Genomic DNA, 230,686 nt, shown 5'->3' with positions numbered 1-230,686 from the left:
TGTTCTGGGAATTTGGCAGTGTAGTAGTTACCCGTAGAGTCCTTCACTCCGTCCCCATAGTGTCCGCTCATTAATGTGTACAAGTCTATTCCAGTGGATTTATTGAAGCTGGTTGTATTGTTCGTTTTTTGATCCAATACATCGGCAGGAATGACGCGTTTGCCGTCTTTGATTTCATAGTGCTTGCCTTCGATCCCCCAGTTCACTAGCACCTGTCCTTCATCGGAAGCTAAATAATCCAGAAATTTAATAGCCCGCACCGGGTCCTTGCAACTTTCCGTAATCCCTACACCATAACCGGACGCAAAACCTGTATCCTGAAAGGAACGATCCTTATATTCCTCCGAAAGTGTAACTGGAAAATGTGCATAGCTGGCATCAGCCTTGCCTGACGCTTTTAATGCATTTTCGGCATCCTGATAACCCCACTCTTGGTCGATCAGACCCAGGACACGGCCGCTGGCAATTTTGGATTTGTATTGGTCACTTTTTTGTACAAACGAATCTTTATCGAGCAGCCCTTCATTGTACATGTGGTTTAACCAACGGAAATATTCTTTTTCTTCCGGACGTTTGTAATGAAGCTTGGCTTCAAAAGTTTTGGGATCAATAAAATATTCACCATCATCCGGCGCCCCAGTTGTCTGGAAAGCAGGGTTCGTTACGGTAATCATAATTCTCCAGTCGTCTGCATCCAGCGTGAGAGGGATCGTTTTTTTGCCATTAATCGTCGGATGTTTGGCTACATAGGTTTTGAGCACGTTTTCAAAATCCTGCAATGTTCTTACCTTGGGATATCCCAGTTCCTTGAGCACCTTATGCTGAATTTCAAATCCCCCCGTCGCGTCAAAACTCTCCTGTCCCACCCCTGCATACGTAGGAATAACATAGATGGCTTGATCCTTATTGCTGTATTTCAGCCGATCCATATAGGGGCCGTATAGCTTTTTGAGATTGGGTGCGTGATCGTTGATCAGATCGGTCAGATCAATCATAGCCCCCGCATCCACAAGCTTGCTAATATTTGCTTTAGGAGAGACCAGGTCTGGGTATTCCCCACTTGCTGCCATCAAAGCAATCCGGTCATCCCCACCTCCGCCGCTGACATCAAATTCCGCATTCAAGGTTACACCTGTTTTCTTGGTGATTTCCTTGCCTATTTCATCTTTCATTCCATTCCATTGCGGGCTTGTATCTGCTCCGAAGAAGCTAAACGTAATTGGGTCTGTGCCGCTGGATGAGCCTTCTTTCGCTGTTTTATCGCTTCCACCGCAACCTGCAAGTGCGGCAAGCGATACGGCGAGCAAGGGAATTAGTGCAAATCTGGACCAGTGTTTTTTCATGTTCAAAACCTCCTGCATTTCTAGGATTTTATCGTTGTGGATTGACTGCTACGATTGGATTGTTATGATTTAACAGCTCCCAGTGTCATACCGCCTACAAAATATTTTTGTAGGAATGGATATACGAGCAAAATCGGAAGCGTGACGGTAATCGTGATTGCCATTTTAATCGACTCTGGCGAAATCTGAGCCATTTGCTTAGCCATATCGTTGCTATTCGCCATATTGGCGCCGCCTTGCTGCGTACTTTGCAGTATCTTCATCAGCTCAAATTGCAGCGTTGTCCACTGCGCGGCGGTTCCATTGTACAAGTACGTATCAAACCATGCGTTCCATTGATTTACCGCTAAAAAAAGGGCAATTGTCGCCAGTACAGGCTTGCACAGCGGTAAAATAATCTTCCAATATATCGTAAAGTCATTGGCTCCATCCAGCTTGGCAGACTCTTGTAGCGCATACGGCAAACCATCCATAAAGGAACGAATGACAAAAACATTAAACGCGCTGATCAGCCCCGGAAAAATATACACCCAGAACGTGCCCAGCAAATGTAAATCACGCATCAAAATAAACACAGGCACCATTCCGCCGGAAAAATACATCGTCAACGCCAGAAACGTGGATATGAACTTGCGCGCGCGGAAATCGACCCGACTCAGCGTAAATGCAAGCATAGAAGCACAGATGAGTCCCAGCACCGTTCCAACTACTGTACGTAAAATCGATACCTGCAGACCCCGAAGCAGGCCATCGTACTGGAAAATCGTTTTGTAATTTTCGAGTGTAAACTGACGAGGCCATATATAAATACCGCCACGAACCGTGTCCGTCGAATTGTTCAGGGAAATCGCTAGTACGTTCAGAAACGGGTACAGCGTCAACACCACGATCAGAGCCATGAGGATATAGTTGAACAGGTCAAACAGCTTTTCTGACCGTGTAGCATTAAATGCCTTATTCGTCATTTCGCTTCTCCCTCCCTACATGATGCTTTCTTTGGTCAGTTTTTTGAATATACCGTTCGCCGTAAACAACAACAGAATGCTAACCAGTGAGTTGAAAATGCCTATTGCCGTCCCGTAAGAGAAGCGGCCCAGATTAATCCCGTAATTCAGTGCATACAAATCCAGCACTTCCGAATAATCCGTTACGAGACTGTTGCCAAGTAAGAACTGCTTTTCAAAACCATTGCTGACCAGATGTCCAATCGCCATAATAAACAGAATGGCGATGGTCGAGCGGATACCTGGCAATGTAATATGCCACATCTGTCTCCAGCGGCTGGCCCCATCCACACGTGAAGCTTCATATTGTTCCTGGTCAATTCCGGTGATGGCAGCTAAATAAATAATCGTATTCCAACCTGTCTCTTTCCATATGTCGGAAGCGGTTACAATGTACCAAAACCAACTCCCCTTAGCCATAAACTGAATCGGTTCATCCACAATATGAAGCGCTACCAAAATATCGTTAACAATTCCACCGTCAATGGACAGCATTTTCGTCACCAATCCGGCCACAACTACCCAGGATACAAAATGCGGGAGGTAGGATACTGTCTGCACAACTCGCTTGAACAGCATACCACGCAACTCATTTAGCAGAATTGCAAAAAAGATCGGTACAACAAAACCAAAAACAATACCCATCAGGCTCATTGTCAGCGTATTTCGTAATACCAGATAAAAACGTTCATCCTGAAAAAGCTCAATAAAGTTGTCTAACCCTACCCACTTTTGATCCCAAAACGATTTGGCTGGCTTATATTTTTGAAACGCCATTGTCCATCCCCATAGTGGAAAATAACTGAAAACAAACACCCATATGACGAAAGGAATGGACATAAAATAAAGGTACTTTTGCTGTTTCACACTGTTCCACAGGCCTTTTTCACCGCGTTCGGGCTTCGATCCGCGAGCCTTACGTGGTCTTCCCCGATTGGATTCAGGAATCACAGCATCAGCGTTGGAAGCGGTTTCAGTTGAAGATCCCATAACAAGCTCCTCCTCATCTCTAGATACTATTATCATACTTTGCTGGCTCAAAAGCGGGTACCCGACGAATTAGGAGAAAAATCAGTTCAAAATTAGATATATGGGGAGTGGATTAAGATTTACATTCGTGCCACTACACATGCGGATGGTGCTTCCCATCGCTGTTGTCCCCGGATTTCTTGAATAAGCAGACAAAGGTAGAAATTCAGGGACAAAGGCGACCGCTATCGCTTGTCCAGCACCATTCCGCCTGCTCCGTTTTCATGTAAATTCTCTGAGAGAAGTCTTGTAAAAAACAAAAGATCAGCAATGTAAGCTGATCAGAGGTAAAGGATAATGCTTATTGCACCACAGGTGGGTGATGGTATATATACTTACTGTCGCAATTCACCTAGTTGGAAGAAAAAAGCTTTCTAGCATCCATGGGGTCAGTCCCCATGTGCCAGAAAGCTTTTTTGATTTATTTTACCGTGATCGTCCCGTAGTACATGTACATACCGCAATTGTACTCATATACCCCCGGTTTTAAATCCTTGACGGTAAAATAATTATTTTCGTGATCCAGGTAAACGTCCATTCCGATCTTCAACGACTGTACTTCATCGATGCAAGTAAAGGATGTAATTTTTTTGAAATTGATCTTGGTTGGAACGCCGGCTTTCACTTCAATATTTTTAGGATAGAAACCGTCCCCTTTTACACCCACTGTAACAATCTCGTATTTGGTTTTATCTGGCTCTTCCTGAGCTTGTTGAGATTGATTGGCCGGAAACGACGACACGCTACCTTGAAAATAAAACAAGACAAACCCGCCCATGATCAGGGCTACAAAACCAATCAGCATCCAATGCCAATGTTTAGAGATGAGTGTTTTCATTTCTTTCAGCCCCCTCCAGTTGAATGTCTAATGAGCATGTGACGTATCAACTCTAACCAGTATATAAAAGTTAATCGAAATTTTAAATACCTTGTTTCAAAGCTTACAGCAGATGAATCATATTATCCGACACGGTGATCATTACTGTTTTTCCAGACCGGGATGATCCAGCTTATACAGATTACGGTATCGGGTATGATCACACCACAGCTCATCATGACTGCCTCGCATGGAGATGGTGCCTTGCTCCATAAAGATCACCTCATCCATATGCTTCATTCCTGTGAGATGATGAGTGATCCAGATCAATGTTTTGCCTTCCAGCACGCGAAACATTGTCTGCATAAGTTCATGCTCCGTCAGCGGATCAAGCCCCACGGTCGGCTCATCCAGCAAAACAATTGGGTGATTTTGCAACAAAATCCGCGCCAGTGCAATGCGCTGTCTTTCTCCACCGGAAAAGCGAAGACCCGTCTCCTGCATTCTTGTATCGTAACCCTCTGGTAAAGAATCAATCAGGGTTCCAAGCCCTACCTGCTCCGTCACTGCACGAACCTCATCCAGCGTTGCGTCAGGTCGTCCCAATCGAATATTGTTCGCTACCGTTGTATCGAACAAATAAGGTTGCTGGTTTAGCACCGCAAATAGACTGGAGTATGCTCCACCTGTAAATACAGGCACTCCTGCGACAGTGACGCTGCCTTCATCAGGCTGCAATGCTCCTTGAATCAGATTCAGCAGCGTAGACTTACCCGCACCACTGCGGCCAAGCAATGCAACCTTGCCCCCCTGTGGTACGTGTAGGGAGATATTACGCACACTCCATTCCTGCGTTGCCGCATAGCGGTAGCTTACGTTGTTCAGCAGAAGGTCTCCCCCGTGGCTTAATCGCTGAGCGGTAGCCTGTTCCTTTTTAGTATCTGCTACATCGTCTGCTGCTGGTTGTCCTGCATCTGATCGTGCTGCAAGTGCAAATGTACCTTTCTCGGAATCCTTTAGCCGTCGGAGTGAATCCTGATACTCCGGCGCATAAACCACCGCTTCCCCAGCGCGAACGAAAGCATCCAGCAACGGAAAAGTTACTAGCGCAAAGGATGCCAGCCATGTCGCTTCAATGCGACCCTGTGCTACCAGTCCTCCGGCCCACACAGTCATAATTACAATTCCTCCACCTACAAAGCATTGTGCGATCCAATGAAAACGCCACTCGTTCCGGCGAAGTGAATTTTCCACCATGGCAGCCCTCTTGTGCCGTTGTGTAAAGGTGCTAAGGAAATGCCCAGTTCGTCCGCTCAGCACCAGATCACTCATGCCGAACAAAGCATCCGTCAGTTCCTGATAAGATTTACTCCGTTCCTGCTTGAACGTACGCCGTTTGGCGAGTGAGGTCCAAAGTGAGATAGCTGGGGCGATAAAAAGCAAAAATCCCCCATATAGCGCCATCAGCAAGGCAAATGTTCCATCCATCCAGCCAAGCGCCAAGATGCCTGTTGCATATATCAGCAAAGCCGATAACGCAGGCAGAACCAGCTTCAGATAGATATTTTGAAGCTGCTCAATATCCTCTGCCAGCAATCCCAATAGATCCCCTGTACGAAATTTGCTGCGAATCATCAGCGCCTGCGGTTCTACTGCCCGATACAAGCGTACCCGCATACGAGACACAAGCCGCAGCGCAGCATCATGACCTACCAAGCGTTCCAGATACTGAATAACGGCTTTACTAAAACCAAACGTTCGCACAAGCACAATGGGCACATACACCATTAATATATTTTCAGGCTTTAAGGCCGAACGAGTAATCAGATGACCGGACGTAAAGAGCAGCGCGCCTGCACATCCAATGGACAGCGCGCCCAAAAGAGCAGCTGCCAGAAAGGCCCAAAAGTATTGTTTTAGATAAAGCAAAAACCAGCCTTGGCTACTATTGTCCGTTGCTCTCATATCGCCCGCCCCCTCCTTCCGACATTCCCGTCAGCAATCTGTAATATTCTCCCTTCTGGGCAACCAGTTGCTGATGGGAACCTACCTCTTCCAGACGACCTTGATTCATCATCCAGACACAGTCCATATCCGGCATCCAATGCAGTCGATGGGTGGCAAGAAACATCCTCTTGTGTTTAAATACGGACAAAATGGTCTGTTTTAATTCCCATTCTGTCTCAATATCCAAATGTGCCGTAGGCTCATCCAATAAAATAACCGGACGGTCACTGAGCAAAGCGCGCGCCAAGGCAATCCGCTGCGCCTGTCCTCCGCTCAATGTCCGACCTGCTTCCCCAATAGGCTCATTCAATCCACCCGGAAGACCATCCACCAGTTCACGTAGGCCGACGGCATCAATCGCCCACTCAACCTGCTGGTTGGATGCTTCCGGCTCATAAAAGCGAATATTATCTGCCAAAGTAGCGCTAAACAGGTAAGGATGCTGTGGAATATAGGCAATATGCCGCTGCCATTCAGCTTTGGTATCCGCAGATAATCGGCATCCATTAAGGATCACCTCACCTGAAGTCGGGTCAGAAAAGCCGCCAAGCAGACTAAGCAATGTCGTTTTGCCTGCACCACTCGCTCCGACGATGCCGATCATGTTCATGTGCGGTTCAACACTTGCAGACACATGTTCAAGCCGGGCAGAGCCGTCTTCATTCAGTAAACACACATCAGACAGCATAAGGATGTCCTGCCCCGTGATGTCTAATCCTTTATCATGAGCTGTCTGTGCATTCGTCTCCGTCACTTCTTTTTCTGCACCGAGAATCGAGCGAATCGCTCCCCAAGCCTCTTTACCATCCAATGAGGCGTGATAGTCTGATCCCAACTGGCGTATAGGCATAAAATATTCCGGTGCCAGAATAAGCACCGCAAGCGCTGCCTCCAGTCCCACTGAACCACTAATCAGACGCAGACCCAAGCCTACCGCTACAAAAGCGACCGACAGCATACTGAAAAAATCGAGGGCAAATGAAGAAAGAAACGCTACCCGCAGCGTACGCATCGTGGCTGTACGATACTGGTCGCTGACCTTCCCTACGGTTTCCCCATGCGCCCGACTGCGTCCCAAAAACCTTAGTGTCTGTAGTCCACGCAACGAATCCGTAAAATGATGTGATAACAGACGATAGGAACGCCACTGCTTGTCTGCCTGCTTTCGCGCCGCCAAGCCGAGTAAAATAAAGAAGCCCACCAGAATCGGCATCGTAGTCGTCAAAATCACACCTGAAATCAGATCTAATGTGAAAACATACACAAGCACAAGTAAGGTTACAGCCATCATGTCTATCATACGAGGAATGGATATTTCCAAATAATTGCGAACCCGATCCACGCCATCCAGCGCTAGCGTCACCAACTTGCCGCTTCCTTCCCGCGCAGCAAAACCCGGGCCTCGCTCAAACAAACGCGCAAGCAGACGCTCCCGTAAGGAAGCGCCTGCTGCTTCGGCAAAACGACCGGCTGTCCGGCGTTGCAGCCAGATCGTCGTATGTCTCACTGCAAAAGCCGCGAAAAACAACGCCAGTGACGGCCAAGCCATTACTAGCGGATTTTGTTTAAATAAAATCGTAACAGCCTTTGCCAAAAAGATGGCTTGTGCAATTACCGCTGCTCCCTGGAGCAGGGAAAGGGCGGCCAGCAGCAGCATTACTGGCCGAATGCCCTTTAATTCAAACCAGGCTTTATCCATTAGTATTCCAGATGATCTTTCTCACTGAGACGCTTATGGAAAACAAAATAGCTCCACGCCTGATAAGCCAACACAAAGGGTAAAAGCGTTGCTGCAACAATCGTCATGGCTTTCAGTGTGTAATGACTGGAGCTTGCATTATATATCGTCAAATCAAAAGCACTGTTGATCGAGCTCACCATAAATCTTGGGAACAAGCCAACGAATAACGAGACGAAGCTTAGCAAAATGATGACACCAGTCATCCCGAAAGCCCATCCTTCACGGCGCTGCTTCAGGAAATACCATGTTAGCACATAGGCAACCATCCCCACTGCAACCGCAACATACATAAAGGGACCGCGACGTGCAAATAAATCCGTTGCAAAATAAGTCCATACCACCATACCAGCAAGCAAAATCCCCAGCACCGGAAGAAATTTGGATGCGATCACACGAGCACGATCCCTTACTTCACCAATCGTCCGCAGCGAAATGAACGTCAGCCCGTGCATAAGGCACATTCCGACCACGGTCAGTCCAATCCATACGGTGTATCCATTGAACACATCCAAAAAACCGGCTTTCAGATCCATGTTTTGCTGAATAGGTACACCCTTCACCAAAGCCGCAAAGGCCATGCCAAACAGCATCGGCGGCAGGAAGCTGCCAATCAGAATGCAAGCATCCCACGTTCCTGTCCACCCTTTCCCTTCGGCCTTGCCCCGGAACTCAAAGGAGACTCCTCGCAAGATCAAACCTAGCAAAATAAACACAAATACCAGATAATATCCGCTAAACATCGTTGCATAAAAATGCGGAAAAGCGGCAAACATCGCACCAGCTGCTGTAATCAGCCACACTTCGTTGGCATCCCAGAATGGACCAATCGTATTGATCATCAAACGTTTTTGTTGATCATTACGCGGCACCAATCCTGTAGCCATTCCTACGCCAAAATCAAAGCCCTCTAGAAAAAAGAAGCCAGTAAACAGCACAGCGATCAATAAGAACCATAAATCATTTAACGACAATGCTGTCACCCCCTTGAGCAAATGGATCATGAATTACTGTATGCTGATGCGGCTCCATATCTGGGCCTTTACGAGCGGTACGAGCAAACAGGAATGCCAATACACCCGTTAAAATGAGATACAACGTCGTAAATGCAATCAGTGAGAACAACACTTCTCCTGCTACAACGGTAGGTGAAACAGAATCTTTCGTTTGCAGCAAGCCAAACACAGTCCAAGGCTGACGTCCCATTTCTGTCATGATCCAGCCCGCAGTATTGCCAATGAATGGGAGCGATATCCCCCACAGCATAAGACGGAAGAACCAACGATGGGAGCCCTCCAATTTTTGTCGAAAACTCAGATAAGCTCCGTACAGGGCAAGTGCAATCATGGCACAGCCTGCCGCAATCATAATGCGGAAGCTCCAGAAGGTCGTACGGACAGGCGGAATATAATCACCCGGACCGTAGGTCTTTTCATATTGTGCTTGAAGCTCCTTCATACCAGGCACAGAGCCGGAAAACTTGCTATACGACAGAAAGCTCAGTGCAAACGGAACCTTAATCTCAAAGGTATTTTCCTGCTTATCAGGATCAATATTGGCAATAACCGTCCAAGGCGCTGGATCGCCACTGTCTCCCCACAGAGCTTCACTGGCTGCCATCTTCATGGGCTGTGTTTTGATCAAATATTGAGCCTGTCCATGACCAAACAAAGGAATAGCAATGGCACAGATTAATGCAACAATAATGCTCAATTTAAAAGAAGGTTTAAAGAAGTCCATATTCTTTTTATGCATCAGCTTCCAAGCACTAATCCCTGCTACGAGGAAAGCTCCAGTTGCAATAGCAGCAAAGATGGTGTGAGGATACTCCCACAAAAGCTGCTCGTTCGTTAACAAAGCAGCAAAATCTTGCATTTCTGCACGGCCATTTACAACCCCATATCCTACGGGACGTTGCATGAATGAATTAGCAGCCAAAATCCACAAAGCCGAGAGCATCGTACCAATCGCTACTAGCCACATGCACACTAAATGGACAGTTTTGGATAGTCTTTCCCAGCCGAATACCCATAGGCCGATAAAGGTTGATTCCAGAAAAAATGCAAGCAATGCTTCAATCGCTAGCGGTGTACCAAATACATCACCGACAAAACGGGAAAAGTCCGACCAATTCATTCCGAACTGGAACTCCTGCAAAATTCCGGTAACTACGCCCAGCGCAAAGTTAATCAGCAGAAACGTTCCCCAGAATTGAGCCATTTTTTTGTACAAGTCTTTTTTCTTGATAACATACATAGTCTCCATAATTGCCACCAACAATGACAATCCAATGGAGATTGGCACATAAACAAAATGAAGAATCGTAGTGGTTGCAAACTGCAACCGTGCCAAATCCAATACGTCCATGATGCTGCTCCTCCCCTGTACTTCCCTTAACAATGATTTAATGTTTGTGAATCTGAAGTCTTTTATATTTGTGATTGTATTCACATTTTTACATATGAAACTGTCACTTTTTTAGGAAATGACTCACTCAGCTAATTTCCCCATGGTTGCCATAACCGGGCTTCAGATTATCCCCATTATATAGAATAAATTTAAATGAAATTGAATCAAAAATGTGAACATCGTGTCAAAGTTGTGTCATAACGATGGCATTTTTATGAAAATGCCCTAAAATCCATAATCAATGTGACATTTTCTATTGATCCGTCTTTTTTCAATATATAAAAAAAGAGCCTCTCTTCATTCGGAGGATATACCTCCGACATCTGCAAGAGAGACTTCATAACGTTAAACCTAGGGAATCGATCAACAGCCATCTGTTCCTCCGTTCTTTTGGACCTGATTACGGTAGGAGGAAGGTGACATTCCAACATACTTTTTAAATTTACTATGAAAATAATCTGCATTCGCATACCCCACGCGGCCCGCGACTTGGTGTACCTTAATCCCCTGTGCAAGCAATTCCCTTGCTCGCTCAATCCTTACCTTATCCAGGTAGGCATTAAAGGCCTCGCCTGTATGACTTTTGAACAGTTTGCCTAAATACCCACTATTATAATTGAACATATCTGCCAGTAACTCCAGCCGCAAATTTTCATCATAATGACCATGTATAAAGTCAATCATTTGCTTCATGATGATCTCCTTGCCACCCGTATCAGTTTGGCCAATCCACTGCAACACATGTTCGAGCGAGTGATCCACCAGCTCGCCCAATGTTGAATACGCATATACATTGGTAATCAAGTTGGAATGCTCCTCCAGCACGGTCCGGCTGTGTTCCTGTCCAGCTGCATATTTGTTCAGTGCAAGTGTGAATGTCTGAGCGAATGCCGCCTTGATTGCAGATTCTGTACGATAAATCTGGGGAAATTGGACTTCCATGTCCTTAATGACACGGGTTGCCGCTTTACCATTACCCATATCCAGCGCATAGTACAGCTTTTCTGCATAACGCATGGGATCATCTGATGCTCTATCAGACGCTTCATCCATTTCAGCATGTGCTGTCTCCCATTCATGTAGGTCGCCGGGAAGCATGACTCTTTCTGCCCGGAACAAAAACACACGCTCCAATAATCGTAACGCCTGCTCAAAAGATCTGGGGATATCCTTGAGAATGTCTACCGGAGCGCCGGCAGCCCCATAGATTTCATTTACCCACGGTTTTAGCTCCTGTCGCCATGCAGCCAGCAACTGAACAGCATCTTTTTCCGTTTTTAACATGGCGGGAAGCAATAGGCCCGTATATATTCCAGCCTCAAACACAATGCCTCTACCCTGCTCACGACACAATTCGGCCAGCCGCTGCTTTGCTGCCAGCTGCCGGGCTTGCCGATCCCAGTCAGGTATACGCAAATCCAGCAAAACCACCTGATAGCTACTCCAGTCCAAGGCTGGTAACGCTGGCTGTTGTCCGTGTTTTCCACCGCCGTTTTGGTGTTCAGCCTGCTTGGATGCACGATGGCTGGGGTCTACAGCATTACGAGCATGTTCTCCATGAACCGGAAACAGCAATGCTTCGATCCAATCGCGCTCATGCGAAGACGGACTCCCCCACTTTCCATCTCCCTTTTCGTTTTCAATGCTTTGCCGTACTCGCTTTAGCTCCAGCGTCATTTCTTCCTCATCAACGGGCTTCAATAAATAACCATCCACCCCGAATCCCATGGCTTGCCTAGCATAATTAAAGTCTGCATATCCGCTTAAAATGAGAAAGTGATACGGCTCCCCATTCATTTGGCGTATGCTTTGTATAACCTCCAACCCACTCATCCCAGGCATACGAATATCTACAATGACCAGTTCTGGTCGATGCTCTCCGAACTTTTCCAAAGCCTCGCGTCCGTTCTCAGCCGTATCGACGATGCGAAAGCCACAATCTCCCCAGTCAATAATGGAAGACAGTCCTTCACGAATCGCAGGCTCATCATCTACAATCATCGCTTTATACATTCGACGCTTCCTCCCTTGGTATGGAAAAGTATACGGTTGTTCCTACCTGTAATGCGCTTTCAATATGCAGACCATAACGTTCACCATACATCAATGTCAGACGTTGATGAACATTGCGTAGACCGATACTGCTCCCTTCCGGCTCCTCCGTACCCGTGATCCGATCCAACAGACGGGTCAGTTGCTCTTCCTCCATGCCAATTCCATCATCAGCCACTTTAATGTGCAGCTCTCTTTGTTCTATTGTGATATCTACCTTTACGGTAACTGGTTCTTCCTTATTTTCTAGGCCATGAATGACTGCATTTTCCACTAACGGTTGTATGATTAAGGGAGGAATCGACATGTCCTTCGCGCTTTCTTCCAAATTCACTTCATAGACCAAACGATTTCCAAACCTGAACTGCTGAATTTGCAAATAGGATCGCACCATATCCAGCTCCTGTAATACGGTTGTTTTACCACTGCCAATCTCCAGATTCCTGCGCATCAGCCTGCCAAGCAAACGAACCGTCGTTGCTATCTCCGCCTCCCCATTCAGGTGTGCTTTCATTCGAATGGATTCTAACGCGTTAAACAGAAAATGCGGATTAATTTGGCTTGCCATCATTTTTAGCTTGATATCCTTTTGTGCCAATTCAAGCTTATTATTATGTTCACTCGTCTCATAGACCTGTGCCATAAGCTGGCGGATACTACTCACCATATAGTTGAAACGGCGGGATAAATCACCGATCTCGTCCCTTCCCTCCACACTTGATACCACATGAAAATCACCCGCAGCTACCTGACCCAGCTCATAGCTCAGCCGCTGGAGCCGTTTGGTAATAAGCCAGGAAATGATGGTAATCAGAATCAGCGCCATGATGAGTACCGCTAGTACACATAATGCACCAATCAGGCTGACCCGGTTTGCCCCCTGCACGATATGTTCCGTTGAAAACACCGAAATAATCGTCAATCCGCTCACACTTGAGGTTGGCAGCAGCTCATCCACAATAATGTTCGAGGGCGTTCCGTTAATTTTTGCTTCATATATCCCCTTACCTGCACGCTGGACATCAAAGCCTAAATGTAAATCCGTCAACGTCCGACCTACTGACTGCGGATGGGTAGCTGCGACCACAATTCCGTTACGATCCGTAATCAAGGTTTCAAAGGGCTCCTTGCTCAGCATATGATTCAACTCGGTCTGACTCAGTGCAATCATCAGAACTCCCTTGGAATTGTATTCGGGAAAAGGAATTTGCCGTACCAGGCTGAGGCGATTAACTGGGTTATCCTCCTTATCCTGAATGTAAAACCAGTTAATCGCCGTCCCCTTCAAAGCCTCCTGGAACCACGGCTGCCGCTCAATGTTAGCGTCCACAGGAATAAACTCCAGATTGTTGACCAACGTCGGATTGTAAGAATAGAACCGGATAGTAGCAACCTCTCTATATTGCTGGGTGTACTCATTAAAATCCTTGTATTGATGGTACGCATTCATGAGCTCCACCATGCCGGGATAACGGCGGTTCGCCATCTCCTTTAGCCTTTTATCGAACATTAGCCCATTTGAAATATCTGTGGGCACACGTAATAAATTTGCTGTTTGGCTCTTAATCTTTTCCACATTATTTACCGTCTGGGCAATCGCACTGTCCAGTGCCTGCTCTCGCAAATAAAAAATAACGCAGCCGCCCACCACCAGCACTGGGATCATGACAATCAGTACGTAGGAGAAGAGCAGCTTATTCCGCATACGCATATTATTCATCAGATGCCTTACTCCACGATACATGCCATCCCTCCTGTGAGATAAGCGCTTACATATTTTCAGTTTAAAGCTTCACAACATTTATATCCATATTTTCTTGCCAAATAAAAAGGTGGTGAACGGAGTCACCACACTTTACGGATCACGAACTATTTACGTACAAAAGGTTCGATATGCACTCCCTGTGGCAGCTTATACGGATCTTCCGGGTTGATACGGTCATAGAACATAATGCCATCCAGATGGTCCATTTCATGCTGTACGACAATCGCTGCATAACCCTTAAACGTTAACAGTTCCTGAGTTCCGTCCGGTAAATTGGCCTTGATGCGAATCTTCTCGTAACGTGGTACATATCCGGGTATGTACCGATCTACAGACAAGCATCCCTCACCCTGTTCCAAGTAAATCATGGATGTAGAATGGCTGACCAGCTTCGGGTTAAACAGGCCATATTCTACCGTTTTGTCTCCATCTTCATAATAAATAGCACACATTCTTTTATTCAACCCAACCTGGTTGGCGGATAGCCCTACACCCGGGCGCAGCTCATAGCGGGTGGCCAGCTCTTCATTTTGGCTATTTTTCAGGTAATCCAGCATCCATTGCATCTGTTGAAGATCCTCTTCAGACAGCGGCAGACATACCGGATCAACCTTTGTGCGCAAAATCGGTTCCCCTTCACGCACGATATCCTTCGTGAGAAGCATGTCCATCGATTGATTGCTCATTCGTCAGCCTCGATTCATTTAAATAAATATTACGATCATGTGATGTACAGCAAAAGCTGGAGAATTCCCCGCTTTTCTGCAAGTTTTATCCCATAAATTATATCTATTCATGAAATGAATTGTCAAAATAGAGCGGTATGGGAGAGAGAAGCCATGATGCGCCCTCTCTATATAAAGCCATTAAATATTCACTGCCTTAATTGTTTATCTAATTAAATTATACTTATGTTCTTATAGCACTGAACCAAAAACCTCCTAAACTGAAGTGTTCAGGAGGTCTTTACATAGCTTTTCTTACGATTAAGACGGTTGCTCTAATGCTTCGGGTGCTTCACTGAACAGCTTCGCCTTCGGATTCGGCTGTGTCCAGGTATTATAATATTGCGAATTCTTGCCGTAAGAATTATCGATGACGACATGCGGCATATCAAGCAGGCAGGCCAGAATATGACCATGCAGCCGTGAAGTGCGAACCTCGCGGTAAGAGCTGAACAGCGTAACCGCCTTGTTCATGAGATGGTCGGTGTACTTGTACCAGAATGTACGCGTAGGCAACGGGCCGCCGATTTTCTTATTCAGACGGTAAAACTTTTGGAAATATACAATCCCCTTCACTTCCAGCGGAGTGAATAAAGTATCCCAGTCCAGACGGTGTGAGGCATCAGCCTCGTCATCGAATTTCTTTTGTCCTCCTACCGTTTCAATATCTGTACGCAGGAAGTACAATACGTCCTTCACGGTTTCCGTAGTCGGCTTCAATGGCCAAAGCTGGTGTGCCATATCTGGACATAATGTGATACTGCACTGGTTCAGTTTATCCTTAGCCCACTGATAAGAGCGTGTATCCCGCACAAACATATGTAGATCCGGGTGAGCATTAAACAGGGCAGCCACCTCATTAGCCTTCTGTTCAGACTGGAAGTGGATCGTCTGCGGCATGATTACAATTCGGTGGTTAGGGAAATCACGAACGATGCGTTCCCGCAAATTTTGGTGATTTGAATATAGATCGCCAAAGTTGCCACCGCCGTGGCATACGATAATCCAGTCGCCCGGAATATGAAGCTGATCGGGAATATCCATGGCGCTATAACGGGCACGGACACGAATGCCATTATCCTTAAAGAACGCTTCGGTGCCTTTCATGATCAGTACGTCCCCACCGTTATTATAGACGGGATAATCGACATAAATAATGTTCGAACCTTGAGGGACTACGTCGAGAATGACGCTCAGCTTATTTTTCAGTTTAGCCATGGGATGCGAATTCGGCATCTTTCAGTTCTCCCTTCCTGCGCTTCTTTTGTATAGTCTGCAAGACAAATGTAATATCACTTTTATCAAAAATGATCCGGGATAGCGGAACATTGAAAAACATTGGGAACGAGAACAGCGAGAACGCCAACCGTACACAAGCACCTACAAGCAAAGCAATAGCAATGCCGTCCAGACCGAAGATCGGTGTACAAATAAAAAACAGACCGACGGTGATCGCATAGGCCACAATTTGCCGGAACAATACCAGTCCCGGACGACCGAGTGCGTTAAAAGCCGAAGCCAGAATCCATGAGCCACCACCGATAATACATTCCAGTGATAGCAGGTAGAACGTTAGCGATGCTTCCAGAAAAGCGGGCCCGTACAGCAAACCCAGCATGTATCGACCAATAAAGAGAGCTGGCACAATGACGATGAGCATCGCAGCCATGGAGATGCGAAAAGCACGACCCACCGTTTCGACAATTTTGCTGTGTTCCATCCCTGTCACTTTCGGGAAGGTTACATTAGTGACGGCATTTTGCACCACATTGAACACACGGGACAAGGCGTAGACAACAGAGTACAGACCGAACGCTTTGGGTGACAGCAGCGCCACAATGACGATTTTGTCCGTTTGTGTGGACAGCGTTCCCATCAACTCCATCCCATACACCCGCGCTCCATAGCTATAATAAGGGCGCAGCACTTGGCGGCTGGTCAACGGACGAAATGCGCGTAGGTTCATATGCTTGCGCAATCGGAGGAACGCCCACATGAGCGCAAGGAAACTCGCGGCAAAATTCACTGCCCCCGCCAGTTGTACATTGAGTAAGCCCATCAGCCACAGGGTCACTAGACCGATGAAATTCAGTAACGGATAGTAAAACAGCAGGCCGTTATATACGCTAAACCGATCCAGTCCTTGCGATAATGCCGTCGTAAGTGCTGTAAGCACCGCTAACGGTACTGCTGCCGCACAATAAATCTGCGACAGTTGGATAATGTCTGCACCATAGCCATTCAGCCACAGCGGCATACATATCCAGGCCACCGCTCCCGCCAACAGACTGGCAGGCAACTGAATCCAGAGCGACAACGCCAGCAGTTCTTCCGTCGTGCCTGTTTTCTTCTTAAGGTTATAAATTAACGAGGTTGGCAAGCCGAAGCTCAATACACTGCCGATCAGCGTAGGCCAGAACAGAACAGCCGCCAGTTCACCTTTCCCCTCTACTCCGAGCATACGTGCGGTCAGGATGGAAGTCAGGGTCGTGACGATTAGCACAAAAAAATTGTTAAAGCTCGTGCGCATGATCGTTTTGGCGAGACTGTCACCCGTGAATACTTTCCTTGCTGCTGTCCATGTGCTCATGTTACGTCCAACTCCTGTTCCTTATTAAGCCTCTCGTCTCTATGCTCACATCGCGTCTTTTGACGTACCCCCATCAGCCTACCGTTTTTTTGGAATTGCGTTCAGACAACTGTCCTCCGCTAACAGGCTCCTTCGTACTTGAGAAAATCTCTTTCAGTGCTCTTCTATAGCCTTGAATGGCTTTATGATTTTTTTTGGGTCTCTCCCTTAAAATCTGATACAACGTCGTCCAATATAGTGCTGCATAACCGATCGGCCCAGATCCCTCGTCACGTAGTAGATGAATATGATTCATCACCCGCATATAAGTAACCTGTTCCATATTGTCGCGCGAGGACGGCGATTCATGGTGAAGCAGCGTAAGGGCCGGATTAATATACAATGGACCGCTTTTCATGGCGATACGGGAAAGTAATAAATCCTCGCCGACGCTATAGCTTTGCAACCAAGGTACCGGCTCCAGACTTAGAATCGCATCACGGCGAAATGACATATTACAACCATGAAAAAACTGGGTCTTAAACGTCTTCTTGGCCTTATGCCAGTTGTACATCGAACCGGACTGACCGCTGAGGGACAATCTCCCTTTGGACAAAGATTGCTGGAACGAAAGCAAGCAGCGAATTGTACCCATGAAGCTGTTACTCATTCCCTGTGCTATGCCGCCAACACCAGCTGCCTGCGGATACGCCTCATAGGTGCGCATCAACTCATTCAAGTAGTTGCTCGGCAGCTCAACATCATCGTCAAGGAACAAAATGATGTCACCTTGCGCAAGCTCCACCGTCTTTACACGTGATAACCATAGTCCGGGCTGCTCCTTACGATGATATCGGTAGGCAATTCCCGCTCTGCTCAACTGATGCTCATAACGTTCCAGCACATGCTTTGGCAGTTTTCCGTCATCAATAATCCACAGCTCGGTTTCACATGCCTCTGGTGCTCCCCCCATGGCAATTGAATTGATGCATCGGGTCAGATCGTCAACCCGATTGCGGGTGCACAGAGCAATGGACAAGCTTAACATCATACTCCCCCTTTATCCTGTCAATGTGTATTAAGCAGATTACTGAACCGCCGGGCCTAAATATTCGTTATATTTTTGCTTACGCGGGTTCAGAATGAACAACACCCCCTGCTTGTATCCATCTGCTGCGTTAAAATTACGGCGCAGCGTTTCTTTGAGCATCAAGTAGGTTAAGGTCCATAAAAGAGCTCCATACTGGATAAATCCTGCCTTTTTCAGGGCAAGAAAATAATAGTGGTTAATCGCTGTGGCCTTGGCTACTTTGCCCGCCTTATCGCGCGAGCTTGGAGATTCATGATGGATGATCATTAAGTCGGGATTAATCACCAGTTTGCCGTAACGACTCGCTAACTGGCACATGTACAAATCGTCAGCCACCGCATAGCTGGTCATCCACGGATACGGCTTCATGTCCCGAAGCGCATCCCTCCGAAATGACATATTGCAGCCATGGAAAAATTCAGTGTCAAAAGTCTCGGTTGCTTCGCTCCAACGCAGTAAGGAACCTGCCAGGCTACTGGGCGAGAGCTTGCCAAGGGAAGAAGACATTTGAAAAGTCAAAACGCCAAGCAGCTTTCCTGCCCGGCTTGAATGTAGTCCCTTTGCAATCCCTCCAACACCTACAATCGTGTCATCCTGTTCGTAGGTATCGAGCAAGCGCCGGATATAGAGTTTATCGTCCAGTTCGGCATCATCGTCAAAATACAGCACAATATCATACCGTACGAGAGACAAGGCCTCATAGCGGGATAACCAAACGCCGGGACGACTTTTTTTATAATATTTGAGAACACCTTGAGGCAATCCGGACACCATGTGACGGTACTGTTCAATCTGTTGGTCGGAAATATCGCCGTCATCAACAATCAGCAGTTCTACAGCTGTATGCTCCAATTGTTGCTGTGCAGCAATAGATTGTATACAGCGTGTCAGGTCTTCGATCCGGTTGCGGGTACAAATGATGATGGAGACATCGGACATGCCATTACCTCCTGTGTGTGTATCCAGATGCTTTGGAAGAGATATTCAAAGTTTTTCCAATTGCTGGATTATATATGTTTATTGTATCTTTGACAGCGTTTGAGTGTATATACCTCTTTTGTATACTTTTTCAGTCTCCAAAAGGGTAGACAATCCTCAAAAAAGAGCAAAAAAATAGGATCGGCTTCTTGCGCCAATCCTGATCTATCCTTGAAAATCCAGAAACAACGTGGCATTCACATACCGACGTGCCATCGACAAAAAATAACTATTTTGCACCGATACCGCTGCCACCAGCAAAGTATTACGCACTGCTTCACACTGGTTAGGGGTCAAATGCTGTAAACGACAAGTATATTGATCTGCGGCTTGTACCAGCAGTTCTTCTGTCGCAGCTTCCTGACGTTTCTGTCCTGTAGCAGAATTTCCGTTGTCTTTTGCATACCCTGCTCCTGCCACATCAAGCAGTTGGTCTCCGTTCGCATCCAGCTCTTCAAATAAAGTTGAATATGCAGCGTACAAATCGACCGGCTGAATCAGATCATCCGTATCATCTTCTGGCTGTTGGAACAGGATATAAAATAGCTGACGGATAGATTCAAAATCAAGACATGATTTTAAATCTTCCACGATGAGCAATATAGCAGCCTGGTTGACTGAGTATTTTTTGCCGATTTTCGGAGCGCCGAGGAACTCCTTGAAATCACGTTTGACCCAATTTTGCATAGAGGCCAGTGAGACATGGCTATATTCCACCAGTTGGCCTAAAGAAACGATCTCCTGCAGCGAAAAGGCTGCGCTGTGCTTGCCCTTGATGATTTTATCCAGCACAGGCGTCACTTCGGTATATAGAAATGTCGGCATGGTACTACCGGAACGGGCGAGATGGCTATGAGTGCGCCTCCAGGCGTCCTGAAGAACAGCCAAAGGCTGCAATTCGCTGCGGCCTTCCATGGCCAGCAACAAATGGGCCATATCACGGCGAGTGAGGGTAAAAGACTCCATCTGCTTTCCTCCCTTTATTGCATTTCAAGTTCATTCGAACTCATCATACGCCCTTAAACTAGGCTTGTAAAGTGAAGCAATGAGCCGTGCGGGTACTATTATGCCTTATTTTTCGTGTAAATTAGAGGTAGGTGACCTGCTACGATTCCATATGAACCTTGTATATTTTCTTTTAAGTTCTTAAAATAAGTTCAAGTGAACTCAAAATAGAGTTCCTTAAAAAATTGAACGAAAAAGGGATGAGTGAAAATTATATGGGTATAGGTGTCAGTCTATTTTTGTTTGCGGTGTTGATTTTATTTAGTGCTTTCTTCGTGGCTACCGAGTTTGCGATTATTAAAATCCGTTCCAGCCGGGTAGATCAGCTGGTGGTGGAGAACCGTAAAAACGCACTGGCGCTACAAAAAGTCGTCAATAATCTGGACGGCTACCTGTCTGCCTGTCAGCTTGGTATTACGATTACAGCGTTAGGACTCGGTTGGCTCGGTGAACCAACTGTAGTCAAACTGCTGGAGCCTCTCTTTCAACAGCTCAACATCAATGGGGAGTTTTCACATATCCTGGCCTTTATTATTTCATTTGTCATTGTAACTTACCTGCACGTGGTGATCGGCGAACTGGCTCCCAAAACATTGGCGATCCGCAAAGCGGAAGCTGTCAGCCTGTTAACCTCTCCAGTCATCGTGTGGTTTAATCGGATTATGTATCCGTTTATTTGGCTCCTTAACGGCTCGGCCAATCGCCTGGTTCGTCTGTTCGGTCTTCAACCGGCTACTGAGCATGAAGAAGCGCACTCTCAGGAAGAAATTCAGATCATTTTGTCCGAAAGCGTGGAAAGTGGTAAGATCAATAACACCGAATATGGCTACGTAAATCGTATCTTCGCTTTTGACGAGACCGTTGCCAAAGAAATTATGGTGCCACGTACAGATATGGTATGCTTGTTTACGAATCGCTCGCTCAAAGAAAACATGCAGACTATTCACGAAGAACAGTATACCCGTTTTCCGGTAGCGACAGACAGCAAGGATCAGATCATTGGTATGATTAATACCAAGCAGCTATTCCTTGAGTATGATCGCAATCCCGAGCTTGTTTTCGATAGCCTGATTCAACCGATCTTGACCGTTCCGGAAGTTATTCCCGTCAACACGCTGTTGAAACGTATGCAGAAGGAGCAGGTTCATATCGCTCTCCTGGTCGATGAATATGGTGGAACCTCTGGTCTGATTACCATTGAGGACATTCTGGAGGAGATTGTTGGCGAAATTCGGGATGAATTTGATAAGGATGAACGGAAGGAAATCGAGAAACTGACGGAGAACAGTTATTTGATGGATGGTAAAGTGATGCTTTCCGATCTGAGTGATCTGACGGGCTTGACATTGGATGATGAAGACGTGGATACTGTCGGAGGGTGGGTGTATAGCCGGGTTCCGGAACCGAGACAGGGCAAGGAATTCATAGAAGATGATGTGAAATTTATCATTCGTGAAATGGGTAAAAATCGTATTCGTCGGGTGGAAATTATTTTACACCACAAATCCCCGATCTCGGAAATGGAGTCGGACACTTCTTCCCAGGAGTGAACTTTGTGATCTGAGCGACCAGCATACTGCACTTGGCACTTGCGTTCACTCCTACTGAAATGACATATTTTTAGGGCAAACGACTCAGGTTGTTTGCCCTACATGCGTGTAAGGAGGAGCTAGTAAATTGGATATTTTATCATCTATTATTATGGGTATTATTGAAGGGCTGACAGAGTTTTTGCCGGTCTCTTCGACGGGTCACATGATCCTTACGGCTGATCTTCTAGGGTTGAACACCGAGAATGATACGGTCAAAACATTTGAGGTTATCGTACAATTAGGTGCTGTGATGGCGGTCGTTGTATTATACTGGCGCAGATTCCTCAGCCTGTTTGATTTCAGACGCAAAATTTCATCCCAGCCACGTCTAAACCTGTTACATATTATTTTAGCCATGATCCCTGCGGGAGTAATTGGTGTACTGTTCCGTGATGTGATCAAGCAATACTTGTTTGGTCCTGAAACGGTTTTGTACAGTTTGGTCATCGGGGGCTTGCTCATGATTGCGGCTGAAAAATTCCATCCGCCTATTAGATCACATACGTTGGATGAGATCACGTACAAACAAGCATTTACCATCGGTGTGTTCCAAGTCCTAGCTCTGTGGCCAGGCTTCTCTCGTTCAGGTTCAACTATGTCTGGGGGCCTATTCGCACGTGTAAGCCATACGGCAGCCGCAGAATTTACATTCCTCGTATCTGTTCCTGTCATGCTGGGTGCATCGGGGATTGATATGATTAAAAGTATGGATCATCTGTCTATGAGTGATTTCCCGGTGTTCGCAGCCGGCTTTATTACTGCCTTTATCGTCGGGATGCTGGCAATCAAAACGTTCCTCGGTCTGCTCAAGCGCTTGAGCTTGACTACGTTTGCCATCTATCGTTTCGTGTTAGCGGCTGTGTTCTTTTTCATTATTTTGTAATCATTGTTTGATATCCTATAACCAAAAAGGGATATCCAAGTGGCCTTAAGGTCAGCCTTGGATATCCCTTTTGCTATTTTGCGGGCTTGGGTAGATCGTCCTGATCTACCTACCATGCGTACTGATTACTGTTTGGATTCCAGCGTAGTCAGGTATTCCGAAACTTGAGCTGGCGTTTTGGCGTATTTGCTGTGCAAATGAGCAATTTTCTCGCCATTACGGAACACGAGCAGGCTCGGAATGCCGCGTACTTGATTTTCTTCAGCAATCGGCTGAAACTTCTCGGCATCCAGCGCAAAGAAACGCTTATCCGCATTCTCCTTCATAATGCCGTCCATAAATTTATCCAGCGTCTTGCAATCTGGACACCAGCTGGTATCAAATTTCACGACGGTTAGACCGTCACCGTTAATTAAATCCTGATATTGCTGCTCAGATTCGATACGTTCCATTCGTTGGTCCCTCCTAGAGTGAATTGATAATATCTTCACATTCACATATGAATGATAAATCAGGCTTATTCCTATATTGTAATGATTCTTTTATATATTGCAACTGGGATGAGTACATGTTCGAGCGTATACTTCACTTATACTATTGTGGCTCGGATCAGCGGTATTGCGCATCATAACGATTGGCTCGGCTGATATGCTGTAGCGTCTCTCGCTCGTGCTCAGTTAGCGGCGCAATGTTGGCAGCGGAAATATTATGCTCCAATTGCCCCAAAGAGCTTGCACCCGGGATCACAGCCGCGACAGCCGGATGAGACAGGCTATAACGGATCGCTGTCTGCTCCATACTACGGTCCGCCCCTGCAAATGCCTTTAATTGCTTACGCACGTCCAGCAGCTCTGCTTCTTCGTAGTCTAGGTATCCCTTCGCTGCCTTTTCTTCCCCCTTGTCAGCCAATACGCCGCTCGCCACGGGTCCACGTGCAATCACACTAATTCCCCGCTCCTGAAGCAAAGACAGTACTTCTTCCTCTGCACGCCGATCCAGCAAGCTATACTGATTCATAACACTAACGATATTCGAGCGTTCCACATATTCACGGATGACATGCGGGCGAATGGAAGAAATACCATAGTAGCGGATGACACCCTCCTGCTGCAGTTGCTCGAAAGCCTCAATGGTTTCATCGATCGGATCATCAATCGTCCCTCCGTGCAACTGATACAGATCGATATAGTCCGTTCTCAGGCGGCGCAGACTTTCTTTCACGGCTGACAGGATATATTTCTTCGACGGGTCCCATCCCCAGCCCTCCTGCCCCGGTATACGCCGATTGCCGACCTTGGTCGCCAGGATGACATCCTGGCGCCGTCCACGGATGGCTGCCCCCACAATTTCTTCATTACGTCCATGCTGGTACAAATCGGCCGTATCCAACAGATTTACGCCCCTGTCTAACGCTTCATGGATCAAGTAAACAGCTTGCTGCTCCTCCGTACCGACCGACATACATCCCAAGCCAATCTCACCTACCAGCAAATCCGAAGCTCCCAGACGGTTTTTCTTCATCGTTGTCTCCCCTCACTTCAATGACGTATAACTTTAAATTTTTAACATTTCTCTATTATACGAAAAATACATACAAAAAAAACAACCCCAAAGACATAGAGACTCCACGCTCTCCAATCCTTTGAAGTTGTTGTATGAAATTCATATTCCCTTAGAAGCTATCCGAACAGCCATTGTACAGCTTTAGGAAACTGACGCTGAAAACAATCCACACGATGCACCGCATCTTGATCCAGCTCAAGCAGCACGTCTTTTGTGTCAAGTCCCTGTATCAGGAGCACCTCGTGTGCCTGAAGGGTCAGCGGAACCATGTCTTTTTGTACATTCGTCTTCCCTTCCCCTTCACGGGTCCCAACAGATATATATACCCGGTGTGTCCCGGCCATTACAGTAGCAAATGATGCAGATTGCATATAATCGATCATACCAGGAAACCAATATGAGCCCGAGATCGAACCAATGCGTCCAAATATATGCGTATACGGGAAGGCCGCATACATGGAAATCAGTCCACCCAACGAAGCACCGATCAGCCCTGTATGCTCCAGCCCAGTTTGCACTGGATATTTTGCCTCGACATAGGGCATTACTTTTGAAACCACAAACGCCAGATAGGCATCTCCGCCACCGCCAAAAGCAGGTCTTCCCTCTACTAAAGCAGCTGTCTTCCAAGGCGTATAATCGTCCAGCCGATTCACGGGCTGAATGCCCACCAGTATCACACGGGGCAGCTCTCCCGTAGAAAAACCTCTTTCCAGCTCATCCAACCCGCTTAGAAATAAAGAGCTGCCATCCTGTACATACATCACAGGATACAGCTCATTATGATTCACAGATACGGGAGGTGTATAGATGTGTAGAAGATACCCATCTAATGAAATTTCATCTACATGACCTTTCATCTTACGCAGTCCCCCATGATGTGAATGTATGCATTACAGTGCAGCATCTATTTCCTTGATCATTTCAGATACGGATTCCAGACCATTACCTGACAGGTACCAGTAGTTAGGATCAAGGTATACAATATGACCGTTTTTATATGCATTGGTTTTCTTCACCAGTTCATTCTCAATGGTTTGTTTACCTGTAACCTGTTCCTTGCCTTCCTCGACCACCACAGCCCCACGGTCAACGACAAAAATATAATCTGGATTTTTTTGCTGTACATATTCAAAAGAAACCTTTTGTCCATGCGTGGATACTTTAATGTCAGGATCTACAGGAGTTACGCCAAAAGCATCATGAATGATACCGAAGCGGGATTGTGAGCCATATGCGCTCAGGCTTCCTTCGTTCGTCAGTACGATCAATCCTTTAGCCTTGCTCGCTACCGCCTTGTCATGTACAGCCTTAATGGAGCTATCAATCGCAGCCAGTTCCTGTTTGGCAGCATCCTCTTTATCGAAGATTTGACCCAAGGTTTCAACGTTTTTCTTAAAGGAATTGATATAATCCTTGGTGTCTACAGCCATCGAAATAGTCGGTGCAATTTTGCTCAACTCTTTATATGCATCAGCTTGTCTGCCGCCGATAATGATCAGTTCAGGAGAGAGATCACTGATTTTCTCATAATCCGGCTCAAACAGCGTACCCGCACTTGCATATTTGGAATCTTTATATTTGCTCAAATACGTAGGAAGATCCTGCTGCGCTACCGCCGCAACGTCTACTCCTAGCTTATCCAACGTATCTAATGAACCAAAATCAAAAACAACAACATTTTTCGGATTGACTTTGACTTGGACTGGATTCTCATCGAGTGCGTGTTTGACCGAGACGGTTTTGGATTCCGTTGTTGCAGTCGATGAGCCATCGCCAGTCGCTTCTTGTGTTGCCGGAGCCGCTTTGCCACAGGCCGATACGATCAGTACCAATGCAAGCATCAGTGTTAAAAACATCAAATTTTTCTTCATTCTACATTCCTCCTAAGTGAAGTACACACAAATTTTATGATCACCGATCTGTTGAATCGGAATATCCATATCGTACAAATCTTTTAATACCTGACTATCTATCATCTCGTCAGCCGTTCCTTGTTTTAGCAATCTACCATTCTTCATCCCGACAATATGGTCCGAATAGCAGGAAGCAAAGTTAATATCGTGAAGCACCACCAGAATCGTTTTGCCCAGATCATCCACTAAATTGCGTAGCGTCTTCATAATCTGAACCGAATGCTTCATATCCAAATTGTTCAGCGGCTCATCCAGCAGGATGTATTCCGTGTCCTGTGCCAGAATCATAGCAATAAAAGCCCGTTGCCGCTGTCCTCCACTGAGCAAATCAATATGCTTGTCCTTCATATCCTCCAATCCCATGTAAGCCATAGACTGCTCCACCATTTTGCGATCCTCGCTGTTCAATCTGCCCTTGGAATACGGAAAACGGCCGAAGCTGACCAGCTCCTTTACGGTTAAGCGGATGTTGACATCATTGGTCTGTTTTAAAATGGATATCTTCCGGGCTAGCTCCTCACTTTTCGTCAGGCTCACGGCCTGCCCGTCAATCAGGATTTCTCCCTCATCACTGTCAGTTAGGCGACTAATCATCGACAACAAGGTGCTTTTTCCAGCGCCATTAGGACCAATAAAGGAGGTAATGGTGCCTTTAGGTACAGTGACGGATACCTGCTCCACCACATTTTTATTCCCGTAGCGTTTGGTTACGTTTTTGACTTCTACCATGATTTATTCTCCCGCAGCAAAAGGTACAGGAAGTACACCCCCCCGATAAAGTTAATAATGACGCTGACTGTTGTCGACAAGTCGAATACTCTCTCTGCCAGCAGTTGGCATCCTGCCAATGCGATGACACTAACACAGATGGAGGCCGGAATTATGTAACGGTGCTGATACGTCTTCATCACCTGATAAGCCACATTGGCCACAATTAATCCGAGAAATGTGATTGGTCCAACAAGTGCCGTAGATATGGAGATGAGAATCGCTACAATAATCAGCAATCTTTTGATGATATAACTGTAAGGGAGACCTAAATTAATCGCATGCTCCCGTCCGAGCGACAGCACGTCCAGGTACTTAATGAATCTCCACGCATAAGCAAATACGAGCACGAGCACGAATACAGAAAGCCATAACAGTTCGGTGTTTACATTGCTAAAGCTGGCAAAGCTCTTGTCCTGAATTTTCGCAAATTCGTTCGGATCTATCAGCACCTCCATAAAGGTAGACAGGCTGTTGAACAGTGTCCCAAACACCAGACCGATCAGTAAAAGCACATAAATTCCCCGTCCATCTTTGCGGAAAATTAACTTGTATAGCAATCCCGCGAACAGCACCATCATCCCCACCGACAGCAAAAAGTTTAATTCTTTGCTGGTCGAAATCAGCGGGACGGAACCAAATGCAAAAATTATTGTCGTCTGAATCAGCATATACAGTGAATCCAGCCCGATAATACCCGGGGTCAAAATCTTGTTATTCGTGACCGTCTGGAAAATAACAGTTGCAAAAGCAATGGAGCCACCGGTCAGAATGAAGGCTGCGACCTTTTTCAATCGTCGTGGCAGCGCGTAATGCCAGGTGTGCGGAAGATCTATAAACACAAAAGCAGCAATCAACACAAGCGCGGCAGCGGCTAATATTCCGATTTTTAATTTAGGATTCATAAGCCCTTCTCCTCAGCAGCAAATACAAGAACAACGCGCTTCCGATCACACCAACCGTTAGCCCTACCGAAATTTCATATGGGTAAATGATCACCCGTCCCAAAATATCGCAAAACAGCACAAACACGGCACCCAAGATCGCTGTATGTGCCAAGCTTTTTTTCAGATTATCCCCCATGTACATACTGACCAGATTGGGTACAACCAGTCCCAAAAAGGGAATCGTCCCGACAGTTAAGATGACAACAGAGGACACCAAAGCCACGATCACCAAACCAACATTGACAGTGCGCTTGTAATGTACGCCCAAATTGGCTGCAAAATCCTCACCCATGCCTGCAATTGTAAAACGGTTCGCATATATGTACGCCAACGCGACCAAAGGAACACTGAGATACAGCATTTCGTAGCGACCACTCATAATGAGAGAAAAATCCCCCTGCATCCACGAAGAAATGCCCTGAATCAGATTGTATTTGTAAGCAAAAAAAGTCGTCACCGAATTTAAAATGCCTCCAAACATCAAACCGACAAGCGGGATAAATACCGGGTCCTTAAAACGGATTTTATCCAGTATCTTCATGAAAACCAGGGTTCCCCCTAGAGCAAATCCAAAAGCCGTCAGCATCTTCGTCCAAAATCCTGCCGCTCCAAACACCATAATAGCCATCAGCACACCTAATCGTGCCGCATCCATCGTGCCTGCGGTGGTCGGCGAAACAAACCGATTCCGGGTAAGCTGCTGCATGATGAGCCCGCAAATACTCATACTCGCCCCTGCGATAATGATGCTGACCAAACGTGGGAATCTGCTAATCAGGAGCACCTGCGCTTGATCGTTGGATAAGTGGAACAAATCAAGTGGAGTTACATCATGCACACCGATAAACACCGAGGCGAAGGCCAGTACGATAAAAGCCAGTATTAAATAGCGCAATTTCATTTCTAACTAAGGGAGCCTGTCCAATAACCTGTACCAAGCTTCGGCCCTGTCCTCCCCTCCAATAATGATAATCATTATCAAAACAACTAGGATAAATTATATCAGTGATATTGTATCTGTCAAATTTTTTGCAATGAATAAGCCATGTCAAAAAAGGTGTTAGCAAAACCTGAATAGTCTGAAGAGTGAATGAGCGAATAAGAGCAATATCCTGTAAAATAGGGATGGAAGATTTAGGATTACCCGTTTCTCATTTTTACTGTAAGCAATTCTTGGAATTCGAGATTCATTAACTTGATGAATTAAAAAAATAGGAGGAGAATGATGAATCACATATTAATTGTCGAGGATGATACCGCCTTGAGTAACGGTATTGTTCTTGCCCTCAAAGAACCTAACAACGTATTTGTGCAAACGTATGACATAGCTGCTGCAAAAGAGCAATTGAACGTCACTACCTTTGACCTAGTGATTCTTGATATAAACTTGCCGGATGGGAATGGACTCGATCTTTTAACCCATTTACGAAAAAAAACAATGATTCCCGTCATCGTTCTGACAGCAAATGATATGGAAACAGATATTGTCACTGGTCTTGAGCTGGGTGCTGACGACTACATCACCAAGCCTTTCAGTCTGATGGTACTGAGAGCAAGGGTTGGTGTTCAGCTAAAGAAATCCAGATACTCGCTTGCGGACTCCATTCAGCTAGACAATTTTTCTTTTTCATTCGAGAGAATGGAATTTATTAAGAATGGTACACCTATTGAACTAAGTAAAACGGAGCAAAAATTGTTGCGCATCCTAATCAACAATCGAGGAAATACCGTTTCGCGTGATCATTTGGTAGACAGCATCTGGACAGATGGCGCTGAGTATGTGGGCGAAAATGCGTTGTCAGTCACCATAAAAAGGCTACGTGACAAGCTGGAGGACCATCCTTCCTCTCCTCTGTACATTAAGACTGTGTACGGTATCGGCTACACTTGGGCGGTGAAATGAATGACGATCCTGAATTATGCGTGTTTTGGAATTGCTATTACTGCTCTTTTCATAGCCGGGGTTACCATTCTTCTCTATCGTAAGAACGTACATAAAACAATGAAAACTATGGATCATATGATTGAAGCTGCAATTAGTGGCGAGTTTTCAGAGCGCGTTTTTGACGAATCCGTCTTATCAGCAGTAGAGGCCAAGCTTGCGCAATTTCTTTCCATTTGCTCCGTTTCCTCGAAAAATTTGTTGGCAGAAAAAAATAAAATAAACGAGCTTATTTCTGATATCTCGCATCAAACGAAAACCCCTATTGCTAATATCCTCCTCTACTCACAACTGCTTAGTGAATATGATTTGCCACCGGAAGGTTCCACTTGTGTAAAAGCTTTATCCACACAAGCCGAAAAGCTTCATTTCCTGATCCATTCCTTAGTAAAAACATCACGGCTTGAAACAGGGATTATCAAATTGTCGTCAAGGCAGGAGTCAGTTCAAAGGCTACTAACCACTGCACTGGAGCAAATTATGCCGAAGGCAAACGCTAAAGGGATTTCGATTACTATGGGGAGTAAAGAAATTCAGGCTTCTTTTGATTTAAAATGGACGGTTGAGGCAATCTATAATATTTTGGATAACGCCGTCAAATATACAGAAATGAGCGGGAATATATTTATTAAAGTGAGTGCTTATGATTTATTCTGCCGGATTGATATTACTGATAATGGCATTGGGATTGCAGAAGAAGAACACAGCAAGATTTTCAAGCGTTTCTATCGATCACAAACTGTAATCTCGCAAGAAGGTGTCGGGATTGGACTATTTTTAACAAGAGAAATTGTTTCAGCTGGGGGCGGATACATCAAACTATGGTCACGCCGCGGCAGTGGTTCCACCTTCTCGATTTTTCTCCCCATAGACAAGTAATTCTTACAACACTGTTAGATTTCAGAAAGATTGTAGAAAGATTCATATGGTAAAGTCTGTATTGCGAAGTATGGTGATACAGACTATTTTTCATGGAGGAGAAATGAATGACTCTGTTAAAAACTCAGGAGTTGAAGAAGTATTATGGTAACGGGGATACTGCTGTTCATGCCCTAGATGGGGTGAACCTGGAGGTGGAAAGCGGAGAATTTGTGGCCATTGTCGGTACGTCCGGGAGCGGCAAATCTACCCTTCTCCATATGCTGGGTGGACTCGATCGTCCGACAAGTGGAAACGTTACGATTGACGGTAAAGATATTTTCACATTGAAAGATGAAGAATTGACTATATTTCGCAGACGGAAAATTGGCTTCGTATTTCAAAATTACAACCTAGTGCCTGTTTTAAATGTCTACGAAAATATTGTGCTTCCTATTGAACTGGATGGTAAAGAACCGGACAAAACCCACATAGATAAAATTGTACATACCTTGGGCCTTGACCATAAGCTGAATAATCTGCCCAACCATCTTTCAGGAGGCCAGCAGCAGCGTGTAGCCATTGCCAGAGCACTGGCAGCCAAACCCGCCATTGTCCTGGCAGATGAACCCACTGGAAACCTGGATAGTAAAACCAGTCTGGATGTGATGGGGCTCATCAAAGTATCCAGTCAACAGTTCCAACAAACGATGGTGATGATTACGCACAACGAGGAAATTGCGCAAATGGCAGACCGGATTATACGGATTGAGGACGGTAAAATGGTCGGTGGTGAAGGCAAATGATTCAGGTTAGAAATAAAAAGACGATCCGTAATCTGGCAGATAAGAGCTTCAAAGTAAACAAAGCCCGTAACCTCTTTGCCATTGTTGCCATAGCTCTCACTTCATTGTTATTTACAACGTTGTACACCTTGGGGCTCGGTGCTGTTGAAAACTTACAACGGGCAACTATGCGACAGTCCGGTGGAGATGGACATGCCGTACTTAAATATATAACGGATGATGAATTTAATCATGTCAAGGATCATCCATTGATCAAGGAAATTGCTTATAACCGTATATTAAGCGACGGAGTTAAAAACGATAGCTTCCTAAAACGCCATACGGAATTCTGGTATTACGATGATGTAGGGTTGAAGCTCGGTTTAATTGAACTTAATGCGGGGCACAAGCCTGTGGCGAAAAACGAAGTGATTGCAGACTCCAAGACGTTGCAGCTATTGGATGTTCCACTGAAAATTGGAGCACCTCTGAGTCTAAAGCTTAACATACGAGGTAAAGAAGTACAGCGTGATTTTGTCCTCTCTGGCTGGTGGAAAAGCGATCCTGTGTTTAGCGCAGGACAAATATTGGCCTCCAAATCCTATGTGGATGCTCATGCCAAGGAATTACAAAGCAACTATAAAAAAGATCACTTCCATACAGGAACCATTAGTGCATATATGATGTTCGACAACAGTTTTGATTTGCGAGGAAAGCTCAATAAAGTGATTACCGAAAGCGGTTATTCACTTGACGAAGATGCACCGAACTATATCGCGAATAATGTAAATTGGGCATACATCTCGACTAATCTTAGTTTAGATACAGAGACCATCATAGCGTTAACTTCTGCCCTGTTACTGATCATGTTTACTGGTTATTTGATTATATATAATATTTTCCAAATATCAGTGATGCGAGATATCCGTTTTTACGGTCTCTTAAAGACGATCGGTACAAGCCGCAAGCAGATACGCCGGATTATTCGCAGACAAGCACTGATTCTATCAGCGCTAGGAATCCCGATCGGATTGATAGCAGGTTTTTTTGTCGGTAAATCGCTCGTGCCTTTTATCATAAATATGAGTATATATAACGGTACCGAGGTATCGGTATCCCCCAACCCATGGATTTTTATAGGATCGGCTTTGTTCGCCCTCATTACCGTAATGATCAGCACTTTCAAGCCAGGCAGAGTTGCCTCGTCCGTATCGCCGGTAGAAGCAGTCAGATACACAGGTGGAGTAAACAAGAGCAATGGTAAGCTGAAAATATCAACCGGAGGTGCAAAAATCCACCTCATGGCTCGTTCCAATTTGGGGCGTAATAAAAAACGCACTGTTTTAGTGGTTATAAGTCTTTCTTTAAGCTTGGTCCTTCTGAACACTGCCTTCACACTATCCCAGAGCTTTGATATGGATAAATTTTTAGCCAAATTTAATGATACCGATTTTCTCATTGCCCATGCTGAATATTTCCAGGTTCCCACCAGTTTTAGTGGGCAAGAAAATGGGACCACCGAAAGTTTTATTAAGGCTGTACAGGCACAACCAGGCTTCGAAGAAGGCGGTCGATTGTACGGTGACCCAACAGCTTTCACGGCCGAGAATACAAAGGGAATCACGGATGATACCCAGAACACTGACGCTCGCGGCAACTTCCTTGTAGACGTGTATGGGCTCGAAGATTTACCCTTGCATCGGCTGCAATTGATTGATGGCGAGCTTGATTTTAAGAAACTAGCTTCCGGTAAGTATATCCTGGAGGGAGTCGAACTGAACGATAACGACAAGCCTTACATGGAAAGCATTCATCATAAAGTGGGCGAAACCGTTACTTTGCATAGTTATGTGAGAACAGTAGATGATGTTCCATTGGGTAGAGAGTATATTACACAAAAGTTTACAGTGCTTGGTCATGTGGGTATCAAATCCACCAATTCGAATCGCCTTTCGAGCTATAATAGCTTTTACCTCCCGGCGGAAATATACAAATCACTTGTAAAAGAGCCTGCTGTGATGAGCTACGCCTTTAATGTATCCTCAAATCAGGAAGCGTCAATGCAGAGCTTTTTGAAGCGCTATACTGAAACAATCGAACCGATGATGAACTACGAATCCAAAATTACGTCAAAGGACGCTTTATCAGGTATGCAAACCACTGTTGAGTTGATCGGTGGCACGCTTAGCTTGATTATTGGCCTGATAGGTATCCTGAACTTTTTAAATGCAATTTTAACCAGCATACTGACCCGGCGCAATGAATTTGCTATGTTGCAGAGCATAGGCATGACTAAACGGCAATTGCGGGGAATGCTGATTTATGAAGGACTATATTATGTTTGTGCCACCAGCCTGACCTCTATTCTATTGGCAGTCTTATTTTCTCTTTTGATTGTAAAACCATTTTGCAGCTTGCTATGGCTTTTAAGCTATCACTTTATACTTTGGCCACTTCTAGTCTTGTTGCCTTTACTCTTCTTGCTTGGGATACTGATACCAGTAGCAGTCTATTCTATGAATAACAAACAAAGTATTGTGGAGCGACTTCGAGAATCAGAGTAGTTGCACCTAAAAATAAGCAAGCAAAATACCTATGAGCGTCAAAAAGATGACTCCTGATCACATTCAGAGGTCATCTTTTTATGACTAGAAAGGTTTTTTTCACAGAACATTACGACTCCACTCTTCCCGTAAAAGCCCCATTCGGATCGAATCATAATACACTCCATTATAATATCTGCATTTGCGTAGTCTGGCTTCCAGGGTCATGCCCAGCTTCTCTCCAACCTTCATCATCCGCTGGTTTCCTGACCAGGTTGTAAAACCTACTCTTACTAAAGGCAATGTATTAAACAAATGCGTGATCCACAATCGAAGTGCTCTCGTACCATAGCCACCGCTCCAATACCCCGAATCATAGATAGCTATTCCCATTTCAAGCCATTGCGAAGGCTAATGCTCCCAATAGTAGCTCACAGATCCAATGACCTTGCCTTCCACTTCAATGGTCCAAAAGTCATCTTGCCCGATTCGCTTTTCCTTCTCTTTTAAATAATCATCAAAAGAAAGTGTCTTATGGTCATAATAAGGTGCATCCCATTGCTTCCATTCTGGTGCTTCTTCCTTGTAAGTTAATGTCCAAAGCGCATGTAGGTCTTGTTCTGTAACAGGCCTAATCGTTAAATCCTTTTCTGTATACATCAAGTACACCCCTTTATCATAAAATGCTCATTTCTATGTCGGGTTATATGATCCTTTATTGTATCTGCTTTTGCATTATTTCGAATTCAATTTTTGTCCATCAAGAAACTGTATTGTAGCAAGATCGCAATTCATGTTGACAAACAATCAAAAATAATATATCTTAATATTAAGATAATAAATATAAAGAAAAATTTACGACGACGGTTTATTTTGCTTTGAAAAACCTAATCATATAAAAACCAAGGAGGGCAAATAATATGAAACTGTTAGGATTGCATCACGTTTCAGCGATTACAGCGGCAGCGGCTAAAAATGTTGATTTTTATACTCAGGTATTGGGACTTCGGTTGATCAAGAAAACGGTGAACCAGGACGATGTTAGTGTGTATCACCTCTTTTATGGAGATGAACGCGGAACCGCGGGTACGGAAGTCACTTTCTTTGAAATTCCACATGCGGGACAAACGCGTACAGGGAATAACAGTATTTCAGCGCTCTCTCTGCGTGTACCGAACGACAAGGCGTTGAATTATTGGAAAAACCGCTTCGAGCAGCTGGATGTGAAGCATGGCGAAATTATAGATCAAGCAGGACGCTTGGCGCTTTCGTTCGAGGATTTTGAAGGACAACGCTTCTTCCTCGTTTCAGATGAGCATGACAACGGAGTGCGCGGCGGTACGCCTTGGGAGAAAAGCCCTGTTCCTGCGGAATACGGCATCGTTGGACTTGGTCCGGTTCATCTGACCATTCCCAAAGCGGAGAATACCATTCTTATTCTTGAACAAGTGATGGGCTTCCGTAAAAAAGGCTCCTACCCTTCCCCTGTTGCCGGACAACCGGATGTGGTTATCTACGAAACAGGTGAAGGCGGTACAGGAACTGAAGTCCATCTGGAAGAGCGCAACGATCTGCCACAAGAGCGACCAGGACGCGGCAGTGTGCATCACGTCGCTTTCCGTGTTGAAACCGAGGAAGAGCTCAAACAGTGGGTAGACCGTATTGGGCAGCTGCAAATTTCCAACTCTGGTTTTGTAGATCGCTTTTATTTCCGTTCCTTGTACTTCCGTGAGCCAAATGGCATTCTGTTTGAATTGGCTACCGATGGACCCGGCTTTGACACCGACGAGGAATTAGAGTTTCTGGGTGAATCGCTGGCATTGCCTCCATTCTTGGAGCCGCGCCGCGCATCGATTGAAGCCAATCTCAAGCCGCTCAACACCAAACATGAATAAAGTTATATTGGCTCTAAAATGACACAAAGCCGGGACTTCTACATCATGTAGAGGTTCCCGGCTTTTTTCGTGTAATTGCTCTGTTTTCATTTAAAAAGGCATCTCATCTACAAGCTTTCCAGCTTTGAGAGGCAAGCGAAATGCCCTTTTTGGCTGTACTTACAGCTTTTTATCATCCACACTGTTCAGCCATGCTTCAATTTCTCCGATCACAGAGGCGATGCAGCCATCTTGGAAAGGCGAAATCAGTCCAGCCAGCTCAACCAATCCGGTAAAAGATCGGCTTCCTCCGGCACGACACAGCTTCAAATAATCTTCCCACGCTGCCGCTCGGTCTTCGCCCATACGCTTCCAGAACTGGAATGCACATAATTGTGCCAGTGTATAGTCAATATAATAGAACGGAGATTGAAAAATATGTCCCTGCTTGTGCCAGAATCCGCCCTTTTCGAGGTACTCGTTGCCTTCATAATCCAGATGCGGTTTATACTTGCGTTCAATGGAACGCCATGCACTTTTACGTTCGGCCGGGGTCCAGTCTGGATGTTCATATACAGCATGCTGGAATTCGTCTACGGCTACGCCGTAAGGCACGAACAGCAGCGCTGAAGATAGGTGTTCAAAGTGATATTTGTCCGTGTCTTCCTCAAAGAACAGCTTCATCCAAGGCCATGCGAAAAACTCCATACTCATCGAATGGATTTCAGCCGCCTCCATGGTTGGCCAGTGGTACTCTGGAATTTCAAAATGCCGGCTTTCATAGACCTGGAAGGCATGACCTGCCTCATGTGTCAATACGTCGATATCACCGGATGTCCCATTGAAATTGGAGAAAATAAATGGCGTGCCATATTCGCTCAAAAATGTACAGTAGCCTCCGCTTTGCTTACCCTTTTTGCTGATTAAATCCATCAGTCCACGCTCAACCATAAAACTGAAAAATTCATGTGTTTCCGGTGAAAGCTCCTCATACATACGTGCTCCATTACGAAGAATCCAGTCCGGATCGCCTTTGGGCGTAGGATTGCCTGACAAGAAGTTGAAGCCCTCGTCGTAATAGCGAAGCTGATTTACTCCGATCCGCTCGCGTTGGCGCTCTTTCAGCTTGGTTGCCACAGGAACGATGTGCTTCAGCACCTGCTCGCGGAAATTGGCTACCATCTCTGCATTGTAATCTGTACGTCCCAAGCGGGCATAGCCCAATTCTACGAAATTGTTATAGCCCAGCTTGTGCGCCATGCGTGTGCGTACCTTCACCAATTCATCATAAATCCGGTCCAGCTCGTCCTCATGCTCACTCATAAATTGATATTTGGCCTCGGAGGCCTGTTTGCGGGTCTCGCGATTGGTTGCCATTTCAAAAGGCAGGAGCTGAGACAATGTGCGTTCTTCCCCCTCGAACGGGATCTTCGCTGAGGCAATCAATTGAGCATATTCCGAGGTCAGCTTATTTTCCTGCTGCAAATCCTCAATGATATCCGGATGGAACGACTTGAGCGCTACCTCGGCAATACTGAAAAGCTGGCTGCCCCATTGGCTCTCCAACTCAGCTCTAAATGGAGAATCCACCAATGCTCGGTAGTAATCGGTTACATACTCCTGAATAACCGGCATGAAATCATCAGCGTACTCTTGCTCTGCTTTGTAAAAGGCATCCTCCGTATCAATGGAGTGCCGAACTTCCACCAATTGCAATTGCGTTTCCACATTACTGCGCAGCTTGTTAATCGCATGAATAACTTCATTTTGACGTTCTACACTGTCCGCTTCACGAAATTGCTGCAACAGCGTTTTAAACCGCTGTTCAATTTCAGGTTGCTCTGGCCGGCTGTAAGCCATTTCGCTGAATAATGTCATTGCTTCATTTCCCCCTTTAATGTAATAAATCTGATGCCTATTATACAGTACGATTAGACCAAACCGGAAGCTGAAATACCAAAATAATACAACCTCAAAAGCCGCAATACCATGTATTGCGGCTTTTGAGCCTAGGCTAACTCCATATATCATAGATGTCGTTATCTAAAGTAACCTCAATATATATACAGTCTGGTGGAGATTTATAAGTCTCCTTCATATGGCAGCCCTTCATGCTTTATTGATTTTGCAAACGATGTGCCACATGCAGGGTCGGACCGACAAATTCATTTAACTTGAAACCACCTTCAATGGCCTGTGTAATGAATTTCTTGGCCTGATCCACAGCTTCACGCACAGTCAGCCCTTGTGCCAAACCAGCCGTTACCGCAGCCGAAGTGGTACAGCCTGCACCGTGTGTAAAGTTGGTTTGTACAACATCCGCTTCAAACCAGTCAAAAGTGATTCCGTCATACAGCAGATCCATCGCTTTACCAGCGCGAATTTTGCCACGGTCCTTGATCAGTACATGCTTAGCACCACGCTCGTGGATAATAGCAGCCGCTTCCTGCATCTGCTCCAGTGTCGTGATCGGTCCATTCTTCGCCAGCTGCGAAGCCTCGAACAAGTTCGGTGTTACCAGGTCAGCGCCAGGAATCAACAATTCCAGCATGGCCTCTGTATTTTCCGGTTGAAGCACTTCATCCGTGCCTTTGCAGACCATAACCGGGTCAATCACAATCCGTTTCAGATCATGCTTTTTCAAGTAGCTGGCCACCAGTTCGATGATATCTACGGAACCCAGCATACCGGTCTTCATTGCATCAAAACCGATACCTTCCAATACAGTACGCAGCTGCGCCTCAACCACGTCCAACGCAACCGGATATACAAGATGGTTCCAGGTTTTAGGTTCCATCGCAACTACGGTAGTCAATACAGTCATGCCATATACGCCAAGCTCCTGGAAGGTTTTCAGGTCCGCCTGAATACCTGCTCCGCCGCTTGTGTCGGAGCCGGCTATCGTTAGTGTTTTGGGAATCGTCATTAGTACATGCTCTCCTTCACTTTCTGTGCTGCATTTATCCTAATCCTGCATGCGAAACTTGTCAACGCGCAAAACGGTCCTTTCCATACGAAAAGTCACAAGAACCAGCAACAGCTAAAAAACGAGAATATCCCCCTTTGAAATGAGAACATCCTCGTAAGTACGTGTTATATGAAGAATTTGAATGAATTTTAGAATTATAAATACCCACCAGCACTGTGATCATAGGCATGGTTTTTTTCGTTTGCCCGTACGCCGAGGCAAAGACTCTGATACAACTGCTGCTGTTCCGGGGTAGCAAAATTTCGATGCTGCTCAAATAAAGCCATACAACCAATGATATGTTCGGTATAGCTGTTATCGACAGACAATTGCAGGCAATGCAGTGTTTGTCCCAAGCCCTTGGGGTAATCGCATTTTCGAAAATAATATTCCGCATACACCTTGCAAAAAGAAGCAAAACGAAATGCATTAAAGTGCTTGCGATAATGTGTGTCCCATTGCTCCGGTGCAAGCTCCCAGAATCTCTTGAGTTGCTGGTTGAACAGCTCCAGCTCGGCATCTACGAAATAGCCAAACCGGTTCGCCGATTCGAGCAACGTATTCAGGCCTTCCAGTGTCTCATCCGGATGCTCGCGCAGGTAAGTAATATATTCATAGATTGCAGAAGTGTTGCCCATTTTGATTTCAATACAAAGTCGGTTGCCCTGTGCATATACACGATGCAGGTTGACCACTTTCCAACCTTCCTCGTCCAAACCCTCAAACCAGCTCAAATCTGCGTAACCTTCAATCCATTGCTTGGATTCCTCATATCTACCCTGAAACTCATAGCAGCTGGCCTTAAGCAGATGCCCTTGAGCATAGTAATAAACGAGCGGCTTAATCAGCTCCAGGTGCTCATCTCCAAAGCGGTTCCGATTGCGATACAATGCCTGCGCCAACTCTCTTAGCTCGTCCGCATACATTTCCATCTCGGACCATTGCATTTTTAAAGCAAACACTTGAGATAGCATATGTAAGCCTTCCAGTGCATAAATTTCCGGTAGACGACTACGGTACAAATGGAATTGTACAGCAGCCTTCAAGTTCCGTTGGTTATCCTTAATCTGAATCTGGAATATGCGAAAATAGCTAATCGCCAACCGTTCGGAGTGGGTATACTTCTCACTCTCAATGACACAATCATACAAAAGCATGGAGGCTTCATGTCGACCATCCTCAAACATCGCTTCTGCAGTCTCAAAAATAGCCGGAACATTCGATAAATCGTCCATCAAATAACCAAGCACACTGCGTATACAGTCCAGCTTGTTCAACTCTGAGCAACGAAGAAGAAACGGACGCAGCCTCCTCCAGTGTGGCAAGGAATGAATAAAACACTCATCAACATACATCTCGAACAAAGATCCTTCTTCCAATCCCATCGCCTCAGTAATCAGATCAAGCTGATTAACTGAAATAGGCCGTGGTGGGTTTCGGTTAAGTATACCGCTAAGTGTACCCGGATTTACCTTAGAAGCATCTGCAAAACATTGCATCGAAATGCCTTCACTTTGAATATACTTTTCTATCTCTGCGCGGATCGTGGTGTTTTTTTCCAAAGGGACACCCCCTCAAACGAATGATGGTGACTTTTTCATTACCTTTTAAACCAAAATTTGTTTAATCAAAGTATATGTCTAATTATACGAGAGGTCAATAACTTTAAACACGACTCAGGACATATAAAATCACGAGTTTCGTACGATTTTAAATCTGTTTTATGAAAAAAGACCGTCCTCTGAGAGACAGTCTTTTTCTATTATTTTGATGCTGTGGACTTAGAGGACAATAACTTGCAAAATATTTTAAAATTGACGAAAATCAAGAGCAAACTTAGCGTATCCTTCTGCCGTCAGTCCTTCATAGAGCAATTCAGAATAAGCATGGGCAACATTCGTTGCTTGCGGCGAGGTTAGGAAGGTCACATGTGGACGACCCGACCATGGGGCGAGAGACCAGTGACCGTCGGCCTTTGGCGTCAACGTCTTCATATGCCGCACATACTCAGTCAGCACATGTCGGTTCTCATCCGGGGAAGCCAGTATAATTCGCTCTCCACCCGGATTAACCAGCGCAGAGGAGAATGCGCGATAGTTATTCGTAACAACCAGATAACTCCGCTGCATATCCATTGGTTCCCCTTCAAAAGACATATGAATGATTCTGTGCGCTTCTAGGTCCTTTAATTCCCCGGCAGTATCATATCTGGCTGGCTGTGTTACATCAATCTGATACGTGATGCCATCGATGATATCGAAATTAAAGCTCGGAAAATCAGAATTAATCAGCTCTTGTTCCTCCTCTGCCGAAGGATCAATTTGCCGGAATTGACCAGCAGACCACTCAAGCCATTCCCGAATTTCCGCTCCGCTCAACCGAACGACATGCAGCGTATTCGGAAAATTGTATAGATCGGCAATATGCTTGATCGCCAGGGTTCCCGCCGGAATATTGGTATAATACGCCGGACCGTATCTTCCGCCTGTTTTAAAAGGAGCTGCTGCCGATAGAACGGGCAACCCTTCATACTCGCTCCCTTGTAGCTGCTGCTTCACATACCAAATTTGTGCATCATTGACGAGCTGAACCGAAGCATCATCCATCACCTGGGCAAAAAAGCTGTTCACTGCTACTGTCGTTTGACCTACAGGTGCACGGATGTAATCTAGGGTTCCCGCATGTTCAGCTGCTACCGCCTGCTGGATAGCAGTATCGGGTTGGACGAGGGCTTCCTTGCGTATCGGGTCATACACCGGGCGTACCTCGGCAGCAGATGCAGTCACTTGCCACTTCCCTCCAATAAGGGCCAGATCCAGATCAATGATACCCAGATGATCTCCCCAGAAGCCCGGCTCTACTGCTGGAATGCCATGGATGGTGCCCTGCTCTGTATCCACACCTGTCATACCTATAAATGAAGGGCCGGGAAATACTTTATGGGCATGACCAAACACAATGGCATCGATCCCTTCCACCCTGCTCAGATGCAGCACCGCATTTTCCATACTGGGAGCTTCGGGAATATCCTCAAAGCCTGCATGGGGCATCGCAATGATGAGATCGGCTCCCTCCGCCTGCATTTCTGGGATAAACCGTCTTGCGGTTTCCAGCATATCTTTGACGATAAGTTTCCCTTCCAACCACGCCTTGTCCCATTGCATAATTTGCGGGGGCACAAAGCCGATGACCCCCACCTTCAGCAGATGCTTACGGCCTGCTTCATCCTCTACCGTCTTATCCAGCAATAGATAAGGCGTAAAGTAGTTTTGTTCTTCCTCTCCCGCTATATAGATGTTGGCATTCACATAAGGAAACTGTGCTCCTCGAAGGCAGGTCTGCAAATATTCCAACCCATAGTTAAATTCATGATTACCAATACTGCCTGCCTCGTACCCAAGCAGATTCATGGCTTTATAGGCGGGATGCACCTCGCTTGGGTTCTGTTGGAGCCGCTGTACAGCATAATCTCCCATCGGATTCCCCTGAATCACATCTCCGTTATCCAGCAGCAGGTGATTGGGCACCTCTGCCCGAGCCGTGTGAATCAGACTAGCGGTTTGCGCCAGACCGTAATGCAGCGTTTCCTGATCTGTATAATAATCATAATTCCACAAGCTGACATGCAGATCGGTTGTAACCATAATACGGAATTTCGCCCTCACAGCACCTGCATTTTCCTGCTCTGTCTTATCATTAATGTCCAAATTATCCAATCTTGTTCTCTCCCTCAGCTTCGGTCATAGAGCTTGAACAAGTCTAACAGAGCACTGTTAAGAGAATGTTAAAAGATGCAATTCGTATAAATACCGCTTATGGTCTCTAGCAAATGATAAATTTTACATCATTTTTACCAAAGTCAGGAGTGATTTTTACCCTAGCTGCAAGACTAGCTGTTAAGATTTGGTTTGTCACTGAATTTACAGGTTTTTTAAATTTTCGTTATTACGATGTTTAGGGGGAAATTATTTTGTTCAAAAAAGCACTGACCTTGTGCATGACCTTCACACTGGCAGCGGGTTTAGCCGCTTGTGGCTCAAATGCAAGCAATAACAACAGCGCCTCCACTCCGGGTACAGATGGCTCTAAAAACGAAAGCACAGCCTATGTCCCTAAGGAGCTAAAGGTACAATTCGTTCCTTCTCAAAATGCAGATACCCTCGAAGCCAAAGCAAAACCGCTCGAAAAACTGCTGGGGGACAAGCTCGGAATCCCGGTAAAAGTAACCGTATCTCCTGATTACAATACGATTGTGGAAGCCATGTCTTCCAAACAGGTCGATGTAGGATTCCTTCCGCCGAACGCTTATGTACTGGCACACGATAATCGTAAAGCGGCCGACTTGCTCCTGCAAGCTCAACGCTACGGTATTGAAGATGCCACAGGCAAAGACACGACTGAAAAAGTAAACTTTTATAAAGCAATGATCGTGGTAAAAAAGGATTCTCCGATTCAAAGTCTGGCTGATCTGAAAGGCAAGAAGGTTGGCTGGCAAAATGTAACCTCCTCCGCAGGCTATGTGTACCCCGCAGCAGAGCTGAAAAAAGCTGGCGTGGACCCGGACACAGATGTGCAGGGTGTGACGATCAAAGGCCACGACGCTGCTATTCTGGCGCTGCTGAACGGTCAGGTTGATGCTGTCGCTGTTTTCCAGGATGCACGTAACACAGTGAAGAAGGAAATCCCGGACGTATTTGAAAAGACACGTGTCATTCATTACACAGCTAAAATTCCAAATGACACCGTCAGCGTACGTTCCGATATGGATCAAACGTGGAGAGACAAAATCGCCCAAGCCTTTATAGACATTGCCAACGATCCTGAAGGCGGCGAAATCATTAAAGAAATTTACACCCATGTAGGTTATGAGAAGGGCGACGATAAAAACTTCGATTCTGTGCGTGAATACGCCGAAGCCGTCGGCCAAGCGGTAAAGTAACAGCTACGAAACAGGCTTTACGAATGACAGGGCAGCACCGTCCATGTATTCATGGCGGTGTTGTTTTCATTCCACCCCATCGGGGAGAAAGTTGGGAGCATATGATTGAATTTCGAAACGTATCGAAAACATACCCGAACGGCACCAAAGGGTTGAATAATATTAATTTGACGATTCAGGAGGGAGAGATGGTTGTCATAGTCGGCTTATCTGGTGCAGGTAAGTCCACCCTGCTGCGTTCCATTAACCGACTGCATGACATTACGTCCGGCGACATCGTTGTAGGTGGCAGGTCTGTCACGTCTGCTGGAAGCAGCGAGCTGCGGCGCATTCGCCGTGATATCGGCATGATCTTTCAAAGCTTCAATCTGGTTAAGCGTTCGACGGTGCTTCGCAACGTACTTTCGGGCCGCGTCGGTTATCATTCGACGCTGCGGACCATTCTTGGTCTCTTCCCGAAGGAAGATATCGAACTGGCACTAACGGCGCTGGAACGCGTAAACATCCGCGAAAAGGCCTATAGCCGAGCCGATGAGCTGTCCGGTGGCCAACAGCAGCGTGTATCCATCGCGCGTGCTCTGGCGCAGGAGGCTAAAATCATTCTGGCAGATGAGCCTGTTGCGTCGCTTGATCCGCTGACCACCCGCCAGGTGATGGACGATCTCCAGCGAATCAACCGTGAAATGCAGATTACGACCATTGTCAATCTTCATTTCATTGATTTGGCGCGCGAATATGCAACACGGATCATCGGCTTACGCGCGGGAGAGGTCGTCTTTGACGGCACACCGGAGGAGGCTACGGATGAAGCCTTTGCGGAGATCTACGGCCGGGCCATCAAGCATGATGAACTGCTGGGAGTGGGATCATGAAGCCCGACTCTACTGCCCAGCCGCTCTCTTCGACGCAACCGTCACCATCTGCTGGACCGCCCCAGCCAGGCAAGCCGCCTGCAGGGCCACCTTTGCCAGGACGTTATAAGCGTTACGCTACCTGGATGATTTTTATCGTGGTGCTGATAGCCTGCTCCATTCATACGGATGCCACGCCTTACCAATTGATCGTTGGCTTACCAGAGATGGGCAAATTGCTGGAAGAAATGTTTCCTCCTGACTGGAGTTACCTGCCTATCATCTGGAAACCGATGCTGGAAACGATCCAGATCGCTATTGTCGGTACGACACTGGGAGCCATATTGGCAATCCCTGTCGCGTTGCTGTGCGCCTATAATGTGATGCCGCGCAAGCTAATCTCGCTGCCGATGCGCACGATCCTGAACCTGGTACGGACGATTCCCGATTTGCTGTTTGCCTCGATCTTTGTGGCCGTATTCGGCATCGGTCCGTTTGCAGGGATGCTTGCCCTGCTGTTCTTCTCCTTCGGAATCATAGCCAAGCTGACCTTTGAGGCGATTGAAGCCATTGATCCCGGGCCACTGGAGGCCATGACCGCTGTTGGTGCGAGCCGCATTCAAGTCATCGCCTTTGGTGTGGTTCCGCAGGCACTGCCTTATTTTGTGTCGTATTTGCTATACACCTTTGAGGTTAATGTGCGCGCAGCTTCTGTTCTAGGGCTCGTCGGCGCTGGCGGCATCGGTCTGCTGCTTGACCGTTCCCTTGGGCTGTTCCGATATGACCGGGCAAGCATTATTATTCTACTGACCCTCGTCATCGTCCTTGCGATTGATTACGGCAGTAACCTGCTACGGAGGAAATTATTATGAATGATCCTACGCTTCGCAGACCTATTGGCTCCCGCCTGCGCTTTTGGGCGTTAGCTATTCTGCTAATTATCATTTACATTTGGGCTTTTCGCGGGATGCAGTTTGAAGGATTACAAGGGACGGCCAAAAGCGTCTCTGTCGCAATATTGGACGGCTTTCTTCATCCCGACTGGTCATTTGTCTACATCCCTGAGGGGGAGGACTTGTTGCGTGGGTTGCTGGATACACTGGTCATTTCAGTGCTCGGAACCTTCGTATCCGCATTTGTCTGTCTTCCGTTTGCCTTTTGGGCATCGAGCAATATGACCCGTCTACGCCCCTTATCAGGCAGCGGGAAGTTTGTACTTAGTGTCATTCGGGTATTTCCCGAAATGATCGTCGCCATTCTATTCATTAAAGCCGTAGGTCCCGGCTCGTTTGCAGGTGTGCTTGCCCTCGGCATTCACTCCATCGGCATGCTGGCCAAGCTGTTCTCAGAAACGATTGAAAGCGTCGATCACGGGCCGCAGGAAGCTTTGATCGCGTGCGGTGCCAACCGTTGGCAGGTCATTTTCTTCGCCGTGCTGCCGCAGGTGATTCCACAGTTTCTTTCCTATTCGCTCTATCGTTTTGAAATTAACATCCGGTCCGCAACCACGCTCGGTCTGGTTGGTGCAGGTGGTATTGGGACCCCGCTGCTGTTTGCACTCCAAATGCGCAACTGGAACCGTGTAGGCGTCATTTTACTCGGCATTGTAGTCTTGATCATTTTGACGGATCTGATATCCGGCTGGCTGCGCAAACGGATTGTATAATTAAACATCTCTATCCTAACAAAAGCCTCTCCTGTGTAAAAGGGAAATGCTATGCTCCCATTTACTTGGAAGAGGCTTTTGCTGTTCAACAACTCCCACCTAGTTCATCTAGGACCCGCCGGACTTCCTCTGCCGTATTGTAAAAATGCGGAGCCACACGAATAACATCCTTTCGTGCTGACACAATCATATTTCGGCTCCGCAAACGCCTCTCTACTGCCGACACGTCGGCTACTTCAACAGCGAGCAGACTTGGTAAAGTGCCTCCTTCATCAGGTATTCGTATGTGTAACCCTTTGCTGCGTCCATATTCAATAGAAAAGTCCAACAGCTCATTCATATAGGTCTGAATGTTCGTGACCCCAATTTCCAGCAGCAGCTTTAAGGCTGCATTGGCGGCAAAAATGCTAATGAAGGAAGGTAATCCTGTCTCAAAGCGCCGGGCGCCTGCTGCCGGAACCGGATGAGCAATATCAAACCGGGAGGCTGACTCCTGTCCAAGCCAGCCCGTAAGACGGGGCTTGAAGCGTTCTATTCGCTCCTTACTTATATAAAGAAAAGCCACTCCCGGTATCCCCAGCATATATTTGCGTGCTCCCGCGACCAGCATATCTATGCCCATCGCCTTTACGTCTATCGGAATCATTCCTGCAGACTGATAGGCATCGACGAATAGTAACGCCTGATTTCGATGAGCTATATGTGCAATGGATTTGAGATCCTGCTGAAATCCGTTGGTATAATTCACATGGGATACCATAATGAGCGCAGTTTTCTCCGTAACATGCTCCTCATACTGCTCTAGGGTCACTTCTCCCTCCGTAGAAGGGATACAGCAAATATGATCACGGAACATCTCCTGTGCCTGCCAGATGTGGCCCACCGTCGGAAAGTCGGTGTCTGCATACACAATCCCTTCTTTTCCCGGTACATAAGGAAGGGCAGTGGCCACGCCAGCAATCGCCTCAGAGGCTGAGGACAGCACCGCAATTTCGTCAGGCTCCGCCCCGATGAGCTTGGCAAAATGTCCTCTTGCCTCCTCCAACCGTGCCATAGATAGGTCGCCGTTATGACCGTGTTGCAGCAAGCTTCGATGATATTCCTCAATGGCAGCGGAAACCGGTCTCGATATCGCCCCCTGGGAACAGTTCCCTACATGAATATGTGAGGACAGCACCGGAAACAACTGACGGTAGGACTGAAACGGATGTTTCATTTTTCCCTTCGCTCCTCTTGGGCACACCAACGTGCCTTGATATGATCATTTTATTATCCATATAAGCCACCTTAGAACAAGGGCCTCTCTTCCCATCTTCTCGCCGTTAACAGACGATAGACACAAAGAGAGGCCCTGTTGGATCATATACACAATTATTAATTAATGCACGCGTTTGCGTCCAAACCAGCTTTTAAGCACCAAGGTTGCCAAAGCAAGTAGCAGCAACAACGAGGCCACCGCAAAAGATGCCGAGAACTGATACTCGTTATACAAAATCTCCACATGCAGCGGAAGTGTATTCGTCTCTCCCCGAATATGTCCCGAGACGACGGACACTGCACCAAACTCACCCATGGCTCTCGCATTACACAGAATAATGCCATACAACAAACCCCATTTGATATTCGGCAGCGTCACTTTCCAGAATATGCGCCAGCCGCGTGCGCCCAGCGTGACCGCCGCTTCCTCCTCCTGCTGCCCCTGATCTTCCATCAGCGGAATAAGCTCGCGCGCTACAAAAGGAAATGTAATGAACAGCGTTGCCAAAATAATGCCTGGCAAAGCAAATATAATTTTAATATCATGCTCGTCCAGCCACGGCCCAAGCCAGCCCTGTGCGCCAAACACTAATACATACATCAGTCCTCCGACAACAGGCGAGATCGCAAAGGGTAAATCAATCAAGGTAACCAGTACACCTTTGCCGCGAAAATGAAATTTTGTGATCAGCCATGCGGCCGCTACACCAAATACCGTATTCAGCGGAACCGTTATCGCGGCCACCAGCAGCGTCAATCGCAATGCGGACATGGCATCTGGGTCCCGTAACGCTTCAACGTATACGCTCCATCCCTGCTTAAGTGCTTCGGTAAGCACAACGATTAGCGGCAATACCAACACCCAGAGCAAAGCTAAAAAAGCAGCACCAATGAGTGTCCACTTGACCCAAGGGGCTTCGGTTGTAACCCTATTGGGCGGTGCAGATGAAGGTACTGGTGCAGAAGCAAGCTCCTGCCCAGTTATCGCTTGTGACATGATGTATCCCTCCTTGAACACGGGGTTTAATGCGCAGGCCTCTGCTGTCTGCATGTTAACGTTAGACGGTTACGTTAGACTGCACGGCGCCGCGACCAGCGCTGAAAACTGTTAATCACGAATAACAGTACGAATGAAATGACCAACAGCATCAATGCCACCGCCGTAGCCCCTGCGTAGTCATTTTGCTCCAGCTTGGACATAATGAGCAGCGGAGCAATCTCGGTCTTCATCGGCATATTGCCAGAAATGAAGACGACAGATCCGTACTCGCCAATGCCGCGGGCAAAGGCAAGCGCAAAACCCGTCAGCAGCGGGGGTACCAGCTCCAGCACAATAACGCTACGGAAGGTACGCCATCTGCCCGCTCCCAGCGTAGCAGCCACCTCTTCCTCATCCTTGTCCAGATCCTCCAGCACCGGCTGAACTGTCCGTACGACGAACGGAATGCCAATAAACATCAACGCGAGCGTAATCCCTGTCTGTGAGTATGCCATTTTCCACCCAAGCGGTTCGAACAGTGAGCCGATCCAGCCGTTCTGTGCATATAGAGCGGTCAACGCAACCCCTGCCACCGCCGTGGGCAATGCAAAGGGCAGATCGATGACCGCATCAAACATTCGTTTCCCTGGAAACTCATAACGCACCAGTACCCAGGCGATCAATAAACCGAGAAATAGATCGATCAGCGCCGCGGCTGCGGCACACAAAAAGCTCACCTTGTAGGAAGCCAGCACTCTGGCATCCGTCGCCACGTCCCAAAATTTCTCCCACGTCAGCCCGGTTGAATTCAGGAGCAGTGCTGATAATGGCACCAGCACAACCAGACTGAGATACAGCACACTATAACCCATCGTTAACCCGAAACCGGGAAGTACGCGTTTTCGGGTGGCTTGCATTTGACTCATGTTCTGTCCATCCCTCTCTGCATCCTTTGACTATGGCACTCGCGCCAACTGATCCTCTCGCCTTTACACTTCACTTATGTTATGAACTACCAGGTACATAAATCTGGTCAAAAATCCCCTTGTCGCTAAAATGCTTTTGCTGTGTCTCTTTCCATGTTCCGAATACATCCTTCAAGGTTACAAGCTCCAGATTAGGAAATTGATCCTTGAACTTTGCCGTCACACTTTCTAATGTTGGGCGATAATAATTTTCAGCAGCAATGGTCTGCCCTTCTTCACTGTACAAATATTTCAGGTATGCGTCCGCCACCTCGCGTGTACCTTTTTTATCTACCACTTTATCGACCACCGCTACCGGAGGTTCAGCCAAAATACTGATCGACGGATATACGATATCGAATTTATCCGCACCTAGCTCCTTCACAGACAGCAGTGCTTCATTTTCCCAAGCGATCAGCACATCGCCAATTCCACGCTCTACGAAAGTCGTCGTCGCTCCACGCGCTCCGCTATCCAATACCGGTACATGCTTATACAGCTGCTGTACAAACTGCTGGGCTTTGGCTTCATCGTTGTTGTTCTTTTTGAGCGCATAGGCCCAGGCTGCAAGATAGTTCCAGCGGGCTCCACCCGAGGTTTTAGGGTTCGGTGTAATGACCTGTACATCGCCGCGGACTAGATCATCCCAGTCCTTGATCCCCTTCGGGTTCCCTTTACGTACCAATAACACGATGGTTGAAGTGTATGGGGAACTGTTATGCTCATATTTACTTTGCCAACCCTCTTTAACAAGCCCTTTCTCCTGTAACGCATCAATATCATAGCCCAGAGCCAGTGTAACCACGTCTGCATCCAGCCCGTCCTGCACAGAGCGGCTTTGCTTGCCAGATCCCCCGTGGGATTGCTTGATCGTAACCTTCTGTCCTTTCTCCTTCTCCCAATGGGCGGCAAACGCTTTATTATATGCCTCATACAACTCACGGGTCGGATCATAAGAAACATTGAGCAACTCCACGTCCTTGGAGCCGGAAGCAGAGCTACCATCCGCTTGCGTCCCTTCCTTGCTTGCCCCGCAAGCACTTAGCACCATCGTTAAAACCAAAGATAGTCCGAGAATAAGTCCAGTTTTATAATTCCTCTTCATCAAGACACCCCTCATTCTATGTAATTTGTAAATACCCATTCATTTACGCCTGTTATTTACAGACATAATCAAAAAAAAGGGCGGAGAATTCCCTGATGCAGCCCTGATAGGTCAAACCTGTCGCGTGGACAGTGTCTGCCTGCTGTTCCTAGAGGTTCTCCGCCAGAATGGCGAGGTTCTACTTTAATACTTTAATTCCTACCTGTTTAATGAGTTATATGGATATAATACGAGAGTTTATGAGGGATGTCAAACCTTTTTTTGGAATGGGATGATCTATAAATTGCTTTCTTCAAGGGGGGACAGTCAGAAACATGGTATACGTTTCCGACCGCCTAGAGGGCATGGGCACACGTGGAATACGACTTAGTTGGCTACCGTTTCAAGATTAATTGAAAAGACTCCAAAATGCTTCGGATTGTCCGTAGCTCTTCTCAGCCACAGCTCACCCGATCCCACCATAACTCCCTGATAATTAACAAACAACTCATCTGTCTTTTGGTTCACTAGCGCTTCACGAATCGCGTCCGTAAAAATCTGATCATATTTAGCCAGAAAATCTTTTTTGTTCGGAATCGTTAGCGACTTTTCACTATCATTGACACGCAGAGGGTACAAAATATAATTGGCTACCTTCTCCTTATCATTGTCGGCAACAGCCTTCTGCAACGCTTTGAATGTGTTCAAAAATGCTTTAGGATCTTGAATACCTGCTACCTCAAAAGGATTTTGAGATGTATTGGAGGCTGCCGGAGCAGAAGATGTATCCTTTGAAGGAGCTGGGACGGAAGGAGCTGACTTTTTCGCATCAGTACCGCTGTTTTCTGCACTCTCGCTCTCTTTAGCTGCTTTGTCATTTTGTGCTGAACTGCTCTGATTGCCTCCAGCACTGTTCTCGATCATGCTTGTACTGCTTCCAGCATTACTCGGTTCAGCATTATTATCCTGGCCGCAGCCAGTAAGAGCTACAAATGTAAGTGTAAGTAAAATGGCTGTAAGTGACAGCCTCCGTGACATTTTGTGATTATCGGATTCATGTTTTTTGGGCACAACGGGTCATCCTTTCTGCTTTCTACTCTGACCTATTCTGTTCATTAAGTCTTCAACCGTTCTATTGTAACATAAGTAGACTAATGACCGCATGTCGTGCCCATTCTGGAAGGAGCTTACAGTGTAATATATGCGAAGGTTTTAATGTCTCCTCGTGATCCGTCGTCCGTACTTACTTTCAAAATCAGCTCTTTCAAGGAGCCATTTGCAGCCTCATTCTGCCCCTCTGGCTTGATAAACAGCAGATCGTGGCGTTCTCCCGGCTGTAACGTTCGGCTAGAAAAGCCGCTTGTTGTGCCTTGCAAGTCTGATCCATTCGAACTGTTGAGCTTGTATCGTACGGGTTGCTTTCCTGTATTCTTGATACTGATATACAGCTTGCGCCCCTCTTCAAATCTAAATTCTGTTTGTCCTTGTCCTCCAAATTGCATTCTTTGGTCATGTACGATACGCTTCGCTGCTTCCCCTTGCTTATTCTGCATGCTAAGCGGAGCTGTCTGGTGCGTGGCACCCGCCGTTGATGTATAGGTGTTCGTCGAAACGCTCATATTGGCAAAAGCGACATAACCTACGATCACCCCCGCCACACCCATCCAAACCCATTTTTCCACCATTTCATATTCCTCCTTCACAAAATATACTGAAGCTATGCTGTATGAAGTCAGTTGTCACCGTCAGGAAAACAGGCTGGACGCCGCATGCTTTAATACTCTTCCAGCCTCAGGCGTGCATTGGTACCGGTAGAAGGTTCCCGGTGTGTAGGCAATGGAATGCTTTCCCCTCATTTCCTCATAGGAGTGCGTGGACAGCAAAAAAGGATTCAATTGCTGTAACAATTTCTCGAACAAAACATCCTTGTTGGCGACTCCATTGTCATCCTCAGTTACCCAGTTATGTACGCCTAGCATAAATGTATCTGCCCGTTCCATAGCATAATCAATCAGTCTTTCATAAGCTGTCCCACGAACATCGCTGTATAATCGGAACATATCTCTCCTCCTCTGTGCTGTCCTGCACCCTAACAATAAAAAAAGCCAAACTCATATCTATTATGAGTCTGGCTGTCATATTTTTCAAACTTGTTCAAAGGAATCCATACGGTGGCTCTCTATCTAGATCATCCATATTAGTAGATTACACGTTCAACGTGTTACGGGACTTTTTCTTATCCAGCACACTATACACCACAAAGATAATTAAATAAGCCGCAATCAGCAAAGTGGAAAATAGATACATTGTTTTATAAGAGGTTAATCCGGCAATCATCCCTAGAATCAAAGAACCGCCACCAATCCCCAAATCGAAAAAATTATAAAAGGAGCCTACAGCATCCTCTCGCTCATCTTCTCCGACTACACTGATAGCCCAAGCCTGTAAAGCTGGAAAAATAGCGCCAAAACTCAAACCATACAGCACAGCAGCAATTAAAAATTGTAGCTCGGTCCGTGATGAAGCCACCATAACGATGGCGACGATAAGCACAATTCCTGCGGGGATTAAGATATAAGCCGGACCTTTAGTATCAAAAATCCTACCGGACACCAACCGAACGAGGAAACTTGCCATTGCCACCGTAAAGAAGAACCAGGCCGCATTGTTAAAACCCTGCTCCTTGGCAAATAAGGCCACGAAAGACATCACTCCCCCTGCCACCACGCCAATTAGCAGCACAAGACCAGATTGCAGCAGCACTCTTTTTTCAAATAATTTAAAGGGAACCTTCTTTTTTCCCTTTGCTGTATCTGCCGTCGTGGGGTTCGCAGAACGGCGACGAACCAATATGCTCATCACAAGCGACAGCAGCAAAATTATAGCCCCCGTGGAAAATAGCCCGCTAAAACCTGCCGCATGAAGCATCCATATGCCGAGCAGGGGGCCGACTGAAATCGCTACAGTTTCACCTACGCCAAAGTAGCCCATTCCTTCCCCCATACGATGAGGAGGCAAATCATCTGAGGCTGAGGTAGCATACAATGTGCTCGCAATACCAAATCCAAAACCATGTACTAGCCGAAAGACTAACAGCAATACCAAACTGGTGGAAAGCATGTAGCTTCCCGTTGCCAGCATACAAATCACAACTCCAATAATCAGTACATATTTCTTGTCCAAAAGCTGGATCAGTGTGCCTGAGAATGGACGAATCAATATAGCTGAGCACATAAACACGCCTGTCACCAAGCCAATCTGTGACGGACTGCCGCCAAGACTTTCCACAAACAGTGGCAACGTGGGCATAAGCATTTCAAATGCCATAAATAATAGAGCGTTGGATATCATCAAAAATATAAAATTTCTGGACCAAAAGGTTTCTTTCACAGACACAACTCTCTTCCCCCAATACAATCATATTTACTTTAAAGGCTTAGATGATCAGACCTGAACCAAGCCGTGCCAGTAAATATCCCAGGAACTTTCCAGACGCGGATCAAAACCAGCGGTGCCGTTGTACACCAGTTCTACCAGCATCCCTTCAATCAAATTCATATAGGCTATAGTGGCAGATTGAACTGGAACACGAAGCTTAACTGACGTTTCGGCTGCCAACCGCTCATATACCAAGCTGGTTTTATGCTGTACATAGCGTGTAACCAAAGCCTGAACCTGGTTTTCCAGCGCAGATGGAATCAGAAATCCGACATACAGAATCAAACGCAGATTCATGGCACTCTCATAGCGTTCTTTGAATTCAATAATCAATCCTCGCAGTACAGCTTCAAGTGATTGTTCAGCTTGAGCTTGAAAATAACGATCCAACTCCAAAATCTCTTGGTCTACCGCGTCCGCAAATATGTCTAAGAACAAATCGTCTTTGCTTTTAAAATGAGCATAAATAGACTGCTTTTTGATTCCTACCTCATCAGCAATCAATTGTAGGGAGGCGGCATCGTATCCCTTTCTCGCAAATTGCTTTAGGCTTGCTGTTTTAATTTTCTGTAGTGTCATGTGTTCCCTCCAATATCCTTACGAACGATCGTCAGTTTATAAATTTAGTATAGTTCCCTCACTAGAAATTGACAACCGCTTTTTTAATTCCACCGCTCAGTTGCCTGAGCTAAGAACAAAAAAAGCCGGAAGCCCTCTAATGTAAGGGCTCCGACTCTATAACTGTTGATCTGCTAACGCCTTATACTATACAGCTACAGCTTACTCTGTCACCGTTCCATAGATCAGCACAGGTGCTTCCGCGTGATCCGCAATACGGATATTTGTGTAGATTTTCTCCAGCACTTGATCTACGTCTTCACGGTTGGCATGGATAGTAACCAGCGAATCGCCTTTTTGAACTGCATCGCCGACTTTTTTGTTCAGCATCAAGCCGACAGCCAAATCAATCTCGGATTCTTTGGTCGCACGACCTGCTCCCAGCAGCATCGCAGCGGTACCGATTTCGTCTGCCACAATTTCAGCTACCACACCGTCCTGCTTTGCAGGTACTTCAATAAGATACTGCGCCTGTGGCAACCGTTCTGGATGATCCACTACAGAAGCGTCGCCGCCCTGATTTGTAATAAACTCTTTAAATTTCTCCAGTGCTTTGCCGTTACGAATGACCTCTTTGAGCTTCTCTTCAGCGTCTTCGAGAGAGTCTGCTTTCCCGGCCAAAAATACCATCTGACTGCCCAAAGCCATACACAGCTCTTCCAGATCTTTGGGTCCTTCGCCGCGCAGCGTATCGATCGCTTCTTTAACTTCCAGTGAGTTCCCGATAGCCAGCCCCAACGGTTGACTCATGTCAGAAATAACCGCCATGGTCTTACGACCCACATTATTCCCGATGCTTACCATGGCATGTGCCAGTTCTTTGGCATCTTCTACTGTTTTCATGAATGCCCCCGCACCTGTCTTGACATCCAGTACGATGGCATCAGAGCCGGCAGCGATTTTCTTACTCATAATCGAGCTGGCAATCAGCGGAATCGAATTTACCGTTGCTGTAACATCACGCAAAGCATACAATTTTTTATCCGCAGGGGTCAGGTTGCCACTTTGTCCGACGACCGCAATTTTGCTGCGATTCACCAAATCTACGAATTCATCCTTAGTGATCTCCACGTGAAAGCCTGCAATGGCCTCCAGCTTGTCGATCGTTCCGCCCGTGTGCCCAAGGCCGCGACCTGACATTTTCGCTACTGGAATGTCTAAGGCTGCTACAAGCGGAGCCAGTACCAGTGTGGTCGTATCACCCACACCACCAGTGGAGTGCTTATCGACCTTTACACCTTCAATTGCGGACAAATCAATCGTATCTCCTGAATGAACCATTGCCATGGTCAAATCAGCACGTTCCCGTTCGTTCATATCTTTGAAGAAAATAGACATCGCCAATGCACTGACCTGATAATCAGGAATTTCACCCTGAGTATAGCCTTGGATAATAAAGTTAATTTCCTCAGTGCTCAGTTCTTTTCCGTCACGTTTTTTTTCAATCAAGTCTACCATTCTCATATGTCATTTCTCCTCACTGTGCGTATGATCGTTTACAGGGATACTGCTGTATCCAGTGCAACTTCCATCATTTCTTTAAACGTGGTTTGCCGTTCCTCTGCCGTCGTTTCTTCACCTGTCAGCAAATGATCACTTACCGTCAGAATGGTCAGTGCGTTTACACCAAACTTGGCTGCCAGCGTGTATAAAGCCGAAGTCTCCATCTCCACACCCAGCACGCCGTATTCCATCAGCTTTTGTACCACTGATTTGTCATCACGGTAGAAGCTGTCTGAGCTGAATACGTTGCCGACATGCATGTTCAAGCCTTTGGCAACACCGCGATCATAAGCGCCCTTTAAGAGAGGGAAGCTGGCAATCGGTGAGAAATCATAGCCGCCAAAGATATGGCGGTTCATGCCGGAATCTGTACAGGATGCCTGTGCCAAAATGACGTCACGAACGTGCACATGCTCCTTCATTCCGCCGCAAGTACCCACACGGAACAAGTTTTTCACACCATACTCGCTAATCAGTTCGTTGACATAAATACTGATGGAAGGCAGCCCCATCCCGGTTCCCTGTACAGACAGACGTTTGCCTTGGTACGTTCCCGTGAATCCGAGCATTCCGCGTACCTCGTTGTAACAGGTTACGTCCTCCAGATACGTTTCAGCGATAAATTTCGCCCGTAGCGGGTCTCCTGGCAGCAAAATCGTTTCTGCAATTTCTCCAGGTTTGGCTCCAATGTGTACACTCATGTTTTTATTCCTCCGTCCCATTTGTCCATGCTCATATTGTTACTCATATCGTTACTAATCATCCTACCTGCACTCTTGCTAGGGTCCTGGATTACTGAAGCTCTGCCAAAAAGCTAGTTCCGTGTTCAGGCAGTTTTACACCAAAGTTATCCGCTACGGTCGCCCCAATATCCGCAAACGTCTTGCGAACCGCCAGTTCTTTGCCTCCAGCTGCAAAACGAGGGGAATATACCAGCAAAGGCACATATTCGCGGGTATGATCCGTTCCGCGATAGGTTGGGTCATTCCCATGGTCTGCGGTGATGATCAGCAGATCGTCATCAGTCATTTTGGCAAATACCTCGGGCAGACGGGCATCGTAATCGTCCAAGGCTTGACCGTATCCCTGCGGATCACGGCGGTGCCCGTATACAGCATCAAAGTCCACCAAATTCAAAAAGCTTAATCCGGTGAATTCTTCATCCAGCGTAGCCACCAGCTTATCCATGCCGTCCATGTTGGACACTGTGCGCACTGCTTTCGTTACACCCTCGCCGTCATAAATGTCAGAGATTTTACCCAAGGCGATTACATCCAGACCTGCATCCTTCAGCTCGTTCATTGTGGTACGACCAAAGGGCTTGAGCGCATAGTCATGTCGATTGGAGGTACGAGAGAAGTTCCCTGCTTCACCTACGAACGGACGGGCAATAATGCGACCCAGCATGTACGGATCTTCCAGCGTGATTTTACGACAGAACTCACAAATCTCATAGAGCTCCTTCAAAGGTACAACTTCCTCGTGTGCCGCAATTTGCAACACTGAATCTGCTGAGGTATAGATGATGAGTGCACCTGTTTTGACGTGTTCTTCGCCCAGTTCGTCAATGATTTCCGTGCCACTGGCTGGCTTGTTGCCAATAACTTTACGACCTGTATGCTCCTCAATGCGCTGGATCAGCTCATCTGGAAACCCATCCGGGAATACACGGAAAGGAACTGCAATATTCAACCCCATGATTTCCCAATGACCTGTCATTGTGTCCTTGCCGTTGGAGGCTTCCTGCATTTTGGTGTAATATGCGAGTGGCTTATCGGCCACCGGTACCCCTTCTATGGAACGAATGTTGGACAGACCGAGCTTACCCATATTCGGCATGTTCAGACCGCCGCGTTCGCGCGCAATATGACCGAGTGTATCTACATCATAATCATCAAACTGGGCAGCATCCGGTGCTTCGCCGATACCAACCGAGTCCATAACGACCAAGTGAATCCGTTTAAATTTAGACATCATAAAAATCCTTTCCTGATTCGCTGTTTTTTTTACAAAAACAACCCTGCAATCGTTGCCGACAGCACGCTAACCAGCGTCGCTCCGTACAACAGCTTCAGACCAAAACGGGCCACTACATTTCCCTGTTTTTCATGCAGACCCTTCACAGCCCCAGAAATGATACCGATGGATGAGAAGTTTGCAAAAGATACGAGGAATACCGATACGATTCCGACCGTACGCTCGGACAAGCCTGTTTGTTTGGTCAGATCCAGCATGGCCACAAATTCGTTGGATACCAGCTTGGTAGCCATAATGCTGCCCGCCTGCACTGCCTCATTCCACGGAATCCCCATAACAAAGGCGAACGGTGCAAACACATAGCCAAGCAGCGCCTGAAAGCTGATCCCAAACAACCAGGAGAAAATGCCGTTAACCATGGCAATCAGCGCCACAAAACCGATCAGCATCGCAGCTACCGTAATAGCAACCTTGAAACCATCCATAATATATTCACCGAGCATTTCGAAGAAGGACTGCTTCTCTTCCTCTTGAACCTCCAGTAAATCGTCTTCCTTCTCAATCTTGTACGGATTAATAATGGAAGCGATAATAAAGCCGCCAAACAGGTTCAGCACCAATGCGGTAACCACATATTTGGGGTTCAACATTTGCATGTAGGCTCCCACAATCGACATGGACACCGTAGACATCGCAGATGCACACAATGTATACAGCCGATGTTTTGGCAGCAGACCAATTTGTTTCTTAACGGAAATAAACACCTCGGATTGACCCAAGATAGCCGAAGCTACAGCGTTGTAGGATTCCAGTTTACCCATTCCGTTTACTTTGCTCAAGACAAGCCCGATATATTTAATAATGAAAGGCAGCACTTTTACATATTGTAAAATCCCAATCAGTGCGGATATGAACACGATTGGCAGCAGTACACCGATAAAGAACGGTGCTGCTCCTTCATTCGCAATTCCGCCAAAAACGAAGTTAATCCCTTCCATAGCATAACCAATCAGACTATTAAAACCTTTTGCAAAACCTTTGACTAGAATTTCACCAATCTCTGTGTTCAGCAATACGAAAGCAAGCGCTGCTTGCAGAACAACCATAACTATCAGCGGACGATACCTGATTTTACGCTTGTCACTGCTGGCAACGTAAGTAAGTGCAAATACAACGAGCAATCCCACCAAAGCGATTACATATTTCATTTCAATTCCCCCTCATTACATTAAGCGCTTACATTGCCCATAAAAAGAATGCGCCCCAAAGAGGCATTCTTTTTTTTATTTTCCCAGATCCGCAGGTCGAAAGGCACCCGGCAGTAATTGATCCACCGTCCACTCTTCCGTATTGCCATGAAGGTTTGTCAGATAAATTTTGGTATCTTGATGAGCAAATTCGGAAATGACCTGACGACAGGCCCCACATGGAGACACAGGTCCTTCCGTATCAGCTGCTACCGCAATCGAATCAATTTTTCGGCAGCCTTCGGATACCATTTTGAAAATCGCTGTCCGCTCTGCACAATTACATAAGCCGTAGGAGGCGTTTTCCACATTGCATCCGTGATAAATCGTGCCATCGCTCCCAAGAACCGCAGCACCCACTTGAAAATTCGAATACGGAACATATGCCTGATTACGCGCCTCAAGCGCTTTCTGAATCAATTGATCCTTCATCGCGAATCCCTCCATGACTTTAAAATAAACTTAGTAGGAAGATGTAGATTGCTCGCCCTCGATGATTTTCACACCGGAACTTGCACCGATCCGACTTGCGCCAGCTTCTACTAATTTTTGTACGTCCTCCAGGCTGCGTACGCCGCCAGAAGCTTTAACACCAATATCAGGTCCTACTGTTTTGCGCATCAACGCTACGTCTTCCACAGTAGCTCCACCTGTAGAGAAACCCGTCGAAGTTTTCACAAAATTTGCTCCCGCTTTGACGGACAGCTCACACGCCAGCACCTTCTCTTCGTCTGTCAGCAGGCAGGTTTCGATAATTACTTTTACCAGTGTACCCGCAGCCGCTTCCACAACCGCACGGATATCCTGCTCAACGAGCTGTACATCGCGCGCCTTCAAAGCGCCTATGTTAATTACCATATCAATTTCAGTTGCACCGTTAGCAATAGCATCTTTCGTTTCGAACGCTTTCGTTGCCGATGTATTGGCTCCCAGTGGAAATCCGATAACCGTACAGATAGCCACGCCTGTGCCTGCGAGCTGTTCGGCTGCATAAGCTACCCACGCCGGATTCACACATACAGAAGCAAACTGGTATTTTTTTGCCTCAGCAGTCAGTTTTGTAATTTCATCCTTCGTCGCATCTGCACGCAACAATGTATGGTCGATTAATGCTGCAATGTTCATATCTAAAGGCTCCTTCATTTAATAAATAGTGTGAAGAAAATGAATCATTTATTTCTCTGTGATGAGATCATCATAGCACGGCTCTGAACATATGTAAAACACATTTTGAAATTATGTTCACGCTTGTACACAGGCCGTTCACCTACAATTCATGTTACCCTGTAGGCACACACCGTAACCATGTTTAATTGAATTGAGCTCCACAGGTTCTATTGCAAAAGTGCTTGTGCTGTAAACTGATCCGTCACCAAGATATTCGCATACTTGCCGCGCAGTGATGCCCGAATGGCCTCTACTTTGCGCTGGCCTCCAGCTACAAGGATGGACTTCTCCTTCTTTCGCAGCTCAGGTAAATCAATTCCAACGGTGCGGCTGTTGATTTCCTGACTGCATATGTTGCCCTCATCGTCAAAAAAGCGCGAGCAAATATCGCCTTTGCCGATTTTTTGCAGCAGCTTCTGCTCTTCATGGTTAAAATAACCTAATCGGAACAGCAGTGCATCCTCCTTGACCGTACCCACCGTAAACACCGCAATGTTCGCCTGCTTGCCAAGTTCAATGATACGCTGGATATGCCGATCCTCCTCGACCATTTTCTTAACAGCTTGACTGTCGAAAATCACAGGCAGCGGCAAATACCGAGCGATGGTGTTAAAGGCTTCTGCGAACAAATTTACGGTTTCCACGGCATAAGTGTTGACATGTGAATGGCTTACGCCTCCTTTGAGCTGAACTACCTCAACTCCCTTGACCTGCTTTTGCTGGAGATGAAGCGCCACCGCATGCATGGTTGTTCCCCATGTCACTCCAATAATATCAGCATCCTGTACCGTTTCATGCAAATAATCGGCTGCTTTTTTGCTAATATGCTTCTTGATCTCCTGATATTCATTTAATGGCGAATAACAGACCAGCACGGTATCCAGCCCGTATTTCTTTTTCACCTGCTCTCCGAGCGCGTCCATATCCTCCATAGGGTCCACAATACTGATCCGCACGTATCCCTGTTCCTTGGCAGCCTGAAGTAACCGCGATACCGTAGGCCGCGAAACTCCGAGTCTGACCGCAATATCCTGCTGGCTATAGTCGTTCAGATAGTATAATCTGGCTGCCTCGATACTTAACCGCTGCTTTTCATGATCCATTCTACCTCAACCCGCTTATCTTAAAATGTAGTGCATCGGACACGACCTCAGCTCCAAACATTATATATGAAGGGAAATTCGAAGCCACGCCTTGTCCGGTTGGTTGTTATTTTGGAAGATTTAACTGCTCGTTTGTGATATTCTGTGATTAACTAAAACCATTTTACCGCATCCTCCACTTTATCGTTCCATCTGTCAAAACGCAATAGTTAACCCAATTTACCGCTAGTTCACAACTTGTGATGGACTTATCTGAATATGTAAGGAGAATTGCTATGTCTGAATATATTGTGTGCAGTCTGGCGGACAAGAAGTTCGCGTTAAACTTTCTGGAAGTCGAAGAAGTCATGAATGCCAAAAAAGGGACACCGCTCCCCTTTTCCGAGGCGTGGCATGAAGGAATGGTGACCATTCGTGGCGATGTATTTACAATCCTTAACCTACGCAAGAAACTGTTTCTCCCCGCATCAAGCGACTCCTCCGAGGACAAAATGATTTTGCTCAGTCGTGCGAAGATTGCCCTGCTTGTCGATCAGGTGGAGGATACGGCATCTGCTGAAGACAGTCAGCTACAAAGCAATGAGGAAGAATGGCAACGCGAATTGTTTCCTACTGTGATGGAGCATCGGGGTACTCTCATTCCGGTGATCGATATGGACGCTTTTCTCGCATCCACCAAGACGAATTAAAAAAATACTCCCGAACCTTGAGCCAGCTTGCACTCATCGTTCGGGAGTATTTTCCGTTATTGGAGTCCCTGCCCCTCTTTCATATGAACCAACGTGTTTAGCTGCTCCAGCAGCGTATTTCCGCCAGTCAGCGATATCGTACCAATCTTCTCGCAGATTTTTTCCATGAATTCCAGCTCTTTGAGACGATAGAGGGTGGAGTTTTCGTCCATCAGCTTGGCCGTATTGAGCAAACTACGAGTGGATGCCGTCTCTTCACGTCGTGTGATGAGGTTGGCTTGTGCCTTCTTCTCTGCCAATAGCACCGTATTCAGAATATCCTTGATATCCCCCGGCAAAATAATATCCTTCACCCCTGCGGATGTAAAAGTAACCCCATATTCACCGCTCTGCTCATTCAGTCGCGTCAAGACATATTCCGCGATCTCCTGCTTCATTTTCAGCAAATCATCCAGCTTCATTGTGCCCACGTATTCACGCAGCAGCAGTTGAAGCATAATGTATATTTGTTCCTCGTATGCTCTGAATTCCAACGCCCGTAGCGGCTCAATGATCCGGTACTGACAGACGAAGTTAAGACGCAGCGTGATTTTGTCCTCAGTCATGATTTCCTGCCCCATCAGGTCCATCTGCTGCTGTCGCATATCTAATGTTTTGATCTCTGTATTCACCGTGGACAACCAGAAATAATATTTGCCCGGTTTTAGTTCACCTTGCAGCACATTATCGTAATACAAAAACCCCAATTCATGACTAGCCACCTGAAGGGCCTTCCAGAAGCCCGGTGTCTTGGACAAGAATGCTTGCCCCAAAGCCTTATCAATAGCAGGCTGCCGGGTATCTGCACGAACAAAACGATGCTCCTTGAGCATGTTCCAAAATGCATATTTCCCGGCTGTCAGCAGCTCTACAAACCGATTATCCTCATAATGCAGCACATATTCATGATCCTCTACATCGATGACAGTCAATTGCTCCAGCAATAGAGGATCTGTCAAAAACAAACGAATATCATGATCTGGTACAAAAAATGATTCGGCTACATTCAAAATTTCAACAGCTTCCTGCTGAAATGTCTTCAATAGGTAGGTACCTGGGAGCAACAACTTGTGGTAGCTTCCTTTTTTGAACAACAGTCCGCGCTCATCGGCTTTAATCGTTATCTTCTTAAACATCGTATCACTCCTAGTATTTAAAATCCTCAACTTAAAAATAGGCTTCTTCGTATGTATGGCGGCTCCACGTTCTTCTTCAAGTTCAAATGGACCGCTCCACTTATTCGCACGTCGAGTCAAAACACATTTTTAAAATGAGGATTTTTTATTTTTATTTGTTGTAGCAGGGGTAGGACCCTTGCAGAGCATCCCTCCGTGTGAAAGGCGGGGCCAAGCTTAAGGAAAAAGAAAGGAGCCGCCTGTTCCCGTGTTTCGGGGATGGAATTCACCAGCCCAACATCGACTGTGAATCTGTATTCCCGTAGCCTCGGGTCCTGTCGGCGCTTGCTCTCTCCGGTATCCGCTGACCGCATAGCCATCGCTCCGGCATCTGTCATCAAGACCAGACATGGGATGCTCTTATCGGGGTCTTTTCATTGTTTTATTCGTCCATTCGAATACTCTACCAAAAGTCGCTTGGAAGGCGATTGGGAATCGAACCCTAATTGTTGGTGGATACATCAGATTTACAGGATACCTGATCCGATTAGGGCAGGCACTGCGGGACCTTTGGAAATCCTCGCCTCGGTAATATCTTCCTGTATCAGCCTTTATCATTATTGCGCACCCTTGCACTCACGAACATGGCGAAAGTATTACGACCCCATAAAAAACAAAAAAAGACACGGAGGAAGCATATGTGCTTCCCTCGTGTCGTTCTCTCACCATTCACCTTACAGCTCTTTGTGACATTTGACCATGATAAATTTGAATGGAGGTTTGCTTTCCATATTCTTATGTGGCTCAACAATTTCCGAAATTTCTGTTAATCCATATTTTCCGAATTCTTGTTTTATCGAGTCAGCATCATAAAAAAACATGTTTACCCCTTCCATGATCTCGAAATAGTCTTTACCTAGCTGCTTTCCCTTTCCAAACATCGGAGCTTCCTTTGAAATAGTAGTAAAAACCATATATCCATTTGGCTTTAACTGATGATAGCAATCCTTAATAAACTTTTCTCTCTCTTGCTTATTCAATAAGTGAATAAGCGCATAACAAAATATGCCGTCATAAAGCTTGTTATCAAAAGGCATATCCATTACGGAGCCATGAAAAATACTAATATTGAGCCCTTTTTGTCTTGCCAAATCAATCGCTGTTTTTGAAATCTCAATACCTGTAACATGTATTCCGTTGTCCATAAAAACCTTGGCATTTCTACCATATCCAATACCAGGTATCAATATATTCTTAACGTTCTTTTCAATGAAAAAGTCCTTGGTCAGAATTGCTGAGTCTGAAGGTTCAAAGCCCCACATCATTTGATTTTCTATAAAGCTTGATTCCCAAAATTCTGTCATACTTTTATCTCCTCTGTATTCATTAAACCACGTACAGAATTGAGCGTATAGCTCAGCAAGGACTGCGATGATTTTTTTCACTGATGCGGGTATCAATTTCACCCCATTAGACATTCACCCTATGAGTTATTCATCCCATTAACCATACTTTTGCTTCATTAAATCGGTATGCTTGCCTAAACCAACTGGTGTCGCTGCAATATAAGAAATGTCTTTCAGTTGAAGTCGGTTCGCTTCGGCAGACGACGTTATCCACTTGATAGTAGAACGTGCTTCTTGTGATTTGCAGGACGTCGCACATGGCTGATACCGAGTATATATTCTGATTATTCTGGATGATAGCTACCTTCGTCCCATGATCAGCGCGGCTTTCTTAAAAATATCGTTCTCCATCCTCAGGCACTGAAGTTCTTTGCGTAAAGCTATGAGATCGTTTTCTTCTGATGAGCGATTGTCCTTCTCTTTGAACGAACCTGTCGCTTGAGCCTGCTTGATCCATCGATCTAAAGCCGAGGCCATGAGGTCACTCCTCCACAATCGTTGCTCTGGACTTTCCGTTTTCATATTAAAGAAAAAAACTAATATTCCGGGATATTCTACGATGGAGGCAGCCGGGAGAATGTGACAGCCCCTGGGGATAAACCCCGTAGTAAAAACAGTTCTTCCACTGACCATGTTTGAGCTGGTTGAGGCGTTGACCTCGTATCACAAGCGAAGCTGTGGAGGAGAGCTGAACCCTCATCTTAGGGAGTATTACGATAGGAAAAAGAGCGAAGGGAAGCCTCATAAAGTAGCCGTGATTGCTTGCGCAACAAGTTACTAGATCACGTCTACGCTATGCTCAAGGGGCAACCCTACACTCTTTAGTTAAATAATTATCCATAAATTTCTATTTCGTTGAAGTTTATTTGGTATACCTTTTTTCAGTATAGCAAAACTCAGGGCAATCCAGAAGTCTGACTTGACATACCATTAACTGTTCTTTAGCTAATACCATCATCGTTACATTGGTGTCGCTAGCTTGTGCAACTTCTTCGGAAATGGAATTATTTGCAGAGCATCCTGCAACAAGAACAGGTCATTCACAACATAACTATAGTCATTTTCTCCCTTTCCAGTATCAAAAAATGCTATATAGAGAACCATGGTAGTATTAAATTTTGCATCCCTCTGCCAGAGATTATCAATCGCTTCATTTCTTCAAAGGTTGTTGCTCTTTTGCAAAAATTTCACCTTTTAAAATTGCTTTAATTGTGTACAGCAAAAGTATTAAAACAAGAAGTGTTAAGAGACTTATAAGAATAAAAAATAATGGTTTATAAAAGATTATCGTTGTTTGCTTAAAAATTAGAGCAGTTGCTATAGTGACCGAAGCGATAGGAAAAGAATAAGCCCACCATGAAAGATAAAATTTTATTTTATAAAACATTTTATACTGTGAGATTAAAAGAATAATAAGGAAAAGAGCAAAATAATATAATATCCTGGAAAAGTTATCAACAGTACCATTTAGGTTAACATATGAAATAAAACCAACTGCAGGAGGCGCTATAAGTATAAAAAATGTTGGCAGTAGCTTTTCTGGTATTGGATGATGAAATATTATTCTGTATAAGAAAATAGTTAATAGTACAATCCAAAAAATAATCCCAATGCTAAAAAAGAACCAAGATAAATCAGGTGCAAAATGTCGAACTCCAGCTATTGGGACAATAATATTACCTACAATAGGTATGAACCATGAAGGGTTAAAATGATGTATTTCAAATTTACTTTGTTTAATCCATATAGATAAGACTGCAATGGTTGCAATAAAATGGAGTAGTGTTCCGATCATCCATAAATATTTTGATATTTCCATGTTTACTTCAAGAAATGCAATACTTAGAAGCAGAAAACTAATGCTTACTGTTGGAAAAAAGCTTAGCTGAACAGGATTGTTAAATTCCTCATTAACAGATGGCAGGAAGTAAACCAACTTAGTAAAATAGAGTAACAAATTACATAAAAAAATAAACGTAACAATAAACAGTATATACGTACTAAACGTATTCGTAACATCAAGAATACTTTCCGCACGCTGGAAGGCTATTGTAAGCCCTGCAAGGCCCATTACTATTGAAAAAAAAGAAATTGGAAATTCTCGAAGGAATGAATGCTTAACCACTGTTTAATACCCCCAAAGAATATTTAAGTCCTACGATTTACCATTGCTAATAAAAATTCTTTATAAAGAATGAGCCAGACTGTAGGTGCAAAGCACTAGCTACGATAGATTGGCATGCTCCAAGTGCACACAGCAAGGTTTCAACTGGATTGATTCCTTTGTCAGTTCCACCCATATCCTCTGGCTCATCAATAAGAATTTTAAAACCTCTAGAATTAGAATTAGTTTCTACTTGAAGACCTTCTGGTAATTTTTTTGCACTCGCTTTGAATGTAGTAAGCATTAATAAATCAATCTCCTTTTAACTTTGTGAAAATGATAACATTCTCTTTAAGAATAATCAATACTTAGCTAAGTAATTTTATTTACACATTTTTTATAACTCAACTTTCGCAACAAGAAATCGGCAAATAAGCCCTGATATAGTTGGGTAGAGCAGAGATCCAGTGTTGGAGTTGACTTTTAATCATGGCAGATAGTTTCTTACCAACTTGGTTGAAAATTTCATCCATCAATTCCATGAGATGTTGTAGATCGACTGCCCCGTCCAAGTTGCCGACTTCATCGCAAAGCAAATAAAACAGCCCGCCGAGCGTCCGTTAATCGGTACTTTGCCGATGCTGCCAAGCCAGTAGAATATAGCGGGAAAAGACGATCATTGTAGACTAATGAGCAGATCAAAAGATCGGCCTTGAAACTCTTTTTGCAGGCGCAGCAAGGACTTAGCTCATTTGAAAAAGACTTCAATGTCCCAACGAAGTGCGTAAATTCGAATGATTTCCGCTGCTTTTCCTGAACGCGCGGGGCAGCTGGTAAAGTTCTTTGAGACTGAGCGGCTTACCATGAACGAGATACCGCTTGTTATCGTTTTTTACCATGCCAATGACATAAAGATCTCAGTCTACAATTCTACCGATTAGTGGGGCATGCGTGAACCAGCTATCCATAAGTACGTAGAGCGCAGAAACTCTGGAAGCAAGGGCCCGCTCTCTCTCAACACTTAGAGATTTTTTGTCTCCCTCTGGAGCTTCGCAGCGGTTTTCGATGAAAGATATCCCTAAAGTGACTCCAGGAGTGAAACTTCATGGCTTTGAGAAGTCGGCCGACTTCACATAGGGACTTCGTGGTTGAAAGCTCCATCTTGATGAGTAGCAACAAGGCATACGCAATCAAGCAGATCCAGATTTGGTTCCAGACCGCCCGCTCCTGTTGACCATAAAAGCGAGTGAGCTTCAAATGCTGCTTGATCCAGCGGAAAAAGGTTTCGATTTTCCACCGATTGCGATACAGATCACTGAGTTCTTCGGCGGACAAATCAAACCGATTCGACAGGATACGGGTGTGTTTACCGCTTCCATCCGTCGTTTCGAGGAGTCTGAACAACACCTTCGTCTGCTTGTTGCCTTGACCGAGCTTGACTATGCGAGCCCTCTGTAACCTCAAACTCGTCCACGGATTCAATGATGGCATTGTCCCTAAGTCGGGTGACGAAAAAGATGCCGTCCATGCTGTATTGGTTATATTTTCCTTAACCGAGATAACGAATAACGACCATTAACATTTATAGTAGGTTTTGCTAATATACATTGTGAATATTTTTTATGCAACGCTATTGAAATTTAATTGATCTTTGTGTTGCACAACGCCTTAAACTGCTGAATGTACAATTGACTCAAGCACTTCTTAATTGTTATAGTCACTATAAAAATATATAGTGGACTGGTGATTATTACATGAAATATGAACCAAAAATCAAAAGAGAAACAATGTGTCCAATTGAATATGGGCTAGAAAAATTTGGTGGAAGGTGGAAATCAAGGATAATTTGCGTTTTATCGTCCACGAGTGTAATGCGCTACAATGAAATTAGAAAAGAACTCGGCAATATTACCGATGCTGTACTGGCCGCTATGCTAAAAGAGTTGCTAGCTGATGAGCTTATTAGTCGTAAGCAGTACAATGAAATCCCGCCAAAAGTAGAATATGCACTAACTGAAAAAGGGAAATCTGTTATTCCAACTTTACAAAGTATCTGTCGTTGGTCTCAGCAACAGACAAAAGGTGAATTGGATAAAAAATTGACACCTTGTAAAAGCTGCGACAGCTTAAACTCTGATTTTTATTAGTGACTCATAAATTTAATAATATATTTACCTAGCTAATTAACCTTTGATATGCTGCACTCGTGGAAGATATCAATCTAATAATATATTGGAGGTATAAAAAATGAGTGTAAAAGCTTATCTTGAAATCACAATGGTGATTGACAACAACAACCGTCCAGCAGCAGCAAAGGTTTATGCTGACTATCGTAGCCCATTCCTTGATGAGATTAAGGGGGCTGTATCAAAAGACTTGCTTATCCGCGATGAAGACGTTCAGGTACTGCATGGCTTCGATAGTGTGGAAAATGCAAGAGCCTATCTTGATAGTGAAATGTTCAAAAACGATGTGTTTGTCGGTCTGAAGCCATTATGGAGTGCTGATCCTGATGTTAAAATTTATTCCGTAGCTTAGATCATTTTTGAAACAATAGAGTATAGCTAAAAGAGGGCTCAGATGAGCAAATGTCATGAACAATCATTTGTCATTCAGCTTCGCGACAACTGTTTCATTAATTAAGTTACTTATTTTAGTTATTCAACAGGTATGATTTAGTATATAAAAAAAGAGTCCTTCAGGCCTTTTAGCCCTTCCGATCCTCTGTTCTTTAAGTATTCGAAACTGAGTGACTTTACAGTGGGCAGCAGCGGAGCGGAGGGGTTGAATCTGGAGAAGCGGTAGCGATCGGAAGATCAACCCCTTCGCGAAGCGTCTTCTCCACCCAAAAACAACTCACTCATTTTTTTCGTTCAAAATACCCTTCTATTTTCCAGTCCACGCCAACCTGTGTTACGCTCAAATCCTGCAAGGCCACTGCATCGCTCATCGCAGACACGCCCTCTCCCCCGAGAAAGCCCGGGGCTGCGCGCCCTCCAACCAGCTTCGGCGCCATATACAGCACCAGCTTGTCTGCCAGGCCTTGCTGCACGAACGAAGCGTTCACCTCGGCCCCACCTTCCACGAATACGGACGAGACCTCCTCCGCCCCCAGAATGTCCAGCATTTGCGGAAAGTTGACCCGCTCACTGTTTTCATCCTGTGTCGGATAAACCTTTATACCGAGCTGTTCCAGCTGGCTTCGCTTGCCTTCATCATAAGCCCGCCCTGTGAATATCCAGGTCGGCGCCTCTCCATCTGTAATGACACGAGCATCCAATGGAATTCGAAGCTTACTATCCAGAATGATACGAATCGGATTCCGTCCTTCTGGTAGACGAGTCGTAAGCTGAGGATTATCATGAATCACGGTCTGTACACCGACCAGGATGCCTACATGCTCGTGACGAAGACGATGCACATCCTCCCGTGCAGCCTCAGATGTGATCCACTTGCTTTCAGAGGTTCGAGTTGCAATTTTACCGTCCAGCGTTACTGCCGATTTGATTGTAATAAAAGGTCGCTTGCTCACGATATATTGATTGAACACTTCATTCATGCGGATCGATTCCTGCTCACATACGCCGACAATGACCTCAATGCCCGCATCTTTCAAAATCTGTACCCCTCTGCCGGAAACCAGCGGGTTCGGGTCCAGTGCTGCAATGACCACCCGACGAATGCCTGCCTTCACAATCGCTTCCGCGCATGGGCCTGTCCGGCCGTGATGAGAACACGGCTCCAGCGTTACGTAGATCGTCGCTCCCTGAGCGTGTTCCCCCGCCATACGCAAGGCATAAATCTCGGCATGTGGCTCACCAGGCTTCAAATGAGCGCCGATCCCAACGATACGGCCATTGTTAACAATGACTGATCCGACGAGCGGATTCGGTTCTGTTTGCCCTTTGGCACTTCTGGCATTTTCCAGTGCCAGGCGCATATATTTTTCGTGAGTGTTCATAGAACCTCCCTGAGATCGGAATCCCGCAAATGGCCGGATCGTTCTACTTTTGTATTCAAGTACCGTTCATTATATTGTGACACATCGCCCCAGAGCGGCATACGTCCCGCCACATTCATACCCGACTTCTTCAAGGCATCCAGCTTTTTAGGGTTATTTGTAATCAGAGTTACTGGTTTTTGTCTCAGGTGTTGAAGCACACTAATGGCATCCGCATAATTGCGTGTATCATCTTCAAAACCCAACTGATGGTTGGCTTCGACGGTATCCATGCCTTCTTCTTGCAGAATATAAGCCATGGCTTTACTAAACAAACCGATTCCGCGACCTTCATGATTTGCCAGATAGAACAATGCACCTGTTCCATGTTCCACAATCATTTTCATCGACTGGTGGAGTTGAAATCCGCAATCACAACGCTTGCTACCAAAAATATCTCCAGTATGACAAATACTATGCATGCGAACTAATGCATTTTCGGACTGTTGGAGATCCCCGTACACCAATACACTTGATTGTTGTCCCTCCGCCAAGTTCAGTGTGGACAATCGCTTCACGATCGTCTCAGCATTGGCATTCAGTAAGTTCTGGCGATCTTCCTCGTCCCGTACAGGTAGCCAGCAATACCATTGAAAAACAACCGTTTCCCCTTCTAAATTAACTGGCAGCTTGATCGGTCCTACCAAAATCGTCGAAGATTGCTCTCCACGAACAGTTTGAATTTTATCGTTAAGTAGCGTAGCTACATCTTTAATATTCATCTCTCTGCACCATCCTTTATATAAACTCTATACATGAAATGCCTCACATTTCTCAGGCTAATCGTTGTTGTCGGGGTTTTATATCATTTAACTATGTGTAAGAAATGTTCATGAAACGTGGACTCCATGATCAGTTGACGCTCCTGAAGCTCGGTGACAGCCTGCCGTCGTCCATCTTCGAAAGCCTTCAGGTCTTCTGCGGTATATACCTGCTGGCGTAAACGAAGAAGCTCACTGGCCAGCACATCGGCATCCTTCAAAGCAGCGTTCAAGCCAAAAGCTCCCGTAGGTGTCATGGTATGCGCCGCATCTCCAATCAGGACCAGTCCATTCTGTGCCCATGTGTCACTACGGCTGCTGAAAATATCCAACGGTACGAAGTCCTTCCATGAACGAATGTGATCATGCACACTATGCTCTAAATCTGGAAAAGCCTCCGTAAACAGCTGTATAAATGGTTCAAAAGATTGCTTAAACAGGGTGGAAAAGCTCCCCTCCTCCACATTCCAGCCAATTTGGATATAACCCTCAGCCTGCGAGAATAAAGCCAACTGACCTCCGTTGACCAGGGCTAGACGAGTGACGGGCTCCCACCCGGTAGGTGCCGTGATTTTGGCCCATAGCAGATCATAGCCGTGGCGAATGTTAGTCACAGGCATCTGCGCCAGCTTGCGCACAGTCGAATAGCGTCCGTCTGCCCCCACAATCAAAGAACTATGAATTGTAATCTCATGACCGTTCTTATCGCGGGCGGTCAAGCCCGTGTACCCCTGCTCGCTGTCACCCTCCAACGCAGTCACAGTTGTACCTGCCAGGTAACGGAAAGACTCGTAGGTGGACGCCTGCTTGAGCAGAGCTTCCAAAAATCGAGGTTGTGGAATATGCACCCCTACATTACCATGGATTGAAGCTGGCTCAACCGTCTTGACCTGCTGCTGATGCTGCCAATATTCGATTCTTGTGGAGGAGAGAATATGATCCTCATGAATTTGTTCGAGCAGTTTATGTTTGCGGATCACTTCCTGACCCTCATCGTTTAAAATTTCACCGCGGAAAGCCTTTCCGGGCACGCTCTGCCGCTCAACCAATATCGTTGAAACACCCTGCTCCGCCAGTAGACAGGATAACAAAGTCCCTGCGGGTCCCCCTCCAACTACGCACACTTCACATTCCAGCTTCATCCGACTTCCCCCTGCACCCAAACCATAACCTCAACGATTCGTTCGTATCTGTTCATTTTTAATTACATCATTAATCATATCAAATTAAGTTCAAATTTTAAGCATTTACATCTTAAACTCCGTATCAAAGCTAACAAGTTACTTTATGTAACAAAGTATATTTATATCATTCGATTTCGTCAAGTAATAAATTTATGTAAAGTAAAATCATTTACTTTTAACAGTGAATCGTTAATAATAGGAGCATGAGGTGATCACATGAATATTCCGCAGATGTGCCCAAGGTTTGAAAAGGCTATGGAGCTACTGAGCAAGCGTTGGACGGTGTTGATCGTATTTCAACTAACGAATGGTCCGCAACGTTTCGTCGCTATTGAGAATTCAATTCCTAACTTAAGTGGAAAGGTCCTTTCGGACCGTTTGAAAGAGCTGGAGGAAGAAGGAATCATTCAACGTATGGTTTATCCTGAAAAGCCTGTGCGGATTGAATACTCCCTTACGGATAAGGGACGCGATTTAGCTCCTTTATTTGACCATATTGGTACTTGGGCTACACGCTGGATTGAGGTTTTACCAGCACTTGAACAGCAATGATCCATATGGGCTACAGCTATTTTTCCTAGACTAACATGATCAAGACACACAGACTGCTAACATGCCAAAGAACGCCTTCGCTCTAGGTACAATTTGTACTCATCGTGCAAGGCGTTCTATTTTTTTTATATGACGGAGTGTTAAAGGTCCATCTAAGATCGCATCCAAGATTTAAACCTTTCCCTCACTGCTGCGTTGCATTTCCTCACGGATGGATTGCACCCGTTTTTTCCCCCAGTCATACATCATCTCCACAATCGGTAAAATCGTCATCCCCAGCTCAGTCATCGAATACTCCACCTTTGGAGGCACTTCGGGATACACTTCCCGGTGTACAATACCGTCCTCCATCAACTCCCGTAGCTGGTTGGTCAGCACTTTATGCGACAGCTTCGGAAACAACCTTTGCAGGTCACTGAACCGGTGCGGCCCTTCCACACCCAGATGCCATAAAATAACGACCTTCCATTTCCCGCTCAGCACAGATAGCGTTAATTCCTTTTCGCAGTTGTAGTCTCCGTTTACAATTTTCTCCCGTATTTCTTCTCTCAGCGTATCAGACATATATCAATTAACTCCTTCTAAATCATCATGATCTTCCACATGAATAGTAACCTGCAGGTAACCTCCGTACTTGAAAGTGCATTCTTCACAGCACGACGAAGCCACCCTACAATAGTAAATAACGTTACACATTCAAGGAGGAATAGAGTATGAGTAAAAAAGCTCTTTTTATTATACCCCCAGAGCGCTTTAATGAGGATGAATTATTTAAACCAAAAGAAGCGCTGGAGCAAGCAGGTGTTACTGTAACATTAGCCAGTACAAAAACAGGCGAAATCATGGGTGACTACAACGGTAAAGCGACGGCTGATCTTGTCTTTACAGACGCTGTGCCGGCTGAGTATGATGTGGTATCTGTAATCGGCGGATCAGGAACAAATGATCATCTGTGGAATAACGCGGATCTCCAAGCTCTGCTGAAACAAGCTCATGAGCAAAAGACTTTAGTGGCTGGCATCTGCGCAGGCTCTGTAGCTGTGGCTCAAACCTGCCTGCTCTCTGGCAGAACGGCTACATGCTACCCCGTGGATGTGCAAAAGGATCAGCTCCAATTGCATCAAGCCGACTATGTCGCTCAGCATGTCGTCGCTCATAGCGATATTATTACAGCCGACGGCCCAGATGGTGCACAGGAATTTGGCGCAGCACTCGTTCAAGCTCTGCAATAAGCATATTCTCGAAGTTCCAGATGGCACTTTAACCAGCACTCCAACAAGCCGCATCACGTCCTTTCTATTGTATGGGACCTGATGTGGCTTCTTTGTGTCATTTTCATGCTTAAGTGATTAATTTAATTGTATGGTCCTGGATTTTCGTGTTAGCTTTAAAGAATCGACGTTTAGTATAGGAGGCTTATATGCCGTGTTTATGAAAGGCAAAATCCATTTACATCAGGTAACGTCCGAATCGTTACGACTGGGCGCCTTACTATCATTAGTAGGGGGCTTTTTGGACACATATACCTTTGTTGGAAGAGGCGGTGTTTTCGCCAACGCACAGACAGGCAATATCGTCCTGCTGGCTGTCAAAGTCATTCAGGGGCACTGGGTTCAGGCATTATCCTATATCCCGCCTCTGATCGCCTTTTCACTGGGGGTTTTTGTTGCTGAAGGGATTAAACGCAAATCAACCCACCGTTTAACTCCAGACTGGACCCGCGCAATTCTTTTACTGGAAATCGCGATTTTTTTCATCGTTGGATTGATTCCGCAAGGAGTTCCCAATACGGTAGTAGTGGTGATCGTCTCATTCGTCGCTTCCGTGCAAATGACTTCCTTCCGCAAGCTCATTGATGTGCCGTACACCTCCACGGTCAGCACCGGTAACCTTCGATCAGCTATCGAGGCTGTGTATGTCGCTGTAACGACCAAGGACACGAACGCTGCCATTCGAGCGATGCGTTATGGTGTCATCCTGGCTGCCTTCTTGGTAGGAGCCTTGCTGGGGGGATTTCTGACTTTGACGATTGGGGATAAAGCCGTTTGGGGCGCTGTTGTTGCACTTATTTTTTCTTTTATTTTATTTACAGAAGAGGAAAAGTGGAAGCTACCGCTGCGTCACTAATCCTCCATTATATTAGCCCTGAATGAACTGCCGCTGGGCCGTTTCAAAGAAATTCAAGAGGTCATTGCGGGACGAAAATGCTGCCTGAGCAGATTGGTTGCTACCGCCCCCCTTGCCCTGAAACGCGCCCAGATTCTCTTTCAAAAATGCTCCGCAGCTAACGGATTGGGTACCATTATGTGCCAGAATGATTTTGTTTTCGGCTGTTGTGGCAAATAAAACAAGCAAATCATGCTCAGCGGTCAGCTTGGCAGCCAATTGCTGCATCTCCTGAATGGATTTTTGTTCAAATACATGAGCAAGAACATGCCCCTGTACAGCAGACAGCAGCTCTTTCGCCTGGTACGATGCATTTTCCTCTTGTAGAAACTCCACTTGCGCCTTGAGCTGCTTATGCTCCTGCTCCCACTTTTCGAATCGAGTCAAAATATCCTTTCGCCCAGTATTGAACTTCGCAGACAACACGTCCAAAATCCGAGCACTCTCATTAAAGTCCTGGAGTGCGCGAGCACCACATTTGAAATGGATTCTCGCCATCCCTTTTTGCTTTTCCCATTTCAAGCATTTAATCATTCCAATTTCCCCGGTTTGAGCCACATGTGTACCGCCGCAAGCATTATATTCAATGCCTTCGATCTCAACAATCCGAATATTTTCTGTTACTTTAGGCATTTTCACAAGCGGAATGTCCTTCAATTGCTCATGGGTTACAAAATAACTTTTTATGCTGCGGTTATTGTAGATTTGCCGATTTGCTTCCTGCTCGATTGCCAATAGCTGTGCGGATGTTATATTAGAACAGTTGACATCAATTGTGGCGTACTCTTGTCCCAAATGAAAGCTTTCTGTACGCGCACCCAACAGTTCCAGACAAATCGCTGACAGCAAATGCTGTCCGCTATGCTGCTGCATATGATCAAATCTGCGCTCCCAATCCAATTGGCAGGCCACTTTCTCCTCCTCCGGCAAACGTTCTACCTGATGCCAAATGTCCCCATTCTCAAGAACCACATCTAATATACGGATGCCCTGAATCGTTCCTGTATCACATGGCTGACCTCCGCCATGCGGATAAAAGGCCGTTTCCTTGAGCATAACAAAAAATGCTCCGTCTCTTTCCATGCTCTGTGTAATATGAGTGTCCCACTCCGTAAGATTTGGAGCGGTGTAATATAATTTTGTCGCCATGTCAGGTCCCTCACTTTTGGGTATCTTTGTCTCGTGCGATATCCACTTATTATCAAGCACTTCACTGTAAATATCAATGTAGTGAATAGCTTAAACTACTGTACGGACAACCTCCATATAGTGAAAAATCTGCATGACGATTAACAAAATTTAGCTTGAAATTCATTTTTGAATCGATTAAGATTAGTCGGCTAACTAATTTGTCGACTGGAACACAATGTAAGAAGAAAGGAGAACCTTATGGATTTTGATTTACGGGATTTGCCCACTCGTGAAGCGCTGCAAGAATTTTCTATGCGTATCCCAGAGATTGATGTAAGAGCGACAGAAGCGATGCTATTTTTTATGCGCGTATCCTCCAGTCTTTTTAAAGTGAGCTTTGAAGGCTTTGACAAGTTTGGTATATCTCACGGAAAATTTTCAATATTAATTCTCCTGTATCGCAACATTCAAACAGGGTTGCTGGCTACAGAGCTTGCGGAGAAAGTAGGGGTTAGCAAGCCTACCGTTACCGGTCTGCTTGACCGTCTGGAACGCGATGGGCTTATTATGAGATCCGTTCACCCTTCCGACCGCCGTATGAGTATTGTTAAACTGACCGAACAAGGAACAGAAATGATGGAGAGACTGCTGCCTGTACATTTTACATGCACTTCCACACTGATGAGCCATCTATCCAACGATGAAAAAGAACTGCTCCTGACATTACTGAAAAAAATAGAAAGCGGCATCCCTCAAGCAAAAGAGATATATGAAGCAGCAAAGCCAGAGTAAGTTTTAATTTTTGCATTTTAGTTAGCCGGCTAACATCTAAATTATTAAATAATAGAATAAATAAAATGTACATAATCAGGATATTTATTCGAGTCTAGGTTGAATCCATTTTATGAACTTAAGGAGCATATTACCCATGAATCGCACACAAGTCACCAGCCTTATCATCCCTGTCATTTCTATTGCCTGTCTGATCGGCGGGGGGTTCCTGCTTCAGACTAACGGACAAGATCAAGTCACTGCTTCGCGATCCGTTAAAGGCACAACGCTCAATGCTGATAGCATTCATGTATCTTTTGAACAAGTAGGCGGCAAAGTCCTAAACATCCCGGTAACAGAAGAAACGAAAGTGAAAAAAGGAACTGTCCTTATGGCTTTGGATTCCAAAGATGTGGATTTGCAAATTGAGCAGCTGCGGACACAAATTGCGCAGTTCAATACACAGATCAGCCAACAGCAACAATCCATCCAATTAGGGTACACACGAGCAACAACTCAGGAAAAACAAGCACAGCTGGATATCGCGCAAGCTCAAGTCACTGAGAGCAAAAGCCAAGCGGCACTGCTGCGGGCACAGGCAGTTGAGCGTCAAGCCACTGCTGCGGAACAACAGGTCAATAATGGTGCTCGGGATGAAGATGTTCAGCAGCAACGAATTGCCGTAGCTTCTGCCACCAAAAACGTTCAGACGTCTCAGACTAACTACAAACGTAATAAAGCACTTTATGATGCAGGAAGTGCATCCAAAGCAGTGTTGGATGATGCTGAATCCTCATTGACTTTAGCGACAAATCAGTTGAGCCAGCAAAAGGAGTCTCTTCAAAAGCTGCTCCATGGCGCTACTCCTGAAGAACGTATGCAGGCCAGTGAACAGACCACACAAGCAGCGGTTGCGGTAAAACAAGCCGAGGAGGAAATCCGTGGTGCCCAATTGTCCGTCGATCGTTCCAGAACCCAACTGGAAACCATTCAGCAAAGCCGTCAACAGCTGGCAGATCAGAAGTTGGCTATCGACCTTTTAAAGCAACAAAAAGACACACAGGAAGTTCAGCTTAAAACATTGCTGCTCAAAAAAGAGCGACTGGTATTAAAGGCACCACAGGATGGCAAGGTTACTTCGATTAGTACAAAAGTCGGGGAAAATGTCGCGCAAGGAGCGCCTGTGATTACCCTGGAAACCAACGATTTATATTACGATCTGTATGTCAATGAGGAACAAGCGGGTAAATTCAAGGCCAATCAAGAAGTTAAAACCCGAGTATCTGCTCTCAACAAGGACTTGAAAGGTACCGTACGTTATGTGACCGCTGCGCCGCAATTCACTAATGTAAAGATGTCCCGTGAAAAAGGTGAGGCAGATACCGCCACATTCCAAGTACGTGTATATGTAACAAGAGAAGCCGCTTTGCTACCAGGCATGACAGTTGAGGTGAATACGAATGAAATCACTTCGTGATGAATGGACGTATCTGGTTCACTCCAAGTATCCGATCATAGCTATCATCTTCCCGCTGATTGCAGTGCTGGGGTACTCCCTGCTGCTCCCAAGCAGCCAAATTAACGATGCTAACGTGGTAGTGGTGGATCAGGACAACACAGCCTACAGCCGTGAGTTGATCCAGAAGATAGATGCTTCTCCATATATGAACGTAGCAGAGATTGTTTCGTTTACGGACAATCCTGAGCAGTATTTTTATCACGAAAAATATTTAGCCGTTATTTCCCTGCCGCACGGTTTAGAGGACAATCACCATCGTTCCCTTTCCAGTCGCGTGGGTCTCATTCTTGATAATACCAACGTTCAATCTATTACTTCCATTCGTACAGCTATGCAGGAAATTAGCGTTTCTGAGAATATGGAACTGTCTGTTCCAGCTATGTTGAAAACGGGGATGAACGCCGAACAGGCTCAGGGAGCTCTCAATGGTATTGCCTTGGAGGTGCGTTCCCTGTTTAACCCAACCAATGATTATCAGAATACGACGATACTTGCATTCACTTGTATGTTCTCTTTTATGATACTCAATATCAATAGCTTACCTATCGTCGCCAGACTAAGGGTTTCCAAGAGACTGGCTGCCGAACTGCAAAATCCGTTCAACATCCTACTGCGTATTCTTCCTTATACGCTGTTTTCGACGGCTGGCTTAATCTTCTCTCTCGGGATGCTTAAAATGTTTGGGGGAGGTCGTTTCGAAGCCAATCCGATCCTCTTCATGATTCCGGTTGTCCTGTATGTATTCGGTACCGTATGCTTCAATGTTCTGGTTGCATGGGGCGCTGCACATCCGGGGATTGCCATTGGCAGAATGGTGATGGTGCTCATGCCTGCTTTTGTACTATCAGGGGCCGTTCTTTCCAGATCACTGTTTCCACCTTTAGCGATTCAAATCGGTGATTTCTTTCCCTTCGTATGGATGTACAAATTCCTCCGCACCATGGGACTGCGCGGTGCATCTTTTCAGGAGATGCTTCCGGAACTCGGATCTTTGTTACTATATGTCGGTGTACTCTCCATGCTGGTGATCGCCAGAGCACTGTGGGAAAAACAGAAGCTGACCAAGCAGACTGCAGGCGCTGCTTCTGAAAAGGGATCGCCACATCCCGTTATTCCAGCAAGCTCAACTGGCGGCGGGTTATCTATGCAAGGGGCACCATCAGCACCTATGCACGAGCCTATAAAAGGATAGTCTCTTTTGCAGAAATAAAAAGGGTTAAGTGTCGTCTAACGAGCTTTAACCCTTTTTCATTAACATGAAGATCTTCTATTTCAAAAATGCCAAACAAACACCGCCCTTTTAAGGAAGTATGCCTGAGTTCGCCCTTCCTAAGCCGTGCACTGGTTTATTCACCGGTCTCCGCAAATTTGCGAATACGAGCCCCGACTTCATCCCGTACACGCTGGAATACACTCCATTTCTCTTCTTCTGTTCCTTGTGCTTTAGCCGGATCATCAAATCCCCAATGTTCGCGGCGCACATGCGGAGGTGTAATAGGACATTTATCGGCAGCATCTCCGCATAAGGTCACAACTAAATCCGCACTATTCAGCAAAACAGAATCAATAATATCTGAAGTTTGACCGGAAATATCCACCCCAACTTCATTCATCGCTTGCACGGCTTTAGGATTGAGGCCGTGTGCTTCAATGCCCGCACTGCATACATTCCAACGGTCCCCCAAGTATTGTTTAGCCCAGCCTTCTGCCATTTGACTGCGGCAAGAATTACCAGTGCACAAAAAATAAATTGTCTTCTTGTCCATCTTCAGCGTCTCCTTCAATTGTCCATTATGAAATGATTAACCACAGATATAAGCCCAGTAGGGTAATAAAAAGTGTAGGAATAGTTAAGATGATGCCTGTTTTAAAATAAGTCCCCCATGAAATTTTCACGTTTTTCGAACGAAGCACATGCAACCACAATAATGTGGCTAGCGAACCAATTGGGGTTATCTTCGGTCCGAGATCCGACCCTATGACGTTAGCATAAATCAGTGCCTCTTTGACTATACCGGTTGCATGGGTGGCATTAATGGCAAGCGCATCAATCATGACCGTAGGCATGTTATTCATACCCGACGAGATAATCGCCGCAATAAAACCCATGCCCATGGTGGCCACAAACATACCTTGATCTGAAGCCGCTTGAATCACATGGGCCAGCAGGTCTGTCAAACCGGCATTACGCAGACCATACACCACCACATACATCCCGATGGAGAAAAATACGATGGCCCATGGAGCGCCCATGATAACTTTTTTTATGGGTACCACAGGGCTTCTTCTTGCCATCAGCAAGAAGAAGATAGCAACAGTACCAACCACCGCCGAAACGGGAATGTTAAAAAATTCGCATGCAAAGTAGCCAACGAACAAAACCGCAAGAACGATCCAGGACATACGGAACATTTTTGGATCTTTAATCGCTTCCGCAGGCGTGATTAATTGTGCCGTATCAAACGTTTTCGGAATTCTTTTACGGAAAAAAAGATACAGTACTCCTATACTGGCTGCTAAAGAAAATAAATTAGGTACAATCATGCGACTCGCATATTCCATAAAGGTGATCCCAAAGAAATCGGCTGACACAATGTTGACCAAGTTGCTGACCACAAGCGGAAGCGACGTCGTGTCTGAAATAAAACCGCTCGCTATGATAAAAGGAAAAATCATTTTCTCATCCAATTTAAGTGCCCGAACCATCGCCAGTACAATCGGTGTCAGTATTAAGGCCGCACCGTCATTCGCAAAAAAAGCAGCAACAACGGCGCCAAGAATGGTCACATAAACAAACATCCGAGTTCCGCTTCCATGGGCTACCCGTGCCATGTGAAGCGCCGCCCATTCGAAGAAGCCGATTTTATCAAGCACCAACGAAATCAGAATAATGGCTACAAAAGCCAGTGTCGCATTCCAGACAATATGAGTCACTTCCCAAACATCATGTAAATCGACGACACCCACCAGCAAGGCGAGTATGGCACCGCCGCAGGCAGACCAGCCGATAGACAGATTTCTAGGCTGCCAGATCACCAACACTAAAGTGGCTAAAAATATAATGCATGCCAACAAAATCAATGTTCTTAACCTCCAATATATTACCTTATAAACATATACTTATATAATAGCACCGTTACGCCACAAGGAGATAAACGGAACAGGCTTTAGCATGAACAAGCTGAGGAATCCGGTCCACAAGATGCGATCGGTTCCTCTTTATTCAGCGATTTCAAAATATGCTTGGAGTCTGGCATGCTCTCAAGAACAGCTTGAATATGCGGTTTGTCGTCTACGTTTAAGGAATAGTATACCCACTGACTTCGTCGTTCTTCTTTTACAATTCCTTGCGACTTTAATTTTCTCAAATGTTGGCTAATTGCTGGCTGCGACATATCAAAGATATCTACAAATTCGCAAACACACCATTCTCTTTCTCTTAGCAGGGATAACATGATCAATCGGGTTTTATCCCCCAATAACTTTAAATGATCAGCTACATAACCTAGTTGATTCAATATATGCCCCCTTTCACTTATATAACTACATGCTTATATACTAATATAGCTCAATTTTAATATCAAGAACGATCAATACTTATTCATTCACCAATTGTAGGAGCCAATCTTTTATATCCACAATTCGCAATGTTTTGGGTCGTGTATTCGTTCCAGAAATAATTAGTGGGACAAGGGAATCTTGTTCATGCAGCGATCCATGCGCTCCCCCTCCGATGTGGGTAGGGGAACTTTCACCGACCAGTTCATATCCAGGTTGAACCGTAACGACAACATATCTTCCTTCATGTGAATTCATTGCCCCGTGTAGCCTCGCCAAAACGTCTGGATATTTTCCATATTTGATCCGGTTGTTATTAGTCGTAATATCCACAAGATTCGTTTCGCCCGATAATGTCCATGATTGTCCATATTCATCGGTAAATTTCCCACCGGGATGATAAGAAAACAGGCTACCATTTCTCCCCTTTGTAACCTGGATATTATTTTTACCGTCTTTCATAGCAATAATGTCGAGCTTATTCTCATGCTGTAAAAGCTTCACCACGTCAGACAAATCTACGTTATTGTCAATTGCATAGATATAGGCCATCCGTTCATTAGCGGCAATCACGATTTGGTCATCACTTCTTACGGGTTGATTTAATTTTGCAATCCGGTAATGGCCCAAAAGCGGCCTTATATCAACTGTGGCTGCCTGTCGATCATTATAAACCGCGCTTTGCCCACTGTCTCCCAAGACGATCCATGTAGCATTTTGTACAGCCTCTTCCCAAGAACCGTATGCGTTCAACACAGTTTGCAGTGCTTGATCGGCTTTTTCAATTCCCTTCAGTTGAGTCGGGCCTTTTCTATGCGCCAAATTATCATTCCCTGGAAAGTATGTGATGGTTAAGTTTGGAAGTTTTTTTTGATTGATTAGAAAGGCGGTTTCTTTTGCAGAAAATTCGTCGTTCATCCCAAGTTTTTTCCACGGAGAAGTATTCCAGCTATTCCCCGGATCCAGTTGAGCAAAAGTTGCATATGAAAACCATTTAGGTCCTGTTATTTTCACTTGTTCTGGCACACGGTTACTGTTTGCAATAAAACGAGGCACCTTTAAGGAATGTTCCGTTCTTCCTCTAAAAACAACAGCATTGATGGACGCGGATTCTTTCCCTTTGTCAGCTAATGCTTCATGTATTGTTTTCGTTTTTTTGTTCAAATGAACTTGGTTTAATTGGTAAATAGCGTCATTAAATACTTGCAGTTGGTCGATCTTTAAGGCTTCTTTGGCACCATTGCCGTAGAGAATCATGCGTTTCTTTGGGTCGCTATACCAAACGAGACCAGGCACATGATGTTGGTCAGCATACGTTCCCGTTAATAATGTACTGTCGATGGTTACAGACATCGTGGGAAATGAGCTCACTACCTGCGGGAAATATTGTCCTTGATGAAGGAGAAATCGTATGGCGGGTGCACGGCCTTCTTGAATGGCATCTTGCAGAGGCTTATCCATTAAAGAATCAATCAAGATTACAATGACAGGTTTTTTGCCCATTTGCTTTGCTGTGATATGTGGGTTCATGCTCTGTTGCTTTAGCTGTTGACTGGAGTCCGCTCTACAGCCCAAGATCAACAACAATAAACTTAACACTAGTACAACGGTAACTTTATTTTTCATGCCCATGTGTGTGTCCCCTTCTTAGAAAAACAGTGCCCTTGATCCTCTTATTTTTTCATATACAAAAAAAATTATTCCTACATTGGATCATCGGGGAAAAGGGACCTCACGCAACCCAAAGTTACAACTCCATGAATTTTTTGAATCTAATAAGCCAAATTTAAGATCAAAACCATTCAGGGAGAGAGCATAGCAATGACCACAACAAACATACATGAGCACTCCATGCACTATATAGATTCCGGAGAAGGAACAGCCATCCTATTCATTCACCCTCCGGTACTTACAAGCTCAAATTTCACATACCAAATCCAAGGGCTATCGCCCTATTTTCGTACTATAGCTTTTGATATCAGAGGACACGGTAAAAGTCAGCCTTCCGAACAAACGGTTACTTACCCTCTCATCGCCCAGGATATTAAGCATTTGATGGATCGATTGAGCTTGGATAAAGTATTTTTGTGTGGATATTCTACCGGAGGTTCAATAGTACTTGAATTTCTCCTGACTCACCCAGATCGGGCATGGGGGGGCATTGTTATCAGCGGAATGTCCGAGGTAAACGAATGGCGACTAAGAAACAAAATTTCTTTAGGCATTGCGCTATCCAAAATCGGCGCAGTCGGTACGATTGCGCTTTCTAATGCCTGGTCACAAACGAAACAGTTATCTTTGTTCCGTAAGTTATTCAACGATGCGAAGCAGGGAAATCCCAGGAATGTCGAACAATATTATCGTTACAGCTTGAAGTATAACTGTACCTCACGGCTAGGGGAAATCCATCTTCCTGTCCTGCTCGTTTATGGTGAAGAGGATAAACACTTTCATCCATATGCCAACATATTGCATCAGCATTTACCGAAGAGTGAGCTTGTTTTCATTAAAAAAGCCGATCACCGCCTTCCTACGAAGGCCGCTGGATCATTGAATGAACTGATCAAGCAGTTCATAGAACGCTTCAGCCTTTAAGGCACATCCTACAGGAAAAGTCGCATACACATCTACATCCCACTCCTGATCTTATATCTTTGTCTGTATATGGCCTTGCATATGAGTTGCTCATCAAAGTAAAAAAAATTATATAATATTTTATACAATGTAAATATACAAATTATGCTAAAGTCATATATAGTTTAGGTTGGATAGGTATGTAAGTTCCGCTTCTAAATCTAAAGGGGTGTAAAAATGAAATGCTAAAGCGTATTCAAAATCTTTTCTTTATCCCTAACTACCCACTATTCATGATCTGCATGTTATTGCAAGGTATGGCTATTTCCATAAGCGCACCTTTTTTAGCTGTATATTTTACAAGTACACTTGGCGTATCGGTAGGGACCTTTGGTGTGTTTACAGCGGTGACTTTGATTTGTGGTATATGGATCAGCTCTCTTATTGCCAAACGCTCCGATACCGGATTGGATCGCAAACAAATTTTAGTGATTTGTACGTTATTTAATGCTGTCGCCTTTGCAGGATATCTTGTAATCCAAAACTTTTATGTACTTTTTATTTATATGACGGTCTTTACAGCGATTGGCGCCCCTGGGATGCCGCAGTTATTTGCCAGTGCACGTGAAGCGGTAGATCGCAGTAAATCTGCGGATCATGCCTTTGCGAATTCAACGCTTCGTTCTATGTTTTCTCTTGGCTTTATTACCGGGCCGCTCTTGGGTTCCTTCTTGATTGCACATACGGGCTTTAAAGGTATTTTTGTTGGTACGACCTCTATTTTTGTACTTATTGCCGTTCTTCTATTCTTTTTTATCAAGCAGCGTCCTGTTCAGGCTAAAAATAAGGATCAACTTTCACTTCATCACATTACATTACATAAAAATATGAAAATCCTGATCCCTTTTGTAGTTCTTACTCTGCTTTATACGTCTCACTGGATGAATAGTTTAAATATTTCCTTGTTCATCATTCACAATTTAAAAGGTGACACGAATGACGTTGCCCTCGTATCCAGTATTTGCGCAATCTTAGAAATACCCCTGATGCTCATGCTGGGCGTACTAGCAGCCAAATACTCCAACCGTTTGCTTATATTTTTAGGGGCTTTAACAGGCGTTGTCTATTACCTCCTCGTTCTTATGTCTACGGAGATGTGGCAACTATTTGCGGGACAGCTTCTCCTAGCATTCTTTGTTGCAGTGATATCAGCCATTGGTATCAGCTATATGCAGGATTTGTTGCCATCTCTGCCCGGATACGCCTCGACACTGTATTCCAATGCGACAACGATCGGAAGATTGGCGGGGAGCTTGATGGGCGGATTGTTTGCTCAATGGATGGGTTATCGAAACTCCTATTGGATATGCTTATTCCTGATTCTCTGTTGCCTTGGTCTGCTGGCGATATCAAAAAAATTAGAGTTTGACCAATCGGCTGCTCTACAAGAAAGAAATCACAGCCTATAGAGCACCATCAATAAAAGAAACAGCACGTAATCTGGACGAGAACCTAAAGTCCGATTACGTGCTGCTTTATTATGCTACCCTGCCATGCGTAGCCCGAATTGGTTATAATCAGGAGCTGACGCACACGCACCCTATTTTTTTATAGTAGAGAAACGACTCATAATTGCATCGGCCGCATACGTATAACCGCCAGCCTGACGGAGTGATTCGCCAATTACATGCGCCTGTTGTTTATAGATGGCTTGATTTAAAACCTCTACCAAAGCAGCTTTTAAGATAGCAGGGGTAAGCTCATTTTTATTCACAGCAATCCCTGCTCCCAGCTCTTGGACCCGATTGGCCACAAGCGGCTGATCCGATGTCATGGGAACCAGAACCATTGGCACGTTGTAATACAAGGCTTCGCTTGCACTGTTCATTCCCCCATGTGTGATGAATGCATCTACACGCTGGAGCATTTCCAGCTGGGGAATATAGGGCTTGATCATAAAATTGTCCGGGATACCATCCGCCAATAACTCCATCTCCGCATATTGGCCTGATGAAAGTACAAATTGCACAGGCAAATCACGAAATGCTTCAAAGCAAAGCTTGTAAAACTCCAAATCTCTATTAAGAATAGTTCCCAATGATATATAAACAACCTGCGGATACAAAGCACGAAGCTGGTCGAACGGAAAAGAGGGCGCATCTTTACGAGGTACAATAGATGGACCTGCAAAAATATAGCTGTCATCCAGCTTTTCAGCTTGCGGTTGAAAATAACGGCTTGTATACACGACCTTTAGGCTGTGGGAATGTGAATCGAGTTCATCAATAGCAGGGACGGCAACCTGAAACTCCTCAGCTAATTGATGTACTACTTTCATCATATCATCATAAAGCGCTCTCACTTTTATGTCATGATCATCCCCGCCTTGGTCAGAACCCAGAGGCTCTACGAAAGCAAACGAACAGACCGTACATACCGCAGGTATTCCCAGCCTCTCTGCTATAATTTTGCCTCCCCAACCCATCAAATAGTCATAAATCAAATAATCATACACCTTATTTTCAATTGCTTTCATAACCTTTGGAATAATCGGTTCAATCAAACCTTTAACGATCATATTCACGAATTGATAATGATGTTTATATTCAGCCGGCTTTAATACAGGATTGTGAATAAATGCATCCACACTAAATGGATAGGTGATCAGGTTTGCTCCCGTTTGTTGAATTCTCGTACCAAATTCCTCTGAACACACATAATCTACTTCCTCTCCCCTATCGACCAATTGCTTAATTAATCCTAATGACGGGTTAACATGGCCTTCAGCAGGCGTGATCACAACCAACACACGTGCCATCCTACACCTCCGACAACATAATGTATTTAAGAAAAAATGTTAGTTTTGTCCTTGATGATTTACACACTTCCCTCATTCAATATATAAAATATTTACCATAAAAACAAATGGTTTCAATTTTAGATTATGTATGCATCACATCCAAAATTGCTCACAAACACGCACATAAGCGGGGGAAAACGCTTGAAGCGCATCCCCCGCTTATCTATTGAATATACAATTATAGACGCCAATTCCAATGATCTGTCCCGCTCAGAACAGCTTCAACAGTGTACTGGTTTGCTTCGTCAGCCGTAAGCTGTTTGGCCCAAGGTACACGCCCGCTACTTTCTGCACCTGGTCCAAAGTTATCGTACTCTCCAAATCTTGCAGTCTGCTCATTGGATTCTTTACCCCAATTGTTCCAACCACCTGGCTTGATATGGTCATCCATATAGGTTTTCAAAAAAGTAACATGTGCGTAAGGACGCCATGGTCGCCCAAGATCCACCTTGCCTGTCAAGCCAGCTTCGGTTGTCAGACGACACTGAGTAAATACAAAACCTGGCTGGTTCTCTTCTGTTGAAGCGGCTGTTACGTATCCGGCACGCAGGCTGTGTATGATCGAGTTATCAAACACGGCAGGGGCATTGCCAAATATAAAATCTACACTGCCACTAATATAGCTGTCCTTAAAATATTGTCTGCCACGGTTCACGAGCAGTGTATCCTGTAGGCCAGTAATTTTGACATTGTGATACTTGCCACGATCACCTTCGGCATATAACGCTACAGCCTGCACCTGCCCGGTCCCTTCTGTGTTGGCGACCGTCACATTTTCCAACACAAAGTCAGAACTTTGCACACGCATGGTATAGCTATTGCTCGTTCCTAATTCTTTTCCGTCCACTACGGTCTTGGCCGTATCATCAAAAGCAATGATCGTTTTGTCCCGATCTTCCCCGATAATACTCAGATTTTTTTTGGAGGAATTCACCTTTATTTTTTCACGGTACGTGCCGTTTTTGAGATGGATAACAGTCCTTGTGTTGCTGTTGTCAGGGACTGCATCAATAGCTGCCTGGAGAGAGGTGTAGTCAGCAGGGCCATAGGTCGATACAACCACACTAGTGGGAGAAGTTCCTCCTGAGTCTGTTAGCTTGCGGACCTTAACATTGCTGAATTCCGACGTATTGTAATTCCACACTTCATTTTGTTGTTTGGATGCATCAGTAGCTAACCCGAACAATAGCGGTTGATGATCCGGCAAATCTATAACGGTTTCACCAACCTTCTCCCAGTTCGTCACACCGTCTGCGGATACCCATCCGGTAAGCTTTTGCCCCTGTCGCACAAGACGAACCGAATATGGCGTTGGAATAAACGTCTCCATTGACGCACGCGTGGTTTTACCATCTGTTTGATCACGACTGATAAGAATCCCCTGTTTACCATATTTAACAAATGCTAAAGACATAAAGGCCATTTTTGATCCAGGCTTCAGCGATTCACGAATCATTACCCCTGCCTCGGCATTATCATCCACAGGGGTAATCTTCTCCACACGAGCTGTAATTTCACCGTCTCCCTCCCATTTCTGATAAGCATAATGGAAAAGATCGGCTTTTCCGTCAATATCCCCCGCCGATTTCAGTCGGATACTGCTGCCGTTTGCATCTTCTTTTAATACCTGAGTATGCCCTTTGATATAGCCATCGTTACCATCAGAGCCAACCTCTTCGCTGAGCCAGTTCCCCGTTGGTACAGTCGTGTTGACATGGATGGTAACAGGATTGGAAAATGTAGCAGTCCCCTTGCGGTCTGTCACCCGTGCAATAATGTAATGGGTGCCGTCCGTCACATGATTCCAACTGATTTGATAAGGCGCACTCTCTACTTTTCCAGCAAGTTTACCGTCAATGACAAATTCAACGTGAGCAATGCCATCTTGATCCTTGGCCGTTGCAGTTATGGTCGCATCACGTCCGGCTTCCAAAATATCGTTATGCTTCAGTGAACGTCCACCTTCATCCGATACCTGAACGAAGGCCTCCGGATTATCCACCTCACTCCCATTGGACAGCTTCTCAATGAGATCATTTAAATAAACTTCCAGATTCGTATAGCCCTTGGCAAAATGAGCATACTCGCCTGTACCGGCAAGCTCCTGACCGTTGCGGTCATCTGCATTATTGGGGTCCAGCCCATGAGCGCGTTCCCATTCATCCGGTATACCATCATGATCGCTGTCAGTAAGCTCCGTGGTGGTTACGCTATAATCATCGTAAATCCAGCCTGCTTCACGCGGGGAGTTGATAAACGCACCCGTTCCATTCTTCACATCATTCATAATTCGAGCGTCCACCGCATCTCTTCTTGGCAGCGTGGCTCCTGAGCCGGCGAGCACCTCAGTATATGCGGTCTGCGCATCTGTCGCCTGATATGGTCCATACGCATCTGGTGAAATTCCGTTGTCGTATTCCCCTCTGACTTCAATCGGCTCTGCCAAACGAGTGGAAGGGTCAATAATCGATCCAATGGATGTTCCAAGCTGCCAGTTGTCTTGAGTAACCGATTCGTTGCCGTACATGTAGTTGCCACCAATATAAATGCGTGTTTTATATTTTTTACTCCCCACGTCTACAAAGATTTGACTCCGCACGTCCTTATATGTGTTGGGGCCATACTTATAGTAGTTATTCAGCACATTATACGATCCTTCACCGCCACCGTAGGAAGAGAAAAATCCCCAGTTATATATGACATTATTGGTCATTTCCACAGCGTCGATTTGTTTTTTATCGGTTGGGAACCGTGGATTGCGGCTTGCATTGTGAGCCAGCAAGTTATGATGATAGGTGGAATTCCGACCACCCCATATACCGCCATAGCCGTGGCGGCCTTTCTGGTGCGTAGTCATTAGCATACTTTCGGATGCAATAGACCATTGTACTGTCGTATTCACGTTATCGTACAGACTTAGTACCTCATCCACCGACCAGCTAAAGGAACAGTGATCAATCATAATGTTTTTATGGTACCTGGCTCCTAACGCGTCATCCTCACTGGGGTAACGATCAGTTAATCGAAAACGCAGGTAACGGAGAATGACGTTATCTGCATCAATCCCTGTTGTGTAATCGCTTACAGTTATGCCGTCGCCAGGAGCTGTCTGACCTGCAACCGTCAGGTTGTTGCCCAGGATTTTAAGTGGCTCCTTCAGATGAATGGTTCCACCCACCCGGAATACGACCGTCCGATTATCGGAGCTGACCGCTGCACGAAGAGATCCGGGGATCACCTGCTCACCTTTGCCGTAGTCTGCCAGCGTGGTAACTTCGTATACTTCACCTCCGCGTCCACCGGTAACATATTTACCGCCACCTTCAGCCCCCGGAAACGCCGGAATATTCGTCGCTATATTTTCTACTTTCTCCACTTTCCCCATCTCTGTCCCTACCGCAGTCTCTGCCTGGATCAATGGTGGGCACAAGGTCAACAACATTGAACCCACGACCACATTACATAGCACCTTTCTCCATGTACGCTGCTTGCTCATATTCTGTTTCCTCCCTAAGATTTTCTTTCACATCAGCGCATACTTTTATAAAAGAATGATCCGAGACGTTCAGAAGTGTCTTCACCTCCTTTCATCAATCTTTTCCGCTTTTACCGTGGGCAGGTGTCATATATACTATGGATATATGAATGCGCTTACTTATCTTAATTGGCAAAGGAAGAAGCACATGAATGAAATGAAGGAAGACAAATATGTCATCGGAGAACAACAATTCTCCATTCATCACATCTACCGTACCGGCTTCACCGTTATGCCCAGACCTCATGTTCATGACAACTATGAGCTGTATTTTTTGCTGCAGGGCGAACGCATCTACTTTATGAACGGCAAGGTATACACCGCTCGCAAGGGCGATCTGATATTCATCCTCCCTCATGACTTACACTCTACCGCCAGTACACAATTGGAGGAAACAGAACGCATTTTGATTCATTTTTCCCCGACGTTTCTCCCGCAGCAGGATCATGACATTCTGGATCTACCGCCGTACCAGCAATCTGCGTTGCTTCGCTTACCGGCTAGAGAGCAAGTCGAAGTTGAACGGCTGTTCCTACAAATGAATACCGAATGTAGGAATAAGCAGCCTCTGCATGACCGCTGTGTACAGCATTTGCTGCTGGAAATGCTTATCCTGGTGCACCGATCGGAAGCGGCCGAGCGTAGTGAACTTGTTTCCTCTCATCCCATGCATCAGAAAATCACAGAAATCTCGTCTTTTATTCAAGACCATTTCAATGAGCCGTTAACTCTCGAACAAGTGGCCGCCTGCTTTTTTATTAGTCCGGCTTACCTAAGCCGCATCTTTCTAAAATTGACTGGCTTTCATTTCAGCGAGTACATCCGCGTAGTGAGGGTCAGGGCGGCTCAAACCAGACTGCGAACCACCAAAGACAAAATCCAGCACATTGCGGAGGATGTCGGCTTCGGTCATGCCTCCCATTTTAATAAAATCTTTAAAAAAATAACCGGACTCTCCCCTCTTCAATATCGTAAACAGGTTCGATAGGTATTCAGTGTAAATAATTAGGCGTTAATTTTATACATTCACTCTTGTCTTGTTTTTCCATTTTTATATCTGCTTGCTCTTTCATGGAACTAAAAAGCAAGCCACTTGAATTAAGCAAATTACACAACAAAAAAGCCATATTTCGCTGCAATGTATGCAACGAAGTATGGCCTATTACATCATCCATTCTATAATTTCAAGATGATATTCATCGTTTATCCATGATCTTTATTGTAATGCTTTGATATCCTGTAGCAGCATTTCAATATTTTCTTTCTTTGTGGCCCAACTGGTGCAGAATCGAACAGCAGTATGGGTATCATCAGTCTTTTCCCAAAAGGAGTAAGTATATTTTTCGCTCAATGCCTGTAATATACGATCTGCTATAATCGGAAACTGCTGATTGGTTGTGGAATGATATTGGAAAGAAAATCCTTGCTCGGATAATCCTTTTTGCAGCAGCATGGCCATATCTATGGCGTGTTTGGAAATCTCAAAGTATAAACCGTCTTCAAACAGCGTTTCAAACTGAATGCCCAGCATTCTCCCCTTAGCCAGCAGCCCTCCTTTTTGCTTGATCATGTATCTGAAATCTTGTTTCAAAGCATCATTTAGGATAACTACGGCTTCGCCCATCATTGCTCCAATTTTAGTGCCGCCTATATAAAACACATCGCACAGCTTGGCTATATCTGCCAAAGATGCATCACTATCCTCTGCAACCAAACCATAGCCTAAACGGGCCCCGTCTATAAACAGTGGTAAACCACATTCATGACACACTCCACTTAGCACTTCCAGCTCGGATCGGCTATAAATCGTTCCATTCTCGGTAGGTTGAGAAATATAAACCATCCCGGGCTGTACACAATGCTCAGGAGCAGAATCACTCCAGTGAGCGTCGTACAGTTCCTTTACCTGTTCACCCCGGATTTTCCCATCCTCGCTTGGCAATGTCAGTACTTTATGTCCAGTAGCCTCAATTGCTCCGGTCTCATGCACAGCAATATGCCCAGAAGTTGCCGCAATGACGCCTTGATGCGGACGCAAAATCGAAGAAATGACCGTTGTATTGGTCTGTGTACCTCCAACCAAAAAGTGTACATCCGCATTTTCGGAGTCACATGCTTTTTTAATATAAGATTTGGCTTTTTCACAATGATCGTCCACACCATAGCCTGGGGTTTGTTCCTCATTCGTCTCCAGTAGTCGCTTTAAAATACGCTCATGAGCACCTTCGGTATAGTCGCATTCAAATCGTATCATTCTGTATCCTCTCCGAAATATCCAATTTCTTCTGAATTAACAACATAGATGCATGTAATTCTGTAATCTCTTCTTCTGAAAGTCCTTGAACTAATCTTAGAATTTGTTCATCAGATCTTTCATTCAATTGGTTGTAGAACGTTTTTCCTTTGGGTGTCAGACGAATTAGATTTGTTCTATTATCCAACGTTGAATTTTCCTTAACAAGAAAGCCCTCTTTGCAAAATTTAGCAATGATCCTGCTCATATAGCTGCGATCAATTTGAAGAGATTCGACCAGAGTATTCGCAATACACGGTTCGATCAACCCGATCTCTATAATGACACGTGCCTCGGTAAAGGAATATCCGCTATCCAGCACATGTCTGTCTAAAACACCAAGTAAATTCGTATAGAACCGATTAAAACGCCTCATATCCGCTATGATATTAGCATCGATATTGACCATAACTCCCCCTATTTAGTGGACTTTTGCAACAATTATAGTAATGATATTTGTTGACTCTGTCAACAAATAAAAAGATCGTACATAAAGACATTCGCCTCATGTACGATCCGTATTTATAAGAAAAATTGCAGTATATTCTTATCTGTATTTACCTACATGGTCAATGAGCTATCGGTATTTATAGACTTTTCCTGCTTCTGCTTCCGCTTCAGCTTCAGATGAGCTACGACCATATACAGAGTCGGTACAACAAACAAGGTTAAAATGGTCGAAAAGATCAGTCCAAAAATAATGGTCGTTGCCAACGGTTTGAAGAGGATTTCCCCTATTGTGGCAATAGGGATCATACCCACAATCGCAGTTAGCGAAGTAAGCAAGATCGGACGGAAACGGGCAGAACATGCCATAAGAATTGCGTCTGTCAGTTCGGCTCCTTCACGCCGCGCATCTTCAATAAACTCTATCAACACAATACCGTTGCGCACGACGATACCGGCCAGTGAAATGATACCCATAATACTCATGAATCCAATTGGCATGCCTGAAATAAAGCTTCCAAGAATTCCGCCTGCCGCTGCCAGATACACAGTGGTCATAATAATGAGCGGTGTGGAGACGGAGTAAAACTGCATCGTGATCAAGAGCAGGATGAGAAACACAACAATAATAGCTAACTTGCCCAAATCTGTAAAAATATCAGATTGCGCGGATGTTTCTCCGCCCATCTCCCAGGTATAGCCTGGTTCAAACTGTGTATGGGTTAGTTTGCTACGGATGTCATTAGTGAGTTCTGTAGCCGTACGCCCATTTGCATTGGCTGAGATCGTTACTGTCCGCTCCAAATCATAGCGGTGGATTTGCTGAATGGAAAAGTCCGGTTTCATCGTGACTAACTGGGATAAGGGAATTTGCTCTTTTGCCGCATTGGTTACACTTAATTGCTGGAACAATACCTCAGGATCATCGTTTGGTTTATTCATGTATATATTGATATCCAGTAGTTCCTTACCTGTATCAAAATCCGTTACATTAACTCCGTCACCCATTAACAGCAGCGTACGTGTCAAATTGGAATAGCTAACCCGATATTTATCCAATGCTTGTGGATTGACTTGGAAATTCAGATTATAGCTTTGCATTCCCATATTATCGGTCACATCAACAGCTCCGGGGGTCGCCGCAACCATTTCTTTGACTTTAGCTGTCATGTTTTGCAGTTTATCGATGTCTTCTCCCTTCATACGGATAGACACCGCACTGCCGACCGGGATACCTAATTGAGGAACCCGAATGCTGATCAATGCAGATGGATATTTGGCTTGAAGCGTATGAGTCCAGCTATCCACTGTTTTTTGGAGATCGAATAGCCCCTCTTTTCCAACGATAGCAAGTTGACCGTTGACCGCTCCCCCGGAGCCGTGACCGCCTGCAACATCGCTATACATCTGAGGCGCTCCTCCACCTGCCGTTGCCGACAACCGTTCTGTTTCTGGTTGTTTTTTGACCCACATGCCAATCTCGTTAATAACCCGATTGGTTGCCTGCAACGACGTTCCTTCTGGCATCGTTACGCTGATGGTGGCATCTGCTTGATCGGATTCTGGGAATAGTTGAATGGGAACAACCGCAAGTAGTCCATATGCGGCTGTACCAATCATAAGACCAACCAGCGCTGTTAAAAGTGGACGCCGTAGTATTCTTGGCATCCAGTTTTTAGAGTACACATTGGATAGAGACTGGATTTGATGCCCCAGAAGCCCAGGTGGTTTAACGGTTTGGTTCCTCTCTTTTCCTTTACGACGTTGATCATACCATTGGCGGAAAATAGGAATAATCGTTAGTGACATAATCATGGAAGCCAGCATGGTTAACGAAATAACGGTAGGGATCGGTTTAATAAAGTCTCCGATATTACCCGGCAGGAATAGCAGCGGGGCAAATGCTGCAACCGTAGCTAGCGTAGCTGTAATGATCGATAAGGATACCTCTTTGGTTCCTTTAATGGCTGCCTCCGTAGCATTTTCCCCAAATTCAGAGCGTCGGCGTTCAATGTTGTCATTGACCACGACCGCATCATCAACCAATATCCCTAGCACGATGATGAGTCCGATGACTGATATTTGATTCAGCGTAGTTCCTGTCATGGGCAAGAAAATAAAGCCGATGGCGATGGAAACAGGAATGGCCAACGCTACAAATGCAGAAGTTAGCAAATTCAAACCTAAAGTACATATCACAATGACCGATAAAATAGCAATAATCATCTCTTTGGTCAGATTTCCAAATATTTCACTCACTCGATCATTTTGTGCAAAAAGCAGTTCAAAATGTACATTCTTCGGCAAACTGCTCGCAAGTTCATTGATTTTAGCTGTTGTTGCCTTGGAAACTGTAGGCACGTCTGTGCCTATATCTCCACTCACACTGATCGAAATAGCAGGCTTGGTATTCACATACGTATAACTAGCTGCTTTTTTAAAAACAAGCGAGGCAGTACCTATATCCTTCAAAGATATCGGAAATCCATCGTCATTGCTTGAAATCTGGACATTATTCAGAATCGATGGGTCCGTTGAGGCATTTACCGTCAGCTGATAAGTACGCTCATTGAAATCCATACTTCCTGTAGGAACTCTATCATTCTCATCCTTGATCGCTTGGACAACCTGCTCCCAGGAGAGGTTATATTGTTGCATCTTTTGCGTGTCTAAACTAACTCGTACCTCTTGCTCGGGTATCCCTTGAATATTAACCTGCGAAATACCGGGAACCGTTTTTAATTGATCTTTCCATCTGTTCATTAATTCATTTAACGAGTATAAATCCTCCACCTTATCAGAAGTAATCGCATATGAACCAATGAAAGAGCTAGTCATGCTATCATTGATCATAGGCTGCATCGCGTCCTCTGGAAGCTCAGATTGTGCATCCTGCACCTTTGTACGAAGATCAGCCCATACTTTGGTCGGGTCCGCATCATTCAAAGCTTCTATGATGATACTGGATTGGCCTTTCGATGAAGTAGAGGAAATCGTTTTGACACCTTGCACAGCTTTAATTTTCTGTTCCATGATCTTAGTAATGGTTTGCTCGATTCTTTCAGGTGAGGCACCCGGATAGATCGTTGTAACACTAGCTGTCATAGGAATAACATCAGGCTGCTCCTGTTTGGGTAATGATGTAAAATTGAAGAGCCCTAGCAGTATACACATGCCAAAGAAAATAAGCGTAATTTTCTGCTTTTTAACAATATATTTAATCATTCGGACGACTCCTCCGATTTCCCAAGCACATTATTCCCAATTAAATCGCCATTAAATAAGGTTCCTGCTCCTTGTGTAACGATTTGATCGCCTGCCTGTAGTCCGGAGAGAACTTCGAATTGATTATTCGTCACTTTTCCCACTTTAATCGTGGTTTTAACAGCCTTACCATTCACAGCTTTAAATATATAAGGGTCACTTCCATTGCTAATCACGGCTTCCACAGGCACTAACAGTGCTTCCGCTTGATTCACACTTTTAGATGCGCTGATGACTTGACCAGGTTTCCAATTCAGTTCAGGATTAGGAATGCTAACTTCCACATTAATACTGCCCGTTTTGGTATTCGTGGATGGATAGATTTGAGTAACAGTCCCTGTTCTAATTTCATCATAGAGAGAAATATTTACTTTTTGGTTTTTCTTCCATGATAAGATTTCGCTGTCCGGTACGGGCAGAAGTACTTTTAAGGTCTTGATATTCCCGACAATGAATGCCTCACTTCCACTGGAGCCCAGTTGACCATCGGCTACTTTTTTTTCAATGACCACGCCAGTGATCGGAGAGGTTAAAGTAGCTTTTTTAAGTGACAAGGATGACTGTTCATAAGCAGCCAATGCATCCTCATAGGTAGCCTGCGCTTGAGCTTTACTGGCTAGCCCTTGCTGTTTCGTAGCAATAGCGGTCTCCAGCCCTGCTCTGGCCTGCTCTATACCAGCTGAAGCCTGGGTACGTTGTTCCTGCGAGGCGCCTGCAAGCAAGAGAGACAGCTGCTCTTGTGCGTCACTTAAACTTTTTTGTGCATTCGTTAATTCCAGCTGTGCATTCTCATTTTCCGACAATGATGCTGCGCCTGCCTGGAACAGGCTCTGCGTCCGTGCGGCATCCGCCTTTTTCTTATTGTAAGCATTGGTTGCCGCAGTAACCGCATTTTGTGACTGGGCAATTTCCTGTTTTTTGGCGCCATTGTTCAATTCCTGCAATTTCGATTGGGCCGCATCGACCTGGGATTGCGAACTATGGATACCAGCCTGTGCCGATTGAATGGAAGCCTCCGCTTGGCTAAGACCAGCCTTTGCCTTCTCCATGGTTGCCTTGGCCCGATCCAGTTGCAACTGGTAAGCAGATGTATCCAACTTCGCAAGGACGCTCCCTTTTTCTACGGAGTCCCCTACCTCCACCATAGTGTTCAATATACGTCCATCCGCTTCAAAGGAAACACTAGCTTCATTACTTGCCTGCAATGTTCCTGCCAAATTAAAATCATTGGCCAAAGGTTTCATTACAAGCTTCTCTACTTTTACCGGGTGACTGGCTTGTGTTACAGAGTTCTCCGTTGCACTGGAGCAACCGGAAGCTACTATAGCTAATGCAATCCCTGTAATCATGATCCTGATTCCTTTTCTCTTCAACTTCATGTCATCCTCCCTGATTCTCTCTTCTAAAGGTGCTATCAGCAACCCGTGGGTCAAGTAAACTTTTTCATTTCTTGTTTCATGTTATAACAATGAACACACAAAAAAATCGTACAAAGGGGCAAGCACCTTATGTACGACTGGGCAATGAAATAACATATATTTAGTTAACATCTCTAAAGCTGTAAAATACCACGCTCCAACGAAACAGCAACGGCTTCGGATCTAGAATCAACACCAAGCTTGTTATAAATATTCGTTAAATGCGCTTTGACGGTACGCTCGGAAATTCCCATATCAAAGGCAATTTCTTTGCTTTTAAAACCGTGTGCAACCGACTTTAATATGTGCCTTTCCTTATCAGTAAGAACTAAGCTGCTTTCGTGCGGCTCTGGCTTGGCTTCTTTCTTATTCGTTGCAGCGAACACCCTAGCTGTTATTTCTGGCTGAAGCAACGTTTCGCCTCTAAGTGCTGACTCAATCGTGCGAAATAAGTTTTCCCGACTGGTATCTTTTAATAAATATCCCTTTGCCCCTAAAGAAAGTCCTTTAATCATGAGATCATCTTCGTTATAGGTAGTCAGGATAATGACTGGCGTTTCATTTTGTTTTTCTCTGAGGGCTTTCATAGTTTCCAAACCACTCATTTGTGGCATATATAAATCCAACAATATGACATCCGGTTGGAGTTCTTCGATCAGTTTAAGAGCTGTTGTACCTTCTCCGGCTTCACCAATAACTTCATAGCTGTCATTGGTCTCCAACACCAGCTTTAACCCTTCTCTAACGACCCAATGATCATCGACGATTAAAATCTTGTATTTCATGATAGGTCTCCTTTAGTAAGAGGCGCCTCTATTTTTATAGCTGTACCTTCTTGAACTATACTGTTGATATTTATGTTTCCACCCAGCATCCGTACACGTTCATGCATACCTATAATTCCGTAATGTCCTGTCTGCTTGGCAATAATATCCTTATCAAATCCTTTGCCATCATCGCGAATCTCGATTTCAATCTTGCCTTCGTTATCTAAAATATGAATCCATACGGTATTCGCATGTGAATGCTTCGCTACATTGGTTAAACATTCGCTTATTATAAACAATCCATGTTCGAACAACAGTCTGGGGACGGAAGCTTTAATTTTGATGTTGCGTATTACTCGAATGCTCGTAGCCATAGTAAATCGCTGTATTTCTTCCTCCACGGCCTCTGCAAAATCAACCTCCGAGATGGTTTTCGAACGCAGATTGTCTATAGCTCGTCTCGAATCAGACAATGTTCTTCGCACTTGTGACATCGATTGTTGGACGATCTCCTGAGCCCTTTGCGTACTTCCTTTGCTCAGATGAGCATCAATGGCTTCAAGCTGCATGATTAGCCCAGCAAGCCCTTGAGCCAGCGTATCATGCAGATCACGAGCCATACGTTGTCGTTCATTGGCAATTGTAAGTTCTTCCACCTTTTGATGTGCGGCTTCAAGCTCTTTCAGAACATTTTGCGTGCGGATTCGTGCTTTGACTTGTTTGAGAAAAAGAACCGCATAAGCTACTATAACAACGACAATTAGAAAAAATAATGGGATGAACAACACAAATTGCCTGCCCTCATTGTGAGAGACCACAGCCACACAAAAGAGCACATAGGAGATCAAAAATACAAGAATAACCTTGAGCGGCTTATAATAAATACCTATACTCTGACCCACCAAAACGGGCATTAGCCCCACCAGTACTATGGAGAAACTGTCAGGTAGAAGAAATGCACTTGCAAAGATCAAGCCCCCTTGTACAACAAAATAAGCCCATGAAAAATATTTTGCAACTCTATGAGCATGCAAGTACAAGAGGATGTGCAATATGATGATTACAGTAAACAAGGAACTTTGCAGCAGATATAAACCACCGAACAAATGTTGAAGAATGACAGACTCACTATAAATTATAAAAATCCATATAATAGTTAATATTTTCGAAATGTCCTTGTTCTCAACTTCACCTGCACTTATTTCCGGATCTAGATTTTGAACCTGTACATTGAATTCATCGTTCATAATTCCCTCCTACAATTCTGAATTCATGCTTTTCAACTTATTAGAGACAATGCCGCTATGAGCAGCGGGTCCATTTCGTTTGAACAGAAATCATGTATAACTTATTTTACAAAAAAACGAAAAGAAAAAAACGTACACACGGGCAGCTTCACTTGTACGTTTGGGCATTGAATACTTTTTGTTCGATACAATCCAATTATACGTCATATAAAAAGCACGCAACAGGTTATCCTGTGCGCGCTTGTCCACTCCCTATTCTTCTTCCAACTCATCTGGTACATCATATTTATTGATATGCGAGGTCATTGCTGCAACAGCTTCGCTGGCATCTGTTGTGGCCGGTACTTCTCTGACCACATCGTCCGTCTGATCACGAAAATTCAAACGATCTGCCTCGATTTCTTTCTGTTGATTGGGTTTCACTTTTCATATCGCTCCTTTCTATTCAAGGGTTTGATCTCGTTCTGTTAACGCGTACAAAGGCACTTCCCGTTCCTCTTCCGGATTGTTCAGCGCATAGATTCGTGCCGTCTCACGTTGTTCGTTCACATGCTGAATGTAGATGGGTAACCCATCGCACAACACATTTGCCATGATGGAAGAGGACGCTATTTCTTGTGCTCTTTGGACATTCATTTAGAAAAAACCTCCCTCGCTAAATAGGTTCGTCTTTACTATGCACGAGGTAAATATTTGTTATACACATTTCATGCCAACATGTCCTTGTCTTATTCTTTTGAATTATATTGACTGTTTTAAAACGCAATCATGAAAGGATATCATTTGAAAAAATAAATATTATTGTTATTATGGATTGAGAGATTCAGTTAAAACTGCATCTTAAATGAAAGAGAAGGAAAGGAGTAAGGATGGATGTTAAATGTATTAATGGTTAATTTTCCGGCAGAAGGACATGTAAACCCCACGCTTGGGATCACGCAAGCCTTTGCAGCTCGAGGGGACCAGGTTCATTACATTACAACTGAGAAATACAAGAATAGACTCGAAGCAGTTGGAGCGAAGGTTCACCTGCATCCTGATCTGGTCAGGACTGCTTCCATTGATACCAACACTCCGGCAGGACTGAACGCATTTTTGAATATTCATATCCAGACTTCGATGGACATCTTAGCCATCACTCAGGAGCTGTCCGAGCGTATTCAATTTGACTTGGTGTTCTATGATCGATTCGGAGCTGGTGAATTAGTAAGAGATTATTTGAATATTCCAGGCATTTCTTCATCCCCATCTTTTCTCATTTCAAATCATCTGATGGCTGCCAATCTCTTCCGCTCCGACGCTAAAGTACCGTTTCAGCCTGATGAACAAGTAACGTCTTCACTGCAACTCATGAAAGAAAGGTTCGGTGTTGCTCCCAAAGATCTGGTTCAATTTATGAACAATTCAGGAGCTTTGAATGTCGTATATACGAGCAGATATTTTCAACCGAATGGTGAACAATTTGGGGACGAGCATCTTTTTATTGGCCCCAGCTTCCCGGAGCGCAAAAGAGAAAATTCATTCCCGCTAGACAGACTTCAAGGTAACAAGGTTTTGTATATTTCGATGGGAACTGTGCTGGATCAGACTGAGAACTTTTTTAACACCTGTATTGAGGCTTTTTCCGATTTTGAAGGCATCGTCGTGATTGCGGCTGGCGAGAAAGCTGACTTTACCAAAATTAATCCAGCCCCTGAGCACTTTATCATCTCACCCTATGTACCTCAATTGGAGGTATTACGTCATACAGATGTATTTATTACTCATGGTGGAATGAACAGTGTGAATGAAGGAATTCACTTTAATGTCCCCTTGGTGGTGCTGCCTCAGGACAAAGATCAGCCCATGGTCGCGCAGCGGTTAACGGAACTTCAGGCTGGCTATCGAATAACTAAAGATCAAATCAATGCACAATCGTTAAGAGATGCCGTACGTGAGGTCGTGTCAAACGCAGCCTATAAAGAGGGCGTACAAAAAATAAATAATAGCTTCCAGCAATCCGGCGGTACAGAAGAAGCCCTCACCAAAATTGATGCTTATCTTGATGCTTATCTGCAAAATAAGCGCGCATAAATCACACGAGCACAATTCTCACAAAAAAACAGGAACCCTGACCATCAACGGTTAGGTTCCTGTTTGTGATGCGATTCTATGTGAGGATATCCCACTTCTGGAACGAGGACATCGTACATTTTCCGCTCGCAAACGCACGAATACCTGTTGATTCCATTCCGGGATACACTCTTCCTGTGAGGACGTACTCACCGTCACCGATGAATATTTCTACAGAGCTTTTATCGACGAAAATACGCAGCTCCAAACGTCCCTCTTGTAAGCCCAAGGGTACTCTTCTCTCTCCGCCCGGTCCGATACCAGCACGCTCACGGTTAAAACGGAATAGACCGTCATCGGGACGATACGACAGTACCGTTTCCTCTTCGTCGCCCACTCTCAGCTTCAAGCCGAATTCATCAGTATTACCAGCCTCGAACTCAAATACCGCCTTCAGTTCGTAGCTATCTCCGAACGTGTCCATGATCTGCTCGCCTGTCAGCAAGATATCCCGCTGTTCGAACAGATTGGATCGGTAATTTTCAACCTCATCAAGCGGACGGAATAGCAATCTGTCGTGATCGATCACGGCTTGTCGCGGAAGACTCATCGCACCTGCCCAATGATGTCCCTGCTGGGTTGGCATCTCCGACTCCCACATATCCATCCATCCGATGATGATACGCCGCCCTTGATCATCCAAGGTTGACTGTGGGGCATAGAAATCGAATCCGTGATCTACCTGAGCATACCGCTCTGCCGTAAATGTTCCAGCCTCCGCATTGAAATCACCTATACCGTACATGGTGGAATGCAGATTACGGTATGCTTCTCCCTGAGCAGGCATGCGCTGTGGAGACAGCATGAATACGTGCCGATCGCCGAGCGGGAACAAATCCGGACACTCCCAATTATCGCCGTAGCGTCCGTCACTCACAGCCAGCACATTGACATACGTCCAGTTTCTCAAGTCTTTAGATCGGTAAAGCAGTACAAGCCCGTTCCCTTGGGCGTCATTAGAACCAAGCACGACGTAGTATTGATCTTCGTGCCTGAACACCTTGGGATCACGAAAATCTTTGCGGCTGACCCGGTCCGGTATGGCGTCATAACCGATGACCGGGTTGCCCTCCCACTTTTCGAATGTCACTCCGTCTTCTGATACTGCAATTCCCTGTGACTGCTTGTAATCCTGATCTTTGTCGGGGCCGGTTACAACATGTCCGGTATACATCAGGACAAGCTTCCCGTCCTGCTCAACCGCACTGCCGGAGAAGCAGCCATCCTGGTCGAACTCACTGTCTGGAGCCAAAGCAACCGGTAGATAGTCCCACTTCATAAGATCGTTGCTGACTGCGTGTCCCCAGTGCATCGGTCCCCACACCGATTTATACGGATAATGTTGATAGAACAAGTGATACTGCCCGTTATATTGAATGAAACCGTTCGGATCATTCATCCAGCCAAATTCAGCCATTAAATGATAGTTCAGCCGATAATCCGGCCGAAGCATATGCTTGGATTGGGAAATAAATTGATCAGCATTTTCTCTCGTATACACTCTAGTATGTTTGATAAGGCATCCTACTCCTACAGTTATTTAATCGAACCTTGCATAACACCCTGAATAATATATTTTTGGGCAAACAGATAGATGATAATGATCGGGAATATGGTTAGGACCAAACTTGCCATCAATGGCCCATAATCCACTGTGTAGGTTCCATAAAAGTTGTACGTGGACAGCGGAAGCGTCCTTTGCTCAGGATCGACCAGAATGAGCGAAGGCAGCAGAAAATCATTCCAGATCCACAGTACATTGAGAATGGAAATAGTGGCCGTCGTAGGCATCAATACCGGAAACACGATTCGGAAGAAGGTTTGAATTCGCGTGCAGCCGTCAATCAGCGCCGCTTCCTCCAGTTCCTTCGGAATACTCTTTACGAATCCATGATAAATGAAGACGGCCAGCGAGCTACCAAAACCGATATACATGTAAATCAGCGACCATTTGCTGTTCAGCAGATCAAGTGAGCCGTAAATTTTCACCAATGGAATCATGATGGCCTGGAATGGAATAATCATGGAAGCTACCATCAGCATAAATGTATATTGGTTGAACTTGGTGTTGTTTCTGACAAAATAATGAGCCGTCATCGCCGCGAACAGGGAGATAAACAAGACACTTAACACCGTTATGACCAATGAGTTAGTGAATGCAGTGATATAATTCATTTTATCAAATGCATTCATATAGTTGGTCATATTGAAGCTCTCTGGAAGCGATAACGGATTCGAGGTAATCGCCATATTGTCCTTGAACGAATTGATCAGCAGAAAGACGAACGGTACGATGAATAATATGAGTAGGACTGTTAGCACAATGAATTTGATCATGGAGGAAGCGATTTTTTTGCTTGCCATTACGCCTCCACCTCCAACTTCTTGCTAAAATAAACCTGGAGCAGAGTGATGAGAGCAACCATCAGGAACAGTACGAATGCCTCTGCCTGCCCTACACCATAATCACGGGAAAGGAATGCCTTTTCATACACATGCATCGACACCATTTGAGTACTACTGAACGGCCCGCCTTTCGTGAGCGCAAGGTTGACGTCATAGACCATAAATCCACGCTGCAGGGACAAAAATATACATACGATGAAAGAAGGAACCATCAAGGGCAGCACCATTTTCCGCAGTCTAGTCCAGCTGCTCGCCCCGTCAATGCTTGCAGCCTCCATAATATCATTCGGCACACCCGTCAAACCTGCAATATAAATGACCATCATGTAACCCGCGTTCTGCCACACGGTTACAATCACGAGTGTCCAGAACGCTTTGTCAGGATCAGCCAGCCAAGTCGTGCTGAGCGCCTGAATATCGGCATGTTGCCCCAAGTAGACCAGCACGTTGTTGAAGATGAACTGCCAGATAAAACCGAGTACAATGCCGCCGACAAGGTTGGGCAGGAAAAATCCTGCCCGGAAAATACTCTGTCCTTTTAACCCTTTAGTCAGCACATAAGCCAGCATAAAAGCGATAACATTGATAAGAACAACGGTATAAAATACATATTTGAGCGTCAAGGCGAACGATTTCCAAAACTCAATATCCCGAAAAACGGCCAGATAGTTTTGGATGCCAACCAGCGTTAGTGTCGTGGAAATACCATCCCAATTTGTGAACGTCAGATAAATGCCGTACAAAAATGGAATGATCATTACCGTTATGAAGGCAAACAAGGTTGGTCCGGTGAACAGCAGCCGTGACCGTAGCCGGTTCCATACTCCTTTTTCCGCAATCATGGTGATCCCTCTCTTTGTTTCGGATTTCTCTCTCTATTTCCGGGTAATTTGAAATAAGCCTTATTTTACGCTTTTCCAGTAGTTTTCGATTTCCTTAGCCAGTGTTGCGCGATCGCCCTGCTTCGCCAGATATTTTTGCATGGAAGATCCTAGCTTAGACCAGTGATCGGCCGGCAGCAAGCTCATCGATTGCTCTGACTTGCCTTTTGCAATATAATCCTGAATGGATTTGCCAAGTGGATCGGCCGCAGGCAGTGTAATATTTTTGAACGCTGGGATAATGTTCGCTTTGTTTACGAGGAAATCCTGGCCTTTCGCATCATAGACAATCCAGCTCAGGAACTTTTTCGCTGCCTCTTGCTGCTCCGGCGTACTCTTCTCCTTGTCAATGACAATACGCTTGGAAACAGCGGATGAAATTTCCTGATTACCGTAGTCATCAGCATTGTTGCTAATGGGTACAGGCAAGAAACCATATTCTTTGTTAGCCGTATCAAAACCGCTGATTTGCGGCCATGCCCAGTTGCCCATGAACCAAATACCAACTTCGCCTTTACCAAGCAGTTCTGGTCCACGCTCATAAGCGCCTGCCAGTGGGGAAGCCTGATCGATATTGTATTTCATCATGACGTCGAATGTATCCATAAGTCCGTTAAATACTGGATTGGTAGCCAAGTTAGCCTGGCCCGCTTTCAGTGATGCCATAAATTTGTCCACTTCAGCCATGTCTTTGTTCTGGCCTGCATAAGCAAGTGGCAAATAATGAGCGCCTAGGGACCAATCCATTGGTGAAATCACCAATGCTTTCTTCCCAGATGCCTCGATTTGCTGAAACAGCTTTTCAAGATCATTTCGGGTTTTAATTGTGGTGGGGTCAAAGCTTCCGCCTACCGCTTTATCAACAACCGCTTTGTTATAGATGAATCCGTAGCCTTCAACAGCCAGCGGAAACGCGTAATTTTTACCGTCAAACGTCGTCGTTGTGGTAGCGTTTTCAACAGTGTCCGCATTCCACTTTTCTCCGCTTAGATCGAGGATACGATCCTTGAATTTCTCCACATCACCTGTATCAAGCATGATCATGGTCGGCGGGTTTCCGGATGCATACAATGCAGAGGCACGCTCAAAAGGCGATCCACCGGCCGGAACCGGCTGGATTTCAACAGTAATGCCGGGATTGTCTTTCTGGAACGCCTTGGCGGCATCCTCCAGTTGTGAAAGGATTTCACCCTTAGAGTTCAAAAGTGTAATTTTCACATTTCCTGAATCCGCTGATCCCCCTCCAGAAGCTGAATTGCCTTCTCCTCCGGAGCCGCCGCATGCAGACACCACCATAACCAAAAGAAGCAGCATTACCATCCATTGAACTCTTTTGAATTTCCTCACTGTTGTCATCCCCCTATTTCTGTAATGGCTCTGAATGCTTAAATAAAACGCTTACAAACGGATTATATGTCAAAGAATCATTCTATGTCAATCGTTTGACATGTTAAACCTTTAACATTCTCTAAAAAAAATCTGTTCCCCTTGTTAGAGGAACAGATTTCATTCAGGTCGTTGCACGCTCAATCAGTTCAACAGGCAGCCGATTAACAGGCTGTACCTGCTCTCCCTCTGCCTGTCTACGAATCAGCTCGACCGCCAACCTGCCGATCTCTGCAATTGGCTGTCTTACCGATGTAAGTTCAGGCGTCAGCCAGGAAGCAGCGCTCACGTCATCGAAGCCTACAATACGCACATTCTCCGGTACATGCCGTCCGGCGCGGATATATTCTTTCAGCGCAAAGGCTGCAATAATATCGCTTGTTGCAAACACCCCATCCACATCTGGATGTTCATGAACGAGTTTGGAAATCAATCGCTCGTACTCCTTTTGGTCGAACACATTCAGGTCTGTTTGAACGATTACATGCTCGACACTATGCCTGTTCACGACATCCCGGAAAGCTGTGGTCCGCTCATTGGACAGCATGTTCAGCTCCAGATTTCCACATATATGCGCAATTTTCCGGCACCCTTTGCGAATGAGCAGTTCCGTAGCCAGCTCACCTCCGCGATAATTGTCCGAAGATATGTACGGGATTTGTGGATCAATCTGTCTGTCAAATGTCACAATTGGTGAATTCAAATGTCGGTACTCTTCTACTTCCAAGGTATGGCTACCCATAATGATGCCGTCTACCCGGTTTCGTTTTAACATATCGATATACACTTTTTCCTTCACAGGGTCCATATGCGAATTGCAGAGTAGAACCTTGCACCCCTGCTGATAGGCATAATACTCCACCTGGTTAGCAAGCTCACTAAAGAAAGGATGCGAGACATTGGGAATAATAAGACCGATGATATTGGACTGCTTGCGTAGCAGGGATCGTGCTATTTCATTTGGTTGATAATTAAGCTCTTCCATTGCATCGAACACTTTTTTGCGTGTAGCTTCGCTGATATAGCCCCGGTTATTCATTACACGGGATACTGTAGTGACCGACACGCCCGCTTTTAACGCCACATCATGAATTGTTGCCATATGAACCTCTTTCCGAGCAAAATACATACATATAAACTATACCCCCTCCTCATCTTTTCGACAACCTTAGGTATTATGTTAACCCATACATAAAACAGCGACAGCCGTGGACGAGAAATCGTCCTCAACTGTCGCTGTTTCATTAACTACCGTATCCCTTTAGTCTCCGTAACAATCCCAACACCATTCCTTTACATTGCCAGACATATCGCAAATTCCTAACTCGTTGGGTTTTCGTGTACCGATCGATTTTGTTTTATTATTGTTGCTCTCTATGATAGCCCAGTTCCAGTTTCCAGATAAGTATTTGTCTCCGGCGTTATTACCTTGTTTATGTTGTAATACGGTTATGTGCCCTCATCCTGCTTTCCCCGTGATGAAATGCCAATCGCTCCCGTTCGTTGAACCGTTTGCAGTTGAGTGGTTACCACACCGTTACGTTAGAGCTTCCACTACTCTGATATCCTTCTGTTGCTAACACTTGGTAAGACCAGTTGTTCCCCAGATGCATTCCTTTGCTCGCCCATGCGTTCACGTGGTTGCTGAAAGTGATCGTGGAGTTGCCCCCGGTCGGTCTCTTCGTCTGTCGAACACTCCAGTACTGAATAAACGTCGTTTTTTGGCCTTCAATGGAAGGTGCGTCGTATCGCATTGTTGTGTAGATGTCATATGTGCCTCCATCACTGGTCACCGTACCTTTATACGTTCCGGTAGGTCGATAAGTTCCCCAGCTATCAACGACGTAGTATTCGATAAGTGAGTTTCTCGTCCACCCGTAGAGAGCCAAATATCCATTACCAGACGGCGCCCAGACACCGGCATTGTAGTTAATCGTTCTGTTGGGCGATCCAGTAGTCCAGCCTTTACCGACAACAAAATTCCCGGTATCCTTCCATGTTACGCTGTAATTACCGCCTGATCCATTAACAGCATTGACCGTCCCACCGCCATCGGTCCAATTTTGCCAATAGTCTGTCGCTGCACTTGAGGTTGTTGCAAACACCCCAAAACTCATGGAAGCTGCAAGAACTACCGTTAACATTTTCTTACTAAACTTAAACATACTTTACCTCCTGAAATTTTTATATTTGCATTCTACACCTGCTTTTCAGTCGATTCTCTGTTGCAGTACATCGCTTATGTGTACCATATTCCGTGTTTTCTTACTTTCACCTCCTTTCTAAGTAAAATTATATAATGATAGCGTTTACATAAAAACTCGACAAATTAAACATTAAACTCTATTATGTTTAGATTTCCTTAAGTTTTATAGAGCCCGTCGAGCGTATATCAGGGTTTCTTTCTTCAGATTTTCTTTAGATATATCCTCGTAAAATCCTTAGATTTTTTCGTTACTATTTTTATATCGAAACGAAAAAAATAGGGAGAAAATAAATCATGGAGAAGAAACAAATGAATTTCAATGAATATCTACTTTTTTTGCAAGGTTTCCTCACAAATCCACAACGAGTGGGAAGCCTCATACCTAGCTCTCGATTTTTGGCAGCTAAAGTGGTTGAGTCTGTACCCTGGGATGAGGTAAAGACAGTTGCAGAGCTTGGGTCAGGTACAGGTGCTATCACACGTTGCATGAAGACACAATTAACTGGATCAACAAAAGTGTTATTGTTCGAAAGAGATAAGAAAATGAGAGAGAATCTGAAGGCAGAATACCCGGATTTCGTGTGCCATTCTAATGCTTGCCAATTAGTTAAAAAATTAAATCACGATGACATCGGCCAGTTGGACTGCATTATTAGCGGATTATCATTTTCTAATTTCACGAGTGAAATGCGAGAAACTTTACTTAATCAGATTATGAAGGCACTAAAACCTGGAGGAATTTTTGTTGCTTTTCAGTACTCGTTACAAATGAAAAAAAGATTTGCCGCAGACTTAACTATTGAAAAAATTGAGTTCGTGCCCTTCAATTTCCCTCCTGCTTTTGTATATATCTGTCGCAAAAAAGAGGTGCCATGTAATGGATACAATACTTGTTGTAGCTGACGATTCAGAGATTCAAGACGTTTTTCATGCATATTTGCGCAATGAGGGATACTTTGTCATAAAAGTTGCAGATGGTCTGGAAGCGCTAAATCTAGTAAAATCAATCTCTTTCGAACTGGTCATCCTAGATATTAAGATGCTACGAACGGATAGTATCCAGGCCTGTATTAAAATATGGAAAATGTCTGACACCCCTATGGTCCTCATCAAAGACCTAAGTAAAAAAACTTAAGCCCGAACAAAATATGTTCCTGGCTTAAGTTTTATTTTAGAACCTTTCGATTCAATTTTTCTCGAACTCATGTACTTAGCCCGTTTAACGATCAGCATCTATTCTATGAAAGGAATACCCTGTATATAATGCTTCAGTGATAAATTCATTTAGTGCCTCCAACATATATGCAGGTGCCTCCCTGTCTGCTCCGAACGTCTGTCCACTATCATGAAGAACAATGACAGCTCCCCCCTTTAGCTTGGACAGCAGCCTTTGCTTAATTTTTTGCTTGCCGCCAGAGCTTTTCCAATCACCTACAATAACAGACCAAAGAATCATACGAAATTTCCTCATCAAAAAAAAGTCAAACAGGTTGATAACTCCCCATGGGGGCCGATAGTAAAAGGTTCTTTTCCCAATAATACGATCAATGACGTTGGCCGTTTTGTTTACCTGCTCTCGAACCTTCTTTGGACTCATCAAGGCATTGGACCAATGCACGTAATTGTGAATTCCAACAAGATGTCCTTCACTGTGCATTCGTTGAATTAGATCGGGGTATTGCTCCGCTTTTCGACCAAGGACAAAAAAGGTTACCTTGATGTTGTGCTTCTTTAATAAATCAAGCAAAAGAGGCGTATATTCTGGGTCTGGACCGTCATCAAAGGTCAAAGCAATGGGCTGCTTGCTCGTTCCTCTTTTATAAACCCCGATTCCAAATAGTCGAACCATAAGGGTTGGAATAATCGTGTAGATGAGTAATCCACTGATGATAATTATGAATGTCTGCTCCATAATCCTGCTCCTTTTTAACAGTAATGAATCAATGCTTGTCTTTCTTTAGGAGCATATATTTATTCCATTGACTCTATTGTTCATTTTCACAATTCCAAAAATAACTTCTAATGACGCAAACGCGGACTCTTTAGGATGGAACCGTTTAGTATTTGTCTTCATTTCCTGAAGAAGTTTTGCATCATTTAGCAATTTCGATAGCTGCTTTGTTAAATCCCGAGATGTCTCTGCATGAATGGCTACACCGGAGCGAACCAAAAAATCGGCATTATCCTGTTCTTGACCAGGAATTGGCTTACAAAGTAGCATCGGCAGCTCCATAGCAATCGCCTCAAAAGTCGTAACTCCTCCTGGCTTAGTAATCATAATGTCAGATACGGCCATTAATTCATGAACATAATGAATATAACCTGTTAAATGGATGCGATGTTTGGAACCTTTCAGCTTCTCACTCAATTTAATTCGAAGCTTTTCATTATGCCCACAAACAATGATGAATTGTACAGGTTGAGGCAATTGATCAAATTCCTGAATCGTAGAGCTTCCATCGCCAATCATGCCGCAACCTCCTCCCATCACAAGCACAGTAGGCATATAAGGATCTAAACCATGCTTCTTTGCCGTTTTCACTCTTTCCATGGACTGAGAAAATTGCGGCCGAATAGGAATTCCTGTATCCGAAATCTGCATCTCTTCAACACCTAACTGAATCAAAGAATCACGAACAATTTTGGTGCCTACGATATATTGATCGGTATAGGGATAGATCCATGAGCTATGATCAGTGTGATCGGTAATCGTAGTAACAGTAGGAATATCGATTAATCCATATGATTTTAGCTTCGACATCACGCCTGCGGCCAAAGGAAATGTACTTATTACTATAGTGGGTTGTACTTTACCAATTAATTTCATCATTCGTCCGATTCCAGTAGAGAAAACGATTTTTACGATATGGGATAGAGCGTTTGGCTTCCGTGTTTTCTGATATAGATATCCATACACTTGTGGAAATGTTTTGACGGCTTGCAGATAAAGCAATCGACTCCAATGATTCACATAGGGATGAATCCATTCCATAAAATCAATAACGACAGGTTCCATATGAGGAAACCGAATCTGCACTGCATCTTGCAGTGCTTGGGCTACTTGATTATGACCATTTCCATAATTTCCGGTAAGAATCAATATTTTTTCTTTCTTTACTTTTTTCATTGATTACAGTTCTCCTTATATCGTTTCAAAAAATCAAACCGTGTTGTCTTATTTATTTCATTCATCGTCTCATGCAGTAAAGATTAACTTGAACCACTTCGTTATGATAAAAGTGCCAACGGCTATTATTAGGGCAGCCACGGCTAATTTAGGATCGATTGTATCTAGCAAATTTAATATATGATGTCCAAAGAATTTGCCAAAAGCAAAGAATGTAGTGGTCCAAGCAAACGCGCTCAAATACGAAATCAAAGCAAACTTCTTGTACGAGACACCGTTGAGACCAACAAACACAGGCAGAATATACCGAACGACTGGAATTAACATTCCAAGACACATTGCAATATCTCCGTGTTGTTCAAAAAGTTTCTCTGCTTTCAAGAAATGACGGTTGTTTTGAAACTTGGGTTTGAATTTCTCTCCAAAAATTCTGCCTGCAAAATAAGCAAATGTAATTGCTGTAAACAAGCCAGCGAGGATAACCATATATACAATCCACGGGTTTAAAACTCCGTTGTTACTCAAAATTCCACCTGTTATTATGGTTAACTCATTAGGAACTGGGATCCCGAATGGGCCTAAGCAGAAGGCTAGGAAAAAAAACAAATATCCATACTGATTGACTAGCTGTATGACGATATCGCTAATCATGTTCTAACCCTCCTCGTTATGTCGATGAGAGTATATTAGTATAAAAATCTTAGGAGATTATAGGGATATTTCTGAAGAAATTCTAAAGTAATTAACTGTTTCTTCTTATAAAAAAGCCTTACCAACTTGATTGGTAAGGCTTTTTGGGTTGGATGACATAAACTTTAAGCCTTCCATAGATGAATTCTTTAGATTTTCTTTAGAAATATACTCATAAATTCCTTAGTTTTTTTCATTATGATTTCTGTATTCAATATTTAAACCATACTCAGCTTTGTGCCTGACAACATAAATAGTAATGGAGGATAATCAGTTGAAACTCAATGAAAATCTTTTATTTTTGCGAAGCTTTATTCACAGTCCGAAAAATGTGGGAAGTGTTATACCAAGCTCCCGGTTTCTGGCAACCAAAATGGTTAAACAAGCGCCTTGGAACGAGGTTAAGGCAGTCGCAGAGCTCGGATCGGGTACAGGTGCCATCACACGTTGTATCAATACCCAGGTAAGTGAGGCAACAAAAGTGTTATTATTTGAGATGGATGAGACGATGAGGAATAATTTACAGACAGAATATCCAGACTTCTCCTGTCATCCGAACGCTGCACGTTTAGTAGACGCAATGAAGCAAGAGAACATTCAACAGTTGGATTGTATTTTTAGCGGGCTACCTTTTTTTAATTTTGAGCGTGAATTGAGAGATACTTTGGTTGAACAGATTTATAAAGCTCTCAAACCTGGAGGCCTATTTATCGCCTTTCAATATTCACTTCAAATGAAAAAGCAGCTTTCCGAAAAATTTATCATCGAAAAAATTGATTGGGTGCCTCTCAATATCCCTCCTGCTTTCGTTTACGTTTGTCGTAAAAGGGAAACGATGTAAACGGTGGAATGAACGTGGGCTAATTATGGATAACAATTTAATATGGCACCTTAAATATCTTAATTCTACCAATTTTTAAAAAAGGAGCAGTCAGTAATGAATACAATCCTTGTTGTGGATGATGACTCCGAAATTCGAGATGTCATTCATGTATATCTACGCAATGAAGGATACCAGGTGATTGAAGCGGCTGACGGGGAGGAAGCTCTGAATGCTATAAAGAAAACATCAATTCATCTGGTTATCCTAGATGTCATGATGCCACGAATGGACGGGATCAAAGCATGTCTTAAAATAAGGGAAATCTCGAATATTCCGATTATCATGCTATCAGCCAAAGAAGAAGATATTGATAAAATCAATGGGCTGACTACCGGGGCAGATGACTACATGATCAAACCGTTTAATCCGTTAGAATTGCTTGCTCGCGTAAAAGCGCAGCTACGGCGTCAGTCATTAATAGGAAAAGAAGAATTTAATTCGCTTATCCTTATTAAGGACCTGGTGATTGATAAGAGTAAACATTCGGTAAAGTTAAAGGGGAATGGAATTTCGCTGACTCCTCTAGAGTTTTCTATCCTGATCTTGCTTGCCAGCCACCCTGGACAGGTTTTTAGTTCAGAGCACATTTACGAAAATGTATGGAAAGCGCCATACGGGTTCTCTGACAATACGGTGATGGTTCATATTCGTAATTTACGAGAAAAATTAGAGCAATTCCCAAGAAATCCACAATATATTAAAACGGTGTGGGGAGTTGGCTACAAAATTGAATGAACATATACAAAAGCCAAAACGAAAAAAACGCATCCAGGTCAACATTTTAATCAGGATGGTGCTGAGTCTCATTATCGCTATTGCTATAAATGATATTCTCATTTTACTTTTCCTGAAAATTAGCAATGTCATGGAATGGCATTGGTTTCGCAACTTTTTTCCTTATCTTCTTACCCCCTTGTTTATGGTTACGTTTATCTTTACTTTTTTAGTTTTGACACGACGAATTGTTAGAGACTTAATTACATTGGAGCAAGGGCTTCAATTTATTTCTGAAGGCAATTTACATTATCGGGTACCTGTGGTTCGGCAAGATGAACTTGGACGGGTCGCGCACAACATCAATCGAATGACCGAACGTTTAGAGCAGCAGATTGTAAAAGAACGTGAAATAGAAAAATCCAAGATGGAGCTGATCACTGGTATTTCACATGACTTGCGTACGCCTCTGACCAGCATTATCGGCTATATCGAGCTTTTAAGAACAGACTCATATCAAGATAAAGATGAATATACGCGCTTTGTTCAGAACACCTATAACAAAGCGATTCATTTGAAGAAGTTGCTGGATGACTTGTTTGAATATACACGGCTCACTTCGGTCGATACCCATTTAAATCTGAGAAGGATCAATTTATTTCAACTTTTGGATCAATTGTTGTTCGAGTTCGAACCCATTGCTCAAGAAAACGGTGTATATATAGTAAAGGAAATCGGTGACTCCCCGATCTTTACCTCCGTTGACAGCGATAAAATGGCCAGAGCAATCGATAATCTTCTCATGAACGCCTTAAAATATTCCTTAAAGCCGGGAGGCATTTGCATTCGACTACAAGCAACTCCTGAGCAAATTACGATTGAGGTCGAAAATGAAGGAATTCCTCTCACGCAAGATCAAAAAGAGAAGCTGTTTGACCGTTTTTATAAAGTTGACCACTCAAGAAGCAGCGAAGGTATCCAAACAGGAGCAGGGCTGGGGCTTTCCATAGCAAGGAATATTGTTGAGTTACATCAAGGCACCTTAACGCTCAATCACACCAATAACACATTTATATTTCAGTTGAACTTACCTACAGATAGAAGCTCCAGTTCATAATCACTAAAAAGCATGAAAAAGCGGATGGATATTCAAATGGGAACAAAGACACGAGCAATTAGCCTGTAATATAAAAGCAGCCTGTAGTGGCTGCTTTTTTTGATGCATTGATTCAGCCATGCTCCGTCCGTAAAGAAAATCGCTGAAAGTCTATTCAAAGCTGGCGATCACCGATGCGTAGCTTGAATATAATTAGGTGTTTAATAAATCCCTAGTTTAACCCACACATTTGCGAGTGGTATCAACGGCGCTGGTACTACCCAAAATGAAAATGACCACTTGAGTCAAGATAACTAACTCTTGATTTCCCACTGACTCGTGCCATTATTCATAAAAGAGTTGAGCGATTTTAGCGCAATTTCTACCATATCACTCACCGCTTGATCAGTATAAAATGCCATATGTGGCGTTACAATGACATTGGGAAATGATTTTAAAATAGCCAGTTGGTGATTGTTCAGAACATTCAAACGGTGATCCTCATGGAATATTCCCAATTCATCTTCTATGACATCCAGTCCTGCAGCCCCTACTTTGCCTGTCTCGATGCCATGAATCAGCGCTTCGGTATCGATTAGAGGTCCCCGGCCACAATTCACGATGCAGACGCCATCCTTCATCTTAGCGATGCTTTCCCGATTAATCATATGGTAGTTGCTATCGAATAATGGTGCATGCAGGCTGATCACATCACTAGTGGAGATTAGCTTTTCCAGCGAAACATACTCTATCAAATCCCTTAGATTATCATTTTCGTAAATATCGTAACCTATAATGTTACATCCAAATCCAGAAAGATTTCTGGCAACAGTAGCTCCGATCTGGCCAGTACCTATAATTCCCACAGTTAAGTTTCTGATTTCTCTACCTTGAATACCTGCCAAAGTGTAATCCTGTACGGCGCCTCGCGCTAAAATTTGTTGTGCTTTACGTTCACACATTAGAATTAACATCGTAGTAAAATCTGCGACACTATTGGGCGAGTAGGTAACATTAGAAAAGCGAATGCCATACTCTTTAGCTGCAGCTCTATCTACATAATTGTATCCGGCGCTTCTTAAAGCGAGATACTTGACCCCAACCTTACTTAAAGCTTGCAAAGTTGCTCGATCCGCTTTATTGCTCCCTTGTATCGTTACAGCCTCAGCGTCTTGCGCTTGAATTGCGGTCTCGGCATTTAACTCTTGAGTCACATATCTGATATCCAAATCAAACTCATTCCCAAATTTTTTGAAGTATGCCGCTTCGTCAGGACGAGCTTGATAAACTACGATTTTATTCAAGGTTGAAAACTCCTTTCGGCGATTGGCCTTATAATGGAAAATGGAAATGCGTTATTATCGGGCAGTAAATTGTGAACATTTTCACATTAATACTGCCCATATATCGTCCAATGCCAGCCGAATAGCGGAAACATTTTTAATTGGTGCATTATAAAAAGTATGGCAACAGCAAACTGATAACAATAACCATTATGGCTCCGCCGATCCGGTTGGCGATCGTTGCAAATGGCATCATCCCCATCCGCTCTGAAGTTGATAATACCCCGATAGCGCCGGTTCCTCCCAGATTTCCTAAATTAAGACCTACGGCGATCATCGAATCAATGGGGTGGAATTTCATAAACTTGCCGACGATTAATGAACCTACCACAGAACCGATAACCCCAAAAATGATAATGATAAAATTCGAAACTGTAAAATAGGAGGACACTTGGCTCAAATCAAGCGATGCAATCCCAATCCCCGTGATCAGGAACGGTAAAAAGTTTCGAACCATAAATCCTTGCCAATAGTCACTAGATTGGCACAAGGTATCATCCAAAAAGCCTGTTGCTTTCACGATAATGACCAAAATTACAGCCCAGGCTATAAAGTTAAGCTGTGGTATAAGGCTCTGCAAAATGTTACCGGCGATTATAAAAACAACCGAAACAAACAAGCCTGTACCTAATTTTGTAATATCTTTTTTCAAATCACTCGAGACTTTAGCTTTTTCTTGTGCAGGTTGATCTGCACTTTTGCGCACATTCTTCAGCAATTCGCCATTACCTGTTAGCGAAGGATAGCGCTTACCAAGTTTATGCAACAAGCCAGCGAAAATGACGCAAATCAGGTTCGAAATGTTCATGTATACTAGGAACTGCCCCGAAAAAGTTCCTGCCGGCTTGTGAAAAAGCGGGCTGTAAATGGACGGAACAACGGCGATTGCACCAGAAGAGCCTCCAGAATAATTCGGCAAACCGATCATAAACAGACCTTCCAGCAACGTTGAGCCTGTTAAGAGCGATCCTAGAACTAAGAAGATGAATACAAAGGCCAGAGCACCAATAATGCACGGTAATAGCCGTAATGAGATGGAGACAAGCACCTTCCGATCCATACTAAGAATCGAACCGATGATGATTGCCGACAAAAATAAATTAACAAAGCCCGATCCGATTAAACCAGAAATATTCGTCTGTACGTAATTCGGGATCAGACCAAAATACACGAGTGCGGAGCCACCAAATAACGGCAGGAGGATCGCCCCTCCCATCCAACTGCCGAAAATAGGAATGACGCCTCCAATATATGAGAACAAACCACCAGCCATCAAGAGAAATGCAATCGAACCGATAATATCTTTATTCAAATTCCCGGTATAGACCGCAAGCAATATAATGATAGAAAAGGGAATATAATATTTTAGTGACAATCCTGAAATCTTTATTTTTTTAAATTGAGTTATGAAATTCGACTTCGGCTGAATGGCGGTAACCCCAATTTGCTTATCCATAGTAAACTCCCATCTGTTTATTGTTGTAGCGCAAATTGTTTAGCTGGATGAGTGATGACCCCCGTTAAGGCGGATGCCGCGGCTACTGCCGGGGAAGATAAATAAATCAGCGACTTCTTGGTTCCCATTCTGCCGATAAAGTTGCGATTGTTAGTACCTAGTACCACCTCATCGTCGCTCATTAAACCATAAGGTTGCCCGCAACATAATCCGCAGCAAGGGTGCGATACACTGGCACCGGCATCGATGAAGGTTTGAATATAACCGCGTTCCATCGCTTCTTTGTAAACGTTGATGGTTGCCGGAATCACGATCATTTTCAGGAAAGGAGCAATTTTTTTACCTTCAAGAATTTTAGCTGCCGTCTCCATATCTTCAATGCTACCGTTGGTGCAAGAACCAATATAAACCTGATTCAGTTTCGTTCCTTCGATTTCGGAAATAGGATGAACATTATCAACGCCTTGCGGACATGACAATTGGGGCTCAAGCTTACTGACATCGTAATGAAGAACTTGTTCATACTTGGCGTCTTCGTCTACTTTCAGCCAGGAAATATCATTGTAGTCCATGTCGTAATACTCGGCTGTTTTTTCATCTGCTTCGAATAATCCTACCTTTGCACCGGCTTCCAAAGCCATGTTGGCTATGGTGAATCGTGACTGCATACTCATGCTGCGCACGGCAGCTCCTGTAAATTCCATCGACTTGTACTGACCGCCGTCCGATTTGATGTCACCAAGGATTCTTAAAATAATATCTTTTGCTCCGACACCTTTCGGAAACTCACCATCAAGCACAATCTTGATGGCCGAAGGAACTTTGAGCCAGATCTCGCCCGTTGCCACAACTGCTGCCATTTCGGTATGTCCAATGCCAGTACAGAAACAGCCCGCCCCGCCATAGGTCGTTGTATGGCTATCTGTGGCTACGACGATTTCACCTGGTCTTGCGTATCTTAGTTCATGCATCAGAGAGTGGCAGATTCCCTCGCCCTTATGAACATTTTTAATTTGAAATTTTTCAGCCAGCTCAAGTCCATCCACAAAATGGGCAGGATCGGTATCCGCCTGGTTGGTCGGCATCAGATGGTCAAAGATGATTACTCCGCGGTCCGGGTAGATCGCTTTGGTCACATGCATATCCTTTAAAGCGCGCTTTAGGAACGAAGTGTAAATATCATGGATCATATATCGATCGGGCCGAGCGATTACAATATCACCAGGGGCCAGACCTTGTTCTCCCGTATTTTTCATTAATAGTTTTTCAGCCAGTGTATGTCCCATTGTTTTGTTATCTCCCTTCTGCTTCAACTTTTTCCATTCGTTTAATGATATTGGGGATTAGTCCGCCATCTTGAATAATTTCAAACAAGTTATCGGGCACCTTGGGAATGCTGAAGCTCTTACCATTGACGGTAACTGACTGGTTTACTTCGACAGTCAGGATGTCCCCTTCTTCACAGTGCTCAGGTATTTCCGCATTTTCAATCAATAGCATGCCGTTATTGATTGCATTTCTAAAGAAAATGCGGGCAAAAGATTTAGCGATGATGCAGTAAACACCATGTACATTAATCGCTTCGGCGGCCATTTCCCGCGATGATCCGCAGCCGAAATTTTTACCAGCTACAATGATGTCTCCCGGTTGTACCTGGGATGCAAATTCGGGGCGAAGTGTTTCAAGACAGTGCGAACCCATTTCTATTTTATCGAGGATAACTCCATGCCGACCTGCAATAATAGTATCTGTATCAACATCGTCCGGTAGTTTCCATATCTTACCGCTAAATTTCTTTTCCATAAAAGTCTTCTCATCCCTTCGAATTTAATGTAATACAGCCCTTCAACGCGGAGTTAGCGACGGATTCTGCAGAAGCTAGGTAAACCAGCGAGTCCTTTGAGCCGTTACACCCCTTATAATTCCAGCAACTAGCCGATAGCATCGTTTCGCCTTTGGCAATAACACCTTTTGAAGTTGTCACACAGCTGGCACAGCCTGTGCTCAAAATTTGCGCACCACTATCGATAAAGGTCTGAATTAACCCTTCGGAAATAGCCTGCTTGTAAACTTCATTAGTTTGTGGTCCAATCGACAACCGCATATTTATGGGAATCCGTTTTCCTTTCAAAATCGCTGCGGCTGTTCTCAAATCCTCAATACTGCCTCCTGTGCATCCGCCGATGAAACAAGCCGATAATGGAGTGCCTGCCAATTCAGCCGCAGGTTGCGATTGATGGATCGATCCCGGCAGAGCAACCATGGGTTGCACATCCCCTAGATCATAGCTTTCTTGGCCCGGTCCTTGATAATCTGTATGGAGAAAAGCTGTCACAGCGCCGCTTCTCGAAGCCAATTGGCAAAGATCTGTTGTTTCTTTCGGAGATAAGGAATTTAAGCCCTTGCCATAAAACTCGATAGCTTTGCCAGCGTACTTAAGTTCTTCCGATGCTAAAAAAGAAATTGCGAAATCCTTGATGGACGCTTCGGGTTTTAGTTGACCCGTAAGTTCAATGTACACGGTTTCCGGAACCACTATATTCATCTGGCCGTTTGTGCACACATGAAGCAATTCGGATGGATTCACATGTATTCCGAGAGCCTGCTTTACACCGAAAATGCTGTTATGCTTACCTGAAGAAACAACGATGTCACCAGGTTTTACATATTGATCCAGCAAAATGTAGTATCCGATGCCTTGGGCTTGGACAAATTTCAGTTCGTGCTTACGAGCAAATTGGATAAGCTTCTTCTGTATTTCAGCCGATATGAAATTCCCAGCAGGAGTATCGAAATAGAGCATTACGATCACCCGCTCAGGCGCTTCAAGCCGCTTTATATTTTCTAATTCATTTACAATTTCTAATGGTAAACTGTCACTTAAAACGATATAGTTCGGTTCAATAACTGTGGTTACTTCGGACTTTTCGTTCAAAATGGATTCGATCATCGTCATATCAAACTAGCTCCTTCCCAATTTTTCTTATTTTTTCGGATATGATAGACCCCATTTCGCTTGTCCCAATCCGTTTACTTCCCGGTAAGCAAATGTCCTTTGTTGCGTATTTTTCATCTAGTACCCGTTTAACCGCTCCCTCGATGGCTTGGCTTTCTTCTTCCAAACCAAAAGCAAAACGTAGCATCATCGCACCGGATAAAATAGATCCGATTGGATTAGCGATATCCTTGCCTACAATGGAATAATCCTTATTGTGTATTTGGTTAGGTGTAAACAGACCTTTGCCCTGGCGATTGAGCTCCGCTGACGGAAGTACATTCGGTGTTCCTGCCAATGCGGATATTTCATCCGAAAGGATATCTCCGAACATGCCAGACGTTAGAATGACGTCATAGTTATGAGGATCGGTAATGACCTGCGCGGCTGCATCATCAATGTACTGATTCACCAGAGCTACATCCCGATAATCTGCACTAACCTCTTGGACAACCTCACGCCACAACTTCGAACTTTCCAGGATGACCGCCTTATCCAAACTTGTGACCTTCTTGCTGCGCCCACGAGCAATTTCAAACGCAACGCAAGCATTCGCTTTGATCATTTCTTCGTTATAGTACTCTTTATCGAATGCTTCTTTGCCATAATCCCCGGTTCCTCGGTATCTTTGGGACATGAGCATGCCGCCAGCCAGATCACGAAGCATAAGAATATTAAACCCCTCGCCAATAATACTGTTCTTCAGTGGACTCAATTCTGCCAATGATTTATAAACAGAAATCGGCCGAAGATTTATCTTAAGCTCTAGCTTTTTCCTAAGTAGAGAAAGAACATAGCTTGGACGCTTTTCTTGTGGCAATTCCGGATACTTGTCGAGCCACAGGCTTCCGAGTAATATCGCGTCGCTTTCTTGACATTGCCTTAGGCTCTTATCAGGAAGGGGTTCACCGTATTTTTGAACGGCCTCGGTTCCGGCTTCACATCTTTCAAAATGAAAGGTATGATGAAATACGTTGCCGACTTCATTCATTACTTTGATCGCTTGGTCAACGATTTCTTTGCCGATACCATCTCCATAAATAACCGAGATATTGTATGCCATTTACCTCATCTTCTCTTTTTAATATTACGGAATCATATTTTTAATCATCCAAAGAGATCACCGTTATATTCCTTGGATTTGCCGAAACATAACAATAATTACGATTACACAGTAAGTACAACGTTGTACTTAAAAATCAATATTCTTATCTATCCACTACACACAAGGCATTCACTCTTCTCCTTTCTAAGGTTTCGGCCGCATTTTTGAAATTAAGTTAAGTACAACGTTTTAGTATAACGTTGTACTCGTTGACAAGCTCATTTTATATCAATAAAATAAACAAATCAAGGACATGTTCTATTTTTCACAATTGTTCACATTTACAGAAAATTAGATTAAGATTATATTTAAGGAAAGTATGACCAATTATTTATTAGATTGGAGACCTTAAGATGGTTACACTGAAGGATGTTGCTAAACTGGCTGAGGTATCTGTTTCGACGGTTTCCATTGTCATTAACGGCAAAACGAAGGAACGAAATATTCCCTCGAAAACCTACAATAAAGTCATGAAAGCCATAGATGAATTGGGGTATCAGCCGAATGTAAGTGCAAGACGTTTACGCAATTTAGATCGGGCCAAGCCGATCATTGCTTTATATTGGACATTAGATGCCCGGACGAACATGCTGACGGCACTGTTGGCGGGGATTCAATCCGAAATAGAAAAAAAACAATTTGATTTTGAGCTTGTTATACGTATTTATATGAATGATCAAATCGCCAAAGACGCTAAAGAAATCATGAATAATACGTATAATGGAGTTATTATAGGTGCTACTTCCGAGGCGGATCTTGCGTATTTAGAGTCATTGTCGCCCCGCATGCCAATCGTTTTGATTAACCGCCAGTCTAAAAAATTCTCCACAGTTTATGTTGACTCTGGCGAAGTTGCAATAGAGGCGGTTTCTTTGCTTAATAAGCAGTCGGTACAACATATCGGAGTAGTGGCAGTAGAAAGTCCTTATGTTGCTTCCAACCAGCGTATAAACGCTTTTCTTGAGGAGTGCAGGAAGCAGCATATTGTGGTTGATCAATCACACATTATAACAGCACCGAATTCGCTTGCCGGAGGAGTTACAGCTGCAGAGAGATATCTGCAAATGACGGATAGACCTAAAACGATATTCTGTGAATCGGATACTATCGTTATGGGAATGATCCATGAATTTAACCGTTTGAAAATTAAAATCCCTGAGGAAGTTGCTATCATATCGATCGGGATGACCGGACCAGACGCTACCCAGTATTCTACACCACCCATTACGGCCATCGATATACCATCTGAGCAAATAGCCGCTGCAGCTATATCTATACTGTATAAATCGTTATCCCAGAAGAACCTACATGAACGGTTGTTACCTGTTCATCAAAAAATAGCTCCAACAACTTATATTCGAGCTTCATTCCCTTTACCGCCGGATGATAATCCTTAACTTTCCGAGCGCATGAAAGGCTGATCATATGACGAAGTGCTGTCTCTTTAAAATAAATAGAGCGAGACTGAAAAACACCTTCAAGAAAATGCACCATGTCGTAAGATATGGCACAACCTTGGAAGTGTTTTTTTGTGGTAAGCCTACCATATTCTATTAGACAGCATCAGAGCCATGGTTGTATTCGAATGCGGAACCACGATGTCATGGAATTATACAATCTGGTCCCCCTAGGCACAAAATTAACAATATATGGCCATGTATTAGGAGAGTCTGATCAAATGTATAAAAGGAACTGGGGTTAGTGGAGTAATACTTAGAAAGAAATAACTGTAAGTGGGATTACAGGTGATTTGTTGCTCTCCACTTGGGCGTTTCTTTTATGATGAAGAAATTCGAGTTGAGGAAAGGTGCTCTAAGTGACAGGTACAGTTTCCCGATTGAATGACACATTAATGGCTTTTTGCTCACAAGAGGGGCTACCGAGTACATAGCGGTAGCCCCTCTTAAAAACGTCATATTGTCGACTCTCGGTTGCTACTCGTTTTTTGTTGCGCTATTGAGAGACATCGAAGTAGCTGCGATGTCGCGCGCTGCCCAATAGCTATTCGGCACATCCTTCCAAGTTAATTGGAACTGCCCATTTAGCGGCTTGCGGTTTCGATTCCAAGCCTAGCATTCCTGTTGAAATTCCTTACTCAGAACGTCGTCGGCTATCTCTTTCAGCCCTTCCTGCGACCTATTTCGGCCATTGTATTTCGGAACTTTTCCCCTATGAGGTAGTAGTAAACGAGTAGCCGCGGCGCACGTTTTAGATATCTGTATTTCTTCCTGTAGTCTTCGTGTGCCTTTTGTTGTTCTTCTGGTGTCATAGTCAAAAAATTAAACTCGTCTGCAACGATCGACAATTACTTCTTTTCGTTTTTCGGGTATTCGGATTTTATGGTGGAATTATCTCTGTTTAAATGGTTTGATTCTTATTATACCAAAGGTAAACTACGATTTCTGTTGTGTTTTTCCCCTTTCATTTGGAAAAAAACACCCGGCAGGATGCGTACCGAGAGAAATACGGCATACACCCAAGCCGGGTAAGGGATTAGAAAATAATATCAATGGCCTCTAGCACATCTTGCTCCTGTTCGGATTGCCCGTTCAGGGAAATATCCTTCAACAGCACCGAAGGCTGTTCGCAAATTTGGGTGATGATTACGAGCAGGTCCTGAGCGAAATTGTCGATCAGATTGCGCGTAAACAACTTGGTGGCATATTCAAACTGCCCGTTCATTCCCTCATCCAGCAACGAAATGACCAAGGTAAGATCAAATTGGGAAACCGTATGAGTTTCCGGATAAGATTCGATCTTGATATCCCCGAAGCTTTGAACGTTATCTTCCTTGGTTTCCAGAGCAAACATGACATCGAATACAGGATTGCGGCTTTGATCTCGCGGCGCCTGCAGCTTTTTCACAAGCTCCTCGAACGGATAATCCTGGTGGTCGTAGGCCCCCAGCATCGTTTCTTTGACTTCGTTCAAGTAAGCGAGGAACGTCTTCTCCCCGGACGGATAATGACGAATCGCCAAAGTGTTGACAAACATTCCGATGAGCGGCTCCAGGTCGGCATGTGTGCGGCCCGAAACCGGCATGCCTACAATGAAGTCTTCTTGTCCCGAGTACTTGCTGAGCAGGATTGAATAGGCCGCCAATAACACCATATAAAGGGTAGCACCGTTCTTATCGGCGATGCGCTGCAAGCTGTCGGTCATCTGCTTGTCGATGCTGAAGGGCAGCACATCTCCCTCAAAGCTGCGAGCGGCAGGTCTGACAAAGTCCGTAGGCAGTTCAAGCGTCGGCAGTTCGCCTTCCAGCACGTCCAGCCAGTAGGCTTCCTGACGTTTCAGCCGCTCTTTTACAGGTTCTGACTGCTGCCAAGCGGCGAATTCCTTGTATTGAATCCGAAGCGGCTCCAGAGTCTCACCGTTATACAGGCGCAGCAGCTCTTCGACGAAGATGCCCATCGACATGCCATCCGTGACGATATGATGAATGTCCAGCATGAGCAGATGCCGTTCCGCTTCCCATTCGACTAAGCCCACACGCAGCAGCGGCGGCCGCTCCAAATCAAAGACGCGCACAAAGCCGTCTACGATGCTCTTCGTTTCACTTTCCGTCGCTTTCGTATACTCGACGGCAAACTTCAAGTCCGGATAAATCCGTTGTACCGGTTCGCCGTCGACCATTTCGAAGCCGGTTCGCAAAATTTCGTGACGAGCTATCAATCCTTTGAGCGCCGCCTCGAATTGATTCCGTTCCAAGCGCCCGACGAGAACCGTCATGCCGGACATGTTGTAGCTAAGCTCGGCGCCTTCCATCTGCTGCTGGATGTACAGCCGTTTTTGCACGGAGGAAAGCGGATAGTAATCCCTCTTATCCAGAACCGGAATGGAGAGGTGTTCCTGCCGCTCCAATTGGCTGATCGCCTCGGCCATCGCTTCGATGGTCGAGTGCCGGAACACATCGCGCAGTGGCAGGTCCACACTCAGTTCCTTGTGCACCTTGCTGACTAGCGTCGTCGCCCGCAGGGAGTGCCCGCCGAGGTCGAAGAAGTTGTCCGTCACGCCAATCGTGACCGGTCCGAGCACGCCCTGCCAGATGGCGACCAGTTTCGCCTCCAGTTCGGTGCGCGGCGCCACGTATTCGCGGCCTGCGCTTGCTCCCCCTTCCGGCGCCGGCAGCGCCTTCCGGTCGATTTTCCCGTTCGGCGTCAGAGGCAGGCGCTCCAGCTCGACGAAGTACGACGGGATCATGTAACCCGGCAGCTCGCTGGAGATCGCCCGTTTCAGGTCCGCCACCGTCAAGCCTTCTTCCGCTGTATAATAAGCGCACAAAGCTTTCTGACCTTCTTGATCTTCCCTGACGACGACGACCGCTTCCTTCACGCCACCTACACTCAGCAGCTTCGCTTCGACTTCCCCCGTCTCAATCCGGTACCCCCGGATCTTCGCCTGGTTGTCGATCCGGCCGATGAAGTCCACGTTCCCGTCTTCCATCCACCGGGCCAAGTCTCCCGTGCGGTACAACCGCTCGCCCGCGGCGAACGGGCTGTCTACGAACTTCTCTTCCGTCAGCTCCGGACGGTTCAAGTACCCACGCGCCACTCCGACTCCGCCGATGACCAGCTCGCCCAGCACCCCGACCGGCACCGGATTCAGGTGCGCGTCCACGATGTAGAACTTGGCGTTCAGCCACGCTTTGCCGATCGGCACATGGCCTGTCTGCGGCAGCTTCGCCAGCTCCTCGTCGTAGAAGCTGGAGTCGATCGCCGCTTCCGTCACGCCGTATGCGTTGATGATCCGGAACAACGAGCCGAAGCGTTCCTGCAAGGTCCGGTAATCCGCCACGCTGCAGCTGTCCGAGCTTGTGATCAACAGCTCCATCCCGCTCATATCCAGTTGATGCTCGTGCACGTACTCCAGGAACGGCACGATCAGCGCCGGCGTCGATTCGAAGATCGTCACTTGCTGCTGGCTGATCCAGTAGTGCAGACGAGACGGATCGATCCGGTCGTCCTTCGGCACAATCACCATCGTGCCTCCGTTGTACAGCGTCCGCGCGATATCTCCCACGAACACGTCAAAAGAGAAGCTTGCGAGCTGCAGCAGCCGCACCGGGAACTGATCCAACTGATATTCCCGCCGGTAGCCCGCCGCCGTGTTCACCAGGCTGCGGTGCTCGATCATCACGCCCTTCGGCTTGCCCGTCGTTCCCGACGTGTAGATCACGTACGCCAGATCCTCCAGACGGGCTTCATGGAAGCTGTCGGCATTCGCCCGCTCCTCGCCGTACGACACTTCGTCGTCCAGGTACAGCACCGCCGCTAGCGCCAGCTCCTCTTCGCCGAGCCAGGCTTCGGCGCGCTCTCGCAGCGCCGTTTGCGTCAGCAGCACCTTCGCTCCGCTGTCTTCAAGCATGAACCGCACGCGCTCCGCCGGATAATCCGGGTCGAGCGGCACATACGCCCCGCCCGCTTTCCAGACGGCCAGCACGGCCACCAGCACGGCCACCGAACGCTCGGCGAGAATGCCGACGATCGTCTCCCGGCCGATGCCGCTTGTGCGCAGCGTGGCCGCCAAGCGGTTCGCCCGCTCATTCAGCTCCGCATACGTCAGCCGGTCATTCTCGTACACGACAGCTGCCGTTTCCGGCGTGCGCTCCGCCTGTTCCTCAAACAGTTGGTGGAACGCGGCCGCAGGAGCCGCTTCCGGCTGAGCCGGGTTAAACGCGCCGAGAATTTGCTCTTTTTCCGCCGGTGTCAAAATGCCCAACTCGGCAATCGTCGCCGACGGGTTGCGGAGAATGGATTCAAGCAGCTGCAAGTAGTGAGCGGCCAATTTTTCCACTGTTTCGGTTTTATAAAGAGCAGTGGCGTATTCAAACAGATATTCCAAGCCTTCCTCGATCTCTGTGACGTCCAAGCTGAGATCGAATTTAGAAACAATTTCTTCGCTGGCATACGTCGACAAATGGAGTCCGGGAAGCTGGATTTCCAAATTCTCTGTATTCTGCAAAGCAAACATCGTATCGAACAGCGGATTGCGGCTTAAATCGCGAGCCACATTCACCTTATCCACCAGTTCCTCAAACGGATAATTCTGATGTTCAAAAGCGCCCAGCGTCGTCTCCTTGATTTCCTTCAAGTAGTCAAGGAACGTTTTACCGGCAGCCGGATAACTGCGGATGGCCAGGGTATTGACGAACATCCCGATCAGCGGCTGAACGTCGCTGTGATTTCTTCCTGCAATCGGCGTACCGACCACCACGTCTTCTTGCCCTGTATACTTATGCAATAATATTGTATAACCAGCAAGCAGAACCATGTAAAGCGTTGCGCCGTTCTCGGCTGCAAGCCGTTTCAGACCCTCGCTTTTCTCGCTATCCATAAACAATTGCAGCGTGCGGCCCTCGTAGCTCTGCATAGCCGGGCGCGGATAGTCCGTCGGCAATTCCAAAACCGGCAGTTCTCCGCGGAACATGTCGAGCCAGTAGGCTTCCTGCTTGGCAAGCTGAGCTTTCTGCTCGTCCGATTGCTGCCATACCGCATAATCTTTGTACTGAATGCGGAGCGGCTCCAACTGCTCCCCGCTGTACAAGCGGACGAACTCTTCGATCAGTACGTCAATCGAAACGCCGTCAGATACGATATGATGCGTATCGAACATTAGAATGTGCCGGTCCGGCGCCAGTTCAGCAAGGCCTACCCGCAGAAGGGGCGGCTTCGCTAGATCAAACGGACGAACAAATTGGCGCACCGTTTCTTCTGCCTGCTCCTCGCTGATCTGCACATATTCCACCTGGAAGGCGGCTTCTTCGTAAATCCGCTGAACCGCTTCACCTTTTACCATCTCAAAGCCGGTACGCAGCGTTTCATGACGAGCTACGAGCCCGCGGAACGCTTCTTCAAACCGCTGCCGGTCGAGCTCCCCTTCGAGCAGCATAGCTCCTGGTATGTTGTAGCTCAGCTCGGCTCCTTCCAGCTGGTTCAAGATATAGAGACGTTTCTGAGCAGAAGAGAGCGGATAATACTCGCTAGGTTCCGCAGCCGGAATAGCCGTGAACGAGCCGATCTCCAACCGCTCCATAGCCGCGGCCATTTCTTCAACCGTCGAGTAGCGGAATACGTCGCGAAGCGGGAATTCAACGCCTAGCTCCTTATGCATTTTGCTGACAAGCGTCGTCGCCCGCAGGGAGTGCCCGCCGAGGTCGAAGAAGTTGTCCGTTACGCCTACCGCCTTCTCCCGAACAAGCACATCCTGCCAAATGGCGGCCAGCTTCGCCTCCAGTTCGGTGCGCGGCGCCACGTATTCGCGGCCTCCTGCCCCCCCTTCCGGCGCCGGCAGCGCCTTCCGGTCGATCTTTCCGTTCGGCGTCAGAGGCAGGCGCTCCAGCTCCACGAAGTACGACGGGATCATGTACCCCGGCAGCTCGCTGGCAATCGCCCGCTTCAGATCCGCCGCTGTCAAGCCTTCTTCCGCTGTATAATAAGCGCACAAAGCTTTCTGACCTTCTTGATCTTCCCTGACGACGACGACCGCTTCCTTCACGCCACCTACACTCAGCAGCTTCGCTTCGACTTCGCCTGTCTCAATCCGGTACCCCCGGATTTTCACCTGGTTGTCGATCCGGCCGATGAAGTCCACGTTGCCGTCCGGCATCCAGCGCGCCAGGTCGCCTGTCCGGTACAGCCGCTCCCCAGTGGCGAACGGGCTGTCTACGAATTTCTCCGCCGTCAAATCCGGGCGGTTCAAGTACCCGCGCGCCACTCCGACTCCGCCGATAACCAGCTCGCCCAACACCCCGACCGGCACCGGATTCAGATGCGCATCCACGATGTAGAATTTCGCATTCAGCCACGCTTTGCCGATCGGCACATTGCCTGTTTGCGGCAGCTTCGCCAGCTCCTCGTCGTAGAAACTGGAGTCGATCGCCGCTTCCGTCACGCCGTATGCGTTGATGATCCGGAACAACGAGCCGAAGCGTTCCTGCAAGGTCCGGTAATCCGCCACGCTGCAGCTGTCCGAGCTCGTGATCAACAGCTCCATCCCGCTCATATCCAGTTGATGCTCGTGCACGTACTCCAGGAACGGCACGATCAGCGCCGGCGTCGATTCGAAGATCGTCACTTGCTGCTGGCTGATCCAGTAGTGCAGACGAGACGGATCGATCCGGTCGTCCTTCGGCACAATCACCATCGTGCCTCCGTTGTACAGCGTCCGCGCGATATCTCCCACGAACACGTCGAACGAGAAGCTTGCGAGCTGCAGCAGCCGCACTGGGAACTGATCCAACCGGTATTCCCGCCGGTAGCCCGCCGCCGTGTTCACCAGGCTGCGGTGCTCGATCATCACGCCCTTCGGCTTGCCCGTCGTCCCCGACGTGTAGATCACGTACGCCAGATCCTCCGGACGGGCTTCATGGAAGCTGTCGGCATTCATCCGCTCCTCGCTGTACGAAGTTTCGTCGTCCAGGTACAGCACCGCCGCCAGCGCCAGCTCCTCTTCGCCGAGCCAAGCTTCGGCGCGCTCTCGCAGCGCCGTTTGCGTCAGCAGCACCTTCGCTCCGCTGTCTTCGAGCATGAACCGCACGCGCTCCGCCGGATAATCCGGGTCGAGCGGCACATACGCCCCGCCCGCTTTCCAGACGGCCAGCACGGCCACCAGCAAGTCCACCGAACGCTCGGCGAGAATGCCGACGATCGTCTCCCGGCCGATGCCACTTGCGCGCACCGTGGCCGCCAAGCGGTTCGCCCGCTCGTTCAGCTCCGCATACGTCAGCCGGTCGTTCTCGTACACGACGGCCGCCGCTTCCGGCGTGCGCTCCGCCTGTTCCTCGAACAGCCGGTGGAACGCGGCCGCAGGAGCCGCTTCCGGCTGCGCCGGGTTAAACGCGCCAAGAATTTGCTCTTTTTCCGACGGTGTCAAAATGCCCAGCTCGGCAATCGTCGCCGACGGGTTGCGGAGAATGGATTCAAGCAGCTGCAAGTAGTGAGCGGCCAATTTCTCCACTGTTTCGGTTTTATAAAGAGCAGTGGCGTATTCAAACAGATATTCCAAGCCTTCCTCGATCTCTGTGACGTCCAAGCTGAGATCGAATTTAGAAACAATTTCTTCGCTGGCATACGTCGACAAATGGAGTCCGGGAAGCTGGATTTCCAAATTCTCTGTATTCTGCAAAGCAAACATCGTATCGAACAGCGGATTGCGGCTTAAATCGCGAGCCACATTCACCTTATCCACCAGTTCCTCAAACGGATAATTCTGATGTTCAAAAGCGCCCAGCGTCGTCTCCTTGATCTCCTTCAAGTAGTCAAGGAACGTTTTACCAGCAGCCGGATAACTGCGGATGGCCAGGGTATTGACGAACATCCCGATCAGCGGCTGAACGTCGCTGTGATTTCTTCCTGCAATCGGCGTACCGACCACCACGTCTTCTTGCCCTGTATACTTATGCAGTAACATTGTATAACCAGCAAGCAGAACCATGTAAAGCGTTGCGCCGTTCTCGGCTGCAAGCCGTTTCAGACCCTCGCTTTTCTCGCTATCCATAAACAATTGCAGCGTGCGGCCCTCGTAGCTCTGCATAGCCGGGCGCGGATAGTCCGTCGGCAATTCCAAAACCGGCAGTTCTCCGCGGAACATGTCGAGCCAGTAGGCTTCCTGCTTGGCAAGCTGAGCTTTCTGCTCGTCCGATTGCTGCCATACCGCATAATCTTTGTACTGAATGCGGAGCGGCTCCAACTGCTCCCCGCTGTACAAGCGGACGAGCTCTTCGATCAGTACGTCAATCGAAACGCCGTCAGATACGATATGATGCGTATCGAACATTAGAATGTGCCGGTCCGGCGCCAGTTCAGCAAGGCCTACCCGCAGAAGGGGCGGCTTCGCTAGATCAAACGGACGAACGAATTGGCGCACCGTTTCTTCTGCCTGCTCCTCGCTGATCTGCACATATTCCACCTGGAAGGCGGCTTCTTCGTAAATCCGCTGAACCGCTTCGCCTTTTACCATCTCAAAGCCGGTACGCAGCGTTTCATGACGAGCTACGAGCCCGCGGAACGCTTCTTCAAACCGCTGTCGGTCGAGCTCCCCTTCGAGCAGCATAGCTCCTGGTATGTTGTAACTCAGCTCGGCTCCTTCCAGCTGGTTCAAGATATAGAGACGTTTCTGAGCGGAAGAGAGCGGATAATACTCGCTAGATTCTGCAGCCGGAATAGCCGTGAACGAGCCGATCTCCAGCCGCTCCATAGCCGCGGCCATTTCCTCAACCGTTGAGTAGTGGAATACGTCGCGAAGCGGGAATTCAACGCCTAGCTCCTTATGCATTTTGCTGACAAGCGTCGTCGCCCGCAGGGAGTGCCCGCCGAGGTCGAAGAAGTTGTCCGTTACGCCTACCGCATTCTCCCGAACAAGCACATCCTGCCAAATGGCGGCCAGCTTCGCCTCCAGTTCGGTGCGCGGCGCCACGTATTCGCGGCCTCCGCCTGCTCCCCCTTCCGGTGCCGGCAGCGCCTTCCGGTCGATCTTTCCGTTCGACGTCAGAGGCAGGCGCTCCAACTCCACGAAGTACGACGGGATCATGTACCCCGGCAGCTCGCTGGCAATCGCCCGCTTCAGATCCGCCGCTGTCAAGCCTTCTTCCGCTGTATAATAAGCGCACAAAGCTTTCTGACCTTCTTGATCTTCCCTGACGACGACGACCGCTTCCTTCACGCCACCTACACTCAGCAGCTTTGCTTCGACTTCACCCGTCTCAATCCGGTACCCCCGGATTTTCACCTGGTTGTCGATCCGGCCGATGAAGTCCACGTTCCCGTCTTCCATCCAGCGCGCCAGGTCGCCTGTCCGGTACAGCCGCTCCCCAGTGGCGAACGGGCTGTCTACGAATTTCTCCGCCGTCAAATCCGGGCGGTTCAAGTACCCGCGCGCCACTCCGACTCCGCCGATAACCAGCTCGCCCAACACCCCGATCGGCACCGGCTTCAGATTCGCATCCACGATGTAGAACTTGGCGTTCAGCCACGCTTTCCCGATCGGCACGCTGCCCGTCTTCGGCAGCTTTTCCAGAGGCTCGTCATAGAAGCTGGAGTCAATCGCCGCTTCCGTTACGCCGTAGCTGTTAATAATACGGAACTGCGAGCCGAAGCGCTCCTGCAAGGTGCGGTAATCCCCCACGCTGCAGCTGTCCGAGCTCGTGATCAACAGCTCCAACCGGCTCATATCCAGCCGTTGCTCGTGCACGTACTCCAGGAACGGCACGATCAGCGCTGGCGTCGATTCGAAGATGGTGACCCGCTCCCGCTCAATCCAGTGGTGCAAACGAGACGGATCGATCCGGTCGTCCTTCGGCACAATTACCATGGTGCCGCCGTTGTACAGCGTCCGCGCAATGTCACCCACGAACACGTCGAATGAGAAGCTTGCGAGCTGCAGCAGCCGCACCGGGAACTGATCCAGGCGGTAGTCCCGACGGTAGCCCGCCGCCGTGTTCACCAGGCTGCGATGTTCGATCATCACGCCCTTCGGCTTGCCCGTCGTACCGGAGGTGTAGATGACGTAAGCCAAATCGCGCGGCTTGTTCACATTCGCCGGATTCGACGCGAGATCTGCTGCTAGTACGTTCTTCTCGGCTTCTGCCGTGGCGGACGTTTCGGCAGCAGCTGCTTGCGCCAAAGCCTCCGCCTCTGCGCCTGCTTCGCCCAAAGCTTGTACACCCACAGCCGCTTCCGCCGCTCCGAGACTGTACGTCGCGGCGTCGTCAAGCGCAAGCACCGTTTGCAGCACTAGAGCTCCGTCACTGCGCCAAGCTTCCGCCTGCTCCAGCAGGCGGGTCTGCGTAAGCAGCACCGACGCCCCGCTGTCCGCGAGCATATACTCGATCCGCTCCGCCGGATAGTCCGGGTCGAGCGGCACATAAGCGCCGCCCGCTTTCCATACGGCGAGCACCCCGATCAACAGCTCCGCCGAACGATCGGCCAGAATGCCGACCACCTGCTCCGGCTTCACCCCGCGCGCCCGCAGTGCATACGCCAGACGATTCGCTTTGGCGTTCAGCTCCGCATACGTCAGCTTGCTGTCTTCGTAGACAACCGCCAGCGCTTCCGGAGTGCGCTCCGCCTGCTCCTCGAACAGCTCGTGGAACGTTCTCTCTCTCCACGACTCATCCGCTTCCAAACCTGTACCCTCTGCGGCGGGTTGCTTCGCAAGAGCCGAAGACGACACGTCAAACCCGACCAGCAAATCATGTTTTTCGCTGTCCGTCAAGACATCCAAATCCGAAATCCGCGCACCCGGCTGAGCCAGGATCGACGTCAAAAGCTGCTCGTAATGACCCGCCAGCCGTACCACCGTTTCCTGTCTAAACAACGAGGTAGCGTACTCGATCTTGCAAACCAGTTCGTTATCGGCTTCCACGATATCAAAGCTAAGGTCAAACTTTGCCGTCTTTTCCTCGATGTCGAACAGCGACCATTGCAAGCCTTCCAGGGTTAAATCCAAGCTTTCGTGCTTTTGCAAAGAAAACATGGTGTCAAACAGAGGATTCCGGCTTAAATCCCGGCTCACCTGAAGAGCTTCCACCAGCTTCTCGAACGGATAGTCTTGGTGCTCGTAGGCTCCAAGCGTTGTTTCCTTCACTTCCTGCAAGTAATCCAGGAACGTCCGCTCCGCCGCCGGACCCAAGCGAAGGGCCAGCGTATTGACGAACATACCGATAATCGGCTGCAGGTCGGCGTGAGAACGGGCGGCAATCGGAGTGCCGACCACTATATCTTCCTGTCCCGCGTATTTATGAAGCAATACGGAGTACGCAGCCAGCAGAAGCATGTACAGCGTTGCCCCCGAATCGCCGGCAAGCCGTTTGAGAGCTTCGCTTTTCTCCGCATCCAGCGTAAACGTGAGCGTTTGACCGTCAAACTGCTGAACGGCCGGGCGGGAGAAGTCGAGAGGCAGCTCAAGAACCGGAAGCTCGGAGCTGAATACCCCACGCCAGTATTCCTCCTGCCGTTTGATGCGCTGGCGCTGCTCCTCGGATTGCTGCCAAACGGCGTAATCCTTGTATTGAATCCGCAGCTCCGGCAATTCTTCCCCATTGTAAAGCCGCACGAATTCGCGCAGCAGCACGTCCATGGAAAGGCCGTCGGAACCAATATGATGAATATCCAGCGCGAGCAGGAATTTCTCTTTCTCCAGTTCGATCAGCAGGGCGCGCAGCAAAGGCGGCTGGGTCAAGTCAAAAGGCTGAATGAAGCCTTCAAGAATGGCCGCAACCTGATCTTCGCTTGCTTGAAGCTTTTCGACCTTGAAAGCTACGAGCGGATGAATACGCTGAACCGGCTCCCCATTCACGATTTCAAAACCGGTGCGCAGCATATCATGCCGGGCCACCAAAGTAGTCAGCGCCTTTTCCACTTTGGCCTCGTTCAAAGCCCCTTCCAACTGCAAGGCACTTGGGAGGTTGTAATTCAGCTCCGAGCCATCCAGCTGGTGCAGGACGTACAGCCTTTTTTGCGCGGAGGAAACCGGATAGTACGCTTTCTCTTCCGCTTTCGGAATTGAGCTGTGCCGCGTTTCTTCCAAGCTGGCAATAGCCCCGGCCATCGACTCTACCGTCGTATAGCGGAACACATCGCGCAGCGGAAGTTCGACGTTCATTTCCTTCTGAATCTTGCTGACAAGGTTCGTCGCCCGCAAGGAGTGGCCTCCGAGCTCGAAGAAATTGTCTAGGACTCCAATGCCGGAGTAGCCCAGCACTTCCTCCCAGATCTTCACAAGCTGGGACTCCATCCGGTTACGCGGTGCTACATATTCGACGCCCGTCTGCAAGCTGCCTTGCGGTTCCGGCAGCGCTTTGCGGTCTACTTTGCCGTTGGCCGTCAGCGGCATGCGCTCCAGCTGCACGAAGTACGACGGGATCATGTACCCCGGCATTCCCTGGGCCAGCGAGGTTCTCATTTCGCTGACCGTCAGTGTCCGATCCGCCACAAAGTAGGCGACAAGCGCCTTCTCGCCCCCGCCGTCCTGACGGGCAAGCACCACCGCTTCTTCCACGCCCTCGACGTTCAGCAGCTGCGTCTCGATTTCGTCCAGCTCGATTCGGTACCCGCGGATTTTGACCTGGTGATCGATCCGGCCCAGGTATTCGATGTTGCCGTCCGGCAGCCAAGCCGCCAAGTCGCCCGAGCGGTACAGTTTCTCCCCCTCCGCAAACGGGGAATCGACGAACTTCTCCGCCGTCAGATCCGGGCGGTTCAGGTATCCTCTCGCAAGGCCTTCCCCGGCCACGTACATTTCGCCCGCTACGCCGATCGGCACAGGCCGGCGGTTTTCATCAAGGACGTACACCCTCAGCGTCGGGATCGGCTTGCCGATATTGCTCTTCGCCGCCTCCATTTCGACCCACGTGATTTCCTTATACGTCACGTGAACAGTCGTCTCGGTAATGCCGTACATATTGATCAGCTTCGTCTCCGGGTACTTCGTCTTGAAGCCCTTGAGCAGCAGCGGACTCAGCGCTTCGCCCCCGAAGATGACGTTGCGAATCCGCAAATCGTACGGATGGTCCGTCAAGACCTCGCGCAGCAGCTGGTAGAAGTACGTTGGCGTCTGGTTCAAAATGGTAACCTGTTCGCGGCCCAGCAGCGCCAGGAAATCGGCCGGATTTTTCGCCGTGAACGGCGGTACGATGACCAGCTTGCCTCCGTACAGCAGCGCTCCGTACATTTCCCAAACGGAGAAATCGAAGCAGAACGAGTGGAACAGCGTCCACGTGTCGGACGGCCCGAAGTCGAACAGGTTTTTGTCATTGAACAGGAGGCGCACGACGTTCTTATGCTCGATCAGCGTTCCTTTTGGTCTGCCGGTCGTTCCCGACGTGTAGATGACATAAGCCAGGTTGAGCGGCCCGGAAATCGGCTCCAGGTTCGAAGCGTCCAGCGCACCTTCGGAGTCCGCCCCTCTGTCGCCCCAAACGAAATCGTCCAATTCGAGGCGCGTTCCTACGAAGTCGGTCTTCTCGTGCAGATGCTTTTGAATCAGCAATAACGGCGCACCCGAATCCTCGATCATGAAGCGAATGCGCTCCTCCGGGTAGTCGGGATCGACAGGCACGTATGCTCCGCCTGCTTTGAGAATCGCCAGAATGCCGACGACCATATCGAGCGAGCGTTCGGCCAGAATCGCTACCAGCTGGTCCGCTTCTACTCCCGTCTCCCGCAGCTTTCGCGCAAGGCGGTTGGATCGCTCGTTCAGCTCGCGGTAGGTCAGCTGCCGCTCGTTCATGACGGCGGCCACGTTGTCCGGGTAAAGCTCCGCCTGCTCTTCGAACAAGCCGTGAATCGTCTGCTGCCGCGGGTAGTCCGCCTCTGAATCGTTGAAACCGCGCATCAGCTCGCGGATTTCCTCCTCCGTGAGCATTTCCAGCGAGGCAATATCCCCGTCCGGCGCTGCTGCGATGGTTTCGAGCAGCTTGTCATAATGTCTGGCGAACCGCTCCGCGGTCTCCTGTTTATACAAAGCCGTAGCGTACTCCAACCGACATTCGAGCTGACCGTCCATCTCCGAAATGTCCAAGAGCAGCTCGAACTTGGATGTTCGGTTTTCCAGCGGATAAAACGATTGCTCCAGCCCCTCGATGACAATTTGCTCGTTCTCCGTATTTTGCAGGGAGAAGAACGTATCAAAGAGCGGATTCCGGCCGGTCGCGCGCGGAATGTGAAGACTTTCCACCAAGTCTTCGAACAAATAATTTTGGTGTTCGAAAGCCCCGAGCGTGATATCCTTGATTTCTTCCAGGTACGAAAGGTACGGCTTGGAACGCTCCGGACGGCTGCGAATGGCCAGCGTGTTGATAAACATCCCTACGATCGGCTGCACTTCTTCCTGCGTTCTTCCGGCAATCGGCGTTCCTACGATCAGATCTTCCTGACCCGAATATTTATGCATAAGGATGGTGTAAGCCGACAGCAGCACCATGTACAGGGTCGTCCCTGTCCGTGCCGCTAGTTCTTTCAGCTTCTCCGTCCGATCTTTCTCGATATAAAACTTCACGGTTCGGCCGTCAAAGCTTTGCACCGCAGGCCGCGGGAAGTCCGTCGGTAGCTCCAAGACCGGCAGCTCGCCCGACAGCTGTTCCAGCCAATACTCCTTCTGCGGCTGGAGCATCTGCCCGTAAGCTTCGGAATGCTGCCAAACGGCATAATCTTTGTATTGAATGCGCAGCGGTGCCAGCTCCTCGCCCCGATACAGGCGGCTGAACTCGTCGAAGAGCAGCGCTGTCGAAATGCCGTCCGAGACGATATGGTGCATATCGAACAGCAGAATGTGGCGATCCTCGGCGACTTCGATCAAGCCGATGCGGAGAAGTGGTGGCTTAGTCAGATCAAACGGGTGATAGTAAGCTTCCACCACTTGCTCCACTTCCCGCTCGCTCGCTTGGAAATAATCTACAGCAAAATCCAACTCGTCATAGATGCGCTGGACAAGCTCGCCTTGAACCTGCTCGATCCCGGTACGCAGCGTCTCATGGCGCTGAATCAGCGCCCGGAACGCGTGCTCGACGTGTGTGCGGTCCAGCTTGCCTTCGAGAAGAAGCGCCGCCGACATATTGTAGCTGCGCTCGGCCCCGTCAAGCTGGCGCAGGACGTACAGACGCTTTTGCTCGGATGAAACCGGATAGTACTCGGCCTCAGCCGCCTTTGTAATCTCATACGTCTCCTGCTGCCTTAAACCGCCGATTCTTTGGGCCAGCTGTTCGATCGTGGTGTAGCGGAAAACTTCCCGCAGCGGAACCTCGACTTGCAGCTCTTTCCGAATCTTGGAAACCAGCGTGGAGGCCCGCAAGGAATGACCACCCAAGTCAAAGAAATCGTCTTGGACTCCAACTCGCACAATACCCAGTACCTGCTGCCAAATGAGAGTAAGTCTTGTTTCCAGCGTTGTGCGAGGAGCCGCATACTCACGGCCTGCTTCTATCTCTCCGGTCGGTTCAGGCAGCGCTTTGCGGTCAATTTTGCCGTTCGGCGTGAGCGGAAGCTTATCAAGAGACACCAGCCGGGCCGGGACCATATGAGCCGGCAGCTCTTGCTTCAATTGGGACAGCAGATCGCTCAGCTGCAAAGAAGCATCCGCCGCCACGTAACCGCACAAATACTTTTGCCCCTGCTCATCCGTACGGTCGGTCACCACAGCCTGCTTGACGCCCGGGAAACGCAGCAGGGCCGTTTCAATTTCGCCGAGTTCGATGCGGAACCCGCGAATTTTCACCTGATAGTCGATCCGGCCGATGAAGTCGACGTTGCCGTCTTCTAGCCAGCGGGCCAAATCGCCTGTCCGGTACAGACGTTCGCCCGGCACAAACGGGCTGTCCGCAAACTTCTCGGCGGTTAGATCCGGACGGTTCCAGTACCCGCGCGCCACCCCGGCGCCGCCGATGACAAGCTCGCCCGGAACCCCTACAGGAACCAGCTTTAACGCAGCATCGACAATGTAAAACCGGGCGTTCAGCCAAGCTTTGCCGATCGGCACATGACCCGACGGCGGCAGCTTATCCAGCGGCTCACCGTAAAAGCTGCTGTCAATGGCCGCTTCGGTAACGCCATAGCTGTTGATGATGCGGAATTGTCCGCCGAATCTTTCCTGCAGCAAACGGTAATCGGTGACACTGCAAGCATCCGAGCTGGTAATCAGCAACTGCATGGAGCTAACGTCCAGCCCTTCTTCATAAATATGCTGCATGAACGGCAGGATGAGCGCAGGCGTCGATTCGAATACCGTAATGTTTTGGTCCCGAATCCAGCCGTATAAGAGGTTCGGATCAATCCGGTCATCCTTCGGCACAATCACCATCGTGCCTCCGTTATACAGCGTCCGCGCGATGTCTCCGACAAACACGTCAAACGAGAAGCTGGCCAGCTGCAGCAGCCGCACCGGAAACTGATCCAACCGGTACTCGCGACGGTACGCATCCGCCGTATTCACGAGACTACCGTGCTCAATCATGACGCCTTTCGGGCGCCCCGTCGTACCCGAGGTGTAAATCACATAAGCCAAGTCTTGCGGGGCGCTGTCGGCAGATTCAAATTCCACGGCTAAGGCATCCCCGTTATAAATCTGTTCATCGTCCATGGCATAGACAGCTTGAAGCTTCAGCCGGTCATCGGCCAACCAACCTCCGGCCCGCTCCAACAGATGACGCTGCGTAAGCAGCACCGATGCATCGCTATCGCTGAGCATGTACTCAATCCGCTCCGCGGGATAATCGGGGTCCAGCGGTACATAGGCTCCGCCGGCTTTCCAAACGGCGAGCACCCCGACCAGCAGTTCCACCGAACGCTCCGCCCAGATCCCCGTAATCGTCTCCCTTCCCACGCCCTGTTCGCGAAGGAGAGAAGCCAGCCGCTCGGCGCGTTCGTTCAATTCGCTGTAGGTCAGCTGTTTGTCCATGTAGACGACTGCCGGATGATCCGGAATTTCCCGGGCAAACTTTTCAACATACCGATGAAACGCTTCTCCCTCGCTCAGCCCTGCCACCGGCGGGTTAAAAACATTGAGAACGCGGTGTCTCTCCTCATCGCTCAGCAGAGAAATCTCGCGTACCGGCAGTTCGGGACTCTGAAGAAACTGGTCCAGAACGGTTACATACTGTTCCATAATCCGATCAATCTCGGCCGTCTCGAACAGACCCGTACGATAGGAAGCATGGAGAATTACATGGCCTTCATTCAGCATATGGTCGAAGCGCAGCAGCAAATCGTCCATCTCGTGCCTAGCGAAGTGAGCCTCTAAGCGTACCTTGATTTCCTCGTACTCCACGATTTTCAAAGGCAGATATTCCAGAGACGTGCGGAACAGCCCCGAAAGATCGTTGCGGCCGTGTTGTTCGCGTAAATCCTGGATCAATTGGTTATAAGGGTATTTCTGATACCGCAGATCCGCCGTATTTTCCTTGGAAACCGTTTGGATCAAGGAAAGTACGTGCCCGTCTGGATTCAGACAAATCCGCGTAGCCACGGTGCTGACAAACATGCCGATCGTTTCTTTTTCCTTCTTGCTGGTGCGATTGGCGAAAACCGTGCCGACCGGAACATCGGTGCTGTCGGTCAGTTTGTACAATAAGGCGTACATGGCGGACAAAAATAACGTATATAAGCTGACCTGATATTGTTCGCTGAAGGCCAGAATGCGTTCATACCGGGAACCGTCCAAAGTGATGGACAGTTTATTGGATTCGCTGCCGATCGAGAATGGCGGATACGATTTAATGCCGGTCGTTTCAGGCAAAGTGTTGTACTTTGTCAGCCAGTATTCCTTGCCTTTTTGATAACGCTGCGATTGCTCATATTCACGCTCCGAGGAAATATAATCTAGATAGGAAGGGGGCTGGTAACTGCTGGAGATGCCTTTGCGCAGTTCCAGGTACTTTTCCATCACCGCATGCAGCAAAGCATTGACGGACAAGCCGTCGGCGATAATATGATTTACCGTCAAATTGAGCCATACTTGGCCGTTCGCAAAATGGATAATCGTAAATTGGTAGAGGTGTTCGTCGAACACGCTGGCCGGTTTTTCGCTTACTTCTTTCACCCAAGCATAGAATTGTTCGGTTGTTCCTATTTCGAGGCGGCTTATCCTAGCTTGGACATTCTCCGGCTCTTCGAACCACTGCGTTGGATTTTGCAAATCCCCGCTAATGCGGATTCGGAAAACGTCATAGGTTTTGACGATCTCTGCCGCCGCTTGCTTCAGAAGCTGTGTGTTGATCTCGCCCGTAATCTGGTAGGTCGCGGAAAGCATCGTGATGGACGTTCCCGGATTCATAATTTCCATGAACCATATTCGGCGCTGGGCTTGCGTTAATCCATATTGCTCGTTGGTATCCTCTCTCACATCGACACACTCCCGGTTTAGAGATTCTTTATAGATAGGCTTTGTACCTAGATGTCACTTAGTCACTCTTAGAAGAACCGCGCAGGCCATTCCCGGAACGGCTCCTTCGGACTCTTCCTCCTTTTTCGTGTCTGCGTTTTCTGGTAACTACCGGTTATAAAGTCATACCTTGGATTGCTAAAAGACTCTGTCGCATTCGCGAGCAAGAAGCCGCCCGCCGTAAAGCGGGTCTAGCCGTACAGCCGGGCGTAATAACCTCCGAGCGCAATCAGGTCCTGATGGCAGCCCCGCTCGACGACCGTCCCTTGGTTCATGACGGTAATCAAATCCGCATGTTCCACGGTGCTGAGACGGTGGGCGATCAGGATGGTGGTGCGCCCTTTCATCAATACGTTCAGGGCCTGCTGTACCCAATGCTGGGATTCGTTATCCAGCGCGGAAGTCGCTTCGTCCAGCAGCAGAATCGGGGCGTTTTTGAGAATCGCCCGTGCGATCGCAATTCGCTGCCTTTGTCCGCCCGACAACGACGCTCCTCTCTCTCCCACCGGCGTTTTATACTGTTCAGGAAGTTCCTGAATGAAATGGTGAGCGTACGCCGCTTTGGCCGCTTCGATCACTTCTTCATCCGTTGCATCCAGGTTGCCGTAGCGGATGTTTTCCTCAATTGTGCCGGTAAACAAGAACGGCTCCTGCGGAACGTATGCAATCTGCCTGCGGATTTCATCCAGCGTGTAATGGCCGAACGGTTTGCCTTGGAGCAGGATTTCTCCGCTGTCCACAGGATAAAAGCCGAGCAGCAGCTTGATCAGCGTACTTTTGCCACTGCCGCTGGCCCCCACGATAGCGGCGACCTGTCCGGGAAACACCTGCATGGAGATGTCGACAAGCACCTTTTTATCCGCCTGATAGGAAAATTCCACATCGCGAAACTCCACCGCAGCCTCCGACACGAGCTCGCTGTGAGGAGATCCCAAACGCTCCGGTTCCTCTTCCTCTCTTAGTACTTCTTGAATCCGGTGAGCGCCCGCGAGCGAATTTTGGGTCATCGACAGAACCGTCCCCAAGTTCAACAAGGCGTGCGTCAGATTCACTTGCAAAACCGCCAGGGCGGCGACGCTTCCCATTCCCATCAGTCCGTAGGCATAAAGAAGACTGCCGATGACGATGATGCCGCAGAACGTGACGTAGCTGATAAAATGATTCACCGCAGCCTGCATGCCGTTCTTCTGCGCGGATTGCCGAAGCGTCTGCGTCATTTGTTCGTTCAACGCCTCGTACTGGCCGTAAATCGTGCGGATGCGGAACAGCTTCACAATTTGAATGCCGCCCATAAAATCTTTGAATTTTTCGGTCATTTTACCGAGCGTTTGCAAGCCTTGTTCGGACAAGGCGCGAATATCCCGCGCAAATTTCAGGCTGACCACGGAGGACAGCAGCAGAATGACGAAGGATACGCCGGCAAACCGCCAATCGATCAACACCATGGAGACAATGGAGCCGATGCAAAAGACAACTTGAAGCAGCAAAACAAAGTAAACCTGCGAGAATGTAAACTCAACGGTCGTTACGTCATTGTTCACCCGCGACAGCAAGTCCCCATGGTGCGTCTGCTCCAGGAATCTCGGCCGCACCCGGCACAGCTTTTCATAAAGACGTTCGCGGATATTCAGCACAGTCAGCTCGACACTGCGCTGGTATAAGTAAATGAACCAGGGAGAAATCACATTTTCAAGGAACAAGGCCGCGCCCAAAATAATAAAGGCTTCCACTATCAGGGACGTATCTCGGGACACGGCGAAATCAACCAAGTTATGTACGACCAAGCTGAAGGCGATCAGGAACAATGTCTGGGTGAGCGCCGTCACTGCCAGGCCAATGGCGTACTGGGTTTTGCGCTTGCGGTTCATAAACATCAGCAAGTAGCTTAGTTCTTTCACTTGCGAGAGCCATCCGCCCTTTTTCATGTGTACGCCACCTCCCTGCGTTCGGCAGACTCAGTAAATTCCTGATAGTACGACTGGGCGTACAGTCCCTTCATCTTCAGCAATTGTTCATGAGTGCCCTTTTCAACAATACTCCCCTGTTCCATGACCCAAATTTCGTCGGCGTTTTGTACTGTAGAAAGCCGGTGGGCAATAATCATCGTCGTTCTCTGCTTCATCAATACGCCCAGCGCTTCCTGAACCGCGCTTTCCGACTCCGGATCAAGAGCCGACGTTGGCTCGTCCAGCAGCAGAACGGGAGCATCCTTCAGAAAAGCCCGGGCCATTGCAATGCGCTGGCGCTGCCCGCCGGACAAAAAGCCTCCGCGCTCTCCGACATACGTCTGGTAGCCGTCGGGAAGCTGCATAATGAAGGAATGCGCCTGAGCGGCTTTGGCGGCTTCGATAATCTCGTCCATCGACGCTACTTCCCGCCCGTGACCGATATTTTCAGCGATCGTGCCGCTAAACAAATATGAATCCTGGGTTACCACGGAAAAATGCGACCGAAGCTGCTCCGGATCGGCGCCGTGGATCAGGCTGCCGAACACGCGGATCTCGCCCTGGCCCTCCGCAAGCGGATAAAAGCCGCATACAAGCTTAAATACCGTGCTCTTCCCTCCGCCGCTCGCTCCGACAAGCGCGATCGTCTTCCCTTCCGGCACCGAGAAGCTAACATTCCGCAGGATCGGGGAGCTCTCCTCATACCCGAAGGTTACGTTCTGAAACTCGATAGGGGCGGCGCTCGCTTTCGGAAGCGAACGACCATTTTCCATTTCGGTCGGCTGCTCGACGATTTCGGAGACCCTTCTCAGGGCACCGGTCATTTCGAACGTCCGCGTGATGAGCTCGGGAATATGCTCCAGCGGCTCCAGACACAGATTCAGCAAGTACAGGAAGGCGATCAGCTCTCCCGCGCCTAGCTGCCCTTTGTAGATCAAATAGCTTCCGTAACTGACGGCGAAAATGATCGGGCTGATCATCAACGTGGAAAGCAGTGGGTTGACCCAGGCTTCCCGCTTTTTCACGGCCAGCTTTTTTTGGGCCGTCAATTGCAGCAGCACTTGGTAGGAGCGAGATAACATGCCGGATAGCAGGTAGCTTTTTACAATAGGCATGCCCCCAAGCGTATCCTGGAGGTTGACGTTCATTCGGCCCATGTTCGCCTGGGCTTCCTCCGTCAACCGCTCCAACTGCTTGCCGATCCATTGGGAAACCAGCAGCGCTACGGGAAATAACAGCAGGCTGTACAACATCAGCTCCCATTGGAGGTAGAGCAAATAAGCGAAACAGCCGATGAACAACAGCGGATGATAAAACCACTGGGCGAGGTCCCGAATCATAAACTGCTGGATGAGCTGCAGGTCGTTGTTGATCCGCGACAATACGTCGCCGGAGTGCTGCTTTTCTAAATAGGAGACCGGGAGTTTACCGATATGACGCATGACATGGTTGCGGATATCCTGCACCGCAGAGGCACTGCTTCGCTCCACGCCGAAGCTCATGAAAAACTTCGCCGGCACACCGATCAAGATGACCACAAAGACCGCATACACGATTTGCAGAACGATTGGCCCCGCCCCCTTCTCGGCCTGGGTGGTCAACTGCTCGATCAAACCTCCCGTCCATATCTCAATAACGGCGGCGGCAATCGCGGACAAGACACCGATGATCATCCAGCCTTTGTGACGGCTTACATAGGACATCAGCCAGCGGAACGCTTTCCAGGCGGCGTAAGCGGTTTGGTGCTTGAAAGGCGCCGCTGTGCCTTGTTCTTGAACAGACGGCTGTCGGTCAGCTTCCATGCAGTACCCCGGCCTCCGCTTCGATCTGCCGCTTGACTTGCTCTAAGATGTCCCGGATGACGATGGCCGTTTCGTCCACGCGCGCGAGTTCCAGCAATTCCTCGTGCGCGCCCTCCAGCCGGTAATCGGCGTAAGCTTGCGTCGTTGCCCCCCGCCAGGAAGGCAATTGGTGCTCCAGGCGGAACGCTTCGCTGTCCTTCGCAATCAGTTCGTAAATCCGGGCCGGGATCGTGCCGGAATTAATGAGCTGCGCTTCGTACGCCAAGGTCGCTTTGACCTTCCGATGAACCCGCTCCCGTACGAGCGGGTTGCTCATTAATTCCTTCTCTTCTTCGTCGAAATCGGCAAGCGTTTCTTCAAGCTCTTTCTCCGACGTTTCGGAAGGCGTCAGCGTGTGCTTAATCCACGAGTCCACCATAAGCACGTCTGTTACGGAATACCCTCTTTTCTCCATCGTTTTGGCTACCTCGAACGTCAGGTTTCCTCCGAAGCAGTAGCCGAGCAGCACGTAAGGTCCTTCCGGCTGGATGCGGACGATCTCGTCCACATAACGGTTCAGCATGGCCTCGTAATCGACGGCATCGTCGATAAAATCAATGCTGTAGAGCACGGACCGACCGTCGAGCCTGCTTGCGAGCTCTCGGTAACCGATGCCGAAGCCGCTGCCCGGAGGGAAGCAGAACACATTCAGATTTCCTACTTTATTCAGCTTAATGAAGGAGTCTCCCCCTTTATCCAGGCCCAGGTCCCCCTCTCCGAAAGCCATGGCTTCAACTGTTACATTATGGAATTGGCGGTTTAGCGGTATCTCAATGCCCGTTTCATCGTAAACGGCTTGAACGAGCCTCATCAGACTTAACGAATTGCCACCCAACTCAAAAAAGTTATCCTTTACGCCGACCTGCGGAACGCCAAGCGTATCCTGCCAGACGCGGGCGATCTTCATTTCGAGCAGCGTTCTCGGCGCGACATATTCCGCTCCTCGGGCCGCGGCTTCCTCCGGCGCGGGCAGCGCTTTACGGTCGATTTTCCCGTTCGGGGTCAGCGGCATCCGCGAAAGCTGCACGAGGTGCGAAGGAATCATATACCCCGGAAGCTGCTTGGCGAGCTCCTCCTTGAGTTCATGCACCGCCAGCCTCGTTTCCGCGACGTAGTAAGCGACAAGCTGCTTTTGGCCGTTCGCATCGTCGCGGTCGAGCACCTTGGCTTCTTGAACGGCGGCGATCTTCAGCAGCTGCGTCTCGATTTCGTCCAGCTCGATCCGGTACCCGCGGATTTTCACCTGATGATCGATCCGGCCCAGGTATTCGATGTTGCCGTCCGGCAGCCAAGCCGCCAAGTCACCCGAGCGGTACAGTTTCTCCCCCTCCGCAAACGGGGAATCGACGAACTTCTCCGCCGTCAGATCCGGACGGTTCAGGTATCCTCTCGCAAGGCCTTCCCCGGCCACGTACATTTCGCCCGCTACGCCGATCGGCACAGGCTGGCGGTTTTCATCAAGGACGTACACCCTCAGCGTCGGGATCGGCTTGCCGATATTGCTCTTCGCCGCCTCCATTTCGACCCACGTGATTTCCTTATATGTAACGTGAACCGTCGTCTCGGTAATGCCGTACATATTAATCAGCTTCGTCTCCGGGTACTTCGTCTTGAAGCCCTTGAGCAGCAGCGGACTCAGCGCTTCGCCCCCGAAGATGACGTTGCGAATCCGAAGATCGTACGGATGGTCCGCCAAGACCTTACGCAGCAGCTGGTAGAAGTACGTTGGCGTCTGGTTCAAAATCGTGACCTGTTCGCGGCCCAGCAGCGCCAGGAAATCGACTGGATTTTTCGCTGTGAGCGGCGGTACGATGACCAGCTTGCCTCCGTTCAGCAGCGCTCCGTACATTTCCCAGACGGAGAAATCGAAGCAGAACGAGTGGAACAGCGTCCACGTGTCGGACGGCCCGAAGTCGAATAGATTCTTGTCGTTGAACAGGAGGCGCACGACGTTCTTATGCTCAATCAGCGTTCCTTTCGGTCTGCCGGTCGTTCCCGACGTGTAGATGACATAAGCCAGGTTGAGCGGCCCGGAAATCGGCTCCAGGTTCGAAGCGTCCAGCGCACCTTCGGAGTCCGCCCCTCTGTCGCCCCAAACGAAATCGTCCAATTCGAGGCGCGTTCCTGCGAAGTCGGTCTTCTCGTGCAGATGCTTTTGAATCAGCAATAACGGCGCACCCGAATCTTCGATCATGAAGCGGATGCGCTCCTCCGGGTAGTCGGGATCGACAGGCACGTATGCTCCGCCCGCTTTGAGAATCGCCAGAATGCCGACGACCATATCGAGCGAGCGTTCGGCCAGAATCGCTACCAGCTGGTCCGCTTCTACTCCCGTCTCCCGCAGCTTCCGCGCAAGGCGGTTGGATCGCTCGTTCAGCTCGCGGTAGGTCAGCTGCCGCTCGTTCATGACGGCGGCCACGTTGTCCGGGTAAAGCTCCGCCTGTTCTTCGAACAAGCCGTAAATCGTTTTCCCCCGCTCGAACCCGGTTTCGGTGTCATTAAATCGCTTCAGCAGCGTCTCCCTCTCGTCTGGGGACAGCACATCGGCTTGTCCAAGCTCCAGATCCGGCTGAAATAAAAGTACGGACAGCAGCCGAACAAGATGGTCGGCCGCCTGTTCTACAAATGCCCGCTCGTACCGCTGCCCGTCAAAGCTTATTTCCAGCTCGATGGAGTGGTTTTGGCGGTCGAAGCGAAAAACCGTATCGGCCGCCACACGGTTACCCAGCGGTTCCGGATGAATCGGGGCGAAGGATGCGACGGTGTTGACGACCGGGAGACCGTCCCCCGTATAGTCCAGATGGAGCGGCTCCACCATTTTCCGAAAAGGCAGGTGCTGATGCTCCAGCGCCTCGCCGATGGAGGCTTTGATGCCCCCGAGCAGCGTTCTCAGCGTAGTCTCGCGGCTTACGGACGTCTTGATCACCAAGATGTCATGCGGCGGCGGAGTCCCGTCGGGGTCTGCGCTATAAGAAGGCATGCCGACCAGCACTTGGTCCCGCCCGGTATATTTGAACAGCAGGCTTTTTACTCCTGCCAAAACAATCATGTACAAAGCCAAATCCGAACCGTTGGCAAGGCAAATGATTCTCTCCGAGATTTCGCTCGGCAGAGTACGGTGAAGCAAACCCGGCTCGGCCGCAGCTTCCCCGTCGGCCGATAATTTGGAGGATTGACTGTAGGGAAGGAAGCTCAGGCTGTCATCGGCGTCAAACTTGCCGCTCCAGTACCGTTCTTCCTTTTCAAACAAAGATTTCATTCGTACCTCCCCTAAAAATGAAGTGACCGCATGCCCCGGCGCAGGTCCGAAAAAGCTTGCTTTCGGCCTGCGCGTTTACGGGCTTGGACGTTGTTCGCCGTCTTCCTTGGGATGCGCGCCGCTTTCGTTTGACGGCGGAGGCGCGCTTGTAGGATTAGAACGCGAATTCGATCGTATCGACGGCACTCTTTGCGCCTGCCGCCGGTTTATGGCATTCAATCCGGCTTAGCTCGAGTTGTGGATTTTCCGCAATTTGAGACAGTACCCGCAGGTAATCCTCGGTCAAGGTGCGGATCATCGCTTCTTTGAACAGCTTGGTGGCGTAGAAGAAGCCCCCGCTCAGCGCCCCGTTGTTTTCATACATAAACAGTGTCAGATCGAACTTCGCTTCTTCTAAATGGTCAAGCTCGTAAGTCTTCAGGCTGACCCCTTCCAGCTCGGCGTCTCGTTCTTCGATATTTTGCAAGTCGAAAACGGCATCGAACAGCGGGAAGCGGCCCGGCTCCCGCTTCACATTCAAACGCTCCACGAGCTCCTCGAATGGATAGTCCTGGTTCTCGAAAGCACCCAAAGCCGTTTCCTTCACTTCTTCCAGGTAGGACAAGAACGTCTTGTCGCCCGAAGGACGATTGCGGATCGCCAGCGTATTGACAAACATCCCGATGACCGATTCCAAATCGGCGTTCGTTCTTCCCGCCACCGGGGTGCCCACGATCAAGTCCTCCTGCCCGCTGTACTTGGACAGCAGCACGGTATAAGCCGCAAGCAGCACCATGAACAGTGTGCTTTCACGCTCGGCCGCCAATTCGCGTAGCCGCGCAGAGAGAGAAGCTTCGACGTTGAACTCCAGATGCGCGCCTTCGTAGCTGCGAGCCGTGGACCGTTCGTAGTCGATCGGCAGGTCCGCCGTCGGCAGCTCGCCTTCGAAGGTTTGCAGCCAGTACGCTTCCTGCCGCCCGATCCGCTCTCGGTGGGCCTTCGACTGCTGCCAAACGGCATAATCCTTGTATTGAATGCGCAGTGGCGGCAGTTCTTCCCCGGCGTAGAAACTTGAGAACTCATCGATCACAATCGCCATCGATACGCCGTCAGACACCATATGGTGCATGTCGAAAAGGAGAATATGCAGGTTCGGCTCCAGCTCGATGACCCCGGCGCGCAGCAGCGGCGGCTTGCCGAGATCAAACGGTCGAATGAAGCTGCGGACGATCTGCTCGATTTGAGCCGCATCCTCTTTATCCGCTTGATGATGCTCGATAGCAAAACCGACCTGCGGGTAAATCCGCTGAACCACTTCGCCCTTCACGATTTCAAAACCGGTGCGCAGCGATTCATGCCGTGTTATCAATTTCCGCAAGGCGGCTTCCAACCGGTCTAAATCAAACTCGCCTTCCACCTGCACCAGCTCCGGCATGTTGTAAAGCTGATCCGCTCCATCCAGCGTGTGCTGAATGAACAGCCGTTTCTGCGCGGAGGACAGAGGGTAGTACTCTCTCTCCTCCGCTTGAGGAATGGCCTCATGCTCCCGCCGTTCCATCCGGGCGATCGCCTCAGCCATCGCCGCAATCGTCGAGTGACGGAATACGTCGCGCAGCGGCAGGTTGACGTTTAATTCCTTAAATACCTTGCCCGCCAGCGTCGTCGCCCGCAGGGAGTGGCCGCCGATGTCGAAGAAGTTGTCGTGAACGCCAATCTCCTTCGCAAGCCCCAGCACCTCTTGCCAAATCGCCGCCAGCTTCGTTTCCAGCTCATTGCGCGGTGCGACGTACTCCGTTCCGCTTCCCGCTTCCCCTTCCGGCGCCGGCAGCGCCTTCCGGTCAATCTTTCCGTTCGGCGTTAGAGGCAGGTGCTCCAGCTCCACGAAGTACGACGGGATCATGTACCCCGGCAACTCCTGCGCCAGCGCGCTGCGCAAATCGTTCATCGCCAGCTCCGCTCCGGTATCCAGCGTGTAATACGCGCATAGCGCCTTCTGCCCGTTCGCATCACTTCGAACCAACACCACCGCTTCGCGCACGCCTTCCACCCGCAGCAGCTGCGACTCGATCTCGCCCGTCTCAATCCGGTACCCCCGGATTTTCGCCTGGTTGTCGATCCGGCCGATGAAGTCCACGTTGCCGTCTTCCATCCACCGCGCCAAGTCTCCCGTGCGGTACAGCCGCTCGCCCGCGGCGAACGGGCTGTCTACGAACTTCTCTTCTGTCAGCTCCGGACGGTTCAAGTATCCGCGCGCCACTCCGACTCCGCCGATGACCAGCTCGCCCAGCACCCCGACCGGCACCGGATTCAGGTGCGCGTCCACGATGTAGAACTTGGCGTTCAGCCACGCTTTGCCGATCGGCACATGGCCTGTCTGCGGCAGCTTCGCCAGCTCCTCGTCGTAGAAGCTGGAGTCGATCGCCGCTTCCGTCACGCCGTATGCGTTGACGATCCGGAACAACGAGCCGAAGCGTTCCTGCAAGGTCCGGTAATCCGCCACGCTGCAGCTGTCCGAGCTCGTGATCAACAGCTCCATCCCGCTCATATCCAGTTGATGCTCGTGCACGTACTCCAGGAACGGCACGATCAGCGCCGGCGTCGATTCGAAGATCGTCACTTGCTGCTGGCTGATCCAGTAGTGCAGACGAGACGGATCGATCCGGTCGTCCTTCGGCACAATCACCATCGTGCCTCCGTTGTACAGCGTCCGCGCGATATCTCCCACGAACACGTCAAACGAGAAGCTTGCGAGCTGCAGCAGCCGCACTGGGAACTGATCCAACCGGTATTCCCGCCAGTAGCCCGCCGCCGTGTTCACCAGGCTGCGGTGCTCGATCATCACGCCCTTCGGCTTGCCCGTCGTTCCCGACGTGTAGATCACGTACGCCAGATCCTCCGGACGGGCTTCATGGAAGCTGTTGGTGCCAACATTCTGATGGCTCTCATCGCCGTCGTCCACAGCATCCGTCAGCTTGCCGGAGACCATGCTGGAGACAATCGGCGCATTCGCCCGCTCCTCGCTGTACGACGCTTCGTCGTCCAGGTACAGCACCGCCGCTAGCGCCAGCTCCTCTTCGCCGAGCCAGGCTTCGGCGCGCTCTCGCAGCGCCGTTTGCGTCAGCAGCACCTTCGCTCCGCTGTCTTCGAGCATGAACCGCACGCGCTCCGCCGGGTAATCCGGGTCGAGCGGCACATACGCCCCGCCTGCTTTCCAGACGGCCAGCACGGCCACCAGCAAGTCCACCGAACGCTCGGCGAGAATGCCGACGATCGTCTCCCGGCCGATGCCGCTTGCGCGCAGCGTGGCCGCCAAGTGGTTCGCCCGCTCGTTCAGCTCCGCATACGTCAGCCGGTCGTTCTCGTACACAACGGCCGTCTCTTCCGGCGTGCGCTCCGCTTGTTCTTCGAACAGCCGATGGAACGCGGCCGCAGGAGCCACTTCCGGCTGCGCCGGGTTAAACGCGCCGAGAATTTGTTCTTTTTCCTCTGCCGTCAGCAAGTTCAGCTCAGCGATCTTCGCATCCGGACGGCTTACGATCGTTACGAGCAGCTGTTCGTAATGTTTCGCCAGCCGTTCGATCGTCTCCCTTTTGTAGAGAGCCGTCGCATATTCGAAGCTGTAATCCAAGCCGCCGTTCTCCTCGCCCACATCCAAGCTGATATCAAACTTCGCGGTATCCAGTGCGCTCGGATAAGGAATCAGGCGAAGCCCTTCCAGCTCAAATTCCTCGTTCTCCGTATTCTGCATCGTAAACAGCGTGTCGAAGAGCGGATTGCGGCTTAAATCACGGGTGACTTGCACCTTGTCCACCAATTCTTCGAACGGATAGTTTTGATGCTCGAAGGCGTGGAGGGTCGTTTCTTTGACTTCGTTCAGGTATGACAGGAATGTCTTCTCCGAAGCCGGATAACTGCGGATAGCCAGCGTGTTTAAGAAAATCCCGATCAACGGCTGTACATCTCCATGATTCCTTCCAGCAATCGGTGTACCGACGATCACGTCTTCCTGACCTGAATATTTATGCAAAAGGACGTTATACGCCGCAAGCAGCACCATAAACAGCGTCGTGCCCGTTTCCGAGGCCAGCTGCTTCAGGCCGTCGGTTTTCGAAGCGTCGAAGAAAAACTCCAGCGTTTGGCCTTCGTAGCTCTGCACGGCCGGACGCGGATAGTCGGTCGGCATTTCCAGCACCGGAAGCTCGCCTTGGAACATGTCCAGCCAGTATGCCTCCTGGCGCTGAAGCCGTTCCTTCTGCTCCTGCGAATGCTGCCAAACGGTGTAGTCTTTGTACTGAATGCGCAGAGGCTCCAATTGCTCGCCGCCGTACAAGCGGACGAATTCTTCAACAAAGATTTCCATCGATACGCCGTCGGAAATAATATGATGCATGTCGTACATTAGAATATGGCGTTCCGGAGCCAGCTCGACAAGGCCTACCCTCAGCAGCGGAGGCTTCGCCAAGTCAAACGGACGGACGAAACGACGAACCGTCTCTTCGGCCTCTTGCTTATCCGCTCGATAGAACTCCACGGCAACATTCACGTCCTGATAAATCCGCTGCGATGCTTCGCCATCCACCATTTCGAACCCGGTGCGCAGCGTTTCATGCCGCGTCACGAGCTTACGGAACGCTTCTTCGAACCTTGCCCGGTCCAAAGCACCCTCCAGCAGCATCGCTTCCGGCATGTTGTAGCTAAGCTCCGCGCCTTCCAGTTGATTCAGGATAAAGAGACGTTTTTGAGCAAAAGATTGCGGGTACACCTCTCGGTCATCCGCCACCGGTATGGAAACGAATGTCTGCTCATCCAGCCGGGAAATGGCGGCCGCCATGCTCTCGATGGTGGAATGGCGGAACACGTCGCGCAGCGGCAGATCCACGTTCAACTCTTTATGAATCTTGCTGACCAGCGTCGTCGCCCGCAGGGAGTGGCCGCCGATGTCGAAGAAGTTGTCGTGAACGCCAATCTCCTTCGCAAGCCCCAGCACCTCCTGCCAAATCGCCGCCAGCTTTGTTTCCAGCTCATTGCGCGGTGCGACGTACTCCGTTCCGCTTCCCGCTTCCCCTTCCGGCGCCGGCAGCGCCTTCCGGTCAATCTTTCCGTTCGGCGTCAGAGGCAGGCGCCCCAGCTCCACGAAGTACGATGGGATCATGTACCCCGGCAGCTCCTGCGCCAGCGTGCTGCGCAGATCGTTCACTGCCAGCTCCGCTTCGGTATCCGGCGTGTAATACGCGCACAGCGCCTTCTGCCCGTTCGCGTCACTTCGAACCAGCACCAACGCTTCGCGTACGCCTTCCACCCGCAGCAGCTGCGACTCGATCTCGCCCGTCTCAATCCGGTACCCCCGGATTTTCGCCTGGTTGTCGATCCGGCCGATGAAGTCCACGTTGCCGTCTTCCATCCACCGCGCCAAGTCTCCCGTGCGGTACAACCGCTCGCCCGCGGCGAACGGACTGTCTACGAACTTCTCTTCCGTCAGCTCCGAACGGTTCAAGTACCCGCGCGCCACTCCGACTCCGCCGATGACCAGCTCGCCCAGCACCCCGACCGGCACCGGATTCAGATGCGCATCCACGATGTAGAATTTCGCATTCAGCCACGCTTTGCCGATCGGCACATGGCCTGTCTGCGGCAGCTTCGCCAGCTCCTCGTCGTAGAAGCTGGAGTCGATCGCCGCTTCCGTCACGCCGTATGCGTTGACGATCCGGAACAACGAGCCGAAGCGTTCCTGCAAGGTCCGGTAATCCGCCACGCTGCAGCTGTCTGAGCTCGTGATCAACAGCTCCATCCAGCTCATATCCAGCCGATGTTCGTGCACGTACTCCAGGAACGGCACGATCAGCGCCGGCGTCGATTCGAAGATGGTGACCCGCTCCTGCTCAATCCAATGGTGCAGACGAGAAGGATCGATCCGGTCGTCCTTCGGCACAATCACCATCGTGCCTCCGTTATACAGCGTCCGCGCGATATCTCCCACGAACACGTCGAACGAGAAGCTTGCGAGCTGCAGCAGCCGCACTGGGAACTGATCCAACCGGTATTCCTGCCGGTAGCCCGCCGCCGTGTTCACCAGGCTGCGGTGCTCGATCATCACGCCCTTCGGCTTGCCCGTCGTTCCCGACGTGTAGATTACGTAAGCCAGATCCTCCAGACGGGCTTCATGGAAGCTGTCAGTGCCAACATTCTGAGGGCTCTCATCACCGTCGTCCACAGCATCCGTCAGCTTGCTGGAAATGCCGAAGACAATCGGCGCATTCGCCCGCTCCTCGCTGTACGACGCTTCGTCGTCCAGATACAGCACCGCCGCTAGCGCCAGCTCCTCTTCGCCGAGCCAGGCTTCGGCGCGCTCTCGCAGCGCCGTTTGCGTCAGCAGCACCTTCGCTCCGCTGTCTTCAAGCATGAACCGCACGCGCTCCGCCGGGTAATCCGGGTCAAGCGGCACATACGCCCCGCCTGCTTTCCAGACGGCCAGCACGGCCACCAGCAAGTCCACCGAACGCTCGGCGAGAATGCCGACGATCGTCTCCCGGCCGATGCCGCTTGTGCGCAGCGTAGCCGCCAAGCGGTTCGCCCGCTCGTTCAGCTCCGCATACGTCAGCCGGTCGTTCTCGTACACGACGGCCGCCGCTTCCGGCGTGCGCTCCGCCTGTTCCTCGAACAGCCGGTGGAACGCCGCCGCAGGAGCCGCTTCCGGCTGCGCCGGGTTAAACGCGCCGAGAATTTGCTCTTTTTCCTCTGCCGTCAGCAAGTTCAGCTCGGCAATCTTCGCATCCGGACAGCTTACGATCGCCGCAAGCAAATGTCCGAAATGAGTCGACAACCGCCGGACCGTGCTTTCTTTATAAAGAGCCGTTGCGAATTCAAAGCTGCACTCCAGGCCGCCGTTTTCTTCCGTAACATCCACACTCAGGTCGAACTTGGCCGTACCGTATTCGCTAGGGTACGGGGACAATTTCAGCCCTTCCAGCTCAAACTCTTTATCCTCCAAGTTTTGCAGGGAGAACATCGTGTCAAACAGCGGATTGCGGCTCAAATCCCGGCTGACCTGCACTTTATCGACGAGCTCTTCGAACGGATAATTCTGATGCTCGTAAGCACCTAAGGTCGTTTCTTTCACTTCTTCCAGATACGACAGGAAGGTCTTCTCCGAAGCCGGATAATTGTGGAGCGCCAGCGTATTGACGAACATTCCGATCAAAGGCTGCGTGTCTCCGTGCGTTCTGCCCGCAATCGACGTTCCGACGATCAAATCGTCCTGACCTGTGTATTTATGCAAAAGCACGGTATATGCCGCAAGCAGCACCATATACAGCGTCGTTCCTCTTTGAGCGGCCAGTTGCTTCAAGCCTTCGTTTGTTGCCTCGTCCACGAAGGACGTCAGCGTTTGTCCCTCAAAGCTCTGCACGGCAGGACGCGAATAGTCCGTCGGCATTTCCAGAACCGGCAGTTCACCCCGGTAACGGTCCAGCCAGTAAGCTTCCTCGCGTTTCAACTGCGCTTTTTGCTCGTCCGACTGCTGCCATACCGCATAGTCCTTGTATTGAATGCGCAAAGGCTCTAATGACTCGCCACCGTACAGACGAACGAGTTCCTCGACTAACACGTCCATCGAAACCCCGTCGGAGACAATATGGTGCATGTCGAACATCAGCAAATAACGTTCGGTTGCGAGCTCTACGAGCTCCACCCGCAGCAGCGGAGGCTTCGCCAAGTCGAAAGGTCGGATGAAGGCCTGCACGACTTCAGGCGCTTCTTCCTCGCTCGCATGACGGTACTCGACGGCAAAGTCGACGCTCTCGTAAATGCGCTGTACTGCTTCGCCTTGTACGATCTCAAAGCCGGTTCGTAGCGTTTCGTGCCGTACGATCAGTCCGCGGAAAGCCTTCTCCAGCAGGCTCCGGTCAATCGATCCTTCCAGCAGCAGCACGCCCGGCATGTTGTAGCTCTGATCGGACCCTTCTAGCTGATTCAGGATAAACAGCCGCTTCTGAGCTGAGGAAAGCGGATAATATTCTCTTACGCCTGCCAGCGGAATCGATGAGAATGACTGCTCTCCGATCCGGGTGATGGCGAGAGCCATCTCTTCGATCGTCGAGTAGCGGAATACGTCGCGCAGAGGCAGCTCGACGTTCAGCTCCTGATGCACCTTGCTCACCAGTGTCGTCGCCCGCAGGGAATGGCCGCCCAGGTCGAAGAAGTTGTCATGAACGCCGATGTGCTCCAATCCGAGTACGCTTTTCCAAATTCCGGCCAAGCTGGCTTCCAGCGGAGTACGAGGCGGAGTACGTCCTTCGCCCGGCTGCAAGCTCTCCTCCGGCGTCGGAAGGGATCGGCGGTCGACCTTGCCGTTCGCCGTCAGCGGGAGCCGCTCCAACTGGATCAGGTACGCCGGGATCATGTAGGCCGGCAGTTCCTGGGAAATCACGTTCTTCAGCTCGGCCGCTGGAAGCTCGCGGTCCGCTTCATAATAGGCGCAAAGCTGCTTCTCGCCGGAGGCGTTTACCCTCGCGAATACCGTCGTTTTCCGAATTCCCTCCACTTTCTGAAGCTGAGCTTCGATCTCGCCCAGTTCAATGCGGAAGCCGCGGATTTTCACTTGGTCGTCCGTCCGTCCCACGTATTCGATCGTGCCGTCCGGCAGCCATTTGGCCAAATCCCCCGTTCGGTACATGCGCTCTCCCGGCACAAACGGATTGTCGACAAATTTCTCCGCCGTCAGCTCCGGCCGGTTGTTGTAGCCCCGTACCAAGCCTTCTCCGCCGACGCAAAGCTCTCCAGCCACGCCGATCGGCAGAAGCTTATTCGCGCTGTCGACGATATACACCGTTGTATTGCTGATCGGCCGTCCGATGGGTACGGTAACCGCCGACTCATCGACAAAGTCGACCGGAAGGTGCGTGGTATAAACCGTGCTTTCCGACGGGCCGTACAGGTGGTTAAGCCTGCCCGGTCCGATATGGGCGAGCGCTCGACGCACATGGCCGACCGACACGCGCTCTCCTCCGAACAAAATCGCCCGGACATCCCGCAGGCAGTCGACGTTCACATCTACAAGGACGTTGAAGTAAGCCGTCGTAATCAGCATGACCGAGATGCGCTCGTGCTGGATGAGATCCGCCAGCCGGCCGATTTCCAGCAAAGTCTCGCGGGGAACCAGCACCAGCCGCGCCCCATTGGTCAAAGCGCCGAAAATATCGAAAATCGCTCCGTCGAACGAATAGCTTGAAAGCTGGAGGACATGATCCCGCTCGGTGATGTCGATATAATTCGTATTTCGCACGATCCGCACGATGTTGCGGTGCGAAACAAGGTTGCCTTTCGGCTTGCCCGTCGTACCTGACGTATAGATGACGCAGGCCAGATCTGTCGCTTCGGTGCCCGGATTAAGATTTGTGCCGTCCTCGTGATAGAAGGACTCGTCATCCAGTAAGATCACGGAGTCCGAACCCGCCAGGCGCTCGCGCAAGCGGCTTTGCGTCAGCATGACCTGCGCTCCCGAATCCTCGATCAAGAAACGGATACGCTCCTCGGGATATTCCGGGTCAATCGGTACGTAAGCCGCTCCGGCTTTGTGTGCCGCCAGCATACCCACCACCATTTCGATGGAACGCTCAGCCATAATGGCGACCAGACGGCCTTTGGATATCCCGTGGCTACGCAAGGTACGGGCAAGGCGATTGACGCGTTCGTTCAGCTCGCGGTAGGTCAGCTCTTGCTCATTCAAGGAGATGGCAGCTGCATCCGGGATGCGCTCCGCCTGCTCTTCGAACAATTGAATGAGCGTCTTCCCGCGCGGAAATTCCGTGATGGTGTCGTTAAAACGTCCGAGAAGGTCGGCCTTTTCCGCCTCCGTCACAAGTTCCAGCTCGCCCACTGTAATTTCCGGGTTATCCGTCACCTGCTCCAGCAGATGGACCAGATGCCCCTTGAGCCGCTCGATGCTGTCTTTATCGAACACTTCGGCGTTAAAGTCGAAACGAATTTCGATCTCGACTCCCGGCACCACGGTCACGTTGAAGTTATAGTTCGTCTGCTCCTCCATCTGAACGTCAGCGATCGTCAGGTCTCCGTGCTGCTGGTCGCCCGCCTGCTCCATCTGCTCGTCCACCGGATAGTTCTCGAAAGCGATGATATGGTTGATCAGGTTCTGCTTTTGCACGCTGCGGGCTTGAATTTCATACAGCGGATAGTAATCATAACGACCAGACTCCAGCGCCCGCTCTTGGAGCTTCGCCATCAGGTCGGCGAACACGGTGTCCGCTTCGCTCGTGACGCGGACCGGTACCGTATTGATGAACAGCCCGATCATGGACTCGATGCCCGGGATTTCCGCCGGTCTTCCGGCCACGACGCTGCCGAATACGGCATCGTTTGTCCCGTTATATTTTTGCAGCATCACGCCCCAAGCGGCTTGCAGCAGCGTATTGACCGTAACTAGGCGCTGTTTCGCCACCCGGTCCATTCGCTCGCTCAAGTCCTTGCCGAGCTCGGCGGTGACGTGATCAGCCGTAAATCTGCCGTTCGGTGCCGGTTCCTTTTGTCCTGGGAGTATGGTTTGCCCTTCATAACCTGCCAGGAATGCCGTCCAATAGCCGGATGCCGCCTGATCGTCCTGTTTCTCCAACCATTCGATATAAGCGCCATAATCCGATCCCTTATCTCCCGCTGGCTGCTTGCCGGATGCCAAGGCCGAATACGTCTCAAACAGCTCCTGCGTCAGCTGCGGCAGGCACCAGCCGTCCATCAAAATATGCTGGAAACTCCACAGCACATGATAGCTTTGCTCTTCGGTGCGCAGGATCGTAACCCGAACGAGCGCATCATGTTCCAGGTCGAAGCCGCGAAGCTTGTCATCCTCGGCCTTTTTATCCAAATACGTTTGTTTCTCGTCCGCCTGCAAATGGAGCAGCTCTTCATATTCAAAGCCGACCGGCTTGTCGCGGTATATGATTTGCAGCGGCTCGCCCGCCGGTCCTTTCACAAAATTTGCCCGCAGCACCAGATGACGTTTCGCAAGCTCCATCCAGCTCCTCTCGAAAAGCTGGACGTCGAGTGCTCCCCGCATCGTAAACTGCGTTTGCTCGAAGTAAGCGGCCGTCTGCCGGTCAAGCGCGCTGTGGAACCACATGCCCTTCTGCATCGGCGTAAGCGAGTAAATATTTTCGATTTCCCCGAGATGGTCTGAACGCTGAGCGATTTGCTCCAATTCCGCGATGGTCAAGCCTTTAAATTGCACGTCGCTCGGCGTCAATTCGGTGTTTTCTTTGCCTGCGCAGTGGGTAATGAGCTCTCGGAGACTTTGCTCAAGCCACTGAGCGAAGTCTTCCATCGTTTCCTTGCGATACTGCTTCCGGCTGTAGCTGAGATCGAGCGATAAAGCGCCGTCCAGCACCATGCCGTTGATATCCAGCACAAAGCTGCGGGCCTGTCGGTCGCTGGCCGGGCTGCCGCTGGAATAAGATGATATGCCGATCTCGTCCTGGTTGACATCATCGTCGAACTGACCGAGGTAGTTAAAATTAATTTCCGGCTCTGCACCCCAAACAAAGCCATCCTCCGATTTGGAGAGATAGCGGCATACGCCGTACCCAAGCCCTTTGTTCGGAATGCGGCGCAAGCTTTCCTTGACCTGTTTAATCTGATAGGCCAAATCCCGGTCGGTTTCCGGCTCCAGGACGACCGGAAACTTGGTCGTAAACCAGCCGACTGTGCGCGTGATGTCGATATCCGTTCCGATCGATTCGCGTCCGTGTCCTTCTAGATTGATCCGCACCCGTTCGTGTCCCGTCCACTTGCGAATGGCTATGCCGAGCGCCGTTACCAAAATATCGTTCATTTCGGTGTTGTAGGCCCGGTGAACCCGCTTCAGCAGCAGTTCCGTTTCTTCGGGAGTCAAACAGACGAACAGCGATTCGCTGTCCTGCTGCGTCGTAACGTCCGCCTCCAGATCCTTCGGCACGGCCGGAACCGCAATTTGTTCCACGGCCTGCCAATAGGCCCGTTCCTTCGCCATCTCCGGGCTTTGCACGTAAGCGGCCAACTGCTCGGACCAAGTGCGGTACGCATCCGTTTTCGCCGGGAAACGAATTTCCTCACTTTTGCCGGCCTGTTCGTAACCCAGGGCGAAATCCTCCATCAAAATACGCCAAGACACGCCGTCCACCACGGCATGATGAACCGCGAGCAGCAAATGATCGCCGTCCGCGCATCGGAACAGTCCTGCCTTCACGAGGGGCCCGTTCTCCAGATCGATGCCCGCTTGAATGTCCGTTGCCTTCGCTTCCACAGCCTGCGCGGTATTCTCTGCATCCTTGAAGTCGAACACGTCCAGCGTGAACAGCCCTCCTTCTTGAATCGCACGGTTCCGCGCGCTAAACCCTTGTTCCGTTTTGCGGAACACCATCCGCAAGGCGTCATGATGCTCGGCCAGCTTTTGCAGCACCTGACACACCGTCTCTTCGTCGAAGCGTTCCTTCCGGTACAGTATCACCGACTGGTTGAAATGATGCGGGTCCGCAAAGGAGCTCTCGAAAAACCAATGCTGAATCGGCGTCAGCGCCGTTTCACCCGTTATTTCGCCTTGATCAATGGTACGTCCGATCGGTTTCACATGCAGGCTGAGCTGTGAGATAGTCGGATATTTGAACAAATCCCGGATTTCCAGCTTGTACCCGGCTTGATGAAGCCGCGAAGATACTTGAATGGACTTGATCGAGTCTCCGCCCAGCTCGAAGAAATGATCCGTTACCCCAACGCGATCGGCGTTCAATACCGCCTGCCACACATCGGCAAGCGTCCGCTCGGCTTCATTGCGGGGAGCTACGTACGCGCCGCCGGTCAGTGCGTTTCCTTCCGGGACGGGCAAAGCCTTGCGGTCGATTTTGTCGTTCGGCGTGAGCGGCATCCGCGGAAGCTGAACAAAATGCGCCGGAATCATGTAATTCGGCAATTTTTGCGCCAGCGCGCTTCTCAACTCGCCGAGCGTAAGCGGGTGGCCCGCGACCAGGTAGGCGCACAGTTCTTGTCCACTTTTGCCTTCGCGCGCGATTACGATCGTCTCCTGCACGGAGTCGATCTTCAGAAGTTGCTCTTCAATCTCGCCGATCTCGATCCGGAATCCACGGATTTTCACCTGATGATCGATCCGGCCCAAGTACTCAATATTTCCGTCCGGCAGCCAGCGGGCGAGATCTCCCGTCCGGTAAAGGCGTTCTCCCGGCGCAAACGGATGTTCCACGAACTTCTCTGCCGTCAGCTCCGGATGGTTCAGGTAACCTCTCGCAAGCCCCACGCCTGCCACACACAGCTCGCCGTCCACTCCCGGAGGCACAAGCTGCAGGTGGGTATCCAAAATAAAAATCCGGTGATTGGCCAGCGGGCGCCCGATCGGAATGACTCTGCGCTCCGACTGCTCCTCATCCGCATCCCAAAGCGTCGTAACAATCGAAGCTTCGGTAGGGCCGTAAGCATTGAAATAGTGGACCTTCGGTTTCCACTGCTGCACGAATTCGGCCGATACCGCAGAGCCTCCCGTTACGAGCTTCGTTAAGCTGGGAAGGCGGTCCGGGTTCAAATAAGCGCTGTACGTTGGAGGCAAAATCGCCGCCGTAATCGCATGCTCGTTCATATAACTCTCGAACAAGCGGGTGTCGAGAATCGTCTCGGCCGTCGGGATGTACAAAGCCGCGCCAAAATAGAGCGCTTTGAACATTTCCCAGCAGGACGCGTCGAACGACAGGCTGGCGAATTGAACGATCCGGTCATGCTCCGTGATGCCTAGCCTATCCGCGAACATCAGCTTCAAGCTGACCAAACCGCGATGCTCCAGCATGACCCCTTTGGGTTTGCCCGTCGTACCTGACGTATAGATGACATAAGCAAGATCATTCGGACCGCTGGCCGGCTCCAAGTTCGAGCCATCGTCGCTGTAGGTCTGCTCGTCATCCAGCGCCAACACGTTTCCTTCGAACGGCACCTGCTGCAGCAGCTCCCTTTGAGTCAGCAGCAGCTGCGCGTTCGAGTTCTCCAGAATGTAGCGGATGCGTTCTTCCGGGTATTCCGGGTCGATCGGCACGTAGGCACCGCCAGCTTTCAGAACCGCCAGTATGCCAACGACCGTCTCCAGCGATCTCCTGGCCATCAAGCCTACCAGCTGATTGGGCAGCACACCGACCGATCGCAGCGTCCGCGCCAGCCGGTTCGCCCGTTCGTTCAGCTCCGCGTACGAAAGCCGACGACCCTCAAAGACAACCGCCGTCGCTTCGGGCACCCGCTTCGCCTGCTCCTCCACGAGTTGATGAATCGTCCGATCACGGGGATAGTCCTTCTCGGTATCGTTAAAGCTTTGCAACAATTGAAATTTCTCGTCCTCCGACAGCATGTCCACACGCACGATGTCCATCTCCAACTCGTGAAGCCCCACGGACAACAGGCGATTCAGATGGCCGACGACCCGAGTCATGAACTCGGAGTCATATAAGTGCTCGTTATATGACAGCACTAGCTGTATCGTCCCGCCCGTTAAGCTGAATTCAAAGGAGCAATCCGTGACCACGTTTTGCCCAATTTCGTCCAGGTGCAGCTCCTTAAGGGATACTAGCGTATGGACGACGGGTATCCCGTCTGCATATTGCAGATCCAGCTTCTCCGTCATTTTCAAGAACGGAATATGTTGATGCTGAATCGCTTCCGGCAAGGAAGTCCTCAGCTCGCTCAAAAGCGTTTTAAAAGTCGCACCCGCCGAAAGCGAGTTTTTCAAAATGATCGTATGATTAACGGATCGGCGCGTCTCCTTCGGTTTCCGTACAACCGGCATGCCGACCAGAATGTCAGAAGCGCCTGTATATTTATGCAAGAGTGACTGAACACCTGCGAGCAAAATCATAAAAGTGGCCAGAGGAGCGCCCTTGCTCATTTGAAGGACGCGCTGCGCCACTTCCTCCGAAAGCGTCCCGCCGACGGTTGTCATAATGGGCGTCAGGGAGCTTGGAGCTTTGCTGTAAGGTAGCCGCGTCAAGGTATAATCGTCGCTACCGAATTTTTCGTTCCAAAACAACGTTTCTTTTTCAAAAGCCATCTGGATCGTTCCCCTCTCTTCATCGGTAAAAGCAATCCGGCGGAGCATATGCAGCAGCAACGCTCCAGCCTCGCTCTCCGCCTTTTCAAACATGTGCCAACAATGTCAATGGCTTTCGCCAGGTCACCGCTTCGCTTGCCCGGTTGATCGCATGCGGCAATCCTCTGTCTAGCAGCTGCTCGGCTCCCATGCGTGAAAGACAACAAAGAGCATCGTTCTACGCAAGAGAAGCGCTGCTTCCGGCTCCTCTGCTTCATTATGCTTGCTGTGGACGAGCCGCCCGAAGACGGTCTTTGGTTTAACAATGGGTTCGGAATTGGATTTGGGGGTTGGACAAGGGATGTTCCTCCCATCGATGTAAGGCTTGCTGTAGGGTTCCGGCTGGCCAGCAGGAAGTCGGCCGTATCTCCGGATTCGGCACCGGAGCTGCCTTTGTCGAAGCCTATGTTTAAGGGATATTGATACACTCTATGTACGATTTGTGTATTCCCCCGCCTGGTGTGGATAAGTAAAGATCGGCTGCGGGGTAGTGAGCTTTTCCTGACGATTAGATGTGACGATGGTGCTGCATGAGGCTCAAAGAATGCTCCGTATGGCATGAACGGGACAGCCCTTGGATTGGCGGAGAATTCCAGCTTTTCAAAAATGATCACGCGCTTCATCCTCCATCGGAATTGGGATAAGGTTGGATTTGTCCTTTCTGAACCTTCCGACGTCATGGAGCAACATATTCTCGGCTGTCATTTTCCACAATTGTCGGTCCCCGCATGCCGGCTTGCTGGGTAGCCAGTGGACTGGTCTCTCGCGCACAGCTTGGATAGGTATAAAAACCATCAAATTCTATTTTCTATCATAATTGGAAAGTTGACCTATGTAGAATTATATCAAAATTTCCAAGAATGTATAGTAAAACTTCAGTTAAATTTGGTCTGTCCAACATAAGATGTTAATATTTTGCCTAAAAAGAGCGAATGGAGAGGAAACGCTGGGAATGGTTTGCCATCAATGAGGAATTCGACGAATGTCGACATTCAGACGGGGTGCCGGCCGATTTGGGAGATCTTCCCTGTAGATATTCTCTGCCGGTGCTCCGAATCCTTGCACTTTGCGATAACTTAACATGATTACCTGACAAATTTCTGGAAGCCTAGCTGAAAACGTGACTGGATGTCAGCTAGATATTCTGCTGGAAAATCCGCGAAAAATCCCGCAAGGTATCTTCCGTCAGATAAAAGAGATACCTCCCGATGGGAAGCCATTTTCCAAAATAATCATGGATTGTAGAGTAGGCTGTATTAGATGAGTCATATCCACTACCCAATAGCGCTTCGCTATTAAATATTTCACGATTTGCATGCAGTACCCACTTGGTAAACCAAATAATTCATCTTGTTCTCTTGTAACTTTCGCAAAAAATATGCAATAAATTTTATACTTTCTTCTTGTTTTATTGTAAGTAACATATCTGTATTCATAATGATGGGAAGCTTATTCTTGGGGTCAGTTGGATGTTTAATGCCTAACTTTTGTGCATAGAGGGTTTTATCTAGGGGTAATAAAGGAAATTGTTCGCGAATATCAATCACTTGCTCTGACCACTCCATTTGGTAATGATGTGTCAATTCAAAGTGTTTAGACAGATAATGGTGAAGTCGACCACTTTTCCAACCAAGAATTCGAGTAACTATCCCTATTGAAGGTACATCATGTACAGTCAACCAAGGTTTATATTCCGAAAAGTGGCCTTGACCTCTTCCTTCTTTGATTTTCCGTTGAATAGATGCTATAGATCTACTCCTAAGATATATTTTAGTTTTACATCAAAATACAAATGTAGAATATAACAACTCACAGCTTTATACAATAGCATAGTAATATTTTTTAGCTATATTTTACTTCGTAGCCTATTCATAGGCTACTCGTAGGGTATGAATAAGCTATAATATGGGCTATTAAGTAGGTACAATTAGTAAGCATATGGGTCGGGTTAAAACCTATTTGATATTCTCAATAGAGGTGAACTCATGAATACTTTGGGACACCAATGTAGAAATTTAAGACTACTCCATAAATGGACACAAGAGGAACTTGCTAATAAAATCGGGGTAACTAAACAGGTTGTTTCTAATTGAGAGCGAAATGTAGCACGGCCTGAAATTAATCATTTAATAATCTTTAGCAAAGGTTTTTGATGTTACATCCGATTATTTACCCTGTATTGCTAATCAAATGCCGTTCCCCTACTGTGTGGACTCAATTGATACAATTCATTCGGACCTTAATAACGAGAAAATCAAAAAATTCTTTGATTTTTTAACATTTCTAAATTCTGGTTTTCGAATTGAATTAAATGGGCAGGTATTAGAACAAGAAGATTTGAATCTAATCGGTATGCGGATAATTCGTGACTTTTATATACCAAAATTTAAATGAGTATTTCTAAGACATATTATTAAGGAACTCCCCTGAAAGATTAGTATCGAACAATCTTCAGTTTTATAAAATCAATAATTTCATCTCTATCTTCTTTAGTAAGTCCCCGAAACAAAGAAATAAGTTCTAATTCCTGAGCTTCAATGGCTAAATTAAAAATAGTGTTCTTTGATATAGGCGTATCTCCAAAGATTAACCACTCTATATGGGAATTGAAGTTTTCTTTAATTGCTATAATTATATCAAGAGAGGGTCTGTATTTATCTTGCTCCAGCTCACTCAACGTTCCTTGAGAAATTCCAATTATATTTGCAAACTTTATTTGATTTAAGTTGTTTGTTTTTCTAATAGTTCGAATTCGTTGGCCTATTGTAGACATAATTGCCCTCCTAAGCTAATAAAGATCCCGATATATCATCGGGATCTTTATTGATGTTTGTAAAATGGCTAGTTCCAGGCTTTTTTCACTGGTTCCACACATTTTTATCATCAGACAAAAATGTCAGATGAAATAAAACTGTGGAATGGATTTTATTGGGTTTAAAGCGGCAAGTGATAAACACAGAAACAAGAAAGTGTGGAACCATCAGAAAGTTACATATAAAAAATATTGGAAACTCCTTCTACAATTTCTTTGACAGTTATTGATCGCCCCATAATGTATATGCGGGAAATGGTCATCATGGTGGTCTATCCTGGACCGAATCTCAGCAAACGCGACCTGCAGCACCGCGTCTTTCCCAACCTACTGCCGAAGTTACCCATCACTACGCCCAATCAGGTCTTGGAGTGTGGATATTACCTATATCCGTATGACTCAGGGCTGGAGTTTCTCTACACCGTCACGGCCTGCTATTCTCCCTATATCGATGGACTGGCAGTTGGCCAAAGCTTGGAGATCGGCTTCGTTCTGGAGATGATGAAGCGAGCGTTTGAGTACAGTAGTCCTCGCGAGAAACAGCAGGGGGCAATACATCCACTTTGACAATCACTACTTTCCGCACAATCCCTGAAGGACTTTACACATGCAGCGGTGTATAATCGTCAGGTTCTGTTCTTATCCACAAGTGAGTAATTGAGGGAACTTCGTTCCCCTCCCACGCCTTCGCTTGGGCTTTGACCACCACCTGTTTCTCAGTGGGTGCTTGTTTTGTAATTATTTTCACACCTTGAAGAAATAAAATTCACTGTCTTGACATCGTGTAGCAACAGTCTGTTCCTAGGCGTGTCAAAATCATGGGCCCAATACTTTATAACAAACAGAAAAATCCATGTATATATAATTTGTGACATTGAACGCTACATTAAAAAATCATTAGGTAAGGGTGAAAAAGTGTCAGAGTGCGATTACTCATAATGCCCTGCTATTCTTCGAGAAACCAAAACGGATACTTTTATATTTGAATCAACACATAGTTCTCAAAAAAATTTTTACGAATTGATTAAACACACAAGTTATGAGGAATATCGAAAGAAGGTTGGTGAAGGACTCGGTATTGATGTTGTGATTCCGGTTGTGGATACCCCACTCGGACTTAATGGAAACACATCAAAAGAAACGTATGAGAAAATTCAGAAAGCAATTAAAAAAAGAACAATAAATAACATATATGAAGTATACGAAGTATGATATCTGCATACAACATTCCAAAACCTCCACCAACAGTTGCAGGCCTTCGAGTAAAGAATGTACAACGCAGGGGCAATGAAATATGGAGAGACTCTTTTTTCTCTTTGCTGATGAGGTCCGCGATCTAGACTTCCAGACCGCGTTTCAGCAACTCATGAGTTTATTTCTTGAAATGTCAGAGGCCATAACTAAGAAGAACAAAACAGATGTTTTTTGTCAACTACAGGAATGGATCTCTAGTTTACCAAGCTATACCAAAGGTTTGTTTGGTACGGCGGTTCCAAAAGGTTAACAAAGTTCCAGATAACGTGAGAGCAAGCTTTTCAGCCCTTTCGCTTCCCAGTAGGAAGGGGAAGGGCATTATTCGTGTTCCGGGACATTTCCCATGCGTCTCGCCGCGAGTTAGCCATTCTAAAACAAGCCCACTCTGGAACCCCAAGCGCCCGAAGTTCGCGGATTCGTGTGCGTACTCGTTTCCATTGTTTCCACAGACACATTCGCAGTCTTCTCCGAATCCACTGGTCTAGCGTTTGGACATACTTCTTCGCTAACGCCAGATGGAAATAGCCGATCCACCCCATCATATACTGGTTTAGTCGATTCATTCGTTCTTCCATGGAATTGGACCAGGTTCGATTCGTCAGTTCACGAATATTCTTTGACCCTCACATGAAATATTATCCAAGCGTTCACTGGAATCTGGAATAATAAAGGATATATTGTTATCAAGTAATTCGGAGTTTGGGATTTCTTGATCCAAAATAAAAAACTCGCCTAAACCAGTAGATTTGCATTTATTTCAACATCATTTTTTATATCCGTCTAACAAATGAAATCGAGGAACATTACAAAAACTGCTCCAAAATTGAATATAACAGTAAAACCGATGGCAACACGAAATCCGATTAATTAGCCACTTCTTTTCACAGAAGAAACCAGTAGTACTGACACCTGCATGGTTTGGTATCTAGTCGTCAAGTATCATATTCCTGCTTGTCGATAACTTTTCCGCAGTTGTCACATTGAACCGCACATGTTCTCTTGAAATTTAATTTTTCAATTGAAGAGAGATGCTCAGGATATTCCTCAATATCGAAACCTAAGCACAGCATTCCCCTGTAAAAGAAAGGGCTTCTTTGGGTTTTCTAGAATTGAGGTGAAATCTTCACAACCTGTGTTTGTGATATGCAATACCGGCTCAAGCTACTGATACATACCAAAATTTGGATGTAAATACCACTTATCCACAGGACTGTGTTATCCACATTCCGATTTCGTGTTTAATATTCATACTTTCTGTTATTGGAGCACACAACTTAGTAAAACTTGCTTCTGCTTTTTCTCCTAAAGTCCCATTGCACCTCTTGCAACAAATCCCATCCGACTCAAGTAGTCCTTCTAATGCATTGTGGATAATATGCCCTTTACATTTCGAATCTAATTGTTCTTTCGTTAAAGTTTCTTTTGTTGTCATATCCTAAAAAGGACACTTCTTCCGTTCGTCCGTTATATATATCCGTGCAATAAAATCCGATGATTATATAGTCTCTGCCCTCTGCTTCAGGTGAAGCTCCTGGAATAAATTTCTCATTCACATATAAATAAATGTACTGTTTATTAAACAAAGCTTGCTCAATCAGTGTCTGAATATCAATAGAGTTTTTTATCAGAAAATTTCTTGTCACAACATTATAATCGAACCATGGGGTCAAGATACTCCAATTATCCCCCTGATAGTCAGGTAAATAGAATGTTACCGGGTAATCATAATACCCTTTCTCGGAAACCAACTGTAATTAATTAGTAGAAAAACAGTTTCGTGTTTCCTTCTTGCACCCCAAAATCGATAATTGAAATGCACTATGAAGTTACCCCTTCGATAGCCGCGACTTATTTTATTGGCAATATAATATTATCCGTATAATACCTTTTTTTACCATTTACAACTAATTTTATCATGAAGAGTTAGATCCTAACTTCCGGTTAAAAACAGTAATTGCCTCACTTTTGCATTCCAGAGGCAATTACTGTTACTTCCTATTTAAATAATTGATCAAGCTCCATTAGAGACACGTCAACAAGATCAAAGTCCGAAGGTGTAAATTCGCGGTCTTCTTTGTTCAAGCAATGATCGAGCAGAGAACGAATATGCGACATATAACCATCCATAAGCTGAGTTACAGTACTTTCTTTCAACCAGTCCGTACTATACTGAACAATAATAGATGCTTCTTTATTCTTAACAAAGGCTATAATATCAATCAGGAAATCGACATCATTGTTTCTGCTTATCTCATCGCCCGATGGTTCGTCCGAGAGCAAGAAATAGTGATGAGATTGTATATTGTCCAGTTCTCCGAGATAATTGAACCTTATTCTCTTCTTCTCCGCAATCGGAAGTTTTCGGAGAATATACTTATTGATTCCATAACCAATGCCTTTGTGAGGAACCTCATGCAATTGTTGTTTGAGCGATTTGATTTGATCGGATAGATTCTTTTGTTCCATAACTAACCGTATTGGATATAGGCTAGTAAACCATCCGACTGTTCTTGAGACATTTACAGCCTCATCAATGTGCTCTCTTCCGTGACTCTCAGCCTCTAGCAATATTTCGTTCTGGTTCGTATGTTGTTGTAATGCAAATGCCAATGCAATAATCAACAAGTCGCCAGGGTCGGTTCCGTAGATTTGATTAGCCTTACCCAGAAGGAATTCCGTTTCAGCTTCATCTAATTTAATGATATGTTTTGCAAGGTTCCCATACGTATTTACTCCACCATTATGATCCACCTGAAATTCAAATGAGCTGTTCTCAATTTTGTCCCAATATTTCATTTCCTTGAACGAGGTCATGCCATACTCATACAGCTTCTCTGACCAATTCTGCATTGAGCTTGTTTTGGAAGGTAATTTCAGCTGCTCTTGGGCAATCGTCTGGCCGATCAATGTATGAATATCCTCCAGAATGATTCTCCACGATATGCCATCCACCAGCAGATGATGGGCGGTTAAAAGCAGGACATCCTTTTGTTTGCCGCCCATTTGAATAATACCTGCTTTGAACAGCAGCCCAGACTGCAGGTTGAAGGAGGATTTCAGCTTATTGCCTATCGTCGCTATGCTGTTTTGCTGCTCTTCTATTGATAATTCCGTTAGATCAAAGCTTGAAATTGCAAATGCACGGTCCTCCAGATAAGCATCATTGTAGATCATACTTCCTTCATCATTCAGGTTGATTCTCAACGTATCGTGATGAACAATTAAGGTAAATAATAGTTTATTCCATTGTTCATTGCTTAGATCAACATTTAACGTTAACAGGACGGACTGATTCCAGTGCTCGCGATTCGTCAATTGTTTATTAAAGAACCACTGATAGATTGGAGTGGGCTTAATCACACCATGATGGGATGTTTGCTGTATGATGGCGCCCTCCGCCGCATCATCCATTCTATCGATCTGGTTTCTAATGACGGGCACATTAAGAATATCCTTGACTTTGATTTTCAGCCCGATCTGCTCAAGACGATTGGCGATTTGGATCGCTTTAATCGAATCTCCGCCAAACACTAAAAAATCATCGTCCAATTCAAGATTCGGCCTGCCTAAAATATCCCGATAAATATGCAAAATTTTATGTTCAGTTTCCGTCAATGACAGATCTTCTTCATATTGCGATTCCATTCGATTGGATAAGCTCATATACTCGATCAATGCCTTTTTATCAACTTTCCCATTAATACTTAATGGTATCTGATCGACAGCATAATAATATGAAGGTATCATATACGCTGGTAATAGTCGGGCCAATTCCTCGCGTAAGCGCCGTTCGCTGAAATTGCTGTCTGGAACAATAAACGCATACAATGCTTTGGAGCCCATGCTATCTTCCCAATCTATTACAACGGCATCATTAACGGAGCTATGTGATCTTATATTTGACTCGATGTCTCCTAGCTCAATGCGGAAGCCTTTTATCTTAACTTGCTGGTCGATCCGACCCAAGTATTCCATAATGCCCGATTCATTGAGTCTAGCTGCGTCTCCCGATCGATATAAACGCGTTCCCTTCGAGAAGGGATTATCAAGGAAGCTTCTCGAAGTCGTGTCCGGCCGATTCAGGTACCCCCTTGCAAGCCCTTCTCCCGCAATGAATAATTCCCCTTCAGTACCTACGGGCACGGGATTAAGATTCGCATCCAGAATATAGAGTTGCGAATTATCGATAGGCACGCCAATTGGAACTGAACCCACAGTATCATTTAGCTTGTCAAACTTGTAAATCATGCATCCTACCGTTGCTTCCGTAGGACCATATTCATTAAATATATCGACTTTATTATTGAATAATTCGGTAATATCTCTTGCTAGCTCAGCCTTTAAATCTTCGCCGCCTACTATAAGCTTTTTAATGGACGTGTTCTTTATGCCCGTGTCCTTCAGCAGCCTTAGGTGAGCTGGCGTCAGTTTTACGATATTAGCCCTGTTCTCACGCATTACCTTATAAAGTACGAATTCATCTCCATCGTCTTTATAGATAATGATAGAATTCCCTGTTATCAATGGGGTGAAAATAGAGGTTACCGTAAGATCGAAGCCTAACGACGAATATAGCGCGAACGTTTCATCAGAACTGCTGATATATTGTTCGCTGGCCCAGCTAATATAATTGACTAATCCTTTGTTCTCGATTTGAACGCCTTTAGGATTGCCCGTTGAGCCCGACGTATAAATGACATAGACCAAATCCTCTAAGGAAGATTGTACGGATTGAAATACCGTGCTGCTACGTGCGATCTCATCATTTTGCAGCAGACGAATATACGTACCTTTGAATTTGATATGTTCCTGCGGGGTTACGTTAGTCAATATAAAGCTCGTTTGCGAGTCCTCAAAAATGTAATTCATTCGTTCAATCGGATAATCTTCATTGAGGGGCAGATAGGCTGCCCCGATTTTCAATATACCTAATATAGCCGCAACAACTTCGACGGAATGATAGCACATGACGCCGATAATGCTATTGGGCTTGGCGCCCTTTGATACAAGAAGATTAGCTATTTGATTAGCCTTTTCATTTAAAACGTTGTAGCTGACATTCTCGTTTTCAAAGCTTAGTGCAATATGATCCGGAGTTTGATTGACTTGTTGCTCAAACAAGCCGATGATCGTATCTTTTATTGTATATTGCGCTACTCGCTCATTTACTTGTTGAATCAACTGTTGTTCGACGCGAGTCATGATGCTTAGCTTGCTTAAATATTCAGAAGGACGTTCTACGATCTGCTCGATCATGAGCAGCATTCTTCCGTATAGCTTGTCTATCTCACGCTCCTGATATTCCTTGCTCTTATAGTCGATATGAAACTCGATTTGTTCCGAGCCCGACCATTCTTTAATGATGAATTGTAACGAGTATATTTGCTCGCCATTATGAAATTCCTCGAGCTCTACTGAGCAACCTGCAATATTACGATTTGGTTTCGTGTTGTAGAAGTTGACGCAGATGTTAAATAAATCACTATATCCCCTTTTACTTAGCTCCAAATCCTTAACTAGCTGATTGAAGGGATACTTTTGATGCTGAAAGCAATGAAATAACTCTTTATGGACGTTCTGTATAAAGGCTCGACAAGTCGTATTCTCTTCGATTCCTATACGCAATGGCATCGTACTGGTAAACATGCCGAAGGTGGTTTTATATTTTCTGTGGACTCGGTTGGATACCGGATTCCCTATAATAATATCTTGTTGATTGTTCAATTTATACATGTATAGCGCATAGGCCCCGGAGAAAAAAGAGTTTAACGACACTTGATTCTCAGCACAGAAACGATTTACGGCAAAAGTTAGCTCTTCCGAAAGCTTGAACGATTTTCTTGCGCCGGCAAGATCATCGGAAGCAGCCGCCAAATGATCGGGAAGACTTGCAAACTTGCTTTTCCAGTAGCCTTTATCCTTTTCCATTCTTTTAGAAGCAAGGTAATCCTTCTCCCATCCGATGTAATCAAGATAGGAGAAGTCTGGATTAATCGCAATGGATTCGTTATTGGACAATTTCGCATAATTGTCTGATATCTGTTCAATAAGAATCCCCATTGACCAACCGTCAGATACGATATGATGGGCCATTATAAAGTATCCGTATTCGTTATCGCTGAACTTTAACATTGCAAAATAGTATAATGGGGTGTTGGTTAATACAAATGGCTGGCTTACTTTGTTTCGTAACCAGCGGTCATATTCATCGCAAGCGTTATCCAGGGAACTAAAATCGAAAAAATCGATTTTAGTTCCTGCATATCCGTTGAGCCTCTGATACACTTCCCCATCGCTTTCCGTAACCTGCATTCTTAAGCCTTCATGGCCTTGCACAAAACAATGTATCGCTTTTTCGAGAATACCTGGATCAATCTTCCCTTTTATGCGCACAGTCCCGCCAATATTGTGTACGGCTGTTCCTTGATATATTTTTTCGATATACCAAATTCGTTTTTGAGCATGCGTCAGCGGATATAAATGATCCAAATTCACACTCGACAAGTTCGCTCACTCCTCGCTGATTGTTTCACTTACGCTCTATTGCTGCCTATTAGCGGTTCAAGGTAAGCTCACTTTCTTGTAGTGCCGTCAAATGCACTTCCAGCTTCCTTATTGTCTTTAATTTATAAATGAGATAAGAGATTGAAATATCTTCCTGCTCCATCAGATCTCCTATATGATCTTCCAATTCCATCTCCACTTTAAATGCAAGCAGTGAATTGCCGCCTAGTTCAAAGAAGTCGTCATCTATTCCGATTCCTTGCGCATCCAAAATATTTTCCCAAATGTCCAATATAATCTGTTGCATCTCATTAACAGGCTCTGCTTTATCGGCGCTTTTGAATGGTACATAGGAATAGCCTGATAACGCCTTTTGGTCGAGCTTGCCGTTCGATGTCAACGGCAAGGCTTCCAGATGGACATAGTGTGACGGGATCATATAATCAGGTAATTCTTTGCCGAGGAAGCTTCTGATTTCCGCTATATTGATTTCCTCGCATACCAAATAAGCGACCAAAGATTTATCCCCTGACGAATCTTCTTGTGCAAGGACTGCTGCTTCCTTTACTCCCGGGTACTTCTGCAGAGCAGCTTCGATCTCGCCAAACTCAATACGGTAACCTCTAATCTTGACCTGATCATCGATTCGGCCCAAATATTCGATGCTTCCATCCGAAAGCCATCTTCCCAGGTCGCCTGTTTTATACATAACCCCTTCTGATGCATAGCTGTTCGACACGAATTTCTCTGCTGTAAGCTCCGGCCGGTTCAAATAACCTCTTGCAACACCGGCTCCCGATATGCAGATCTCGCCGATCGCTCCCACCGGCATAAAGTGATTGTTAGAATCAACAATGTATATGCTGGTATTATCGATTGGTCTTCCTATCGGAACGGAAACACCGGTATCCTCCGACTGATTATATTTGTGAATCATGCATCCGACGACCGTTTCGGTTGGTCCGTACTCATTGAATATTTTCAGACGGTTATTAAACGCTTTGTTGGTACTTTTCGCCAAATCAACCTTTAGGTCTTCGCCGCCGACAATAAGCTTGCTAACCGAAGTATTGGCATGCTTCATATCCTTCAATAATTTCAAATGCGAAGGCGTCAATTTGATAATGTTAACTTTGTTGTCCCGCAGAATCGTATTCAGAATAAACTCTTCTCCGTCGTCTTCATAAATAACGATCTGGTTGCCACTTATTAACGGTGTAAAAATAGAAGTGACGGTAAGATCGAACCCTATCGATGAATATAGCGCAAACACTTCGGAGGAACTGCTGATATATTCTTTGTGCGCCCAGCTAATATAATTGACTAGCCCTCGGTTTTCGATCAGTACTCCTTTTGGATTCCCCGTCGAGCCTGAAGTATAGATGACATAGACTAAATCAGCAGCATCATTACTATTGCTCAAGTTAGAATTGTCGGAATGGAAAGAGGCCTCGTCATCTACATCTATCCACTCCTCGGTAAAATCGATGCTGCCTTGCTTGCTGGCTGCTGTCATTAATATCGATGTTCCGCAGTCCCGCAGCATGTATTGAATACGATCTGTCGGAAGGCTTGGATCGATAGGCAGGTATGCCCCGCCCGCCTTAAGAACGGCCAGAATGCTAATTACCATTTCCAACGATCTGTCCATCATGATCGCTACGATTTGATCTTGTTTTACACCTCTGGACCGCAGCGTTCTAGCCAATTGGTTGGCCCGCTCATTGAGCTCCTGATAAGTCAGCTGCTTCCCTTTATGTTCAAGCGCTATTCGATCCGGTGTGTTGCACACCTGGTCTTCGAATAGGGATTGAATCGTTTTATCCTTCGGAAACTCGGCCTTAGTAGCATTGAACGCTTCTCTGATTTGCCGTTTTTCTTCCTCTGTAATCATTTCGATTTCGCGCAGCGATTGCTCTGGTTTGAGCGTTATTGCCTCCAAAATGTGAATAAAATGATCGCTCATTCTGGTAATCGTTTGCGCTTTAAATAGATTCGTGTTGTATTCCAGTTGGAACTCGATTCCTTCTTCCAACTCTACTGCTTCCAGCGTCAAATCAAACTTGGCGATCTTCGATTCAAATGGATAAGCTTGAATATCCAGCTCGTCCAGTTGCAATTTCTCCATCTCCATATTCTGCAATACAAACATCGTATCGAATAATGGATTTCGGTTAATATCCCTTCTCACTTGCAGCTTCTCGACTAGCTCCTCGAACGGATATGCCTGATTCTCATAGGCCGCCAAGGCACCTTTCCTAACCTCTTGCAAAAAGGACAAGAACGTTTTAGTTCCTTCAGGCGCATTTCTCATGGCAAGCGTATTTACAAACAAGCCGGTCATATTTAGGACATCGGCATGAACTCTTCCCGCAATAGGCGACCCTACTACTATATCGTTTTGTCCGGAATATTTGGAGAGCATGATGTTGTACGCCGCCAGCAGAACCATATATAGCGTACTGTCTGTCCGCTCGGCAATTTCTTTCACTTTCCGTGCCATGCGGGCATCCGCCGTAAAGCTCAAGCGGCTTCCTTCGAACGTTTGTACTTCCGGTCGAGGGTAATCGGTCGCTAGTTTCAGTACCGGAATTTCTCCCTCGAACACTTGCAGCCAATACTGCTCCTGCTTATTTATCGAATCCGTGCCCATTTGTTCTTGCTGCCACACGGCATAATCTTTGTATTGCACATTCAGCGGGGACAGCTGGTTGCCCCGATAGAGCTCCATGAATTCACGAACCATGATTGTAACCGTTACGCCATCCGAAATAATATGATGCATATCTATCATCAGGATATATTGATCCTCGGCCAATTGAATCAGCTCTGCCCGGAATAGCGGAGCAAGACTTAAATCAAAAGGCTGAACAAATTGCTCGATTCGCTGCTCGATCTCCCCGGCGTGCGCAGTTGTACTTTTCAGTGTGAATTTAATATCGTTATTAATTTTTTGTACCGTTTCATTGTTGTGGACTTCAAATGTAGTGCGTAACAACTCGTGTCGGTCCACTAAGACCCCGATCACATTCTCCAAGCGCTGCTTGTCGACTTTTCCTTGCAGACTCAGCACAACCGGAATGTTATAAGACGTCGTGTTTCGTTGAAGCTGGTTCAACAGGAACATACGTCTCTGAGCGGATGATTGCGGGTAAAATTCCCGTTCTGCCGCAGGCTCAATATGGGTGCTGTCAGAGCTGCTATTGGCGCCTCTAATATAGTCGGCAAGCTCCGCCAATGTAATATTTTTAAAAATTTCGGCTAGCGGAAGCTCTACATTATATTCTTGATATACTTTGTATACTAACGAAATGACATTGAGAGAATGGCCTCCGCTTTCCAGAAACCTGTTCATTCTACCAACTTGCTTGAGCCCTAATATTTCGCACCATAACTCGGCCAATCTGCTTTCGATCTCGTCTGCCGGTGCAATATAGCGCTGCTGCTCCGGTTCCGGGAGTGCTTTATAGTCAAGCTTCCCGTTCAGACTCATCGGCAGTTGATCGATCGCAATAAAATATTGTGGCACCATATAGTCAGGCAATTTCAATGCAATGAACTGACGGAATTCATGATTTACCTGCTCTTGCGGTTCAATCACACCATTAAGAACATTCAGTACAACATAGGCACAAATATACGTAGTTCCTTGATCGTTTTGTTTGGCAATAATGGCTGCTTCTTTAACTTTAGGATGGAGCAATAGCGTATTCTCTACTTCATTCAGTTCGACCCGGAAGCCCCTGATTTTGATCTGGCGATCGACCCGGCCAAGAAATTCAATGTTTCCATCCTCCAATACCCGACCGAGATCACCCGTACGATAAATAATATCTGTCGGATCGTTATTGAACGGATTAGGAATAAACCTTTCCTTATTCAACTCATCATTATTGTAATAGCCCAAGCTTCTATACGGGGTACGAATATAGATTTCGCCAGTAACGCCTTGAGCACAAAGCTGCAAATCCTCATTCAATATAGCTACCCTTGCTCCAGAAATCGGCTTTCCGATTGGTATATTGGGTTTAACTACATCTTCAGGCTTAATGCGGTGAAATACTTTGGCTAATGTCGTTTCTGTTTGTCCGTACAAGCTCACCAGTTGGACTCGTTCATCCATGATTTCGTACCAGCTAACAATATCTTTCGGTACGCTCCTCTCCCCTGCAAGCAAGACGTACTGCAACTGTGGATAACGATCGCTCGTCAGCGACTTCCCGTTGATAAGCTTGAATAGACTCGGCGTACAATGGATCAAGGACACCCTGGAGCTTTCGATCCATTCCATAAGACTGTTGCTTTCCAGCATCATTTCTTTACTTTCAGGTATGCATATGGCTCCGCCCGACAACAGTGGGACAAAGATATCTCTAAGCAGCGGATTGTGGCATGGAGAAGTGAACTGGCTGACTCTCGCGTCTTGTGTAATACCGAATTCTTCGATTTCCCATTCAATAAAGTGCAGCAGACTCTCGTTCCGTCCTACTACTGCTTTAGGGTTACCCGTGGAGCCTGAAGTAAAGAATACATACGTTTTATCATTAGGTCCGTAAGACTGTTCTGGCCTTACCTTGCCATTGAATTCATTAGCCTGTGTATCGACATGAATAATGTCAAGCTCCTCGGTCCAGCCTTCATAAATATCGGAAAAGGACGCCAGCGGGTCATCTGTTAGAATGTATTTGGTCTCGGTGGTCGAAAGCATAACTTTAATTCTTTCTCTTGGATATGTAACATCTATAGGCATAAATACGCAGCCGGATTTGACTATCCCTACAACGGAGCAGATCAATTGAATTTTATCATGCATGAAAATACTGACAAACGTCCCTCTTTCCAAGCCTTTCGCCAGCAATGCATGTGCGATTACATTGGACCTCTCCTCCAGCTCGGCATAGCTTAATACTTGGCCTCGATACTCTAGGGCGTTCCGCTCACTATGCTCATCGAAAGATTTGAATAAGCGCGATTGAATCGTATTAGGTGTCATCTTAAATCATTCCTTTTCGATATGATAAAAACCCCTTGAAGGCTTCAAGGGACTCACACGTAAATATGAATTAATTTGGAAGGACTGCATACTCGAAATTTTTGTTCAAGGATAAGGAGTTCTCCTGCAGCTTAACCATATTGGCGTATCTGCCATTCAAGCTCATCAGTTCGTCATGGTTTCCTCTCTCTATAATCTCACCCTTATGCATAACCAGAATGCAGTCCGCTTGACGGATTGTGGAAAGCCGGTGCGCGATAATAAACATCGTTCTATTTTTAACTAAAACCTTTAGTGCCTTTTGAATAATCGCTTCGGTTTCACTATCGATATTTGCTGTCGCTTCATCCAATAACAATATAGCCGGATTAAAAGCCAGTGCCCTTGCAAAAGAGATTAGTTGACGCTGCCCGTTAGAAAGCGTGCTGCCTCGTTCAATAACCTCTTCGTCGTAACTGTTCGGCAGGCCATTCACAAAACCCTCAGCCCCCACCTCCCGAATCACTTGTTTTACTCTCTCAAGATCAATACCTTCATTGTAAAGACTTACGTTAAACTTAATATCGCCTGCGAATAAAAAAGGATCCTGAAGGACAATACCCATATGCTTCCGCAGCTCTTGCTTGGACATGCTTGCAATATCCCGGCCATCGATCGTAATCGAGCCTTTGTTCGGTTCATAGAAGCCTAAAAGCAAATTCATAATCGAGCTTTTGCCTGATCCTGTATGCCCTACAATTGCAATTGTTTGTCCTTTTTTCACTTCGAAAGAAATGTCCTTTAATACGTACTCTTCCTCTTTATAAGCAAAGGAAACATGATTGAAGGCGACATGCCCCTCCGGTCTGACGAACTCTTCAACAGCTCCCATGTCAATCCCGTCTTCATCGATAAACTTAAATACGCGTTCTGCGGATACTAACGAACGCTGAACACTTGTAAGCTGTTCAAAAATACCGTTGATAGGAGCAAATAGCCGTCCAAGATAATCAACAAACGCATATAAAACGCCAAATGAGATAGCCGTGTGCAATGAAGCGTTACCAAAGTACCACAGCAATGCAACTACAGCTAATGCCCCGATAAAGTTCGTTATATTTTGAGATAAAATGCTGGAAATCCGAAGCTGTTTCATTTGATGAACGTAGCTGTCCTGCGTCAACTTCTCGAATTCATCTACACGTTCTTTCTCTCGACGAAATGCTTTAATGATAGGCATGACTAAAATAGATTCGTTAATCATGGCATTCGTTTGGCTCAAACGTTCTCTGATGACTTGAAAATATCCCTTGGAAAACTTGAAATGAAGCCTCATTAAAACAAAGAACAGCGGAAGGAATATTAAGCAGAGTGCAGCCAACGTCTTGTCCAGCATGAACATAAGCGTATAGATACAAACAAGGTTTACGCCGTTAACAACGAAATTGTTCATAAAGCTCATAAACAAGTCTTTGATCGATTCGGTATCGTTCGTAATCCTTGTGACAACCTGTCCTACAGGCGTATTGTCGAAGTAGCGAACGGGTATCCGATGAACATGCTTCATTGCATCTATCCTTATTTTACGAACAACGCGCAAGGCTATAGATTGCATCATGTATCCGCTTACAAAACTGAGGTAGCCACCGACAATCAGTAAGCTAGCATAGAGTCCTATCAGTTGTATGACAGGATTCACATCATGTTTATAGAATGTAACCACATCATTAGACGATAGCTTTATTTCTTCAGCAGCATTCGCAGCTGTTATAACAAGTGTATTATCCTGTTGTTTAAGTTGCACCTTCGTCCACTCGGGATTCAGCTGATCCGTAGCGATCCAATCCGCTCTTATATAGGCTTTATCGTGAAAATCTACATATTTGGTCCCTTCCGGCACTTCTGCATTGCCAGCTTCGTACCAGTCCAATTCGACAATCGAGCTAATATGCCGGTCGATAACCATCTTAGTAATATAAGGCCCGCTAAGCTGAGCCGCCACAGCGATAAGCAAAATAATTAAAGCGAATATCATTTTTTTTCTGAACAATAAAATATAGCTAGTCAATCTTCGCAAGACGGAAGGTTTTTTTATCATCATAGCGCTTCCTTTCCTTCACTCAAAGCCTCCATTTGTTGGCGTTCATACTGCTCTTTATACCAACCATTGCGATACAACAACTGCTCATGCGTTCCTTCTTCAATGATCTGCCCTTGATCCAGCACAACAATCCAATGGGCGTGACTTACCGCAGACAGTCGATGCGCCGTAATAAATGTTGTTCTGCCGGCCGTTTGCTGCCGAATGTTTTTTAAGATTAGGCTTTCCGTTTTTGCATCTACTGCGGATAAGACATCGTCTAAAATCAAAATTTCAGGATTGATGAGCAACGCCCGCGCAATGGCCATTCGTTGTTTTTGACCGCCGGACAGCATAATGCCGCTTTCGCCTATAATCGTATCCCAGCCTTCGCTCATTTGTTCGATATCTTCCTTCAGGCAGGACAGCTCGATCGCGCGTAGAACCTCGTCATCAGTGGCTTCGGGATTGCCCATCGCAATATTATCCCGAATACTCTTGGACAATAATAAATGATCTTGCGGTACATAACCGATCCAACTGCGCACCCGGTCCAGAGCGACCTGCTCGATCGGTACATCAGAAATAAACAGTCGCTGCGGCTCGATAATATATTGTCTAAGCAATTGCTTTAACAGCGTACTTTTTCCACTTCCCGTCCGACCTACAATCCCGAGCGTCTGCCCCTGCTCAATGCGGAAGGAAACGTTTCTCAAGCTGTCGCTGGAAGCCCCCGGGTAACGAAACGTTAATTGCTTCATCTCGATACTTGTCGGCACGCTTACCGGTACCAGCTCATTAGCGTCCACTACATCCGGCTGCTGCTCCATAGACTGCTCCAACCTTTCTAATGAGGCGCTTCCTTGCTTGAGCATATTGACGAATTCCCCGAAATAAACCATAGGCCAAATGATTAACCCCAAAAACATGTTAAAAGTTATCAATTGACCTAACGTAATCTGATTATGAAATACGAGATAGGAGCCATAACCGTTGCCGATGACATAACTAAATCCAACCACAGTCATAATAACGGGTTGAATCAACGTGTTCGTAAAAGCTGCCTTCATGTTTTTCTTCATCACATCGTCTGTTACACGTTCAAAGGCCTCAATATCTTTTCGCTCTTGCACATAGGAACGAAGGACGCGCAGACCGGAAATCGACTCAATCACATGCTGATTCATATGACCAAAGGCTTCCTGGACATCCTTGAATCGTCTTCGAACGACAACGCCCAGCTTACTTACCGTATAAGCCAGTAGAGGCAGGGGCAGCAACGATGCTAGCATTAACTTATAATCAACATACACAATCATTGCGACAAAAACGATAACCGTCCCGATAAACGTGAACACCAGTGTCATTACACCACCACCGGCGATGTTTGCAATAAATGGTATATCATTATTGACAAGCGCCATTAATTCTCCCGTGCGGTTTCGCTGGAAAAAGGAAGGCGTCATTTGGGTCAGGTGTCTCATTAGGCGGCCTTTAAGCAACTTCTCTAATTGAATCGCATTTCCAAACAGCAAATAGTGATAAAAGAAAATAATAACATATAGACTGCAAGACAACGTTGCAAGTAAAATAACGGAATTGCTTAACTTATCGGCCGTAAAGGTTTCGCTGCGAATTTGATCTATTGTTTTGCCAATAAATCTGGGCGGGATCAGAAACGCTAGATTAGCGATGATTAATAGCGAGACGCCGATTAAATAATGGATCCATCGTTGTTTAATAAACCATTTCAGCTTGATGATTAGAGACATGGAATACCTGCTCCTCTACCGTTTTTACGATCTTAATTCGAGCTTCTTTCGCTCGATGCTTTCATATCAATGATGACCGGATAGGTGCCATATTGACCGAAGTTAATTTTCTTATCCAGCTTCTCAAAAACGATTTTATGCTTGAGCAGTAGAATTCGATAAATCTCGACATTCATAGCGCAAACAAAATAGTCGACTTTGTACTTTTTTGAAAATCTGAACATAAAATCGACGAACTTCGAAAGAAAGCCCTGATTTCGTTTATTCTCAGTGATCGCCATCTTGCCGAGCTCGAATACCGTAGAACGCTCTTGTATATTTTTCACTGAAGGATGGTCCGCGAACGGATAATAATATTCCAGGTTCGTTTCCTCTTTTGGAATGTACGGCAACACTTCAATGGTACCGATGCTGTCATTATTCTCATCCACCATTAGAAAGCGAATACAATTTTTCGATTCTTTCGGTTCGAAGGTAACTCCGCGTTCCAAGCATAAGTCAGAATAAATTTTTACGAACGTGTCTTCTTCCGCTTTGGTTTTAACTTGAACAAACAGCGGGTAATTGTTGTCCTGCTCCATATTGACCTCCTATTATGAACGAACTAGCTTCATTACTTGATCCACATGCTCGAACTCATCCGCCGATCTTAATTCGGTTAGAATGATGACATTCACACCAAGCTGAAGATACTTTTCAAAATAAGCAGCTACATCCTCATAGCTGCCGACCAGGAGCGGATTATTTTGCCCGCCGCTCGTAAATGCGCCCATCCAGAAAACATCATCATGCGTCTCCGAGCTCAATCCCAATTCAGCCATCTGTCTTAACCAGGTCGACTCGGAATTTAATTTCACCTTCGTATGCAACATCCCTAGGAAGCTTTGAGGATACAGTTGTCTTGCAACTTCCCATGCTTCGGCGCTTGTTTTTCTTGTAATAATTCCGATTTCAATTCCGACCTTAAGCGATGGATAGTTTATTTTACTCAAGAAATTTTGTTTGAAATGCTCTATAGGCCCCGGGTGAGTCATCGCAACCTGCGCTAATTTCCCGGCAAGCTGAATAGCTGCATCCGAAGAGCCCGCAACATATATATCCGGCATAAGATGCTTCGGAACTGGAGTTCCCAGGTGAAGCTTATTATAGTTATAATAAGTACCTTTGTAATCGATTGGCTCATCGGATTCAAGCAATAGCTTTACTACCTCAATATATTCTTGAAGTCTTTGATAACGCGAAGGGTGCTCCAGCAGATCCGATATTTGCTCCAATTCGTGCTTTGCTGCACCTGTAATCATGTTCAAATTAACTTTCTTCCCATAGATATAAGTAAGGCTCTGTACCTTTTTCACAGTAGCGACAGGGCTGTTGTAACTGGGGAGAGCGGCAATAATCGGAACAAAATTGTTGGTGTGCTGCAGAACATTCGATGCCAGAATAAACGGATCGACCATTAAATGATTGAAGTGAAAGAGCGATCCGTCGTAATTATATTTTTCTGCAGTCGTAATGATCTGTTGAACTTGATTAATATATTGTGACGATTGACTGTAATTGATATTTGAAACATTGCAAAAAACCTCAAATTGATATTTCAACAAGTCTCACCCGCTCAGTGGTTATTGGTATGGATATCCGTGTAAAGCTTACGCTTGAACCATATCGACAATCAAATTAACGAAGTCTTTGAATTTATTTATTTCTCTCATCGTCAATGCATCGTCATCAAATTCGATTTCGAATTCATCTTCTATTGCTACAATCAGCTTAATATAGTCCAAGGAATTTAGTCCGAACTCGTTAAAATCTCTCTCCATATCAATATCAGTAGTGTTAAACAGTCCCTCAACGATTTTCAGCAGTTTTTCTACAACATTATTTTCCACGGTAAAAACCCCCGTTATAGTTTATAGGTTCATTTCTTCTTGAAAACGCTTCGTTAACGAAAGCTCTTGCTCATATAAATCTAGGAGCAGCTTTTTTGATTCTTCCAATTTCGATTTAAAATATTTTTGCGAGTTCTTATACATGACGCGGCCAATCTTACTCGTTACAAGGACCCAATATTCATGATGATCGTTGTATAGCTGAGACAGCTTATTATAAGAATCGGTACTTATTAAATTTATATCCAATGCATATTTCAAAAGCATCAAGATCCTTTTTTGCATGGTAACGCCTCTTTTAATCTGCTGAAGGAACCACATGAATTGTTCTGGTTCCACCAGCAGGTGAACATTTTGCTCATTAAACATTTCAGCATATTTCTTGATGGCAATTAATCCTTTATAGGATTGTCCTAGGCTATCCATTGCTTCCGTGCCTAAGATGTCGGTTAATAATGAATCGATTAACGATTTGGAAACTTCCAGCTTGCCATTCGACCAATCATCTCTTAGACGTACGCAGTGAATAATAGCTTCATTAGAATCCCCGAGCGCGGATTGAAACGATTGGGAAAACTGTGTATTATCCAACTCGTAATAATCAATCGTTCCAATCTGTACGCAGTCCTCTAATAATTTAAAGCCTTCCGAGTCGTATCCATAAATGAATGATGGATGGACAAATGTCGTTTTGTTAAAGTCAGCGCTGCCAGGGAAGTAATAGCGGTTCATATTAAGGAATACATAATAATTGTCATCGATCAATGTACAAACCAGCTTATTAATGTCACGTTCCTCGTTAACAATGATGCGCTTTTCCTCAAATATTGAGGTTAGATCCGGCCTCTCGAACATGACATCAATGTGTGAAGACAAGTCGTTATGATGTACAACTGCTCCTTCACGATGGACGTTAAGCGTGTAGGCCCATTTATAAAAACATGGCAGACCCTCAAACTGAGGGTCATGTGCAGTCAATATGCCGATTAGATTATTGTTGACACAATCCAACCATAAGTCATTGTATGGCTTCACTTTTAGCGTCTTCAAACCAAATTACCACCTTTTAATGACGTCAGGAAATCTTGAATTCATCCAGAAAAACACCGAGTGTAATGGCGACAATGAGCATATCATTTTCAAAAGGCAAGTTCAGCTTGAAACCTGGCTGTACATACTGCTTTTTCAGTTTCTCGATCGTATCAGGATTAAAGAAGCCTTGGCTTTTAATCTTGTCGTACGACAGTAGATCGTTTATATACTCGACATCCTGGCGCAGCAATTCAGGGCTTCCCGGGGCAACGAATGTGTATTTAGGCCGCTTGATGATGTCGACAGGGACATTTTTTTTCGCCAATTGCTTCAATATATATTTTTCCTCGAAAAGCTTCAGCTTCAAGTCCGGCGGAATGACTCTTACAAAATCAACAACGTCTTTGTCAAGGAACGGATATCTCGCTTCCACGGAGTTCGCAAAAGCCATGCGGTCGCCATGATCCGCCAACAGATGTTCTGGCAAGCGCAATTTGTAGTCAATATAGGAGCGCTTATGAAGTATATCAATGTTATCGATCCGTTCTTTGTTGATGACCGGATGATTCAAGCAATTGACATCACTATAAAAGCTGTTTATTTCATTCGAATACAGCTCTCGTTTCGTCGATTCGTATTCATAGTATTGTTTCTCGTAGAAGAAATTCTCGTCTCCCCATAGATTCCTTCTAATTTCAACCTCTCTCGGATCAGGTTTATTGCCTGCATTGCTTGGCGATTGCGCTCTCATTTTGTCAAACCGATACCCTACATATCCTGCAAACAGCTCATCGGCACCTTCACCGGTCAGCACCACTTTGATGTTGTTTCTTCTGACAGCTTGCGACAATACTAAGGAAGCCGTATTATAGGTTTCCTTCAGCGCACTCTCCGAATGCCGGATCGCTTGACGCAACCTGGTTGAAATATCCGCAGGCGAGAACATCTCCTCGCAGTGATTGGATTGAACATGTCTGGACATCAACCATTGATAATTCGATTCGGAAATCATCTTATCTGTAAACGCAACGGAGAACGAGTACTTGATGCTCGGATCGATGCCGTGAATTTTTGCAGCAATGATGGAAGAATCCAGTCCTCCACTTATATAGAAGGCCAAGGGAACATCCGACATCAGACGATACTTGACCGCTTTGGTGAGCAGGTCATCCAGCTTCTCGATGTAATAGCTCTCATCCATCGGCCGTTCCATTTCATGGACTTTAGGATATATGAGGTCCCAATATTCATCATCTTTTACCCGGCCGTCTTTGATTTCCAGTTGGTGTCCATTCTCAAGGCTATAAATATTATCAAAAAAAGTTCGAGGAGCGATTAATCCAGGGAAAGTCATCATCTGATCCAGAGCAACCAAATCTACTTTCCTTTGAACCGACGGATGCTCCAGAATCGCTTTAATTTCGGAAGCAAAAATAAATAAGCCATCTACTATCGTGTAGTAGAATGGCGCGATACCCATATGATCTCGGGCACAAAATAAGGATTGATTGGTCAGATCATAGATAGCAAAAGCAAATTGTCCGTTCAGTGAATTAACGAAGTCCGTCCCGTACTCTTCATATAAGTGTAGAATAACCTCGACGTCGGAATTCGTTCTAAACTTATGCCCTTTCGCCACCATCTGTTCTCTTAATTCGAGATAGTTGAATATCTCTCCATTGCAAATCAATACTTTCGTATTATCTTCATTAGCAATCGGCTGCATCCCCGTTGTTAAATCAATAATACTGAGTCTGGCAAAGCCTAGTGATACCTGTTCGTTCTGATAAAAGTCTATGCCATCGGGCCCCCGATGGCTCAGCTTTTCGATCATATTTAATATGATATGCTTCTCGATTCTATTCTCATTTCTAATATCATAAATTCCCGCAATTCCGCACATATGCTTATCACCTTTTAATTGATTTTTGAGTTTTATAGAATAGCGTTGAAATCCAAAATACTTGCATTTTGATCTTGCTCAGATAAGATTTGAATGTCGGACAGCTTGATATCCAAGTTATTCACAACAGCTTCAACAATGTTTTCAAAATGTTCGACCCACTTCTCGATCGTGGTCGCTTTGAACATTTGAGTATTATATTCAAAGTTGAATAAAATATGATCATAATTGTAAAAAGATTCCAATCTGAAATCAAATTTCGAAATATGGTTGTGAAGATCCATTGATGTAAATGTAATGTCTTTCGTCGTAAATTCAGGGAATTCAACGTTTTGCAAAATAAACATCGTATCGAACAAAGGATGTCTGCCATCATGGCGCTGAACAGGCACTACCTCAAGCAATCTTTCGAACGGATATTCTTGATAATCAAAGGCTTCTAAGGTTCTCTCCTTGACTTCATTCAAGAAATCGCTGAACCTATTATTTCCTTTTGGATAATTCCTTAAAGCTAAAATATTCACGAACATGCCAAGAACATTTCTTAAATCCGGATGCTGTCTTCCCGCAACGGCCGTGCCGACGGTAATGTCCTGCTCCCCTGTGTACTTGAATAGGAATACGTTATAGGCAGCCAATAAAAATACATAAAGGGTGGTGGAGGTTTCCGTCAGTCTCTCTTTTATTTTGTTCGTTGTTTCCTGGCTTAGAACAAATTGAATCTGTTTTCCTTTGCTTATTTGCTCTTTCACACGAGGATAGTCAGTCGGCATCTGTAATGCCTTCGTTTCTTCTTCAAACATATTCTTCCAGTAATTTTCCTGAGTTCTAAAACGCTCGGATTGAAAATAATGGTATTTCTGCCACTCGCTATAATCCTTGTATTGGATGCTCAATGGCGGCAATTCCATGCCATCATAAAGTGCGATGAACTCTTTCAGAAAGATGCTTAACGAAAATCCGTCCGAAATAATATGATGCATGTCAAAGATAAGCAAATGCTCCTCGTCGCTTATCTTCTGTACCCCTGCCCTTAATAAAGGTGGCGACTTCAGATCAAACGGCTGTATAAATGACTCCACCAATTCCTCAATGTCATCTGCTCCGTTTAATTCACTAATTTGAAGATTGGCGGCGGGCATAATCATTTGTACGGCATCGCCATTAACAACGTCAAAAGAGGTTCTTAACGATTCGTGCCTATCGATCAATTTGTTAAATGCAGCCGTACATCGTTCGATGTTGAACGGCCCTGAAACTTTAATAATCTTAGGTATGTTGTTGATAATATTACCGCCACCATATGCACTCGTTATATACTGGCTATACTGTGCAGATGACAAAGCATAATGCGGCTTATGCGGGGCCGGAGTAATTGGAACATATTGAGTCGCATTGGTATTAGCAATGCATGCCGCCAATTTTTTGATAGTCCCGTTCGTAAACACATCCCCGATTGATATCTGAATCTCAAAATGCTCATAGATTTTAGAGACGAGCTCCATCACATTCAATGAGTGACCGCCCATCTCAAAAAAGCTCGATTCGCTGCTTATTGGACTAACTTCGAATATTTCCTCCCATATTTGAGCCAGTTTCTTCTCCATTTCGCCTTTAGGCTCAACATATTCGCCTTTCGGAGGCGCCGGCAAAGCTTTATAATCAACCTTGCCATTTACATTCAACGGCACTTTTTCTATTGCCATAATGTGCTGTGGAACCATATAATCCGGCACGTTCATCTTCAGATGCTCTTTCAAGCTCTGGGCCTCTGCGCCGCCGACTACATAAGCGCACAAAAAGAGCTCGCCATTGGAGCTTTCCCTTGCCGTGACTACGACCTCTTCTACACCGCTTGTTTTCATTAGAATCGACTCAATCTCCGAAGGCTCGATTCTATAGCCCCTTATTTTAATCTGACGGTCAACTCTCCCGAGAAATTCAATATTTCCATCCGGAAGCTGTCTTCCCAGGTCGCCCGTACGGAACAATAAATCTGCCGGATCATTATTATAGGGATTAACCGTGAATTTCTGTTTTGTTAATTCTTCATTATTGTAGTAGCCCAGACTTCTGAATGGCGTCCGAATATAAATTTCGCCGGCAACACCTTCCGTACAGATTCTGCCATCGTTGTCCAAAAGGATAGCCCGTGCCCCCTTTATTGCTTTTCCGATGGGAATCGCGTCTCGATTTACATCCGAAGGCTCAATCATATAATATAGCTTCGCCAATGTCGTTTCCGTCGGGCCGTATAAGTTAATAAGCTGAACACGGCTTCCGACCGTCTCGTACCATTTTTCCAATAACTTCGGAATTACTTTCTCGCCTGCCAATAAAATATATGACAGGTTTTTAAACACCTCCCCATTTTGCACGCCGACAACAATATTTTTAAACAAGCTTGGGGTACAGTGAATTAAAGCAACGTCTGCGTCATGAATCCAGGCGTGCAATTGCTTCGAATCGAGCAGAACGACTTTATTATCCGGGATACATATCGTCCCTCCCGAACATAGCGGCACGAATATGTCCCGTAGAAAAGGGTCATGGCAAGGAGACGTGAATTGGCTAATTCGCGTCCCCGGTTGAATCGATAACGTTGCTATTTCCCAATCAATAAAGTGCAATAAGCTCGCATTTCTACCTATAATTCCTTTAGGCAAGCCGGTAGTTCCGGACGTGAAATAGAGATAGATCCTATCATTAGGCTGATATTCAATAGAAGCCTCGGGAGGCTGCACAGCGCTTCGATAGATGTCCCCGATCTGTGCAGCTGCCACTTGCTGATTCTGAGATGTAAGTACACCCGCAAAAGCATTGGCATTCTGTTCATCCGTAATAACAATAGTCGTATTAGTCGAAAAAACCATTGTTCTTAATCTTTCGACCGGATAGACCGAATCGAAAGGTACAATGGCGCATCTCGCCTTTAAAACCCCGACAATCGCAACGATCAAATCGACCTTATCGTCAATTAATAACCCGATAAAATCCCCGTTGCCCGCTCCTCTGCTTATAAGCCAATTGCGAATGAGATCGGATCGTTGATCCAGCTCTCCATAGCTTATAATCTGATCCAAATATTCGATTGCCACTTTATCCTTGTACATTATCAAATAATCGATCAGTTTACTTTGAATGGTGTTTTGCATCTTATCCTCCTATAAACGATATTCCTCGTCTTTATACGTATTCGCTTTCCAGATCCCCCATCAAGCTGTCCAAGTAAAGGTTCCGTTCCTGAGGATTACTGATATCGATTTGGCGGATAGGAATATGGGATTCATTAACAACAGATTTTATGATGTTCGATAAGTACTCCAGTATTTTCTCTACATGAGCATGTTCGAATACAGCCGAGTTATATCTGATTTTAAATACTAATCCTTCCTCAGCTTCTACAATGATGTTGAAATCGTAGTTGGTTTGCTCATACACTTCCACATTGGCAATGGTAAGCCCGCACTGCAGCCCAGCGCCTGAGTTTTTCAAGCCTTCCTGTATAGGATAATTCTCAAAGACAAGAATATGATCCAGCTGAACGGAATCTCGTTGGATTTCATATAACGGATAATAGCTATACTTCTCCGATTCCAAGGATTCAGTCTGTATACGCTTTACCAACTGATTGAACCGCATTTCCCCTTCACACTGCACCCTAATCGGAAGCGTGTTAATGATTAGGCCGATCGTCTGCTCAATTCCCTCCAGCCCCGTCGGTCTTCCGGAGACGACAGAGCCGAACACAACATCCTGCGTATTATTTAATTTCTGCAGCAGCACTCCCCACACCGCTGCAACAACAGTATGCAGTGTCGACCTGTTTTCAATCGCTAACTGTTTCAACTGATTCGTAATGTCCGGGCTCAATCTCAGGAATTGATCCGTCATCGCATCGCTTTGGTCAGCATGCAATTGGGCTCTTCCCAGCATGTTCTTTCTCTCATAGCCTTCAAGATAGTTGCTCCAATACGATGCGGCTGCCTCTTTATTCTGTCCGTATAGCCATGTGATATAATGGCTGTACTGATACACAGGCCCCAGCTCAATGCTTCTGCTATTAAGAAGACCATCGTAGATCTTGAATAGCTCCTCAGAAAGAGCGGCCATGCCCCAACCATCCAAAATAATATGATGGTAGCTGAAAATGAGCTTATAGCTCTGTTCAGACGTTTGAACAATTGAAATTCTTAATAGCACGTCATTTTCCAGATCAAAATTTCTCTTCCGGTCCTTTATTTGCAACGATTCAATCCAGTGGTTCTGTTCGTCCTCAGAGTAATGCGTAATATCCTGATAACTAATAGGCGATCTTCTTTGTCTCATTACAACCTGCAGCGGTCTTGTATGTTTACGGTACAAGAACTGCGTCCGCAACACTTCATGTCTTTCGATCAATAAATTCAAACTTTCTTCAAAAAGCCTTACCTCAATGCTGCCTGATACATCCAGCACAAACTGTTGGAAATAAGCGGCTGATTCCGAAGCATGTGAGGTATGGAACAAAATCCCTTTCTGCATTGGCGACAAATCATAAATATCCTGAATATTGCCGTCCGATAAAAACTGCTCTGCTTCTTCTTTCCGCAGGTCCTTTATCGTCAAATCGCTTAAGGTTAGCTCGATACCTTGCTTGGTTGTACAATGATTGATAATTTCCTTCAAATGCTTCATAAAATTAGACATGAATAATTGAATCGTATCCGCCTTATATGCCGCACGATTGAAATCAACGGAGAAGATAAGCTTTCCTTTGTTTATCATCCCGTTAATTTCAAGCTTATAGACTCGTTTCATGCTGGTGCTAATATTATTGCTTGTACCGATATCCGATACTTCGAATACTTCCGATTGAATGTCCTGATCGAACTGTCCTAAATAGTTGAACAGGATTTCGGAGGCAACGGTATCGCTCAAGCCGTCTTCGGCTGATAGATACTTGTTTACGCCATAGCCTATCCCCAGATTCGGTATGCTTCTTCCCATCTCTTTAATGGTCTTAATATTGCTTGAGAGATCCGGTTTTGAAACATCCAATATTACAGGGAATAAGGATGTGAACCAGCCGACCGTTCTTGATATTTCAAGCTGATCGGATAACCGTCCATGGCTTTCTAGGTCAATCTTGATTACCGATTGTTGGGTCCATTCTTTCAAGGCATTGCCAAGTGCCGTTAATAAAAGATCGTTTATTTCGGTGCCGTACGTCTTATTGGCGTGCTTGGTTAATAGCTCCGTCTCTTCGGCTTCTAGACTATCCGACATACGCTGACTGTCAGTCATTCTATCTTCTATAATCTTGAAATCCTCCGGCACCGGGTTGCCCCGATACTCGGCTATGTTTCTCCAATAATCCATCTCATTAGCAAAGGATGCCTTATTCAGGTATTGAGCCCAATCTTTAAAGGAATCCGTCTTAGATGAAAAATGCAGCGGCTCCCCATTTAACGCTTGCGTGTATCCACGGTCGAAATCTTCTAACAGGATCCGCCATGAAATACCGTCAACGACAAGATGATGTACGATAATGAGAAGGTGATCCCCACCCGTCATTTTGAACAAGCCTAATTGCACTAACGGACCTTGCCGCAGCGATAAGCGGCCTTGGAGCTTCTTCATTGCATGCAGCAACAGCTCCACAGCATTTTTTTCTGCCGTATAATCATAGGTCTGCAGATCATAAAGCTGACCTTGAAGGCCCCTATTATAAGGCTGAACGGCAATGTCCTCTTGTTTAAATAGCATCCGGAGCGCATCGTGATGCTCCGCTATTTTATTGAATGCGGCTTCAATAATACCTTCTTCGAAGCCAGCCTTTCTAAATAGCATGACCGAATGGTTATAGTGATGCTGGTCCGCTTCGAATTGATATTGATCGAAGAACCATTTTTGAATAGGAGTCAGCATTGCCTCGCCCTCAACGATATGCTGTGCGATCACTTTCTTGCTTTCTTTGATGTGAGGACTTAGCATAGCGATCGTCGGATGTTTGAACAAATCGCGTATATCTAGCTCCAAATGGTGATTCCGCAAACGGGACGATACTTGAATAGCCTTAATAGAGTCGCCGCCGAGCATAAAGAAATCATCATATATGCCAAGCTCCTGAACGCCAAGAACCATTTTCCACGTATCCGCCAATATTGTTTCCTGTTCGTTTCTCGGCATTTCAACGTTATGATTCATAGATACTGGCACTTCTATCGGGCGGTTTTTCAAAGTGACTCGATCTACTTTTCCGTTGGGCGTAAGCGGTATGCTCGATAGCGGTACAAACAATGACGGAACCATATAATGAGGCAGTCTGCTACTCAGATAGCCCCTAAGCTCAGTCGCATCCGTCAGGTGGTCCGATACATAAAATGCAACCAAGTGTTTTTCCCGCGATTCATCGTTATAGTCGACTACAACCGCTTCCCGAATTAAGGCATGCTTAAGCAAAACGCTCTCGATTTCCCCTAATTCGATTCGGTATCCCCGTATTTTGACCTGGTAATCGTTTCTTCCTGCGAACTGGATAGACCCGTCAGGCAGAAGCTTTCCTAAATCACCGGTTCTATATATTCTTCTTGGGCCCATATTGGCTATAGATGCTTCTACGAATCTCTCCGCCGTCAATTCATCTCTATGCAAATATCCGCGGACAACGCCCTCTCCGCCAATATAAATTTCCCCGATTGCCCCAACCGGCATCAGGTTAAGCTCCTGATTTAAAATGTACATTTGGGTGTTCGCAATTGGTCGGCCAATATTATTGTGATTGGACTTGCCTTGTACCTTGCGTATGGAAGACCAAATCGTTGTTTCGGTCGGACCATACATGTTATAGATTTCAGCGGATGTAGATTTCCTTACATGTTGGATAAGCTCGTCAGGCAACGGCTCTCCTCCGACTAGAATCGTCTGCAGTGATTTGACGAACCGCTGAGACTCATCGTCTTTCAATAAAATGTTCAGCCTGGAAGGAGTCGTCTGCATCATCGTAACCGGCTTTAATGCCGAAACTCCCGCTTCTGCCTGCGCTAACGATTGTTTGAATTGGACCAAATGCTGAAGACTATCCATTACTTCCGATTCTTGAATACCGAAATCGATCAAGCAAGCGACTTCATCGACTCCCGCAAGGCTTAGCTTCTTCACCATCTCCATACAGCTTTCAGGAGTACCCATCAACGAGGAACTTTGCCAATATCGCTCGAATGCAACCTCAATTAATGAATGAATAACCTCATCTTCCGAGTAATTGTAATCGTCAATATTTAATTGAAGCTCCTCTGCCAAATTTTTGACCAAGCTTATACTGGATCGCAAATAATCGCAGAAAGGCTTCTTCACCTTAGCTCTTACTTCATCTATGTCCTCGCCAATGAACGTATGAAGCATTAGCGAAACCTTCCCTGCATCGGCAGGGAAACCATTTTCTTTTAATGCATTTCGATAGGCGTTTATATTTTCTTCAAGCTTAGTTACATCTTGACCAAGCATATGCGTTAATACATTGGCTCCAATGCTGCCCGCCTGAACGAAAGAATCCTTATTGCCTGCGGTGGTGACCCAGATTGGGAGTTCCTGTTGCAGCGGCCTTGGATAGGTGCGTACTTCTATTTTCTTTCCATTGCCGTTTAATTGGTATAGGCTTTCGCCTCTCCACAGACTTTTTACTTCTTTTATTTGCTCATACATGGTTTTGGCTCGATTATGATAGGCATCCGGTTGAAGGACAAAATCATCGGCATGCCAGCCCGAGGCAAAGGATAACCCTACGCGGCCATTCGATAAGTTATCGACCACTGACCACTCTTCGGCAATTCGAGTAGACGGATGAAGCGGTGACACAATACTGCCTGAACGAAGCTGAACGTTCTCCGTAATCATCGCAAGCGCTGCCGAAATGACGGATGGATTAGGATATAAGCCTCCAAACTCATGGAAGTGGCGCTCCGGGGTCCATACCGCTGTAAAACCATGCTTATCCACATATTTAGAGGACTCGATAAGCAGCTTATATTTATCTTTCTCCGCTTGATAATTGTAGCTTGAGAAGAAGAATAAGCTGAAATCCAAATCCATTTTAGGCGGAGGCAGATACCGGTCATAATTCAGCTTGTATTCATCGCTGGCTCTTAATATAACCTGCATGCCGCGAGTCAATGTCCAGAACAATTCCAAGATGGATATGTCGAATGATATGGTTGTGACGGAAAGGAATACATCATCCTTCTTGCAAGGGATCTGCTGATCCATCCCGACAAAAAAGTTAATGACATTACGGTGATTGACCATAACGCCTTTAGGATTGCCTGTCGATCCGGAAGTGTAGATAATATAAGCCAGATCGGCAGAAGTGTTGATTCTGCTGCTATTATCCGTTGAATTTAAGTGTGCCTTGTCCTCCGCCTGTTCGAATACAATATGATCCAACTGCTCGCCGGAATGCTGTAAAATATGCATATAGTTCTCTTCCGTAATAAGCAGCTTCATCTGGCTATCGTGTAATATATATTGAATTCTCTCGGTAGGAAATGCAGGGTCGACTGGAACATAGGCCGCCCCAGCTTTCAGAATGCCCATCAGAACAACGAGCATACGCTCCGTCCGCTCCATCATAATACCTACCAAGTCGCCGGCTTGAATGTGGTAGTCCGACTGGAGATAAGAAGCCCACTGATTGGCACGCTCATTGAGCTCTCGGTAGGTCAATTGCTTCCCTTCATACAAAATGGCGATTTGATCCGGTATCTGCCGAACCTGCTCCTCGAACAATTCCTGGATCGTCTTATTATGCGGATATTCAGCCTGTGTATGGTTAAACGCTTCAATGACTTTAATCTCTTCTTGTGTAACCATTTCAATTGCGGATAACAGCTGTTCCGGATTGCCTACCATCGCTTCCAATATCTTGGCATAATGACCACCCATCCTGGCTATCGTTTCGCCTTTGAACAGATTGATATTATACTCGAATTGCAGTTCAATCCCTTGTTCCGTCTCCGTTGCTTCTATCGTCAGATCGAGCTTAGCAATCTTCAAAACATATGGATAAGACTGAATCTCTAATTCATCCAGCTCGAGCTTTACGGCATCCATGTTCTGCAAACTAAACATCGTGTCGAACAATGGATTGCGGCTTGCATTCCTTCTTACTTGCAGCTTTTCTATCAACTCTTCGAACGGGTACCCTTGATTTTCGAATGCAGCCAGTGCATTCTGCCGGACCTCTTTCAAAAACGCTAGTAAGCTTTTGCTTCCGACCGGAGCATTTCTCATAGCCAGCGTATTAACAAACAAACCCATCATATTCTGAACGTCGGCATGCGATCTTCCCGCTATCGGCGACCCTACGACTATATCATGTTGCCCCGTATACTTGGATAACATAATGTTATACGCCGCCAGCATGATCATATACAGCGTACTGTCTGTCCGTTCTGCAAGCTCGTTCATTTGTTGCGTCAGACGAGCATCCAGCATGAACCGCAATCTGCTGCCTTCAAAGCTTTGCATTTCCGGACGCGGATAATCGGTCTGCAGCTCTGCTACCGGGATTTCCCCTTCAAACAATTGAAGCCAGTATTGCTCCTGCTTCTTCATCATTTCTGAGCCCAATTGCTCCTGCTGCCATACGGCATAGTCCTTGTACTGCACAGCCAACGGAGTAATTTCGTCCCCGCGATAAAGATCCATAAACTCTTTCACGATAATGTTCATGGATACGCCATCCGAGATGATATGGTGCATATCCATCATTAATAGATGATGATCTTCAGTGAACTGAACCAGCCCCGCTCTGAATAAAGGAGCTTTACCCAAATCAAACGGTTGAATAAAGCGTTCGAGCAGCGCTTCGATTTCTTCCTCGTTTGCGTTATTGCTCTTAAGTTCAAAGTCTACTTGCTCATTAATGAATTGTACGGCTTCATCGTTTCGTATTTCAAATGAAGTACGCAGCAATTCGTGTCTATTTACTAAAGTTTGAAAGGTATGTTCCAACTGCTGCTTATTCACTTTACCCTTCAAGCTTAACATGCATGGCATATGATAGCTTTTACCGTCACGATCAATTTGACTTAAAATCAACAGCCTTTTTTGAGTTGAAGATACCGGATAGCAATCCGCCTTATCCGCTTGCTGAATGAAGCTGTAAGCAGAATGGCTTCCTTCCTCCACCCTCTGTGACAGCTCCTGAATCGTTGGATAATCGAATATATCTTTCAATGGAATTAGGACATTCCATTTTTTGTGTACCGCCGATATTAAGGTAATCGCCTTCAGGGAATGCCCGCCCAAATCGAAGAAACTGTCTTGAACGCCGATTCGCTTGGCCCCAAGAATTTCCTCCCATATCACCTCCATGCCCTTTTCGGTTTCAGTAGAGGGTGGAATATATTCATTGTGTGTCTGAACATCACCGTCCAACGCAGCTAATGCCTTACGGTCCAATTTCCCGTTCGGCGTTAAGGGCATTCTCTCCACGCGTACAAAGCGTGATGGAATCATATAATCAGGCAGCATTTTAGATAAATAGCTTTTAACTTGGGAAAAATCGTTTACTTTGTAATTCAAATAAGCTGCTAAATGCTTATCTCCCGTCCCATCATCTTTTGCAAGAACCGCTGCTTCTTTCACTTCAGGAATTTGCTGCAGCACCGATTCGATTTCTCCCAGTTCGATCCGGTACCCTCTTATCTTTACCTGGTCGTCCATACGACCTAAATATTCAATATTGCCATCTGGCAGCCATCTGCCCAGATCCCCTGTCCTATACATCTTTTCGCCTTTCGCAAAAGGATTAGCAACAAACTTCTCCGCCGTGAGCTCAGGCTTATTCAAGTACCCTCTAGCTACTCCGTTCCCTGATATGCATATCTCGCCTTTGATGCCCACTGGCATCAGGTGATTGTTGTGATTGATGATGTACATTTGTATATTATCAATCGGTTTGCCTATAGGAACAATTCCTCTTGTCTGATCCGTATCGCAGCAGTTGTAGTAGGTTACATCGACAGTTGCTTCCGTTGGCCCGTATAGATTGGCGACATTTATACCTATCAGCTGTTTCGTTTTTTCTGCATTATTTGCTTTTAGCGCTTCACCGCTAGTAAACAAATACTTCAAGCTTTTCAAAGCCGCTTTGTCCTTCGAATGCTCCAAATGCTCTAAGAAGCCGTTCAGCATCGACGGAACAAAGTGAATGATTGTCACTCCATGCTCGCTAATTGCATGTTTAATCATTTCAGGATCCTTTTCACCGAAAGGCGGCAACATAACTAATTTCGCACCAACCATTTGATACAAGAAAAGCTCCCACACCGATACGTCAAATGTATATGGTGTTTTTTGCAAAATAACATCTTGTTCCGTTATTGGATACATATTTTTCATCCAATTAATCCGGCTGACTACGCTTCGGTGCTCGATCATGACACCTTTCGGCTTCCCCGTTGAGCCCGAAGTATAAATGACATAGGCAAGATCCGTTACCTTACTGAAAGCCGGCAAATCCGATCTATCATATTCATCGAAGTACCGTTCGTCCAGACATATTATTTCGCCGGCAAATTCAATCGTCTGCTTATACTTTTTTACCGTAACAAGCAGCGCCGCGCCGCAATCTCCCAGCATGTATTGAATTCGGTCTGTTGGAAAGTTCGGATCGATAGGTAGATAGGCTCCTCCGGCTTTCAAGATCCCCATAATGCCTATCATCATTTCCAATGACCGATCCACTATAATGGGGACAAGAGCTTCCGCCCCCACTCCAGCGTCCCTTAACTTCCATGCGAATTGATTGGCATGAGCATTCAGCTCTTGGTACGTTAACTTGTAGCCTTTACATATAACGGCAACGTTATCTGGCGTCCTTTGTACTTGTTCTTCAAATATTTGATGAATCGTCTTTGTCTGCGGGAACTCGGTCTTCGTATCGTTAAAAACGTTCATTATTTCTTCGAACTCTTCGGGTGCAAGCAGTTGAAGCTCGGATATTTCCCGATTCATATCGTCTAGAACAGCTTTCAAGACGGTATCGAAATGTTTACATAGCCGTTCTGCGTACAGGCTGCCCAGTGCAAAATCTTGAAATACCAAGCTCATCTCCACAGTGTTTTCTTTTTTATTAAAAGAAATGATCAGCGGCTTATTTGAGCTGCGCATACCCAAAGGATGAATATTCTCAAGCAGCACCACTGTATCGAAAAGATCCTCCGCTCTGAGATTGCCTTTTGTCGCTTGCGATTCACTTAACAATGCATCCAAAGGCAATGCGTGGTATTTATAAGCGTCCGTTAAAATATCTTTTAGCTTCAACAAGTAATCTTTAAAGCTATCCGAGTCGGAACAATCCGAACATATAGGAATAAGCCGGTCGTTATCATGTTCATTCGGAATAGGCGAACCTGTAACCACGCTGGAGGAACCAGAATAATTGCTTAAACAGATCTTTGTTACGGCAAGCAAACTTGTATACAGCAGCCAATTGGAGCTTTTGCATATATCAATAAGCTTTGCGTATTCTTCCCCATCGATAGGATGGCTGTGTTTATATGCCTCTGTTCCATGGTCACCTACACCTATATTTGTAATCAAATGATCTGCGATTCGAAATTCGCTTATATTATTGAATTTTTCAAGCCAGAACGTTTTTCCTTTCACAAGTCCTTCGCTTGCCATGAGCATTCACTCCTATAGTCATGTTAGAAATTAAATTCATCGAACTCCAGTGCGGACGCCCCTGCAAATTGCAGTGTATCGGACAATTTGATTTCGCTAATGCTTTGGTTCGGATTTACGATTACATACCCCAAAATCTCAAGGAAGTGTTTCCCTAACTGGTTGATCGTGCTTTCTTTAAATAAATGTACAGCGTACTCAAGCTCCATGAACAGCTCGTTATTTTGTTCAATAATTAATAAACTGATATCATATTTTGATGTAGTCCGTTTTATCTCATATGGCTCAACGGAGACGCTTTCCATCTCAATTCGGGATGAACCCATATTCTGCATCACAAAAAGCAAATCAAAAATCGGCTGTCTGCTCATATCCCGCTGCAAATTCAATTTGCTAACCAAGTCTTCGAAAGAATACTCCTGATGCGTAAATGCCTTCATTGAATTGTCTTTTACTTGCATTAAGAAGTCAGCAAATGACCTGTTCGGACTAATTGCATTCCTCATTGCCAGAAGATTGATGAACGCCCCAACAACATTCTCGGTATCAGGATTCGTTCTGCCCAATATAGGCACGCCCACTACGATATCCTCTTGCTGCGTATATTTATGGAGCAACAGATTAAAGGAAGACAAGAAAATCATAAACAGCGTACAGTTGAATTGCTTTGATAGATCATTTAATTTATTCGTCAAACTCTTAGGCAGTATGAATTTCACTACGTTTCCGTCGTAGCTTACGTTCGAAGGACGCGGGAAGTCCGTTTGCATCATTAATCTTTCTACTGGTTTATTAAAGACATTCAACCAATATTGCTCCTGCTCGCTGTTGAAGGAGGACGCATTCATTTTATTTTTCCATTCAACATAATCCTTATAATGGACCCTCAGCGGCGCGAGCTCCTCGCCATGATACAGCCTCAACAAATCTCTAATAATGATCGTCATCGATACGCCATCGGAGATAATATGATGGATATCAAACAACAAATAGTACTTATTCGGACGAATACTTATTAATTTAACTCTCATCAACGGTGCTGCCTCAAGATCGAACGGCCGAATAAATTCCTTAATCGCGCTATCAATATCTGCCTCGGCATCATTGACTACTTCCAGATTGACAGATGCATCATCGGCAACCCGTTGGACAGGCTCGCCGTTAACATAGTGAAATGATGTCCTTAACGATTCATGCCGTTTAATTAAAGATTCGAATGCATGATTGAATCGTTGAATATCAAGCTGTCCTTCTATCGTCGCTACATACGGAATATTGTAGAACGTATTCTCCTTCTGAAGCTGATTGAGAATAAACATTCCTCTCTGCGTCGATGATTGCGGGTAATATTCGCGTTTCTCTACTGCTTCTATCACATTAGAGAATTCATTTTGTTTCGAGTTGTTGATAAATAGTGCAAGGTCCGCTACCGAAATATTTTTGAACACCTCGGTTAATGGAAGCTCAACTTTGAATTGCTGCAGCACCTTAAATATTAGAGACATTACATTGAGAGAATGTCCTCCGATTTCAAGAAACCTATCGTTTCTTCCCACTTGATCGACTTCTAATATTTCGCACCATAGCTCGGCCACCATTCGTTCCACTTCATTCTCAGGAGCGACATATTCCAACTGTTTCGGCTCTGGCAGCAACTTATAATCAAGCTTTCCGTTTAGGTTCATAGGCATTCTGTCTATCGGAATCAAATATTGCGGAATCATATAGTCAGGCAACTTCTGGGCAATTAAATGACGGATGTCCTCAAGCACCCTTTTTTCGTTCATCTCATTGTCTTGAAACAGCACCAAATAGGCGCACAAATAAGTGTTCCCTTGACTATTTTCCTTCGCGATCACGGATGCCTCTTTAACTTTGCCATGTACTAAAATTGCATTTTCTACTTCATTTAATTCGATTCGGAAGCCCCTGATTTTAATCTGCCGATCGATTCTGCCCAGGAATTCAATGTTGCCATCCGGCAAGAACCGCCCCAAATCACCTGTTCGATAGATGATATCGGCAGGGTCATCCCGATACGGGTTGACAATGAATTTTTCTCTGTTGAGCGCTACGTTATTGTAATACCCTAGGCTTCTATATGGCGTACGAATGCATATCTCGCCTTTAAACCCTTGAGGGCATAATTGTGCATTGCTATCCATAATGGCAACTCGCACCCCATTCATTGGCTTGCCGATCGGTATGTTGTCTTTCATAGAGTCTGCAGGCTTGATTCTATAAAAAACTTTCGCTAGCGTAGTTTCCGTTTGCCCGTATAAGCTGACCAACTGGATACGTTCTCCGATGATGTCATACCAGCTGACGAGATCCTTAGGAACTGTTCTTTCGCCTGCGAGCAGCACATTCTTCAGACTTGGGTATTTATTTGCCGTTAGCGAACTTCCGTTAATGAGTTTAAATAAGCTCGGCGTACAGTGAATCAGTGAAACATACGTTTTCTCTATCCACTCCATCAAACGGTCGCTGTCCAGTATCATCTCTTTGCTGTCCGGAACGCAAATAGTCCCCCCTGCGCAAAGAGGAACAAACACATCCCTGAGCAGCGGATTATGGCATGGCGATGTGAATTGGCTGACCTTCACTTCTTTCGTAATATGAAACTCCCTAATCTCCCAGTCAACAAAATGCAATAGGCTTTCGTTTCTTCCTATAACCGCTTTAGGCGTACCCGTTGAGCCCGAAGTGAAGAAGACGTAGGTCCTATCATTGGAATCATAGGATTGCTGCGGCCTTTGCAAGTAATGCTGCGCCTCTCCCACTTGCGTATCCACATTTATAATGCGGATTTCGTTATCAAAGCCATGAAGCAAACCGATATTGCGATCGTCTGTAAAAATATACTTCGTATTCGTCGTTTCAAGCATCGTTCGTATTCTTTCCCTAGGGTAGGTAACATCGATTGGGACAAAGGCGCAGCCGGCTTTTAAAATTCCGATCATGCAGATGATCAGATCGACTTTGCTATCCAGTAGAATCCCTACGAACGCTTCCTTTTCAATTCCTCTGCTCATTAACTCGCTTGCAATCTTGTTCGACTTTATATCCAACTCCCGATAACTTACCTTATAGTCTAGGAACTCTATTGCGATTCTATCTTGATTAGCATCAAAAGATTGGAACAACACTTGCTGCAACGTTTGATTCTTAGGTACAAGTGTATGGACATTCTCATTCAAGTACGAAAGTATGCTTGTCTTTTCCGCCTCCGTGTAAATCATAAATTGATCGATTCTGCTGGAGGAGACCTCGATCGCTTGATGGATAATATGAATAAAATATCCGACTAACCGTTCCATCGTTCCCGAAGCGAACATAGAGTCTTCATAGTGAACCAACAGCTCCAACCCGTCATGGAATAGCACCTGCAACGACAGATCAAAGTTTGTCATCTCCTGGATACTAAAGGAGTTCACCTTTAATTGATATTCTCCCGACATAATCTTGGCGTTCAGCGGATAGTTTTCTAGTACAAGAATAGAATTGAAAAAGCTGCCTTCCCCAGACTTTCTATATGAATTAATGTCACTTAACGGGGTGCTGGAATATTCATCATGGTCAATCAATGTCGTATTGTTGCGCTTCATGAGGTCTAATACCGTGACATCGGAATCCGAGTGAACCCTTACCGGTAGCGTATTAATAAAGAGACCTACCATGTCCTCTATGCCTTTAATTGCGGAAGGCCTCCCGGAGACCGCCATGCCAAAAAGCACGTCATTTAAGTTATTATATTTTTGGAGCAATATCCCCCAGGCACAAGAGAAGAGGGCAGCGGACGTAATTCTGTGTGTTTTCAAAAAACCGTTTATTTTATTTATTTCATTTTCTGAGAAGACGTAGCTTATTTTGTTAAGCTTTCTATACTTCGTTCTTACTTTATTGTCAACGGGAAGCGGCGTAACGGTATTAAATCCTGCTAAATAATTTTCCCAGTAGCTCTGTTGAGTTTGCTTTTCTCGAGCACCAATATACTTAACAAAATCCTTGAATTTGGTTTTCGTTTTCTTTTCCGGCTGTTTACCTGAATATAGGTCGTTATAATTTTCAAAGAATTCATTTAGTATAATCCCGTTGCTCCAGCCATCATAAATGATGTGATGATTAGAGATAATCATCTCATACTTATCATCGCTTAATTTGCACAGCGTTATCTTGAACGGTGCTGTGCTGATATCTATTTTTTGTTGCCTTTCGGCAAATTTTTGACCGTCAAGCTCCCGGCATTGATCATCCATATCCAACATACTGAGATCAATTATCTTTATAGGCAGCTCTACTTTTTTCAATACGATCTGAAGCGGTTTTTCAAGCTTAGTCCATCTAAATACAGTCCTCAGTATTTCATTGTTTTCCGCAACGATATTCCAAGCCCTCTGAAACACATCCGTCTTTATCGTACCCGAAATATTAAGACTCAGCTGTTCGAAATACTGCTCATGCTCTACATCGGTTAAATAGTGAAACAACATTCCTTCTTGTAACGGTGTAAGACGGTATATATCTTCCACATTCGACTTATCCAATTTTGTATCGCCCATAATCAGGTCTCCTTTATAAGATTTATTTAACAGGATTAATTTCCAAATATACCGCGTTATGTTTTTGAATGTATAAATTCCAATCAAAAAATCCCTTTAAAACCATCATTGGTTTAAAAGGGATTTTTTGATTGGAATTTATTGATAAATATTGATAATCAATTCTTAATAAGGCATAGCTTCGCCATTACGTTATTATAGTAACGTTAAAAATAAAGCGTATGTGATCTGAAATAATTCTCAACGTGCCGTAACATCGATTGAGTTTAATCAAATTTTTATCCATTTTTATTATATTCATTTTTATATTAAAATCAAGTTATTCTCAACAACTCTTCCAATGGATGTTTTTAAATTATACCCATCCTTGTATCTCTAGAATAGAATTAACAGCTTCCAATCACCTACTGGTAATGCGTAAAATAGTATCAATCATAATATTAATAATTCTCTCCTGATAGTTACTGGACAGTGAAAAGTTCTTAAAAGAAAAATAACCCAATCAAACGATTTTGAGGTCTCCTTAAGGTCTCACTCTTAAAAGGATAAAATCGCTGAAAAGGTTATAGACAGTAGTCTACCCCATTTCCGAGCGATTGACCATACCTAGGCTCAAAACTTTGAATGAACTTTTACTGCTCTTCCGTTCTTGTTTCTCTAGACAAGCTACGTTCGAATGGTTTGTCGTGATCGTCGTTGGCTTTATGCTGCGCTCCGACCATCTTGGTGTCACTTCGGTCATTCGGGATCTCTCCCTGAGTGGCCGCTGTTATGAACCGCTCCTTCACTTCTTCCGTTCTTCCGCCTGGTCTTTGCCCTCTTTACGTCAGATGTGGCTTCAGGTCGTTCGACGGTCTGCGCCTCTGCTGGTGATTCAGGAGCGTGTCGTCCTTGTCGGCGACGGGATGAAAGAGGCCAAGGAAGGTCGCCGGATGCCCGGCGTCAAGAAGCTTCACCAAGAATCCGAAAACGTCTCCAAGGGCGAGTATATTTTCCGCCATCTGTTTGGAGCCATCGGCATTCTGGTGGGGATTCCCGAAAATGGTTCTGTTGCCCTTGTTCATGAATCTGCAAGACGGCATCCAAACCATCCTCGGCTGGAAGCAAACAGGCGCTGAGCCAGAGAGGCCCTCCCATGTCGTTTAGATGATCGAACAAGGCTTTGAGGCCGCGAAGGGTTTCGGCCAAGCGTTGCTGCTTTTGGATCTGTATTTCTTATTGGTTCCAGCCTTACAGCGACTAGAAGCGTGCCATTCGAGTTCCGAAGCCCGAATGCATCTCGTGACAAAAACCAAGTCCAATGTCATGGCCTACGAACGCCCTCCTGCCAAGAAACCCGGGCGAGGCTGTCCTCCGAAAAAAGGAAAATCGGTCAAACTGAAGGAACTCTTCTCGACTCGTGTTGCCGATTTTCAAACCGCCATCGTTCCCCTGTACGGTAAGGAAGAGATGGTTGAATTTCTCTGCCTGGATCTGCTTTGGGGGCAGGGGTGGTATCAGGAATTGCGTTTTGTGTTGGTCATTCATCAGGGTCGCTACTCCATTCTGGTCAGTACGGATCTCACGCTTTCGACTACAGATATCATTCGCTTATATGGTTATCGCTTTAAAATCGAGTGTACGTTTCGGGAAATGAAACAGGTCATCGGAGCTTTCGGCTACCATTTCTGGAGCAAGTCCATGCCGAAGCTGAACCGCTTTCTGAAGAAAGAGGAAGCCCACCCACTCGAAGCCGTACAAGACAAACAGGATCGGTGCCGGATTGAACAAACGATTCAAGCGATCGAAGGGTTTGTGATGTGCCAGTGGATCGCCTTGCACTTTTCAAGCCGGACGCCAGCGTTATTTTTCCGCTATGATACACCGCATCCTTGCCGGGAAACGATTCGTCCTGACGACTCTCCAGCAAACGAAACCAGTTCTTCTGATAAAACAGAAGGACGAAAACCAGCTGGAACAGCCGAGCACAGCTAAAGCCAAATCGTTTACGAAATCCCGCTTGGTGCAGATTACCAAACAAAGCGGTGTTTTTCTAATTTGCAAGAAGGGTATTCGAATCCCTCAGAGCCCAGTTGCTACAAAGGTTCAAGTTGATTTGGGCTCTGGTCGAGTAGACGTGAGCCTCACGGTTCACGTCCCTCACAGATCCGTACGTGCCCAATTTAAGGCATACGGCTCCTCATATCATCGTTTACAGATTTGCAATGATTAGCCATAGATATCTACATAAATTTTGGGCTCGGGTAGAGGGTTACGTTTCAGAAAGAGATTAAATTTGTCATACGTGAAGCTTCTTCTCTGGCTTCTACGATTCATCCATTTAAATAACGCTTTGGTAATTTTGAAATTTGTATACGGACAGCGCTCGACTGTTGTCGGTTATCCCGTAATAGCGGTAATGTCCTGTTAGTTTCGCCCGTATTCTTTTCATTAATTCCTTCACGTCTTGATGGCGCTCTGCTTTCAACCATTCTTTGAAAGTCTTCACTTTTGACTTAAACTTCTTTCCGCTTGTTTCCCTCTTTACTCTGAATTTGCCCTTGTTGCTTTTGCTGCAGTAGTGAGTAAAACCTAAGAAGTCAAACGTTTTGGGCTTCCCTAACCCTTTTCGTTTCCGGTTTTCTTCAGCGAAGCGTCCAAATTCTTGAATTTTCGTTTTCTCTTCTGCAATTTGCAAATCGAATTTGGCCAGACGCTTGATTAGTGCCGCATAGAATCGCTCTGCATCGTCCTTGTATTGAAAACAGCACACGTAATCATCGGCGTATCTGATCATCCTTGCTTCGCCGCGACACGCTCTCTTTACTGTAATCTCGAACCATAAGTCCAAAGCATAATGCAGATAGAGATTCGCAAATATCGGCGAAATCAGGGATCCCTGAGGAGTGGCGGTTTTTGTCGGTTCCCATGTGTCCTGTTCCATAACCCCGGCTTTCAGGAAACGCCAGATTAGCCTTTGAATATTAGGGCCTGCTATTCTCTCTCCAAGGAATTTCATGAGCCATTCGTGAAGAAGCTACGAATGTCAGCATCCACGATATAACTGGTTTTCCCATACTCGATGCTGCGATTCAGTGCTTTGATGGCGTCATGACAGCTTCTTCCCGGTCGGAAACCGTAAGATAGGTTTAGAAAATCCTGCTCGTAGATGGCCTGTAAAATCTTGTTCAATCCCAACTGCACGATTTTGTCCTCGTAGGAAGGGATGCCGAGCGGCCTTTTGCTCTTTTCATCCTTGGGTATATAGGTTCTTCTTACGGGCTGCGGTCGGTACCTTTTCCTTTTTAGCCGCTCTGCCAAGTCCTTGATGTTTGATTCCAGATTTTCCTCATACGCTGCTTTTGTGACTTGATCGACATCCGTTGCTTTGTTGCCGTCCAATTCCCGATGGCATTGCGTCAGCATTTCCCCGTTCAAGAGGTGATACAGCGATGTGAATAGCTCTTTTGGCTTTTCGTTTACAACTTTTGCTATTCTTGCTAGTTTTGTTTGCACTTTTGGCCTACTCCTGTGCGTAGAAAATGTGTCCTTAGCAAAAGCGGTGATACGTCACTGCCTTCCCTCTACCGACATTACTCGGTTTCATCGGTAATACGCCGTGATCCGACTCCTCGTCCATCATTTGACATTCTCCCTTGTGATCGGTTGTTTGTCATACTTCCTTTCCGAAGAATGGACAGGGTTTCCCAAGTTGCTGTGAAGTCATTGTATAGCATGTCTGGCTCTTCGACCCCGGGAGCGCTCGTTCATCCTTGCCTTTAACTTAACGCCTGAATGAGTATTGTCTTCCGTACTTTCGAAAACGTCGACCTCTCCGCTTTACTCTTTTCGGGGCTCAATCACTTTCAGGCCTACTACCTAACTGTCTACGCTTAACGTCTGGAATTACTTCCAACCGTCCAAGACTCGCTATTGGTGGCTTGGCTTGCCTTTCCAAGCAGAATTTCCACCTGCTAAACTTCACAACCTAGGCTTGGTCGCACCGAAAGTTGAGATTAAAACATAAATTTATTCCCTTAGAGAAGCTAGATGAATCGGCAATCGAAAGCGAACAAAAGGAAAGTTAATTGTTATTTTTGCAAAAAATAAACATATGTGCTAAGCTTGTATCTGAAGTGAATAGCATATATGTTTAAGACTTAATAAATTAATTAACCATTATGAAGATGGGTGTATTCCTAGTTATGCGATCAATCTATTATTGCTGTTCTTTAGAGTCTTTGAAGAGTGGGATAATTTTAAACCCAAAAGTTATGAAAAAGCTCATAAAAACAAGCATTTGGGCTGAGGGGAAGAGGGGATTACATCCAGTTATAGAAGAGCATTTTACGAAATGACCCGTAACATGGGCGGGATAAGCTTACAATCCTCCTCACCATACGAAGGGGCACGGCGTTTTCCAAGATTAATTTTGAGATTATTGATCATTCCGATAAAATACTGTTTCGTTCCATTTGAAGCCACGTCCACCGGAAACTTGTTAAAGATCACGGGGATCATCAAACGAAACGAAAAAACGTAAGCACCTATATTCGCAAGTATCAAGTGGGAAGGGTCTCGACGGGCTAAAGATGAACCATTCCCCAGAACGCCAACTCGATTAGCCAAGGAACAACAAGAACAGTTTAAACGAGTCATTGTTGACATTCATTAAGTTGGGTTAACAGCAAAGTTCATTTGGAACAGGCAATATTATTTGGAAAGAAGATGAGCAGTATACCGCTGAGATTTTCTTGGCTTTTCTTCAAACGGTGCTGAGCGTGTATCCGTCAGGAAAAATCGTCATGATTTTGGACAACGCGTCCTTCATCCTCCGATGCAGCATGACTACCTTAAACTATTATATGGCATCTTTAATGGGAATTCCTGCAAATGAAATGAACCCTCTAGTTTAATTTAGAGAGACTTAAGTAGTAACGATGAAACAGCATATGACGACACTATAGGAGTGAAAATAGTGAAAATAGCGAAAAAAAGTCTGTATTTAGGTAAACCTGATATTGGATGTTATCCAATTCATGCCAACATGACGTCTATTTTATCTAATCATCCTTCGTATAAAAATTGGCTATTTACAAATTACATGCAACTAAGGCTGGATTTATATCAAGCTTCTGATTCAAGTATTGCAGAAGAATATTATATGGAATTTTATCAGCCGCTTATGAGAGAATATCATCCATTATTAAATATTCATAGTTTGAGTAGAAAAATTATCCATATTACAGATATTAACATTCTTGATTTTTTGATTAAATCGGTACAATGTGGAAATTATATATATGCATTAATTGATAGACAATTTATATCTGAATACAATATGAAGGAAAGTTCGATGCATGATTTATTTATTTATGGTTACGATCTAGACAAGAAGGTGTTTTATATAGCTGATTATTTTTCAAGTCCATTTCCTACATACAAACACTGCAAAGCCACTTTTGATGAAATAGAAAAGGCATTTAAAGAAAAAATCAATTATTCAGATGATCTTTGGGATGATATATTTGGCATCCAAATAATCAGTTTGAATAAATGGAAAAAATATGAATTCAACTTGGAGTATTTCATGCAGTCTTTAAATGATTATATAAATTCAACTAATACTGCTAGGAAATTTGAATTAATTGAAGGCATACCTGCAAAAATGCCGGAATTGCAATTACACGGCAGTTTAGACCCAAAATTTGGGATGAGTATTTATGACAGATTATGTGATCTTGCAGATTTCAATCCTCAGTTTCTGAGAGCGATGCACATCTTGTATGAACATAAAGTATGTATGACTAAAAGAGTTGCTTTCTTTGGTGAAATTGGATTACTTGATGGTGATTTGTACATGAATTATTTTATAGAAATTGAAAAGAGAGCAGAAACTTTGAGAAACTATATTATTAAACAGATACTGAAAAATAACAATTCCAAACGAAAAAAAATGATATCGATGATAACTGAGCTGGCGTCACTTGAACTTGAGTGCCTTGGGAAATTATCTCTTGCTCTTAAATAATAGGATCTTCAAGCTGGGGAAGTGAAAACTAAATTAGGGGTAAATATAATGCACTGGTATGCATATTTTGTGGAAACTGGGAAGGAAGATTATATAAAGAACAATATCGATAGTACTTTTGATAGTGATTTCCTAAGATGTTTAGTTCCAAAAAGAAAAATACCAGAAAAAAAGAATGGTCATTCTTATGAGGTTGTAAAGCCGATATTCCCAGGATATATCTTGGTAAATACAAAAATGAATTTTAATACGTATTATAAACTTAAAGAGATACCCAGATTATATGAACTTTTAAACTATAGAGGCATTAACGGGAAAAAGAGCTTTGAATATGAACCGAAAGTTGATGAGCAAGATAAATACTTTAGAAAAATTAATGAGGACGAAATTACGGTTCTGCTAAAACTATTAAATAAGGAAGATGTATTGGAATTTTCAAAGATTATTCTTATGAACTCAAAGGTGACGGTGAAATCAGGCCCTCTTAAAAATATGGAGAGCATTATTAAGAAGATCGATAAGCATAAGAATCGGGCAAAAATTTCGCTTGGTTTCTTGAATTCGGAAAGGACGATAGACGTTGGGATCGATATCATATGAGGGTAGGGTGGAATTGTGAAAGTATACGATAGCATTTGTTGTACGCTTCAAAAACACAGTATACATTATAGGACCATAATGCACGAATCAGAAGGAAATACCAAGCTTGCCAGTATCATTAGAGGGCATGATTTAAATAAAGCAGCCAAATCACTAGAGCGTGTCTGAAAACTCATCACTGAGTTAATTTGAAAATGGCGGCTATGTATACAAACGACAAGAATGACCTGGCCAACTTGTCGTAACGAGTAGCCATACGTCGAAAGTGTTTGATTTTATTGAAAAAGCACTCCACTAGGTGGCGTTCTTTGTACCGGTACCAGTCGACTTTCCATGGATTTTGGCTATTCGCTTTAGGCGGAATAGTGTAGGAAGCCTGCTTAGCTGTAATCCAATTTCGAATCGCTTCTGAACCGCAGGCCTTGTTGCCAAGAATACACTCTATATGGGAATTGAAATTTCTTTAATTGCTATAATTATATCAAGAGAGGGTCTGTATTTATCTTGCTCCAGCTCACTCAACGTTCCTTGAGAAATTCCAATTATATTTGCAAACTTTATTTGATTTAAGTTGTTTGTTTTTCTAATAGTTCGAATTCGTTAGTTCGAATTCGTTGGCCTATTGTAGACATAATTGCCCTCCTAAACTAAAAAGATCCCGATATATCATCGGGATCTTTCTTGATGTTTGTAAAATGACTAGTTCCAGACTTTTTTTACTGGTTCCACAGTTTTTTTATTGGTTCCATACATTTTTTACTGGTTCCACACTTTTTTATCACCAGACAATGAATTTAGAATTTTACTAAAGCTTATTCTACAGTAACACTTTTCGCCAGGTTACGTGGTTTATCAACATCATGACCTAGTGCAAGCGATGCGTAGTAAGCCAACAGTTGGAGAGCTATAACTGAAATGGCAGCCGACAGAATCGGAAGTGTTTTTGGAATTGCAAATACTTGATCTACGGATTTCAACAGCTCGACAGCATGCTCTTCATATGTGATTGCAAGCACGTCACCGCCACGAGCTTTGACTTCCTTAATGTTGCTCACGGTTTTTTCCAACACGGATTCCTGTGTTACCAAAGCGATAACTGGAATTCCTTCTTCGATCAATGCCAGTGTACCATGCTTCAGTTCACCCGCAGCATATGCCTCGGAATGAATGTAGGAGATTTCCTTGAGCTTCAGGGAACCTTCCTGTACTACAGCATAGTCTTGACCACGACCAATAAAGAATAAGTGCTTGTTGCTAGCAATTTGCTCAGCATAGGCTTTGATCGCATCTGCTTTACCCAACATCTCTTCTACTTGCTCTGGCAGTGATTCCATAGCAGCCAGCACATGAGCTACTTGCTCATCCGTTTGTGTGCCACGTACTTGAGCCAGATACAGACCCAACAGATAAAATGCAATCAACTGGGAAGAATACGCTTTGGTGGAGGCTACGGCAATTTCCGGTCCTGCCAGTGTAACCAACACATCATCTGCATCACGGGCGATAGAGCTGCCGACTACATTTGTAATCGCCAGTACATGAGCCCCGTTTGCTTGTGCTTCACGCAGTGCTGCCAATGTATCAGCAGTTTCACCGGATTGACTCACCACGATCACCAATGTCTCTGGTGTTACGATAGGAGAACGGTAGCGGTACTCGGAAGCTACATCGTTTTCTACCGGAATACGAGCCATACTTTCAATAACCGTACGGCCAATCAAACCAGCATTGTAAGCTGTACCACACGCTACAATTTGAATGTTGCGGATATTTTTAATTTGTTCTTCTGTCAGCTTCAGCTCTGGAAGAACAACTTTTTTAGTATCTTTATCGATACGACCCAACATCGTGTCACGGTAAGCCTTAGGCTGTTCGTGAATTTCTTTCAACATGAAATGCTCATAGCCGCCTTTTTCCGCTGTAACAGCATCCCATTCGACATGAATCATTTCCCGAGAAATAAATTGGCCTTCGATTGTCATTAATTCGACAGCATCACTAGTCAGAACAGCCATTTCGCCATCGTTCAAAATAAATACATTGCGTGTATATTTCAGAATAGCCGGAATGTCGGAACCGATAAAGTTCTCGCCTTCTCCCACACCAATAACCAACGGACTGGCTTGACGAACAGCTACCAACTTATTAGGCTCGTGCTCGGTCAGCACTCCCAGTGCAAAAGCACCGCGCATAAAGGTAATTGCTTTTTGTACTGCTTTAACAATATCTCCTTCATACTCACGCGCAACCAGATGGGAAATGATTTCTGTATCCGTTTCGGAAATAAAGGTATGACCTTCGCTGATCAGCTGTTCCTTCAGTTCCAGATAGTTCTCAATAATTCCGTTGTGAACTACAGAGAACTTTTGGCTCTCATCCAAATGCGGATGGGAGTTTTCATCAGAAGGCTTACCATGCGTTGCCCAACGTGTATGTCCGATGCCTGCATGACCTACCAACGGTGTACCATCCAGTTTAGCTTCTAGGTTCGCCAGACGACCTTTTGCCTTGGCTACTTGCAGTCCTGAATCTGTAAACACGGCAATACCCGCAGAGTCATACCCGCGGTACTCCAGCTTCTTCAGTCCGTCAATCAATACCTCTTGCGTATTCTGATTACCAATATATCCTACAATGCCACACATATTCGTTATCCTCCCGATCATCATTTCACAAGACGACTCATCACAGGACTAACGTGTGCGGTAGATTGTGGAATAAAGTTCATTCATCTATGAAGTTGTCAATGATAACTATAGAATTTACAGGCATCTCTTCACGAATGTAACGAAATTCCCAAACCGCGCACGCCAATGATGATGGCCGCACATTCATGAAATGAATCTTATAATTTAGGTTATAAAATAATTAGGGCATCTACCGGTGCGTTGTGTAAACAGTTGCCTGTTCATTTTCCGCTGCCGGTTTACGGGTTGATGCTTCACCGGAAGGTCCCCGCCGAATGTTTCGAACACCTTCACCTCGTCAGCTTGCTTTGTCGTGAACCGATTGCGAGCAACATCATCTCAACGGAATCTATTGCTTCTCCACCAAGTTCCCCCGCACAAAATCAAGCTCTGGCGCTTGTAATACGTTACCTCACAACCCTCGCTTTCTCTATCTGAGTCACAGCATCCCTATATTATATTCAGCAGAGCATCATTTGGCAATGACACTTTATTCATAATTACACCCTAAAGGCATTAAAGCATTAGTGAATAACCGCAAACGCGGTTGCCTGCTTGTGTTTAACAGGCAACCCACGTTTACAAAATTTTAAACTAATTCTTTTTTCACGACATCTACGATCTGTCCGACAAATTGCTCCAGCTCATCCTTATCCGGGCCTTCGGCCATCACACGAATAAGTGACTCTGTACCTGAAGCACGGACCAATACACGCCCATTATCGCCCAATTGTTGTTCCACCTGTTCAATCGCTTCTGCAATCGCAGGGTTCCCCTCGTAATTACGTTTGTCCTGCACACGTACATTTACAAGAACTTGTGGATATTGTTTCATAAGCGATTTTAGTTCGCTCATCTTCTTGCCAGAAGCTTTCAGGGTATCTACCAGTTGAATCCCCGTCAGCATGCCATCGCCTGTCGTATTGTGATCAAGGAAAATAACATGACCAGACTGCTCACCGCCCAGATTAAATCCACCCCGACGCATTTCTTCCATCACATAACGGTCTCCGACCGCAGTTTTTGCAGTCTTGAGAGCTAGCTTTTCAGTAGCTTTATAAAAACCGATATTACTCATTACTGTCGATACAATAGTGCTGTCCTTGAGTTTTCCAGCCTGGTTCATTGCATCTCCGCAAATACAGAGAATGTAGTCTCCATCAACCTCTTCCCCGTTCTCATCAATTGCGATTAGGCGATCGGCATCGCCGTCAAAGGCAAGACCAATGTCCGCTTTCAAGCGGCGCACTTCCTCTTTCAGCTTTTCAGGATGAGTCGAGCCGCAATGATCATTGATATTCAATCCGTTTGGCTCCGCGCCGATCGTATGCACTTCAGCTCCCAAATCCGCAAAAAGCTTCGGCGCCAGCTCATAAGCTGCTCCGTTTGCACAGTCCAATACTATTTTTAGGCCTTCAAAAGAATGACTGATTGTTGTTTTCAAAAACTCCAGATAATCGTAGCGGGAATGCTCATCTACAACAACCGTGCCCAATCCGCTGCCAATCGGACGAGGCAATTGGTCTTCTTTCGCATCCATGAGCTCTTCAATTTTCAATTCCGTTTCATCGGTTAATTTAAACCCATCGCCGCCAAAAAACTTAATCCCGTTGTCCTCAACAGGATTGTGAGATGCTGAGATCATGACACCAGCGTCCGCTTTCAATTGCCGTGTGAGATATGCCACCCCAGGCGTCGAAACAATACCTAGGCGAACCACATTAGCCCCAATAGACAACAAGCCGGCTACCAGTGCCGATTCCAACATCAGTCCAGATATCCGTGTATCCATACCAATAACAACTGTCGGTTTCTCTACATTACCTGCTAAAACATATCCGCCGCAGCGGCCAATGCTATATGCCAGTTCGGCTGTTAGTTCCTGATTAGCAACGCCTCGTACACCATCTGTACCAAAATATTTCCCCATGTAAAATGACTCCCTTTTTTTGTCTAATAATCTTGATCATTTACTACAGATAAAACATGTTATGGCTGACCGTTCTCCGAGGTTCCATTCGCAGAAGATTCTGCGCCGTTATGAGGACTTGTTTTATCCTCCGCAGCTGCGTTGTCCCCGGTATTTGCGTCAGAGTTGCCACCTTGATTGCCTTGCCCCTCCTGTGGCCTCTCCTGCCCCTTATCACCACTACCAGAGGGGTTTGATTCATTCTCACTATTCGGATTCGTTACAGCAGGCGTAGAAGGGCTCTCAATGTTTACCGTTGCCTTTAGTTGGCCGGCATTCCCGGCTTGCGTAATGTATTTAGGCAAGCCTACTTTTAGGGTAACCTCGTGTTGACCAGCCGCAAGGCCACTTACATTTGCCACCAAACTAACGTCATCATTGGTTAAATTGTTTACCAAATCCTGCGGGCCCTTCACAGTAACATCCATCGTCTTGCCTGCGGGTGCTATAATAGTCGCGTTAGCTCCATCTCCTGCACCTTGTAAAACGATTGGGATGCCTGACAGCGTCCGTTCCGTATCTGTAACTTCATTGGAAGGAACGACGGTCACCTGAATTTGTATTAACCCTGGCTCGATTTTATCAGAACCTGAGGGAGCTGCCAAATTAGCTTGAACTGTACGGGTCCCCGCTTCTGTAAATTGACTCAGATCGAGTGTAGCCGTGACATAAGAGCTCAGGCTGCTTAATACATCCTGTGATGCATATACCGCTGCTTCCTTCACATTTGCGTTTACTTTAGAAAGCGCCAATCCGTCTGGCAGCTCTCCGGAATAGACTATCTTGACAGGCACAGACTTCGCCTGCTGAGTGACCGGGATTTCAACTGACACAGTGGATGGCTCAATGACCGCACCTGTGAGTTCCTGCCCCTTTTTGTTATAGGCCTTCAGCTTTACCCGTTTCTGTTCAAACTTTTCTGAGATGCCATCCGTGTTAACAGCCCCTTGCACCGCAGTAACGGTATTCAGCTGGCTTTTGGGTAAGGTAACCTTTACCGTTTGAGGAGCAATCACAGGCTTACCGAGCTGTAGCCCCGCATCTGGACTACCCTTAGGTACTATAGATACATTAAATGATTTCGTTTGTTTTTCCTCAATTGTTACTGTAACACGGTTAGGAGTCATGGATACCAATTCCACCCCATCCGGCAAATCCGGTTCAAGTGACAATGTTTTAGTGCCTGCTCCTAAGCCGCTTAAGTTTAATTTTGCCTGATAATTATCCGCGAAAAAAGTAGTCAGGACAGAGCGCTGTCCTCTGACCTCCATCTTTACATGATCAGTGTCCATCGTAGACAGCACATATTTTGAATCATCCAGACCACTGGCCTGAATGGCCACATTATCAATTATTTTATTATTGTAGGAAACGGTCAATGTAGACGAAGGAGTACCTGTATCCAGATGAACCATTCCCCACAGCATTATAGCAACCGCAAGCGCCAATATCTTGGAAATCGTATTATTGTTAATCCATTTGTCCATCATGAATTTCCACGGCCTCCCCTCCGATTCCAGAATGAGCCGCGTTTTTCCTTCAAAGACGGTGTTGGCCGCAACTCCTCATACAGCTTGGAGATTAGGGATTCTTCCTTAATGTCACGCACGACCTGACCATTGATAGCCAACGAAATTTGCCCTGTTTCCTCCGATACCACGACAGTTACGGCATCCGTTACCTCACTCACCCCAATTGCAGCCCGATGACGGGTTCCCAACTCCTTGCTAATGAAGGGATTTTCCGATAATGGCAAATAGCAGGCCGCAGAGGCAATCTGTTTATTTTGTATAATCACCGCACCATCATGCAAAGGCGTATTGGGAATAAAGATGTTAATTAGCAGTTCAGAACTAACTACGGCCTGTGTCTTGATACCAGACTCCGTATATTCGTTCAGTCCTGTCTCGCGCTCGAATACGACCAATGCTCCTATTTTTCTACGTGATAAATAATTCAGCGCCTTAATCATTTCTCCAATTAACTTATTGATCTCTTCATCATCTACTGACGAACGCCCAAATAGTTTACCACGTCCCAACTGCTCTAGAGCACGACGTAACTCAGGCTGAAAAATAATAAAAATAGCCACTACACCAAAGGTGAACATCTGATTCATCAACCACTTGAGCGTGTACAAATCAAACCAGGTACTAACCGCCCAAATAACGACCAGGAACAGAATCCCTTTTAACAATTGAACTGCTCGCGTTCCGCGAACAAGTAAAATAAGCTGATACATAATATAGGTTACGATTAAAATGTCGATAATATCTTTAATGGACTCTTTCCAAGTCAGGTCCGCAAAATAATCCAACATGCGCATGCCCCCGCAATTTTCTGTAGTGAGTGGGTGTAATATGTACACAGTATGCTCTCTCTATCTAGGTTATAACGATCAGGCTCGCGTTGCAAGCTGTGCGACAAAAGAATCGCCAAAATCAGTAAAATACAGTACAATTCGCCAGACCTAGATACAAAAAAACGCCTTTTCCAGCGGAAAAAGGCGCTCGATATCGTTCTTGCCATTTCAAGCTTCTTTTATCGAGAAGACGGTCCCCCGAACAAATCGGTAACCTTGTACCAAATCCAGTCCAAGGTTTGATCGATACTTTTAACCTGTCCTGCAATATGGGCGGTTGAAGCTTGATAGTACGAGCCGTCAATCACAGTAAGATTTCCTTCTACATCACCGTATACACGTGCCTCACCATTCTGTACTGTTAAATCTCCGGCAATGGATTTCCCTTCAGGTACAATTACAGTATCGCCCTGAATAACAACTTGATCTAGATTGCTTCCTTTGACTACTAATTGATGGTCCGTGCTAGAAAAGCTGGCCATACTTGAGCATATCACAATAAGGAAGAAGGCGGCGGCTGTTACAGCGGGATGCCTCTTCACCCAAGCTAGCATAGGCACCGCAGGCTGTCGTTTATGCGGCGGCAAAGCATTCATAATGCGAAATGTCAGCTCATCCGATACACACGGCACTTGATGATAGCGTGTACCGTAAAGCATCGCATCCGTCCGCTCCAGCTCTTTAAAACGCATGCGGCATTCCGGGCAGACTAACAAGTGTTGTTCCAACTCATGTTTGTCCTGCTCAGACAGGTCGCCATCTAGATAGTCATGCATAAAAGAGACGGCTTGTTTGCAATCCATATGAGCCAATCCTTTCTAATATTCTTCCGTGTTTCTCAACATAACATGCTCCGGCTTAGAAACTTTGCTCATCTTACATACGTTACAACGAACATTATGTTTCATAAAAACATCTACGCAGGCTCTTTTCCTAGAATGTATGCACAGCATTTATAGCTTGTGCTCCAGTTTTTTGCGTAAAAAATCCCGTCCCCTGTGTACTCTTGTCTTAATTGTGGTAACTGGGAGATTGAGCACATCGCTAATTTCCTGTAAGGAAAGCTCCTGCAAATATCGTAGAACCATAATCGTCTTGTATTTATCCGGAAGGCTGTCAATGGCGTCATGAATTAAAGCTTGCGTTTCCGACAACAGCGTACTCCCTTCAGGGGTAAGCTCTTCACTAGCAAGCATGGCGTACCCATCAACACCTTCTTGATCATTCATTTCAGCATCAAGTGAGTATGTAGGCTTTCTCCTTCGCAGACGATCAATGCACAGATTTGTAGCAATCCGATAAATCCAGGTTGAGAACTTCTGTCCATGGTCATACTTTTCCAGGTTACGATACACACGCAAAAAAGTTTCCTGCACCAAATCCTCCGCCTCATGACGATTACCTAGCATCCGGTAGGAAAGATGAAAAATCCGATCTTTATATAACTCGACTAACTCCGCAAAAGCTCGCTGATCACCTTTCTGCACCAGCCTAACCAAGCGGCTTTCCATATTATCCACTCTATACTCCCCCAGACTTGCTGATGGGTTACTTATTACATGTTTATGATTATTCATCGTAGTTTAATTTTATCCAGAAATCAACTGAAGTGTGGACACAAGTAACAAACTCGCGCTTCATTACTATAAACACAGCACAATCGGGCACTCCATGAGTACCCGATTGCCTGTATCATACGGCCAAACTATATCAGCCTGTGTTTCTCAAGCCTGCGGCAATTCCGTTAATCGTCAACAGTACCTCACGCAGCATTTCAGCGTCATCACCGTTCTGATTACGCAGCTCGCGTAGCTCACTCAGCAATTGAACCTGCAAATAACTTAACGGATCGACATAAGGATTACGCAACCGGATAGATTCCTGAATAACAGGTACATCGTCCAAAATCTCAGATTGTCCGGTTATTTTCAAAATCAATTCAGATGTCAGCTTGAACTCTGCAGAAATCTGTCCGAATATACGTTGCCGTGCTTCTTCGTTATCCGACATCCCAGCATACTCCTCTGCAATCAGCAAATCCGCTTTAGCGATTGCCATTTGGAGTGTATCAATAAGCGACCGGAAGAAGGCAGAGTCTCTAAACATCGTTTGCAGCACTTTAAGGTTATCTTCATTGTTTTGATAGTAGCTTTGCAAACCTGTTCCTGCCGCATACCAAGCAGGTAGCAAGTAACGACTTTGTGTCCACGCAAAGACCCATGGAATAGCGCGCAAATCCTCAAAACGTTCACTGTTCTTACGCTTGGAAGGACGAGATCCAATATTCAGCTCGCCTACCTCAGGCAACGGTGTAGATTCTTTGAAGAAAGTGAAGAAATCTGGATCTCGGAAAATCAAATCCTGATACTTCTCCAGTGATACTTCGGAAATACGGGCAATAATCTCCTCCCAGCTTTCCTCGAACACTTCTTTCTTTCCTGAGCGATGATACGCAGCAGCCGTAATTAACGCCGATGTCGCCTGTTCCAAGCTCCGATATGCAATCCCCTTGAGCGAGTAGCGGGATGATAGCACTTCGCCTTGCTCCGTAATCTTAATTCCTCCACCAATGGTATGAGGAGGCTGAGCTAGAATACTGCGGTTAAGTGGCATTCCTCCGCGCCCCAGCGCTCCTCCACGTCCGTGGAAAAACTTCACTTTTGCGCCATACTCGTTCACTACTTCCGTAATGCTATTCATAGCGACCCGAAGTTCCCAGTTCGCTGTAACCACACCGCCATCCTTATTACTATCCGAGTAGCCGAGCATGATCTCCTGAAGCTCATCCATCGCGGCTACAGATTGTCGATATACAGGCAGGTTCATCAATCTTCTCATAATATCAGGTGCAGCATGCAAATCATCTATCGTTTCAAACAAAGGCACAGATTGCAGCGTACTAATGACAGTGCCATCCTTCTCAATGCGGAACAGACCTACCTCTTTGGCTAATACCATAACCTCAAGCAAATCACTGGCACCCTGAGTCATACTGATCAAGTAGCTTGTAATGGACTGCTTGCCAAATTCCTCCTGAGCCAAATAAATCGTACGATATACATCAAGACATTCCTGTGTGCTATCGCTATATTTCAAATATGGCGAAGTAATCGGACGGGGTTCATTTAGCAGCTGTTCCAGCAGATCTATTTTTTCTTCCTCTGACAGCTTACTGTAATCTGACACAATATTCATTTTAGAAAGAATTTCAGTCATCGCATTTTCATGCTCCTGACTGTGCTGACGTACATCCAGCGTAGCTGTATGAAAGCCGAATAGCTCTACCTGACGAATCATCTTTTGAATATACGTGTCTGCCACATAATCAGCAAAATGATGACGCAGGCTGCTGGCAATCACATTCAGATCTGCAATAAGCTCTTCTGCGGAGCTATAGCGTTCCTTAGTACCCTGTTTGCTCTCATCCAAAACGTTATTCACCTTAGCAATCATATATGCTAGTTTGATGCGATAAGGCTCTTTTTCGTTATGCCATACTTCCATTTTTTTAAGTGTGATGTGGGCGCGATCTTCTTCAATAGAAGCCAACAAATCATCAGAAACTCGCACAATGCTGGTACTAAAGCTCAAGTAACCCATGAGTTCCTTCAGCGTGTGCTGATACTCTCTCAAAGCCAGCTTGCGTTGCATACACAACGTTTCCCAAGTCACATGAGCTGTAACAGATGGATTCCCGTCCCGGTCTCCACCGATCCAAGAACCAAATCTCAAATAAGTTGGAATGTGCCATTTTTGCTCAGGATAATATTTATCCAAACATCGCTCCAATTCTTGGTATACATCTGGCAATACATGAAACAAGGTCTCATGAAAATAATACATTCCATTTCTTACTTCATCTAATACAGTTGGCTTTCGATCACGCAGTTCATCCGTCTGCCACAGTGTAATTACTTCATTAAGCAGATTTTCCCGTACCTGTTCTCGCTCACGCAAGGTAAGCATCGGATTATCCAGCAGCATGACGTCTTCAGAAATACGTTTGTGGATATCCAGAATTACTCGTCGTGTTGCTTCTGTAGGATGTGCAGTCATGACCAGCTCCAAGGAGAGTTCATTCAGCATGTTGCTAACGTCCTCAGCGGAGAAGCCTCCTTGTTTAAGCTCCTGAACGGAACTTTCGATAGAACCGGGTTGAACCTCTTCACCAGCGGAATGCTCATAATCCCGCTTACGACGAATACGATGGTTTTGCTCAGCGATATTCACCAACTGAAAGTAAATCGCAAACGCGCGAATAACCTGGTGACGAATATCCGTATCCAGTCCACTGACCATTTGTTTGAAATTCTCGTATAACTCCGGCTGATACCCGGCACGTAACGATTTACTTGCCTCACGTATTTTCTCCACGATATCCAAAAGTTCGTTGCCACCTTGATGAACCAAAACCTCACCAAGAATATTTCCTAGAAAACGAACGTCCCGCCGCAGCAGATTGTTGGATTGGTTTTTGTTAGCGGTTAACGTAAGCTCAGTCATGCTTTTCCCCCCATCTGATCTGTTCCACACCATATTCAGTTGTAGCAAAGGTACGTATACACACGAAATTTGACACTTTCTTAACATCATACAATAAAAACGTATGAAAAGCTGCAAAATTTACAGGAAAAAATCATGCTTTTGAAATACTTTTTTGGAGAATATATTGGTTATTTATACATAAAAATGAAATTAATAATTAAAACTGATATTAGACGCTAAAAATGTGCGAAATATTATGCACAGTCTCTTTTAAAAAGTGTGTTTTCAAAGGTACAAATTCTTGTGTCATGATGTGTATATGTTTATTATTTGTTGACAAAGTGAAATTCATTGCGCTCTATCCACAAAGATATACACAAAGAAGCCATAATCTCAGTATTCTAAATCTGTTTACTCATTAATCCTTACGTGTTACCCACATAAATAAAGAAGAGTGTGTAGAACAAAAGGAGCAGTTGTAAAGTTATCCCCATGAATTTCGTAACATAATAATTATAGGATTCCTATTTTCAATGGATTTGATCACGAATTTAGCCTTACTATAGGAAAAGGGGGCCGTAAGAGGGGAAATTCGGGTCTAGGTGATAAATGCCTATGTAGGATATGCACAAGTCATCCCCAACCGTGCATGACAAGAGACATCATTTAATGGTCTATATACATAGAAGTTAATATATTGTGGACAAAATAAAAAGAAGCCTTTCGGCTTCTAGGTAATCGGTAAGCGGGTGATGGGAATCGAACCCACGCTATCAGCTTGGAAGGCTGAAGTTCTACCATTGAACTACACCCGCAAATCAGTATCGGGATGACACGATTTGAACATGCGACCCCCTGGTCCCAAACCAGGTGCTCTACCAAGCTGAGCTACATCCCGATATTATATTTTTTTAAAAATATGGCGCGCCCTGAGAGATTCGAACTCCCGGCCTTTTGATTCGTAGTCAAACGCTCTATCCAGCTGAGCTAAGGGCGCAAATATGGAGCGGACGACGGGAATCGAACCCGCGACCCTCGCCTTGGCAAGGCGATGCTCTACCGCTGAGCCACGTCCGCAAAAACAGGATGCGCGTGGAGGGACTTGAACCCCCACGTCAAAGACGCTAGATCCTAAGTCTAGTGCGTCTGCCAATTCCGCCACACGCGCATGCAATGATAATGGTGAGCCATGAAGGACTCGAACCTTCGACACCCTGATTAAAAGTCAGGTGCTCTACCAACTGAGCTAATGGCTCTTAATGGCTGGGGATATAGGATTTGAACCTATGCATGACGGAGTCAAAGTCCGTTGCCTTACCGCTTGGCTAATCCCCAATATGCATATGATTCACAATTCCCCTATATTTCATCCATGTAAGAGAACAAAATATGGTGGAGGCTGAGGGGATCGAACCCCCGACCCTCTGCTTGTAAGGCAGATGCTCTCCCAGCTGAGCTAAGCCTCCATACTATCCTATGACCCGTAGGGGATTCGAACCCCTGTTACCTCCGTGAAAGGGAGGTGTCTTAACCCCTTGACCAACGGGCCATCCTGTAACAAGCTCTCAACCGGGATCGAACCGGTGACCTCATCCTTACCATGGATGCACTCTACCTACTGAGCTATGAGAGCAAATGGCTCCCCGAACAGGACTCGAACCTGTGACAACTCGATTAACAGTCGAGTGCTCTACCAACTGAGCTATCAGGGAATAATAATTATAAAACTCGCTTGGCGGCGTCCTACTCTCCCAGGACCCTGCGGTCCAAGTACCATCGGCGCTGGAGGGCTTAACGGTCGTGTTCGGGATGGGTACGTGTGGAACCCCTCCGCTATCGCCACCAAACATGAATTTGCTCTGCAAATTCTTCCGTAGGGTTATTCGGTTCATCACGGATTGTGTGAATGAATCGCCATACGCTTGTCGAATGTATCTCTACATACTTTCAAGGTTACACCTTGAAAACTGGATCCGAAACTTCATTGCGTTTTATCTTTAGGATAAGCCCTCGACCGATTAGTATTGGTCAGCTCCATGCATTACTGCACTTCCACCCCCAACCTATCTACCTCGTCGTCTTCAAGGGGTCTTACTAATTGGGAAATCTCATCTTGAGGGGGGCTTCACGCTTAGATGCTTTCAGCGCTTATCCCTTCCGTACATAGCTACCCAGCGGTGCTCCTGGCGGAACAACTGGTACACCAGCGGTACGTCCATCCCGGTCCTCTCGTACTAAGGACAGCTCCTCTCAAATTTCCTACGCCCACGACAGATAGGGACCGAACTGTCTCACGACGTTCTGAACCCAGCTCGCGTACCGCTTTAATGGGCGAACAGCCCAACCCTTGGGACCTACTTCAGCCCCAGGATGCGATGAGCCGACATCGAGGTGCCAAACCTCCCCGTCGATGTGGACTCTTGGGGGAGATAAGCCTGTTATCCCCAGGGTAGCTTTTATCCGTTGAGCGATGGCCCTTCCATGCGGTACCACCGGATCACTAAGCCCGACTTTCGTCCCTGCTCGACTTGTAGGTCTCGCAGTCAAGCTCCCTTCTGCCTTTGCACTCTTCGAATGATTTCCAACCATTCTGAGGGAACCTTGGGGCGCCTCCGTTACTCTTTAGGAGGCGACCGCCCCAGTCAAACTGCCCACCTGACACTGTCCTCGTACCGGTTCACGGTACCAAGTTAGAACCTAGATACGATCAGGGTGGTATCCCAAGGATGCCTCCTCTCAAGCTGGCGCTCAAGATTCAACGGCTCCCACCTATCCTGTACAGATCGTACCCAAATTCAATATCAAGCTGCAGTAAAGCTCCATGGGGTCTTTCCGTCTTGTCGCGGGTAACCTGCATCTTCACAGGTATTAAAATTTCACCGGATCTCTCGTTGAGACAGCGCCCAAGTCGTTACGCCATTCGTGCGGGTCAGAATTTACCTGACAAGGAATTTCGCTACCTTAGGACCGTTATAGTTACGGCCGCCGTTTACTGGGGCTTCGGTTCATAGCTTCGCCCGAAGGCTTACCACTCCCCTTAACCTTCCAGCACCGGGCAGGCGTCAGCCCGTATACTTCGCCTTGCGGCTTCGCACAGACCTGTGTTTTTGCTAAACAGTCGCTTGGGCCTTTTCACTGCGGCCCCCTCGGGCTATTCACCCTACCGAGGCACCCCTTCTCCCGAAGTTACGGGGTCATTTTGCCGAGTTCCTTAACGAGAGTTCTTCCGCGCGCCTTAGAATTCTCTTCTCGCCTACCTGTGTCGGTTTGCGGTACGGGCACCTTCTCCTGGCTAGAGGCTTTTCTTGGCAGTCTGAGATCATGACCTTCGCTACTATAATTTTCGCTCCCCATCACAGCCCAGCCTTACGATGTGCGGATTTGCCTACACATCAGCCTCACTGCTTAGACGGACATCCATCAGTCCGCGTCACTACCCTACTGCGTCACCCCATCGCTCATAACGGATTACGGTGGTACAGGAATTTCGACCTGTTGTCCTTCGACTACGCCTATCGGCCTCGCCTTAGGTCCCGACTTACCCTGAGCGGACGAACCTTCCTCAGGAACCCTTAGGCTTTCGGCGGATCTGATTCTCACAGATCTTTTCGTTACTCATACCGGCATTCTCACTTGAATGCAGTCCAGCGCTCCTTCCGGTACACCTTCAACCCGCATTCAACGCTCCCCTACCCCTGATGCAAGCATCAAGCCATAGCTTCGGTGGTGTGTTTAGCCCCGTTACATTTTCGGCGCAGAGTCACTCGACCAGTGAGCTATTACGCACTCTTTCAATGGTGGCTGCTTCTAAGCCAACATCCTGGTTGTCTGTGCAACTCCACATCCTTTCCCACTTAACACACACTTGGGGACCTTAGCTGATGGTCTGGGCTGTTTCCCTTTCGACAATGGATCTTAGCACTCACTGTCTGACTCCCGGAACTAAATCTATGGCATTCGGAGTTTGACTGAGCTTGGTAACCCTTGCGGGCCCCGCACCCAATCAGTGCTCTACCTCCACGATTCTTTTTTCCGAGGCTAGCCCTAAAGCTATTTCGGGGAGAACCAGCTATCTCCGGGTTCGATTGGAATTTCTCCGCTACCCCCACCTCATCCCCGCATTTTTCAACATGCGTGGGTTCGGGCCTCCAGTGCGTGTTACCGCACCTTCACCCTGGACAGGGGTAGATCACCCGGTTTCGGGTCTACGTCCACGTACTCATTCGCCCTATTCAGACTCGCTTTCGCTGCGGCTTCAGCTCTTCACCTTAACCTTGCACGGGAACGTAACTCGCCGGTTCATTCTACAAAAGGCACGCCATCACCCGTGATTTTTCCAAAGGAAAATATCATAGGGCTCTGACTTCTTGTAAGCACACGGTTTCAGGATCTATTTCACTCCCCTTCCGGGGTGCTTTTCACCTTTCCCTCACGGTACTGCTTCACTATCGGTCGCCAGGGAGTATTTAGCCTTGGCAGATGGTCCTGCCGGATTCATACGGGGTTTCACGTGCCCCGCACTACTCGGGATCCGTCTCGGAGGGAACAAGTTTTGAACTACAGGGCTTTTACCTTCTCTGGCGGGCCTTTCCAGACCTCTTCATCTAACCGGTTCCTTTGTAACTCCATGTGAGACGTCCCACAACCCCAAGGAGCAAGCTCCTTGGTTTGGGCTAATCCGCGTTCGCTCGCCGCTACTGACGGAATCACTATTGTTTTCTCTTCCTCAGGGTACTTAGATGTTTCAGTTCCCCTGGTCTGCCTCTTACTCACCTATGAATTCAGTGAGTAGTGACTGTCGATGAAGACAGCCGGGTTTCCCCATTCGGACATCCCCGGATCAAAGCTTGCTTACAGCTCCCCGAGGCGTTATCGTTGTTCGCCACGTCCTTCGTCGGCTCCTGGCGCCTAGGCATCCTCCGTGTGCTCTTTGTAGCTTAACCTAGACTTTTCTTTCACAGAAAGAAAATATCGATATATGCTACCTTTATTTCACTTGTTTACACAAGATCAGCTTAAAGGAATATTCTAAAACGCAATTTCGTTTCGGTATCCAGTTTTCAAGGTGCAATGATAAATCTTTTGGTGGAGCCAAGCGGGATCGAACCGCTGACCTCCTGCGTGCAAGGCAGGCGCTCTCCCAGCTGAGCTATGGCCCCAAAAGAATATATAAAGTTTATGGTGGGCCCTAGTGGACTCGAACCACCGACCTCACCCTTATCAGGGGTGCGCTCTAACCAGCTGAGCTAAGGGCCCATATAAACCACCAAAAAAATTATTCTTTAGTGGTTGCGCTTGGCGGCGTCCTACTCTCCCAGGACCCTGCGGTCCAAGTACCATCGGCG

General features: G+C 46.3%; 143 protein-coding genes, 13 tRNA genes, 3 rRNA genes and 11 pseudogenes (2 of these 170 running past the window's edge). 37 read left to right on the top strand and 133 right to left on the bottom strand.

The window, feature by feature from the left end; all coding sequences use genetic code 11:
* The 16 genes from ACXHJ1_RS10905 to ACXHJ1_RS10830 all read right to left on the bottom strand — a co-directional run.
* A protein-coding gene (locus ACXHJ1_RS10905; RefSeq protein ID WP_031462250.1) for an ABC transporter substrate-binding protein crosses the window boundary here: on the bottom strand, nucleotides 1–1,343 show its 5' portion. 352 nt of this gene lie to the left of the window's left edge; 1,343 of the gene's 1,695 nt are visible here — the first part of the coding sequence; its start codon is at nucleotides 1,341–1,343; the stop codon falls past the left edge of the window.
* Nucleotides 1,344–1,405: 62 nt separating this feature from the next.
* Nucleotides 1,406–2,308, bottom strand: a complete 903-nt coding sequence (locus tag ACXHJ1_RS10900) for a carbohydrate ABC transporter permease (RefSeq protein ID WP_016820331.1) — start codon at nucleotides 2,306–2,308, stop codon at nucleotides 1,406–1,408.
* 15 nt (nucleotides 2,309–2,323) lie between these two features.
* Nucleotides 2,324–3,337, bottom strand: a complete 1,014-nt coding sequence (locus ACXHJ1_RS10895) for an ABC transporter permease (protein ID WP_107734540.1) — start codon at nucleotides 3,335–3,337, stop codon at nucleotides 2,324–2,326.
* A 460-nt stretch (nucleotides 3,338–3,797) separates the two neighbouring features.
* The gene (locus ACXHJ1_RS10890) at nucleotides 3,798–4,214 is read right to left on the bottom strand and encodes a cupredoxin domain-containing protein (RefSeq protein ID WP_017425537.1); all 417 of its coding nucleotides are present in this window, start codon (nucleotides 4,212–4,214) and stop codon (nucleotides 3,798–3,800) included.
* Nucleotides 4,215–4,355: 141 nt separating this feature from the next.
* Nucleotides 4,356–6,158, bottom strand: coding sequence for a thiol reductant ABC exporter subunit CydC (gene cydC, locus ACXHJ1_RS10885; RefSeq protein WP_457906057.1), 1,803 nt, complete (start codon nucleotides 6,156–6,158; stop codon nucleotides 4,356–4,358).
* Nucleotides 6,139–7,899, bottom strand: coding sequence for a thiol reductant ABC exporter subunit CydD (cydD, locus tag ACXHJ1_RS10880; protein WP_457906056.1), 1,761 nt, complete (start codon nucleotides 7,897–7,899; stop codon nucleotides 6,139–6,141). Before cydD ends, cydC begins: the two co-directional genes overlap by 20 nt.
* Complete coding sequence (cydB, locus tag ACXHJ1_RS10875) at nucleotides 7,899–8,912, bottom strand: cytochrome d ubiquinol oxidase subunit II (RefSeq protein WP_016820336.1); 1,014 nt, start codon at nucleotides 8,910–8,912, stop codon at nucleotides 7,899–7,901. Before cydB ends, cydD begins: the two co-directional genes overlap by 1 nt.
* Nucleotides 8,899–10,305 (bottom strand): cytochrome ubiquinol oxidase subunit I, encoded by a 1,407-nt coding sequence (locus ACXHJ1_RS10870; protein ID WP_016820337.1) that lies wholly within the window; start codon nucleotides 10,303–10,305, stop codon nucleotides 8,899–8,901. The genes cydB and ACXHJ1_RS10870 overlap by 14 nt, the downstream gene beginning before the upstream one ends.
* A gap of 405 nt (nucleotides 10,306–10,710) precedes the next feature.
* A complete protein-coding gene (locus ACXHJ1_RS10865) occupies nucleotides 10,711–12,360 on the bottom strand; it encodes a response regulator (RefSeq protein WP_457906055.1) in 1,650 nt (549 codons plus the stop codon).
* Nucleotides 12,353–14,143 (bottom strand): cache domain-containing sensor histidine kinase, encoded by a 1,791-nt coding sequence (locus tag ACXHJ1_RS10860; RefSeq protein WP_457906054.1) that lies wholly within the window; start codon nucleotides 14,141–14,143, stop codon nucleotides 12,353–12,355. The genes ACXHJ1_RS10865 and ACXHJ1_RS10860 overlap by 8 nt, the downstream gene beginning before the upstream one ends.
* A 125-nt stretch (nucleotides 14,144–14,268) precedes the next feature.
* Nucleotides 14,269–14,850 (bottom strand): peptide deformylase, encoded by a 582-nt coding sequence (def, locus tag ACXHJ1_RS10855; RefSeq protein ID WP_016820341.1) that lies wholly within the window; start codon nucleotides 14,848–14,850, stop codon nucleotides 14,269–14,271.
* Between the two features lie 300 nt (nucleotides 14,851–15,150).
* Nucleotides 15,151–16,125: a polysaccharide pyruvyl transferase family protein gene (locus ACXHJ1_RS10850; protein WP_025365858.1), complete on the bottom strand. Its 975-nt coding sequence runs from the start codon at nucleotides 16,123–16,125 to the stop codon at nucleotides 15,151–15,153.
* On the bottom strand, nucleotides 16,100–17,479 hold the full coding sequence (locus ACXHJ1_RS10845) for a lipopolysaccharide biosynthesis protein (RefSeq protein WP_013373123.1): 1,380 nt from the start codon (nucleotides 17,477–17,479) through the stop codon (nucleotides 16,100–16,102). The genes ACXHJ1_RS10850 and ACXHJ1_RS10845 overlap by 26 nt, the downstream gene beginning before the upstream one ends.
* A 73-nt stretch (nucleotides 17,480–17,552) precedes the next feature.
* Entirely contained in the window at nucleotides 17,553–18,506 is a 954-nt protein-coding gene (locus tag ACXHJ1_RS10840; protein ID WP_016820343.1) for a glycosyltransferase family 2 protein, read from the bottom strand.
* Between the two features lie 39 nt (nucleotides 18,507–18,545).
* Nucleotides 18,546–19,487, bottom strand: a complete 942-nt coding sequence (locus ACXHJ1_RS10835) for a glycosyltransferase family 2 protein (protein WP_017425545.1) — start codon at nucleotides 19,485–19,487, stop codon at nucleotides 18,546–18,548.
* A gap of 204 nt (nucleotides 19,488–19,691) precedes the next feature.
* Entirely contained in the window at nucleotides 19,692–20,492 is an 801-nt protein-coding gene (locus tag ACXHJ1_RS10830; protein ID WP_025365859.1) for a DUF1836 domain-containing protein, read from the bottom strand.
* A 224-nt stretch (nucleotides 20,493–20,716) separates the two neighbouring features.
* On the opposite strand from ACXHJ1_RS10830, the gene ACXHJ1_RS10825 reads away from it, so the two are divergent.
* Together ACXHJ1_RS10825 and bacA are read left to right on the top strand one after the other, a co-directional pair.
* A complete protein-coding gene (locus ACXHJ1_RS10825) occupies nucleotides 20,717–22,081 on the top strand; it encodes a hemolysin family protein (RefSeq protein ID WP_017425547.1) in 1,365 nt (454 codons plus the stop codon).
* Between the two features lie 151 nt (nucleotides 22,082–22,232).
* Nucleotides 22,233–23,006, top strand: coding sequence for an undecaprenyl-diphosphate phosphatase (bacA, locus tag ACXHJ1_RS10820; protein WP_031462256.1), 774 nt, complete (start codon nucleotides 22,233–22,235; stop codon nucleotides 23,004–23,006).
* Between the two features lie 125 nt (nucleotides 23,007–23,131).
* Here bacA and ACXHJ1_RS10815 read toward each other — a convergent pair whose 3' ends face one another.
* The 7 genes from ACXHJ1_RS10815 to ACXHJ1_RS10785 all read right to left on the bottom strand — a co-directional run bounded on the left by ACXHJ1_RS10815 (nucleotide 23,132) and on the right by ACXHJ1_RS10785 (nucleotide 29,101).
* Complete coding sequence (locus tag ACXHJ1_RS10815) at nucleotides 23,132–23,458, bottom strand: thioredoxin family protein (protein WP_019688638.1); 327 nt, start codon at nucleotides 23,456–23,458, stop codon at nucleotides 23,132–23,134.
* Between the two features lie 157 nt (nucleotides 23,459–23,615).
* Nucleotides 23,616–24,527 (bottom strand): aldo/keto reductase, encoded by a 912-nt coding sequence (locus ACXHJ1_RS10810; protein WP_107734532.1) that lies wholly within the window; start codon nucleotides 24,525–24,527, stop codon nucleotides 23,616–23,618.
* Nucleotides 24,528–24,685: 158 nt separating this feature from the next.
* Nucleotides 24,686–25,429, bottom strand: a complete 744-nt coding sequence (locus tag ACXHJ1_RS10805; protein WP_107734531.1) for an alpha/beta hydrolase — start codon at nucleotides 25,427–25,429, stop codon at nucleotides 24,686–24,688.
* Nucleotides 25,430–25,462: 33 nt separating this feature from the next.
* Complete coding sequence (locus ACXHJ1_RS10800; protein ID WP_019688641.1) at nucleotides 25,463–26,443, bottom strand: siderophore ABC transporter substrate-binding protein; 981 nt, start codon at nucleotides 26,441–26,443, stop codon at nucleotides 25,463–25,465.
* Nucleotides 26,444–26,455: 12 nt separating this feature from the next.
* Nucleotides 26,456–27,214 (bottom strand): iron ABC transporter ATP-binding protein, encoded by a 759-nt coding sequence (locus ACXHJ1_RS10795; RefSeq protein WP_045245008.1) that lies wholly within the window; start codon nucleotides 27,212–27,214, stop codon nucleotides 26,456–26,458.
* Nucleotides 27,208–28,158 (bottom strand): iron chelate uptake ABC transporter family permease subunit, encoded by a 951-nt coding sequence (locus ACXHJ1_RS10790; RefSeq protein ID WP_017425553.1) that lies wholly within the window; start codon nucleotides 28,156–28,158, stop codon nucleotides 27,208–27,210. Before ACXHJ1_RS10790 ends, ACXHJ1_RS10795 begins: the two co-directional genes overlap by 7 nt.
* Nucleotides 28,148–29,101, bottom strand: a complete 954-nt coding sequence (locus tag ACXHJ1_RS10785) for an ABC transporter permease (protein ID WP_019688644.1) — start codon at nucleotides 29,099–29,101, stop codon at nucleotides 28,148–28,150. Before ACXHJ1_RS10785 ends, ACXHJ1_RS10790 begins: the two co-directional genes overlap by 11 nt.
* Nucleotides 29,102–29,425: 324 nt before the next feature.
* Here ACXHJ1_RS10785 and ACXHJ1_RS10780 point away from each other — a divergent pair, with 324 nt between their 5' ends.
* The 4 genes from ACXHJ1_RS10780 (at nucleotide 29,426) to ACXHJ1_RS10765 (ending at nucleotide 34,349) form a co-directional block, all read left to right on the top strand.
* Nucleotides 29,426–30,103, top strand: coding sequence for a response regulator transcription factor (locus ACXHJ1_RS10780; RefSeq protein ID WP_107734530.1), 678 nt, complete (start codon nucleotides 29,426–29,428; stop codon nucleotides 30,101–30,103).
* On the top strand, nucleotides 30,104–31,021 hold the full coding sequence (locus ACXHJ1_RS10775; RefSeq protein ID WP_107734529.1) for a sensor histidine kinase: 918 nt from the start codon (nucleotides 30,104–30,106) through the stop codon (nucleotides 31,019–31,021). It begins immediately after the preceding gene.
* Between the two features lie 107 nt (nucleotides 31,022–31,128).
* Nucleotides 31,129–31,806 carry an ABC transporter ATP-binding protein gene (locus ACXHJ1_RS10770; RefSeq protein WP_017425557.1) on the top strand — a complete coding sequence of 226 codons (678 nt, stop codon included), beginning with the start codon at nucleotides 31,129–31,131 and terminating at the stop codon, nucleotides 31,804–31,806.
* The gene (locus ACXHJ1_RS10765; RefSeq protein ID WP_457906053.1) at nucleotides 31,803–34,349 is read left to right on the top strand and encodes an ABC transporter permease; all 2,547 of its coding nucleotides are present in this window, start codon (nucleotides 31,803–31,805) and stop codon (nucleotides 34,347–34,349) included. The genes ACXHJ1_RS10770 and ACXHJ1_RS10765 overlap by 4 nt, the downstream gene beginning before the upstream one ends.
* A gap of 99 nt (nucleotides 34,350–34,448) precedes the next feature.
* Here the strand turns inward: ACXHJ1_RS10765 and ACXHJ1_RS10760 are convergent.
* Nucleotides 34,449–34,988: pseudogene (locus ACXHJ1_RS10760) on the bottom strand (GNAT family N-acetyltransferase).
* 260 nt (nucleotides 34,989–35,248) lie between these two features.
* On the opposite strand from ACXHJ1_RS10760, the gene ACXHJ1_RS10755 reads away from it, so the two are divergent.
* Nucleotides 35,249–36,223, top strand: a complete 975-nt coding sequence (locus tag ACXHJ1_RS10755; RefSeq protein WP_031462265.1) for a ring-cleaving dioxygenase — start codon at nucleotides 35,249–35,251, stop codon at nucleotides 36,221–36,223.
* Between the two features lie 159 nt (nucleotides 36,224–36,382).
* On the opposite strand, the gene ACXHJ1_RS10750 is transcribed toward ACXHJ1_RS10755, so the two are convergent.
* The 4 genes from ACXHJ1_RS10750 to ACXHJ1_RS10735 form a co-directional block, all read right to left on the bottom strand.
* Complete coding sequence (locus ACXHJ1_RS10750) at nucleotides 36,383–38,080, bottom strand: M3 family oligoendopeptidase (RefSeq protein ID WP_102997609.1); 1,698 nt, start codon at nucleotides 38,078–38,080, stop codon at nucleotides 36,383–36,385.
* A 238-nt stretch (nucleotides 38,081–38,318) separates the two neighbouring features.
* Nucleotides 38,319–39,128 (bottom strand): bifunctional hydroxymethylpyrimidine kinase/phosphomethylpyrimidine kinase, encoded by an 810-nt coding sequence (gene thiD, locus ACXHJ1_RS10745; protein WP_025365872.1) that lies wholly within the window; start codon nucleotides 39,126–39,128, stop codon nucleotides 38,319–38,321.
* 197 nt (nucleotides 39,129–39,325) lie between these two features.
* Complete coding sequence (locus ACXHJ1_RS10740) at nucleotides 39,326–40,732, bottom strand: DNA-binding protein (RefSeq protein ID WP_107734525.1); 1,407 nt, start codon at nucleotides 40,730–40,732, stop codon at nucleotides 39,326–39,328.
* Between the two features lie 246 nt (nucleotides 40,733–40,978).
* Entirely contained in the window at nucleotides 40,979–42,886 is a 1,908-nt protein-coding gene (locus ACXHJ1_RS10735) for a bifunctional 2',3'-cyclic-nucleotide 2'-phosphodiesterase/3'-nucleotidase (protein WP_457906052.1), read from the bottom strand.
* Nucleotides 42,887–43,140: 254 nt separating this feature from the next.
* Here ACXHJ1_RS10735 and ACXHJ1_RS10730 point away from each other — a divergent pair, with 254 nt between their 5' ends.
* From ACXHJ1_RS10730 to phnE (ACXHJ1_RS10715), 4 genes are all read left to right on the top strand, one after another.
* Nucleotides 43,141–44,109, top strand: coding sequence for a phosphate/phosphite/phosphonate ABC transporter substrate-binding protein (locus ACXHJ1_RS10730; RefSeq protein WP_013373161.1), 969 nt, complete (start codon nucleotides 43,141–43,143; stop codon nucleotides 44,107–44,109).
* A gap of 101 nt (nucleotides 44,110–44,210) precedes the next feature.
* Complete coding sequence (gene phnC, locus ACXHJ1_RS10725; RefSeq protein ID WP_023990372.1) at nucleotides 44,211–44,981, top strand: phosphonate ABC transporter ATP-binding protein; 771 nt, start codon at nucleotides 44,211–44,213, stop codon at nucleotides 44,979–44,981.
* Nucleotides 44,978–45,832: a phosphonate ABC transporter, permease protein PhnE gene (gene phnE, locus ACXHJ1_RS10720; protein WP_016820373.1), complete on the top strand. Its 855-nt coding sequence runs from the start codon at nucleotides 44,978–44,980 to the stop codon at nucleotides 45,830–45,832. Before phnC ends, phnE (ACXHJ1_RS10720) begins: the two co-directional genes overlap by 4 nt.
* Complete coding sequence (phnE, locus tag ACXHJ1_RS10715) at nucleotides 45,829–46,626, top strand: phosphonate ABC transporter, permease protein PhnE (protein ID WP_016820374.1); 798 nt, start codon at nucleotides 45,829–45,831, stop codon at nucleotides 46,624–46,626. The genes phnE (ACXHJ1_RS10720) and phnE (ACXHJ1_RS10715) overlap by 4 nt, the downstream gene beginning before the upstream one ends.
* Before the next feature lie 85 nt (nucleotides 46,627–46,711).
* On the opposite strand, the gene ACXHJ1_RS10710 is transcribed toward phnE (ACXHJ1_RS10715), so the two are convergent.
* The 16 genes from ACXHJ1_RS10710 to ACXHJ1_RS10635 all read right to left on the bottom strand — a co-directional run bounded on the left by ACXHJ1_RS10710 (nucleotide 46,712) and on the right by ACXHJ1_RS10635 (nucleotide 61,964).
* Entirely contained in the window at nucleotides 46,712–47,842 is a 1,131-nt protein-coding gene (locus tag ACXHJ1_RS10710; RefSeq protein ID WP_457906051.1) for an aminotransferase class V-fold PLP-dependent enzyme, read from the bottom strand.
* A 162-nt stretch (nucleotides 47,843–48,004) separates the two neighbouring features.
* Nucleotides 48,005–48,880, bottom strand: a complete 876-nt coding sequence (gene cysW / locus ACXHJ1_RS10705) for a sulfate ABC transporter permease subunit CysW (RefSeq protein WP_013373166.1) — start codon at nucleotides 48,878–48,880, stop codon at nucleotides 48,005–48,007.
* A 74-nt stretch (nucleotides 48,881–48,954) separates the two neighbouring features.
* Nucleotides 48,955–49,788 carry a sulfate ABC transporter permease subunit CysT gene (gene cysT / locus ACXHJ1_RS10700; RefSeq protein ID WP_153794236.1) on the bottom strand — a complete coding sequence of 278 codons (834 nt, stop codon included), beginning with the start codon at nucleotides 49,786–49,788 and terminating at the stop codon, nucleotides 48,955–48,957.
* 79 nt (nucleotides 49,789–49,867) lie between these two features.
* On the bottom strand, nucleotides 49,868–50,932 hold the full coding sequence (locus tag ACXHJ1_RS10695) for a sulfate ABC transporter substrate-binding protein (RefSeq protein WP_151255528.1): 1,065 nt from the start codon (nucleotides 50,930–50,932) through the stop codon (nucleotides 49,868–49,870).
* 366 nt (nucleotides 50,933–51,298) lie between these two features.
* Nucleotides 51,299–51,982 (bottom strand): hypothetical protein, encoded by a 684-nt coding sequence (locus ACXHJ1_RS10690; protein ID WP_290410288.1) that lies wholly within the window; start codon nucleotides 51,980–51,982, stop codon nucleotides 51,299–51,301.
* 116 nt (nucleotides 51,983–52,098) lie between these two features.
* A complete protein-coding gene (locus ACXHJ1_RS10685) occupies nucleotides 52,099–52,596 on the bottom strand; it encodes a hypothetical protein (protein WP_457906050.1) in 498 nt (165 codons plus the stop codon).
* Between the two features lie 60 nt (nucleotides 52,597–52,656).
* Nucleotides 52,657–52,971, bottom strand: coding sequence for a hypothetical protein (locus tag ACXHJ1_RS10680; RefSeq protein WP_017425572.1), 315 nt, complete (start codon nucleotides 52,969–52,971; stop codon nucleotides 52,657–52,659).
* Between the two features lie 145 nt (nucleotides 52,972–53,116).
* Complete coding sequence (locus tag ACXHJ1_RS10675; RefSeq protein ID WP_117289992.1) at nucleotides 53,117–54,307, bottom strand: MFS transporter; 1,191 nt, start codon at nucleotides 54,305–54,307, stop codon at nucleotides 53,117–53,119.
* A 48-nt stretch (nucleotides 54,308–54,355) separates the two neighbouring features.
* Nucleotides 54,356–54,928 carry a TetR/AcrR family transcriptional regulator gene (locus ACXHJ1_RS10670; protein ID WP_017425574.1) on the bottom strand — a complete coding sequence of 191 codons (573 nt, stop codon included), beginning with the start codon at nucleotides 54,926–54,928 and terminating at the stop codon, nucleotides 54,356–54,358.
* 201 nt (nucleotides 54,929–55,129) lie between these two features.
* On the bottom strand, nucleotides 55,130–56,431 hold the full coding sequence (locus ACXHJ1_RS10665; RefSeq protein ID WP_457906049.1) for a pyrimidine-nucleoside phosphorylase: 1,302 nt from the start codon (nucleotides 56,429–56,431) through the stop codon (nucleotides 55,130–55,132).
* Between the two features lie 32 nt (nucleotides 56,432–56,463).
* On the bottom strand, nucleotides 56,464–57,171 hold the full coding sequence (gene deoD, locus ACXHJ1_RS10660) for a purine-nucleoside phosphorylase (RefSeq protein WP_013373173.1): 708 nt from the start codon (nucleotides 57,169–57,171) through the stop codon (nucleotides 56,464–56,466).
* A 91-nt stretch (nucleotides 57,172–57,262) separates the two neighbouring features.
* Nucleotides 57,263–58,447 (bottom strand): phosphopentomutase, encoded by a 1,185-nt coding sequence (gene deoB, locus ACXHJ1_RS10655; RefSeq protein WP_174821103.1) that lies wholly within the window; start codon nucleotides 58,445–58,447, stop codon nucleotides 57,263–57,265.
* A 29-nt stretch (nucleotides 58,448–58,476) separates the two neighbouring features.
* Entirely contained in the window at nucleotides 58,477–59,655 is a 1,179-nt protein-coding gene (locus ACXHJ1_RS10650) for a NupC/NupG family nucleoside CNT transporter (RefSeq protein ID WP_016820385.1), read from the bottom strand.
* A gap of 75 nt (nucleotides 59,656–59,730) precedes the next feature.
* The gene (locus tag ACXHJ1_RS10645) at nucleotides 59,731–60,126 is read right to left on the bottom strand and encodes a cytidine deaminase (RefSeq protein WP_016820386.1); all 396 of its coding nucleotides are present in this window, start codon (nucleotides 60,124–60,126) and stop codon (nucleotides 59,731–59,733) included.
* A gap of 30 nt (nucleotides 60,127–60,156) precedes the next feature.
* Nucleotides 60,157–60,819 (bottom strand): deoxyribose-phosphate aldolase, encoded by a 663-nt coding sequence (deoC, locus tag ACXHJ1_RS10640; protein ID WP_016820387.1) that lies wholly within the window; start codon nucleotides 60,817–60,819, stop codon nucleotides 60,157–60,159.
* Between the two features lie 209 nt (nucleotides 60,820–61,028).
* Nucleotides 61,029–61,964, bottom strand: a complete 936-nt coding sequence (locus ACXHJ1_RS10635) for a sugar-binding transcriptional regulator (RefSeq protein WP_017425578.1) — start codon at nucleotides 61,962–61,964, stop codon at nucleotides 61,029–61,031.
* A gap of 275 nt (nucleotides 61,965–62,239) precedes the next feature.
* Between ACXHJ1_RS10635 and ACXHJ1_RS10630 the strand changes: the two genes are divergently transcribed.
* Nucleotides 62,240–62,653 carry a chemotaxis protein CheW gene (locus tag ACXHJ1_RS10630; RefSeq protein WP_017425579.1) on the top strand — a complete coding sequence of 138 codons (414 nt, stop codon included), beginning with the start codon at nucleotides 62,240–62,242 and terminating at the stop codon, nucleotides 62,651–62,653.
* A gap of 56 nt (nucleotides 62,654–62,709) precedes the next feature.
* On the opposite strand, the gene ACXHJ1_RS10625 is transcribed toward ACXHJ1_RS10630, so the two are convergent.
* From ACXHJ1_RS10625 to ACXHJ1_RS10615, 3 genes and pseudogenes are all read right to left on the bottom strand, one after another.
* Entirely contained in the window at nucleotides 62,710–63,828 is a 1,119-nt protein-coding gene (locus ACXHJ1_RS10625; protein WP_016820390.1) for a slipin family protein, read from the bottom strand.
* Nucleotides 63,829–64,541: 713 nt separating this feature from the next.
* Nucleotides 64,542–65,171, bottom strand: a complete 630-nt coding sequence (locus ACXHJ1_RS10620; protein ID WP_457906048.1) for a class I SAM-dependent methyltransferase — start codon at nucleotides 65,169–65,171, stop codon at nucleotides 64,542–64,544.
* A 256-nt stretch (nucleotides 65,172–65,427) separates the two neighbouring features.
* Nucleotides 65,428–65,730, bottom strand: a pseudogene (locus ACXHJ1_RS10615) (IS3-like element IS655 family transposase); the annotation flags it as partial.
* 174 nt (nucleotides 65,731–65,904) lie between these two features.
* Here ACXHJ1_RS10615 and ACXHJ1_RS10610 point away from each other — a divergent pair.
* Nucleotides 65,905–66,038, top strand: a pseudogene (locus ACXHJ1_RS10610) (IS110 family transposase); the annotation flags it as partial.
* Between the two features lie 325 nt (nucleotides 66,039–66,363).
* Here the strand turns inward: ACXHJ1_RS10610 and ACXHJ1_RS10605 are convergent.
* The 4 genes and pseudogenes from ACXHJ1_RS10605 to ACXHJ1_RS10590 all read right to left on the bottom strand — a co-directional run bounded on the left by ACXHJ1_RS10605 (nucleotide 66,364) and on the right by ACXHJ1_RS10590 (nucleotide 68,808).
* The gene (locus tag ACXHJ1_RS10605) at nucleotides 66,364–67,338 is read right to left on the bottom strand and encodes an SLAC1 anion channel family protein (protein ID WP_457906047.1); all 975 of its coding nucleotides are present in this window, start codon (nucleotides 67,336–67,338) and stop codon (nucleotides 66,364–66,366) included.
* 91 nt (nucleotides 67,339–67,429) lie between these two features.
* Nucleotides 67,430–67,621: pseudogene (locus ACXHJ1_RS10600) on the bottom strand (OsmC family protein); the annotation flags it as partial.
* Between the two features lie 100 nt (nucleotides 67,622–67,721).
* Nucleotides 67,722–68,327: pseudogene (locus ACXHJ1_RS10595) on the bottom strand (transposase); the annotation flags it as partial.
* Between the two features lie 4 nt (nucleotides 68,328–68,331).
* Nucleotides 68,332–68,808: a transposase gene (locus ACXHJ1_RS10590; protein ID WP_457906046.1), complete on the bottom strand. Its 477-nt coding sequence runs from the start codon at nucleotides 68,806–68,808 to the stop codon at nucleotides 68,332–68,334.
* A gap of 263 nt (nucleotides 68,809–69,071) precedes the next feature.
* On the opposite strand from ACXHJ1_RS10590, the gene ACXHJ1_RS10585 reads away from it, so the two are divergent.
* A complete protein-coding gene (locus ACXHJ1_RS10585) occupies nucleotides 69,072–69,464 on the top strand; it encodes a winged helix-turn-helix transcriptional regulator (RefSeq protein WP_129550015.1) in 393 nt (130 codons plus the stop codon).
* Nucleotides 69,465–69,564: 100 nt separating this feature from the next.
* Complete coding sequence (locus ACXHJ1_RS10580) at nucleotides 69,565–69,855, top strand: hypothetical protein (RefSeq protein ID WP_457906045.1); 291 nt, start codon at nucleotides 69,565–69,567, stop codon at nucleotides 69,853–69,855.
* A 322-nt stretch (nucleotides 69,856–70,177) separates the two neighbouring features.
* Here ACXHJ1_RS10580 and ribD read toward each other — a convergent pair whose 3' ends face one another.
* The 3 genes from ribD to ACXHJ1_RS10565 form a co-directional block, all read right to left on the bottom strand.
* On the bottom strand, nucleotides 70,178–71,278 hold the full coding sequence (ribD, locus tag ACXHJ1_RS10575) for a bifunctional diaminohydroxyphosphoribosylaminopyrimidine deaminase/5-amino-6-(5-phosphoribosylamino)uracil reductase RibD (RefSeq protein WP_457906044.1): 1,101 nt from the start codon (nucleotides 71,276–71,278) through the stop codon (nucleotides 70,178–70,180).
* A complete protein-coding gene (locus ACXHJ1_RS10570; RefSeq protein ID WP_016820395.1) occupies nucleotides 71,275–72,039 on the bottom strand; it encodes a GTP cyclohydrolase II in 765 nt (254 codons plus the stop codon). Before ACXHJ1_RS10570 ends, ribD begins: the two co-directional genes overlap by 4 nt.
* An 83-nt stretch (nucleotides 72,040–72,122) precedes the next feature.
* A complete protein-coding gene (locus ACXHJ1_RS10565; RefSeq protein ID WP_457906043.1) occupies nucleotides 72,123–73,220 on the bottom strand; it encodes an FAD-dependent monooxygenase in 1,098 nt (365 codons plus the stop codon).
* A 258-nt stretch (nucleotides 73,221–73,478) separates the two neighbouring features.
* On the opposite strand from ACXHJ1_RS10565, the gene ACXHJ1_RS10560 reads away from it, so the two are divergent.
* Nucleotides 73,479–73,814: a winged helix-turn-helix transcriptional regulator gene (locus ACXHJ1_RS10560; RefSeq protein WP_013312049.1), complete on the top strand. Its 336-nt coding sequence runs from the start codon at nucleotides 73,479–73,481 to the stop codon at nucleotides 73,812–73,814.
* A 171-nt stretch (nucleotides 73,815–73,985) separates the two neighbouring features.
* Here the strand turns inward: ACXHJ1_RS10560 and ACXHJ1_RS10555 are convergent, their stop codons facing one another.
* A complete protein-coding gene (locus tag ACXHJ1_RS10555) occupies nucleotides 73,986–74,378 on the bottom strand; it encodes a winged helix-turn-helix transcriptional regulator (RefSeq protein WP_017425586.1) in 393 nt (130 codons plus the stop codon).
* 149 nt (nucleotides 74,379–74,527) lie between these two features.
* Here ACXHJ1_RS10555 and ACXHJ1_RS10550 point away from each other — a divergent pair, with 149 nt between their 5' ends.
* Together ACXHJ1_RS10550 and ACXHJ1_RS10545 are read left to right on the top strand one after the other, a co-directional pair.
* Complete coding sequence (locus ACXHJ1_RS10550) at nucleotides 74,528–75,046, top strand: DJ-1/PfpI family protein (RefSeq protein WP_457906042.1); 519 nt, start codon at nucleotides 74,528–74,530, stop codon at nucleotides 75,044–75,046.
* 193 nt (nucleotides 75,047–75,239) lie between these two features.
* Nucleotides 75,240–75,941, top strand: coding sequence for a YoaK family protein (locus ACXHJ1_RS10545; protein WP_017425588.1), 702 nt, complete (start codon nucleotides 75,240–75,242; stop codon nucleotides 75,939–75,941).
* 12 nt (nucleotides 75,942–75,953) lie between these two features.
* Here ACXHJ1_RS10545 and ACXHJ1_RS10540 read toward each other — a convergent pair whose 3' ends face one another.
* The gene (locus ACXHJ1_RS10540) at nucleotides 75,954–77,129 is read right to left on the bottom strand and encodes an alanyl-tRNA editing protein (protein WP_457906041.1); all 1,176 of its coding nucleotides are present in this window, start codon (nucleotides 77,127–77,129) and stop codon (nucleotides 75,954–75,956) included.
* A 240-nt stretch (nucleotides 77,130–77,369) separates the two neighbouring features.
* Between ACXHJ1_RS10540 and ACXHJ1_RS10535 the strand changes: the two genes are divergently transcribed.
* From ACXHJ1_RS10535 to ACXHJ1_RS10525, 3 genes are all read left to right on the top strand, one after another.
* Nucleotides 77,370–77,903 carry a MarR family winged helix-turn-helix transcriptional regulator gene (locus ACXHJ1_RS10535; RefSeq protein WP_457906040.1) on the top strand — a complete coding sequence of 178 codons (534 nt, stop codon included), beginning with the start codon at nucleotides 77,370–77,372 and terminating at the stop codon, nucleotides 77,901–77,903.
* A gap of 136 nt (nucleotides 77,904–78,039) precedes the next feature.
* Complete coding sequence (locus ACXHJ1_RS10530; protein ID WP_457906039.1) at nucleotides 78,040–79,359, top strand: HlyD family secretion protein; 1,320 nt, start codon at nucleotides 78,040–78,042, stop codon at nucleotides 79,357–79,359.
* Complete coding sequence (locus tag ACXHJ1_RS10525; protein WP_126666618.1) at nucleotides 79,343–80,593, top strand: ABC transporter permease; 1,251 nt, start codon at nucleotides 79,343–79,345, stop codon at nucleotides 80,591–80,593. Before ACXHJ1_RS10530 ends, ACXHJ1_RS10525 begins: the two co-directional genes overlap by 17 nt.
* Before the next feature lie 154 nt (nucleotides 80,594–80,747).
* Here ACXHJ1_RS10525 and arsC read toward each other — a convergent pair whose 3' ends face one another.
* The 4 genes from arsC to ACXHJ1_RS10505 all read right to left on the bottom strand — a co-directional run bounded on the left by arsC (nucleotide 80,748) and on the right by ACXHJ1_RS10505 (nucleotide 84,591).
* Complete coding sequence (arsC, locus tag ACXHJ1_RS10520) at nucleotides 80,748–81,167, bottom strand: arsenate reductase (thioredoxin) (RefSeq protein WP_457906038.1); 420 nt, start codon at nucleotides 81,165–81,167, stop codon at nucleotides 80,748–80,750.
* 25 nt (nucleotides 81,168–81,192) lie between these two features.
* Nucleotides 81,193–82,482, bottom strand: coding sequence for an arsenic transporter (locus ACXHJ1_RS10515; protein ID WP_090890960.1), 1,290 nt, complete (start codon nucleotides 82,480–82,482; stop codon nucleotides 81,193–81,195).
* An 86-nt stretch (nucleotides 82,483–82,568) separates the two neighbouring features.
* Entirely contained in the window at nucleotides 82,569–82,919 is a 351-nt protein-coding gene (locus tag ACXHJ1_RS10510) for an ArsR/SmtB family transcription factor (protein ID WP_107734508.1), read from the bottom strand.
* Nucleotides 82,920–82,998: 79 nt separating this feature from the next.
* Nucleotides 82,999–84,591: an alkaline phosphatase family protein gene (locus tag ACXHJ1_RS10505; protein ID WP_107734507.1), complete on the bottom strand. Its 1,593-nt coding sequence runs from the start codon at nucleotides 84,589–84,591 to the stop codon at nucleotides 82,999–83,001.
* A gap of 189 nt (nucleotides 84,592–84,780) precedes the next feature.
* On the opposite strand from ACXHJ1_RS10505, the gene ACXHJ1_RS10500 reads away from it, so the two are divergent.
* Together ACXHJ1_RS10500 and ACXHJ1_RS10495 are read left to right on the top strand one after the other, a co-directional pair.
* Entirely contained in the window at nucleotides 84,781–85,554 is a 774-nt protein-coding gene (locus ACXHJ1_RS10500) for an alpha/beta fold hydrolase (protein ID WP_107734506.1), read from the top strand.
* A 221-nt stretch (nucleotides 85,555–85,775) separates the two neighbouring features.
* The gene (locus ACXHJ1_RS10495; RefSeq protein WP_031462276.1) at nucleotides 85,776–87,002 is read left to right on the top strand and encodes a sugar efflux transporter; all 1,227 of its coding nucleotides are present in this window, start codon (nucleotides 85,776–85,778) and stop codon (nucleotides 87,000–87,002) included.
* 131 nt (nucleotides 87,003–87,133) lie between these two features.
* Here ACXHJ1_RS10495 and ACXHJ1_RS10490 read toward each other — a convergent pair whose 3' ends face one another.
* Complete coding sequence (locus tag ACXHJ1_RS10490; RefSeq protein ID WP_457906037.1) at nucleotides 87,134–88,351, bottom strand: macrolide family glycosyltransferase; 1,218 nt, start codon at nucleotides 88,349–88,351, stop codon at nucleotides 87,134–87,136.
* A 220-nt stretch (nucleotides 88,352–88,571) separates the two neighbouring features.
* On the bottom strand, nucleotides 88,572–91,889 hold the full coding sequence (locus ACXHJ1_RS10485; RefSeq protein WP_107734505.1) for a pectinesterase family protein: 3,318 nt from the start codon (nucleotides 91,887–91,889) through the stop codon (nucleotides 88,572–88,574).
* A gap of 187 nt (nucleotides 91,890–92,076) precedes the next feature.
* On the opposite strand from ACXHJ1_RS10485, the gene ACXHJ1_RS10480 reads away from it, so the two are divergent.
* Complete coding sequence (locus tag ACXHJ1_RS10480) at nucleotides 92,077–92,916, top strand: helix-turn-helix transcriptional regulator (protein ID WP_016820412.1); 840 nt, start codon at nucleotides 92,077–92,079, stop codon at nucleotides 92,914–92,916.
* Nucleotides 92,917–93,144: 228 nt separating this feature from the next.
* Here the strand turns inward: ACXHJ1_RS10480 and ACXHJ1_RS10475 are convergent, their stop codons facing one another.
* The 8 genes from ACXHJ1_RS10475 to ACXHJ1_RS10440 all read right to left on the bottom strand — a co-directional run bounded on the left by ACXHJ1_RS10475 (nucleotide 93,145) and on the right by ACXHJ1_RS10440 (nucleotide 102,000).
* On the bottom strand, nucleotides 93,145–94,182 hold the full coding sequence (locus tag ACXHJ1_RS10475; RefSeq protein ID WP_017425602.1) for a threonine aldolase family protein: 1,038 nt from the start codon (nucleotides 94,180–94,182) through the stop codon (nucleotides 93,145–93,147).
* Complete coding sequence (locus tag ACXHJ1_RS10470; RefSeq protein WP_016820414.1) at nucleotides 94,169–94,630, bottom strand: MarR family winged helix-turn-helix transcriptional regulator; 462 nt, start codon at nucleotides 94,628–94,630, stop codon at nucleotides 94,169–94,171. Before ACXHJ1_RS10470 ends, ACXHJ1_RS10475 begins: the two co-directional genes overlap by 14 nt.
* Before the next feature lie 152 nt (nucleotides 94,631–94,782).
* Nucleotides 94,783–97,893 (bottom strand): efflux RND transporter permease subunit, encoded by a 3,111-nt coding sequence (locus ACXHJ1_RS10465; protein ID WP_457906036.1) that lies wholly within the window; start codon nucleotides 97,891–97,893, stop codon nucleotides 94,783–94,785.
* Nucleotides 97,890–99,311, bottom strand: a complete 1,422-nt coding sequence (locus ACXHJ1_RS10460; protein ID WP_457906035.1) for an efflux RND transporter periplasmic adaptor subunit — start codon at nucleotides 99,309–99,311, stop codon at nucleotides 97,890–97,892. The genes ACXHJ1_RS10465 and ACXHJ1_RS10460 overlap by 4 nt, the downstream gene beginning before the upstream one ends.
* Before the next feature lie 173 nt (nucleotides 99,312–99,484).
* Complete coding sequence (locus tag ACXHJ1_RS10455) at nucleotides 99,485–100,135, bottom strand: response regulator (RefSeq protein ID WP_016820417.1); 651 nt, start codon at nucleotides 100,133–100,135, stop codon at nucleotides 99,485–99,487.
* A complete protein-coding gene (locus ACXHJ1_RS10450) occupies nucleotides 100,132–101,364 on the bottom strand; it encodes a sensor histidine kinase (protein ID WP_117289960.1) in 1,233 nt (410 codons plus the stop codon). The genes ACXHJ1_RS10455 and ACXHJ1_RS10450 overlap by 4 nt, the downstream gene beginning before the upstream one ends.
* Nucleotides 101,365–101,616: 252 nt before the next feature.
* Nucleotides 101,617–101,787, bottom strand: coding sequence for a hypothetical protein (locus ACXHJ1_RS10445; RefSeq protein WP_013373210.1), 171 nt, complete (start codon nucleotides 101,785–101,787; stop codon nucleotides 101,617–101,619).
* Between the two features lie 18 nt (nucleotides 101,788–101,805).
* Entirely contained in the window at nucleotides 101,806–102,000 is a 195-nt protein-coding gene (locus tag ACXHJ1_RS10440; RefSeq protein ID WP_016820419.1) for an H-type small acid-soluble spore protein, read from the bottom strand.
* A gap of 237 nt (nucleotides 102,001–102,237) precedes the next feature.
* Here ACXHJ1_RS10440 and ACXHJ1_RS10435 point away from each other — a divergent pair, with 237 nt between their 5' ends.
* On the top strand, nucleotides 102,238–103,437 hold the full coding sequence (locus tag ACXHJ1_RS10435) for a macrolide family glycosyltransferase (RefSeq protein WP_457906034.1): 1,200 nt from the start codon (nucleotides 102,238–102,240) through the stop codon (nucleotides 103,435–103,437).
* Between the two features lie 76 nt (nucleotides 103,438–103,513).
* On the opposite strand, the gene ACXHJ1_RS10430 is transcribed toward ACXHJ1_RS10435, so the two are convergent.
* The 7 genes and pseudogenes from ACXHJ1_RS10430 to ACXHJ1_RS10400 all read right to left on the bottom strand — a co-directional run bounded on the left by ACXHJ1_RS10430 (nucleotide 103,514) and on the right by ACXHJ1_RS10400 (nucleotide 110,314).
* Nucleotides 103,514–104,977: a glycoside hydrolase family 32 protein gene (locus tag ACXHJ1_RS10430; protein WP_457906033.1), complete on the bottom strand. Its 1,464-nt coding sequence runs from the start codon at nucleotides 104,975–104,977 to the stop codon at nucleotides 103,514–103,516.
* 35 nt (nucleotides 104,978–105,012) lie between these two features.
* The gene (locus ACXHJ1_RS10425) at nucleotides 105,013–105,840 is read right to left on the bottom strand and encodes a carbohydrate ABC transporter permease (protein ID WP_457906032.1); all 828 of its coding nucleotides are present in this window, start codon (nucleotides 105,838–105,840) and stop codon (nucleotides 105,013–105,015) included.
* Nucleotides 105,840–106,724: a carbohydrate ABC transporter permease gene (locus ACXHJ1_RS10420; protein WP_045244978.1), complete on the bottom strand. Its 885-nt coding sequence runs from the start codon at nucleotides 106,722–106,724 to the stop codon at nucleotides 105,840–105,842. Before ACXHJ1_RS10420 ends, ACXHJ1_RS10425 begins: the two co-directional genes overlap by 1 nt.
* 60 nt (nucleotides 106,725–106,784) lie before the next feature.
* Entirely contained in the window at nucleotides 106,785–108,110 is a 1,326-nt protein-coding gene (locus tag ACXHJ1_RS10415; protein ID WP_167438562.1) for an ABC transporter substrate-binding protein, read from the bottom strand.
* Nucleotides 108,111–108,273: 163 nt separating this feature from the next.
* Nucleotides 108,274–109,278 carry a LacI family DNA-binding transcriptional regulator gene (locus tag ACXHJ1_RS10410; protein WP_457906031.1) on the bottom strand — a complete coding sequence of 335 codons (1,005 nt, stop codon included), beginning with the start codon at nucleotides 109,276–109,278 and terminating at the stop codon, nucleotides 108,274–108,276.
* A 135-nt stretch (nucleotides 109,279–109,413) separates the two neighbouring features.
* Nucleotides 109,414–109,572, bottom strand: a pseudogene (locus ACXHJ1_RS10405) (SUMF1/EgtB/PvdO family nonheme iron enzyme); the annotation flags it as partial.
* A gap of 103 nt (nucleotides 109,573–109,675) precedes the next feature.
* On the bottom strand, nucleotides 109,676–110,314 hold the full coding sequence (locus ACXHJ1_RS10400; RefSeq protein ID WP_017425612.1) for a glycoside hydrolase family 11 protein: 639 nt from the start codon (nucleotides 110,312–110,314) through the stop codon (nucleotides 109,676–109,678).
* A gap of 335 nt (nucleotides 110,315–110,649) precedes the next feature.
* On the opposite strand from ACXHJ1_RS10400, the gene ACXHJ1_RS10395 reads away from it, so the two are divergent.
* Both ACXHJ1_RS10395 and ACXHJ1_RS10390 read left to right on the top strand, forming a co-directional pair.
* On the top strand, nucleotides 110,650–111,258 hold the full coding sequence (locus ACXHJ1_RS10395; protein WP_250251327.1) for a class I SAM-dependent methyltransferase: 609 nt from the start codon (nucleotides 110,650–110,652) through the stop codon (nucleotides 111,256–111,258).
* Nucleotides 111,233–111,490, top strand: coding sequence for a response regulator transcription factor (locus ACXHJ1_RS10390; RefSeq protein WP_016820428.1), 258 nt, complete (start codon nucleotides 111,233–111,235; stop codon nucleotides 111,488–111,490). The genes ACXHJ1_RS10395 and ACXHJ1_RS10390 overlap by 26 nt, the downstream gene beginning before the upstream one ends.
* Before the next feature lie 84 nt (nucleotides 111,491–111,574).
* Here ACXHJ1_RS10390 and ACXHJ1_RS10385 read toward each other — a convergent pair whose 3' ends face one another.
* From ACXHJ1_RS10385 to ACXHJ1_RS10375, 3 genes are all read right to left on the bottom strand, one after another.
* The gene (locus ACXHJ1_RS10385) at nucleotides 111,575–112,267 is read right to left on the bottom strand and encodes a polysaccharide deacetylase family protein (RefSeq protein WP_457906030.1); all 693 of its coding nucleotides are present in this window, start codon (nucleotides 112,265–112,267) and stop codon (nucleotides 111,575–111,577) included.
* Nucleotides 112,268–112,312: 45 nt separating this feature from the next.
* Nucleotides 112,313–113,482 (bottom strand): MGDG synthase family glycosyltransferase, encoded by a 1,170-nt coding sequence (locus ACXHJ1_RS10380; protein ID WP_107734502.1) that lies wholly within the window; start codon nucleotides 113,480–113,482, stop codon nucleotides 112,313–112,315.
* A 69-nt stretch (nucleotides 113,483–113,551) separates the two neighbouring features.
* Nucleotides 113,552–114,133, bottom strand: coding sequence for a DedA family protein (locus ACXHJ1_RS10375; RefSeq protein WP_457906029.1), 582 nt, complete (start codon nucleotides 114,131–114,133; stop codon nucleotides 113,552–113,554).
* 313 nt (nucleotides 114,134–114,446) lie between these two features.
* Here ACXHJ1_RS10375 and ACXHJ1_RS10370 point away from each other — a divergent pair, with 313 nt between their 5' ends.
* From ACXHJ1_RS10370 to ACXHJ1_RS10360, 3 genes are all read left to right on the top strand, one after another.
* Complete coding sequence (locus tag ACXHJ1_RS10370; RefSeq protein WP_107734500.1) at nucleotides 114,447–115,013, top strand: class I SAM-dependent methyltransferase; 567 nt, start codon at nucleotides 114,447–114,449, stop codon at nucleotides 115,011–115,013.
* 96 nt (nucleotides 115,014–115,109) lie between these two features.
* Nucleotides 115,110–115,790, top strand: coding sequence for a response regulator (locus ACXHJ1_RS10365; protein WP_457906028.1), 681 nt, complete (start codon nucleotides 115,110–115,112; stop codon nucleotides 115,788–115,790).
* On the top strand, nucleotides 115,783–116,886 hold the full coding sequence (locus tag ACXHJ1_RS10360) for a sensor histidine kinase (protein WP_457906027.1): 1,104 nt from the start codon (nucleotides 115,783–115,785) through the stop codon (nucleotides 116,884–116,886). The genes ACXHJ1_RS10365 and ACXHJ1_RS10360 overlap by 8 nt, the downstream gene beginning before the upstream one ends.
* Nucleotides 116,887–117,179: 293 nt before the next feature.
* Here the strand turns inward: ACXHJ1_RS10360 and ACXHJ1_RS10355 are convergent, their stop codons facing one another.
* The 6 genes from ACXHJ1_RS10355 to leuB all read right to left on the bottom strand — a co-directional run bounded on the left by ACXHJ1_RS10355 (nucleotide 117,180) and on the right by leuB (nucleotide 123,722).
* The gene (locus tag ACXHJ1_RS10355) at nucleotides 117,180–118,169 is read right to left on the bottom strand and encodes a D-isomer specific 2-hydroxyacid dehydrogenase family protein (protein WP_457906026.1); all 990 of its coding nucleotides are present in this window, start codon (nucleotides 118,167–118,169) and stop codon (nucleotides 117,180–117,182) included.
* A gap of 148 nt (nucleotides 118,170–118,317) precedes the next feature.
* Entirely contained in the window at nucleotides 118,318–119,664 is a 1,347-nt protein-coding gene (locus tag ACXHJ1_RS10350) for a 2-hydroxycarboxylate transporter family protein (RefSeq protein ID WP_107734497.1), read from the bottom strand.
* Between the two features lie 17 nt (nucleotides 119,665–119,681).
* Nucleotides 119,682–120,950 (bottom strand): aconitase/3-isopropylmalate dehydratase large subunit family protein, encoded by a 1,269-nt coding sequence (locus ACXHJ1_RS10345; protein WP_107734496.1) that lies wholly within the window; start codon nucleotides 120,948–120,950, stop codon nucleotides 119,682–119,684.
* Nucleotides 120,951–120,957: 7 nt separating this feature from the next.
* The gene (locus tag ACXHJ1_RS10340) at nucleotides 120,958–121,467 is read right to left on the bottom strand and encodes a LeuD/DmdB family oxidoreductase small subunit (RefSeq protein ID WP_107734495.1); all 510 of its coding nucleotides are present in this window, start codon (nucleotides 121,465–121,467) and stop codon (nucleotides 120,958–120,960) included.
* 10 nt (nucleotides 121,468–121,477) lie between these two features.
* On the bottom strand, nucleotides 121,478–122,620 hold the full coding sequence (locus ACXHJ1_RS10335; RefSeq protein ID WP_107734494.1) for an aconitase family protein: 1,143 nt from the start codon (nucleotides 122,618–122,620) through the stop codon (nucleotides 121,478–121,480).
* Nucleotide 122,621: 1 nt separating this feature from the next.
* Nucleotides 122,622–123,722, bottom strand: coding sequence for a 3-isopropylmalate dehydrogenase (leuB, locus tag ACXHJ1_RS10330; RefSeq protein ID WP_107734493.1), 1,101 nt, complete (start codon nucleotides 123,720–123,722; stop codon nucleotides 122,622–122,624).
* Nucleotides 123,723–124,117: 395 nt separating this feature from the next.
* On the opposite strand from leuB, the gene ACXHJ1_RS10325 reads away from it, so the two are divergent.
* Both ACXHJ1_RS10325 and ACXHJ1_RS10320 read left to right on the top strand, forming a co-directional pair.
* Complete coding sequence (locus ACXHJ1_RS10325) at nucleotides 124,118–125,161, top strand: LacI family DNA-binding transcriptional regulator (RefSeq protein WP_107734492.1); 1,044 nt, start codon at nucleotides 124,118–124,120, stop codon at nucleotides 125,159–125,161.
* Between the two features lie 143 nt (nucleotides 125,162–125,304).
* Nucleotides 125,305–125,433: pseudogene (locus tag ACXHJ1_RS10320) on the top strand (L,D-transpeptidase); the annotation flags it as partial.
* Between the two features lie 824 nt (nucleotides 125,434–126,257).
* Here ACXHJ1_RS10320 and ACXHJ1_RS10315 read toward each other — a convergent pair.
* The 6 genes from ACXHJ1_RS10315 to ACXHJ1_RS10290 form a co-directional block, all read right to left on the bottom strand.
* Nucleotides 126,258–143,597, bottom strand: a complete 17,340-nt coding sequence (locus ACXHJ1_RS10315; protein ID WP_457906025.1) for a non-ribosomal peptide synthase/polyketide synthase — start codon at nucleotides 143,595–143,597, stop codon at nucleotides 126,258–126,260.
* A gap of 230 nt (nucleotides 143,598–143,827) precedes the next feature.
* On the bottom strand, nucleotides 143,828–145,561 hold the full coding sequence (locus ACXHJ1_RS10310; protein WP_107735305.1) for an ABC transporter ATP-binding protein: 1,734 nt from the start codon (nucleotides 145,559–145,561) through the stop codon (nucleotides 143,828–143,830).
* Entirely contained in the window at nucleotides 145,558–147,384 is a 1,827-nt protein-coding gene (locus tag ACXHJ1_RS10305) for an ABC transporter ATP-binding protein (protein ID WP_457906024.1), read from the bottom strand. The genes ACXHJ1_RS10310 and ACXHJ1_RS10305 overlap by 4 nt, the downstream gene beginning before the upstream one ends.
* Nucleotides 147,374–150,682, bottom strand: coding sequence for a non-ribosomal peptide synthetase (locus tag ACXHJ1_RS10300; RefSeq protein ID WP_457906023.1), 3,309 nt, complete (start codon nucleotides 150,680–150,682; stop codon nucleotides 147,374–147,376). The genes ACXHJ1_RS10305 and ACXHJ1_RS10300 overlap by 11 nt, the downstream gene beginning before the upstream one ends.
* A gap of 154 nt (nucleotides 150,683–150,836) precedes the next feature.
* Entirely contained in the window at nucleotides 150,837–165,830 is a 14,994-nt protein-coding gene (locus ACXHJ1_RS10295; RefSeq protein ID WP_457906022.1) for an amino acid adenylation domain-containing protein, read from the bottom strand.
* A gap of 1,250 nt (nucleotides 165,831–167,080) precedes the next feature.
* Complete coding sequence (locus ACXHJ1_RS10290) at nucleotides 167,081–167,323, bottom strand: PDDEXK family nuclease (protein WP_240753329.1); 243 nt, start codon at nucleotides 167,321–167,323, stop codon at nucleotides 167,081–167,083.
* 438 nt (nucleotides 167,324–167,761) lie between these two features.
* On the opposite strand from ACXHJ1_RS10290, the gene ACXHJ1_RS10285 reads away from it, so the two are divergent.
* Nucleotides 167,762–167,869: a helix-turn-helix domain-containing protein gene (locus tag ACXHJ1_RS10285; protein ID WP_107735218.1), complete on the top strand. Its 108-nt coding sequence runs from the start codon at nucleotides 167,762–167,764 to the stop codon at nucleotides 167,867–167,869.
* Between the two features lie 341 nt (nucleotides 167,870–168,210).
* On the opposite strand, the gene ACXHJ1_RS10280 is transcribed toward ACXHJ1_RS10285, so the two are convergent.
* Nucleotides 168,211–168,549: a helix-turn-helix domain-containing protein gene (locus ACXHJ1_RS10280; RefSeq protein ID WP_094153704.1), complete on the bottom strand. Its 339-nt coding sequence runs from the start codon at nucleotides 168,547–168,549 to the stop codon at nucleotides 168,211–168,213.
* A 1,342-nt stretch (nucleotides 168,550–169,891) separates the two neighbouring features.
* On the opposite strand from ACXHJ1_RS10280, the pseudogene ACXHJ1_RS10275 reads away from it, so the two are divergent.
* A pseudogene (locus tag ACXHJ1_RS10275) lies at nucleotides 169,892–170,092 on the top strand (IS4 family transposase); the annotation flags it as partial.
* Here the strand turns inward: ACXHJ1_RS10275 and ACXHJ1_RS10270 are convergent.
* The 13 genes and pseudogenes from ACXHJ1_RS10270 to ACXHJ1_RS10210 form a co-directional block, all read right to left on the bottom strand.
* A pseudogene (locus ACXHJ1_RS10270) lies at nucleotides 170,089–170,459 on the bottom strand (group II intron maturase-specific domain-containing protein); the annotation flags it as partial. The pseudogenes ACXHJ1_RS10275 and ACXHJ1_RS10270 overlap by 4 nt on opposite strands.
* Nucleotides 170,460–171,837: 1,378 nt before the next feature.
* Nucleotides 171,838–176,337: an amino acid adenylation domain-containing protein gene (locus ACXHJ1_RS10265; protein WP_457906179.1), complete on the bottom strand. Its 4,500-nt coding sequence runs from the start codon at nucleotides 176,335–176,337 to the stop codon at nucleotides 171,838–171,840.
* Nucleotides 176,338–176,395: 58 nt separating this feature from the next.
* Nucleotides 176,396–181,339, bottom strand: coding sequence for an amino acid adenylation domain-containing protein (locus ACXHJ1_RS10260; protein WP_457906021.1), 4,944 nt, complete (start codon nucleotides 181,337–181,339; stop codon nucleotides 176,396–176,398).
* A 70-nt stretch (nucleotides 181,340–181,409) separates the two neighbouring features.
* Nucleotides 181,410–183,419: an ABC transporter ATP-binding protein gene (locus tag ACXHJ1_RS10255; protein WP_457906020.1), complete on the bottom strand. Its 2,010-nt coding sequence runs from the start codon at nucleotides 183,417–183,419 to the stop codon at nucleotides 181,410–181,412.
* The gene (locus ACXHJ1_RS10250) at nucleotides 183,416–185,170 is read right to left on the bottom strand and encodes an ABC transporter ATP-binding protein (protein ID WP_107735212.1); all 1,755 of its coding nucleotides are present in this window, start codon (nucleotides 185,168–185,170) and stop codon (nucleotides 183,416–183,418) included. The genes ACXHJ1_RS10255 and ACXHJ1_RS10250 overlap by 4 nt, the downstream gene beginning before the upstream one ends.
* Before the next feature lie 32 nt (nucleotides 185,171–185,202).
* On the bottom strand, nucleotides 185,203–185,751 hold the full coding sequence (locus ACXHJ1_RS10245; RefSeq protein ID WP_107735211.1) for a hypothetical protein: 549 nt from the start codon (nucleotides 185,749–185,751) through the stop codon (nucleotides 185,203–185,205).
* Nucleotides 185,752–185,763: 12 nt separating this feature from the next.
* Nucleotides 185,764–186,771, bottom strand: a complete 1,008-nt coding sequence (locus ACXHJ1_RS10240) for an LLM class flavin-dependent oxidoreductase (RefSeq protein ID WP_457906019.1) — start codon at nucleotides 186,769–186,771, stop codon at nucleotides 185,764–185,766.
* Nucleotides 186,772–186,819: 48 nt separating this feature from the next.
* Entirely contained in the window at nucleotides 186,820–187,059 is a 240-nt protein-coding gene (locus ACXHJ1_RS10235; protein WP_167438757.1) for a phosphopantetheine-binding protein, read from the bottom strand.
* Nucleotides 187,060–187,080: 21 nt separating this feature from the next.
* Nucleotides 187,081–188,109, bottom strand: a complete 1,029-nt coding sequence (locus ACXHJ1_RS10230; RefSeq protein WP_107735208.1) for a hypothetical protein — start codon at nucleotides 188,107–188,109, stop codon at nucleotides 187,081–187,083.
* Between the two features lie 25 nt (nucleotides 188,110–188,134).
* Nucleotides 188,135–189,994: an asparagine synthase (glutamine-hydrolyzing) gene (asnB, locus tag ACXHJ1_RS10225; protein ID WP_107735207.1), complete on the bottom strand. Its 1,860-nt coding sequence runs from the start codon at nucleotides 189,992–189,994 to the stop codon at nucleotides 188,135–188,137.
* Nucleotides 189,995–190,026: 32 nt separating this feature from the next.
* Nucleotides 190,027–193,149, bottom strand: coding sequence for a non-ribosomal peptide synthetase (locus tag ACXHJ1_RS10220; RefSeq protein ID WP_107735206.1), 3,123 nt, complete (start codon nucleotides 193,147–193,149; stop codon nucleotides 190,027–190,029).
* Nucleotides 193,150–193,180: 31 nt separating this feature from the next.
* Nucleotides 193,181–202,666, bottom strand: a complete 9,486-nt coding sequence (locus ACXHJ1_RS10215; protein ID WP_457906018.1) for an amino acid adenylation domain-containing protein — start codon at nucleotides 202,664–202,666, stop codon at nucleotides 193,181–193,183.
* A gap of 23 nt (nucleotides 202,667–202,689) precedes the next feature.
* Nucleotides 202,690–207,228, bottom strand: coding sequence for a non-ribosomal peptide synthetase (locus ACXHJ1_RS10210; RefSeq protein ID WP_107735204.1), 4,539 nt, complete (start codon nucleotides 207,226–207,228; stop codon nucleotides 202,690–202,692).
* A gap of 596 nt (nucleotides 207,229–207,824) precedes the next feature.
* Between ACXHJ1_RS10210 and ACXHJ1_RS10205 the strand changes: the two genes are divergently transcribed.
* Nucleotides 207,825–208,346, top strand: a complete 522-nt coding sequence (locus ACXHJ1_RS10205; RefSeq protein WP_167438755.1) for a transposase — start codon at nucleotides 207,825–207,827, stop codon at nucleotides 208,344–208,346.
* A 740-nt stretch (nucleotides 208,347–209,086) separates the two neighbouring features.
* On the opposite strand, the pseudogene ACXHJ1_RS10200 reads toward ACXHJ1_RS10205, so the two are convergent.
* Nucleotides 209,087–209,239: pseudogene (locus ACXHJ1_RS10200) on the bottom strand (IS4 family transposase); the annotation flags it as partial.
* 309 nt (nucleotides 209,240–209,548) lie between these two features.
* A pseudogene (gene ltrA, locus ACXHJ1_RS10195) lies at nucleotides 209,549–210,633 on the bottom strand (group II intron reverse transcriptase/maturase).
* Between the two features lie 1,552 nt (nucleotides 210,634–212,185).
* Here ltrA and ACXHJ1_RS10190 point away from each other — a divergent pair.
* Nucleotides 212,186–213,238, top strand: a complete 1,053-nt coding sequence (locus tag ACXHJ1_RS10190; RefSeq protein ID WP_107735202.1) for a hypothetical protein — start codon at nucleotides 212,186–212,188, stop codon at nucleotides 213,236–213,238.
* Between the two features lie 48 nt (nucleotides 213,239–213,286).
* Entirely contained in the window at nucleotides 213,287–213,838 is a 552-nt protein-coding gene (loaP, locus tag ACXHJ1_RS10185; RefSeq protein ID WP_217484960.1) for an antiterminator LoaP, read from the top strand.
* A gap of 175 nt (nucleotides 213,839–214,013) precedes the next feature.
* Here loaP and ACXHJ1_RS10180 read toward each other — a convergent pair whose 3' ends face one another.
* The 25 genes from ACXHJ1_RS10180 to rrf (ACXHJ1_RS10060) all read right to left on the bottom strand — a co-directional run.
* On the bottom strand, nucleotides 214,014–214,202 hold the full coding sequence (locus ACXHJ1_RS10180; protein ID WP_243208255.1) for a transposase: 189 nt from the start codon (nucleotides 214,200–214,202) through the stop codon (nucleotides 214,014–214,016).
* Nucleotides 214,203–214,279: 77 nt separating this feature from the next.
* On the bottom strand, nucleotides 214,280–214,381 hold the full coding sequence (locus tag ACXHJ1_RS10175; protein WP_457906178.1) for a hypothetical protein: 102 nt from the start codon (nucleotides 214,379–214,381) through the stop codon (nucleotides 214,280–214,282).
* A gap of 269 nt (nucleotides 214,382–214,650) precedes the next feature.
* The gene (gene glmS, locus ACXHJ1_RS10170) at nucleotides 214,651–216,483 is read right to left on the bottom strand and encodes a glutamine--fructose-6-phosphate transaminase (isomerizing) (protein WP_016818743.1); all 1,833 of its coding nucleotides are present in this window, start codon (nucleotides 216,481–216,483) and stop codon (nucleotides 214,651–214,653) included.
* 631 nt (nucleotides 216,484–217,114) lie between these two features.
* Complete coding sequence (glmM, locus tag ACXHJ1_RS10165; protein WP_457906017.1) at nucleotides 217,115–218,455, bottom strand: phosphoglucosamine mutase; 1,341 nt, start codon at nucleotides 218,453–218,455, stop codon at nucleotides 217,115–217,117.
* Between the two features lie 59 nt (nucleotides 218,456–218,514).
* On the bottom strand, nucleotides 218,515–219,984 hold the full coding sequence (locus tag ACXHJ1_RS10160) for a CdaR family protein (protein WP_016818745.1): 1,470 nt from the start codon (nucleotides 219,982–219,984) through the stop codon (nucleotides 218,515–218,517).
* Entirely contained in the window at nucleotides 219,981–220,814 is an 834-nt protein-coding gene (cdaA, locus tag ACXHJ1_RS10155; RefSeq protein WP_013373237.1) for a diadenylate cyclase CdaA, read from the bottom strand. The genes ACXHJ1_RS10160 and cdaA overlap by 4 nt, the downstream gene beginning before the upstream one ends.
* Before the next feature lie 221 nt (nucleotides 220,815–221,035).
* Nucleotides 221,036–221,659, bottom strand: a complete 624-nt coding sequence (locus ACXHJ1_RS10150) for an anti-sigma factor (protein ID WP_045245420.1) — start codon at nucleotides 221,657–221,659, stop codon at nucleotides 221,036–221,038.
* A 150-nt stretch (nucleotides 221,660–221,809) separates the two neighbouring features.
* Nucleotides 221,810–222,376 carry an RNA polymerase sigma factor SigW gene (sigW, locus tag ACXHJ1_RS10145; RefSeq protein WP_013373239.1) on the bottom strand — a complete coding sequence of 189 codons (567 nt, stop codon included), beginning with the start codon at nucleotides 222,374–222,376 and terminating at the stop codon, nucleotides 221,810–221,812.
* A gap of 190 nt (nucleotides 222,377–222,566) precedes the next feature.
* Complete coding sequence (gene ppc / locus ACXHJ1_RS10140; protein ID WP_045245419.1) at nucleotides 222,567–225,359, bottom strand: phosphoenolpyruvate carboxylase; 2,793 nt, start codon at nucleotides 225,357–225,359, stop codon at nucleotides 222,567–222,569.
* Between the two features lie 726 nt (nucleotides 225,360–226,085).
* Nucleotides 226,086–226,156: transfer RNA gene (locus ACXHJ1_RS10135), tRNA-Gly, on the bottom strand.
* Nucleotides 226,157–226,165: 9 nt separating this feature from the next.
* Nucleotides 226,166–226,239: transfer RNA gene (locus ACXHJ1_RS10130), tRNA-Pro, on the bottom strand.
* Nucleotides 226,240–226,261: 22 nt separating this feature from the next.
* Nucleotides 226,262–226,338: transfer RNA gene (locus ACXHJ1_RS10125), tRNA-Arg, on the bottom strand.
* A gap of 5 nt (nucleotides 226,339–226,343) precedes the next feature.
* Nucleotides 226,344–226,418 (bottom strand) — tRNA-Gly (locus ACXHJ1_RS10120).
* Nucleotides 226,419–226,428: 10 nt separating this feature from the next.
* Nucleotides 226,429–226,509, bottom strand: a tRNA-Leu gene (locus ACXHJ1_RS10115).
* Nucleotides 226,510–226,521: 12 nt separating this feature from the next.
* A tRNA-Lys gene (locus ACXHJ1_RS10110) sits at nucleotides 226,522–226,597 on the bottom strand.
* Nucleotides 226,598–226,601: 4 nt separating this feature from the next.
* Nucleotides 226,602–226,676: transfer RNA gene (locus ACXHJ1_RS10105), tRNA-Gln, on the bottom strand.
* A gap of 55 nt (nucleotides 226,677–226,731) precedes the next feature.
* Nucleotides 226,732–226,807: transfer RNA gene (locus tag ACXHJ1_RS10100), tRNA-Val, on the bottom strand.
* An 11-nt stretch (nucleotides 226,808–226,818) separates the two neighbouring features.
* A tRNA-Glu gene (locus tag ACXHJ1_RS10095) sits at nucleotides 226,819–226,890 on the bottom strand.
* Between the two features lie 11 nt (nucleotides 226,891–226,901).
* Nucleotides 226,902–226,974: transfer RNA gene (locus ACXHJ1_RS10090), tRNA-Thr, on the bottom strand.
* A gap of 3 nt (nucleotides 226,975–226,977) precedes the next feature.
* A tRNA-Asn gene (locus ACXHJ1_RS10085) sits at nucleotides 226,978–227,053 on the bottom strand.
* A gap of 18 nt (nucleotides 227,054–227,071) precedes the next feature.
* Nucleotides 227,072–227,188, bottom strand: a 5S ribosomal RNA gene (gene rrf, locus ACXHJ1_RS10080).
* 151 nt (nucleotides 227,189–227,339) lie between these two features.
* Nucleotides 227,340–230,284, bottom strand: a 23S ribosomal RNA gene (locus tag ACXHJ1_RS10075).
* 140 nt (nucleotides 230,285–230,424) lie between these two features.
* Nucleotides 230,425–230,500, bottom strand: a tRNA-Ala gene (locus ACXHJ1_RS10070).
* A 20-nt stretch (nucleotides 230,501–230,520) separates the two neighbouring features.
* Nucleotides 230,521–230,597 (bottom strand) — tRNA-Ile (locus ACXHJ1_RS10065).
* A 37-nt stretch (nucleotides 230,598–230,634) separates the two neighbouring features.
* A 5S ribosomal RNA gene (gene rrf, locus ACXHJ1_RS10060) occupies nucleotides 230,635–230,686 on the bottom strand; it runs 65 nt beyond the window's last position.

It is taken from the genome of Paenibacillus sp. ALE2 (assembly GCF_054113385.1).
The sequence above is the reverse complement of the archived record's forward strand: the minus strand, read 5'-3'. Positions and strand labels throughout refer to the sequence as shown.

Coding starts and splice junctions, on each gene's coding strand:
- ACXHJ1_RS10465 (WP_457906036.1), bottom strand. CDS start 97,893: ATGATTAAATATATTGTTAAAAAGCAGAAAATTACGCTTATTTTCTTT.
- ACXHJ1_RS10475 (WP_017425602.1), bottom strand. CDS start 94,182: ATGATACGATTTGAATGCGACTATACCGAAGGTGCTCATGAGCGTATT.
- ACXHJ1_RS10495 (WP_031462276.1), top strand. CDS start 85,776: ATGCTAAAGCGTATTCAAAATCTTTTCTTTATCCCTAACTACCCACTA.
- ACXHJ1_RS10585 (WP_129550015.1), top strand. CDS start 69,072: ATGAAATATGAACCAAAAATCAAAAGAGAAACAATGTGTCCAATTGAA.
- ACXHJ1_RS10560 (WP_013312049.1), top strand. CDS start 73,479: ATGAATATTCCGCAGATGTGCCCAAGGTTTGAAAAGGCTATGGAGCTA.
- ACXHJ1_RS10815 (WP_019688638.1), bottom strand. CDS start 23,458: ATGGAACGTATCGAATCTGAGCAGCAATATCAGGATTTAATTAACGGT.
- deoD (WP_013373173.1), bottom strand. CDS start 57,171: ATGAGTGTACACATTGGAGCCAAACCTGGAGAAATTGCAGAAACGATT.
- ACXHJ1_RS10570 (WP_016820395.1), bottom strand. CDS start 72,039: ATGAATATTAAAGATGTAGCTACGCTACTTAACGATAAAATTCAAACT.
- ACXHJ1_RS10620 (WP_457906048.1), bottom strand. CDS start 65,171: ATGACAGAATTTTGGGAATCAAGCTTTATAGAAAATCAAATGATGTGG.
- cysW (WP_013373166.1), bottom strand. CDS start 48,880: ATGTCACAAGCGATAACTGGGCAGGAGCTTGCTTCTGCACCAGTACCT.
- ACXHJ1_RS10770 (WP_017425557.1), top strand. CDS start 31,129: ATGACTCTGTTAAAAACTCAGGAGTTGAAGAAGTATTATGGTAACGGG.
- ACXHJ1_RS10375 (WP_457906029.1), bottom strand. CDS start 114,133: ATGATTAGCGATATCGTCATACAGCTAGTCAATCAGTATGGATATTTG.
- ACXHJ1_RS10535 (WP_457906040.1), top strand. CDS start 77,370: ATGGATTTTGATTTACGGGATTTGCCCACTCGTGAAGCGCTGCAAGAA.
- ACXHJ1_RS10490 (WP_457906037.1), bottom strand. CDS start 88,351: ATGGCACGTGTGTTGGTTGTGATCACGCCTGCTGAAGGCCATGTTAAC.
- thiD (WP_025365872.1), bottom strand. CDS start 39,128: ATGACGATTCCCAAAACACTAACGATAGCCGGCTCCGACACAAGCGGC.
- arsC (WP_457906038.1), bottom strand. CDS start 81,167: ATGGACAAGAAGACAATTTATTTTTTGTGCACTGGTAATTCTTGCCGC.
- ACXHJ1_RS10385 (WP_457906030.1), bottom strand. CDS start 112,267: ATGGAGCAGACATTCATAATTATCATCAGTGGATTACTCATCTACACG.
- ACXHJ1_RS10810 (WP_107734532.1), bottom strand. CDS start 24,527: ATGAAGAAAAACCGTCTGGGAGCTTCGGATTTGCTGGTAGGTGAGATT.
- ACXHJ1_RS10555 (WP_017425586.1), bottom strand. CDS start 74,378: ATGTCTGATACGCTGAGAGAAGAAATACGGGAGAAAATTGTAAACGGA.
- glmM (WP_457906017.1), bottom strand. CDS start 218,455: ATGGGGAAATATTTTGGTACAGATGGTGTACGAGGCGTTGCTAATCAG.
- ACXHJ1_RS10710 (WP_457906051.1), bottom strand. CDS start 47,842: ATGAAACATCCGTTTCAGTCCTACCGTCAGTTGTTTCCGGTGCTGTCC.
- ACXHJ1_RS10480 (WP_016820412.1), top strand. CDS start 92,077: ATGAATGAAATGAAGGAAGACAAATATGTCATCGGAGAACAACAATTC.
- ACXHJ1_RS10680 (WP_017425572.1), bottom strand. CDS start 52,971: ATGTTCCGATTATACAGCGATGTTCGTGGGACAGCTTATGAAAGACTG.
- glmS (WP_016818743.1), bottom strand. CDS start 216,483: ATGTGTGGCATTGTAGGATATATTGGTAATCAGAATACGCAAGAGGTA.
- ACXHJ1_RS10790 (WP_017425553.1), bottom strand. CDS start 28,158: ATGAATCCTAAATTAAAAATCGGAATATTAGCCGCTGCCGCGCTTGTG.
- ppc (WP_045245419.1), bottom strand. CDS start 225,359: ATGACTGAGCTTACGTTAACCGCTAACAAAAACCAATCCAACAATCTG.
- phnE (WP_016820373.1), top strand. CDS start 44,978: ATGAAGCCCGACTCTACTGCCCAGCCGCTCTCTTCGACGCAACCGTCA.
- ACXHJ1_RS10800 (WP_019688641.1), bottom strand. CDS start 26,443: ATGAAGAAAAATTTGATGTTTTTAACACTGATGCTTGCATTGGTACTG.
- deoC (WP_016820387.1), bottom strand. CDS start 60,819: ATGAACATTGCAGCATTAATCGACCATACATTGTTGCGTGCAGATGCG.
- ACXHJ1_RS10395 (WP_250251327.1), top strand. CDS start 110,650: ATGGAGAAGAAACAAATGAATTTCAATGAATATCTACTTTTTTTGCAA.
- ACXHJ1_RS10460 (WP_457906035.1), bottom strand. CDS start 99,311: ATGAAGTTGAAGAGAAAAGGAATCAGGATCATGATTACAGGGATTGCA.
- ACXHJ1_RS10455 (WP_016820417.1), bottom strand. CDS start 100,135: ATGAAATACAAGATTTTAATCGTCGATGATCATTGGGTCGTTAGAGAA.
- ACXHJ1_RS10450 (WP_117289960.1), bottom strand. CDS start 101,364: ATGAACGATGAATTCAATGTACAGGTTCAAAATCTAGATCCGGAAATA.
- ACXHJ1_RS10765 (WP_457906053.1), top strand. CDS start 31,803: ATGATTCAGGTTAGAAATAAAAAGACGATCCGTAATCTGGCAGATAAG.
- ACXHJ1_RS10260 (WP_457906021.1), bottom strand. CDS start 181,339: ATGACACCTAATACGATTCAATCGCGCTTATTCAAATCTTTCGATGAG.
- ACXHJ1_RS10840 (WP_016820343.1), bottom strand. CDS start 18,506: ATGTTAAGCTTGTCCATTGCTCTGTGCACCCGCAATCGGGTTGACGAT.
- ACXHJ1_RS10590 (WP_457906046.1), bottom strand. CDS start 68,808: ATGCCATCATTGAATCCGTGGACGAGTTTGAGGTTACAGAGGGCTCGC.
- ACXHJ1_RS10630 (WP_017425579.1), top strand. CDS start 62,240: ATGTCTGAATATATTGTGTGCAGTCTGGCGGACAAGAAGTTCGCGTTA.
- ACXHJ1_RS10470 (WP_016820414.1), bottom strand. CDS start 94,630: ATGGTCAATATCGATGCTAATATCATAGCGGATATGAGGCGTTTTAAT.
- ACXHJ1_RS10255 (WP_457906020.1), bottom strand. CDS start 183,419: ATGATGATAAAAAAACCTTCCGTCTTGCGAAGATTGACTAGCTATATT.
- ACXHJ1_RS10425 (WP_457906032.1), bottom strand. CDS start 105,840: ATGGCAAGCAAAAAAATCGCTTCCTCCATGATCAAATTCATTGTGCTA.
- ACXHJ1_RS10550 (WP_457906042.1), top strand. CDS start 74,528: ATGAGTAAAAAAGCTCTTTTTATTATACCCCCAGAGCGCTTTAATGAG.
- ACXHJ1_RS10785 (WP_019688644.1), bottom strand. CDS start 29,101: ATGAAATTGCGCTATTTAATACTGGCTTTTATCGTACTGGCCTTCGCC.
- ACXHJ1_RS10750 (WP_102997609.1), bottom strand. CDS start 38,080: ATGACATTATTCAGCGAAATGGCTTACAGCCGGCCAGAGCAACCTGAA.
- ACXHJ1_RS10645 (WP_016820386.1), bottom strand. CDS start 60,126: ATGAAGGATCAATTGATTCAGAAAGCGCTTGAGGCGCGTAATCAGGCA.
- ACXHJ1_RS10895 (WP_107734540.1), bottom strand. CDS start 3,337: ATGGGATCTTCAACTGAAACCGCTTCCAACGCTGATGCTGTGATTCCT.
- ACXHJ1_RS10865 (WP_457906055.1), bottom strand. CDS start 12,360: ATGTATAAAGCGATGATTGTAGATGATGAGCCTGCGATTCGTGAAGGA.
- ACXHJ1_RS10210 (WP_107735204.1), bottom strand. CDS start 207,228: ATGGGCGATACAAAATTGGATAAGTCGAATGTGGAAGATATATACCGT.
- ribD (WP_457906044.1), bottom strand. CDS start 71,278: ATGAACACTCACGAAAAATATATGCGCCTGGCACTGGAAAATGCCAGA.
- ACXHJ1_RS10420 (WP_045244978.1), bottom strand. CDS start 106,724: ATGATTGCGGAAAAAGGAGTATGGAACCGGCTACGGTCACGGCTGCTG.
- ACXHJ1_RS10835 (WP_017425545.1), bottom strand. CDS start 19,487: ATGTCCGATGTCTCCATCATCATTTGTACCCGCAACCGGATCGAAGAC.
- ACXHJ1_RS10695 (WP_151255528.1), bottom strand. CDS start 50,932: ATGAAGAGGAATTATAAAACTGGACTTATTCTCGGACTATCTTTGGTT.
- ACXHJ1_RS10625 (WP_016820390.1), bottom strand. CDS start 63,828: ATGTTTAAGAAGATAACGATTAAAGCCGATGAGCGCGGACTGTTGTTC.
- ACXHJ1_RS10245 (WP_107735211.1), bottom strand. CDS start 185,751: ATGGAGCAGGACAACAATTACCCGCTGTTTGTTCAAGTTAAAACCAAA.
- ACXHJ1_RS10435 (WP_457906034.1), top strand. CDS start 102,238: ATGTTAAATGTATTAATGGTTAATTTTCCGGCAGAAGGACATGTAAAC.
- ACXHJ1_RS10845 (WP_013373123.1), bottom strand. CDS start 17,479: ATGAGCACATGGACAGCAGCAAGGAAAGTATTCACGGGTGACAGTCTC.
- ACXHJ1_RS10150 (WP_045245420.1), bottom strand. CDS start 221,659: ATGGATTGCAAACAAGCCGTCTCTTTTATGCATGACTATCTAGATGGC.
- ACXHJ1_RS10335 (WP_107734494.1), bottom strand. CDS start 122,620: ATGACGATGATCGAATCCATTTTGAACGAAAAGTCCGAAGTAACCACA.
- ACXHJ1_RS10870 (WP_016820337.1), bottom strand. CDS start 10,305: ATGGACGTATTGGATTTGGCACGGTTGCAGTTTGCAACCACTACGATT.
- ACXHJ1_RS10795 (WP_045245008.1), bottom strand. CDS start 27,214: ATGGTAGAAGTCAAAAACGTAACCAAACGCTACGGGAATAAAAATGTG.
- deoB (WP_174821103.1), bottom strand. CDS start 58,447: ATGATGTCTAAATTTAAACGGATTCACTTGGTCGTTATGGACTCGGTT.
- ACXHJ1_RS10410 (WP_457906031.1), bottom strand. CDS start 109,278: ATGTATTTTGCTCGGAAAGAGGTTCATATGGCAACAATTCATGATGTG.
- ACXHJ1_RS10805 (WP_107734531.1), bottom strand. CDS start 25,429: ATGAAAGGTCATGTAGATGAAATTTCATTAGATGGGTATCTTCTACAC.
- ACXHJ1_RS10285 (WP_107735218.1), top strand. CDS start 167,762: ATGAATACTTTGGGACACCAATGTAGAAATTTAAGACTACTCCATAAA.
- ACXHJ1_RS10220 (WP_107735206.1), bottom strand. CDS start 193,149: ATGCAAAACACCATTCAAAGTAAACTGATCGATTATTTGATAATGTAC.
- ACXHJ1_RS10635 (WP_017425578.1), bottom strand. CDS start 61,964: ATGGATCATGAAAAGCAGCGGTTAAGTATCGAGGCAGCCAGATTATAC.
- phnC (WP_023990372.1), top strand. CDS start 44,211: ATGATTGAATTTCGAAACGTATCGAAAACATACCCGAACGGCACCAAA.
- def (WP_016820341.1), bottom strand. CDS start 14,850: ATGAGCAATCAATCGATGGACATGCTTCTCACGAAGGATATCGTGCGT.
- ACXHJ1_RS10505 (WP_107734507.1), bottom strand. CDS start 84,591: ATGGGCATGAAAAATAAAGTTACCGTTGTACTAGTGTTAAGTTTATTG.
- ACXHJ1_RS10755 (WP_031462265.1), top strand. CDS start 35,249: ATGAAACTGTTAGGATTGCATCACGTTTCAGCGATTACAGCGGCAGCG.
- ACXHJ1_RS10780 (WP_107734530.1), top strand. CDS start 29,426: ATGAATCACATATTAATTGTCGAGGATGATACCGCCTTGAGTAACGGT.
- cydC (WP_457906057.1), bottom strand. CDS start 6,158: ATGAGAGCAACGGACAATAGTAGCCAAGGCTGGTTTTTGCTTTATCTA.
- ACXHJ1_RS10890 (WP_017425537.1), bottom strand. CDS start 4,214: ATGAAAACACTCATCTCTAAACATTGGCATTGGATGCTGATTGGTTTT.
- ACXHJ1_RS10365 (WP_457906028.1), top strand. CDS start 115,110: ATGAATACAATCCTTGTTGTGGATGATGACTCCGAAATTCGAGATGTC.
- ACXHJ1_RS10900 (WP_016820331.1), bottom strand. CDS start 2,308: ATGACGAATAAGGCATTTAATGCTACACGGTCAGAAAAGCTGTTTGAC.
- ACXHJ1_RS10650 (WP_016820385.1), bottom strand. CDS start 59,655: ATGAAATATGTAATCGCTTTGGTGGGATTGCTCGTTGTATTTGCACTT.
- cydD (WP_457906056.1), bottom strand. CDS start 7,899: ATGGATAAAGCCTGGTTTGAATTAAAGGGCATTCGGCCAGTAATGCTG.
- ACXHJ1_RS10160 (WP_016818745.1), bottom strand. CDS start 219,984: ATGATGGACAAATGGATTAACAATAATACGATTTCCAAGATATTGGCG.
- ACXHJ1_RS10830 (WP_025365859.1), bottom strand. CDS start 20,492: ATGGAGTCTTTTACCCTCACTCGCCGTGATATGGCCCATTTGTTGCTG.
- ACXHJ1_RS10310 (WP_107735305.1), bottom strand. CDS start 145,561: ATGAAAAAGGGCGGATGGCTCTCGCAAGTGAAAGAACTAAGCTACTTG.
- ACXHJ1_RS10540 (WP_457906041.1), bottom strand. CDS start 77,129: ATGGCGACAAAATTATATTACACCGCTCCAAATCTTACGGAGTGGGAC.
- ACXHJ1_RS10350 (WP_107734497.1), bottom strand. CDS start 119,664: ATGGATAAGCAAATTGGGGTTACCGCCATTCAGCCGAAGTCGAATTTC.
- ACXHJ1_RS10380 (WP_107734502.1), bottom strand. CDS start 113,482: ATGAAAAAAGTAAAGAAAGAAAAAATATTGATTCTTACCGGAAATTAT.
- ACXHJ1_RS10340 (WP_107734495.1), bottom strand. CDS start 121,467: ATGGAAAAGAAATTTAGCGGTAAGATATGGAAACTACCGGACGATGTT.
- ACXHJ1_RS10670 (WP_017425574.1), bottom strand. CDS start 54,928: ATGACACTACAGAAAATTAAAACAGCAAGCCTAAAGCAATTTGCGAGA.
- ACXHJ1_RS10300 (WP_457906023.1), bottom strand. CDS start 150,682: ATGAAATCTTTGTTTGAAAAGGAAGAACGGTACTGGAGCGGCAAGTTT.
- ACXHJ1_RS10485 (WP_107734505.1), bottom strand. CDS start 91,889: ATGAGCAAGCAGCGTACATGGAGAAAGGTGCTATGTAATGTGGTCGTG.
- ACXHJ1_RS10305 (WP_457906024.1), bottom strand. CDS start 147,384: ATGGAAGCTGACCGACAGCCGTCTGTTCAAGAACAAGGCACAGCGGCG.
- ACXHJ1_RS10665 (WP_457906049.1), bottom strand. CDS start 56,431: ATGAGAATGGTAGACTTGATTGAAAAAAAACGTGACGGAAAAGAACTG.
- ACXHJ1_RS10685 (WP_457906050.1), bottom strand. CDS start 52,596: ATGGTGGAAAAATGGGTTTGGATGGGTGTGGCGGGGGTGATCGTAGGT.
- bacA (WP_031462256.1), top strand. CDS start 22,233: ATGGGTATTATTGAAGGGCTGACAGAGTTTTTGCCGGTCTCTTCGACG.
- ACXHJ1_RS10580 (WP_457906045.1), top strand. CDS start 69,565: ATGAGTGTAAAAGCTTATCTTGAAATCACAATGGTGATTGACAACAAC.
- ACXHJ1_RS10390 (WP_016820428.1), top strand. CDS start 111,233: ATGGATACAATACTTGTTGTAGCTGACGATTCAGAGATTCAAGACGTT.
- ACXHJ1_RS10215 (WP_457906018.1), bottom strand. CDS start 202,666: ATGGCAAGCGAAGGACTTGTGAAAGGAAAAACGTTCTGGCTTGAAAAA.
- ACXHJ1_RS10500 (WP_107734506.1), top strand. CDS start 84,781: ATGACCACAACAAACATACATGAGCACTCCATGCACTATATAGATTCC.
- ACXHJ1_RS10280 (WP_094153704.1), bottom strand. CDS start 168,549: ATGTCTACAATAGGCCAACGAATTCGAACTATTAGAAAAACAAACAAC.
- ACXHJ1_RS10565 (WP_457906043.1), bottom strand. CDS start 73,220: ATGAAGCTGGAATGTGAAGTGTGCGTAGTTGGAGGGGGACCCGCAGGG.
- ACXHJ1_RS10295 (WP_457906022.1), bottom strand. CDS start 165,830: ATGTTTGAAAAGGCGGAGAGCGAGGCTGGAGCGTTGCTGCTGCATATG.
- asnB (WP_107735207.1), bottom strand. CDS start 189,994: ATGTGCGGAATTGCGGGAATTTATGATATTAGAAATGAGAATAGAATC.
- ACXHJ1_RS10525 (WP_126666618.1), top strand. CDS start 79,343: ATGAAATCACTTCGTGATGAATGGACGTATCTGGTTCACTCCAAGTAT.
- ACXHJ1_RS10325 (WP_107734492.1), top strand. CDS start 124,118: ATGGTTACACTGAAGGATGTTGCTAAACTGGCTGAGGTATCTGTTTCG.
- ACXHJ1_RS10345 (WP_107734496.1), bottom strand. CDS start 120,950: ATGGGACATACACTGGCTGAAAAACTATTAATGAAAAATACGGGAGAA.
- ACXHJ1_RS10860 (WP_457906054.1), bottom strand. CDS start 14,143: ATGTATCGTGGAGTAAGGCATCTGATGAATAATATGCGTATGCGGAAT.
- loaP (WP_217484960.1), top strand. CDS start 213,287: ATGCACTGGTATGCATATTTTGTGGAAACTGGGAAGGAAGATTATATA.
- ACXHJ1_RS10775 (WP_107734529.1), top strand. CDS start 30,104: ATGACGATCCTGAATTATGCGTGTTTTGGAATTGCTATTACTGCTCTT.
- ACXHJ1_RS10250 (WP_107735212.1), bottom strand. CDS start 185,170: ATGTCTCTAATCATCAAGCTGAAATGGTTTATTAAACAACGATGGATC.
- ACXHJ1_RS10400 (WP_017425612.1), bottom strand. CDS start 110,314: ATGTTTAAGTTTAGTAAGAAAATGTTAACGGTAGTTCTTGCAGCTTCC.
- ACXHJ1_RS10440 (WP_016820419.1), bottom strand. CDS start 102,000: ATGAATGTCCAAAGAGCACAAGAAATAGCGTCCTCTTCCATCATGGCA.
- leuB (WP_107734493.1), bottom strand. CDS start 123,722: ATGGCATACAATATCTCGGTTATTTATGGAGATGGTATCGGCAAAGAA.
- ACXHJ1_RS10850 (WP_025365858.1), bottom strand. CDS start 16,125: ATGCCGAATTCGCATCCCATGGCTAAACTGAAAAATAAGCTGAGCGTC.
- cysT (WP_153794236.1), bottom strand. CDS start 49,788: ATGAGTCAAATGCAAGCCACCCGAAAACGCGTACTTCCCGGTTTCGGG.
- phnE (WP_016820374.1), top strand. CDS start 45,829: ATGAATGATCCTACGCTTCGCAGACCTATTGGCTCCCGCCTGCGCTTT.
- cdaA (WP_013373237.1), bottom strand. CDS start 220,814: ATGTTGGATTATTTTGCGGACCTGACTTGGAAAGAGTCCATTAAAGAT.
- ACXHJ1_RS10530 (WP_457906039.1), top strand. CDS start 78,040: ATGAATCGCACACAAGTCACCAGCCTTATCATCCCTGTCATTTCTATT.